We start from the raw sequence: 230,686 nt of genomic DNA on the forward strand, positions 1-230,686 counted from the left end.
GGGATCATCGCCATATAAGTAATAAATCCGCCACCGCCGCCGGTTTTTTGCATGATGCCCGGCAGGTCAGCATTGGGTGCCATATAGACCCAGCCTAGCCCCAGTGCATCGGCTTGGCCGGCAACATCCATACCTTTTAAGGACACTAGGTCACGTCGTTGGAAATACAGCGCCTGTTCGCGTTTAGCTGTGCTTTTACGTGCATTGCTATTCGAGGCTAAGAATTGCTGCATCCAACGTTGCATATCTTCCGGTGTTGAATAAACCCCGCCGCTGCCCGCCGCCGCTACCGTGTTTTCACAGCGGCTACTGCCAACGCCTATCATCAAACGGCTGCATTGTTCTGCCGTGGGGGTGAGGGTGGTGTTGCGCATCCCCAGTGGAGCGGTGATTTTATCACGCAACAAGTTGGAATAAGGTTTACCTGCGGCGCGTGACAGCGCGTCAGCCAGCAGATCGTAAGCTAAATTGGAATAAGCCGCCTTTACACCGGGTGGAACGGTCACTTTGGCCAGTTTAAGCCATTGCCAGCGGTTATCTTTGGTTGGCCAGGTAAAGACCGGCCTTTTCTGTGGGCCGCCAGGTTGTTCGCGGGGCAGGCCACTGGTGTGGCTGGCCAGATTCAGCAGAGTAATAGGCTGTTTTGCATTATAAGTTGGAACTTTGGCTCCTTTGGGGGCCCATTTTTGCAAGGGGTCAGTTAATTTTACCGTACCGTCCTCGGCCAGTTTCACCATCACTTCACTGGTCATAAGCTTGGTGATCGAGGCAATGCGGATCAATGAATCTGGTCGTGGGCGCAGATTATTACCGGGTTTGGTTTCCCCAAAACTGCGGTTGACCACTTGATTGTTATCAATAACTACCAGCGCCATCCCCATGGCACCACTGTTATAGAAGATATGTTCAGCATGTTGATCAACAACTTGCGATGTCAAAAGGGCGGTATTGGCATGGCTGTACAACGGAAGAGCGAACAGAGTTGCGGCCAGCAGCGGGGAGGAGAAATGTTTCAGCAATCTTTTGTCCATGTTCACAAAGCAAAATAGATGGTCGTGGAGTTATAGTAATCGGAAATTTGTATAAAACATGCTGAAATTTTCAGACTGACAAATAATTTACATATTGCGCGCTGAGCCATGTAACTCGCCCGTCATTGGGGGAGTGGCTCCGGTGGAGGGCGGATGAGTGCCATAACCTCAGTGAAAAGGGGGGAATAGCCGAATCATAATGGCATTCAGAGATAAAAAAACCGCAGCGGTTTTGGGTCGATGCGGTTTGGCTGAATGGTGGAGTCAATCAGCTTTCGGTGACTGGTTTAGCGGGCACACTGGGTGACACTTTCAGACCCAGTGGGTTATTGCCCCAGCACTGCTCATACTTCCAGCCAGTGAGTTCTTCTGCTACAGCCCTTGCATGGGCCGGGATATCTGCCATTGCCCCGCCATTTTTAATGCGCTCAATTTCTTCTAGCAGGATTTTGTGATTTTTGCGGTCGAGTTTCATCTGTGTCGTGTAATAAATCGCCACCAGCGCCAGTGAGATAACCCCAATAGCAAAGACGCCGACAATGGCTTGCACCGCGATTTCTGGCTGGCTGGATTGGCCGGAAACAAAACCGAAGCGGCTGAGTGTCCAGCCCATGGCGAAGACAATAATCGAGCGCACCATTTTGCCGGCAAACGTCATGGCACCCGCATAGATCCCCTCGCGACGGCGGCCGGTTAATACTTCGTCCACATCGGCCAGGAAGGTATAAACCGTCCATGGAATGTAGTAGATACCGCCGGTGCTTAAACCGAAAACGGCGGTGATGCAGAACAATACAATGACCGTCGTGGTTTGAGACCAGCCGGTGAAGTAGAGTGCGGCATAGGCAATCACACTCACAATCACCACTTGCAGGGCAATACGGAACGGGCGAGCAAAGCCCATTTTGACGCAAATACCGATAAAGATCGCCGTAGAAATCAGCTGCATGATTGAACTGAAACTATTGAGCTGAGAAACCAAAGCCGCATCTTGGCCCAGGCCAAAGATTATAAAATAGGTGAATGCGGATGCGAACAACCATTCAGCACCAAACCCGAACAGGTACATACCCAGATGTTTGCGGAAAATACGCAGATGGAAAGTGGAGGCCATATCCACACACAGTTTTTTCAAGGCTTGGCCTAAGCTGCTGGTGGTTTCCCTGACGACTTCGCTGGCAGGGCGCTCCCAGGAGGAGCTGTACAGCCAGATCATGGCGCAGCACATAATCAAACCGTAGGCGATACCGGTATAGAGGAAAGGGGTTGCCGAATCTTTACCATAAATAGCAATGAATTGGCCGGGAATAAAGGCGGCGAGGAAGTTAGCTACTTTGCCGAAAATAGCTTTAGAACCGGTCAATTTTGAGCGTTTGGCAAAATCCGTTGTCATCTCGGTCGCCAATGTTTCATACGGCACCATGATGGAGGTGTAAATCAATTCAAACAGCGCGTAGGTCAGCAAGTAGTACCAAAAACCAAACCCGCTCATCCACAGCATTGGATAGACCAATACCAGCGGAATACCCAGCAAGATAAAGAAGCGACGACGGCCGAAGATGCGACCAAGCCGAGTATTGTAAAAGTTATCAGTGATATAGCCCATTATTGGGTTACTGATAGCATCGAGAATACTGGCGATTGAAAAAATAGTGGCTGCTTCTACGACAGATAATCCGCAAAAGGTGGTGTAGAAATACATCAGCCAAGCACCGCTGATTGCCAGCGCTCCGCTCCCCAGTAAATTGGCACTCCCATACGCCAATGTATGCCGTGTTGTTATCGTTTTACTCATTTTTACCGCCACCTCAAATTAAAACAATGTTTCATTAATAATGGATAATCGTTTTCTTTATAAAGGGATGGCGTTCGTAAAAATGAGCGTTTGATCACGAAAAACGGTTTTGCGAGCGGAAAAGGCGCGTATTACAGTAAAAATTGATGTGAATCAAAATAGTGGTGGGTGGAAGTTGGGGATGAAAAACACAATATCCAGAATAATGTGAATGAATGATAATGCCTGTTTATGGTAATAATGACCGTGATAAGTGTGGCAATATTTTAAAAAGTTACCTGCAACTCATCACCAACATGCCGTCTGATGGTTCATGTGATCAAAGTATTCATATTAGGCAAGTGTGGACTGTTACGGGCATAGCCCATGAATGTATTCTGGCTACAAAAGTGGCTGGCTGTGAAGGATGTAAAATGGCGAAGAAAAACCCTTATTATGATGCCAGCAAACCACACCACACCGAGTTTGGATTCCAGAATCTGGAGCCTGTTGTTCACCATCCCCAAGATTTGAAACGCTGGCGTGAAGAGCGCAAGCGCCAGTCGCTACCCAAACCTCCGCAGCAAGGGTATGCGCAGTTTGTGACTGACTGGTGGCAAGCGGCTGATTTTAGTGGTCAGCAAGATGCATTGTGGTGGTTAGGCCATGCCACATTATTATTGCGCGTGAGTGGCAAAACGGTTTTGTTTGATCCGGTGTTGTCGAGCCGTGCTTCGCCCCTCAATTTTTACGGGCCCGCGCGCAGAACCCCAGTACCTGCCAAGGTAAATCAATTGCCGCATATTGATGTGGTGGTGATTTCTCATAATCATTATGACCATTTGGATGTCACGACAGTCACCCAATTATTGCGCCGTTTCCCCGATGTGATTTTTTTAGCCCCGCTGGGGCTGAAAAGTTGGTTCCTGCAACATGGTGCGCGCCATGTTCACGAATTAGATTGGTGGGATAAACATTTGGCTGCTGAATTTGAGTTTCATTGTGTGCCCGCACGTCATTGGAGCATGCGCACACCTTGGGATCGTAACCAAAGTTTGTGGTCAGGCTGGGTGGTTAGGCGCAATGCAATTAATTTCTACTTTACTGGTGACACGGGGTATTGCCCACAATTGCTCACCATTGGCGAAAGATTGGGGCCATTTAACTATGCGGCATTGCCGATCGGTGCTTACGCCCCGCGTTGGTTTATGAATGCGCAGCATATGGACCCGCAGCAATCGGTTCAGTTATTTGAGCAACTACAGCAACCGGTGACGGTGCCGATTCACTGGGGAGTGTTTGAATTGGCTGATGAATCACTGGATGAGCCGCCGCAACAACTGAAACTGGCGTTAACGGAAGCTGGGTTAGCACCGGACAATTTTGCCGCACTTAAGATTGGTGCCCGGATACTGCTTGAGTAGCGCGTTTCAGTGGGGTGAATATAACCCACTGAAACGAAAGGTATCCTTCGGCTTATCATCAAAGTTAATGGTTTATTTAAGCGGGGCCGCTTCCCGCCGCGTACATTATTGTGGCTAGATCCGGAACTGGTTCACGGCGCTGGTCAAATCAGCCGCCTGAGCTTGTAATGCTGCTGAGGCGGCTGTTGATTCCTGAACCAGCGCGGCATTTTGTTGCACCATGGTATCCAATTGCGCTACTGCACTATTGATCTCATGGATACCACGCATTTGTTCATCTGCGGCGTTAGTGATTTCAGACATAATTGTCGTGACATCAGATACGCTGCCCACAATCTCGGTCATGGTATTATTGGCTTGCCGCACTTGGCCGGAACCCGAGGCGACACTGCTGACGGTCGAGTCAATCAGGGTTTTAATCTCTTTTGCTGCTTGCGCGCTGCGCTGCGCCAATGTGCGAACTTCTCCCGCCACTACCGCAAAGCCCCGGCCTTGCTCGCCGGCACGCGCCGCTTCTACGGCGGCATTCAGTGCCAGAATATTGGTCTGAAAAGCAATGCCATCAATGACACTGGTAATATCGCCGATTTTACCCGAGGCAGCTTCAATGGATTCCATGGTAGTGATAACTTTGGCAATAACTTCCCCACCACGGGAAGCATCATTAGCTGCCGAGAGCACCGCAGTATTGGCTTGCCTTGCCGCACTGGCAGATTGCGCCACTGTTGCTGAGATTTGCTCTAATGCCGCCGAGGTTTGTTGCAAGCTGGCGGCGGCGGATTCTGTTCTGCCAGATAAATCCTGATTACCTGCCGCAATTTCATTAGCTGCAATGCTAACGGATTCACTGGTATTGCGGATTTGCGCCATCACGCCACTGAGTTTGTCGGCAAACTTATTGAATGACAGGGCTATTTTGGCGACTTCATCTCGCCCCTCGACCGGCAAGCGCTGGGTTAAATCTTCGGTGCCTGAACTGATAGCATCCATAGCTTTATGCACGTGGGTCAGCGGGGTCAGAGCACGTTGGGTAATCAAGCTAATTATCACAACTGCAATTAAAATAATGACAATCAGAGTGACCAAGGATGTGGTGAGCAATGAGCGCATCCCCGCAGTGGCATGGGCCTTATCAAGTGCCACCACAGTAAACCACTGAGTGCCGGGCACCGCTTGTGCGAGCAGCAATTTACTGCTGCCCCCTATCTCCGTTGTGATAGGGGAAGTCGCGGTCAATAGGGCTTTAAGATCTAAGGTCGGGGCAATCTCACTTAACGGTTTTAGGGCTAGCTGTGAATCGGGATGCGCGATAATTGTGCCATCAGCATCAATTAACATCCCGAAACTATCATCTGCAGGATGAATGGATTTCACGTTGGCAATCACACTATCCATGGTGACATCCGCTGCTAAGACCCCTTTAACATTACCATCCTGAATAATGGGCAATGCAAAGGTCACCACTAATTGATTAGTGCCAGCATCAATATAAGGGGGAGTCACGATAGGGCTGCCCGCTTTCACCGCTTGCAAATACCACGGGCGTCCTGTGGGGTCATAGTCGGCAGGAATACCCTCCGGATTAGAAAAAATGGCCGTCTTATTCGCGTAGCCTATATAAACGTTAATAAAGTTACCTGCAGCCGCCACTTGTTGTAAGGCGGCAATAGGGTTTGCAGTGAGTGCACTTTCTTTCAGCGACACGACCATGTGCGTTTTCATGGCCACCCAGTCTGCAATTCCCACCCCATGGCTGGCGGTGACGGCTTTCAAGGTGTTATCAATCGCACTGCTATTGTATTTGTTGGCAACCGAATAATTAAAGTAAGTATTAATGGCAAGTGAACCCGCTACGATGATGATACAGGCAGCCAAAATACGTGAACGAATAGAATCAAGCATAGAGCGTCCTAAATGGAAGGGGGGCATAATTCAAATAACGGCGCAGGATGGGAAAACTTGAGCTGAATCACAGTAACAAAGTGTAATTCATGCACCATTGTTAATTCTTTTTTATGTAATGGTGTTATAAAGAGAGGGGGTTGGAGGTGTTTATATTCAATAAAAACAGATGGTTGTTTATTTCAATATGACAACGTGTTGTGCCCGATATGAAACTAAAGTTGAAAAAAATAGTAATATTAAAAGTGTGAAATTCATCTTAAAAAAGATAAAAGGAACATTGAAGCTTTGATTTCTTATTATTGTGTCAGTGATATGAGAAATAATAAAACCCAGGCCAATGCCCCTCACATCCCCAGTTAAAACTCACTCACTAACCATTGATCGGCTTCATCAAACATCTCTTCCACCAAACGATTGAGCACGGATTTTTCTTGTTTACTTGCATCGGTATTAATGCCATTCGCTTGCATCGGTTTCACCTTAACTTCGGCATCTGGAAATACCTGATGTACACGTTTGGTCAATTCTGCTTTGATCATTTCATTGGCATTCGTCAAGCCGGCGACATTCCGTTTGTCATAAATTAATTCAACGCGCATAGTTTTTTCCTAAATAATAATCACTGTGTTAATATACAGTATTATTGGGTGTAAGGCAACCATTGCGGCCTCTAAATTAGTCTCTGGCGGTGTTTTTTTGGCAGCAGCCAATCATTTCTCTGCAATAAATCTGCTGGCTCGAGACTGTCTATCAGTCAAGCACTATATCAATTCCCAACCTCTCGTTAGTCTCCTCATTTCATGCTAAATTTACCTATCTCAAGCCAATGCATCGTTTCAGGTACCAGTATGTTTACATATCAAGAAATATCCTCACTGAACGAACTGGAATTGATAGTCTATAACTACATCATAAAAAATACGGACAAAGTGATGTACATGACCATCAGGGAACTGGCAGATGCCGCGGGCGTTTCTACCACCACGGTTTTGCGTTTTTGTAAGAAAATGAATTGTGATGGTTACTCTGAATTCCGTGTTCGTTTTAAACTCTATTTAGAACATGACGAAAAACCGCCGGTCAGTTTTGGCATTAGTGAAATAATTAACTATTTTAAAAGCATCAATAATAGTGAATTTGATGAGTTACTGGATAATGCAGCGGCGCAAATAGCTAATACGCGCAGAATTATTTTTGTTGGGATAGGTACCTCTGGTGCATTAGGGAAATACAGTGCGCGTTTCTTTTCTAATGTAGGGAAATACAGCACATATATTGATGATCCTTATTATCCTATCAACAGTGATATGTATCAGGATGCGATTGCAATTATCTTTTCTGTATCAGGTGAAACCGAAGAAATTATCCGTATTGCTAATCAGTTTAGCATACAAAACTGTAAAATAATTAGCATCACCAACAGTGATAATTCAACACTGGCCAAGATGGCTGACTTGAATATATCTTACCATATGCCGCCTATTGTATTGGAAGGGCAATATAATATTACCACTCAGATCCCAGTGTTATATATTATTGAAACCATTGGTAAGAAACTCCCTCGGTTAATTAATAAAAACATCAAATAAAACAGGGTGTTTTTTGCCTGTGACATATACCAAGTCACGACTTTTGTTATATCGTGACTTCATATTTCTTTTTGTTAAACTTCAGTCTCAATCGACCAAGAATATTAATAATAAGCCGATAACACTCTGTTTATCTTATACTCAGCGTTTGTGACAGGAGAATAATAATGGCAATTGATTACGCATTAACCGCCCAAGAAATTATCAAGTATATTGGCGGTGATAATAATGTGATTACAGTCACACATTGTGCGACGCGTTTACGTTTTATATTGAAAGATAATAAAATTGTCGACAAAGAAAAATTAAATCGTGTTAAAGGCGTTATTACCGTCATTGAAGCTGGTGGACAAATGCAAGTGGTTATCGGTAACCACGTCGGTGATGCCTATAAGCATGTTATCAGCTTGATTAATATCGATGAAAATACGCAGGTTGCAGCACCGAAAGTCGGCATTGTTAGCCGTTTGATGGATATTATCTCCAGTATTTTTGCCCCTTTTCTTTATCCACTGGCTGCATGCGGTATTTTACAGGGAATTATTTCTTTTCTCGCCGCAATAGGTTGGATGGATGCCGCTAGCGGCACTTATCGAATTCTAAATTTTGTCTCCTGGACCGGGTTTACTTTCCTGCCAGTGATGGTGGCCTTTACCGCCGCCAAGAAATTCAATGTTAATCCTTTCAGCGCCGTTATTACTGCCTGCGCACTAATCAGCCCTGATTATATGAATATGCTGACGGCCAACAAAATCGTCACGGTTAACTCCGCAGATCCTGCCGTGCAGCAATTGATGCGCGAAGCGCTGGATAATCCGCAAGTTGCCCATATTTTGAATACTATTGCCGGTATTCCTTTGTCGTCGCCGACCTTGGATTTCTTCGGTATTCCCGTGCAATATCTGAGCTATACCGCCTCGGTTATTCCGATCATTTTAATGGTTTGGGCCATGTCTTATGTGCAGCGTTTTTGTGAAAAAGTGTTGCCGATGGTGGTGCGTAATTTGTTTACCCCGATGTTTTGTATTGCCATTATGGTGCCATTAACTCTGCTGGTATTTGGCCCGGTGGGGAATTTAATTGGTGGGGCAATTGGGGGCGTTTACAACACACTTTATCATCTCAGCCCCGCGGTAGCAGGGTTTATGGTCGGCGCATTTTGGCAGCCATTGGTCACACTGGGTGTGCATTGGGGGATTACTCCGGTGACTGTTGGCAACTATGCCACACTGGGCTATGACACCTTTACTGGCTTGCAAGCTTCCGCCGTCTTTGCCATGGCCGGCACCATGTTTGGGGTGTATTTAAAAACACGCAATCGCGAAATGAAAGGAATTTCATTGTCAGCAGGTATTACGGCTTTATTCGGTATTACCGAACCGGCTATTTACGGGGTGGCGTTACGATTGAAGAAGCCTTTCTTATGCAGTTGTGCTGCCGGTGGGATAGGCGGGGCTATCGCCGGGACTTTTAATGCTGTGTCATGGAGTTATTGCTTACCCGGAATTGCAGTATTGCCGGTATTCTTTAAAGAGGGCCATATGGCACAGTTTCTGGGGTTCCTGCTGTCGATTAGCGTCGCTTTCGTCTTAGGGGCGGTTTTCACTTGGTTAGTTGGCTTCACTGATGAAGCCGAAAATGCAGACCAAATCAGCAGTGTGAAAGCCGCTGCAGCACCAATTGCTCAGGCGCAAATGAATCAAGGTTGAAATATTTAAGGTTCGGGCGAGCTAATCACTCGCTACTAATTGCTATTTACAGGGTGAACAATTGCCCGCAGTATTGAGGGAGATAATTATGAGTCATAAACAATTACCGAAAGATTTTTTATGGGGTGGTGCTGTTGCGGCACATCAGGTTGAAGGCGGCTGGGATAAAGGTGGCAAAGGTGTCAGTATTGCCGATGTTTTGTCCGGCGGCGCGCACGGTGTTGACCGTGTAATGACCGATGGGGTGCAAGACGGTTACCGCTATCCAAATCATGAAGCAGTTGATTTTTATGGGCATTATAAAGAAGACATTGCATTGTTTGCTGAGATGGGCTTCAAATGTTTCCGTACTTCCATTGCCTGGACGCGCATTTTCCCGAATGGTGATGAGCTGCAACCCAATGAAGCTGGCCTGCAATTCTACGATGACATGTTTGATGAGCTGCTGAAATACGGCATTGAGCCGGTTATCACGCTATCTCATTTCGAAATGCCATGGCATTTAGTTAAAGAATATGGTGGCTGGAAAAATCGCAAAGTGGTCGACTTCTTCGTGAGATTCAGTGAAGTGGTCATGGAGCGCTACAAAAGCAAAGTCAAATATTGGATGACATTCAACGAGATCAATAACCAGCGTAACTGGAAATATCCGTTATTTGGCTATTGCTGCTCTGGCGTTGTATTCACTGAGCAAGAAAATCCTGAAGAAACAATGTATCAGGTTCTGCATCACCAATTTGTGGCCAGCGCCAAAGTGGTTAAATTGGGCCATGCTATTAACCCAGAGTTCAAAATTGGCTGCATGGTCGCGATGGTGCCGCTGTACCCATTCTCTTGCCATCCTGATGACATGATGTATTCAGTGGAAGCTATGCGGGAGCGCTATCTATTCGGTGATGTCCATATGCGTGGTTATTATCCTTCGTATATTCTGAATGAATGGGCACGTCGGGGCTTCACTATCAATATGGAACAGGGTGATCTTGAGGTTTTACGTGAGGGTTGCGCGGATTACATGGGGCTGAGTTATTACATGAGTAATGCGGTTTCTGCGATTAATCCAGGGAGTGGTAATTCACTTTCCGGCTTTGAGGGCAGTGTCCCCAATCCACATGTTAAAGCATCTGATTGGGGGTGGCAGATTGACCCGGTCGGCTTGCGTTATTCACTGAGTGTATTATACGAACGCTATCAAAAACCGCTATTTATCGTTGAGAATGGTTTCGGTGCCATCGATAAAGTGGCTGATGACGGCATGGTTCATGATGACTACCGCATTGCATATCTCAGAGCCCACATTGAGCAGATGAAAAAAGCGGTGTTTGAAGATGGTGTAGACCTGATGGGTTATACCCCATGGGGTTGTATCGATTGTGTATCATTTACGACCGGCGAATACAGCAAACGTTATGGCTTTATTTATGTCGATAAAAACGATGACGGTAGCGGCACTATGGCGCGCTCACGTAAATTGAGTTTTGATTGGTATAAAAATGTTATCGCCAGCAATGGTGAACAGCTTTAATCCTTTGCTAACTCTGCTGTCTGAAATAAGCCGTTCAATTATATGAGCGGCTTATTTCATTTCTGAGCAACAGTTGCTCTTGTACAATCAGGAACAGCATTATTAACTCTAAATAATGAACATTTAATAATTCGGCTTCTGACAATTTATTGATATTTATTAAATTAAAAATTCTAAAATACGATATTGAAAATGCGCACTATGGTTTTTTAGAATGAATAAAATATAGTCATCACCAAGAAAGACAATGTTATACCGCAATATATTTCATAACATTGTCTAAATGGTTTTCACTCTTCAATAGCTAATACTAACCCGATTAAATATAATATTTAATCTTTCAGTTAAGCTGATTTTATTTTCAAACTGATGCCTATAATCAGCCAGGAATTGCCTCGATGATAGAGATATAGCTTCCAGTGTCGATGATACGATTAAGCTGCAAATCAGCACTGGCCAGGAGTGTTTTCAGCTCATTCTCTGTCCGTGCTTGCCCCCCGTCAAAACTGCCGAGCAAGATAATATCTAACTCCTTTCCTCCCTGCCAGGTATCTTCTTTGGATATCACTGGTTCTAAAATAAGCACTTTTGAGTTGGGCCGCATTGCATTACGGCAACTGCGCAGTATCTTACTTGCTTGTTCTTCCGGCCAATCCATAGTGATATATTTTAATAAATAAATATCCGCTGAGGGGCAGCTTTCAAAGAAATTACCTGTCTGAGTTTCCCAGCGAGAATCATCCCCTAGCTCACCAAGGCAATTTTTGGCTAAAACTGCGGGGCGGTCGAATAAAATGCCATGCAATGTAGGATTATGTTGTAAAACCTTCAGTAATAACCCACCGAATCCCCCTGCAATATCAACCACGGTGGCATGTTCAGGGAAGTCATAACTGCGCACTAAAAAGTTATTTTCCACCGAAGACATGGATGACATGCCAGTATGAAAATCACCTTCTGACTCGGGAAGGTTCTCTTGAGACCAGTACTCGTAAAAAGACATTCCGAATATTTGCTTAAAGGCTGATTCGCCGCGTAGATTTTCGACAAGATTTCCTAACGGGAGCCAAAATGTTTTATCGGTTAACATCAAGACGGCGGGGCGAAGTGAATGACGACTATCTGAGCGGAGGAATTGTGCTGCCGGGTTAAGGGAAAATCGGCCATCTTCTAATTCATCAAATATATTTCGCGATGCCAGCATGCGTAATACACGATTTAATTGACGCCAATCAGCCCCCACTGCCTTGCCAAGTTCCTCGGCTGTTTTCGCACCGGTTGTCAGATGATCCGCGACACCTAAAATAGCGGCAGCACGTAATGAGGCTTGAAAAGTAAAGCCCATAGCCTGCTCTAATAAATATAATGCTGCGGTATCATCTTTATGCTTAATTTGATTATTATTACTCATAATAATAACTCCATTTGATAATGATTGAAATTATATATTATTGTAATGAATTCAAATGCAACCATATTAATTATGGTTGAAAATGTATCCATAGGAAATGTAGTCTACAAAATTGAATTGTTGCAAATAGCATATGTCGCTAATTAAGCATGAAGACAAGGAATTAAGAGGCAATATAATGAAAACGCTAGGCTTTAATAATTAATAATATTTATGACTTTTCTGGCTATTTATAAACAATACTAATTATTATGCCCTTTTGGCTGAGTTGTGGCTTCTTGCCATTAAGGATTAAAGGCTGTGTCAGTTTATTGAAATGTGTTCTATGTGATGACAATCTGAGTAGGTAGCAAGGGGAAGATTGTTCATCACCAAATCCTACAAACAAAAAATAACCCTAACGGATTGGTTTTCTTTGAAATACTTGGTTGGTATGAAAGGATTTATTAGAAATGAATGAGTGAACACATAAATCTGAATTAGGAAAGATTGCATAAAAAACTATTCGTAATGAGTTTTACCTATTATTGTGTTCAGAATGGTTGTTTTGTCACGTAGCTTACACAATGAAAAAGACCTCACTTTGGCAGGATTTTTATTTTTCTGTCTGCAATATTATTCCAGTTTATAAGAAAATTCCCACACAAATCAGCCGTGACTCTCATATCTAATCATTGCCTAAAATTCAATAATGACTCATAGAAGCAAAATGAAATCTTTGATGCAAACAATGATTTTGATTTTTTGTAATAACCTGATAACTATTGAGTTTATGTGGTTGAAACCCACAGGAGCATGAAATGAGAAAGCAACTGACTGGTTTGACTGTACTGGTCTCTCTGATTTTTGGGGTAGCAACGGCGCATGCAGCACCCCCAACGGCTGAATTAAAAGTAAAAGGAAAGATAGGCGTTCCAACATGTAATATTAGTGCACCAGACAGTGGTGTTTATAATTTTGGTGATATAAGTTCAACTCAGATTAAATCAGGCACAACAACGACTGCATTACCCAAAATGAGCAAAAGTTGGACAATAAGTTGCGATGCTTCGACTTACCTGAACGTAACCCCGGTTGATAACCGAGCGGCTACAGCGAGTTCCACTGAGACTAAGGCGAGATTCGGCCTAGGTTCTATTAACGGTGACGGGAAAATTGGATTTTATTGGGTGGTGCTGTCGAATGCTAAGGTTGATAATCAGCCATCCAATCTGTTCTACACTAGTACCAATGCATTTACTTCTGTCGCCGCCACAGCAAATCTTTGGTCAGGTTCTGTTACAGGGTGGGCATCAGCTGCAAACACCCAAACCGCGGGTAAAGTATTCAGTGCTGATTTTGAGGTTGAGCCGGTATTGGCAGGTGTAACCGATATGAAAGGCACTATCACTGAAGATACTAAAATTGATGGCTCTCTGACGATGAACTTCGCTTTCGGTATTTAAGCTATAACAACTTTTAAGAGCCTCGCTTATCGCGGGGTTTTTTTATAGGTTTGATTATCCCGTATGCAGAATCAGCCGACAAATTGTGATGTCTACATCGCATGAGTACTGTATTGGTTAATCCAGTTGTTGTGAAATTGTATCCAGTCAAATGTGTATTCTTAGGCAAAAAAAACCCTTACCACCGTCTATTTGGTAAGGGATGCCAATTCGGCCAACACCAGGGAAATTATTAAGTCATATTTTACTCAAGGGAACGTTCCCGTCAATTTATATATAAATTCAAATAATTGAATTAATTGGAGTTAACGCGGTTTTGGTTAAGTTATATAATGAGCTTGGTATTAATACCAAGCTGGTAATATATATTCACACGAAGTATTGTTATGGGCTTAAGGTATATGTGTATGCTATAGGTGGGCCCAGCTTCAAAGTGACGAATCCAAGACTATTAACTTGGATTTAGTGTTTTCTAGAAAACTCGATATATGATCGAGTTGTATTATCCTAAATTTAAAAGTCTATCTATCGCACTTATTGATCTCTGCACCTAACAACGAATACCAGCTTTTTTGCATAATAATCTCAATTAATTCCATGCATACTAGATATGAAGTAAAGGCTGTTAATAATAATTATTCCTATGAAAAATAGAGATTTTTTAATTCATGGTTCACTTATTTTTTAATCAAAATATATACTTCTGTTGGTTGGTCAATAGCTACGTTTCTATTGCATTCACATGAGCGCCGGATCGGATTAACGGGTTGTTGCGAAATAGTACCCAGCCGAATATGGTGAATGCGCAGCGTATGCATCTAAGCCGGATATCTGCACCGGCCACCACAGATAAATTAAAACTCACACATCATTAGCCGCAGGTCATCGTTAATACTTACATGATGGTCATGTTTGGCAAATCTATTTTAATGCTCACTTCGGTGGGTTTTTTATTTCCACTAAGAACCCAACTCACTGACCGGCAGGGGGGAAATATGAAAATGAGCAATATCGCTTCTAATGCTTTTTAGCTAGAGCCAAGTTTTTAGGCTAAAAAGCGGATTGCTGGTTTCACCCCTGATAGTGAACGGCCGACACCCTGACGTGCGCCGTGATGCGCAACGACGCGGTACTGACATACTGCTGAAATAACCTTATACCGCAATGGTGGAAGTTCTCAGCTAATTCTTACCACTGTTTACCATCACCGAACCCCACAAACAAAAAAACCAACCCTAACAGGTTGGTTTTCTTTGAGATATTTGGTCGGCATGAAAGGATTTGAACCTTCGACCCCCGACACCCCATGACGGTGCGCTACCAAGCTGCGCTACATGCCGATACTGTGGCGCTTATACTACATTTTACAGTGACTAATGCAAGGCCATGTCAAAACGTTCGCTTGTTTTTTAACCGCACTCAGTTCAGTTTTTAGAGCTAGTTCGCAATAAAACGTTTTATATCGGTTAGCACTTGCAATAACAGTGGGAGCTGCGGCTTTTCATCTTTAATTTCATTGCCTTGCTCATCATAGGTTCGGTATCCACCATTATTATCTAACACAATCGTTTGGGTTGGTGTGGTGATAACCAGCACGCCATTATCGCCGGTTGCCACCCAGTTATTGTTACGCTGTGCTGCGAATAAATCTTCACCTTGCGAATAATCCTCTGATGCGGTTTTAACGTGTAATAACCGCTGCATCAGTGTTGTCATGATATCTTCGTGGTTAGTTAATTTATTCACTTTCTGCACTGGGGTGCCCGGCCAATGGACAATGAGTGGCACTTGGAGTTGTTGCCGATTAAAGTTGCTGCCCGCACCCCAGCTATCATTGCCGCTGTCATTAAATTCGACGCCATGGGCCGCAGTAATCACCACCACGGTCTTATCGAGTAGCCCACGCTGTTTCAGAGTATCCAGAATGGTGGCTATCTGTTGGTCCACATCTTTGGCACCCGCTTTATAGTGGCGGATAAAATCAGCTGGCGCTGCAATTTTATGACCAATAACAGGGTCTTGTGCCTCCACTGCACCATTGAGATTAACATAGGAGAACCATGGCGCATTATTATTCACAGTTGACAGCCATTGCTGCCATTGTGCCGTTGTTTCGCTATCTGTTTGTTCTGCCGGAGCCGGTAAGGTGAAATCAGCTAATAAAGCTTGCCGGTAGAGTGGCGAAGCAAAACCATCGGATGAGAACAACCCAAACTGATAACCTTGCGCACTCAATGAGGTGATGAAGGCCGAGGGTTTACGTGCAGAAAGAATGCCGTCCAAGTAGGTTGGCGAAATACCATAAAACAGGCCAAACAGCCCTGTATCCTGGCGATTTCCCGAGCTGTAATGCCGATCAAACTGAATGTTTGCATGGCCAAACTCACCCAAGGCGGGCATATCTTTTTGCAGGCTATTGACCCGGATACCATCAACCACAATTAATAACAGATTATAACCACTGCCTTTGTCACTAAAGGCAATTTGGCTGAGCGGATATTCAACTGTTAATGCATCCGGATTCCCTTGCTCTACCAAGCGGCGCTGATATTCCTCTTGGTCAAGTAGGCCGTGTTTTTCAAGGAATTTGCGCGCGGTCATCGGATATGAAAGGGGCAAATTAGCGCGCTGCATACTGATTGGGCGATAGAAATTTGCATCGGCCCAGATATACATCAGATGTGAGGCAAAGAAAGCGGAAATAAATACCGCCACTAATGGCTTAACAAAGCGCTGCCGGTTAAGGCTGCGCAGTTTCTGCCATGCCCAGGTGCCGAAAAGCATCTCGACGAGAAAAATGACAGGCACGGCAATAAACATCAATTGCCAATCGCGCGCCAGATCCGTTTGATCCGGGTTAACCACTAACTCCCACACCACGGGGTTAAGATGCAAGTGGAAGCGGGTGAAAACCTCGCTATCCACTAACAACAGGGTTAAACCCGCGGTGGCGAAAGCGGCAGAAAGGAAGCGCAGTAATCGTTGCGACATCACTACAAAGGTGAGTGGGAATATCACCAGCAAGTAGGCGGCAAAAACGATAAAACTAAAGTGCCCAAGCCAGCTGACAAGGGCATAGAGACGGCCAATCAGCGATGAAGGCCAATCGGAAACAAACAAATAGCGGCTACCCAGCACCAGGCTGAACAGGATATTAAACAAGGCGAACCAGTGCCCCCAGCTGATCATCTGGGAGACTTTTTCACGATAGCGCTGACGATTTGTCACCATATTGAGATTGCAGTCTTGGCCGATAAATTAATGAGCTTTATCTTCACGTACTGAGGCTTGAAGGGCTTCAGCGAAAGAGCGTGCCAATACTTTGCGTTGCGCAGGAGCAATGCTGGTATTGATCAGATTTGTTACCATATTTCCCAATACCATCAAAGAAAGATCGGTTGGGGTACGGTGTTTTTCCAGTACGCTGACCAATTCTGACAGCAATTGTTCAACGTGTTCGTCGCTATAACGGGATGATTGTGGCATAAAAATTGTGCTCAACACCTGACAAAGTCCCATATCTTACCGTATAGAGACGCGCTTTTCCGCTATTTTATAGCATTAAGAATCATTAGCCATTAATTGGGGGCCGAGATAGCTTTTGAGTTGCAGCTCTCTGGCATCAGTGATTGAATACGCCCCTAGCCAAAAGGAGTATTTATCATGAGTCTGGATATTGACCAGATAGCCTTACATCAGCTTATCAAACGTGATGAACAAACGCTTGATGTGGTGTTGCGCGATTCGTTATTACCTGCCAATGCTGTAGTTGAAGAAATGATGGCCGAGCTGCATCGGGTTTACAGTGCCAAAAATAAAGCTTACGGGTTGTTTAATGAGCAAAGCGAGCTGGCTGAAGCACTGAAACGAAGCCGTAAGGGTGATGAAGACTTCCTCAGCTTTAGCCGTGCGGCAACCGGGCGTTTACGTGATGAGTTAGCCAAGTACCCATTTGCTGAGGGTGGGGTGGTGCTGTTTTGCCAATACCGCTATCTGGCAGTGGAGTATTTGCTGATTTCGGTGCTGAGCAGCTGTAATAGTATGCGGGTGAATGAGCAGCTTGATCTCAGCACCACGCATTATCTTGATATCAATCGCGCTGATATTGTGGCCCGTATCGATTTAACCGAATGGGAAAACAACCCGGAATCAACCCGTTACCTGACCTTCCTAAAAGGGCGGGTAGGGCGTAAAGTATCTGATTTCTTTATGGATTTCTTGTCTGCCGCTGAAGGTTTGGATACCAAAGCGCAAAACCGCGGTTTATTACAGGCGGTTGATGATTATTGTGCTGATGCTGAGCTGGGTAAAAATGAGCGCCAAGCTTATCGCCAGCAGGTTTATAGCTATTGTAATGAGCAGTTGCAGGCCGGTGAAGAAATTGCATTGCAGGAACTCTCACAAGAGTTGCCGAAGTTGGGAGAAAAAGATTTTCAGCAATTCTCGGCTGAGCAGGGCTATGCATTGGAAGAGAGTTTCCCGGCAGACCGCGGCACATTGCGTCAATTGACCAAGTTTGCAGGCAGTGGCGGTGGGTTAAGTATCAATTTTGATGCATTGTTACTGGGGGAGCGTATTTTTTGGGATGCCGCGACAGACACCTTGACCATTAAAGGTACGCCACCGAATCTACGTGACCAGCTTCAGCGCAATTCAGGCAAGTAATTTCCGGCAAATAAACCGTGTTTGCATCGCCAATAAAAAACGCCGCATAAGCGGCGTTTTTTATTTCGGCGTCCCGAATATCTAAATCGACGCGATTAAACGCGAACGAAGTCGATATGAGTCAGTTTTGGCTTGAAAGCGTGACGCTGAACAGCCTGTACTTTAACTTTGGTTTCTTTACCGTCAACAACCAGAGTCAGTACTGAATCATAAAAGCCCGGTTTCAATTCAAGGTTCTTTGTGGTGTCATGGTCAAGAGCAATAGCGATTGCTGCTTCTGAACCACCGTAAATGATTGCCGGAAATTTATTTGCTGTACGCAGGCGGCGGCTCGCACCCTTACCCTGGTCGTTACGTACTTCTACATTGATAGTGGTCATTTTGTTTTCTCTTAAAGAAAATTTACCCTGCTACAGGCGACCCAGCAACAGGTTCGATACTCGGCTTTGATTGGGTAACCCCAGAGCAAAGCGGGCGATATTCTAGCTAAATATCAGCCAGACAGCAATCAATACCGCATATCCCCTGGGTATTTGACACTACAGCGGTACTGGCCGGCTGACCGGCAGTCGCCGTGGTATCCATTAAGCCAGTGAATCTGCTGTTCTAAAGCGCCCCTGATAATCGAAAACCTTTTCCCTGATTTGCCACCACTGCCCCCGGCGACGGGCGACAACAAAATCGGGATATCGCAATAATGCCTGTTGCGCGATGATATCTGCGGCGCTGTGCCATTTAAGGGGGATACCTGGCGCCCGTCGGTGGGGGCGCAGAAAAATTTGCTCAAATGCCATCCGCTGCGCGGGAGTGGTCAGGCGAAAGCGCTCGCTAGTATGGGTGCCATCTTCGTCGTAATAAGTAATTTTTAGCCATTCGCCTTTCGCATCATGGCCAGCTTCCAAACTCATTCCGCCGCAACGCAATACCAGTGCATCCTTCAATTTCAGGGCCGCTTTTAACATATCATCCGGGTCAACCAGCACTTCTTGGCACTGATGACAGCGGCGCGCGGCAATGTCATTTTCTGCTCCGCAGTGTGGGCAGGATTTAAAGCGAAAGCGGTAGTCACATTGTGCCCGAGCCCCTGCATCATCCTCAAACCAGCCCTGACAGCGGCGACCATAATGTTCGATAATGTCACCTGATTCGGTGCATTTTCCCCAGAAAATATTGGCAAAACCACAGTCTGGACAAAAGACCTGTACTGGCTGGCTATCGCCGTGGGGTTTGCTGGTGCCCACTTCTGGTGTGAATAAGTCATGGGGATTGCCAGCATAATCAAGAATCAGACAATCTTCTTTACCTGGAAAGAGCCGCAATCCGCGACCAACGATTTGTTGATATAAGCTGACCGACTCCGTCGGGCGCAGAATGGCAATCAGGTCGACATGTGGGGCATCAAAGCCGGTCGTCAGCACGGCGACATTGACCAAATAACGCAGTTGCTGCTGCTTAAAGGCGCTAATCAGTGCATCGCGCTCGGCAGGCGGCGTTCCTGCGCTGACCAGTGCGGCCTCACCTTTGGGCAGTAGCCCATAGACTTCCTTCGCATGTTCGACTGTGGCGGCGAATATCATCACCCCGCGCCGATGGGCGGCATATTCAATTATCTGACTCACGATATGCGGGGTAATTCTTTGCTGTTGCTTAAGCTCGCGGTCTAAATCCGCCTCACGGAACATGCCGTCGCTGTTGCTGGTCAATCGGCTAAAGTCGTAGTGCACGACCGGCATATCCAATCGCTCTGGCGGCACCAGAAAGCCGTGTTTAATCATATAACGCAGGGGTAACTCATAAATACAATCGCGGAACAGGGATTTCCCATCGCCACGGGTGATGCCATGATAGTGAAATTGGTAAATCCAGCCTTTGCCCAAGCGGTAAGGGGTGGCGGTCAATCCTAGCAAGCGCAAATGCGGGTTGTTGCTGCGTAAGTGCTGAATAATTTGCTGATATTGACTGTCATCCTCGTCACTGATTCGATGGCATTCATCGATAATCAGCAGCGAAAAGGCGCTATCAAACTGTGATAGATTCCGCGCCACGGATTGCACACTGCCAAACACCACTTTCCCGCTGCTTTGGCGCTGTTGCAGCCCGGCGGCGAAAATATCGGCCGCTAAGCCGTAGGCACAATATTTGGCGTGGTTCTGCGCCACCAGTTCTTTGACATGTGCCAGCACCAGCACGCGCCCGCGTGCCAGCTTGGCTAACTCAGCAATCACCAGACTTTTGCCCGCGCCGGTGGGTAAAACAATCAGCGCTGGCTCCACATGGCGACGAAAATGCGCAAGGGTCGCATCCACCGCTTCTTGCTGATAAGGGCGTAACGTAAAGGCCATTAATGTGCCTGCCCGGTGATTTTTATCATCATTTGCAAGTTGTTCAACTCATTCACCATTTGCAATACTTTCCTGCAACGTATAAATGCCATTTATCTTCAAGACTTTCTATTATTATGCCTGTGTGTCGCCGCCTGCGCGAGGGGCGGTGTTGTGCGGATAAGTTGTTTCTCAATAACGGCTTTTGGCGTAACTGTTCCTAGGATGATAGGACAACCGCCGCTATACTGTTTCATTAATTTCACACCGTATTATTAGCATACTGCCATCGTTGGCGGGTGGTGAGTGCGGGTATCGTGCCCCTCAGTGGTGCGACTCTATAACAGGCAAAGTAGATTCAATGCGATTGGACAAGTTTTTATCTCAGCAATTAGGGGTTAGCCGGGCGTTGGTTGCGCGCGAGCTGCGGGCAAAGCGCGTCACCATCGATGGTGAAGTGGTCAAAAACGGGGCTATCAAGCTGACCGCGGAACAAGACGTGAGATTTGACGGCAACCCATTACAACAAACGGTTGGCCCGCGTTACTTTATGCTGAACAAACCGCAGGGTTATGTGTGTTCAACAGAAGACCCAGACCATCCTACGGTGCTATATTTCCTCGACGAACCAGTAGCTTACAAACTTCATGCCGCCGGACGATTGGATATTGACACCACCGGGCTGGTGCTGATGACCGATGATGGCCAGTGGTCACACCGCATAACTTCTCCGCGTCACCATTGTGAAAAAACCTATTTGGTGACACTGGAACACCCTGTCGCGGATGACACGGCGCAGCAGTTTGCTGATGGCGTACAGTTGCATAATGAAAAATCGCTGACTAAACCTGCCCAGCTTGAGGTTATCGAGCCACAATTGGTGCGCTTGACCCTCAGTGAAGGTCGCTACCATCAGGTAAAACGCATGTTTGCGGCGGTGGGGAATCGTGTATTGGAACTGCATCGTGAGCGCATTGGCGACATCAAACTTGATGATGATTTAGCGCCTGGTGAGTATCGCCCCCTGACAATTGAAGAAATTGCGAGTGTTGGCGCTCCTCATCTGTAATTGATTTCTATAACAGCGTTGGCGCACTGCCGCCACGCTATTTTGCTATTGAGATAACCCGCTGTTGGTTATTGAAGGAGTTGTTGAACGTGCCTGCCAGTAATCCAAATGACACCAATAGCCGGACTTCCCACTTTGGCTTAATCTTTATCCTGGGTTTGCTATCCATGTTAATGCCCTTGGCGATTGATATGTATCTGCCCAGTATGCCCATCATTGCGCAGGAGTTTGGCGTAGAAAGTGGTGCGGTGCAGATGACGCTAAGTGCCTATGTGCTGGGGTTTGCCATCGGGCAAATGTTCTATGGGCCAATGGCTGATAGTCTCGGGCGCAAACCGGTCATCTTCTGGGGCACCCTTGTTTTTGCACTGGCGGGCATGGCCTGTGCGATGGCGCAATCTGTTGAGCAACTGATTAATTTGCGTTTCTTGCACGGTTTGTCAGCCGCGGCGGCCAGTGTGGTGATTAATGCATTGATGCGAGACATGTTCACCAAAGATGATTTCTCGCGCATGATGTCTTTTGTGGTGTTGGTGATGACTATCGCGCCATTGCTGGCCCCAATTATCGGCGGTGCTTTGCTGGTGTGGTTTAGCTGGCATGCAATTTTCTGGAGCATGGCGGGGGCTGCGTTAGTGGCGGCGATACTGGTTTCATTGTTTATCAAAGAAACCTTACCGCCAGAAAAGCGGCAACGATTCCATTTGCGCACCACTATAGGTAATTTTGCCACCTTATTTCGCCATAAGCGGGTGCTCAGCTATATGCTGGCCAGCGGCTTCTCTTTTGCCGGAATGTTCTCCTTTTTGAGCGCCGGGCCGTTTGTTTATATTGATTTAAATGGCGTTTCTCCGCAGAATTTTGGTTATTACTTTGCACTAAACATTGTCTTTTTGTTCTTGATGACATTGATTAATAGCCGCAATGTTCGCCGCTTTGGCGCGCTGAAAATGTTCCGCTTTGGCATGTTGGTGCAACTTATTATGGGGATCTGGCTGCTGATAGTTTGTGCGGCTGGATTGGGTTTCTGGGCTCTGGTGTTGGGCGTCGCGGCTTATGTCGGTTGTATCGCGATGATAACCTCGAATGCTATGGCGGTCATTTTGGATGATTTTCCGCACATGGCAGGCACGGCTTCTTCTCTGGCCGGGACGTTGCGCTTTGGTATCGGCGCGCTCGTCGGGACGCTGTTGTCGATGGCCCCATCACGCAGCGCTTGGCCAATGGTCAGTTCAATGGCGTTTTGTATTATTGTCGCCATGCTGTTGTATCTGTATGCCAGCCGTCCGCATAAGAAAACGGTGAAATAACCCCAATAACTCAAATGTGAAGGGCAAATGCTGGCGGAGGTTCCCTTCACATTTATGATTGGTAGCCAGTTTGCCAATGACAGTCTGCTGACTTCTTGCCTTTAATTTGCCCGCCACAACCCCCAATACCGCCATCGTTGCCGCTCAAAAGAGCACCATCCTTGCGCTTAATTAATATGGTAAGTATGCATATCATTATTTGTTGCATAGTTTTGTTCGACACCATATTGTTAACTTTTTGAGCGAAGATATAAAAAAGACAAAATTGTCATGGCGTTGTTTTTACCGGCCATCCTTGCGGGTAAGAGAACGCCGTGTATTGATTAATATATATATTTATCAATTAATTAAATCAGTTTTATTAGGCTTGGTTAGCATCAAAATGTTCCTTAAATGTAAAATATTGATCAGTATTAGGTAATGGGTTTGCAATAAAAATGGTTGAGCTGGCCGCCATAAAGGTATAAATATAACGAAAAATGGGATCTAAATCCCAAACCGGCAATCTCGGCCTTGGTGTTAGGGGCCGAATAATGGTTAGAACCGCATAAAAAATGACATTGTAGATTTTTAGTTTCTAAATTGTTATCAATGTTGTGTTTTGGTGAGGTTTGGATCAAGCACAATGCCAATTTAGCGGCTATAACTTTAGTCAGTGTGAGTCATTGTGGTGCTTTTGTGAGTTTCTGTATTTCTATTTTTACTAGGAAAAATACGTGAATAATATCCAACTTTCGGTAGTACATCGTCTGCCGCAAAGTTACCGCTGGTTATCTGGGTTTATCGGCGTCAAAGTTGAACCGACCCCACTAACGGCGATAGACGATAGCAATAATGACCTCATGGGGCTGAAATTATTAAGCCATGATGGTGCACATGCGCAGATTATCATGCAGCGGCTCCATCTCTCGCTGCAAGATATTCAAGTGGACTCCGCGATTGTGGAGTGCGAGGGCGAGCCTTGCCTGTTTGTTCACCGCCAGGATGAGAGTGCAACCATGTGCCGCCTGAAAGATGTTGGCGTGGCTATTGCTGAGACTATGACCGCCCTTTATCCTTTCTGATACGCGATTGCGCGTGCGTCAGTGGTTTATGCTGACGTTTTCGTATGCTCTGATTCCTGATGTGCGCCAAGCTAGTCGGCAAATTGCAATAATTGCTGGGTATATTGTTGTTTTGGCGCGGCAAAGATAGTCTGACAGTCACCTTGCTCCACCACTTCCCCCTGTTTTAATACAATCACTTGATGGCATAGTGACCGCACGACTTGTAAGTCATGGCTGATAAACAGGTAACTGAGTTGGTAGCGCTGCTGAAGGGATTTCAGCAACGCCAATATTTGTGCCTGCACCGATTTATCCAGTGATGAGGTGGGTTCATCAAGGATAAGTAGTTGTGGTTGCAGGATTAATGCGCGCGCAATAGCAATGCGTTGGCGCTGTCCGCCGGAGAATTCAGTCGGGTATCGATAGCGACTTACGGGGTCTAATCCAACCTCTTCCATGGCTTTAATGACGCGCTGCTCACGGTGTACTGCGCTGAGTTTCTGATGCACCTCTAGCCCTTCAGCAATAATCTGCTGAATATTCAATCGCGGGTTCAGCGCTGAATAAGGGTCTTGAAACACGACTTGTATGCGGCTGCGATAAGGCAACATTTGCTTGGGGGAGAAATTGTGCAGCGGTTGACCATTAAACCAAATCTCGCCCTTAGAGGGCAACAGCCGCAGTAGCGCCAGCCCGGTGGTGCTTTTCCCTGAGCCGGACTCCCCCACCAAACCCAGGCTTTCACCGGGCTTTAAGTCAAAACTGAGATCCCGCAGAGCATAGTGGTGCGCGACGGTTCGGCGCAACAGGCCCCGTTTAATTGGAAACGCCACTTGTAACCCTTTGACTTGGAGTAAGGGCTGCAAATCCATGGTGATGGGCAGCGGGCGGCCTTGCGGCTCAGCATCCAATAATTGGCGAGTATAGGCATGCTGTGGTGCGTTAAACAGTGCTTGACGGGTATTGTGCTCAACCACTCGACCTTCGCGCATCACCGCCACGTTATCGGCCAATCGGCGTACAATATTCAGATTATGGGTAATAAACAGTAAGCTCATGCCCATCTCTTGCTTTAACTCTTTCAGCAAACTTAAGATCTGGGCTTGCACTGACACATCCAGCGCGGTGGTGGGTTCATCCGCTATCAGTAATTTGGGCTTGGTCAGCACGGCCATGGCAATCATCACGCGTTGGCGTTCTCCGCCAGATAACTGGTGGGGGAAGTCGGCCAGACGCCCTTTAGCATTGCGAATGCCCACCCGGTCAAGGCATTGAATGATTTCAGTCCGCGCTGCTTCTCGGCGCATGCCGCGATGCAGTGACAGCACTTCCGCCAGTTGTTTTTCAATGGTGTGTAAGGGGTTTAATGACACCATGGGCTCTTGGAAAATCATGGAAATCTGATCACCGCGAATAGCGCGCAAAGTCGGCTCATCGGCATGCAGCAGTGATTGGCCCGCAAACAGAATCTCGCCGCTGGGGTAAATCACCGGCGGTGAGGGCAGCAGACGTAAAATTGACAACGCGGTCACACTCTTGCCAGAGCCCGACTCCCCAACTAATGCCAGGGTTTCACCGCGTTCTATTTGTAGCGAAAGCGAGCTCACCACCTGGCGGTCAACGCCCGCCTGACGAAATGCAATACTGAGGTTTTGAATGTCGAGAAGGGGGGAGGTCGCCATATCAGTACACCTTACTTGGGTCAAAGGCGTCACGCACCGCTTCGCCGATAAAGATCAACAGAGATAACAGCACGGCCAATACCAGGAATGCGGTTATGCCAAGCCAGGGAGCCTGCAGGTTATTTTTGCCCTCCAATAACAGCCCTCCCAGTGATGGCGACCCCATGGGTAAGCCAAAACCGAGGAAGTCCAGTGAGGTTAGAGTGGTGATAGAACCGCACAAAATAAAGGGTAAAAAGGTCAGAGTGGCAACCATGGCATTGGGCAGCATATGCCGTGACATAATTACGCGGTCACGCACCCCCATGGCCCGCGCCGCGCGGATATAATCATAATTTCGGGTGCGCAGAAACTCGGCCCGAACCACCCCCACTAACCCCATCCAGCCAAATATCACGGTGATAGCTAATAACCACCAGAAATTAGGTTGCACAATGCTAGACAGCAAAATGACTAAAAACAGTGTGGGCATACCGGACCAGACTTCAATAAATCGCTGGCCCCATAAGTCAACTCTGCCGCCGTAATAACCCTGAACTGCCCCGGCACAAATGCCAATGACACTCGAAAATAGTGTTAATGTCAGCCCAAATAACAGCGAGATACGGAAGCCATAAATAACTTTCGCTAATACATCACCGCCCGTGCTGTCAGTGCCCAATAAATTGGTGCGGCTGGGGGGCGAGGGGAAGGGCACATCCGTGGCAAAATTGATGGTGTTGTTGCTAAAGCGAATGGGGGCCCAGATTGCCCAGCCATTATCTTTAATCCGGCCAATCACGTAGGGGTCTTGGTAATCAGCCGCGGTGGTTAAAATGCCGCCAAAGGTTGATTCGGAGTAATTGGTCATAAAGGGCATATATATCTTGCCGTTATAGCTGACCAACAGGGGTTTGTCATTGGCTATTAGTTCGGCGAACAAGCTGATGATAAACAGGGTCAGAAAAATCCACAGTGACCAATAACCGCGACGGTTTTGGCGAAAGCGTGCCCAGCGGGCTTGATTAATAGCGCTTAGTCGCTTCATCATTGGCGGCCCTCAAAGTCGATGCGGGGGTCAACCAAGGTATAGGTGATATCGCTGAGGATATTTAGCAGTAAACCAATCAGAGTGAAAATATAAAGAGTGCCAAACATCACCGGATAATCGCGCTGCAAGGTGGCGTCATAGCCCAGTAGCCCTAAACCATTGAGTGAAAACATCACTTCAATCAACAATGAACCAGTGAAAAACATGCTGATAAAGGTGGCGGGGAAGCCCGCAATCACCAGCAACATGGCATTGCGGAACACATGGCGATAGAGGATTTTCTCTTCGGGTAGCCCTTTGGCGCGCGCGGTGACCACATATTGTTTGCGGATTTCGTCAAGAAATGAGTTCTTAGTCAGCATGGTCAGAGTGGCAAAACCGCCAATCACGGTCGCCAGCACCGGCAAGGTAATGTGCCACAAATAGTCTGTTATTTTGCCGTACCACGGCAGAGTATCCCAGTTGCTGGACACTAATCCGCGTAGCGGGAATAAATCAAAATAGCTGCCGCCGGAAAACAGCACGACCAGTAAAATGGCGAATAAAAACGAGGGGATAGCATAACCAATAATAATTAAGGTGCTGCTCCAAGTATCAAAAGCTGAGCCATTGCGCACTGCCTTTTTAATGCCCAAAGGAATGGAAACCAGATAAATAATCAGTGTGCTCCATAACCCCAATGAGATAGAAACCGGCAGGCTATGCTTAATCAATGACATGACGGATTCGCCACGAAACAGGCTGTCGCCAAAATCAAAGCGCACATAGCTCCACAGCATATCGAAATAGCGCTGATGCAGTGGTTTGTCAAAACCAAAGCGCTGCTTGATTTCAGCGATGACCTCCGGGTCTAATCCCCGTGACCCGCGATAGTTACTGTCCCCAACTTGCGCGGCATTGAGACCAACTTTGGCCCCCCCTAATGCCGCATCGCCAGCACCGGCGCTATATCCGCCGGAATGGCCCAGTTCAATATTGGCGATAGCTTGATCAACCGGGCCGCCGGGGGCTATTTGTACAATAAAAAAGTTTATAGTGATAATCGCCCACAACGTGGGAATGACCAATAACAGTCGCCGTAACAGATATGCGCCCACAACTGCCCCCTAATGACGTTCTGCTGGCAGGTGAGCTGCCTTGTTGACATCAAACCACCAGCTATCAAATCCGAGCGAGTAAGTGGGCCTGTCCGCCGGCATTGAGAATTTATCCCAATAAGCAAAGCGGGCATGGTTGGAATACCACATCGGGATCATCAAGTAGTTCCAAGTTAACACCCGGTCAAGCGCTCGCCCCAGGGAGCGCAGTGCATCGGGCTGTTCCTGATGTTTAATTATCTGTTCAATCAATTGATCGATGGCGGGATCTTTAATCCCCGACGTGTTATAGCTGGAATCAATATATGCAGAACTCCACAAGATCTGCAGATTCGGGCTAGGGTAGGGGAACGCGGTGTAAACCGTAGGAATCATATCGTAATCCCGGCTGCGCAGGCGGTTAACAAACTGAGAACTATCCACCTCGCGGATATTCATGGTAATTCCCAAACGCTGTAAATTATGTTTAAACGGCTGAACATATTGGAAATTACTGCCGCTAAGTAACAGTAATTCAAAGACAAAAGGTTGGCCGGTCTTGCGGTTGACCAATTGCTGATTTTTCACTTCCCAACCAGCTTCACTCAATAATTCACGCGCTTTTAATAGGTTATCACGTGCATTGCCACTGCCATCAGTGTGTGGCGGCTGATAAATTTGTGTAAATACTTCGGGCGGTATTTTACCTTTGAGCGGGGCGAGCCATGCCAGTTCAGCACTGTCCGGATAACCTTTAGCGGCATATTCGGTATTCTGAAAGAAGCTATTAGTGCGTTGGTAACTATTGAAATAAAACGCTTTATTCATCCAGTCAAAATCAAATGCCAATGTCAGTGCTTCACGAACTCGTCTGTCGCTAAAAATAGGACGCTGGACATTAAAGGCCAGCCAGCGAGTATTTTGGGCCGAGTTATCGACGATATCCTGTTTGACGATATAGTCTTTCGCAAAGTTACCCCCAACATATTGTGTCGCCCAACTTTTGGGTGAAGTCTCTTCGCGGAAATCAAAAGCGCCAGCTTTAAATGCTTCCAGTGCGACTTTATCATCTAAATAATAATCATAACGAATGGTGTCAAAATTATATTGCCCACGATTGATTGGCAAATTGGCTGCCCAATAATCTTTAACCCGCTCATAGGTAATAAACTGCCCCATCTTGTATTTACCAATCCGATAGGGGCCGCTGCTGACTGGCGGTTTACTCAGTGGATCACTGAGTTTATGATTTTTCCAGAAATGCTCTGGCATGACGGGTAAACCAAATAGACCCAACATTTTATCTTTATTGGGTTCTGGGAATTCAAAACGCACAGTGAGGCGAGAAATGGCTTTTACCTGCACCCCTTTATAAACAATGCGAAATTGTGGCACACCCTCAGTCATAAATTTATTGAAAGTGAATGCGACATCTTGTGCAGTAATAGGTTGGCCATCATGGAAACGGGCGCGGGGATTGATATCAACTTCAATCCAGTGAAAATCAGGAGCAAAACGAGCTGACTCGGCAATTAATGGATAATAGCTGCCAATCTCATCATCTGACGTGCCAAATAACGAGTCATACAACCTTTCCGTGCGTACCGCCGGGTTGCCACGTAATGCATAGCGGTTGAAGTTATCAAATGTACCAATCGCAGATAGCGTGATATCTCCGCCTTTAGGAGCCGCCGGATTAACATAATCAAAATGGCTAAAATCTGATGAGTACTTAGGTTCGCCCAGTATGGCAAAAGAGCTGCTTTCTTTAATGGTTTCAGCCTGCAAGAAAAAACTCAGAGCTGAAAGTGCACAGGCAGCAAGTAGGCGTAACAACATATTAGTGGTGATCTCCTGCTGTTATTTGAATAGACCCGTCATACATTCAAGCTGAATGCGTGTTAGCTGCTTTCACGACTCGACCCATCCATAAGCCTCGCCGGTGCGAGGCTGCTGCAAGCCGCGTTCAAATCTGCCGCCGCCTTCCTACAACTCGAATTATTTATTGTATAGTAATAATCTTAAGTGAAATTACCAGTTTGCAGGGGTAAAGCAAACATTAAGCCAATTAGTTTTTGTTACGAAGTTTTTTCATGACAAAACTTGACTAAACCTTCAACGGACAGCGGCTTACTGAGTAGATAGCCTTGCAAGAAGTTAACACCGTGCTGGGCCAAATATTGGAGTTGCTGCTCGGTTTCTACGCCTTCAGCGACGGTTTCAATATTGAGCTTGCTCGCCAACATTAATACTGCATCTAATACCGGAGCTGTAACAGTATTAATGCCGATGGTGCTGATAAAGGCGCGATCAATTTTAATATAATCTAATGTGAAACGTTCTAAATAAATCAGCGCGCTATGCCCGGTGCCAAAATCATCAACAGCGATTTGTACCCCTTGTGAACGTAGCCAAGCAAATTGCTTGATTGCCAATTCCTCTTCAACCATACCCCGCTCAGTAATCTCGAATACTGGGGAGAACACATCAGTATTTAATTTCTGCAACATCTGAGTGACATCTTTACGGAAGTTATCATCAATGAGATGAACAGGGGAAATATTAAAGGCCAATTTAATTCCTGGAGGAACATGGTCAGCCATTAATTCACTGTCCTTAATGATTAATTCAAATAAATGCCGGGTCAGCGGTTGGATCAGATGTTGAGCTTCCGCATAAGGAATAAAAATGTCTGGAGAAATACGCCCCTCAATTGGATGTTGCCAGCGGATAAGCGCTTCCAACCCCGATATTTTTCGGTCACCTGAAGTGAATGCTGGTTGGTATTCAACAAAGAACTCACCACGCCGGATACCGCGTAAAATTTCTGCTTCCGCACTTTGGCTGGCAATTAAAATATAATAAGCCAAAATACCAACTAAGCCCGCAAGTAACAATCCTCCTAATAAGGTCATGCGAATATCATCCGCAGTGAGGTTGGTATGATAAATCAATATCTTAATCGGATAACCGGGTAATTGGACCTCACGGGCATCACGTGTCGGTAATTGGCTGATTGGCATGACTTTAGAGTCAAAGGTGGTCACTGCCAACTGATCAATAATGATGGCTAAACCGTTAACTTGATTGCTCGAATAATTCAGTAATAAATAGGGCTGTAAGTTGAGTTCCAATGTTGCTAATACGCCAGTATTACCGCGACCGGCTTCGCGTAACCAGACACCAATTGCGGGTTTGTTTGGCATCATTGGTGTACCTTGCTGAATTTTAAAATCCAAAGGCTGGGATACATCAATTTTGGGATATAACGCACTGACAGGCGTAGCCATTTCACCCGTGGCTGAAGAGCAATAAGTCATATCATCCCGCACTAATAAGAAAGCCCGAACACCATTGGTAAATGCCGCCCGATAGTGCAGGGCAGGGCTGGCCTGTTCACAATTTTTTGCACTCAGCGGAATAAGCTGAGACATAGTTGTTGTTAGCTCACTAAGAAAGTGGGATGAATAGGAAATAATATGATCACTTTGCGCTGTTAATTTACGTTCACTGCTGCGATAAAGTAATGACAAAGTAATAACAACAAAACAAATAAAGAAACAGAGTGCGAGGATGACACTTTTTTTAACAAGATGGCGTCTGGATAAAGTATTGCGGGAGAACGCACTGTTTGAACCCATGTTACGCCGCTCCTCAGCATGATCGGTAAAGTGTTTATGAGTATAAGTAAGTTAGTAGCACAGCGCTACCGATTTGCTAGGGAGTATTATTGACATTAATAAGCTTATCGATTTGAATTTTCATCGAATATAGAGCAAAGATGCCATATAAATGCATCAAATATGTGGTGCCAGTGAATCTGCATTTGTAGTGATGTATTTTAGAAATACATATCCATAAAATAAATTTTCAGCTTAGTAACACAGTCTACTTAATTCTTGAAAGGATAATCGTTGGTTATTATACCTTAGTGCCAGAAAACTCTTGGTTTAGCGCAGCGCATTTTACACAGAAAATTCTTGATTTCTGCTATTTCCTGTAAAAAAGGACGTTTCCTACACAGTGAGCAGAAATGGATGACGGGGAGGGGATTCCAGCAATAAAAAACGCTGCCGTGGCAGCGTTTCATAGTTTCGTTTGGTATCTCGGACAACAGGAATAAAATCAGCTAGCTGCGCGAACCACTACTCAGGACTCGCCGCCCATCACGATAACGCTTATTCCAATAATCTTCATTTAGGCTCGATATTGTCACACCGACACTGGTCGACGCATGTACAAACTTATCGTTTCCTAAATAGATACCAACATGGCGGCCTGTCGAACCTGCTCGGAACAGCACTAAATCACCGGGGCGCAATTTAGTTCGCTGGATTTTCTTGCCAAGATCCTGCTGCTCAGAGGTTGAGCGTGGCAAATCCATACCAAATTGTTCACGGAAAGTCGTTTGTACGAACGCAGAGCAATCAATACCGCGTTTACTACTACCGCCTAGGCGATAACGAACCCCTTTCCACCCTGCATACTGTTCTAAAATTTTCGATTTGACGTCAACGTTGCGCACCATCGCTTCGAATTCATCCTGAGAGGCTTGCAGTAAAAGCCCATCTTTGTCATTAACTGCACGCATCTCAGTTTGCGAATTATGTAAGTTCGAAGTCTGTGGTGAACTACACGCTGATAACATTACCGCTGCTGCAACCGCAGGAATGACCCGCAGAATATATCTCATAATAGGTTGAGACTTGACCATTGTTGTTGTTTTCCCTTGCTGTCCTTACGACGGATGTCGCTACCAAAAATACCAAACGAATCGAGATTATTGATTGTGGTCTGATGAGACAATCACTTAACCAAATAAATGTGCAGGAACGCACAATATTCATTAGGACAGTAGTGAAATGCCGTTATCGGAACGCAAACGTTTTTGAGATTACCGCAATGATTAATAAAAGGCGAGAGCTTTTATACCCATAATTTTACAAAATGTTAATGTAACATAATGTAATGTTATATATTAAAAGCAGATAGCTGAATTTTTAGCCGTTTAGTGACAATAAATAAGTGAAAGCATAAATGGTGGCTGGAGCAAAAAAATCGCTCTTTTGAGCTCCAGCATAACGCCGTTGGCGGGTTAATGTTTTTTTGAACCTGGTAGGTTCCGATTAATGGCATCAATGATTTTATCACTGAGCGGTGTCAGCAATATCCAGCTTATCCCTACCAAAACGACTGACAGTGAGCCGACCACAATATCAGTAAACCAATGTGCACCAATCATTATTCGCGGCATTGAGAAGACGACGACGATCAGCAAGGCAATAGCAAAAGCGCCGCGAGAAAAATAGCGCAACATAAAGCAGGCGAAAATGATCAACACCATGCCATGGTCGCCGGGGAAACTGTCGCTGGAGGCATCTTTAGTCGGAATCCCGGTTAATTCACTGACGCGATTAATATTTTCAAAAACCAGTGTCGGACTGGGACGGGAAACCGGTATCAAATGGCCTAATTGATTGAGGATGACTGCGGTTAACAGCATGACAAAGCCCATGACAATTAGGCGGCGGCGACCTGCGGGGGTTTCTCTTATATAACAGGACAAATAAAGCAGCCCCATGCAAATCAGGGAAATAACATCGAAAGCCCGATTGTTAGTGATGGCCACTAAATGCAGGAATGACGGGCTGGACAGCAGGTGTTGGTTAAAATAGAAGAATATTGCTGAATCTATTTTAAACCAAAATCCGTGGTTTGCCGGGATATACCAAGAGAAGAACAGGGCGATTCCAAGCAAATTAAGCAGTAATACTGTTGGTAAATTACGGCGGGTCATGCGCTAGCCTATATTCTAAAAATTGTCAGTGTATTAATGGGTTACCAATAAATTGGAGCGCATTATACTCCATTATGCAGCCGAATCCTGAGTAATTCATGCTGGAGTGCATTCCAGTCAGGGGCCATTGTGCTAATAAGCTCAATGCGGCTATCCAGCGGGGGAATTTGGCGAGTTTCAATTTTTAAATCACTCCCTTGTCGGTTAATGACGAGGGTTCCTTCAGCAATACGCATTACCCCCTTTATTCGCTCTACTGGATTTAATCGTACCCATTCCAATAATGGCACGGTGTCAAATACAGTGTCGGCATTAAATACCCAACCACAACTCAGATAACCTTGACCTTGATTAACAGCGCGACGCCAAGGTTCTGCACCTTTGAGACTTAATGCCGCCAGCCCTTTTGGTCGTGTTGAGTGGTGATGGTGCTCACCATCGGGTAATTCATCATTATTACTGTGCGCCATATCCAGCAAAGTAATATCAATCTTCCCTTGCTCCGTATAATAGAGTGGGCGAGATACGGCTTGTTGTGTATGCCACTGTTTTAATACCGCGTAATCTGTTGTGCTATAGGTATCTTGTTTATTCGCGACCAGGATATCGGCTGCGGCTAATTGGTCGCGGAAGTTTTCATTTCCGGTATAACGGGGATCACTTAGTTGACGGGCATCTAGCAGGCTTAGAGTGGCATGCAGAGAGATCCAAGGTAGGTAACTATCTGACGTTAATAAGGAGAGAATCTGTTTGGGGTGGCCTAACCCGGTTGGCTCAATCAGTAATCTGTCCGGTTTTGCTTGTTGTAGCAGCATATTCAAGCCGACTTGCATGGGAAGCCCGTTAACACAACACATGCAGCCACCGGGTATTTCTTTTAATACTGCACCACTGTCTGCTAATAGTGCGCCATCAATACCTATCTCACCGAATTCATTGACCAGAACGGCCCATTTCTCATTTTCAGGTTTTTGTGACAGTAAATGACGAATTGTGGTGGTCTTGCCACACCCTAAAAAGCCGGTAATTAGGTTCGTTTTTGTCATCAGAGATCTCCAACCATAAATTTATTTTCAATAACCTCTCAAGAAAAGGCTCAGTCGTGCCGATATTATCAGGAGAGGATATAACACCAGCCAAGCTTATTATTAAACGAAAAAGGCTAAAAGGCAGACTATTTCCTAGGCGTATTAGGAACCTCGCCTAATTGCATTACAAAGCTAAGCAATATAATTCACTTCTACGAGGAATCTTAGTGAGTTATAGACCGAGCAAGCAATAAAAAATGCTCTGTCATTCCCATCGCTCTGGCTGGAATCCTCTATCATTTAAAATGACTGATATGAGAGTCGAGGTGATTATGAGCAACTATCGGGTACTAATTGTCTTAGCCATAATGTTTTCATGGACAATATCTTTTGCTGCAAGTAGTGCGCAATCTACCCTGTCTGTAACCGGAACAATTACATTTTCCGGAGCTATTGTAGACAGCCCATGTGATACCTCAATTGCGGACCAAACGATTACCACACGCTGTTACCGCAATGGTGAAACACTCACTCAACGACAAACCCTCTCACGTAATATGCCGCTGGCTTCTCGGTTACCCAGCAATTTAGCGTCTTCACGCCTGGAATGGCTGAATCCGCAGCGTAATTTAGGAATATTAACTGTCACTTACCTCTAATATTGCAAACTAAATTAATGATTCTTTATAAACACGGCTTATCACATTGATAAGCCGTGTTAGTTCGTCTGATGTTTTATGCTGCAATGAAATTGTTGGACTGCAATGAAATTGTTTGACCACATGATATACTGGCTGTTATTCAGACACCATTTGGTCAGGCCAATTTGGTATTTTCACTGCCAATACCTGATGCAGGAAATAAGGTTATGCGGTTATATCAGGAAGTCGGCAGTCAACTGCGCGAAGCCATTGTCAGTGGGCAATATAATTTGGGTGACCGTTTACCACCTGAACGTGATATTGCCGAAAATTTCAGCGTTAGCCGCAGTGTGGTACGTGAAGCACTGATCATGCTGGAGTTGGAAAAATTAGTGGAAGTGCGTAAAGGTTCTGGCGTCTATGTGGTTAATGTCCCCGATAGGCCAGAAAATGGGGAGTCCACTGTGGCGACTGACAGCGGCTATGGCCCATTTGAACTGCTGCAAGCCCGCCAATTATTGGAAAGCGAAGTTGCTGCTTTTGCTGCGATGCAAGCCACTAAGGCGGACATCATCAAAATGCGCCAGGCCATCGAGCAGGAAAAAACGGCATTAGATGCAGGTGCGGTGGATGAAAGTGCGGATGAACTATTTCACTGTTTATTGGCTCAATCGACACAAAACAGTGTACTGGCGAATATGGTGGCCGAGGCGTGGCAGGCCAGAAAAACTAGCGCTATGTGGCAAGGGGCACACAGCCATACCCTTGATTTTAGTTACCGTTGGCAATGGATGGAAGACCATCAAAAAATCCTGCAAGCGGTGTTGCGCCGAGATAGTAAGGCCGCCAAGCAAGCTATGTGGCAGCATCTAGAAAATGTAAAAATAAAATTGCTCGAGATTTCTGATGCAGACCATCCTGATTTTGATGGTTATTTGTTTGAGTCTGCGCCGTATCAACTCGAAGAGTAATTTACCCTTTGCCCTTGAAGCCGTAGAGGGCTGCGTTCACTGACCTAGTTGGAATTAATGAGCCTCATTATTGAGGCTCATCCGATAAGTTGGCTAAATTAATCTTGCTGTGCCAGGCGTTTCACACTTTCTTTCGCACCAAACTGTTGCAGGCTGAGGTAAGCTTCTGTCACCGCCTGAACAAATTCAGTGTGTTGCGGTAAGGATTCACCAAACAATGATTTCAGCGACAGCAGGCTCTGAACTCTGGCAGAGCCGTCCTCACTACTTTCGACACATTGTTTAAAGCTATCAACCATTGGATCACGGATATCAATGGGTTGCCCGTTGTCATCCACGCCACCGACATAACGCATCCAACCGGCGATACCCAGTGCCAGGCAGCGATATGGCCCACCGTTTTGTAAATGCCAACGCACTGAATCAAGCATCCGCTGTGGTAATTTTTGGCTGCCGTCCATCGCGATTTGCCAGGTGCGGTGTTTTAACGATGGATTGCTGTAACGCTCAATCAGCTGGTCAGCATAAGCATTCAGATCAATACCGGTAACACGCAGTGTTGGCGCTTGTTCATCCATCATTAGACGACGAGCCGACACTCGATAATTATTGTCGGCCATACAGTCATTAATATGCTGATAACCCGCCAGATAACCTAAGTAAGAGAGATAGGAATGGCTGCCATTTAACATGCGCAATTTCATCTCTTCAAATGGCAATACGTCATCGACTAACTGCACTCCAGCGACTTGCCAGTCAGGGCGGCCAGCTACAAACTTATCTTCGACAACCCATTGAATGAAAGGCTCACAGGCAATACCGCAAGGGTCGGCAACCCCCAGTGTATCGGTGATTTCCTGCAATGTTTCTGGTGTTGCCGCGGGCACGATGCGATCGACCATGGTATTAGGGAAAGTGACATTTTTTTCTATCCAGTTTGCCAACTCTGGGTCGCGAGCTGTTGCTAAGCCGAGTACGGCATTTTTTACTACATGGCCGTTTTCCGGAATGTTATCGCATGAAAGGACAGTAAAAGGTGGCAGCCCGCGCAGGCGGCGCAAGCGTAGGGCTTCGACCAGAACGCCGGGAGCAGAAGTTGGGGCCTCAGGGATAGCCAGATCGGCGAGTACAAACTCATTTTGCCGATCTAATTGCCCAGTGCCCGGTTCGATGCAGTAACCTTTCTCTGTAATGGTCAGCGACACGATTGCCACTTGCGGTTCGGCCAATTTCTCTAGCACTTGCATGATGCCATCTAAGCGGGCGTGAACAGACTCGTTGACCGACCCAACCACAATGGCTTGATTACTTTGCGCACCTTTTTCCAACACCGTGAAGAGATGGTCTTGCTGGCGTAAATTTTGGATCAAAACATCAGCACCAAACAAGCTGACTTCGCAAATACCCCAGTCTCCTCCTTGCTTATTTAACACCCGATCAGTGAGTAGAGCTTGGTGCGCGCGGTGAAATGCACCAAAACCGAGGTGAACAATGCGGCTTTTCAGTGCGGTTCTATCATAAGTCGGCTGCTGTACGGTGTCGGGAAGGCGGCTATTGGCAATAGTATTCATACGTAGCTCCAAGATCATTCATCCCATGGATGTGACAAAGGGGATGGCGGTAAAAGGTGGCAGAAAAAGTTGTTAGACCAGTTTCGTTTGGCTTCTGTAGGAAAAAAGCCACACCATACTGACCGTTTTCTTTTATCCGCTGCGATACAATATCGGCTTGCAGTGTAAAGCCATATGACAGAAAATAAAATTGGTAAGTCCAATATTGGTTATATTCGTGAAGTGGATCAACCAATGAGGTTTTGCTTTTTGACACGCAGCGCTTAAAGAGTAAGGATAAAGCTGAGTGATACCTCTTGGAAATCGGTATAACAACATTATTGGTATAAAAACATCAGATTGAATTATCTGCTTTAGTCGACATAGCAAAATTGTATGCATCTGAACTGTTTACGTAGAAGGTAAAAATAAATGGAACAAACATGGCGTTGGTATGGCCCAAATGATCCGGTGTCGCTAGATGATATCCGCCAAGCGGGTGCAACCGGAGTAGTGACTGCATTGCATCATATCCCAAATGGTCAAGTTTGGCCGGTGAGTGAAATCAAACAGCGCCAAGCTGAATTGGCAGCAAAAGGGTTGGTGTGGTCGGTGGTGGAAAGCGTACCGATTCATGAAGAAATCAAAACTCACAGTGGTAACTATCAGCAACATATTGAAAATTATCAGCAAACGCTGCGTAATATTGCCGAATGTGGCATTGATACCGTGTGTTATAACTTCATGCCGATATTGGACTGGACACGTACAGATCTGGAATATCAATTGCCAGATGGTTCCAAAGCACTGCGTTTTGACCAAATCGCTTTTGCCGCTTTTGAGTTGCATATCCTCAAACGCCCGGGGGCTGAGAAGGATTATACGACTGAAGAGTTGGCGCAGGCGGCGAACTATTTCGATGCAATGTCTGAGGCGGATATCGCCAAGCTGACGGGTAATATTATTGCCGGTTTGCCGGGGGCCGAAGAGGGCTATACACTGGATCAATTCCGCGCGCGTTTAGCTGAGTATGATGGTATCGATAAAGCGCAACTGCGTGAAAATATGGCATATTTTCTGCGCGCCATCATCCCAGTTGCAGAGCAGGTTGGCTTGCGAATGGCAGTGCATCCAGATGATCCACCGCGTCCAATTCTTGGCTTACCGCGTATTGTTTCCACGATTGAAGATATGCAGTGGCTGAAAGAGACTGTTGATAGCATTTATAACGGTTTTACTATGTGCACCGGCTCTTATGGCGTACGAGCGGATAATGACCTGGTGAAGATGATCGAAACCTTTGGTGATCGCATTCACTTTACACATTTACGGTCGACTTGCCGCGAAGGCAACCCAAAAACCTTCCATGAAGGCGGGCATTTGCAGGGTGATGTCGACATGTACTCGGTAGTTAAAGCCATTTTAACGGAAGAGCAGCGTCGTCAGGCGGCGGGTGATTTGCGTCCGATTCCGATGCGTCCTGATCATGGTCACCAAATGCTGGATGATTTGCATAAGAAAACCAATCCGGGCTATTCCGCTATTGGTCGCCTGAAAGGGTTGGCAGAAGTTCGTGGTGTTGAATTGGCGCTGAAGCGAGCATTCTTCCCAGAACTGAAGTAACCCGCTATCTGGCAAACCGCCGGTGTGTTTTCGGATGAAAAAGCAAAAGGGCCGAGAAATCGGCCCTTTGTGTCTGTATATCCAATAGATTTCATGATGCAGGAAGGCAGCAAGCCGAACTCACCCCAATGAGCTTACATCAGTAAGTGATTCGGGTGAGTCAGCGCAGCCAACAGCGCTGCAAGGCGAAAGATGGTGGGTCTTATTCAGCGCGGCCCATATAGCGGCGCTCTGCAATATGAATACGGATTTTCTCGCCCGGGCTGATATATTCAGGCACCTGAATTGATAAGCCGGTACTCATTACTGCCGGTTTGTTACGTGCGCTGGCCGATGCGCCTTTGATGCTTGGCGCAGTCTCAACAATTTCCATATCAACAGTTTGCGGCAATTCGAGAGCCAGCAATTGGCCGTCCATGGTGAGAACTTGCATCCCCGGCATGCCCCCTTCAGGAATAAACAGCAGCTCTTCTTCGATCTGCTCTTTCTTGAAGTTGTATGGGGTGAAATCTTCATCATCCATAAAGACGTATTCGTCACCGTCAATGTAAGAGAAATTCACACTACGGCGGGTTAGGGTGATGGTGTCGAGGATCTCATCGCCTTTAAAACGCTCTTCAACTTTTAACCCAGTACGCACATCAGAAAAACGCATTTTATACAGCGTGCTTGCGCCTCGAGCACTGGGACTTTGCACGTCAATATCTTTCACCAGCAGTAATTTGCCGTTGAGGTTGACCGCCATACCCCGTTTTATTTCGTTAGCTCTTGCCATTTATTAACCGCCAATCAGGATTGAAGATAAGTTGCGACAAGTTACTCGCGCCGCTAGTTTCGCGCAAGCCCAAAAGGAGTAAGATTTAGCGATAAAATCAGCCTTATGCATATACCGGTAACAGGCCAAATAGCGCCGCGATATGGGCCACTGCATTGATCAGGCCAAACAGGATAATAAAGCCAATCATAAACTGCCCACCGGGTGCCCGATAATTCGCTTGCGGGAAGCGTTTACGGCTCGCACGCGCCATCAATGCGGGGACAATTACCGCCCAAATTGTCGCAGCTAAACCAGCAAAACCAATGGCATAGATAAAACCATTCGGGAACAACAGCGCCCCGATTGTCGGCGGGACAAAGGTCACTAATGCTGATTTGGTGCGCCCGGCGCGGTCATCAGTGAATTTAAAGAAATCGGCAATGTAATCGAACAGCCCAAGGGACACGCCGAGAAATGAGCTGGCCAATGCCATATAAGAGAAGGCATTGAGTAGCTGGCTGGTGGCGTGGCTGGCAGAGACGGTATCCATCTGTTTCAGCAAACTACCAATATTGCCGCCATCAGCAATAACCTGTTTGAATGCATCCCGCGCAATATTGCCCTGAATGGCATACTGCCACAGGATATAAATGACCAAGGCTATCAGTGTGCCATACAGCAAGCTGCGCACCACCGCTTTGCCATCTTTATGATAATACTTCACCAGGCCCGGCACATTACCGTGGTAGCCAAAGGACGTGAGCAGGTAGGGCAACGCGGCTAATGCATAAGGTAAATAATGGGCATCGGTATCGGCCTGATTGAACAGCACCGCGCTGTCTACATGGCTAAACATATTGCCGACAGACATAACAAATGTGATAACCATACCGCCAATTAATATTGTACTTAAGCGGTCTACTGCGCGGGTGGATAACCACACAATGAATGCTACTAAGACGGCAAAGATGAAACCCGCCCCAGTTTGGCCAATTCCCACGGTATTTTGCAAAGTATGGGTAATGATTGAGCCGCCGGCGGAGATATAAGCATAGGTCAGAATATAGAGAACAAAAGTGATAGAGACCCCGTTAATTGAGCTCCATACCTTGCCCAGCAGATCTTGCACCATGGTGTGGAAACTGGCGCCGCTAGGGTAGTTCAGGTTGGCTTCCAGAATCATTAAGCCGGAAATCAGCATGCAAGCCCAGGTGTAGATAAGCAGTATGACTGAGCCCGTGAACCACACCCCCGCCGTCACGATTGGGATTGAGAACATCCCTGCACCCACTGCGGTGCCGGCGATAATCATGGCACCGCCGAGGACGGAAGGCCGTGATAAAGGTTGGGTTAAGCCCATTGACATTTGTTACTCCAAATATTCTGCGTCTTTCATGCTTTAGCACCCATGACGCTGGATATCAATTAGATGTTAATAATTCTTGTGTACTAGCCTAATGGTACATGTTGGTGATGAAGCTGTAAACAGATGAATATGCTTATACAGAAGATTTGGTCAGTGATTGGTCTGGTTATTGAGTGCGGTTATGATTGAATATCGCACTAAAAAGGATTTTGTAGGTTAAAAAATGCACTGAAAATAATAAGTCAAACCGCGCAAATTGTGTGCCGGGTCTGTTATTGGGCTGTGGAACAAGAATAGTGCTGGTAGTTAATAGGGGCGGTTGCTATTGTCCGCTGTTATGCCACCAGCCTACAGGAGCCTGCTGATGGACTGTCGCTCAGATTGCGGTGCCTGCTGTATTGCTCCCTCGATTTCCAGCCCGATCCCCGGAATGCCATTCGGTAAGCCCGCCAATACCCGCTGTTTGCATCTGGATAACAATATGCGCTGCGCTATTTTCCATTCCCCCTCTCGCCCGGCGGTCTGTGCCAAGCTGCAAGCATTGCCGGAGATGTGTCATCACACGCGCGAAGAAGCGCTGGTGTATTTGATTCAGTTGGAAGTGGATACTGCGCCTTAAAGGGTGAGAAAGGGCGGTAATTCACCGCCCCCAGCTATTTTCTTTCGTGCGCAACCGGCTTAATTTGCGGGTTATGTGAGGATTGGAATGGCGCTATTTTTAGTGGAAAGGCGAATAAAATTGCTGCGTCAGCCATAAATCGACCGCATGACGGCTGGCTTCAAAATGTGGCTCGGGCAATTCACGCGGGTGACACCACCGCCATTGCTGACATTTATCCGGCTCTTTCAGCTCAGGTTGCCCACCGGGATGTTGTGCTAGCAGACAAACTGAAACCGTGTGTTTGCCCTCATCTTGCCAAGTCGCTAGGTTGTTGCACAAGCCAATAACTTTCATCTCATTGATATTTAAACCCGTTTCTTCCCATATTTCTCGCTGTGCGGCATGTTCAAAAGACTCTCCGGCCTCCATGTGACCACCAGGAATCGACCAGTAAGGGGCATGCTGACCGCTACGTTTGCCCAACAGTATTTCACCTTGTTCATTGACGATAATGACGCCAACACCGACGACGACAGACATTGTTTCGGCTCCTTTAATATGAGTATCAGCAACTGTCAGCAAGTTGGACTATTTCACGGTTGACAGAAACCGGTTCAAGACAAAAATGTGCGGAGTGTCAAAGATCCATCAAGAATAAAAGCAGAAAACTTGCATATATTCTTAGTCGGAAACACACTCCTTGAAACGTTTCAGCGTTATCTCGTCACCAGATGATAAAGGGTAACGCTCCTTTTTCTCATTAAAGCTGAAACGATTCAATTTCAGCAAGAGAGGAGACATAATGTTCCAGTTATCGACGCAAGATATCCATCTGTCTGCACAGGCAGGCAGCAAAAACGAAGCTATTACTCAGGTGGCCGCCGCGTTGACCCAAGCGGGCAATGTAGCTGCCGGTTATGTCGATGGGATGTTAGCCCGCGAGCAGCAAACCTCGACCTATTTGGGTAATGGTATTGCCATTCCTCATGGTACCACTGATACCCGCGACTTGGTGCTGAACACGGGAGTTCAGGTTTTCCAATTTCCACAAGGTATTGCCTGGGGTGAGGATCAAACCGCCTATATTGTTATCGGCATCGCCGCCCGCTCTGATGAGCACCTGGCGTTGCTGCGCCAACTGACGCACGTGTTAAGTGATGATGCGGTTGCCGCCCAGCTGGCGAAAACCACGTCAGCTGAAGAATTACGCAGTTTGCTGATGGGCGAGAAAAAAGCCGCTGAATTCCATTTTGACACTTCACTTATTGCACTTGATGTTGCCGCCGACAACCTGATCACACTGCAAGCACTCAATGCTGGCCGCTTACAGCAAATCGGCGCTGTTGATGCCCGCTTTGTCAGTGATGTGATTACCCGTGAGCCACTGAATCTGGGGCAGGGTGTCTGGTTGAGTGACAGCACCGAAGGCAATTTGGTCAGTGCCGTTACTGTGAGCCGCCCGGCAACAGCCTTTGAACATCATGGGGAGAAAGTTGCCCTGTTGCTGACACTCGCGGTGGCGGATGAACAGCCGCTCAGTGTGCTGAACTACCTGAGTGACTTACTGCTCGCCAAAAAAGCTGACATGCTGCTGAACGCTGATGCCGCCGCCTTGTTGGCCTTGCTGACCAGTGAGTATAGTGAGCAAAACGAAGTATTAAGCGCTGAGTTTGTTATCCGTAACGAACATGGGTTACATGCGCGCCCAGGGACGATTTTAGTCAATACAATCAAACAGTTTACCAGTGAAATTACCGTAACCAATCTGGACGGCACCGGTAAACCCGCCAATGGACGTAGTCTGATGAAAGTTGTGGCTTTAGGGGTTAAAAAAGGCAATCGGCTGCGCTTTACCGCCAGCGGTGAAGATGCACAGGCCGCTCTGGATGCGATTGGTGAAGCTATCGCCGCCGGTTTGGGCGAGGGGGCAGCATGAGCAGAAGAGTAGCAACTATCACACTGAACCCGGCTTACGATCTGGTGGGCTTTTGCCCTGAGATTGAACGCGGTGAAGTTAACTTGGTAAAAACCGCCGGTCTGCATGCGGCAGGGAAAGGTATCAATGTTGCCAAGGTGCTGAAAGACCTAGGGATTGATGTCACGGTCGGGGGGTTCCTTGGCAAAGATAACCAAGATGGCTTCCAACTGTTATTCAGCGAACTGGGTATCGCCAACCGTTTTCAGGTGGTGCCGGGCCGTACGCGCATTAACGTCAAACTGACTGAAAAAGATGGCGAAGTCACTGACTTTAACTTCTCCGGTTTTGAAGTCACCAAACCGGATTGGGATCGTTTTGTAAATGATTCATTGAGCTGGTTGGGGCAGTTCGACATGGTGGCGGTCAGCGGTAGCTTGCCGGCGGGTGTCAATCCCGATGACTTCACTGACTGGATGAAGCGCCTGCGCAGCCAATGCCCATGCATTATTTTCGACAGCAGCCGTGAAGCTTTGGTGGCGGGTCTGAAAGCCTCGCCATGGTTAGTGAAACCCAATCGTCGTGAACTGGAAATCTGGGCTGGTCGCCCACTCCCTGAACTGGGGGATGTGGTGGAAGCCGCGCACGCCCTGCGTGACCAAGGGATTGCTCATGTGGTGATTTCGCTCGGCGCTGAGGGGGCACTGTGGGTGAATGCCTCTGGTGCTTGGTTGGCAAAACCGCCTGCTTGTGACGTGGTTAGCACCGTAGGTGCCGGTGACTCGATGGTCGGTGGCCTAATTTATGGATTGTTAATGCGCGAATCCAGTGAGCATACCCTGCGCCTGGCAACCGCAGTCGCTGCTTTGGCCGTCAGTCAGAGCAATGTGGGTATTACGGATCGCCCGCAGTTGGCAGCCATGATGGCGAAAGTTGACCTGAAACCCTTTAATTGATCTGTGGAGGCGAAATGAAAACGCTACTAATAATAGACAGTTCGCTCGGGCAGGCCAGAGGCCACCTTGCGTCACTGATGCTGGGCGCTGCGGCAGCAAAAGCTGGGCTGAGCTGGGTTGATAACGCGGCTGATGCAGAACTGGTGATTGTGGCCGGGCAATCAGCTCCAGCTGACAGTGCGCTGAACGGCAAAAAAGTCTATGTCGGTGAGGTGGAAAAAGCGGTGCGGGACCCTGAGGGCTTCTTAGCTCAGGCGATGGCTCAGGCAAAACCTTATCAAGTCGCAGTTACTGCTAGCCCAGCAACATCGTCAGCAACTGGCCCCAAACGCATTGTGGCAATCACGGCTTGCCCAACCGGTGTGGCTCACACCTTTATGGCGGCTGAAGCTATTGAAAGTGAAGCGAAAAAACGTGGCTGGTGGGTGAAAGTTGAAACCCGTGGCTCGGTGGGCGCTGGCAACGCGATTACCCCCGAAGAAGTGGCCGCGGCAGATTTAGTGATTGTGGCGGCTGACATCGAAGTGGACTTGGATAAGTTTGCTGGCAAACCAATGTATCGCACCACCACCGGTTTAGCCCTGAAGAAAACCATGCAGGAGCTGGACAAAGCGCTGGTGGAAGCTGAAGTTTATCAGCCGAAAACGGGCAGCAGCGCCGGCACGAAAAAAGCAGAAACCGGTGGTCCATATCGCCACCTGTTGACCGGTGTGTCTTACATGTTGCCCATGGTGGTTGCCGGCGGCTTGTGTATTGCGCTGTCATTCGTCTTCGGTATCAAAGCATTTGAAGTTAAAGGCACACTGGCTGCGGCCTTGATGCAAATTGGTGGCGGTTCGGCATTCGCCCTGATGGTGCCGGTGTTGGCCGGTTTTATCGCCTTCTCCATTGCTGACCGTCCGGGTCTGACACCGGGTTTGATTGGCGGTATGTTAGCGGTAAGTACCGGTGCGGGCTTCCTCGGCGGTATCATTGCCGGTTTCCTGGCCGGTTACGTCGCCAAAGCTATCAGCACTAAACTGCATTTGCCGCAAAGTATGGAAGCGCTGAAGCCGATATTGATTATTCCGCTGGTGGCGAGCTTGATTGTCGGCTTGGTGATGATTTATGTGGTCGGTACGCCGGTGGCTAAAATCATGACTGGCCTGACTAACTGGCTGCAATCCATGGGTACCGCCAATGCGGTGCTGTTGGGGGCTATCCTTGGTGCGATGATGTGTACCGATATGGGCGGGCCGGTGAACAAAGCGGCTTATGCCTTTGGTGTCGCGCTGCTGAGTTCGTCAGTTTATGCCCCGATGGCGGCCATTATGGCGGCGGGGATGGTGCCACCGCTGGCGATGGGGTTGGCAACACTGCTGGCGCGTCATAAGTTTGACAAAGGCGAGCAAGAGGGGGGCAAGGCCGCGCTGGTACTGGGCTTGTGCTTTATCTCCGAGGGGGCAATTCCCTTTGCGGCCCGTGACCCAATGCGCGTGTTACCTTGCTGTATTGCCGGTGGCGCATTGACTGGTGCCCTATCTATGGCCTTCGGCGCGCAATTGATGGCACCACACGGTGGCCTGTTTGTGCTGTTGATCCCTGGGGCGATTCACCCAGTGCTGTTGTACCTGGTGGCGATTATTGCCGGTACGGTGTTAGCCGGTGGCCTGTACGCGCTGCTCAAACGCCCGGATGCCGTGGTGGCGAAAGCCGCTTAACGCAGGGGGCAACTGCTTATTAGCCATAAAAAAACCGGCCTTAGTGCCGGTTTTTTATGGTTCTGACTATCACCCGGCTACACTTCAGCCTGCGATTTTAGCCAAGCGATTTCTTCGGCCCAGATATCCGGATTGACGGTTTCCAGAATGAGCGGAATATTATCAAAACGCGGGTCGCGCATAATATAGCTAAATACTGTGTTGCCGATATTCCCTTCACCCAGGCTGTGATGGCGGTCGACACGGCTGTTAAATTCGCTTTTGGCATCATTAAGATGCATGCCGCGCAAATACTGGAAGCCGACGATTTCACCCAGCTGACGGAAAGTATGGTCACAATCGCCTTCGGTGCGTAAATCATAGCCAGCGGCAAAAGCATGGCAGGTATCAATACAAACGCCTACGCGGCTTTTATCTTCTACCCCTGCAATAATGGCGGCCAGGTGTTCAAACCGAAAACCAAGATTGCTGCCCTGACCGGCGGTGTTTTCAATTACGGCGGTCACCCCTTCAGTGGCGTCCAGCGCGATATTGATGGATTCTGCAATGCGCGCCAGACACTTATCTTCATCAATTTGCAGTAAATGGCTGCCGGGATGGAAGTTCAGTAATGACAGCCCCAGTTGCTGGCAGCGCTGTAGCTCATCGATAAAGGCTTCACGGGATTTCTCCAGCGCCTCAGTAACCGGGTGACCAAGGTTAATCAGATAGCTGTCATGGGGCAGAATTTGGGCTGAGGTATAGCCGTATTGCTCACAGGCTTGCTTAAATTTTTCAATAACATCTTCCGCTAACGGCGCGGCGCGCCATTGCCGTTGATTCTTGGTAAACAGGGCAAAGGCGGTGGCCTCAAGTTCGTGCGCCCGAATCACAGCCTGGTCTACACCACCTGCTGCGCTGACATGTGCACCGACAAATTTCATTCCATTCTCCTTTGATAACCCGCTCATTATGGCATTGATGGCGGCATGATTGAATGGGATAAACTGTGAGCAAAAAAACAGGGCCGCAGTGGCGGCCCTTACTGACAGACAATGTGAAAGGAAGAGCGCGTGCCATCGGGGGTACCACACCGGTCGCCACCCGCCCTTAACCGGCAATATGCTGCACCAGTAAGTTGATACCGGTCCCGCCGACCAGCAACCAGACAAACAGCATCAACGCCAGCAGCAGAGGTTTGACACCCGCTTGGCGGATGGAGCCTACATGAGTCGTTAAGCCCAGTGCTGCCATCGCCATCGCCAGCAAGATGGTGTCCAATGTGATTAGTTGGCTAACCCAAGCTGCTGGCAGTAAATTCAATGAGTTAAAACCGGCCATCAAGATAAATATCACCGCGAACCATGGGATGGTGATGGCACTTTTTTCCTGTTTTTCGCCACTATTTTTTACACTGCTGCGGCCCAAATAAGCCGACAATAACAGTAAGAATGGGGCCAGCATCATGACGCGGATCATTTTGGTAATGACAGCCGCATTTTCAGCATCAGGGCCAATGGCATGTCCGGCTGCTACCACCTGTGCCACTTCATGAATAGTCGAGCCGGCAAAGATACCAAAGGTTTCCTGACTAAATGGTAGCCATTGATAATGTAGATTTAGCTGATATAACCAAGGGTAGACAAAAATCGCCAGTGTTCCGAAAATCACCACTGTCGCGACGGCTACCGCCACTTTGCTGGCATCGGCTTTCAACACCGGCTCGGTCGCCATAATGGCCGCCGCCCCACAAATGCTACTGCCGGCACCAATTAACATCACGGTTTGCTGGTCAAGACCAAACACGCGTTTCCCCAGCCAGCAGGCCAATATAAAGGTTGAGCTGAGGGTTAATAGGTCAATAATCATCCCGGTTGCGCCCACGTCGGCCACTTGCTGGAAGGTGAGCCGGAAGCCATACAAAATGATGCCCAAGCGCAGTAAATGTTGTTTGGCGAGCACCACCCCGTCAGCGCAAACCGGTTGTACCCAGGGGTACAAAGTGTTGCCCACCACAATGCCGAATAGAATTGCCAGGGTCAGCGCCCCGAGCCCCATGTCGATAAACCACGGCATGTCACCGACGGTGAGCGCTAACCCAGTTATCACACCAGTCAATACCAAACCCGGAATATAGCGGAACAGAGCCGGTAGTTGTGGTCGAGAGAGTGTTTTAATATGAGAAGTCGCCATGTTTATATCCTGTGTCCTGTAAAGATTGCGTACAGTTTACCCAGCTTAGCTATAATAGATAAATTCATTATATATTTATAATCAATCTATATAAGTGGTAAGTGGCAGCAAGAGGGGGCTGAAGCATCGGTGATGCTGATTGATCAGTGGTGTAGTGGTGGCGAAAGGGGGGGGACTGGCGGCTGGCAGCACCAGAAATTAATATATATTAAAATTTATTATTCATAATTGATGCATTAAGAATAAGTTAAATGCATCTTTATCTGTGTTCCAGTGGATGCTGTGAATATAATGTTCTTGAATACGCATTAAGGAGAGATAAATATGGCTAGCAGCAAGAGTACATTGTATATCATGGTTTTTTATCATAAAAAATCCTTTTAGGATGATTAAGGTAGAATATTTCTCATTGGTGTTTATATGAAATAAATCATAATATAGTTATCAATCATGATTGTAGCGTAGAATATTAATATGAAAAAAGTTAAAGTTGAAAAATCGCTATGGTTGATTTTGATAATAGCCACAATAATTTATTTGATTGTGCCACCTTATTTGCTGGGTTACTTTTTCAAGTTATATAACTTGAATCCTTTCCATATTGCTCCATTGCCACATTTTAACCCATTTAAGAGTGAGCGCGGAATTCCATTGCGCCAAACATTCAGTTACTTGCTGGCTATCTGGCTGATTCTTAACGTGGTTATTGGTGTTATTGCCGCCATTATTTACCGTCTGTGTCGGCGCAAAAATGCCAATGAATAGCATTCTGACGGCTTAAATTCATCCCTGATAGCCTCCAGATTTTACTCAAAGATGTTAATCTTATACGGTCATTGAGGCTATATAATCCTTTCGTCAGCAATTGCGTTAGCGACTAATATACCCTTCTTACTTGAAGTTGCAGCGCGGTTAACCGTGGTGGTTCATCTGGGGCTTTGGCCGGTGTTGATACGCCGGGCTTGCTAGCTGCAACTCCAATTACTTTGGGTAAACGTTTGCTCTTCTCAGCCAGCAACTGACGAGCGGAGTGATGGTAGCGTCCTCCATTTTTCACTACAGAGACCGTTATGCACATAACCTTACGTCAACTTGAAGTCTTTACTGAGGTGCTAAAAAGCGGTTCTACGACCCAGGCATCGGTTGTGCTCGCGCTTTCACAATCGGCAGTCAGCGCAGCGTTGGCGGATTTGGAAGGGCAATTAGGCGTACAACTTTTTGATAGGGTCGGTAAGCGTTTAGTTACCAATGAACATGGGCGATTGCTTTATCCCAAAGCACTCGCGCTGCTTGAACAGGCGATTGAAATTGAACAACTTTTCTTACAAGACTTAGGCGCATTGCGCATCGCCGCCAGCAGCACTATCGGCAACTATATGTTGCCGGGTATGATTGCCAAATACCGCCGTGACTTCCCCGGTACGCCATTGGAGCTGAATATTGGTAACACTCAGGATGTGATTGAAGCGGTGGCTGATTTTCGCGGCGACCTTGGGTTGATTGAAGGGCCATGCCATATGCCCGAGTTGATGACACAAGCCTGGCTGCACGATGAACTGGTGGTGTTTGCCGCCCCGGATAATCCATTGTGCCATAAAATGCTGACATTAGAGGAACTTGCCGAGGCCGAGTGGATTTTACGTGAGCGAGGTTCGGGTACTCGCGAGGTACTGGATCACTTATTGCTGGCAAAATTGCCGCATTTTAAATTGGTCATGGAACTGGGGAATTCTGAGGCCATCAAGCGGGCGGTGCGCTATGGTATGGGCATCAGTTGTTTGTCGCGCCGGGTGATTGCCGACCAACTGGCCAGCGGTGAATTGACTGAGCTTAATATTGCGTTGCCACCGCTTATCAGGACGTTGTATCTGATTCATCATCGGCAAAAACATATCTCCAATGCGTTGCAGCGCTTTCTCAGCTATTGTCAAGAAGAGTCCTAAATCGGCGGTTGTTATCAAAGTGTATTAGCGGTATGCGCCCGTGGGTTCTAAGTGTTTTCCACCACTGAAAAGGGCTATGACGGTCAAAATAGCCCGCGAGTGTCAGTTTTTTCTGACAATTGAGCTTTTGCTAATAATTGGGCCGTTATCATGAAGGTATCTTATATCAGCGCATTGTTACTATCCGAGACGGTGGGATTTGTTACAATCCCGCCTTATTTTTTAAGGGTGAATTAGGGTAATAATGACTCAGCAAAATACTAAAATCCCAGTGCAGCAGGGTGCGCAGCGCTTACGCCGAGAACTGAAATCACGGCATTTAGCCATGATTGCTATCGGTGGCTCTATTGGTACCGGTCTATTTGTGGCCTCAGGGGCGACGGTATCTCAGGCCGGCCCAGGGGGAGCATTGCTCTCCTATGCATTGATTGGCCTGATGGTTTATTTCTTGATGACCAGCTTGGGCGAATTAGCAGCCTTTATGCCGGTGTCCGGCTCATTTTCGACTTACGGCTCAAAATATGTGGAGGAGGGCTTCGGCTTTGCTCTGGGTTGGAACTACTGGTACAACTGGGCGGTAACTATCGCCGTTGACTTGGTGGCCGCGCAATTGGTCATGAATTACTGGTTCCCCGACACCCCAGGCTGGATCTGGAGTGCTTTGTTCCTCGCCCTGATGTTTTTACTAAATTGGATATCAGTAAAAGGCTTTGGTGAGGCGGAATATTGGTTCTCTCTGATTAAAGTCACCACTGTTGTTATCTTCATCATTGTTGGTGTGATGATGATTAGCGGCATCATGAAAGGCGGCGAGAGTGCCGGGTGGCACAACTGGACCATCGGCGATGCCCCATTTGCCGGTGGTTTCTCGGCGATGATTGGGGTGGCGATGATTGTGGGCTTCTCCTTCCAAGGGACTGAGCTGATTGGTATTGCTGCCGGCGAATCAAAAGATCCGGGCAAGAATATTCCGCGCGCAGTGCGCAAGGTGTTCTGGCGTATTCTGCTGTTCTATATCTTCGCGATTCTGATTATCAGCCTGATTATTCCGTATACTGACCCAAGTCTGTTACGTAATGATGTGAAAGATATCAGTGTTAGCCCATTCACCTTGGTGTTCCAGAATGCCGGTCTGTTGTCAGCTGCCGCGGTGATGAATGCGGTTATTCTGACGGCGGTATTGTCAGCCGGTAACTCAGGGATGTATGCCTCAACCCGCATGCTGTTTACTCTGGCATCAGAGGGCAAAGCACCGCGTATTTTTGCCAAACTTTCTCAGGGCGGTGTGCCGCGCAATGCGCTGTATGCCACCACCGTGGTCGCGGGTTTGTGCTTCTTAAGCTCTATGTTTGGTAACCAAACTGTCTACTTGTGGCTGCTCAATACCTCCGGTATGACTGGCTTTATTGCCTGGTTGGGGATTGCTATCAGTCACTACCGTTTCCGTCGGGGCTATATGATGCAAGGCCGCAATTTGAACGATTTACCCTATCAGTCCGGTTTCTTCCCGCTGGGGCCTATTTTTGCCTTTATTCTGTGCTTAATCATTACATTAGGCCAAAACTATCAGGCATTCCTGCAAGACCGTATTGATTGGTATGGTGTGACGGCGACTTATATCGGTATTCCATTGTTCTTGGTTATCTGGTTTGGCTATAAGCTGAGCCGTGGCACTAAGGTTATCAAGTATAAAGACATGGAATTCCCGAAATGGCGTGATGAGAGCCAAGAAGAGCAAACAGCGAAAAAAACGGTGCTAATTTCTGACTGACACTGTGCTGCAGTAATCAAAGGGCGATAATCATATCGCCCTTTTTTATGGTAATGATCTGGTGATTATTTGAACAATATTAAGCAAATAATTTCGCTGACTTCCCGCCATTTCCCTCCTAACATCATGGGTTCGATTGACCATACTGATTAAATAATATTATAAAATAAGCGGTTACAAAAATTGATATCAAATAACTTATAGCAATCTTATTGATAAGTATTATCGTTTGCTTTATTGTTAGCGTTATATCAATACTCAGCCGTAGAAATAAATGAGTGCATCCACTGAAGCCATGACAAAAACATCTTATCAAGCTGATGCGACTGTCATGAGGCGTTATAAGAATATCGTGCGCCACCGTTTGCTCATCATTGGGGGGTTGGTATTCGCCATTTTGGGGTGTTTGTTACTGGATTTCACCCTCGGGCCATCAGGTCTGACACTGCCAGCCTTGTGGCAGACATTACTTGACCCGGCCAGTGCCGCGGCCGGTACTCGGGTTATCGTCTGGGATATCCGCTTACCCTACGCCTTGATGGCGGTGGTGATTGGTTTATCACTCGGGCTTGCGGGGGCGGAGATGCAAACCATCCTGAATAACCCGCTGGCGAGTCCTTTTACCCTTGGTGTGTCTTCCGCTGCGGCATTCGGGGCGGCACTGGCGATTGTCTTAGGAATGGGCATTCCGGGCGTGCCAGATCAGTGGGTTATTTCAGTGAATGCCTTTATTTTTGCCCTATTTGCCGCGCTGATGCTTGATGGGATCACGCGTTGGACGCGGGTTGCCACCGCGGGTGTTGTGCTGTTTGGTATTGCGTTGGTCTTTACTTTCAATGCATTGGTCTCAATGATGCAGTTCATCGCCAGCGAAGATACGCTACAAGGTCTGGTGTTCTGGACCATGGGCAGTTTGGCCCGCGCTTCATGGGGCAAATTGGGCATCATGCTGGCGGTGTTTGCCCTGCTATTGCCTTGGTCGATGATGAGTGCGTGGAAACTCACGGCGCTGCGCTTAGGTGAAGACCGGGCGATAAGTTTTGGTATTGATGTGCGGCGCTTGCGCTTGGGAACATTGTTGCGCATCAGTATGTTATCAGCATTGGCGGTGGCTTTTGTCGGCCCCATTGGATTTATTGGCTTAGTGGCTCCCCATATTGCGCGCATGATTTTTGGTGAAGACCACCGTTTTTATCTGCCGGCCAGCGCCCTGATTGGTGCACTGGTGCTGTCGATGGCGTCGATTGCCTCGAAAAACCTGATTCCGGGCGTCATCATTCCGGTCGGGATTGTCACCTCGCTGGTGGGGGTGCCATTCTTCCTCAGTATCATTTTGCGTCATAGGGGGAATGTATGACTTCCGGCTTACGTATTGAAAATTTCAATGCGGGTTACCCGAAGCGCCCGGTGATCCACAACTTGGCCGTGCCATTGCTGCCACGCGGTAAAATCACCCTATTGCTGGGGCCCAATGGCAGCGGTAAATCGACGTTATTACGCGCCATAGCAGGTTTGAACCGTGCTCAAGGGCAGCTGTGGCTAGATGGCGATGATTTGATGCAGATGCCATTTAGCCAGCGAGCCGAAAAAGTGGTGTATTTGCCGCAATCACTACCCGCGGGGGTGCATCTGCATGTTTTGGAATCAATTATCGTGGCTCAGCGGGCTTGCGGTGGGCGCAGCAACGCCAGCAGTGAAGCTGAGGTGCTGGCGTTGCTGGAACAACTGGGCATTGCCCATTTGGCACTCAGTTATCTGGATCAACTCTCCGGCGGCCAGAAGCAATTAGTGGGCTTGGCGCAGTCCCTTATTCGCCAGCCATCTTTGCTATTACTGGATGAACCGCTGAGTGCGCTTGATCTTAATTATCAATTCCATGTGATGGATTTGGTACGCAGGCAAACTCGTCAGCGCAATATTATTACCGTGATGGTCGTGCATGACATCAATATTGCCTTGCGTCATGGTGACCATGTGCTGATGTTACAAAACGGCACGCTGATTGCTGATGGTTTACCGCACGAGGTCATCACGCCGCACAGTCTGGCCAAGGTCTATGGTGTGAAAGGGCGGATTGAGCACTGTTCTCAAGGCACTGCGCAGGTATTAATTGATGGGTTGGTGGCGCAACCGGCTATTTAGACAATATTTTGATGCCTTATTCTTATTATGGCTAATATCCAGCATTGGGTGTAAAGCATCTATATGAGAAGTCACAGTGATTTATAAAATAATAATTATGCATTAAGCAGGGATTGTCGGAAGCATAATTCCTGCTTTGGTGAGCGGCGGCCAATTTTTATAAAAATAATATTTATCACCTGCCCGTCAGGCGGCATCGCTATAGGCAAAAAGAACCTGATGGAAAAGGAACTGAATAAGTTTATACCTCATGGAGAAAGTGTAATGACTTTTAGGAAATCGAATTCTGCGCTGTTAATCATCGCGGCAATTATCTCATCTCAAACATCTGCTGCTGAAACCAATACCACCACGACAGAGACTATGGTGGTAACAGCATCAGGCTTCCAGCAACGTATTCAAGATTCTGCGGCATCTATTTCCGTTGTCACCCGCGAGCAAATTGAAAATAAAGCTTACCGCGATATTACTGATGCGCTGAAAGATGTGCCGGGAGTGGTTGTCACCGGTGGCGGGAGTCACAGTGATATTAGTATTCGTGGCATGTCGGCGAAATACACTTTAATTTTGGTTGATGGCAAGCGGGTTGATACCCGCGGTACGCGGCCAAATAGTGATGGTTCGGGCATTGAGCAGGGTTGGTTGCCACCGCTGGCGGCCATTGAGCGTATCGAAGTTGTACGCGGCCCAATGTCATCTTTATATGGCTCGGACGCTATGGGCGGGGTAATTAACGTTATTACTCGTAAAGTGGGTAAAGAGTGGCACGGCACCGTACGCGCTGATGCGACATTGCAGGAAGATTCCAAGTCCGGTGATATTTACCAAACTAACGCCTATGCCTCTGGCCCATTAATTGACGGTTTACTGGGATTAAAAGTCAGCGGCCTACTTTCTCATCGTAGCGAAGACAAAATTGTTGATGGCTATAATGAGCAACGCCTAAGAAATGGCGCTGCGACATTTACGCTCACCCCGGATGATAAAAACGAATTTGATTTTGATATTGGCCATTATGTGCAAGATAGAAATTCAACCGCTGGGCGTTCATTGCCATTAAACGGTAAAAGTAGTGACGTACAATATGACCGTAATAATTATGCGATTACTCACCACGGTTATTATGATTTTGGTAACTCGACCAGTTATGTTCAACGCGATGAAACCCGTAATCCATCGCGGGAAATGAAAAGCGTCGATAATATCTTTAATAGCCAAACTTCATTCTTATTCGACAGCCACACCTTAATTCTTGGCGGCCAATATCGCTATGAAGAATTATATGATGAGGGCAACCAGTTAGCCTCTGCCAGTGACTTGACGAAACTAACCCGCTGGAGTTGGGCGCTGTTTGCTGAAGACGAATGGCAGATGACCAATGATTTCGCGCTGACCGGCGGTATCCGTATGGATCAAGACGAAAACTATGGTACCCACTGGACGCCGCGTTTATACGGTGTTTGGCATCTGGCGGAGCAATGGACATTAAAAGGCGGGGTATCCGGCGGCTACCGCTCACCTGATTTGCGCCAAGCAACCGAAAATTGGGGGCAAATCACCGGTGGTCGTGGTGATCCGGCCATTATTATTGGTAATGCCAATCTGAAACCAGAAAGAAGTCTCAGCCAGGAAATTGGTATTCTCTGGGATTCCCAAGAGGGTATGAATGCCGGTGTGACGTTATTTAACACTGATTTTAAAGATAAAATTACCGAGGTACGCCGCTGTACGGATACCACGGGTAATGCCTCCGGCCAGTGCATGATTAATGGCACCAGCTATAAATTTATCAGTGACCGCACCAACGTCGATAAAGCCATGACGCGCGGTGTGGAAGCCACTTTTGGTTGGGATATCAACAAAGACTGGTCACTGACCTCTAACTATACTTTTACTCAATCTGAGCAAAAAAGCGGGCAGTTCTCTGGCCAACCATTGAACCAGATGCCAAAACACATGCTAAATGGCACCTTGAACTGGCAAACCAGTGAGGAACTGGCCACTTGGATTCGGGCTAACTATCGCGGTAAAACCTCGGAATATCTTAACCGCACCAGCATGGGGAAAACCACGCCGTCCTACACTTTCGTTGATTTAGGCGCTAACTATCAGCTAACGAAAGAATTCCGTCTAATGGGCGGAGTTTATAACGTACTGGATAAACGAGTGGATATCGAAGTGAATGACAAAGTTCTGGATGGTCGCCGTTATATGATTGGTGCCAGTTACGATTTCTAATCACTTTCGTCCTTGAAACCAAAGGGGGGGGCTGCTCACGTACCCGAATCACTGACTGGTGTCAGCTCATCGGGATAGGTTTGCTGGCCGCCTACCTGCGATTTCAATGACTTTGGGGATGAAGCCGCAGGGGGCACCATGACGGCGGCTTTATCAGCTCAGGCCAATATCTACCACTTTTTGGAATGCTGGTCTCTGGGTCAGATGTTGATACCAATGCTGTAAATGGGGTAATTGCGGGCGCTCAATAGGCAGATTAAACCAGGCGTAAGCCAGACAGCCTAATGGGATATCGCCGAGACCAAATTTATCGCCTGAAAGATAAGGTTGTTTACTCAGGGCTTCATTTGCAATCGCCATTAATGTATTCAATTGCTCAATACCGTGGGCAATTTTGGCTTTATCCTGTAATTCCGGTGCCGTGCGCACCAGCCCGATAAACACGGCTTTAAATGGCTCTACGACACTGGATGTCGCCCAATCCATCCATTTCTCAGCCGCCGCCCGCTGCTTTGCTTCGGGTAAATAAAGTGTATTTTCACCATATTGTGCGGCTAAATAACGCACAATAGTGTTGGACTCCCATAGAATAAAATCGTCATCTTGCAGGCAAGGCACCAGGCCGTTGGGATTCAATGCGCGGTACAGCGGGTCATTTAACTTGCCATACTGGCCTCCGGCATCTATTCGCTGATAGTCAATACCCAACTCTTCCAGACACCAAAGCACTTTTTTGACATTGGTCGAATTATTTCGCCCCCACACTGTCAGCATAGCCACCCCTCTATAATACTCGTTATACCCCAAACTGCCTGAATGGTGGCGGTTTCCTTCACTCGCAGCCCTGCTGCTGAGTTAACGCCGTTGCCAATGATGGATATCCCAATCATGTAAGATGGCCAAGTCCACCAATTCAGTGCCCGGATTGATCACTGCGGCGTGATCAACATATTCCAATAGCGGTTTATCATTGATTGAATCACTGTAACCATAGCTCCGCTGGAAGTCTAATTGGGGCGATGCCAGCAGCCACTGCTTAAGCCGTTCAACTTTACCCTCGCGATAAGTCAGGATACCGTAAGTCTTACCGGTATAGCGGCTATTCTCCACTGTTACGCCAATAGACAATGCTGCATTGGCGGAGAAATACCGCGCAATGGGAGTGACCAAATGCTCGCCAGTGGCTGAGATAATCACGATGTAATCACCACGATTACGGTGCCAGTTCAGGAGCTTTCTGGCTTGCGGATAGACGCGGGGCAAAATGTCGCGCTCAATAAAGCGCTCAACCCAGCCGGCCACTTCAGCAATATGTTTTCCAACCAACGGTGACAAGGTTGATTCCATATAACAGGACATAGACAGGCTTCCCTGATAGTACTGTTTCATTAAATACTGCTCTTGTTCTGCCAGTTCGGGAGCAGCAATCCCCTCATCCACTAACCAGCGCATCCATAGGCCAGAACTGTCATCGCTTATCAGCGTTTCATCAAGATCAAACAGGGCCAAATCCATTAAGCCACCTCCAGGTAGATAACGCGGGTGAAGTGAAACTTAACAGTGTGTGTGCTGGACATCGGTAATTCCCCACCAGAATAACGGGTATCAATAGCTAAGCTAATACTTTCTACCCAAACATGGAAGTGAATACCCTGCGGCCTCACTATGGCAGAGCTGGCATCCCGGCAATGTGAATGACGTTGGGTATCATCTTTAATACTGGCTATCAGATTATCTGGATATTAAGACAAAACAATGATCAGGATAGACGGGCCCGGGCGAACTGCAATGAAAGAAATAACATAGAACGGATTGATATTGGTGTGCCGCTGAGTTTCGGTGTTAATTATTTATATCGTTTAGATATAGATTGTTAAGTATCTAGTCGAGAACGCTCTTAAAACGCGCCTTAATGGCTAAAACGCTCTCAATAATTGGTGTTGCAGGAAAGCTGCCAGTAAATGAAAGCCGCTACCATTGCAGTATGACGGGAATTAAGGCCAAAGAGAGAGTGTTGTCGACTGCCTGCTTTCACCCCACAGCTCAGGAGCTAAATATGCTAATTATTCGTTTGTATGGTTGTCCAGTTTTCATTGGTTCTGAGCAAAAAAAGCCACCAACGGAATCTTCTGGAGTGAAACATGAGCCACCAAAACTTAAGCAATCAATCACCGGTTAATGCAGATACATTACCTTTATTGGACCTTTCATTGCTGAAAGGCACTGATGAGGAACGTCAGGAATTTCTCGTCGCCTTACGCCATGCTGCCAGAGATATTGGATTCTTTTATCTGACCGGACATGGTATTGACCCCGCGTTATTACAACAAATCCAAACCTTATCCCGTGAATTCTTTGCTCTGCCTGATGACGAGAAGCTGGCCGTTGCCATGGTGCGCTCCCCGCATTTTCGTGGTTACAACCACGCGGCTTCGGAACTCACACGCGGTCAACCCGATTGGCGTGAACAGTTTGATATCGGCGCTGAGCGCACGCCATTGCCACTGACCCCCGACACGCCAAGTTGGGCCAGACTGCAAGGCCCAAACCAGTGGCCAGCAGCGCTGCCTGAATTAAAACCGACATTATTGCAATGGCAGCGCGAGATGACCGGCATGGCACTGCGCTTACTGCGCGCCTTTGCGTTGGCATTAAATTTGGATGAAAACGCATTCGATGAGTTATATGGCGATAAGCCCAACGAACATATCAAATTGATTCGCTACCCGGGGCGCGAAACCACCCAAAGTGGGCAGGGGGTGGGGGCGCATAAAGACTCCGGTTTCCTCAGTTTCTTGCTGCAAGACCAGCAACGTGGTTTACAAGTTGAGGTGGAAGAGGGGCGCTGGATTGATGCGGTGCCCCGGCCAGACACTTTTGTGGTCAATATCGGTGAACTGCTGGAGCTGGCCAGCAATGGCTATTTGCGCGCCACGGTGCATCGGGTGGAAACCCCACCGGCGGGAACTGACCGTCTGTCTATCGCCTTTTTCCTCGGCGCGCGCCTCGATGCGGTGGTGCCCTTGTATCAACTGCCGGTTGCTCTGGCGGCAAAAGCGCGTGGGCCGGCCAGTGACCCGGACAATCCCTTGTTCCGCGATGTGGGGCTTAATTATCTCAAAGGGCGCTTGCGCTCTCACCCGGATGTTGCTGAGCGCTATTACCCCGAGCAAATTGCACCTTTGGCAGTCGCCGCTCCGGTCAGTTCAACTTATTGATATTAAATTATAAAAACTTATTTTTGGGATGATAATGATGAAAAATACCATGATGATTAAAACCGGTGTTTCTGGCTTGGTGCGTACCGCATTGCTGACCGCCTTGACAGCGACTTTTACCTTATCGGCGCAAGCCGCCGAGGCACTGCGAGTCGCCGCAGACCCGATTCCACATGCGGAAATTCTGCAATTTGTCCAAAAGTTGGACCCGTCATTGAATCTGCAAGTCATTGAAATCACTAATGGCGTCAACTCCAATGAGCTGTTAGCCCATGGTGATGTGGATGCCAATTACTTCCAGCATGTGCCTTATCTGCACTCTCAAGAACAAGCCTTGGGGCAGAAGTTTGCGGTTGCTGCCACGGTACATATTGAGCCTCTGGGGGTCTATTCCCATAAACATAAAACCTTTGCTGAAGTGCCGGACAAGGGCACTGTCGCGGTACCCAATAATGTCACTAACCTCAGCCGGGCGCTCTATTTATTGCAAGATCAAGGACTGATTACTTTGAAGCCGGGCTTTACTGATCCGGCGAAAAATCAAGCCACCCCCAAGGATATCGCCAGCAACCCCAAACACTTGAAAATATTGGAAATTGAATCACCGCAGATCCCACGTTCACTGGACGATGTGGATTTAGCCGTTATCAATGGTAACTATGCATTAGAAGCGGGCTTGAACCCGGCCAAAGATGCTTTAGGGCTGGAGAAAGCCGTGGGTAATCCATACGCCAATATTCTGGTGACCACCCCTGCACTGGAAAATGACCCGCGTATCAAACAGTTGGCGAAAGATTTGCAGTCACCAGAAGTGGCGAAATTTATCACTGAAAAATATGCCGGTTCGGTGATCCCAGTGGCAGGCATTAAATCATGATTAGCATCGAACGCCTGAGTAAAACCTATCCCCAGGGGGGGCTGCCGATGGTGGCCCTGGCGGAGGTTTCTCTGACGATTCCGACGGGCTCGGTGTTCGGTATCATTGGCCGCAGCGGGGCGGGGAAAAGCACCTTAATCCGCTGTCTGAATTTACTGGAACGGCCCACTTCGGGCCGTATTCAAGTCGATGGGCGCGAGTTAACCACACTTTCAGATAGTGAATTGCGCCTGCAACGGCAGAATATCGGTATGATTTTCCAGAATTTCCACTTACTTCATTCGCGTAATGTATGGGACAACATTGCTGTTGGGCTAGAAATTATTGGTATGCCGAAACCCCAACGGCAAAAGCGGGTTGCGGAGTTATTAGATTTAGTCGGGTTGAATGATAAAGCCTCTGCTTTCCCCTCGCAGTTATCGGGGGGGCAAAAACAGCGGGTCGGTATCGCCAGGGCGCTGGCAGCCAAACCCTCTTATTTGTTATCCGATGAAGCTACCAGTGCATTGGATCCGGAAACCACCGCCTCGATATTGGCGCTGCTCAGTGATATTAATCGCCAGCTGGGGTTAACTATCGTGTTGATTACCCATGAGTTAGATGTCGTGAAGTCCATCTGCGATACCGCCGCCTTACTTGAACATGGCCGGGTGGTCGAAACCGGTGCAATAGCCGATTTACTGTCTTCACCTCATTCCCGTCTGGGGCGCTCGTTGTTGCCCGCACGTGGCCCGGCATCATTGTCTGGCACGCCGGTGGCGGAATTGACTTTCTTTGATACGGTATCGGCCTCGCCGGTGCTGAGCGAATTAGCACAGCAGCACGCCGTCGGGGTCACCTTGCTGGGGGGCGGTGTTGAATCTATCGGCGGTCAACGTGTCGGGCGCTTGCAAGTTGATTTCAGCCACCCAGACGGCGGGTTGAATTTAGCCGAAGTTTTACAATTTTTGAATGAACGTGGGGTGAGGGCTGAACTGATATGAGCAGCGGGATGAGTTGGCAGGATCTGCTAGCGTTAGTGGTCAATGCGACCGGTGAAACTATCTATATGGTTGTTATAGCAACATTTTTCACTATATTAATTGGTCTGCCACTGGGGGTTTTATTATTTGTCTCACGCCCTACTGGGGTGCTACCGGCCCCTCGGGTGAATACATTGCTCGGCGCGATTGTGAATTTGGGGCGCTCGATGCCATTTGTCGTCTTGCTTATTGCACTGATCCCCATCACCCGCTGGATAATCGGCACCACACTGGGGAGCACGGCGGCCATCGTGCCCATCACCTTAGGTGCCATTCCATTTTTTGCCCGAGTGGTGGAAGCTGCGTTGGATGAAGTTGATAAAGGGCGGATTGAGGCCATTTTATCCATGGGCGGCTCGGCACGGCATGTGATTCAAAAAGTGTTACTGCCAGAAGCTTTACCGGCTTTATTAGCTGGAGTGACCTTGACTGTGGTGATGCTGGTGGGGTTCTCATCCATGGCCGGTGTGATTGGCGGTGGCGGTTTGGGAGACTTGGCTATTCGTTATGGTTATCAGCGATTTAATAATGAGGTTATGGTCGCAACCTTAGTTGTTTTGGTGATTCTAGTGCAGGGAGTACAAAGCCTGGGGGATAAGTGGGTCAGGTCGCTGGCACACCGGCGCTAAAATGTGTGGCGCGATAATGACCTGGTAGCATTGAAGCGACAGGCATGATATTCACTCCTGTCGCCTCAATTGGTAAAGAGGCCGCAATAAGATAATTAGCCGTTTAATGCTTGGGCCAAGTCCGCAATCAAATCTTCGGTATCCTCAATCCCGACGGATAAACGCAATAGCTGCGGGGTAATCCCGTGTTTTAGCCGGGTCTCCAATGGGATTGATGCATGGGTCATGCTGTAGGGTTGGCTAATTAAGCTTTCGACACCGCCGAGGCTTTCGGCCAGAGTAAATAAATGTGAGCGCTTAATGACGGCACGAGCGAACTCATCATCCCCTTTCAATCGCACTGAAATCATCCCGCCAAAACCGGCCATCTGCTTGGCGGCCAGCGCATGCTGTGGATGGCTTTTCAGCCCCGGATAATAGACATTTTCCACTTGCGGCTGTTGTTCAAGCCATGCGGCGATACGCTGCGCACTGTGATTATGCCGCGCCATACGCAGCGCCAAAGTGCGCAAACCGCGCAATGTCAAAAAGCTGCTGAAAGGGTCTAAAATCCCGCCGACAGCATTGTGTAAAAAGCCCAATTGTTCTGCCAGTTCAGGATTGTTCCCCACAGCGGCGACCCCGGCGACAACATCAGAGTGACCATTAAGGTATTTGGTGGCTGAATGCACCACAATATCAAACCCCAAGTCCAGCGGGCGCTGAATATAAGGTGAGGCAAAGGTATTGTCTGCCACCGAGATCAACTGATGTTGCTTGGCAATGGCAGCAATGGCGGCCAAATCAGCCAGTTTTAACAATGGGTTAGTTGGCGTTTCCACCCAAATCATTTTGGTCTCAGGTAGAATGGCTTGCTCCAGCGCGGCGCTATCTGCCGGAGAGACATAAGTGACGCGCAAGCCCGCAGTGCGGCTGCGCACTTTCTCCAGCAGACGATAGGTTCCGCCGTATAAATCATCCACGGCAATGATGTGGCTGCCTTGATCCAGCAGTTCCAGCACCGTTGAGCAAGCAGCCAGGCCGGAGGCAAAAGCATAACCCCGAATGCCGCCCTCTAATTCTGCAATCGCTTTTTCCAATGCGGCCCGTGTGGGGTTACCACTGCGGGAATACTCATAGCCGGTGTGCTCGCCAGGGGCGGGCTGGGCAAAGGTGGAGGTTGCATAAATGGCGGGCATCACTGCACCCGTGCTATCTGGGGTATAACCGGCATGGACGGTTAGGGTATCGAATTTTGCCATGATAAAAATCCTTAATAAGAGAAGATTAAGCCAGCTTTTGACGCCAGGTATTCAAAACATCAGTACGGGTTATTAGCCCGAGAAAACGCTCTCCATCCAATACCACCGCCACATGGCCATCATTAAAGGTTGCCAGCAGAGAGTGGTAATCGGCCTCTTTTTGTAACGTATTGACCTGACGTGTCATCGCGCCACTGACCGGGTGGTTGAAATGGGCCGCATCAGCTTGCACGGCATTGAGAAGATCCCATTCATCAATGAGCCCGACGACCTTTTCGCCTTCTAATACTGGCAATTGGGAGATGTCATACAGGCGCATCCGGGCATGAGCGACGGCCAAGGTATCTTGTGGGGAGACAGAAATAGTGGCACCGTCCTCGTGGCTATAAGTGATGTAATCACGCAAATCACCGCGCTGAGGTTTGCTCAGTAATCCCTGCTCCAGTAACCAGTAATCATTGAACATTTTGGACAGGTATTTATTGCCACTGTCACATACAAAGGTGACCACCCGTTTGGGCGTAGTTTGCTCGCGGCAATAGCGTAATGCCGCGGCTAATAAGGTTCCGGTAGAAGAACCGGCCAGCACCCCCTCTTGACGTAAAAGGGCGCGGGCGGTGCTGAAAGCTTCAGCATCATCAATGCGGTAGGATTTTGTGACCTGAGAAAAGTTACTCAGCGGCGGGATAAAGTCCTCGCCGATCCCCTCGACCAGCCAACTGCCGGCATCGCCAATGTGGTCGCTGTCGACAAAATCCGCCAAAATTGAACCGGCCGGGTCAGCCAGCACAAATGCTGTTGCGGGTGAAACCGCGGCGAAATATTGGCTCAAGCCACTGAGTGTGCCGCTGGAACCCACGCCCACCACGATGGCATCAATTTCTTCGCCCATCTGTTGCCATAGCTCTGGCCCAGTTGAGTTGCGGTGAGCTGCCGGGTTAGCTGGGTTATTGAACTGGTCAATATAAAAAGCCCCCGCTGTCTCCTGCGCCAGGCGCAGAGCATAATCCTGATAGTAGGCCGGATGGCCTTTACCGACATCTGAGCGGGTGAGAAGCACCTGTGCGCCCAATGCTCGCAGGTGGAAAATTTTCTCTTGGCTCATTTTATCCGGCACCACCAATATCAATTTATAACCTTTCAGTGCGGCGACCAGCGCCAGCCCAAGGCCGGTATTCCCTGCGGTGGCCTCAATAATGGTGCCGCCGGGTTGCAGTAATCCCGCTTTTTCCGCCTGCTCAATCATCGATAGTGCCACCCGGTCTTTAATTGAACCGCCGGGATTTTGGTTTTCCAACTTCACAAATAACTGGCATGGGCCGGTATCAAAGCGGGTCAGTTGCAGCAGGGGGGTATGGCCGATAAGATCAAGCACCGAGTGGGAGATAGCCATTATTGACTCCAATCAAGATAATGAGTTTGGTTAACAACCGATGGCTGGATAATAACGCTAGCGACTTAGGCACTAAAAAGAACAAATAACCCGCCCATATTCCTTTTGGGAATATAATTATGTTTTTTTAGACGTTTGGGTGCTTAGATGTAAAGGTGTTCAGACAGGAAGATGTTTAGCGGTATAGCCATCAATACTCTTTAAAAACAGCATCTTTACAAAACAAAATGTAAAACAATGCCCAATTGCGGCGGCAATGGGATAAATTTAGAAAAGCGACTGAAATATGACTAAGCTGATATTTCAGTCTCAGTGAAAAAACGTTACTTTTTCGCTAATTGGGCCGTGGCTTTTCTGGAAATACCACTTATTTCCGATTATTTGCAAGGATACTCTGGCGACCTCATGATGAAATTTATTCTTCCATTCCAGCTAAAAAAGCTGACTTTCAGTGCTGGTTTATTGCTGTTGGCACTGCCTCATGCCTATGCGGCTGACGCCCCGGTGCCTCCTGCGATAGACGCCAAAGCTTATGTATTGATGGATTACAACAGTGGGAAAGTGCTAGCTGAGGGCAACAGTGACCAGCGCCTTGACCCCGCCAGTTTGACAAAAATTATGTCCAGCTATGTGATTGGGCAAGCAATTAAAGCCGGTAAAGTGCATCCGGATGATTTAGTGACGGTCGGTAAAGATGCTTGGGCCACTGGGAACCCGGCATTACGCGGCTCTTCATTGATGTTTTTGAAACCGGGTGATCAAGTCAAGTTGTCCGATTTGAACAAAGGGATTGTTATCCAGTCCGGTAATGATGCCAGCATTGCATTAGCTGATTATATCGCCGGCAGTCAGGACAGTTTTGTTGGCTTGATGAATAATTACGCCAAAGCGCTCGGCCTCAATAACACCAATTTCATGACGGTGCATGGCCTTGATGCACCGGGCCAGTACAGCACCGCGCGTGATATGGCGGTTTTAGGCCAGGCGCTGATTCGTGATGTTCCTGATGAATATGCCCTGCACAAAGAGAAAGAATTTACCTTTAATAAAATTCGTCAGATTAACCGCAACCGGCTGTTATGGAACACTAATCTCAACGTCGATGGCATGAAAACCGGTTTTACCTCCGGCGCTGGGCATAATCTGGTGGCCTCCGCGACTGACGGGCCGATGCGCTTGATCTCTGTGGTGCTGGGTGCCCCCAGTGACAGAGTTCGTTTCAGCGAAAGTGAAAAACTGCTGACATGGGGCTTCCGCTTCTATGAGACCGTGGTGCCGATTAAGGCCACGAAACCTTTTGTGACGCAAAAAGTCTGGTTTGGTGATACCGGGCAGGCCGAACTTGGCGTAGCTGAGGATGCCGCTATTACTATCCCGAAAGGGCAGATGAAGAACTTGAAAGCCAGTTATAAGCTCAATGAGACTGAATTGCGCGCTCCGCTGGCGAAGCATCAAGTGGTCGGAACTATCGATTTTCAACTGAATGGCCAAACCATAGATCAGCGGCCACTGGTGGTATTAAACGAGGTGAAAGAGGGCGGGTTCTTCAGCCGCATCTGGGATTTCGTGATGATGAAAATCAGCCAGTTATTTAGCTAATCTTAAGCAAAAGGGCGACTATCAAGCCGCCCTTTTTAGACTTTCTTCAACGAAATCAGTTACACGCGACAATTTTGATGGCCAAGCCACCACGAGATGTTTCGCGGTATTTTGAGTTCATATCTTTGCCTGTTTCATACATTGTTTCGATGACTTTATCCAGACAAACACTGGGCTCGCTGGTGCGGCGTAATGCCATACGGGCCGAGTTGACCGCTTGCACCGCGGAAATTGCGTTGCGCTCGATACAGGGAACCTGAACTTGCCCGGCAACCGGGTCACAGGTTAGCCCCAGGTTATGCTCCATGGCGATTTCAGCCGCAATGCAGACCTGCGCTGGGCTTCCGCCCATCAATTCAGCCAAACCGGCGGCGGCCATTGAACAGGCAACCCCGACTTCCCCTTGGCAACCGACTTCAGCGCCAGAAATGGATGCGTTCATTTTATACAGCGCACCAATGACACCCGCAACCAGGAAATAGCGGCTATATGAGTTCTCATTCACAGGGCGAATGAATTTATCGTAGTAAGCCAAAACCGCAGGGATGATACCGCAAGCCCCATTGGTCGGCGCGGTGACCACTCGCCCGCCCGCTGCATTCTCTTCATTGACCGCTAAGGCATACATGTTGATCCAATCAACCACCGTCATGGGGTCAGCATTATGTTTATCTGTGGTGACCAACATGCGGCGCAGTGCGGCGGCGCGGCGCGGCACTTTCATGGGGCCAGGTAGCAGGCCCTCAGTATTAATACCGCGCTCAATACCTGCGCGCATGACATCCCAAATAGCGGCAAAGTGTGCGCTTATCTCAGCTTTACTGTGCAAAGCCAGCTCATTTTGCATCACGAGGCCAGATAAAGATAACCCGGTATCTTTACAGTGTTTTTGCAAGTCACGCGCAGAATTGAACGGGTAGGGCACCGAAGCTGCATTGTTGTCTTGCTGACCAAAGTGTGCTTCATCGACAATGAATCCGCCGCCGATGGAGTAATATGTTTTGTTGAAAATACATTCATCACCTGCATGTGCGCTGATGGTCATGCCATTCTCATGCAAAGGCAAATTGGTTTCATGGAAGTTCATCCCGCCATGTGCTGGGAAGTCAACTTCATGCGCACCATTGGCCAGTGGCAGGCGCTCGCGTAACTCGACATCACGGATAAAACCTGGGATGGCATCAATATCAACTGTATCTGGCATATTCCCTGCCAGACCCATAATGATGGCGATATCGGTATGGTGGCCTTTACCTGTCAGAGACAAAGAGCCGTAAACATCAACAGTGATGCGGGTGACGGCTGAAAGGTGCCCCAGTGCGATTAAGTCATCGGTAAACAGCTTGCCAGCTTTCATCGGGCCGACAGTGTGAGAGCTGGAAGGACCAATACCAATCTTGAAAATGTCAAAAACGCTGACCATATATTCGCCTCCTTCATGTTAAAGGCGTTATACCCATATTGGGTAATATTATTAAAATGCTTACATTGCCGTGGAAGAGAAAGCCGGCGCGGACGCACCGGCTTTTGAAACGAGTAACAACAACGGATGACGATAACAAGCTGGCCGTGGACATTGGCCAGCGTCACTATCATTAACCGAACAGGCTGTACAAGATGGCCGAGATGGCAATAAGACCCATAATGACCACGAACACGTTACTGATGTGGCCGCTGTATTTACGCATCGCAGGCACTTTATGGATGGCATACATTGGCATCAGGAATAACAGCATCGCGATGATTGGGCCACCCAAGGTTTCAATCATGCCCAAAATGCTTGGGTTCATGGTTGCGACAATCCAAGTGGTCACCAGCATGAATAGCGCAGTAATGCGGTTCAGTTTGTCATGATTGATCTCTTTGCCTTTGCTGCGCAAAGATTTGATCATCATGCCGTTAAAGCCTTCACGTGCGCCCAAGTAATGGCCGAGGAAAGATTTGGTGATGGCGATAAAGGCAATGATTGGCGCCATGTAGGCAATCATTGGGGTATTAAAGTGGTTAGCCAGGTAAGACAGAATAGAGATGTTCTGGCTCTTCGCTTCTGCCAAGTCGGCAGGTGACAAACTCAGCACACAGCTAAAGACGAAGAACATCACTGTAACAACCATCATGATGTGAGCAAAAGCTAAAATGCGGGAGCATTTCTTCTCAGCATCAACGCCATACTCTTCGCGTTTTGCTACTGCAAAAGCGGAGATAATCGGTGAGTGGTTGAACGAGAACACCATTACCGGAATAACCAGCCACAATGTCATCCACAAGCCGCTACCAGTGCCATTGCCGTCCATTGACACGTGCTCAAATATCGCACTTGACCAGTTAGGAATCAGATAAACCGCCAGCAGCATCAATACCGCAACAAACGGGAACACCAAGATACTCATTGCTTTCACAATGGCATGCTCACCAAAACGCACGATAGTCATCAGACCGATGATAAGAATCAGCGACAGAATGGCACGTGGCGGTGATGGCAGGTGCATCTGGTGAGTAATAAAGCTATCGACGGTGTTGGTAATCGCAACACTGTAGACCAACAAAATGGGGTAGATAGCGAAGAAGTAAAGCAGGGTAATCAGTTTACCGGCACCTTTACCGAAATGCTCTTCAACCACTTCAGTGATGTCTTCCCCAGGATTTTTACCTGACAGCACAAAACGGCACAGGCCGCGGTGTGCATAGAAAGTCATCGGGAAGGCAATAATTGCCATCACAATAAGCGGCAGCAGGCCGCCGATACCCGCATTGATTGGCAGGAATAAAACGCCTGCGCCGATTGCTGTGCCGTACAAACCCAACATCCACATGGTGTCACTTTTACGCCATGTACTTGATGAAGTTTTTCCCGTGGAGGCAATAGTGCCTGTTTGAGTTGTGTCCATGAAAAATCTCCATAGTAAACACGTTAATTTAAAATTAAGAGCCGAAAGTTAGTGACCTGTAACGCCTTATTTAGCGACGTTATCAGGTGAAAAATTCAGTCGAAACGATTTGTTTAAAATTGGTGCCCTGGTTATTAGTTTGGTGCCGTGGTTGTGATTTATACCTAAACGTTAAAGTGCAAAATTCAACCGATTTTACGCGGGTCAATTCGCGTTATCGGATATTTTTGTTGTTCTAAGAAGAACACTAGTTTTTGCTGGCGGCAAGATAGCGATTTGTAGTGAAAACTACCGTGATCATGCTCGCAAATGCTCAATAAACTCGGCCCCGATGATTTGTTGCGAATTTACAACTGATTGTTATGTGAATGTTTTAAATTAATTAATAAGAAAATAAAAAAACATATTTTTCTTGTTGACCAATAAATAAACAATTATTTTTTTCCTGCGCTTTCTTGCTGGGCAATATATTTTAACCACGCTTGTGAATCTAGCAAAAATCAAGTTTTTCACTGATTTATTGATGAAAATCATTAATGTAAAACAATGTGAATTTCTCAAGTTATTGATTTATAGTGAATTTAAACCTATCTAGGGATGGTTTTAGCGGAGGGTTCTGACAGTGATTATAAACCGTGAAATAAGGAAGAAACAATAACTCTGATTGTTTTACAGAATAAGTGAGGGAGTGACTATTAGTATTTTATAGTCCATTTGTCATATAAAAATATGCGACTGATAATTTGTCTGACAATAAACCAACGCTATTCTTTTACTTAAATGCATTAAAAGAAAATCAAATGTTAAATTAATTTACCTTAAACTAAAATGGCAGTGGATATTAATTAACCAATGGAATTGTGTTTTAAAAATCTTATAGGTAAAAACGCTATTTGGCCACAACTAGAATGTGGTTATTTGCTGTCGGATTATTTTGCCTAAATATAATCCATTTGTGATTGGTAATACGGAGTCGGTGTTATCTACACCGTATTTAGCAATTTAAGATTTTTGCTATGCAATCAAGCAGAAGACCGCCGCTCTAGACAGTATAAGTGGGTGCTTTCAGTAACAGGACGCGTTTACACGCATCCTGATAACTCTGGGTATAGGTGAAAGATTGCGGGGTCTAACAATAGGTTTTGATATTGTGCTGTAAAAAGAATTGACTGAATTCAATATCAGGTTGACGGTTGGTCACAACCGCATCAAAGAGTGTCAGCGCGCCGATACTGGCGGGCTTTATTTTGCCGAACTTACTGTGGTCGGCTACCAGGATTTTATGCTGGGATTTGGCCATGGCGCGGTGCTTCAAGAGGATCTCGTCGAAATTAAAACAGGTTGCGCCGTACTCAATAGAAACGCCTGCCGCCGAGATAAAAGCTTTGTTTGGACAAGCATTATCCAACTCATTATGTTGGCTTATGGGCGTGAAAATGTAGTTATTGGGCTTGAATTCCCCACCACACAAGACAACTTTGCAGTTGGGTTTATCTTGTAAAGACAGGAAGGTGTTGAGGGAGTAGCAAATCGCGGTAAAAGACAGTTCTTCATCAATTTCGTCAATTATTGACGGAATAGTGGTGCCGCAGTCAAAAAAAACAGTGTCATTTTCCACAATAAGACGCGCTGCCAACTGGCCGATTCGGCGTTTTTCTTCCACCTGTTTGGCTTGTTGGTCAGAAACAAAATAGTTATTGGCGCTGTTGCTTTTAGGGTCCATCACCACATAACCGCCGAGCAAAATAACGGATGTGGGCTCAGCACTGAGATCTCGGCGAATCGTCATTTCAGAGACCCGCAATAGATTAGCCGCGTCTTTTAAATGGATTTTGTCGGAACGCTTAAGGGCTTGAGTAAGTTTATTAATTCGTTCTGCACGGCGAGTTTCCATAAGCTATCCCTGACAAGTTGTTTTCAATACCATGCCATGCAAAACAAAGTGGGCAAAACAGCACATGGCAATCAGTAAGCCCGACCTTGGCCGGGCTTTATACCCATCAACTTTCAACGGTTGATGCGCGGGCTACTCGCATTTCAACATATTGAAATGTATTGGTATAGTTTAAGTTAGTAGCTTGCTGCGGATGCTTGCTGGCCTGAAACAATAGTCACCCCAGAGCTGGTGCCAATTCGTGTTGCTCCAGCCTTGATCATCGTTTCTGCCGTCGCTCGGTCACGAACCGCACCGGAGGCTTTGACGCCCATCTTCGGGCCTACTGTGGCGCGCATTAATTTGACATGTTCTTCTTTTGCACCGCCAGTACTAAAACCGGTGGAGGTTTTAACAAAAGCGACATCAAGTTCACGACACATTTCACAGACTTGTACGATTTGCGCGTCGCTGAGCAGGCAAGTTTCTAATATTACCTTCAACGGTGTGACGGCGCAATTATCACGCACGGCCTTGATATCAGCTTTAACTTCGGCGATTTTCCCACTTTTCAACCAGCCAACATTAATAACCATATCAATCTCTTGTGCACCCGCTTTGATAGCAGCTTGGGCTTCAAAAGCTTTTGCTGCAGTCAGGCCAGCACCTAGCGGAAAACCAATCACCGAGCATACTTTAACCGCTGTCCCTGCTAATTGTTGTGCTGCAACGGGCACATATCCAGAGTTAACACATACCGCATAAAAATGATGCTGCTTAGCTTCTGTACACAGCTGAATAATTTGTTCTTCAGTAGCATCCATTGCCAGGAGGGTATGGTCGATATAATTAGCGTAATTGATTGTCATGATTATTATCCTTTTGTTCATCTGTAAGTTGGGTCTGTTGTTATAATAATAACATTTAATGAAGAAAACAAAGCTAATTCTCACATAATTGTGCTGTTTTAGATTTTATTTTGTTATTTTAATTACATTTCAGGGTGCTAAATCGCCACTCAACACTTTGAGTATTTATGTAATTAGATGATTTATATGTATATTAAAAGGATTTTGTATCTTTAGGTGAGCATTGCCGGCAAATTCAGTTTGCCGACAATGTGAGATTAATAACTTGCAAGGATTAGCTTCTGACCCATCCTCGGCTGATAGGTAAGGCAAAAATTATGTGATAAAGGCGCTTCATGCTATGTGAAATAACATCGCCGAATAAATTCCACACCAGCTGAGCAAACAAGCAACCGACAATACCGAGCAAAAAGGCCCCGACCATATCTAATGGCCAGTGTACTCCCAGATAAATACGTGACCATGCAATCGCCACAGCCACGACCATCATGCTGATTGCTGACCACAATTTGTGCCAGAAAACAAAGGCGAGAGCAAAAGTGAAAATGGCGGTGCCATGGTCGCTTGGGAAAGAGCTGTCTGGTGCGTGATTCATAAAGTTATAGCCAAAACCGACGACAAAAGGCCGGTCATGAGGGATAAGCATTCCGATGCAAGAGGCTGAAAGCATTGAGAAAGCAAGAGCCATGGCAGCTTTGGTGACTAAGGCGCGCTGTGAATCCATGGTGTTTTCTGGCCCCCATAGCCACAACCCCACCAATAATACGGGGATAATCATAATCAAATCACGTGCGATAAAAGTCGCAAAATAAATCATCCATGGCTGTGATGCTGGAGTGGCATTTATCATGGAAAAGAAAAAGTAATTCATTTGTTCAATCATTCTGTACCCTTATCGCGGTGGTAATAACCGCTGATCATCCAATATGCCGCCAACTGGCTGAGCCATACCCACCAACCTGCCCACAGGTTGTGAGTGAGAAAATGTGCCCCACGCATGATTTGTCCAAAACCCATCAACATGCCAAGACTGGCACCGACGCACCAACACAGCAAAGCCCACCGTGGCCGCTCGGGGTAAAACAAAAAAAACAATGCCATTACTGCAAACCCACTGGATGCATGACCGCCTGGGAAGCAGTGGCCCGGCCCCGCGCCGACGGGGGCTGTCCCCATCAGTACATAGCTGATGGATGTGCCGCCATATTCCACTAAATCCCAAGGGCAGGAGTGCGCGCTGGTGGCTTTGAGAATGCCTATTACCAATGGGCCAATCCCCAGTAACAACATGGCGGTCACCAAGCGCTGGTTGCGGCGATAAATCCCCCACAACAACGTGATACTGGCAGCGCTAATAATGATGATTTTCAATAACCGATGATTAAGTAAATCCAGCCAAGCATTATTTTCCCAAGGAAAATGCTGTGTGAGCGGATCAAACCAATAATTACTGATAAGCCAATCCAACTGCTCGTCGCGTGATAACCAGAGAAACAGCAATCCACTGATCACCAATGCAAAAACCTGCCAAAAGTAAAAGGATAACGGCAGTGAGTAAAGGGAGTTTGTCCTAATTATTAATGCCGTTGAGGTATTATTTAATGTGGCCGTGGCGGGTTTATTGATCTTCACGCAATAACCTGGAGCAGAAGTTGTCATATGGATACTGTAATAATTCTGTCTTAAGAAAGCCTTAAGGGGATTTTTGCTATCTGAAGTGGCTAGGATTGGTTGCGTTTGGTTGGCGACACGCCAACAGCTTGGGCTAAATCGTGAGCAATGGGGGGAGAACTCAAATTTCAGACAAGAAAAAACCCGATTAGTCTTGAACCTAAGAAGGCGGGACTATCGGGCTCCTCAATATGGGGACATCAAAGAAAAGCAGTGGCATTAAATCAGACCCCAGTCCAGTGAGAAAGTTCTGGGGAAATGAAAAAAGTATAAAATAATGTTTAGCTTTGTCTTAAATGCCCCTTTTAGGGTACTAGCCTAATATTCCCGGCCAAACAATGACGATTAACGAGCCCGCCAATGTCAGTAACACGTTTGCAATGGCATAAGTTCCTGCATATCCAAGCGCTGGGATGTTACTGCGAGCTGTGTCGCTGATGATATCCATGGCCGGTGCGCAGGTGCGCGCCCCCATAATCGCGCCGAAAAGTAAGGCCCGATTCATGCGCAATACATAAGCGCCAAAGATAAAGCAGATAACGACCGGCACTAAACTGACGATTAAACCGGAAATCAGCATTTGCCCGCCAATAGCCCCCAAACTGCTGTTAATACCGCCACCGGCGCTCAGCCCGACCCCTGCCATAAAGACCATCAATCCGAACTCTTTCACCATATTGAGAGCCCCTTGCGGGATATAGCCGAAAGTCGGGTGGTTGGCCCGCAAAAAGCCCAGCATGATGCCGGCCATCAGTAAGCCGGCGGCATTACCAATACCAAAGCTGAAATTACTGAATTGGAAGGTAATCAGGCCAATCATCAACCCCAAAATAAAGAAGGCGCAGAAGGCCAGCAGGTCGGTCACTTGACTGTGAATGGAGATAAAGCCAATTTTCTCTGCCACACTTTTGACCCGGCGGGCATCCCCGCTGACTTGCAAGACATCGCCTTTATTTAGCACCACATTGTCATCAATTGGCATTTCTATCTGGCTGCGGATCACGCGGTTCAGAAAGCATCCGTGGTCGGTCAGTTTTAAATGACTGAGGCGCTTACCGACGGCATTGCTGTTTTTGACCACAATCTCTTCAGTCACAATGCGCATATCCAGCAAATCACGGTCAAACACTTCTTTACCGTTACGAAAGCTCGGGTCAAGGCGGGAATGAGCATCGGGATAGCCGACCAAGGAGATCTCGTCACCGACTTGCAGCACGGCATCACCATCCGGGTTTGCCAAGATACCATTGCGGCGAATGCGCTCAATGTAACAGCCAGTTTGGCGATAAATGCCTAATTCACGGAGGTTTTTACCATCGGCCCATGCCACTAACTCTGGGCCAACACGATAGGCACGGATAACCGGCAGGTAGACTTTTCGCTGACTATCAGTGTCGAGACCGCGCTCACGGGCTATTTGCTGAGCACTGGTGGGTAAGTCTTGATGTTGAAGTTTAGGTAAATATCGCGCACCTAAAATCAGGCTAACCAACCCAATAAGATAGGTCAGGGCGTAGCCCAGGCTGAGGTTATCCTGAGCATGTTGCAGGGCGGGGTTATTGGCGATGGTATGGCGCAGTGTATCGCCAGCACCGACTAAAACCGGTGTGGATGTCATCGAGCCGGCCAGCATCCCGGCTGTCAGGCCGATGTCCCAACCAAACAGTTTACCGAGCCCCAATGCCAGAATCATGGCGCTGCCCACCATAACCAAAGCCAGCATTAGGTAGTTTTTGCCATCGCGGAAGAAAATAGAGAAAAAGTTTGGGCCAGCTTCAACACCGACACAAAAAATAAAGAGCATAAAACCCAGATTCAGCGCTTCAGTATTGATGGTAAAGTGCTGTTGCCCAAGTAACAGTGATATCACCAACACACCAATAGCGTTACCTAATTGAATAGGCCCGAGTCGCAGTTTGCCCAGGCACAATCCCAGTGCTAAAACCACGAATAACAGCAAGATGTAGTTGCCGTTTAACAAATTTGCGACGTTTATATTCACCAGTATGACTTTCTAGTTAGCTCGGATGATCCACAATGCATACACCCTTAAGGTAAAATCAGAGCGACACATAACTTTAAATGCAAAAAAATAATCGCCAGACAGAATATAAATGTAGGCAATAGTGAGCTTTATTCTAATCGGTCTGTTGCGAGACAGCCAGTAGTAAGCAGGAAGTTTGGTGTGACTAGATGAATATACTGATGCGCTGATTTAAAGTGGGTTTATATGCTGGAATGGGTCGGGAAATGAGGTTTTGGGATAGAGGCTTTACTGGCATTATCGCCATCTGAAGTCAGAAAAAAAGGGTGCTAAGCACCCTTTTTGCACCATGTTAATCATGATTGGCCCAACTGTTGCTAGCTATTCACTTGCAGATTAGTTCACCAACAGATTACTGGAACAGACTCAGATTTTCTTTTGCATAAGCTTCGAAATCTGTACAACCGCCAATGTGTTTCTCGTCGATGAAGATTTGCGGCACAGTTTCGACCGGTTTGCCGACGGTTTTTTCCAGATCAGCTTTGGTTATCCCTTCCGCGTGAATATCAATGTAACGGAATTTAAAATCATCGCGTTCAGTTTCCAATTTTTCCGCCAGTTCTTTGGCACGAACACAGTATGGGCATCCAGGACGCCCGAAAATCACAGCAAACATGTAAAACTCCTTGATTAATTTGAGATAATCACTTCGCCAACAGTTACTGATATATTCAACTGTTAAATGACTTTCAGCGTATTACTCACTCTCACATGGGCTTACTATGCCCTGCGGCGCAGTGAAAAAAAAGCAGGATTTGCCTGTTAATCTGATTAATCTTACCTATTTGCATCTCGATACTGTTACAAATAGTATGGATTCAATACACTAAGTAAAAGTGAATATATTGCCGAACAACCTGGGGTGCAGAGGGGGGAGTGAACACTCTGTAACGTCAAGTTTGGAGCGGCAGAGCTTATCGGAGGTAAAGATGCGCTCGTTAGGAGATATGCCCCGCATTGTGATTATTCTGGAAGCATTGGGGATGATATTACTGGTTGTGGCCTATCTTAGTATTAATGACTATCTGTCATTACCGGGGTCAATGGGCACCGCGACGGTGGCGGTGATGATGATTTTTGTTGGGATTGGCCTGATGATCCCGGCGGCAGCTTGCATTGTTTGGCGCGTAGCCAGGGGATTTGGCCCACTATTGGGCAGTGCTGATAGAATATCCAAACCCCAATCTAAGCAAGAGCGCGCCAAAAAGGAGAATAAATCTGACTAAGGTCACTCCTGAGTGTTGCTGAGGGCATTAAATTAGTCGGGATTGAAGTGGCGCTGTCGGCCAATATTCCGTAAGCTATGCCACTTTTCGTATTATGAGAATCGTGAGGTAGGTCGCTATGGATTCACTCATCGTCCCGGATTTAACCCTATTACGGCGTTGGCTGGATCAACTTGGTATCTCATTTTTTGAATGTGACTCCTGCCAGGCGCTGCATTTGCCGCATATGCAAAATTTTGAGGGTGTATTTGATGCCAAAATTGATTTGGTCGATAATATCATCCTGTTCTCGGCCTTGGCCGAAGTGCGGCCGACCGCGTTGATCCCGCTGGTTGCTGATCTCAGCCAAATTAATGCCAGTTCACTGACAGTGAAAGCATTTATTGATATCCAGGATGACAATCTACCAAAACTGATTGTCTGTCAGTCTCTGACTGTTGAAGTTGGGGTGGCATTTGCCCAGTTTGGCTATTTTATGCAGCAATGCGAAGAGCAGATTTCAATGATTATTCTGGAAGCTCGAGCCAATGATTTATTGTTTATCGGCAACAGTGACGACGACGAATTGCCCCAAACCGCCACCGCTTATCCAGTCATCCATTAAAGACGCCCCCGCACATTGATTAATCTGAGTGCTGCTGATAACCAGTGGCACACGGTTATTCCCGCCCTAAACCATAATATATTCTGCTTTTTACCCTACTTTGCCAGATATTTGTCGCCGTTTATGCCATTAGTGACGTATTACATAGATAAAATGTGCATAAAAAATCGATAAAAGGCGTTTTTTACCCTAGAGTCTGGTGTGGATTGCCAACTGCGGTTATGCTGCTCTTTCTGCCAAGGGCATAATATTGTACCGCAAAATCTATGATGATTCTTGTTAGGTTAATAATCACTCACCGTGCATAGCCATGCATCTGGTGCTTGTGGTCATCGCGCTCGGCAGCACAAAGGTGTTGTATCCTACGGATGCAAATTTATCGCACGAATTTACCCCCTATTCTGGAGGAGTTAACGGATGTTCACCCAACGTAAAAAGTGGTTATCGGGTGTTGCTGCTGGCCTGTTAATGGCTGCGTCCGTCTCAGCATCTGCTGAGGAAAAAACACTGCATATTTACAACTGGTCTGATTATATCGCGCCAGATACGCTGGCTAATTTCCAAAAAGAAACCGGCATCAAAGTTGTCTATGATGTGTTTGACTCCAACGAGGTGTTGGAGGGTAAATTGATGGCGGGGAGCACCGGGTTTGACTTGGTCGTGCCGTCAGCCAGTTTCCTTGAACGCCAATTGTCAGCGGGAGTATTTAAACCGCTGGATAAGAGCAAATTACCGAATTACAAAAATCTTGATCCTGAATTGTTGGCGCTGGTCGGCAAGCACGATCCGGACAATAAATATGCGGTGCCATATCTGTGGGCCACCACGGGTATTGGCTATAACGTCGAGAAAGTTAAAGCCGCGTTGGGGCAAGATGCGCCGGTAGACAGTTGGGATCTGGTGCTGAAACCTGAAAATCTTGAGAAACTGAAAAGTTGTGGTGTTTCCTTCTTGGATGCGCCAAGTGAGATTTTTGCTACTGTGCTCAATTACTTGGGTAAAGACCCCAATAGCACTCAGGCCACGGATTACACCGGCCCTGCGACCGAGTTGTTATTGAAATTACGGCCTAATATCCGCTATTTCCACTCATCACAATATATCAATGACTTGGCAAATGGGGACATTTGTGTGGCTGTGGGTTGGGCTGGCGACATCATGCAGGCTTCTAACCGCGCCAAAGAAGCTAAAAATGGTGTGAATGTGGCCTACAGTATCCCGAAAGAGGGGGCATTAGCCTTCTTTGACGTGTTTGCGATGCCCGCTGATGCTAAAAGTCAGGATGAAGCCTATCAGTTCCTCAATTATTTGATGCGCCCAGATGTGATTGCCAATATCAGTAACCACGTGTTTTATGCCAATGCTAATAAAGCGGCCACTCCGCTGCTAAACGCAGAAGTACGTGATAATCCAGGCATTTATCCGCCGGCTGATGTGCGGGCTAAAATGTTCACACTGAAAGTACAAGACCCGAAAATTGATCGCGTGATAACCAAAGCTTGGACCAAAGCGAAAAGTGGTAAGTAAATCATCGGCAAATATCCGTCACGGCGGTTGAGTCGGTGACGGATAACACATTGATGAATAAGTAAAAAATCATGGTGGAACAGGGGGTATCTTCCTGTTCCTGTTTTTTATTGCGCCGCACCTTAAATGCGGCCTGTTCTGCTTTCACGGAGAGCACGCTGAGTGAATGATGTCATTCCCCGCCCACAGCCAAAATCCCAGAAGGTGTTTACGCCCTTGCTGGAGATCCGCAATTTAACCAAATCATTTGATGGTCAGGCCGCTGTAGATGATGTCAATTTGACCATCTATAAAGGTGAGATCTTTGCGCTGTTGGGCGCTTCAGGCTGTGGCAAATCCACCCTGTTGCGTATGCTGGCTGGCTTTGAACAGCCGACGCAGGGGCAGATTGTCCTTGATGGGCAAGATTTGTCGCATGTCCCGCCATATCAGCGCCCAATCAACATGATGTTCCAATCATATGCGCTATTCCCGCACATGACGGTGGAGCAAAATATTGCTTTTGGCTTGAAGCAAGACAAATTGCCCACTGATGAAATCAAAAGCCGGGTAGCAGAGATGCTGACATTGGTGCACATGCAAGAGTTTGCTAAGCGCAAACCACATCAGTTATCTGGCGGTCAGCGCCAGCGGGTAGCATTGGCGCGCAGCTTGGCCAAACGGCCAAAACTATTGCTGCTGGATGAGCCGATGGGGGCGTTGGATAAAAAACTGCGTGACCGCATGCAGCTCGAAGTGGTGGATATTCTGGAGCGGGTAGGGGCGACCTGTGTGATGGTGACTCATGACCAGGAAGAGGCTATGACCATGGCGGGGCGCATTGCCATTATGAATCGCGGCAAATTTGTGCAAATTGGTGAACCAGAAGAGATTTACGAGCACCCGAATAGCAGATTCAGCGCGGAGTTTATTGGCTCAGTGAATGTGTTTGAAGGGGTATTAACCGAACGTTTAGATGATGCACTCATCATCGATAGCCCCGGCCTGCGCCATCCACTGAAAGTGGATTCAGATGCTTCTGTGGTGGACGGCGTGCCAGTCTTTGTCGCCCTGCGGCCAGAAAAAGTGATGTTATGTGAACAAATTCCCGCAGATGGTTGCAACTTTGCGGTGGGTGAAGTGGTGCATATTGCTTATCTGGGGGATTTGTCCATTTATCACGTGAAACTGCACAGTGGGCAAGTGCTCAGCGCACAACTGCAAAATGGTCATCGCTACCGTAAAGGGATGCCAACCTGGGGTGATGAAGTACAACTTTGCTGGGATGCTGACAGCTGTGTGGTGTTAGGCAGCTGATAGTCAGGAAGCTGCTAGTTTAGCATGCTGATTTGTTAGGGGAACTCAATTGTGATACCAGAATCCACCCGTGGAGCCGCAGAGCCACCGACCCGAGCTATAGGGCCGCTTAAGGCACTGATGCAGCGCTTGCAAATGTTGCATGGCCGTAAGTTGGTCATCGGCATACCCTATTTATGGCTATTCCTGCTGTTTATGTTGCCCTTCCTGATTGTGTTCAAAATCAGTTTGGCAGAGATGGCGCGCGCCGTTCCTCCTTACACAGATTTGATGACCTGGCTGGACGGCAAGCTGGATATCTCGCTTAATCTGGGCAATTATCTGCAACTATTTGATGACCCACTGTATATCGATGCTTATCTGCAATCATTGCAAGTGGCGGGGGTCTCAACACTATGCTGTCTGATTATCGGCTATCCATTGGCCTGGGCTATTGCCCACAGTAAATCATCCACGCGAAATATCTTATTGCTGCTGGTGATCTTGCCGTCATGGACCTCATTTCTCATCCGAGTCTATGCCTGGATGGGGATTCTGAAGAACAACGGCATTCTGAATAACTTCCTGATATGGACCGGAATTATTGACCAACCGCTGATTATCTTGCACACCAACTTGGCGGTATATATTGGTGTGGTCTATTCCTATCTGCCTTTCATGGTGTTGCCTATCTATACCGCACTGACCCGGCTGGATTACTCATTGGTCGAAGCCGCATCAGATTTAGGCGCTAAACCCTTTAAAACCTTTGTCAGTGTGATTGTGCCATTGACCAAAGGGGGGATTGTGGCGGGCTCCATGTTGGTATTTATTCCGGCGGTCGGCGAGTTTGTCATCCCTGAGCTGCTCGGCGGGCCGGACAGCATCATGATTGGCCGCATTTTATGGCAGGAATTCTTCAATAATCGTGACTGGCCAGTGGCCTCGGCGGTGGCGACGGTAATGCTGCTGCTGCTGATTGCACCGATACTGTGGTTCCATAAACACCAGAATAAAGAGATTGGAGGCGCGGTATGAATAACCTACCGGAAGTGCGCTCGGTCTGGCGTCGGGTCATCTTAATTGTCGGTTATACCTTTTTGTATGCCCCAATGTTGATGCTGGTTATCTACTCATTTAACAGCTCAAAACTGGTCACCGTGTGGGCCGGGTGGTCAACTCGCTGGTATATTGAGCTTTTCAATGATTCGGCGATGATATCAGCGGTAGGATTGAGTCTCACCATCGCCGCCGCTTCTGCCACCATGGCGGTGGCGCTAGGGACGATAGCGGCTGTGGTTATGGTGCGTTTTGGCCGTTTTCGCGGCTCGACCGGTTTTGCTTTTATGCTGACCGCCCCGCTGGTGATGCCCGACGTCATTACCGGCTTATCATTGCTGTTGCTGTTTGTCGCCATGGGGCATGCTATTGGCTGGCCGGCGGAGCGCGGTATGTTCACCATTTGGCTGGCGCATGTGACTTTTTGTACCGCTTATGTGACGGTGGTTATCAGTTCCCGCTTGCGCGAATTGGACCGCTCAATTGAAGAGGCCGCCATGGATTTGGGCGCGACGCCATTGAAAGTCTTCTTTGTGATTACGGTACCGATGATAGCCCCGGCGTTAATCTCCGGCTGGTTACTGGCCTTCACCTTATCTCTGGACGACTTGGTTATCGCCAGCTTTGTTGCCGGGCCGGGGGCCACGACTTTACCGATGCTGGTTTTTTCCAGTGTACGCATGGGGGTGAACCCAGAGATAAACGCGCTGGCGACTCTTATTTTGCTGGTGGTCGGCATTATCGGCTTAATTGCATGGTGGTTTATGTCCCGTTCGGAAAAACAGCGATTGCGCGAATTACACAAAGCTGCCCGTAGCTGATTAGCCTGAAAACTGTTAGTCTTTCATCATCTTCTGACGCCGCTTTCCAGCGGCGTTATTGTCAGGGATAACATCAAGTTACAACATCCGCACCGGGGGGCGACTGGGCAATATGAGACTGTTATTTTCATCTACGGCATTTTCATCCGCCGCCAGCACCCCGGTGCCGGTGCTCATTGCCGGCACGGCCATTATTGCGACCCGCATCCTCGGTGTTATCTTGCTGGTGGCGACATTGGGTTGGGGTGGCACCGGCAGTTTTATCTCTGAAAGCCTGCAAAGTTGGGGTTCCGGCACTGTCTTTATCGCCAGCATTTTCATGCTGTTGCTAGAGCTCGTGTGTGGTGTGGCAGTATGCTTTCGCCATAACTGGGCGCGGTGGTGTTATCTGGCATGTCAATTATTGGCGATTGTTTATTTGCTGATGGCATCATTGGATTGGCTGGAGCTGGATGTCGATGTTTTCCGCATCGAGGGGGATAGCGGGGCCGAAATCCTGCACAGCTTGCTGCTACAAAAAATCCCCGATGTGGTTATTCTCGGTTTGTTGTTTTTCCCGTGGCACCGCCACTTGCGCGCGGCAAAATGAGTGTTTCGCGTGACACAATGCTACAATTCATCCCCATCAGCAGCCTCGGCTGTACATTACTGACTCTCTCAGATTATAACGGTTAATTATTAATGCATTGCGCACAATATGCGGCGGGTAGCTGCCGTTCCTGCCAGTGGCTGGATAAACCCTATCCCCAGCAATTGGCTGACAAACAACATCATTTGAAAACTCTGTTATCCGGACATCCCGTCACTCAGTGGCTTGAGCCGGTTTTCGGGCCGGAAAGTGCTTTTCGTAATAAAGCCAAAATGGTGGTCAGTGGCAGTGTGGAGCGCCCATTATTGGGGATGTTGCATCGTGATGGTACGGCGGTCGACTTGTGTGATTGCCCTCTGTATCCGGCCAGTTTTGCCCCGGTGTTTGCCGTGCTGAAAACCTTTATTGCGCGCGCGGGTTTGACACCTTATAACGTGGCGCGCAAACGCGGTGAGCTGAAATTCCTATTATTGACGCAAAGCACTTATAGCGGCGAGTTAATGCTGCGCTTTGTGCTGCGCTCACCCACCAAACTGGCACAGTTACGGGCAGCTTTGCCCTGGTTACAGCAACAATTACCTCAGCTGGCAGTTATCTCTGCAAATATTCAGCCAGTGCATATGGCAATTTTGGAAGGGGAGCAAGAGGTGGCATTGACTGAGCAGCAGGCCCTGCCCGAAATATTTAATCAGGTGCCTTTGTTTATTCGGCCACAAAGTTTTTTCCAGACTAATCCGCAAGTTGCAGCATCGCTGTATGCCACCGCGCGCCAATGGGTGCGGGAGCGGAAGATTAAAAGTATGTGGGATTTATTCTGTGGTGTGGGCGGCTTTGGTCTGCATTGCGCCGATGTGGACACTGAGCTTACTGGCATTGAAATCAGTGCCGAAGCCATTGCTTGTGCGCGCCAGTCAGCCGATCAGTTAGGGTTAAAAAAAGTCAATTTTGCCGCGTTGGACTCAACCCATTTCGCCACGGCAGAAACACAAGTGCCGCAACTGGTCTTGGTTAACCCGCCGCGCCGCGGGATGGGTACTGAACTGTGTGAATACCTCAGCCAGATGGCCCCGGAATTTATTCTCTATTCAAGTTGTCATGCCGAGACAATGGCGAAAGATATCAGCCAATTAGTGGGTTATCGCATTGAGCGGGTGCAGTTGTTTGATATGTTTGCGCATACTGCGCATTATGAAGTTCTGGCATTGCTGATTAAATGCCCCCTGCAACTTTGAAGCTATAGGGGGCAAAAGCACGATGATGATTATTGTGGGAACCACTTATCATTGATGGCTTGGTAGGTGCCATCAGCTTTAACCGCCGCAATAGCTTTATTCAATTTCTCCAGCAACGCGGTGTTATCTGGGCGTACAGCAATGCCCAGGCCAGTACCGAAGTATTGTGGGTCAGTCACATGCTCACCAACTGATGCCAGATTCGGATTGGTTTTCAGCCACTCATTCACTACCGCGGTGTCGCCAAACACACCATCAATGCGGCCATTTTTCAGGTCGATAATGGCATTCTGATAACTGTCATAAGCCACCGTTTGGATTTCAGGGTGTTTATCCTGCAAATATTTCTGGTGGGTGGTGCCATTTTCCATCCCGATTTTTTTGCCTTTCAGGTCAGCCAAAGAGCTGAATTTACCTTTCGGAGCAATAACAATGGCGGAGTTAGCATAGTAAGGCTGGGTAAATGCCACTTGCTTGCTACGTTCTGGCGTGATGTCCATACCGGAAATAACTGCATCGTAACGTTTGAATTTAAGCGCTGGGATCAAGCTATCAAAAGCCTGATTGGTGAAAGTACAGTTGGCTTCCATCTGCTTACATAATGCTTTTGCCAAATCCATATCAAAACCGACAATCTCATTATTGGCACCGATGGATTCGAAAGGCGGATAGGTTGCTGAAGCCGCAAAACGAATGGTTTCCGCGGCGGTAGCACTGAAAACCATACCGCTTAATATGGTGGCCAATAGTAACTTTTTCATGCTTAAACTCCTGTCAGAATCTTTTCAATAGAATAAATTCTTAATTGTTGATTTTATTATAACTAATGACTTTTCATCGCGATTAATTCGGATGAATGATGTTAGTTACATTGCCATCATATGAATTTATATGCAAGTAATGTGATTAAAAATTTAATTTTATTTTTTGGTCTATGTACCGAGGTCGAGCCACTCAACCACCCGCCCATCAAAATACAGCAAGTCAACTTCATGTGAGTAAATCTGTAAGTCAGTATCGTTTTATTAAAGAAAGGTGCGCCGGTTATGACTATTCTGCCGACAAAATTTCATTAAGAGGTCATCTCATGCGTTTGTTTTATATTTCTGCCTTAGCATTGGCAATGTCATCCTTTACACAGGCTCAAGCTGCAACTGCACAGGAGCAAGCTGCAACTCTTTGTAACGGCGAAATTATGCCCCAAGTAAATTTAATTTGTGCGCCTGATCATGGTATTGAACCCAATGATACCGAAGACAGCACCGCCAAGTTCGCTGCACTATTTACTGCTCATCAAGGGAAGGGGGTATTTCTACCAAGTGGTGTTTACATCATTAATAGTGATGTTCATGTCAAAAGCGGGAACAGTATTATTGGCTCAGCGGACGGGCACACTATTTTGCGCTCAACAGATACACAGAAGTCACCGATTGTGGGCGAGGTTGCATATGGTCTGGCAGTCAGTGATGTTTCAATGAAGCATTTAGTCTTAGATAATGTTGCGGTTAAATTTTATGGTAATAAAAAGAATATAAACGTATCAGAAAATATTTTTATTAATACCAAAGAGCAAGGTTACCAATTATCAGTAGCGCGCTTCCCCTCTACCGTTGAGAATAATATTTTCTTACGGGATGCAGAACACCCTGGTATTGGGCTACTCACTTTTGATGCAAATAAACCGCTGATTTCTCATAACTATTTCGGTGATATCTCACCAGAAAGTAGAAATAAAGTTGCTGTTTTGTTGAGTCAACCAGTCAATAACCTGTTGGAAAAAATTGATTATCTTGGCAGCACCGGCCAGTTGTCAGTCAGCGATGACCAAAGTTATTTTAAAACTGCCTGGGGCTCATCCAGTGGCATGACTGATGCTGTCTTCAAGAAAAATGTCATTATTGGGAATAAAAAATTATGCTTAAAATATAACGATAGCAAGTGTGAAATGGAACGAGACCACGGTCTTTATATACAACGTTATAAGAATGTAGAAGTGGTACAGAATTATTTTTCTGGTTGGCCAAATACCGCGGCAGGGCATTTAAAATTCAGAAATGCTAGCCAACTCTATTTCGTGGGTAATTATCTGGATGACACCGATTTTATGGCGCGACCTTATACTTATAGTGAAGTCAGAACAATGGATAACACCTTTATTTTTAACAATTACTTCCATAAAGGTTCCATGAGCTATTGGCAAGAGAAAGCAGACACTGATGAGGTTTTCATTGATGCTACTAATTATGCCGTATTTTCTAACTATTTCAGTACCGAGGAAAAACCTGAATCGCGCATTCATGCTGGCAAGGGCAGCACGCACAGCACTTTCATGATGGCGAATAATGTCGATCAGCAAGGTAATGAAGTTATGTCGGAGAACTTTACTCAAGTGGACGAACAAGACATCTTGTCACTGTTGCCTACAGATAAAAGCCATTTACTGGATATTGAACCTATTTTGCGCGACTAATTTAATCTATAGCGGTGGTGATATACAAAATACGCCGCTATAAAAGTCGCAAAAAAGCGAGCTGTGCGCAACATAAACAGCCAGCTCGCTTAATTGATAATACTAATCTTAATTGCGCCGCTCAAATGCCAGTGCTCGGCGCTCTACCAACCGCATCAACAGCGTCAGTAACCCATTCACACACAGGTAAACAATACCTGCTGCACCAAATACCATCACGTCATAGGTTCGGCCGTACATCAATTGGCTGTAACCCATTACCTCCATCAATGTAATGGTGTAAGCCAGTGAAGTACTTTTGAACACCAAAACCACTTCGTTGGAATAGGAAGAAAGCGCGCGTTTAAAGGCAAATGGCAACAAGATGCGCAGTGACTGGGCTTTAGACATCCCCAGTGCTTCACAAGATTGCCACTGACCAGCAGGAATGGCGCGGACTGCACCGTAAAACAGCTGCGTGGTATAGGCCGCACTGTTCAATGCCAGAGCAATCATTGCACACAGCCATGGTTGCGACAGCAGGTGCCATAACCACGGATATTCACGAATGGCTGGAAACTGTCCTGGGCCGTAGTAGATCAAAAAGATCTGCACCAACAGCGGGGTGCCGGTGAACAGCGTGATGTAAATTTTGACCAGTGGTGTGACGACGGGGGTTTTTAGCGTCAACACAATGGTAAATAGCAAAGACAGCACTAAAGCAACCAACAAAGACGCAATAGTTAATGTCAGGCTGGTGTGCAGCCCTTTTAAGATCTCGGGTAAGTATTCCAGCATCAGGATGGGCTCCGTTCAAAACGGGTGGTACGGAGTTCTATCCATTTGAGGACATACTGACTCAACAAGGTCACCACCAGATAAATGGCTGCAGCAATAACATACCAAGTGAAAGGTTCCTGAGTCCGGGTGGCAATGCTTTTGGTTTGCAACATCAAGTCATTGACACTAATGAGCGACACTAATGCGGTATCTTTTAGCAATACCAGCCATTGGTTGCCCAAGCCGGGTAAAGCATGACGCCACATTTGCGGCATAATCAAGCGGAAGAAAATCGCCGCCGGGCTCAAGCCCAATGCTTGGCCTGACTCCCACTGCCCGACCGGCACCGCTTTCAGTGCGCCGCGCAGAGTTTGCGATGCATAAGCGGAGTAGAGCAGGGCGAGGGCGATAACCCCACACAGGAATGGGCTGACCTCAAAATCATCAATATTGAGCTTAATCGGTAACTCAAATAGATAAAGATTTAAGGTAAAGCCGTCTGACAGCATCATCAACAGCTGAGAAGAGCCAAAATAGATAAACAGAACCACCAGAATCTCGGGTAGCCCGCGTAAAATGGTGACCCAGCCAGTAGTCAGATAACTGACCACTTTCCATCGCGACGATTCACAGACGGCAAACAGCATCGCCAGAACCAGGCCGAGGGCCAGTGCACAAACGGCAAGGCCGACGGTCATGCCGGCGGCGCTTGCTAAAGGTTGAAATTCATTCATGAGTGCTTAAATTACTGCTGGAACCATTTTTTATAAATTGTCTGATAGGTGCCATCTGCTTTAACTTTCGCCAGCGCAGCATCTAACTTACCCTGTAATTCAGTGTTGTTCTGACGAACGGCAATACCTAAACCGGTACCGAAATAGTCAGTGTCAGTCACTTTATCGCCCACTGGCGCCAGTTGGTTATTCTGCTTAAGCCATTCATTAACCACCGCAGTATCACCGAACACCGCATCCAGACGGCCATTTTTCAGATCAAGAATCGCATTCTGGTAGCTGTCGTAAGGCACGGCAGTAATTTCAGGGTGCTTGTCCATCAGATATTTTTGATGGGTAGAACCGTTTTGCATCCCCACGCGCTTGCCTTTCAGGGCCGCTAAATCGGCTACTTTGCCTTTTTCAGCAACAAACAGCGCCGAGTTTTCATAGTAAGGTTGGGTGAACGCCACTTGTTTTTGGCGCTCAGGGGTGATGTCCATCCCAGAGATAACCGCATCAAAACGCTTAAATTTTAAACTCGGGATCAAACTGTCAAAAGCCTGATTGGTAAAGGTACACTCAGCTTGCATCTCTTTACACAACGCATTGGCTAGGTCGATATCAAAGCCCTGCATCTTATTATTGGCATCAATAAATTCGAATGGTGGGTAAGTTGCTTCAGCGGCAAAACGGATAGTTTCAGCGGCAGAGGCAGACAAACTGATACTGGCGAGGACTGCAGCAATTATTAATTTTTTCATCGCAAATTCCCAAATAGATATCAATGTGACAGATAGCTGGCAAAAGCTTCGGTTGTTGGTTGTGTAAAGTGGCTGGCATCGCCTTGTTCCACTACGTGACCGTTTTCCATATAAACCACGCGGCTGGCCGTTTTACGGGCGACTTCAACCTCATGGGTGACAATCACCTGAGTGATGCCGGTTCCGGCCAATTCACGGATGATACTGACGATCTGCGCAGTAATTTCTGGGTCAAGTGCCGCGGTCGGTTCATCAAATAACAAAACCTGCGGTTCCATCATCAACGCGCGGGCAATGGCCACTCGCTGTTGCTGGCCACCGGAAAGGTGCAGCGGAAAGCGCTCGGCAAAATCGGTCAAACGCAAACGGGCGAGTAATTTTTGGGCGCGTGCCATGGCTTCATCTTTTGACAGACCCAGTACGCGGCAAGGGGCTTCAATCAGATTCTGTACCACCGTGAGGTGCGGCCATAGATTATATTGTTGGAAGACCATTCCCACATTCTGGCGTAATTCGCGAATCGCCTTCGCGCTCGGAGCCTGGGAGAAATCAAAGTGATTGCCGGCTATCTGCAAGGTTCCTGAACGCGGCATTTCCAGCAGGTTAAGCACGCGTAGCAATGAACTTTTACCGGCACCGCTTGGCCCCAATAGCACCAAGGTTTCGCCCGCAGGACAGTCTAATGTAATGTCGAACAGCGCCTGATGTACGCCGTAGTAGCAGTTAATTCCGTTAAGTTGAATACTCATGCGCCAAATCTGAATAGCCAATGATGCGGTGAATGGTAACTTCCACGGCATACTTATGCAATCTTTGTGCGTTAAAATTTATTAATAACCAGAGGGTGAGGTAAAAAACAGCATAACATTTTGATTTGAATGCTATCAGAGGGAATTTGTCACGCGATGAAGAAATCTGGCAGAGTAACCGCAGTGTGGATTAAAAAATAACCAAAAAAAGAATGTATCTGTAAATCAAACAGTACCGGCTTCACTGGAAGAAAACCGGTACAGTTATTGTGAAATTTATCGCGTAGCGTGGCGGTTATTTTGCACGTCGCAGTTAATGATCGCCCAGAAGCTGGCGTAGGCTGCTGGCTGGGGCCGAGACGCCCATAAAGCGGATATCATCAACCACCCAACAGGTGCCTTCGCGGATCATCAATACTTCGTCTTGCCACATCACTGATTGCCCAGCGGCTGATTGGTGGGTCAAATTGACACGCAATGGAATATTCCGGGCATCAGTATTGGGGATGGTTGAGGCACTGGCAACCTCAGCACTGGTGCTGCCCTCACGCAGGCTGGTGAAAATATCGCCATTGATGGTTGCTGAGGTATTCACCGCTGAAGGCGCACGGTTTCCCGCTTGCTTTCTGGCCGTTTGAATTTTTTCATACAGCGCCTGACTCAGATAAGGGCGAAATTGTGCCGATAAATTGTCATCGGGCAAGCCATTTTTATTGCCGATCTGCTGCACCCGCAGGTCATAGAATTTTTGCGCGACAGTATCCGGCCCGCCGTCAACACAAGGTGCAGTACGGCTGCTGATATCCTTAAATGCCGGGCTGACGTTGTTGGTACAGGCGCTAAGTAGCATGGCGAGAGGAAGGATCAGGGCAATATTTTTCTTTTTCATATGATGACCTTAAGTGAAAGAATCTGTTATGAAAGTGATGGCGGTTATTAACGTTATATTAGTATAAACCTATTTTCCCCACTGTTTTAAGCTGCTGTTAATAGGTAACCGGCTAGTTATTATTAATATTAATCTGAGATTTATATTTTTTGTTGGGCTTGCCTTGTAAACCGCCAATCCCGGCGGAGGGATCTTTTCCGGCATAGCTGACAATTTTAGCGGTTGAATTTAGCCGTGCACTACCGGCCATTATTGCCTGATCTTTCCCGCATGCATGGCAAATAGTGGTATTGGCTATATTCATGGCACCACAAAATGGGCATTTTATTTCAGGTAAATGCGGCTTAAGATCTTTTTTAGCTATCACGCCCAATGGCGCGACATTTGCTGACAGTGACCAAACTAAAGCCACAGCCCAGCCTATTAATGTCCATCCAAACAGTAAGTTAGCTAGAAAAATTGCACCTGATTTATTATGTTTACGATTTTTCGCAATAATAAAAGGGATAAAATAAAGAATAATAAGTATTAAGCTGTTGACGATAGAAGACATGGTTGGACGCCCAGAGTTTAATTATTTATTTAATTACTTACCCTAGCAAAGAAAAGCGCTGATGAATAAGTGTTGGCTCACTGATGGTAATCATGGTTGGCGCAAAGCTTAATCTTAATAAGGTCGGGTGAGCAAAGCACCCGACGGGTTAAATTTGACCCTCAGCCGCCCAATTTTCCGTGCTCTTTTAACCAACGGGCCGTGCGGATAATCCCCTCATCCAATGACACTGACGGGCGGTAGCCTAATTCTGATTCCGCCCGGTGCGTATCCAGTGTGAGGTCAAAATTAAGCTTGGCGACACCATAATGTGTCAGTATCGGCTCTTTTGCGGCTTTATTACTCAGTTTCTCCATGGCGCGGGCCATGATATCCATCATCGGGTAAGGCACCGAGCGGATACGGCATGTCATACCCAACTCTTCCAGTAGGTGCTGCACGATAGTGCGTAGTGGGCGGGGCTGTTGGTTGGTTATATTATACGCCCTGCCAGAGGGGGTATTTTGCTGATGAGTTGCCAGCCACATGGCATGTACCGCATTTTCCAGATAAGTCATGTCCACCAGAGCATTACCGCCACGCGGCAGTAGTAGGGTGCCATAATATTTTATCATTTGTAGCAGGCGCGGCAGCATCACGGTGTCATGAGGGCCAAACAGACCCTGAGGCCGCAAGATAGTAAAATGCGTTTGAGGGTTGGACAGCGCTAATTGCTGAATAATCTCTTCTCCAGCGGCTTTGCTGCGTGCGAACTCATTAGCAAACCGTGCCGGGCGGAACTCTTCTTGAATATTACGATGGTGGTGATAATCGAAATAAATGGCAGGCGAGGAGATATGAATGAAATTCTCCACACCATAAGCGGCGGCCCATTCCCCCAAGCGCCGTGTCGCTCGGACGTTTGCCAGCTCAAACGCCTGCTCGGTGCCCCATGGCGAGGTGAAATTGGAGCAATGCCACAAGGTATCGACATCGGCCAGCATGGCTTTAGCCTGCGAGGAAACCAAGTTCGTCAAGTCCGCATGAATAAATTCAGCGCCCATTTTTGTCAATAATGCACCCATCGCCGGATTATTGCCGGTGGCGATGACTTTGATGCCCTGACGACGGAGATATTCAACGGCATTTCGGCCTAACCCACAGGTTGCACCGGTGACCAATACCTTCATAACCAATTCGGTTCCCACCAAAAATCAGAATGCTAGAGCTGTAAATCAGTTGCTCAGCAAATAAGGTGCCATTCTTCCGTGAAATGATGCGCTATGCAATCAGAAACCACCGATTAAGATTCATGAACCTCATCCTTGAGGCTCACCCAGCCACCGGCAGTGGCGCGAAATCTATTGGGCCGGCGGCTCATCTTCCGAGCCGGGGAGGGTGCTGCTTGCAGGCTGGTTTTCGCGGTCATATTGCTCGGCTAAGGCGGCAATGCGCTTGGCCATTCCGCGGAAAATAAACAGGTGTGCCGGCATCATCACAAACCAATACAGTAATCCATTAAAGCCCGCCGGATGCCACCATGCGCGCACATCAAAGCTACGCCGACCGCCCAAGTCTCTGATAGTAAAGGTTAGCCGCCCTAAGCCTGGGGCTTTCATGCCAAACATCATAGCGAGTTGGCGTAGGGGTTTGAGAGTGATAACTTTCCAGCCATCAATCAGGTCACCCAACTCTAAAGTTTCCCGCGCGGGGCGGCCATAAACCACACCGCCACCGGCGATATCATCCATCCAGGCGCGGGTTTTCCATAACAAATTGCCATAGAAATATCCCTCTTTGCCGCCAATTTGCTGCACCACATGCCACAGTGCTTCGCGGGATGCGGAGGTATAAAGTTGGCAACCCGCCTGTTTGGGATAAAAACCGTAACCTGGCCGCCAACGGGCGCGCGCTTCGGGGTCATAACCCCAGTCGGGGGAATCCACCACTTCATCTTCGCGGCGCAATGTCTCTTTCACTGCTTCATCAAAACTGATCAATTGTTGAGGAATAAGTGCTTGTAAAGCTTGACCATCAGCGGGTAAATCGTGATTTAGCCCGGCAATCAAGGCGCTGGCTATTGGTGTGGGCACCGAGGTGACCATGTTGATAAAGTAAACCGAGATAAAACGGGTTGGGAGTGGAATGGGCAGCAGCCAGCGCCGTTTACCGCTGATAGCAATAAATCGCTCAAACATTGTTTGGTAGCTAATGTATTCAGGCCCGGCAACATCAAAAATACGGTTTTCTTGTGCGGGATGAGTGAGCAATTCTGTCAGGTAAACCAGCAGATTTTCCAGCGCCACCGGGGATGATTTAGAACGTACCCAGCGCGGCGGGGTCAAAATTGGCAAGTTATAAACCATGTCGCGCATCACTTCGAAAGCCGCAGAACCCGGGCCGACGATGATGCTGGCGCGCAGTTCCGTCACCGGAATGCCACTTTGGCGCAGCAGTTCGCCGGTCAATTGGCGGGCAATCAGATGGGGGGAGCTGTTGTCACTCGGCTGTAATGCACTCAGGTAAATTATCTGCTTTACCGCCGGGTTCAGTTGCAGTGCGGCTTTCATATTGGTGGCAGCCAGGCGCTCTTGCTCGATTAAATCCTGCCCGTCGCCCATGCCATGCACCAAATAATAGACAACATCAATATCCTGCAACGCGGTCATTAGGGTGGCGGGTTGGTAAAGATCGGCAAAACAGCAATTAACGCCCGGCCAAGGTTGCTCTTTTAGCCACTCGACACGGCGGGCCGCCGCGGTGACGGCATGCCCTTGCTGGCTGAGTCTTGGCACCAGATGCTGACCAATATAGCCACTGGCACCCAGCACTAATATCCGTTGCGGCGTCATGAGCGATGCTCGGTCAAAAACTCACGCCACAGCGCCACGACTTTTTCCAGATCAGTGCGGCTGATATTGATGTGAGTAATCATTCGGGTTATTGGGCCGGCGCTGATTAATACCCCGCGCTCGCGCATCCAAGGACCAAGTTGGGCGGCGGCTGCAGAAGATTGCTTAATATACAACACGTTAGTCTGGGCACCCGGAGCCACTATCTCCACATCCAGCGCGCGTAATTGTTGTTCTAACCAGCGGGCATTGTCATGGTCATCTTTCAATCGGGCAACATTATGCTCCAGGGCATACAACCCTGCCGCCGCCAGAATTCCCGCCTGACGCATGCCGCCACCGGTCATTTTGCGCCAACGGCGCGCGCGTTTAATGTATTCAGCACTGCCACATAACAAGGAGCCAACCGGCGCTCCCAGCCCTTTCGAGAGACAAATTGTCAAGCTATCGCAATACTGGCTGATGTCAGTCAGAGGGACATTAAGTGCCACCGCCGCATTAAAAATACGAGCGCCATCAATGTGTAGCGCCAGTTTTTTTTCACGGGTCAATGCCCAAGCCTGCTGTAAATAACGCAATGGCAACACTTTGCCGCTGTGGGTATTTTCCAAGCTCAGCAGCCGAGTTTGGGCAAAATGGATATCATCGGGCTTGATAGCGGCCAATACTTTATCCAGTGGCAAAGTGCCGTCATCATTTGCATCAATAGGTTGAGGCTGAATACTGCCAAGAACTGCGGCGCCACCGGCTTCATAGAGATAGTTATGGGCTTTTTGGCCGACGATATACTCTTCACCGCGCTGACAGTGTGTTAACAGTGCCACCAGATTTGCTTGAGTGCCGGTAGGCAGGAATAATGCGGCTTCTTTGCCTGATAACTGGGCGGCTTGGGCCTCTAAAGCATTCACCGTTGGGTCATCACCATACACATCATCACCGACTTCGGCATTGGCCATGGCACTGCGCATGGCGGCATCAGGTTGTGTCACTGTGTCACTGCGTAAATCGATCAGCATAATTTTCTCGCCGCTGGAAAAGAGTGACTTCATCATAGCGAGAATATTGAAACAAAAAAGCCTGATAAAAGATTATTTATTTTAAAGCGCGGATTAATCTCGCAATAAAGATTTATTGGCTGATTTTATTCTGATTTTTATTTAATTCCGTGTGCAATCGCCAGTGCTTTATTCACCTTGCCGAGTATTTTCCCATGGTTATTAGTAAAAAAACGCTGTTCCAGAATGTTGGCGTCCAATTCGGCTAGTAGGTTTATATGGTACTGATTGAGATATGTCTGTAACTGCGCTTTTTCAATACCAGACATCCAGTGTTCACCAATATTTTTTAATCCCTCTATAATTTCTACGGCACCATATAAGGTGTTCTTGCCGGCAAGGGCGTCGGAATAGGCGTAGTCAAAAATAATTTCACTGCCAGCGGGGGCGTAAATATCGATGGCAGAAAAAATATTGTCGACTGTGCTGGCAGGGAGATACATTGTCAGTCCCTCGAGGATAAACAGGCTTTTTTCACCTTGGGGGGTGGGGATTTCTTGCAACACACTGAACAAATTTTGTTGATTAAAATCAATGGGGACATAGCTTAAATTCGAGGGGCTTGGAATGCTAAGTTCCTGCAATTTTAATATTTTATCTTTCTGCGATATCGGGTGGTCGAGTTCATAAACCCGGCTTTGTGCTAGCTGATTTTGAAATCTAATGGCTCTGGAGTCAAAGCCCGCGCCAAGAATAAAAATGTGGGAGAATTCATGGGCTCGAGTCTGAAAGAATTCGTCAATATATTTTATCCGGCTAATTAAAAACTCATAGCTGCCCGCGGGGATCTGTGGCGAGAGAATATCGTCCGGCATCAAAAATGATTTTTGCGTCATGGAGAAAAAGGACGTCAAAGAGTGCGAAATTAACAGCGAGATATAATCATCCGTTTTGTAGCTTTCTCTTTTCTCACCGTAAGACTTTGCTCTGAGTATGCAGATTAACTCAGCGGAGGGTGAGAAATCTGACATAGTGCTTTTTGCCATTTTATTTGTCCCCAACACAGATTAGATTTTTCTTTAGTTTTACGGCAGACATTATGAATGAGGATTTAAATAAAACAGCCCCATGCGCCTGCTTAATTTTTATCTGTCTATGATGTAAAAACTGTTAACTGGATGGGGAAAAATAATAATTATCTGCCACAGAGGCCGATATAAAACCGGTCTCTGTGGCGCGAGGTTGCAGATGTTGTGTGTCGATTAAATCGTTTTTCTATCAACGCAGCCAGTTGGTTTTCGCCAGTTCGACGACTTCATCACCCCGGCCATTAATGATGGCCCTAAGCATGTACAGGCTGAATCCTTTAGCTTGCTCAAACTTTATTTGGGGTGGCATCGACAGCTCTTGCTTGGCGGTGACGACATCCACCAGCACCGGCCCAGGATGAGCAAAAGCACTTTCCAGCGCGGCATCCAATTCAGAGGCTTTTTCTACCCGAATGCCCTTGATGCCCGCGGCATTGGCAATTGCGGCAAAGTCCGGATTATGTAAGTCAGTGCCATCTGTCAAATAGCCACCTGCCTTCATTTCCATCGCCACAAAGCCCAGCACGCTGTTATTAAACACCACGATTTTCACTGGCAATTTTAGTTGTGCCAACGTGAGGAAATCGCCCATTAGCATGGTGAAGCCGCCATCACCACATAAGGCGACAACTTGTCTTTTCAGATCAGTCGCTTGCGCCCCGATAGCTTGTGGCATGGCATTGGCCATTGACCCATGATTAAATGAGCCGAGCAAACGCCGCTTGCCATTCATTGCCAGATAACGTGCCGCCCAGACGGTGGGGGTGCCGACATCACAGGTAAAAATAGCATCGTCGGTAGCATGACGACTGATTTGCTGTGCCAGATATTGCGGATGAATTGGCTGGCTATCATTGGCGGTGGCCAGCCCGTCGAGGTCTTGGCGCGTGGTGCGATAGTGCTCCAGCGCTTTGTTCAAGAAGGTATTGTCATTTTTGGCGGCTAACTGCGGCAGTAGTGCATTTAGTGTGGTTTTGATATCACCGACCAGTGCCATATTGACCGGGCAGTGTGCGCCAATGCTACCGGGGTTAATATCAATCTGGATGATATTGGCCTTGGTTGGATAAAATGCACGATAAGGAAATTGCGTTCCCAATAATACCAGGGTGTCGGCATTGATCATGGCATGATAGCCGGAGGCGAAACCAATCAGCCCGGTCATGCCGACACTGTAGGGATTGTCCCATTCAATATGTTCTTTACCTCGCAGGGCATGCACCACCGGGGCTTGCAGTATTTCAGCCAGTTTTACCACTTCATCGTGAGCATCTGCGCAGCCACTGCCACACATCAACGTGATATTTTTGGCGTTATTCAATGTCTCGGCCAATATATTCAGTTCACTCAGCGGGGGCTGAACCAGTGGCAATTTAGGGGTTTGCCACACTACAGCAGCCTCTTCGGGGGCGGGCTGTAACGCGACATCGCCCGGTAGCACAATAACTGAAACGCCACGATTAAGAATGGCTTTGCGCATAGCAATTTCTAACACGCGAGGTAATTGTTCAGGATTTGAAACCAACTCACAGTAGTGGCTGCATTCACGAAACAGTTCTTGCGGATGGGTCTCTTGAAAATAGCCGCTGCCAATCTCACTGGAGGGAATATGAGCGGCGATTGCCAGCACCGGCACGTGGTTGCGGTGGCAATCAAACAAACCATTAATCAGATGCAAGTTACCTGGCCCACATGACCCCGCACAGACGGCGAGTTGCCCGGTCAGTTGCGCCTCCGCGCCAGCAGCGAAAGCGGCGACCTCTTCATGGCGAGTTCCTAGCCACTCGATAGTGCCCATCCGGTGCAAGCTATCACTCAGGCCATTGAGTGAATCCCCGGTTACCCCCCAAATGCGCTTAACGCCAGCTTGTTCCAACGTTTTTGCGACCAGTGTTGCCACGGTTTGCTTCATAGTTGTTCCCTCAAGGATTAATGGCGAATCATTATTCTATGAGGTCAAAGTATGGCGTGTTTAACAATAATTGCCCCATTAATGCTGGCAATCTGCATTTATGGGGCGGGGGGAAGCCTTAGGCCAACTGGACATCACCTTGTAGCTGACAACTGCACGCCAGAACATAACCTTGGGCCAGCTCTTCGGGCGTCAGGGTCATGGTGCTGGTGGTGGTGTATTCGCCGTGCAGAATGCGAGTCTTACAAGAGCCACAAACACCGGCGCGGCAAGCGGCCATCACCGGCACTTTGTGCTGTTCCAGGGCAAACAGCAGTGAAGTGCCGACCGGAACTTTCACCTTTTGCAGCGGATGGCTGATAGTCATCGTCAGCTCATTGCTCGTATCAATAGTATCGGCCGAAGAGCGGAATTGCTCTTTCTGGAAATGGTCTGCCGCGACGCCATGTTGGCGACAATATTGCTCAGCCCAAGCCATATAAGGTGCCGGCCCGCAACTCATCACCCGGCGGTGCGCAATGTCCGGAGCCACCTGCTGCATTACCTGGTCATTAAGCCGCCCGGCAATAAATCCATCTGTCGCGCCGGACTCTGCCATCAAAGTCAGTTGCAATTGCTGTGGATAGCGCTGTAACAGCATGTGCCACTCATCGGCAAAAATGACATCGGCAGGTGAGCGGACATTATAAATAACGCGAATATCCGCGTGCGGACGTTGTGCCAGTAAATAGCGGCACATCGACATCACCGGCGTGACACCGCAGCCCGCTGCTAACATCAGGTAGTGATCATCATCAAAATGGCTGCAGGTAAACTCGCCCTGAGCCTCTGATAGCCATAGATAATCCCCCACGTTGACTTGTTGAGTCAGCCATGGTGACCCCTGGCCATCGGCTAAGCAGCGCACAGTAAGTTGAATAAAGGGGCTGAGGCCGGGGGTCGAGGAAAGTGTATAAGCGCGCAGGGTTTCATCACTGTTACGGATGCTTACCAATGCATATTGCCCTGGCAGATAAGGGTAAAAATCGTGATTAATTAAGCACAGGCTCCAGACATCCGGGGTTTCTTGCACCACGGCGTGGACTTGCATGCGGTTAGGGCAGAGGGAGGTTGGGCAATCAGTGGGAATAAAATCGGTCATCGGGGGCCTCACAACGAATCAGATAATGAGCAACAAAGCAGTCAAAAACCGTGAATAAAAGCCCGGTCAGAGGCGAAAATACCTTAACCGGGCTGGCTGTTATTGGCTTAGTGACCCAAAATCGCGTTCATATCTTGTTCTACGGTGGTAATTGGCTGCATACCAAATTTCTCATACAAAATGGCCATCAAATTATCGGTCAGGAACCCCGGTGCAGTTGGGCCGGTATAAATATTTTTCACCCCCAATGACAGCAGTGTCAGGAGAATAACAATGGCTTTTTGTTCAAACCACGACAGCACCAAGCTGAGTGGTAGGTCATTGACTGTGCAGCCTAATTTTTCAGATAACTTAACAGCCAGCATAATCGCGGAGTAAGCATCATTACATTGGCCGACATCCAGTAGGCGCGGTAGCCCCTCGAGAGTGCCGAAGTCCAGCTTATTGAAACGGTATTTACCACAAGCTAAGGTCATAATGATGCAATCTTGCGGCACACTGCGGGCAAAATCGGTGAAATAGCTGCGTTCTGTGCGGCTACCATCACAGCCCCCGACCAAAAATACATGGCGCAGTTTTTTCGTGGCGACCAAATCAATCACTGTATCGGCGGCATTCAGTAAGGTTTGGCGACCAAAACCGACGGTAATCAGGTGCTCCAACTCATTGTAGGGGAACCCCGCCATGCCAAGGGCCTGCTCAATAACTGATGAAAAATCATCACCTTCCAGATGATTGACTCCCGGCCAGCCAACAATGCTGCGAGTCCAAATGCGCTCACCGTAATTGCCCACATTCGGGTCAATAATACAGTTGGATGTCATCAAAATAGGGCCGGGGAACTTGGCAAATTCTGTCTGTTGATTCTGCCAACCACTGCCGTAGTTACCGACCAAATGTGGATAGCGTTTTAACTCTGGGTAGCCATGCGCGGGGAGCATTTCACCGTGGGTATAAATATTGACCCCGGTTCCCTGAGTTTGCTCCAGCAGCATTTGCAAGTCTTTGAGATCATGGCCCGAAATCAAAATAGCTTTACCGGCCACAGGGCGCACATTGACGGCGGTTGGCTGCGGATCGCCGTAGGCTTGAGTTTCGCCGCGGTCCAAAATCGCCATGACATTGAAGTTCATTTTGCCAATGCCCATGGCGTTATTCAGTAAGGTATCAACATCCCGGGGCTGAGTGCCCAACCACGCCATATAGGCATGATATTGCGCATAAATTTGCTCATCAAACTGGCCGAGGACATGGGCATGCTCCATATAAGCCGCCGCCCCCTTCAGGCCATATAGACACAACATCCGCAGGCCGTGAATATCATCACCGACCTCGGTTTTGTCGCGATTTAGTGCAAATTGCTGGGCTTGTTGTTGCAGGGCAGGGATGTCGTCAGCCAGTAGTTGTAACTCGGCCAGCGGGTGATCCACGGCAATGGTGCTGTCAATCAAACGGCAGCGAATAGCCAATGATTGGCGCAATGAAATGGCTTCTTTGGCATAACCGACGATGCGGTCTGAGTCAAAGTTCACATTGGTCAGAGTTGAGAAAAAGGCTCTGGGTGCAAAGCTGTCAATCTGATGGTCCACAATGCCCAACTCGCGAGCAGTTAATGCCCAAGCTGAAAGTCCCTGTAATACGGCTACTAATAAGTCTTGCAAATCAGATGTTTCAGCGGTTTTCCCGCACATCCCCTGGGCATAAGAACAGCCGTTGCCGACAGGTGTTCGGATGGTTTGTTCACATTGCACACAGAACATAATTATTTTCCTTTTAAAGTTGCATTTGTAATGCGTGTTTAAAAGCATAGAGGTGCGCAAGAGGTTTAAAAAGGCTTTTTTAATGCAACTTTAACTTGTCTTGATTTGGCGCAACTTTTGCTGCGAATGAGAATTTATTCACTATAGGGCTGGGGAGTGCGCAGTGAACGGAGCCGCTCACTGCGCGGGTAACAGATTATGAGGAAAAGAAAGCAATCAACACCGGGGCGAGCAAGCTGAGTACAAAGCCGTGCACAATAGCCGCTGGCACCATTTCCAACCCGCCACTGCGCTGCAATACCGGCAAAGTGAAATCCATGGAGGTCGCGCCGCACAACCCCAGTGCCGTGGAACGACTGCTGCGCACCAGAGTCGGAATCAGCATGATGGCCACTAATTCACGCGCCAAATCATTGAAGAATGCAGCACTCCCAATCACTGGGCCGAATGAATCAGTCAGTAAAATGCCTGATAATGAATACCAACCAAAACCAGAAGCCATTGCCAAGCCCGTTTTAATCGGTAACCCCATGAGTATCGCCGCGAGCATACCGCCCGCCAATGCACTTACTGCCACGACAAAAGCCACCATCGCGCCACGGCGGTTCAAGACAATCTGACGCAGTGTCATGCCACTGTTTCGCAGCTGAATCCCGACTAAAAATAGCAGGAAAATAAGCGCCAGTTCACTGCCTTTAGCCGCAAACTGCAACCATTCCCATTGGCTTAATCCCAGTAAGAAACCCACAATGACCACGCCGCATAATTTTAATGATTCCAATGCCATATGCAGTCGTGAGGGTAAAGTTTCTTGACGATGGGTATTCTTCCACGGGGTTTTACGTTCCAGCAAAAATAATGCCAGTAAGTTGGCGCAAAAAATACACAGGAAAAAGACCCCAGTATATTGGAAAATAAGCAGCAGGTTAGCGCTGAGGTTTTCCAGAAAGGCCAGGCTGATACCCATAAAGAATAAAATAACGTAGACCATCCAGCTTAATAAGCGGTTGACCGATTGAATTAATGTTTTGCGGCTAAGTGGGATCAGATAACCAATAATTAACGGCAAAAGAATGATCAGTAATCCTGAATACACGAGTTATACCGTCCTATCCCCTTTTTCATTGGCTTCACGGCGTTGCAAGCGGCATTCACTCACCCGAATCAAAGTTTATCGGGATAATAAGTCTCATTAGAGGCTTATCCTGCGGGCTTGCTGTCGTGCCAATGGTTCTGGGTATTATTAGCAGATGAATAATGGGTTGTGGCGCAATAAACTATCTAAAATCAGGGAAAGAGTAAAGCAGCACCGGTGAGCGTGGTACTTGACCTGTAAGGTTTTTTTACCTGAGTTAATCAGTTAACTTTGTAATCTGATAGTATCGGTATGAATCAATTCGCACCGGAGGCGTAGATGTATCTTGAACGTGTAGATATAGTCGGTTTTCGCGGTATTAACCGTATTTCATTGAACCTTGACGATAATACAGTGCTGATCGGTGAGAATGCTTGGGGTAAATCCAGTTTATTAGACGCCCTTACGCTACTTTTATCCCCCGAACCTCAACTTTATCATTTCACCTCGCAGGATTTTTATTATCCGGCTGGGGATGAGAACGCTAAAGAACGCCATTTACAAATCATATTCACATTTTGTGAGAAAGATGTTGGCCATTGGCGCGCACCGCGTTATCGCCAGTTAGCGCCACTATGGATAAAAAATGACGATGGTTTACATCGTATTTATTACCGAATTGAGGGGGAATTAGCTGACGACGGTACTGTTTGTACTTGGCGCACTTTCCTCGATTTGGAGGGTTGCCCGCTAGAATTGCACGATATTGAAAAGCTGGCGCGTGGAGTTATTCGAATTCATCCAGTATTACGCCTGCGAGATGCGCGTTTCATCCGCCGGCTGCGTAGCACTGCTGCTGAGGGCCGTAATCAACCGGATAAAGCGGCCTTGAATCAGCAATTAGATCAATTAAGCCGTGAGCTGGTCCGTAATCCACAGAAACTGACTAATTCCGAACTACGCCAGGGTTTGGAAGCTATGAGACAATTATTAGAACATTATTTTGCCGAGCAGGGTTCGCAGTCAGCAAATTTGCGTAGCCACCGCTATCGCCCACAACCGGAACGAGAAGCTTGGCTGGCCCTTGATAGCATCAACCGTATGGTGGCCGAACCAAACAGCCGCAGTATGAGATTGATTCTCCTAGGGATGTTTTCAACATTGCTGCAAGCAAAAGGGCCATTGAGTCTTGATCCCCATGCCCGCCCATTGCTGTTGGTGGAAGACCCAGAAACCCGTTTGCACCCGATTATGTTGTCCGTCGCTTGGGGGTTGCTCAGCCAACTGCCTCTGCAACGCATCACCACCACCAATTCCGGTGAATTGATTTCCTTAGTGCCGGTAGAGAGCATTTGCCGATTGGTGCGCGAATCGTCCAGGGTTGCCACCTACCGCATTGGCCCGCGTGGTATGAGCTCGGAAGATAGCCGCCGCATCGCTTTTCATATTCGTTTCAACCGGCCTTCGGCTTTGTTTGCCCGCTGTTGGCTGCTGGTTGAGGGGGAAACCGAAATTTGGTTGCTGAATGAGCTTGCTCGCCAGTGTGGCTATCACTTTGAAGCGGAAGGGGTAAAAGTGATTGAATTTGCCCAAAGCGGCCTGCGCCCGTTACTGAAATTTGCTAACAGGATGGGGATACAATGGCATGTTTTGACCGATGGTGATGATGCGGGCAAAAAGTATGCCGCGACAGTACGTAATATGGCGGATGATGGCGGCTCTCACGAGCGGGATCGATTGACCATTTTGCCCGCTCCTGATATGGAGCATTTCTTATATCGCTCAGGTTTTGATGAGGTATATCATCGGGTCTCTGGGATTCCAGCCAATGCCAAAATGCAGCCGCGCCGAGTTATTGAAAAAGCCATTCATCGTACCTCTAAACCAGACTTAGCTATTGAAGTGACTAACTATGCCAGGGAGCGGGGAGCTGAATTAGTCCCTTCTTTATTGAGAAAAATGTTTTCCCGCGTAGTCTGGTTGGCGCGAGGCCGCGCTGACTAGCGGGAGGAATATTCCGCGTGAATATGTTTAGTCGTGGATGAAATGCGCGGCTAAACCATTTTCAAGTTGCTCAAGTAATTGATAGCGGCGGCGGTATTCAGCGCGTTTTTTACTTGCAATATCTTCAATGGGCTTGCGCGCGATTTGAGCGGGCAAGTCAAAATAGCCTTCTGCGCATTGCTTCCCCCCCAGTGACTCCCAGAAAGAGTCATAATCGGCGTGTAATTTATCTTTCTTTTTCGCTCGATAACGCCAGTTCTGATAAATATGTGTGGAATTACCCACGGCAATAATACGTTCGATACCCATTAGCCCTGCCAGATAACAGCTAGCTTCCAGCACTAATCGTTTGGGGAATAACCCATGGCAAGCTTTAGTGCAGGCCTGAATTTCACCGTGTGGCGTGCCATTATCTGCCCCTTGCAAGCCGCCAATAAACCATGTCTTCTGTTTTTGATAATAAGTCAGGCTAAAGGTGAGCAATGCCAAGGTATGTTGTTGCTCATTGGCCAGCATCAGCGTAATTTCCCCCTCCTTATTGAGTTTTGGAATAACGCCCAAATAAAGAGAATACTTTTCCTCATTCTTGCCTGTTAATTCAGTGAGTTTATAAGGAGAATGATGTAAATAATTGCGGCGCAATGACTCTGGCATACACTGGTTTTCCAGCTGAAAATGGTCCTGTAGCACTGCCAGTTTTTGCCGATTATTTAGTGTGTTAGCCAAATAAGGCCGGTGTAGTTTACAGGGTAAATCCGGTTGTGCGCGCAGTATGCTATTGAGAAACGGTTGCTTCACCAATATACCCAGTAAGTTAAAGGTTAGTTTTGGGCTAATTAAAGCTCGGGCGAGAAATTTAAGCCGAAATTGGGATTCTTGCCATGAGCCGCCCAGCGCTTGATGACCTTTGAACAGCAATGCAATTAACCCCCAACGGTTAATATTATTAGGGATTAATACTGGGTTATTAATGTTATGCATGATTAAGTCCGTTATATTAATGTGTTTCCAGTGCCATTGAAACAAATGGGAACTAAACAGACTCTCAATGCATCTTAGATTTCGCCTGTGGTCTGGCCGGTGTTTATATGTTGTTTAGTTAAATACGTATGACCGGTGTTATTTTCAGCGGGTTGATAAATTTACAATTTAAGGAAGGTAATTGATTTGATGCAGTTCAGTAGAAGTCAGCGCCGGTGGCTTATCGCAATTGCCGTCTTGATTATCGGCGGTTTTTTCGTGATAAGGCACCTTATGACGCCAACACCGGTTCAATTTCAGACGGTAAAAGTTGCTCACCGTGATCTGCAACAGAACGTATTGGCAACCGGTAAACTCGATGCGGTACGCAAAGTTGATGTGGGCGCTCAGGTCAGCGGGCAGTTGAAGAAACTGTACGTGGAAATTGGTGATCAGGTTAAGCAAGGGCAATTGTTGGCCATGATCGACCCGCAACAGGCACAGAACCAAATTAAAGAAGTGGAAGCGACATTACAGGATTTAAATGCGCAGTTGGGGCAGGCGAAAGCTGAGCTGCAATTGGCGGCAGTCACTTTGCGCCGTCAGCAAGACTTGGCGAAATTACAAGCTGTATCGCGCCAAGACTTGGATCAGGCGAGCACGGCATTGGCGGTGAAAAAAGCGCAAGTTGAAACAATTAACGCGCAAATAAATAAAGCCAAAGCCAGTTTGGATACCGCTAACATTAATTTGGGTTACACCAAAATTTCCGCCCCGATGGCCGGAGATGTGGTGCAAATCACGACCTTACAAGGGCAAACCGTGATTGCTGCGCAGCAAGCGCCTAACATTTTGACACTGGCCGATATGAGCACCATGCTGGTGAATGCACAGGTTTCTGAAGCCGACGTGATTCACTTAAAGCCGGGCATGAAAGCCTCGTTTACTGTATTGGGAGACCCCGGAAAGCACTTTGATGGTGTATTAAAAGACATCCAGCCAACCCCGGAAAAAGTCAATGACGCGATTTTCTATTCTGCGCGTTTTGAAGTACCGAACCCTGACCGGCTATTGCGCCTGCAAATGACTGCGCAAGTGTCTATTCAGTTGGCTAATGTTCCTCAGGCGATGGTTATCCCATTATCGGCATTAGGCGAGGAGCTGGGAACTCACCGCTATCAAGTTGCGGTGCTGAAAAACGGCAAAGAAGAAAAACGCGAAGTGACGATTGGCATCCGTAATAATGTTGATGCGCAGATTGTTTCTGGCTTGAATGTTGGTGAGGAAGTCATCGTTAGTCGCGGTGGCGCGGAGGAAGCATAATGGCGGCATTGCTTGAATTAAAAGGCATCCGTCGTAGCTATCAGTCCGGCGAAGAAACGGTTGATGTCTTGCAGGATGTCTCACTCAGCATTAATGCTGGCGAGCTTGTGGCGATCATTGGTGCCTCGGGGTCGGGAAAATCAACACTGATGAACATCCTCGGTTGCTTGGATAAGCCGAGCGCGGGTGTTTATCGAGTCGCGGGCCAAGATGTCGCCGCGCTGGATAATGATGCACTGGCCGCATTGCGCCGAGAGCATTTTGGGTTTATTTTTCAGCGCTATCACCTGCTACCACACCTTAGTGCGGCTCATAATGTTGAGGTTCCGGCGGTGTATGCTGGTTTGGGTAAAAATGAGCGCCGTGAGCGCGCTAACATGCTGTTGACCCGACTGGGGTTGGGGGAGCGTGTTAGTTATCAGCCTAATCAGCTATCTGGCGGGCAACAACAGCGCGTCAGTATTGCCCGTGCATTGATGAATGGCGGGCAGGTCATTTTGGCTGACGAACCCACCGGCGCACTGGATAGCCATTCCAGCGTCGAGGTGATGGCCATCCTGAAACAGCTCCAGCAGCAGGGGCACACAGTCATTATTGTGACCCACGACCCCACTGTTGCCGCTCAAGCTGAGCGGATTATTGAAATCAAAGATGGCCGTATTATGGCCGACTCCGGTTCGAAAGCCGGGCCAAGCAGCGTGGACTCTGATGCGATTAGCCTGACACCGCCAGCCCCATCATGGCAGCAACTGGCAGGGCGTTTTCGGGAAGCTTTGTTGATGGCCTGGCGCGCAATGTCGGCCAATAAAATGCGCACCGCGCTCACGATGTTGGGTATCATTATTGGGATTGCCTCGGTGGTTTCCATTTTGGTGGTTGGGGACGCGGCTAAACAGTTGGTGTTGGCGGATATTCGGGCGATTGGCACTAACACCATTGATGTCTACCCGGGTAAAGATTTTGGTGATGATGACCCCAGTACCCGGCAGGCATTAGTGTATGACGATATGACTGCGCTGAAAGCACAGTCTTACGTGAGTGCGGTGTCTCCGACTATCGCCGGCAGTATGCGGTTGCGGTATGGCAATATTGATGTCGCGGCCAGTGTCTCCGGGGTGAGTGAGCAATATTTTCGGGTGTTTGGTATGAAACTTGAACAAGGAACGGCCATCACCAGTGAGCAGGTGGCGCGCCAATCCCAAGTGGTGGTTATCGACCGCAATACGCAGCGCCGCCTGTTTCCACACATCAAAGATGTCGTAGGGCAAGTGATGTTGATTGGCAATATGCCGGCGACAGTCGTGGGTGTGGTGGAAGAAAAGCAATCCATGTTTGGTAGCAGTAAAGCGCTACGGGTATGGGTGCCTTATAGCACCATGGCAAACCGCTTGATGGGGCGCTCTTACTTCGATTCGATCACCGTGCGAATCAAAGAGGGCTACAGCAGTAAAGAAGCGGAGCAACAGTTGGTCAGGTTGTTAACCATGCGCCATGGCAAGAAAGATATCTTCACCTATAACATGGACAGTTTGCTGCAAACTGCCGAGAAGACCACGCGTACAATGCAGTTGTTCCTCACTCTGGTGGCGGTTATTTCGCTGGTGGTCGGTGGTATTGGCGTGATGAATATCATGTTGGTATCGGTCACCGAACGTACCCGAGAGATAGGCATTCGCATGGCGGTAGGCGCGCGGTCGAGCGATGTTATGCAGCAATTTTTAATTGAAGCTATTCTGGTGTGTTTGGTTGGTGGCGCTCTTGGTATCACGCTATCTTTTGCTATTGGATTGATAGTCGAAATGTTTTTACCCAATTGGCAAATTGCGTTCCCGCCCATGGCATTGTTCAGTGCGTTTTTGTGTTCAACGGTAATCGGGGTGGTATTTGGCTATTTGCCCGCCCGCAGCGCGGCGCGGCTCAATCCTATTGATGCGTTAGCGCGTGAATAAGTCGCTAACAAATATTGGCGGTTGACCCTGGCGGCGCTAGCCGCATAATAGGTACTTGAGAAATAAAAATGCCAGTCATTATTGGTTGGCTGGCATTTTGAACAGATGTTTTGGATGGTCACCGATGTAGGCTGCCGCAATCCGCCGTGGAAATACCTTTGGCACCAGAGTGTTTAGGTGATGGTAAACCCGAGAAATCTCGGCAGATAAGGGCGTGGCGCTAGGCCAATGCAGCGAGTTCCTGAGGTACGGCGTCTTGCAGTACCCCATCTAATCCGAGTGGAACAATCAGGCTGGCATGGTTCCCTTTGGGGCCCTGATGGACATCAAAGTTAACCATTTGACCCGCTTTTAACGTTCGGTAGCCATCCATCTGGATAGTTGAATAGTGAGCGAATATATCTTCGCCGCCGCTCTCAGGGCAAATAAAGCCAAAACCTTTGGCATTGTTGAACCATTTAACAGTACCCGTCTCCATACTTCTACGTTCCTCGCAAGGCTATTTTAGTTCGAGATGAGGTAATCACTGGTTAAAGTGAGCGCGAATTGGTTAAAACTCCAACAGCTCACGAAAATACACTCTAGTGGAAATGGCCTTAACGTCAAGGGGACAGCTTTTGTCAGAGCGGGGCAGTTCTTCAAAGTTTGATGTAGCTAACGCTATTGTATTTATTTGGATACAATTTAACCGTTATTAAGCTAAATACAGCGGCTTTTTTCTCTGGCGGCGTTATGGCATAAGTGATGTTAAAATAATAATAGATATCTGAATGAAATGGTCTTATAACCGGAGTGAGGTATTGCTCCTGTGTGGTTCAGTGAAACGATGGGCGAGCAATGGGTAAGAACAACGACTGGCTGAATTTTGAACATTTAGTTAAAGATAAACAAATCGAGGCGCTTAAACCGCCGTCTATGTATAAAGTTATACTTAACAACGACGATTACACACCGATGGAATTTGTGATTGACGTTCTGCAAAAGTTCTTTTCTTATGATATTGAACGTGCAACACAACTGATGCTCAATGTGCATTACCAAGGAAAGGCGATTTGCGGTGTTTTTACTGCCGAAGTGGCAGAGACTAAAGTCGCACATGTAAATCAATACGCCAGGGAGAACGAGCATCCGTTGCTTTGTACGCTGGAAAAAACCTGATTAAGGCAATTATTGGGAGGTGCCTATGCTCAATCAAGAACTCGAACTCAGTCTCAATATGGCTTTCGCCAGAGCGCGTGAGCACAGACATGAGTTTATGACCGTGGAGCACCTGTTGCTGGCATTGCTGAGCAATCCAGCCGCGCGGGAAGCGCTGGAAGCGTGTACGGTTGATCTGGTGGCATTGCGCCAGGAGCTGGAAGCGTTTATCGAACAAACCACACCAACCTTACCTGCCAGTGAAGAAGAGCGCGACACACAGCCGACGCTCAGTTTCCAACGCGTGCTACAACGCGCGGTCTTCCATGTGCAATCATCAGGGCGTAATGAAGTTTCTGGGGCCAACGTGTTGGTCGCCATCTTCAGTGAACAAGAATCCCAGGCGGCCTATCTGCTGCGTAAGCATGATGTCAGCCGTCTGGATGTAGTGAACTTTATTTCCCACGGCGCCCGTAAGGACGAACCGGGTCAGGCACCGAATGCAGAAAATCCGGTGAATGAAGAACAGGCAGGAGGGGAAGACCGTATGGAAAACTTCACCACCAATCTGAATCAACTGGCCCGCGTTGGCGGCATTGACCCGCTTATTGGTCGCGACAAAGAGCTGGAGCGTACCATTCAAGTGTTGTGCCGTCGCCGTAAGAATAACCCGCTGCTGGTGGGGGAATCTGGCGTCGGTAAAACCGCTATTGCGGAAGGCCTGGCTTGGCGTATTGTGCAGGGCGACGTTCCTGAGGTGATGTCAGAATGCACCTTATATTCATTGGATATCGGGTCGCTGTTGGCCGGTACCAAATATCGTGGTGATTTTGAAAAACGCTTCAAAGCGCTGCTGAAACAGTTGGAAAATGACAAAGATAGCATCCTGTTTATCGATGAAATTCATACTATTATCGGTGCGGGCGCTGCCTCTGGTGGGCAAGTGGATGCGGCGAACCTGATTAAACCGCTGCTTTCCAGTGGCAAAATTCGGGTTATAGGCTCCACGACTTATCAGGAATTCAGCAATATCTTTGAAAAAGACCGCGCATTGGCCCGGCGCTTCCAGAAAATTGATATTACTGAGCCAACGCCGGAAGAAACTGTACAGATTATCAACGGCTTGAAACCGAAATATGAAGCGCACCATGATGTGCGTTATACCGCGAAAGCGATACGTGCGGCGGTGGAGTTGTCAGTTAAGTATATCAATGACCGCCATCTGCCAGATAAAGCCATTGATGTGATTGATGAAGCGGGTGCCCGTAGTCGTTTGATGCCAGTGAACAAACGTAAGAAAACGGTCAATGTCTCGGATATCGAATCCGTGGTCGCCCGTATCGCCCGCATTCCGGAGAAAACAGTATCGGCCAGTGACCGTGATGTGCTGAAAAACCTGAGCGACCGCCTGAATATGCTGGTGTTCGGCCAGGATAAGGCCATTGAGGCGCTGTCCGAGGCGATTAAAATGAGCCGTGCGGGCTTGGGTCATGAGCATAAACCGGTTGGATCTTTCCTGTTTGCTGGCCCTACCGGGGTGGGTAAGACAGAAGTGACCGTGCAATTGGCCAAAGCACTGGATATCGAACTGCTGCGCTTTGATATGTCGGAATATATGGAGCGCCACACGGTTAGCCGCCTGATTGGTGCGCCTCCGGGCTATGTTGGCTATGACCAAGGTGGTCTGTTGACTGATGCGGTTATCAAACATCCTCATGCCGTTTTGTTGCTGGATGAAATTGAGAAAGCGCACCCCGATGTGTTTAACCTATTATTGCAGGTGATGGATAATGGCACGCTGACAGATAACAATGGCCGTAAAGCCGATTTCCGTAACGTTATCTTGGTGATGACCACCAATGCTGGCGTTCGCGAAACACAGCGCACCTCCATTGGCTTTAAACAGCAAGATAACAGCACTGACGCGCTGGAAGAGATCAAAAAAGTGTTTACGCCGGAATTCCGTAACCGGTTAGATAACATCATTTGGTTCAACCACTTGTCACCGGCGGTTATCCAGCAAGTGGTTGATAAATTTATCGTTGAGTTGCAGGCACAATTAGATGCTAAAGGCGTGTCACTGGAAGTCAGTGAAGAAGCACGTGATTGGTTATCTGATAAAGGCTACGACAAGGCGATGGGTGCGCGGCCAATGGCGCGAGTGATTCAGGAAAACCTGAAGAAACCACTGGCAAACGAGTTGTTGTTTGGTTCTCTGGTTGATGGTGGCTCAGTCACTGTTGGGCTGGATAAAGAAAAACAACAGTTGGCGTATGAGTTTCAGAGCGCCCAAAAACGCAAAACGGAAGGTGCAGTTCACTAAGTCAACGGGCTGATATTAGTGGCGCAGCTTCATATTAAAAGCAAAATAAAGGGCGATAAGCTAATTTAGCTATCGCCCTTTTTATTTCTTTGCACATTTTACTTTTATTTGTGCGGTGCATAAATTGCACTAAATCGACAAATAAAAGAAAACGCAAAACGCCCTTGCCATAAACTAGGAAGGGCGCCGGAGGGGGACTACATCCTCAGAGCTCGCCAGTCATAAACCGGCGACAGATTAGCCGATTAACGGCTACGGAAGACAATGCGGCCTTTGCTCAGGTCGTACGGGGTCAGCTCTACAGTGACTTTGTCACCCGTCAGGATGCGGATATAGTTTTTACGCATTTTACCGGAGATATGAGCGGTTACCACGTGCCCGTTTTCCAATTCAACGCGGAACATGGTGTTCGGCAGCGTATCAAGAACGGTGCCCTGCATTTCAATATTGTCTTCTTTGGCCATCGAATCCTCTAGGTGTAACTACCTTAGTTTTTAACCGGCAAGATAATGCCGAAAAACCCACATTATGTAAAGAAGTGTTGGCGGTCATCGCACCATTTCAGCAAAATTAGTCTGCCGGTAAGAGGGGGATAAAGCCTAATGTGGGGTTCTTTTCAGTGGTTGAGCTTTACTGCATCGCGGATGAAAAATTCAACGATTGCGGTAACCAGCATTCAGCCGGTAGTGGACTAAACTGGAGTTGACTCAACTGCTGCAAAAAAAAGTTGCGTGAGATCTCAATCGCACCCAGCGACGCAGTGTGAGCGTTGAGGACCTGACAGTCAATCAGTTCTCCACCATGACGAGTAAAATGATGACAAAAAACCATTAAAGCGCTTTTTGAGGCATTATCCGCCCGGCTAAACATAGATTCACCACAAAAGAGTGAGCCTACTGAAATACCATACAAACCACCAACCAGTTCATTTTCCAACCAAACTTCTACGGAATGGGCATGGCCCAGGGTATGTAGCTGGTAATAAGCCTGTTGTACGTCATCGCCAATCCAGGTTCCCTCATCACGTTGAGAGGCACAGGCGCTGATGACATCTTCAAAAGCATGGTTGAGAGTAAATTGATAAGGGCAACGACGTAAAAAACGGCGCATGCTCCGGCTGATATGCAAATCTTCTGGATACAATACGGCTCTGGGATCTGGTGACCACCATAAAATCATCTCCCCGGGGCTAAACCAAGGGAAAATCCCTCGCTGATAAGCGGCCAGCAAACGAGGTGGGGATAAATCCCCACCTAGCGCCAGTAACCCGTTTGGTTCACGCAGAGCCAGCGTAGGCGAGGGGAACGCAAATGACTGAGATGATAACTGTGTAATGCGCATAAATCCTCTTGGTGGCACTGGCAGGCCCATCCGGGCATCCTCGCCGTAACGATATTCACTCGGATGAATATCTCAACAGAACTAAGTACATAAAGATTAACAGGCCGAACCCTTAAGCTCAGCTCTATGGGATAATGTAGCGATTGTTCAAGTCCCAGTCACTTGACTCACTCCCCATCTTTACATTAATGCCGTTGATGGAATTGGTAGTAGCGCCCCTTGTTTTGTAACAAGCTTTGGTGAGTGCCTTGCTCAACTATTTTCCCGCCATCCATTACGCAGATCCGATCCATATATTCCAGCCCATACAAGCGGTGCGTGACAACAATCAGGCTCTTATGCTGACAATGTTGACGCAATAACATCAGGATTTGCTGTTCGGTTTCTGCATCTAACCCTTCTGTCGGTTCATCTAGAAGGAGCAGTGGCGCTGGATGCAGTAACGCGCGAGCAATGCCTAAACGGCGTTGTTCACCGCCAGATAATGGACGGCCACCGTCCCCCATCCAGGCATTCAGCCCTTCGCTGTTATCCAGTAAATTGGCTAAACCGACTTGTTCCAAGACAGATTTTAGTTGTGTATCTGATGCTGTAGGGCAGGCGAGTAACAGGTTTTCTCGTAATGTACTGCTAAAAATGTGCACCCGTTGGCTGACCACGGTCATCATTTGGCGCAGAGTAGCTTCATCATAGCTAGCTAAATGTTTCCCATTCAGCGTGATTATGCCCTCATTGGCATCCCAAGCTCGGGTTAATAACTGCAATAATGTGGATTTTCCGCAACCGGTACGGCCTAATAGCGCGATATGCTCCCCTGCGGCCAGTGACAGCGATATATTCTGCAAAACAGGTAATGGCTGCTGCGGATAAGTAAAACTCAGCCCTGTCACTTCTAGCGCCACTGGTGAAGTTAATGCCGGACCGTTAACGGGGAATGTCACTTCGGGCTTTTGTTCCATCAATTGCCCAACTCGGGTTGCAGACGCAATAACCTGCCCTAAGTGCTGGAAAGCGCCCGCTACCGGTAATAGGGCTTCAAATGCCGCTAACGAGGTGAAAACAAATAGGGCCAGTAACGCGCCAGGCTGATTATCGCCACCAATCCCTGCGGCGGCTAGCCATAAAATCAATGTTACCGTCAGACCCGAAGCGAGAATCATTAGCGCTTGCGCCAAACCTGCCAGAGAAGCTTGCTGTTTTTGGCGAGCCATCCAGCGCAGTTCAATCTCTTCCAGTGAAGCTCGGAAACGTTGTAATGCACCAAATACCAGCAACTCGGCCTGGCCTTGTAACCATGAGGTCAACTGTGAACGGTACAGACCGCGTAAATCGGTCAAATCGCGGCCAATAGGCTGACCAGCACGGTAGAAAATCAGCGGTACGAGCAATAACAACCCGAGTAGGATGGCCCCCAACGTCAACGCTAAATTGACATCCAGATAGCTCAGGCCAAAAGTCACTGCCGCAATAATAACAATGGCAGCCACCAACGGTGATATTACCCGCAGATAGAGATGGTCGAGTGTGTCAACATCGGCAACTAGGCGGTTCAGCAACTCGCTTTGGCGAAAACGGGCAATACCCGCAGGGGAGAGTGGCAAGATTTTCTGGAACGCAAAAACGCGCAGATGCGCCAATACTCGAAATGTTGCGTCATGACTGACGACTCGCTCGGCGTAGCGGCCCGCGGTTCGGGTAATCGCCGCACCTCGGACACCTGCCGCAGGTAGCAGATAGTTAAAAGTATATAATCCTGCAGGCCCAGCAATGGCGGTGCCGGCCAAGAACCAGCCCGATAAAGTCAGTAGCCCGATACTGGCGAGTAGCGTGATAATTGCTAACACAATACCCAGACAAATCAAGAACCAATGACGGCGATACAACGCCAGAAAGGGGAGAAGTACGCGCATGATTAAAGCTCCTCACTGCGGTGAGACAGCAGATTGGCAAATGAACCCGCAGATTGACTTAAACTGGAGTAATCACCTTGCTGAATTAATAGGCCATTATCCATGACCCAGACTTGGTCATACCCCAGAGTATCTTCCAACTGATGAGTAACCAGTAATGTGGTCTGCTTACGGGAGGCTTCTTCTAGCGCTTTCATTACCAACTGTTCGCTATGGGCATCCAAACTGGCAGTGGGTTCGTCTAGCAGTAAGAGCCGACACGGATTCAGCAATGCTCTGGCAACCGCAATCCGCTGGGCTTGCCCAACAGAAAGGCGCGCCGAATGGTCACCGACTTCAGTATCCAGCCCTTGCGGCAAGTCAGTAAGGAATTCATCAATATAGGCGCGCTTAATCGCCAGTTGTAGCTGGCGGTTATCAGCATCGGGTTGGCTTAACACTATGTTGGCCCCCAGCGTTTGCTCTGGTAAGGTCGGATTTTGGCCAACCCAACTTAACTGTTTACGCCAAGTTTGCGGATCCAATTCCCGCAATTCCATGTTATTGACTTTTAATGAGCCACGGTAAGGTAAAAAACCGAGCAGCAAGTTAAGTAATGAGCTTTTGCCAGCACCACTTAGGCCGACGATGGCGACTCTTTTGCCTGCCGATAGGGAGAACGTCAGTGGCCCGGCTAAACGAATACCCGTAGGGGATAAAATTTCCAGCTCGTTGGCTTCTAGTTTGATAGCACCTGCGCCGTCCAGTATTTTATCGCCTTGGCCAATTGCTTCACTTTCACTGCTTAAAAATGTCACTAAGGACTCAGCGGCACCCACAGCTTGTGCTTTGGCATGGTAAAACGTTCCTAAATCTCGCAGTGGCTGGAAGAATTCTGGTGCCAGAATCAAAACCAGAAAACCAGCAAACAGTGTGACGCCAAGGCCATAACTGCCGAAATTCAACTCCCCTAAGTAGGAAAAACCAAAGTAGACGGCCACAACGGCAATGGATATAGCGGCGAAAAACTCCAATACCGCGGAGGAGAGGAAGGCCATTCGCAGCACCTCCATGGTACGCCGGCGGAAATCCTCTGAGGATTCGCGAATTTGATCCGTTTCTGCTTTGGCGCGGTTAAATAGCCGCAAAGTATCCAAACCACGCAGGCGGTCGAGGAAGTTACCACTTAAACGAGCCAGTGCCACAAAGTTGCGCCGGTTGGCATCAGCAGCACCCATCCCGACCAGCGCCATGAACAAGGGAATCAGTGGTGCGGTAACAAATAAGATTAAGCCTGCGGCCCAGTTGATAGGGAAGACCGCAATGAGGATCAGCACGGGAATAAAGACAGCTAAATACATCTGCGGCAGATAGCGAGAATAGTAATCCTGCATATCTTCAATTTGTTCCAGAATAATTGTCGCCCAACTTCCCGCAGGTTTGCCTTTTACCCAGGCAGGACCAAGTTGTTCTAGCCGGTCTAGCACCATTTTGCGAATCTGCTGGCGCACTTTCATACCACAGATGAAGCCCACCCGCTCACGTAACCAGCTGATCACCGCCCGGACGGCGAAAGTCCCCGCCAGTAATCCAAAATCAGTCATCAATGCCGCGCGGGGGATTTTGTCAATAATCAAAGATTGCAGCAAGGTCGCCAACAGCCAAGCTTGAGCGATAATCAATAACCCACTGAGGAGGCCAAGTAACATGGACAGGCGGAGCCAACGTTGCGCGGGGGCGCTTTGTTGTTTCAGCCAACGAATCAACTCATACTGTCTTGTTTTATTCATCAGGCAATTTGTCTGCGCAGAGTTCGGGGAAACTTCAAAAAATGTTTGTCATCCCTGAAGGTGACAAACTGGCGAGGGCCAATATTACCTCGTCATGCCATGAGGTGAAACCATAATGCTTGTGATAGTCGCCGCATTAGTCGATATCTATAATTTGCTGTTTTTCATTGATATGTAGATATACAAAAGCAAAGAACAGCAGAAATCAAAGACGGGCGGCTCACGTGTGTGTCAGCTGCCCGTCTATTATTCGTTGAAACTGTGATACCCGATACCAAGATTAATATGGATTATTTATCGTTAGCTAATCCATCCAGATAGCGTTCGGCATCCAGTGCGGCCATACAGCCTGTGCCGGCCGAGGTAATCGCCTGGCGGTAGATATGATCCATAACATCGCCTGCTGCGAATACACCCGGAATGGATGTTTGCGTCGCATTACCCTGAAGGCCCGATTGCACTTTGATATAGCCATTTTCCAACGCCAACTGGCCGCCAAAAATAGCAGTGTTGGGGCTATGACCAATCGCAATGAATACACCCGCGACGGCTAATTCTTCGGTTTCGTTGCTTTGGGTGGACTTCAGGCGCACCCCTGTTACCCCCATCTCGTCACCCAGCACTTCATCTAATGTGCGGTCAGTGTGCAGGACAATATTGCCGTTTTTCACTTTTTCCATCAGGCGGTCAATCAGGATTTTTTCTGAACGGAAGCTATCACGGCGGTGAATCAGATGAACTTCAGCGGCAATATTCGCCAAGTACAGCGCTTCTTCAACCGCAGTATTACCACCACCGACCACGGCAACTTTCTGGTTGCGATAGAAGAAACCATCGCAGGTAGCGCAGGCTGAAACCCCTTTACCCTTGAAGGCTTCCTCCGATTCCATGCCGAGATAGCGGGCAGATGCGCCAGTCGCAATAATCAATGCATCACAGGTGTATTCCGCGCCATCACCAAATAAGCGGAATGGGCGATTTTGTAAGTCAACTTTGTTGATGTGGTCGAACAGAATTTCGGTTTGGAATTTTTCTGCATGTGCCTGCATCCGTTCCATTAATGCCGGGCCGGTCAGACCTTCCGGGTCACCTGGCCAGTTTTCGACATCGGTGGTGGTGGTCAATTGACCGCCTTTTTCCATTCCGGTAATCAATACAGGGTTCAGGTTGGCGCGTGCCGCATAAACGGCTGCGGTGTAACCTGCAGGGCCAGACCCTAAAATAATCAATTTGCTATGTTTAGCCGTGCTCATGAATACCTCTTTCCCACAATGGCGGACAATGTTAGCGATTGTAGGGAAATTTGCGCATTAAAAAAAGCAGACAAAAATGTTGTTAGCGATTTGTTTGATAGGTCATGCCTATTTAATAAACTAAATGCACTAAGAATCGACAGTTAGCCAGTAAATAAAATTAAGCTGAGCGCAAATTAGACCAAAATTCATTTCTACGTTATGGACAAAATAGCCCTAAAAAGCTTTAACCCCATAAAGAATGTGGCTTGCAAGCCGATAGTGCCAAAAAACACCCATGATCTTGATAGGCGTATTTGCACCATTTTATCGCAAATAAACGGCGAAAAAATAGGTGGGGGGAGGCGATTGAGATTTTAATTCTGGCACGTTCTACTGATTTAACTTCTTTTACTTTGACAATCGGCTGTGCATTTGCGAAAACATCATAGGAAGAAGAAATTATCTGCGCGCCATAATTTCAGATTTGGTATCAGTGATACCAAGCGAAAACCCTGGAATGTTTTCGATTAATACTGGATGGCATGTGGAGTATGCTCTCGAACAACTGCAGGGGGGAATTTTTGCGGTTGTTTGTGATGCGCTATCTCTTCCTCAACGCTAATAATCATCGAGTACCTCGCATACAGTTGACAGACAGGGTGTGAGATAACAACGTATTGATATATTTGCATAAAACAGGCTGCGGGTCGTTGTTTGCAACAAGCTAAAATTTATTGCTAATTGAGGCATGTCGCAAACTCAAGGAAATTAAGAGAGACTATAAGATGATAGATAATAAAAAACGCCCGGGGAAAGAGCTTGATCGTATAGATCGTAACATCCTCAATGAATTGCAGAAGGATGGGCGCATCTCTAACGTTGAGCTTTCAAAACGAGTAGGGTTGTCACCAACACCATGTCTGGAACGGGTTCGCCGCTTAGAGCGTCAGGGCTTCATTCATGGTTATACCGCACTGCTTAATCCACAGTATTTGGATGCATCACTGCTGGTTATCGTTGAGATTACTCTGAATCGTGGCGCTCCGGATGTATTCGAGCAATTTAATGCCGCTGTAAAAAATCTTGAGGAAATTCAAGAGTGTCACTTGGTTTCTGGCGATTTCGACTATTTGTTGAAAACCCGTGTGCCTGACATGTCTGCTTATCGTACATTACTCGGTGAGACCTTGCTTCGCCTGCCGGGCGTTAACGACACCCGTACCTATGTGGTCATGGAAGAAGTGAAGCAGAGTAACCGCCTGGTGATTAAAACGCGGTAAATAGGCAGGTGCAAAACCTGAGTAATTTGGTTACACTCCTGTTTATTCATACAGTTTCAACGCCGGGGGGTTCTCGGCGTTGTGACTCATACCCGTTAACAGGAACCTGGAGAGCCTTTCTTGAGCCAGGAATATACAGAAGATAAAGAAGTTACTTTAAAAAAACTCAGCAGTGGGCGTCGCTTGCTTGAGGCTGTTTTGATTGTAGTAACGATTTTGGCAGCCTTCCTAATGGCCGCGCTGCTCAGTTTCAATCCTTCAGACCCGAGTTGGTCACAAACCTCATGGCACGAACCTATCCATAATCTTGGTGGCAGTGTGGGTGCCTGGATGGCCGATACGCTGTTCTTTACTTTCGGCGTCTTGGCTTATGCCATTCCCGCCATTATGGTTATGCTGTGCTGGGCGGCGTTCCGTCAGCGTGATACCAGTGAACATATCGATTACTTCGCACTCTCGCTGCGTTTGATTGGCACATTAGCGCTGATTTTAACGTCATGCGGGCTGGCAGCATTGAATATTGACGATCTTTACTACTTCGCCTCCGGTGGCGTAATTGGCAGTTTATTCAGTAATGCTATGTTGCCGTGGTTCAATGGTGTGGGTGCTACTTTGACATTGCTCTGTATTTGGGCTGTTGGCCTAACGCTGTTTACTGGCTGGTCATGGTTGGTCATTGCGGAAAAGATTGGTGGGGTCGTTTTAGGTTCATTGGCATTTATAACTAATCGCTCGCGTCGTGAAGAACGTTATGACGATGAAGATGATAGTTACCCGCTTGATGATGCAAATTCTGTTGAGCAAGATAAAGGTGTAGTAGTCAATAAGACTGCCGCTGCGGGTGCTGCACTGGTGGCTAACTCTGCCCATGCAGATGACGACGATGTTTTATTCTCGGCACCATCAGTAACAGATGCGCCTGTCAGTCCCCCATCAGATGCTGCGATGCTGGCCCCAATCAGTGAAAATGCGGCTGAAACCGAAGATAACTATGACCCACTATTGAGTACATTACGTGCGACAGATACCGATGATGGTGAGCAATCCTTATTATCTCAAATAGGCAGCCTGCCAGAAGTGGCTATTAGCCACAGTGCAGCACCCATAGTTGATGTGCCGCCGCTCTATTCATTTGAAATTCCACAAGAAGTGATGTCCCCAGCACCAACGCAGGTTACATCATCGGGTGAACGGCCTGAGCCACAAATGGGCTCATGGGATAAGCCAGCCATCCCTACCAGCCATTCTCCCTTTGATTTTTCAGCGGCACAAAGTCATAGCTTGCCAGTGGAAAACACGCCTTATGTGAGCCCAGGATTCGGCACAGATGCCGATATCGATAATCTGTCTGCTATGGGCTCAGTCAGTGGTCCTGCGTCTACTGCGGCAGGCATAGCAGCAAGCACCGCTACCTTTATGCCAGCATTTACTGCTACCAGTGATAGTAGTTCTCAGATTAAACAAGGTATCGGCCCAGAGTTACCGCGGCCAAACCCAGTGCGGATCCCTACCCGGCGTGAGCTGGCATCTTATGGTATTAAATTACCTTCACAGCGTATGGCGGAGCAGGAGCAACGTGAGCAAGAAGCACAAACGCCACAAGTTGCCGAAACGCCATTTGCTGCTGGTGCCACATCTGAGGATGAAGATGCTTTGCAACAAGCAATCTTGCGTAAGGCTTTTGCTGACCAGCAATCAGAGCGTTATGCAGCATCATCTGACACTGGAATTAGTGCCTTTTCAGTGGTCGAGCCCGAAGATGAGCAGGCGTTACAAGAGGCAGCATTGCGCCAAGCTTTTGCCGCACAGCAGCAACATCGCTATGGGGTAAATCATGGTGAAAATAGCGGGCATGAACCCGCTGCTGTTGAAGAGATGCAGCCGGTCGATACCCACAGTGCTTTTACATTCTCGCCTGTTGCTGATTTGGTGGATGATAGCCCTCGTGAGCCGGTGTTCACGCTTTCTCCTTATGTTGATGAAGCTGTGCCGTCAACAACCGCGCCAACGACTTCAATGCCTGAGCAACCAGCAGCCTATCAGTCAGCGGGAATGAGTCAATCTCAGCAAGGCTATTCAGGTCAATCAACACCAGTACAACCCGCTGCACCTGTGCAGCCAGCCCCGGCGATGGACAGTTTAATTCACCCATTCCTGATGCGGAATGACCAGCCGTTAATCAAACCGACAACACCATTACCTACGCTAGATTTACTTTCCTCTCCGCCAGCGGAAGAAGAACCTGTAGATATGTTTGCGTTGGAGCAAACCGCTCGCTTAGTTGAAGCGCGCTTAGGTGATTATCGGGTGAAAGCAGAGGTTGTCGGTATTTCGCCAGGGCCAGTGATTACCCGCTTTGAGCTAGATTTAGCTCCGGGTGTTAAAGCCTCACGTATCTCCAATCTTTCGCGCGATTTGGCACGTTCACTGTCTGCCATTGCCGTGCGTGTGGTTGAAGTGATTCCAGGCAAACCTTATGTCGGGCTTGAACTGCCCAACAAACATCGTCAAACCGTTTATTTACGTGAAGTGTTAGATTGTGCCAAATTCCGTGATAACCCATCTCCCTTAGCCATCGTACTGGGTAAAGACATTGCTGGGCAGCCAGTCGTCGCTGATTTAGCGAAAATGCCTCACTTGCTGGTGGCGGGTACGACCGGTTCGGGTAAGTCAGTTGGGGTTAACGCAATGATCCTCAGTATTTTGTATAAAGCTACCCCAGATGACGTGCGCTTTATCATGATTGACCCGAAAATGCTGGAGTTGTCGGTGTATGAGGGCATTCCTCATCTGCTAACCGAAGTGGTTACCGATATGAAGGATGCGGCGAATGCATTGCGTTGGTGTGTCGGTGAAATGGAGCGGCGCTATAAGTTAATGTCCGCATTAGGGGTACGTAATCTTGCCGGATACAACGAGCGAGTTGCCCAAGCTGAAGCTATGGGGCGGCCAATCCCAGACCCCTTCTGGAAACCCTCCGATAGTATGGATATCTCGCCACCTATGTTGGTGAAATTACCTTATATCGTCGTCATGGTAGATGAATTTGCTGACCTGATGATGACAGTAGGTAAAAAGGTGGAGGAACTGATTGCCCGTTTGGCACAGAAAGCGCGTGCTGCCGGTATTCATTTGGTTCTGGCGACTCAGCGCCCGTCAGTGGATGTCATTACTGGCTTGATTAAAGCTAATATTCCAACCCGTATTGCCTTTACGGTTTCCAGTAAAATTGACTCGCGGACTATCCTTGACCAAGGCGGGGCCGAGTCGTTACTGGGGATGGGGGATATGCTGTACATGGCACCTAACTCCTCAATTCCAGTACGTGTGCATGGTGCTTTTGTTCGTGATCAGGAAGTGCATGCTGTTGTTAATGATTGGAAAGCTCGTGGTCGTCCTCAATACATTGAGAGCATTCTTAGTGGGAGTGATGAAGGTGAGGGTGGCAGCCTTGGTTTGGATAGTGACGAGGAATTGGATCCATTGTTTGACCAAGCGGTAAGTTTTGTTCTGGAGAAACGCCGCGCGTCTATCTCCGGGGTGCAGCGCCAATTCCGTATTGGTTATAACCGAGCGGCACGCATCATTGAGCAAATGGAGGCCCAGCAGATTGTCAGTACCCCAGGTCATAATGGTAATCGTGAGGTTTTAGCACCGCCGCCGCATGAGTAATATCTTGTACTGAGGTTATTAACATTGATAGGGCCGCTTTGCGGCCCTTATGCAAAGAAGCGTAAACTCCGTATTTATCAGATTAATATACTAACGCTAGAGTAATGCTTCCGCTAAAGTGCATGGGTTTAGGGTATGCATTTAGCTTGCCGGTCATAGACTTAAACGGCGCATAGAGTGACAATATATTCGCTCACTGCATCCGCCTTTATAGCCGCCCGATGAGGGCGCAATGAATTTTATAAGGTATGTAGAATAATGAAAAAATTGCTTGTGGCTTGTTGTTTGTTATCGGGTTTAATTTCAGCTCACGCGCTGGCAGACGCCAGTGCCGACTTACAAAGCCGCCTGAGCAAAGTGAACAGTTTCCATGCTAACTTTTCGCAGAAAGTGACCAGTTCAGATGGCGCAGCGGTACAGGAGGGCGAGGGTGAGTTGTGGGTGAAACGGCCTAATCTTTTTAACTGGCATATGACTTCCCCCGATGAAAGTGTCCTGATTTCTGATGGTGAAACGCTGTGGTTCTATAACCCGTTTGTTGAGCAAGCCACCGCTACCTGGCTGAAAAATGCGACAGGGAATACGCCATTTATGCTTATCACCCGCAATAATCCCGATGATTGGAAGCAGTATAATGTGCAGCAGAAAGGTGATGATTTTGAGCTGACACCTAAAAGCGCAAGCGGCAATTTGAAACAGTTTGCTATTAGCGTGACGCCAACGGGCACAATCAAAAGCTTTACTGCGGTTGAGCAAGATGGGCAGCGCAGCGCTTATACCTTGAAAGGTCAGCAAAATAGCTCGGCGGATGCCAGTAAATTCAAGTTTACTCTACCAAAAGGTGTAACGCTGGACGACCAGCGGCAGTGAGGTCAGTGTGAGTAATATGTCCCTCGATTTTTCCCAGAATGAGTTTCAACCACTGGCCGCGCGTATGCGGCCTTTGACGTTGGAACAGTATATCGGCCAGCAGCATTTGTTGGCTCCGGGTAAACCGTTACCGCGGGCAATCGTTGCTGGGCAATTACACTCAATGATTCTTTGGGGGCCACCGGGAACCGGGAAAACTACCCTAGCCGAAATCATTGGTCGCTACGGTCAGGCGGATGTTGAGCGTATTTCAGCGGTAACCTCGGGCATTAAAGAAATTCGTGAAGCAATTGAGCGCGCACGGCAGAATCGTGATGCGGGGCGAAGGACAATTTTATTCGTCGATGAAGTTCATCGTTTTAATAAAAGTCAGCAAGATGCGTTTTTGCCACATATTGAAGACGGCACAATCACTTTTATTGGGGCCACGACGGAAAATCCCTCATTTGAACTAAATTCGGCATTGCTCTCCAGAGCGCGGGTCTATTTGCTGAAAGCTCTCAGCGCCACAGATATTGAAAAAGTTATTGATCAAGCGATGTCAGACAGCAGCCGAGGTTATGGTGGGCAGAATATAAAACTGCCGGATGAAACTCGCCGTATGATGTCCGAATTGGTGGCGGGAGATGCGCGTCGGGCTTTAAATAGCCTTGAAATGATGGCGGATATGGCAGAAATAGATGCCAATGGGGCTCGGGTATTGACCCCTGACTTGCTAAAAGAGGTGTCTGGCGAGCGTAGCGCGCGCTTTGATAACAAAGGCGATCGTTATTACGACCTCATTTCGGCAGTCCATAAATCGATTCGTGGCTCCGCACCTGATGCCGCTTTGTATTGGTATGCGCGCATTATTACGGCCGGTGGTGATCCGCTGTATGTCGCCCGGCGTTTATTAGCTATTGCCTCGGAAGACATCGGTAATGCGGATCCTCGCGCGATGCAAGTGGCGATATCTGCTTGGGACTGTTTTACTCGGGTTGGCCCAGCTGAAGGTGAGCGAGCGATTGCTCAAGCGATTGTTTATCTGGCCTGCGCGCCTAAAAGTAATGCTGTTTACACGGCGTTTAAAGCCGCAATGCAAGATGCGCGTGATAAGCCAGACTTTGATGTGCCGGAACATCTGCGTAACGCGCCGACCAAACTCATGAAAGAAATGGGGCTAGGGGCTGAATACCGTTATGCCCATGATGAACAACATGCTTATGCTGCTGGCGAAAACTATTTCCCTCCAGAAATGGCCGCTACCCGCTACTATTTACCGTCTTCCCGAGGTCTGGAGGGGAAAATTGGTGAAAAGCTGGCATGGCTGGCTGAGCGGGATCAAAATAGCCCGATAAAACGCTACCGCTAGCCTTGCTGTTGCGGTAAGGTTAGCGCTATAAAGACTTTGTAAGTGGCTGTTTACACCGCTTACGTCGTTAATTTCTCCTTTCACAACTATTTATCAATAACTACAAGCACAGGACTAGCATGCTCGATCCCAATATGCTGCGCAATGAGCTAGACGCAGTCGCCGAAAAACTGGCTCGCAGAGGTTTTAAACTTGATGTTGAAATGTTGCGCCAACAAGAAGAGCGCCGCAAAGTTTTACAGGTTGAAACAGAAAGTCTGCAAGCAGAACGTAACTCCCGATCGAAGTTGATTGGTGCGGCCAAAGCGCGTGGCGAAGATATCGAGCCATTACGTCTGGAAGTGAATGTGCTAGGTGAAAAGCTGGATGCCGCTAAAGCCGAACTGGACAAGTTGCAAAACGAAATCCGTGACCTGGCATTATCTATTCCTAACTTGCCTGATGATTCTGTTCCAGTGGGCAGAGATGAAAACGATAATCTTGAAGTCAGTCGTTGGGGTGAGCCTCGCAAGTATGACTTTGAAGTAAGAGACCACGTTTCCTTGGGCGAAATGGCCGGTGGCCTGGATTTCGCAGCCGCAGTGAAACTGACTGGTGCACGTTTTGTGGTGATGAAAGGGCAAATCGCCCGTATGCACCGCGCGTTAGCGCAGTTTATGTTGGATTTACACACTGAGAGACATGGCTATCTGGAAACTTACGTCCCTTATCTGGTAAACCATGCAACATTGTACGGAACCGGCCAATTGCCTAAGTTTGGTGGTGATTTGTTCCACACCAAGCCGCTAGAAGAAGAGTCGGATAGCAGCAATTATGCGTTGATCCCAACGGCAGAAGTACCGGTGACTAACCTGGTGCGTGACGAGATTCTGGAAGAAGAAGCCTTGCCATTGAAAATGACGGCCCACACCCCTTGCTTCCGTTCTGAAGCGGGTTCCTATGGTCGTGATACCCGTGGCTTGATTCGTATGCATCAGTTTGACAAAGTTGAGATGGTGCAGATAACTCGCCCAGAAGATTCAATGGCGGCGCTGGAAGAGCTCACCGGTCATGCAGAGAAAGTGCTGCAATTACTGGAGTTACCTTACCGCAAAGTGTTGTTGTGTACCGGTGATATGGGCTTTGGTTCCAGCAAAACTTACGATTTGGAAGTGTGGTTGCCGGCGCAGAATACTTACCGCGAAATATCTTCATGCTCTAACATGTGGGATTTCCAAGCGCGTCGTATGCAAGCGCGCTGCCGTAACAAAGTAGATCGAAAGACCCGTTTGGTTCATACCCTGAATGGTTCTGGTTTGGCGGTGGGGCGTACCTTAGTTGCCGTGCTGGAAAACTACCAGCAGGCTGATGGCCGTATTCAGGTGCCAGAAGTCTTACGCCCATATATGGGCGGCTTGGAATATATTGGCTGATGAAATCGATAGCCGAGCATCTATAACAAGAAAGCGCCCACGGGCGCTTTTTCTTTTTCAGAGTCAGCCCGTAGAGCAAAATATTTATCTAACAACATATCGTGCTATTGCTCTATACGCGGTAATTGACTTTTTTATCGCCAGTGGCATGATGCGCTCACTTTCCTCTTTGTCCCGACGGCTTCAGTCTTATTATGTCCGCATATTCTCGCCCGGTGCTGCTTTTGCTCTGTGGGCTTTTGTTGTTTACGATCTCTATCGCGGTTTTAAATACTTTGGTTCCCTTGTGGTTATCTCATCAACAATTGCCGACCTGGCAAGTGGGGATGGTTAGCTCATCATATTTTACCGGGAATCTAGTCGGGACGCTGATTGCTGGGCGGTTGATTCAACAACTTGGCTTTAATCGCAGCTACCACTCTGCCTGTATTTTATTCGCGCTGGCGACTTGCGGACTGATGCTGTCGATTGATTTTTGGAGTTGGCTGGGGTGGCGCTTTTTGGCCGGTGTCGCCTGCGCATTAATCTGGGTGATTGTCGAGAGCGCATTACTGCGCAGTGGCACACTCATCAACCGTGGCCAACTGCTGGCAGCTTATATGATGGTTTACTATCTCGGAACCGTCACCGGGCAATTACTCTTAGGGGTAGTTTCAACCCAACTGCTCAGTGTTATTCCGTGGGTCAGTGCGTTAGTCATTACGGCGATGTTGCCACTGCTATTTGCCTATTTCTCATCTCAAAGTGACAGTGAGTCACCACATATCGCGGTTTGGCCGATGCTAAAGCGCCGTAGCGCGCGTCTGGGGATTAATGGCTGCATTATCTCCGGGGTATTATTAGGTTCGCTCTATGGACTGCTGCCATTGTATTTAGCTCATCAAGGAATGAGTGATGCGAGTGTCGGATGGTGGATGGCATTGCTGGTCAGCTCTGGGATTATTGGGCAGTGGCCGATAGGCAAAATGGCGGACCGCTACGGCCGTTTACTGGTGCTGCGTATTCAGGTATTCGTCGTTATCCTTGGCAGTGTGGCTATTCTGGGCAATTATGCATTGGCTCCGGCACTGTTTATTCTGGGGTGTGCCGGTTTCACGCTTTATCCGGTCGCCATGGCATGGGCATGTGAAAAGGCCAGTGCGGATGAGTTGGTGGCGATGAATCAGGCTTTATTGCTGAGCTACACCATTGGCAGTTTGGCCGGGCCAACTATGACTTCACTGTTGATGCAGCGGTACTCAGATAATCTATTGTTCGTCATGATTGCTGGCGTGGCTTTAGTGTATTTAATGATGTTGTGGCGTAAACCTGACCAACAGCACACACCTTACGCCGCAGTATAGTGGGGACAAAAATGCCGCCAGCGGAATAATCCGGCACGGCGGCACAGTTTGCATATCAATGGGTCGCTATTAATGACTCGGTCACTGAATTATTAGTAAATAACTTTGTGGCCGTAGCTTTCCAGAATACCTTTTACACGATCCATAATTTCCTTGGAGGGCGGTTTGACGCCATCCAGTTTGTATTCTTCGCCCATCGCAATCCATTTGTGCTTACCCAACTCATGGTAAGGCAACAGTTCGATTTTCTCGATATTGGTCATGTTCTGGGTAAATTCACCCAGCATATGCGCTGATTTATCATCATCTGACCAGCCGGGCACAACCACATAGCGAACCCAGGTTTTTTGGTTACGCTGCGCCAAATAGCGGGCAAATTCCAGTGTGCGGTGATTAGATACGCCGACCAGATTCTGATGCACGCTGTCATCCATCTGTTTTAAATCCAGCATCACTAAATCTGTGGCATCCAGTAATTCATCAATGACGGGATCATAACGACGTACAAAGCCGTTAGTGTCCAAGCAGGTGTGGATACCCTCTTCATGGCAGGCGCGGAACCAATCGCGGACAAATTCTGCTTGCAAAATGGCTTCACCACCTGATGCAGTGACACCGCCGCCCGAGGCATTCATAAAGTGGCGATAGGTGATAGCTTCTTTGACTAACTCTTCCACGGTCACTTCTTTGCCGCCGTGGGTATCCCAAGTATCACGGTTATGGCAATACAGGCAGCGCATTAAGCAACCTTGAAAGAATACAATAAATCTGATCCCTGGGCCGTCAACGGTGCCACAGGATTCGAATGAGTGAATGCGGCCAAGTACGGACATTGCAGGTTACTCCAATACTAGATAAATAAAGGCCCCACTAAGGTGGAGCCTTTTAGTCTAATCTATTTTAATTATACCTGTAAGGTATTGAACTTATATTGACTGTGTAAATGTACGGGTAATGACATCCTGCTGCTGTTCTTTAGTCAGCGAGTTGAAACGAACCGCGTAGCCAGAGACACGGATAGTCAATTGCGGATATTTTTCCGGATTTTCCATCGCGTCTAACAACATTTCACGGTTCATTACGTTCACATTCAGGTGTTGACCACCTTCGATGGACGCCTCGTGATGGAAATAACCATCCATCAGACCTGCCAGGTTAGCTTTACGTACTTCGTCATCTTTACCCAGCGCGTTTGGCACGATAGAGAAAGTATAAGAAATACCATCTTTTGCGTAAGCAAACGGCAGTTTAGCAACCGAAGTCAGAGAGGCAACAGCGCCTTTCTGGTCGCGGCCGTGCATTGGGTTAGCACCTGGGCCGAATGGAGCACCAGCACGGCGACCATCTGGGGTGTTACCTGTTTTCTTACCATAAACCACGTTAGAAGTGATGGTCAGCACCGACTGAGTTGGTACCGCATTGCGGTAAGTACGCAGCTTCTGAATTTTCTTCATAAAGCGCTCAACCAAATCACATGCGATATCATCAACGCGTGAGTCATTGTTACCAAACTGTGGATATTCGCCTTCGATATTGAAGTCGATAGCCAAGCCATCAGCATCACGGATGGTGCTTACTTTGGCATATTTGATAGCAGACAGGGAGTCAGCAGCAACAGACAGACCTGCGATACCACACGCCATAGTACGATAAACATCACGGTCATGCAGTGCCATCAGCGCAGCTTCATAGCTGTACTTATCATGCATATAGTGAATGATGTTCAGTGCTGTAACGTATTGTTTAGCCAGCCAATCCATAAAGTGATCCATGCGTTCCATGACTTTGTCATAGTCCAGCACTTCATCCATCATTGGCGCTTCTTTCGGGCCAACCTGGATCTTCATTTTTTCGTCAACGCCACCATTGATTGCGTACAACATGGTTTTCGCCAAGTTGGCACGAGCGCCGAAGAACTGCATTTGTTTACCAACAACCATTGGGCTGACACAACATGCGATGGCATAGTCATCGTTGTTGAAGTCAGGGCGCATCAGGTCATCGTTTTCATACTGTACAGATGAAGTATCGATAGATACTTCAGCGGCATATTTTTTGAAATTCAGTGGCAGTTTTTCTGACCACAGAATAGTCATGTTCGGCTCTGGAGACGGCCCCATGGTATACAGGGTGTTCAAGAAGCGGAAGCTGGTTTTGGTCACCAGAGTACGGCCATCAACGCCCATACCTGCCAGTGATTCAGTTGCCCAGATTGGGTCGCCAGAGAACAGCTCATCATACTCAGGGGTACGCAGGAAGCGAACCATACGCAGTTTCATCACCAAATGGTCAATCAATTCCTGCGCTTCAATTTCGGTCAGTTTACCCTCTTTCATGTCACGTTCGATGTAAACGTCAAGGAAGGTAGAAACACGGCCGAAGGACATGGCAGCACCGTTCTGGGATTTAACCGCAGCCAGATAGCCGAAGTAAGTCCACTGTACCGCTTCACGGGCGTTAGTGGCTGGGCCTGAGATATCACAACCATATTTGGCTGCCATTTCTTTGATCTGAGCCAGAGCACGATGCTGTTCAGCAATTTCTTCGCGCAACTGGATAGTCATTTCCAGGTCTTTACCGTTTTCCAGGTCATCCTGCAAAGAGTTGAACTGAGCCAGTTTGTCTTTCATCAGGAAGTCGATACCGTAAACGGCTACACGACGATAGTCACCGATGATACGCCCACGGCCATACGCATCTGGCAAACCAGTCAGCACACCAGATTTACGGCAGTTCAGGATGTCTTTGGTATAAACGTCAAACACACCTTGGTTGTGAGTTTTGCGGTATTCGGTGAAGACTTTTTTCAGTTGTGGGTCAAGTTCACGACCATAAACTTTGCAAGAGCCTTCTACCATTTTGATGCCGCCGAATGGGATCAGGGCACGTTTCAATGGTTTTTCAGTCTGCAGACCAACAATGGTTTCCAGATCTTTATTAATGTAGCCAGCATCGTGTGAAATGATGGTCGCCGCTACGTCGGTATCGAAATCAACTGGCGCATGGGTGCGGTTTTCCAGTTTGATACCTTCCATAACTTGCGCCCACAACTTGTCGGTCGCTTCGGTAGAGCCGGCAAGAAAAGACTCATCGCCTTCATAAGGAGTGTAGTTTTTCTGGATGAAGTCACGGACGTTGACTTCGTTCTGCCAATCACCTTTGGTAAAACCTTGCCATGCTTTGGCCAATTTTTCATTAAGTTCGGTCATAATGCTTCTACCTTTTAATGTGAATTTCTTCGAAAACCGTGTGCGGCCACACTTAGTGTTGCTGGTCACCGCGCAGATAAATTACCCAGTAAGTCAAACCTACCAATAATCCGCCACCAATGATGTTGCCAATAGTGACCGGGATCAGGTTATTAATAATAAAGTGACTTACGGTTAAGTTAGCAAATTGCTCTGGTGCTGCACCTATGGATTGCCAAAACTCAGGCGACGCAAAGTTTTTAATCACAATAGCCATAGGAATCATAAACATATTGGCGATGCTATGCTCAAAACCGCTGGCAACAAACATTCCCACCGGTAAAATCATCGCAAACATTTTGTCCATTATGGTACGGCCGGAGTAACTCATCCAAACCGCCAGGCAAACCATTAAGTTAGCCAAAATCCCCAAACATACTGCTTCAATAAAAGTATGGTGCATTTTGTGGTCAGCGGTTTGTAAAACATTCAAACCCCATTGCCCATTTGCCACAGTATATTGGCCCGCGAACCAAATCAGGCACACGAAAAACAGCGCACCGAACAGATTCCCGATATAAACATTAACCCAGTTGCATCCCAGTTGACGCCAGGTAATTCGGCCACTGGCTTTGGCGACAGTTGTGAGCACGGTAGAAGTGAAAAGGTCACCACCACATACCACCACTAACATCAGCCCCAAGGAGAAACAAATCCCCCCCACCAACTTGGCGAAGCCGAAAGGTACGCCCGCGGTACCGGTGGTTGCTGTAATATAAAAAACAAACGCAATTGAAATAAACACACCAGCAGTAATCGCTAAATAAAAGGTTTTTAGCGGATGCTTGGTGGCTTTATAGACACCGGCATCTTCGGCCACTTTAGCCATTGCCGCAGGTAATAATGCATCGAAGGGGTTGTCAGCTTTCACACTAACTCTCTCTTAAGGGTTAATAAAGCACAACGAGATACTAGCAAAGCAGTATAGCGTGAAAATTGATATGGATCATATTGCGCGAGTTTAGTTCGCGATAAAACACTACAAAATGTGTGCTTAATGAGGTTAATTCATTGATTTTTAAAGTGAAAAAATATTTTAAGATTTACAAAAAATTTTGATTGGACTGTTTTAAAGCCGTTGAGAACGTTAACTAAAAGTGCTGTTTGTAGCTATTTTCATTATTCTCCGTCATTAAAAATTAACTATTTATTCACCTATTTTTTTGTTTTATCTGATTGGCAAATAATGCTTGTTTAAAGGTGCTGTATTTTGCCTTCAGCGGCGTCAGAAAATAACGTTTTTTTATGACAAAAACAATTGTTGGCTTGAGTCGTGGGTATTTATTTTAAGCCGGAGTAATGGCAGGAATTAAAAGCGGTGAGATAGTGAGAGATAACAAAGCGGCATTTGCCGCTTTTCTGATTTGATGACTGCCCGATAGACGCATCACTGAAATCTATCGGGCAAGTAATTACTCGCTTTTGGCCCAATAACGGCGCTTAGCCGCCTGCAATTTAGCATAAGCACCCAGCAATGCCTGATGTGCCGGCAGGGCTTTGAGATCGGCATCAACACTGAATAAGCCGTTAAAACGCTCTTCAGCGGCAATGGCGGCAGACGCGGCATCTACCGCTTCTTGGCCATACATTTTCACAAACGCGCCATAATACTGTGCGGCATCACGCTCTGGCTCCTGAGTCAGCAACAGCAGGGTTTGCAGGCAACGGTAATAGTTTGCTTGTTTCGCAGTGAAAACCGATGAGTTGAAATCTTGTGTCCACTCAACCCAAATCAGCGCCTGCTCCAAATCACCACCTGCCAATGCCAGCATGGATTTCAGCTCACCCACGCGCAAGGTATACCAGCCGTTATCCTTGCCCGAGGCGATCCCGAGCAGCTCGCGTACCCGGGCAAAATCGTCCAGCCCGTCGTCATCCAATTTCTGAATGAGTTCTAAATACTGTTCTGGTTGCCAATCACTGTCTGGCAGGGCCAGTAGGGTGTCACGCAGATGCACGCCCATGGTGTTATTGGCCATCAGCAAATCTTCTGCCGGGTAAATATCGGACATCCCTGGCACCAGAATGCGGCAAGCATACACGCCAAGATGTTCATAATCAGCGATATACACTTCGGCATCTTCCTGTTTGAAGATGGCCATCAAGGTGGCGAACTCTGCTTCAGTGGTGCCTTTAAAACTCCAATCTACAAATGGATAGTCGGCATCTTCTTTAAACATATCCCAGCTGATTAAGCCGCTTGAATCGATAAAGTGGGTTTCCAGATTGGTATGCTCAGCCACTTCTTCATCATCAAAGGTGGGCGCAGTAAACACATCTAAATCTTTGAGGCTACGGCCTTGCAATAACTCGGTCACGGTACGCTCAAGGGCGACACCAAAGTCTGGATGTGCACCAAACGAGGCAAAACAGGTGCCATTTGAGGGGTTAAACAGCACCACACAGATGACCGGATAAGCGCCACCCAAAGAAGCATCGTAAGAGAGAATTGGGAAACCTTCTTCCTCCAGTTTGGCGATAGCTTCCACCACCCCCGGATAGCGATTTAACACCTCCGCAGGGATTTCCGGCAAGCTGATGGACTCGGCAATAATGCGATTTTTCACCGAACGTTCAAACACTTCAGACAATGCTTGCACGCGGGCTTCGTTAGCGGTGTTCCCGGCAGACATGCCGTTTGAAACATACAGATTGCCGATAATATTCATTGGAATATAGACGGTTTCTAAATCTGACTGGCGGGTGAAAGGCAATGAGCAGATACCCCGCGTGGCATTACCTGACTGTAAATCCACCAGATCACTGGCCAGCAACTCTTGCTCTGGATCGTAAAACGCCAACAGACGCTGATCCAAAATCCCCTCTGGCAGTAAGTCATCTTCAGGGATAGGGAACCATTTTTCATTCGGATAATGAACGAAATCACCCTCCGCAATCGCTTTACCCAGATAAAAATCGGCGAAGAAATAGTTAGTGGACAAACGCTCGAAATATTCACCCAAGGCCGAGGCCAGTGCCGCTTTCTTGCTGGCACCTTTACCGTTGGTAAAGCACAGCGGGCAGTCACGGTCGCGGATATGTACCGACCAAACGTGAGGAACTGGGTTCAGCCAAGAGGCTTCTTCAATATTAAAACCGAGGTCGCTCAGTTTTTGCTGAAAACGGGAGATGGAGTCTTCCAGCGCGGCGTCTTTGCCGGGAATAAAGGTTTGGGTCATGGTCTTCACTTTTTGGCGGTACTAAAAACGCGCAATCATACGGGTTTTTAGTTAATAGCTCCATGTATTCCTAAAGCACAGTAAATGTCACAGTTTTGATGTGGATATTCCGGATAATTCACTAGCTTATAAATAATGGAGTCATAATATGAAATCTATAAAGCTAACTGTCTTAGCCGGAATCTTAGCAGGGATCAGCGGTTCGGCCTTTGCTCTGCCCAATATTACTTTATTGGCCACCGGGGGAACTATCGCCGGTGGCGGCGATTCAGCCACTAAATCTAACTATACTGCCGGTAAACTGGGGGTTGATACCCTGGTCAATGCGGTGCCGGAAATGAAAAAACTCGCGAATATCCAAGGTGAGCAAGTTGTGAACATTGGTTCTCAGGATATGAATGACGAAGTGTGGCTGAAGTTGGCCAAAAAAATTAATGCGGATTGTGGCAAAACCGACGGATTCGTCATTACCCATGGGACGGATACCTTGGAGGAAACCGCTTATTTTATCGACTTAACCGTCAATTGTGACAAACCCGTGGTGATGGTTGGGGCAATGCGCCCAGCCACGGCACTGGGTGCGGATGGCCCGCTGAATCTTTATAACGCCGTGGTGGTCGCCAGTGACGCCAACTCAGCTAAGCGCGGGGTGCTGGTCGCGATGAATGATCAGATACTGGCTGGCCGCGATGTGATGAAAACCAATACCACCTCGGTGCAAACTTTCCAGTCATCCAATACGGGCCCACTGGGTTATATCTATGATGGCAAAGTGAATTATCTGCACCAGCCTGCACCACAGCCGCCAGCATTTGATATCAGTAAACTGAATGAGTTACCGAAAGTTGGCATTATTTATAACTATGCTAATGCATCTGATCTACCCGCTAAGGCATTGATTGCGGATGGCTATAAAGGGATTGTCAGTGCCGGTGTTGGCAATGGTAATCTTTATCACTCAGTGTTCGATACGCTGGCTACAGCTGCTCATAATGGTGTCGCCGTGGTGCGCTCATCCCGTGTACCCACTGGCTCTACCACCGAAGATGCGGAAGTTGATGATAGCAAATATGGCTTTGTTGCTTCTGGCGCACTCAATCCACAAAAAGCACGGGTATTGCTGCAATTAGCATTAACCCAAACCCAGAAGCCACAAGAAATTCAAAAATTATTCCACACGTATTGATATAGCCAATCTATGACGGAGGTTTCGGCCTCCGTATCTCTAGTCTGATCCCTCATACCGATTGAAGAGTTTCTCTGTTGTTCGCGAATAACCGTTGCAGCAGGCGGACTCGAATGATAAAACCGAGTGATGGGTTATAACGATGGCAATCTCAGTAGAGTGTGGTGAGGGGAAATGACACAGGTTTATAATTTTAGTGCAGGGCCTGCAATGCTGCCGGTTGAAGTTTTACGTCGTGCAGAACAGGAATTACGTAACTGGCATGGTCTGGGTACGTCAGTCATGGAAATCAGTCACCGCAGCAAAGAATTTATGCAGGTGGCTGAAGAGGCAGAGAAAGATCTGCGTGATTTGATGCAGATACCCGCCAATTATAATGTGTTATTTTGCCATGGTGGTGCGCGCGCGCAGTTTGCGGCAGTTCCACTGAACTTGCTCGGCGACTGTAACAGTGCTGATTACATTGATGGTGGTTATTGGGCGCACAGTGCGGTCACCGAAGCCAAGAAGTATTGCACGCCGAATGTGATTGATGTGACGACTCACGATAACGGCGTGACAGGCATTCAACCGATGAAACAATGGAAGTTGAGTGATAATGCCGCCTATATCCATTATTGCCCGAATGAAACCATCGACGGGCTTGCTATCAATGAAGCACCTGATTTTGGTAACAAAGTGGTGGTTGCCGATTACTCCTCATCCATTCTTTCCCGCCCGATTGATGTTAGCCGCTACGGCGTTATTTATGCCGGAGCCCAGAAGAATATCGGCCCCGCCGGTCTGACCGTGGTCATCGTACGTGATGACTTACTCGGCAAGGCTCGCCCTGAACTGCCGTCAATTCTTGATTATAAGGTTCTGGCAGACAACGATTCTATGTTCAATACCCCACCCACTTTTGCTTGGTATCTGTCTGGCCTGGTATTTAAGTGGCTGAAAGAGCAGGGTGGTTTGGGCGAAATGGAAAAACGTAATCAGGCCAAAGCTGAATTACTGTATGGCGCAATTGACCGCACTGGCTTCTATCGCAATCAGATAGCAGCGGCCAATCGCTCTTGGATGAATGTGCCGTTCCAAATGTTAGACCCTGCGCTGGACAAGTTATTCTTAAGTGAAGCCGAAGCCCAAGGGTTGCAAGCTTTAAAAGGCCACCGAGTTGCCGGCGGGATGCGCGCTTCTATTTATAACGCCATGCCAATTGAAGGCGTTAAAGCATTAACCGATTTTATGGCTGACTTTGAACGTCGCCATGGTTGATCTGGTTGTGTGCCGATTCATCGTCATGATTTAAATCACTATTTATTTATAAGTGATAATAATTTATTAGTAACAACAGCCTCGCCCTGCGCGGGGCTGTTGCTCATAAAAGATTGGAGAGTGCTGTTCCCATGCTGGAATCCCTGACTTTACAACCCATTGCCCTGATTAATGGCACCGTTAACTTACCCGGCTCTAAAAGTGTTTCTAACCGGGCACTTCTTCTGGCAGCGCTGGCTGAGGGGACCACCCGGTTAGACAACTTATTAGACAGTGATGACATCCGTCATATGCTCAATGCCCTTGAGGCATTAGGGGTAAACATCCGTCTTTCTGCTGACAGTACCTGCTGTGAAGTTGATGGACTTGGCGGCCAACTGGTTGCCGGGCAGCCGCTGGAACTGTTCTTGGGTAATGCCGGCACCGCAATGCGCCCATTGGCGGCGGCACTGTGTTTGGGCAATAGTGATATTGTCTTGACGGGTGAACCGCGTATGAAAGAGCGGCCCATTGGTCACTTAGTGGATGCATTACGTCAGGGTGGCGCGCAGATTGATTATCTCGAGCAAGAAAACTACCCGCCATTGCGTCTGCGTGGTGGTTTCCGTGGTGGAAAACTGACCGTGGATGGCAGTGTTTCCAGCCAATTTCTGACGGCACTCTTGATGACTGCCCCGCTGGCTGAACAAGATACGGATATTCAGATTCAAGGGGAGTTGGTGTCCAAACCTTACATCGACATTACTCTGCATCTAATGAAAACTTTCGGTGTGGATGTTGAACATGAAAACTATCAGGTTTTCCACATTAAAGGCGGGCAGACCTATCACTCACCGGGGACATATCTGGTTGAGGGCGATGCATCATCAGCCTCTTATTTTCTCGCCGCCGCCGCTATTAAAGGCGGAACTGTGCGCGTGACCGGTATCGGCAAGAAAAGCGTGCAAGGTGATACCCAATTTGCTGATGTGCTGGAGAAAATGGGGGCTAAAGTGAGCTGGGGTGATGATTATATCGAGTGCAGCCGGGGGGAATTACACGGCATTGATATGGACATGAACCATATTCCAGATGCGGCGATGACCATTGCCACCACTGCATTATTTGCCGACGGCCCGACGGTTATACGTAATATCTATAATTGGCGAGTCAAAGAAACTGACCGGTTATCCGCGATGGCAACGGAATTGAGAAAAGTCGGTGCCGAAGTGGAAGAGGGGCAAGATTACATTCGCGTGGTACCTCCTGCACAGTTAATAGCTGCAGAAATAGGGACTTATAATGATCACCGCATGGCGATGTGTTTCTCTCTGGTGGCTTTATCTGATACGCCGGTGACTATCCTTGACCCTAAATGTACGGCTAAGACGTTCCCTGACTACTTCAAACAACTGGCTCGTTTGAGTCAAAGGGCTTAATCGTCAGCCAGGAATGGTGCCGCTTGGCACCCATAATTACGTTAGCAGGGGCGATGCTCCTGCTAACGTAAATTATTGGCGTCGATGACGATGCAAAAATAAATATTTTCCTTTCTATCTTTCCCATCTCTTCTACACTTCTGCTATCGCCTATGGTTTTATTTTCAGCAACTAAACCACCGCAGGGTAACAGTTCACCCCGATGCAGCGTATAATACTGCTCCTGTGTTTGCCCTGCCGGGTAGACAAGAGGTTTTGCCTACCGAAAGGAGAGATAAATGACGGCATCAGCCCCGGTGATAACCGTTGATGGACCAAGTGGTGCAGGTAAAGGGACGCTTTGCAAAGCATTGGCTGAATCGTTGGACTGGCGTTTGCTAGATTCCGGTGCGATATACCGTGTTTTAGCTTTGGCGGCGTTGCATCATCAGGTCGATATCAGCACCGAAGAGGCATTAGTTCCACTGGCTGCACATCTCGATGTTCGTTTTGTCTCACAAAATGGGCAGTTAAAAGTGATTTTAGAAGGTGAGGACGTCAGTAATGAGATCCGCACTGAAACTGTGGGGAACACGGCATCTCAAGCGGCGGCTTTTCCGCGTGTACGTGAAGCTTTACTGCGTCGTCAGCGAGCTTTCCGTGAACCTCCGGGCCTGATTGCTGATGGTCGCGACATGGGAACAGTGGTCTTTCCCGATGCACCGGTGAAAATATTTCTGGATGCAAGTTCGCAAGAACGCGCACACAGGCGCATGCTACAGTTGCAGGAAAAGGGGTTTAATGTTAACTTTGAACGTCTTTTGTCCGAGATACAGGAGCGAGATGATCGCGATCGTAATCGGGCTATTGCACCTTTAGTCCCCGCTGCAGATGCGTTGGTACTGGATTCAACCAGTATGTCCATCGAGCAGGTGATCGAACAGGCGCTGGCTTATGCCCAACGAATTCTTGCGTTGCCGTTAAAAAAATAACGACAATGCAGTCAGTTCTGAGCTCACAACGATTTATTTTTTAAATAAAATTATTGTTGATGAGCACTTTAACCTTGCTGCAAGGATGTGTGGCGAGGCATGTGAAACAACCCCATCCGGCGGGATGCTAGATGGACGTTAAACTTAAGAATCCTGAAGATTATTAACATGACAGAATCTTTTGCTCAACTCTTTGAAGAATCCCTGAAAACAATTGAAACACGTCCGGGCTCTATCGTCCGTGGTGTTGTTGTTTCTATCGATAAAGATATCGTACTGGTTGACGCCGGTCTGAAATCTGAGTCAGCAATTCCAGCAGAACAGTTCAAGAACGCGCAAGGCGAACTGGAAATTCAAGTTGGTGACGAAGTTGACGTTGCTCTGGACGCTGTTGAAGACGGCTTCGGTGAAACTCTGCTGTCCCGTGAGAAAGCTAAGCGTCACGAAGCATGGCTGATGCTGGAAAAAGCTTACGAAGAAGCTGCAACCGTTACTGGTGTGATCAACGGCAAAGTGAAGGGCGGCTTTACAGTCGAACTGAACGGCATCCGTGCGTTCTTGCCTGGTTCACTGGTTGATGTGCGTCCAGTTCGCGATACTCTGCATCTGGAAGGCAAAGAGCTTGAGTTCAAAGTCATCAAGCTGGATCAGAAACGCAATAACGTGGTTGTTTCTCGTCGTGCCGTTATCGAATCCGAGAACAGCGCTGAGCGTGATCAATTGCTGGAAAACCTGCAAGAAGGCATGGAAGTTAAGGGTATCGTTAAGAACCTGACTGACTACGGTGCATTCGTTGATCTGGGTGGCGTTGATGGCTTGCTGCACATTACTGACATGGCTTGGAAACGTGTTAAACACCCAAGCGAAATCGTCAATGTGGGCGACGAAATCACTGTTAAAGTTCTGAAATTCGACCGCGAACGTACTCGTGTATCCCTTGGCTTGAAACAGCTGGGCGAAGATCCATGGGTTGCTATCGCTAAACGTTACCCAGAAGGCACCAAGCTGACTGGCCGTGTAACTAACCTGACTGATTACGGCTGCTTCGTAGAAATCGAAGAAGGCGTTGAAGGTCTGGTACACGTTTCAGAAATGGATTGGACCAACAAAAACATTCACCCGTCTAAAGTTGTTAACGTTGGCGACGTAGTGGAAGTTATGGTTCTGGACATCGATGAAGAACGTCGTCGTATTTCTCTGGGCCTGAAACAGTGCAAATCTAACCCATGGCAGCTGTTTGCAGAAACCCACAACAAAAACGACCGCGTTGAAGGTAAAATCAAGTCTATCACTGACTTCGGTATCTTCATCGGCCTGGACGGCGGCATCGACGGCCTGGTTCACCTGTCTGACATCTCCTGGAACGTTGCAGGCGAAGAAGCAGTTCGTGAATACAAGAAAGGCGACGAAATCGCAGCTGTGGTTCTGCAAGTTGACGCAGAACGTGAGCGTATCTCCTTGGGCGTGAAACAACTGGCAGAAGATCCGTTCAATAACTACCTGTCTGTTAACAAGAAAGGTGCTATTGTTACTGGTAAAGTCACTGCAGTTGACGCTAAAGGTGCTACAGTTGAATTGGCAGGCGGCGTAGAAGGTTATCTGCGTGCTTCCGAAGCAACTCGCGACCGCGTTGAAGATGCAACGCTGGTTCTGAACGTGGGTGATGAAGTTGAAGCCAAATATACTGGCGTTGACCGCAAAAACCGCGTAATCAGCCTGTCTGTTCGTGCGAAAGACGAAGCTGATGAGAAAGACGCTATTGCTACAGTGAACAACAAGCCAGAAGAAGGCAACTTCTCTAGTGCAATGGCAGAAGCGTTCAAAGCTGCAAAAGGCGAGTAATAATAACGGGGGCGGTTTTCCCCGCCCCTATACGGTAGTTTAGCTGCAAAGCTTGGAGGTAATATGACCAAGTCTGAACTTATTGAAAGACTTGCTGGCCAGCAATCTCACGTACCGGCTAAGGTTGTTGAGGATGCAGTGAAAGAAATGCTTGAACATATGGCTGGAACACTGGCTGAAGGTGAGCGCATTGAGATCCGCGGATTTGGCAGTTTTTCTCTTCACTACCGTGCCCCGCGTGTTGGTCGTAATCCAAAAACTGGTGCTAAAGTTGAGTTGGAAGGTAAGTACGTTCCACACTTTAAGCCAGGTAAAGAATTGCGAGATCGCGCTAATATCTACGGTTAAGTTGTCTACAACTAATCGCGTTATTATGTAAAGCTGATACGAAACGGTGCCTTTAATGGCACCGTTTTTATTTATTTTATCTCTCTATGGCTTAACTACCTACTGGTAGAGAACACCTTCCTTATAATTTCCTGCTTATTTAAGATGCATCCCGCATTTCTTTTGCTGACGTTGCAACAAGATAAAACTGTTCGCGAGCCAACTCTGAACTCCTACTATTGATACTGGCTCTATAACTCATCTGCATAGAAAATCAGCTTATTACTATGAGATGAGCGGATGGCAATGAGGCTATCTGAGAGTCATAAAATGGACGGTTGTTTATCACTTTATCAATTGATCATGTTGCGCTTGCCATCATTGCTGGCCTTTTGCCCCTTATTTGGCTACCTCAACTGCCTGGTGTTGAGCTTATTGGTGCGCTACTGCTATTGGGAGGGTTGCTATGGACTAGCGGCAATACCTATTGCCAGTGCCTTACATTGGCTTTGATGAGTTTTGTGTGGGGCTGTTGGCACGGGGATAAGATATTAGCGCAGGTTGAGCAACTGACTCAGAGAGAGCAACAAGTTATCGCCACAATAAGTACCCCACATCTGGCATGGGTAGAGGGCAATAAAGTTCTATTGGAAATCCAACAGGTAAATGGGAAGAGGATATTTCCTGCGATTAAGGTCACTGTCAAGTGGCGTGAGGGGCTTGGCCACTGTTCCGGGCAGCAGTGGAAGCTTTGGCTACGCATGCGGGGCGTACATAGCTTGCTCAATGAAGGTGGTTTTGACAGCCAGCGTTGGGCGGTGGCCAATCGGCGTCCTCTGCAAGGGCGAGTTATTCAGGCTGAATTACTTGATGCACGCTGTAATGCTCGCCAGCAAATAATTCGTGTTATTGAGCAGCAACTCGAACCCTATAAACAGCGGCAGATATTGCTGGCACTGGCTTTTGGTGAAAGGAGTCAACTGAACCCCCAAGATTGGGCAGTGCTGCGCGATACTGCTACGGCTCACCTAATGGCAATTTCGGGCTTACATATTGCCATGGCGGCATTATTTGGTGGAGTACTGGCACGAGGGGCGCAACTGTTACTTCCAGTTAATAGAGTGGGGCCACTGTTTCCGCTATTAACCGGTTGGTGTGTGGCGGTGATTTATGTTTGGCTAGCAGGTGCGAACCCGCCGGCACTGAGAGCTGCTATTGCATTAACCTTGTGGTTATTACTTAGGATATTTAGTGTTTCGTGTAGTGCATGGCAAGTGTGGTTATGGGCACTCGCGCTAATATTACTGAGTGATCCCCTTGCGATACTTTCGGACAGTTTCTGGCTCTCTTGCCTGGCGATATTTAGCTTAATGTGCTGGTTTTATTGGGTTCCGCTTCCCTCGCGTTTTAAAACGGGCTGGCGCGGAGGCGCTATTCGGGGGCTTCATTTACAATTAGGCATGATGTTACTGTTAATGCCGCTGCAAATAGGTTTGTTTCATGGCATCAGTTTATTTTCAATACCTGCAAACCTATGGGCTGTACCTTTTGTTTCGCTGATAACTGTTCCTTGCGTATTGCTAGCGCTGGTTTTTGCTTTATTTCCAGCCATCTCCAGCCTGTTCTGGTCTTTCGCTGATATGTCGCTGGCAGCAGTACTTTTCCCCCTAAGGCTGATGAATATAGGGTGGTTTAATACTGGCACGGCATTCGTCGCTATAGGGTTCGCTGGTTGGCTGGCAATGCTTATCTGGCGTTTTGAGTGGTGGCGCAATTATTCTATCGGCGTCATAGTGCTTTGTGTGAATTTAGTATTATTGACTCAGCGTCGTGATGAGTATCAATGGCGTGTTGATATGTTGGATGTTGGCCATGGCTTGGCGGTGGTCATTGAACGAGAGGGGAAAGCCATTATCTTTGATACAGGTAACCGCTGGGAGAGGGGAAGCATGGCCTCGATAGCGATTCTGCCTTATTTGCGCTGGCGGGGTATCACTGTTGAACACATTATTCTCAGCCATGACCACCAGGACCATAGCGGCGGTTTATCTGAGATTAAGGCTGCATTTCCTATGGCAACGGTTCGCGCTCCCTTCCCCTTAAAAGATGGGGCTAATACTTTCCCTTGTAAACAAGGATTATCATGGCAGTGGCAAGGTTTAAATTTCAACGTGTTATGGCCACGCAAGCACATTGTGAATGCGCAGAATGATGATTCATGTGTTATTCGTGTTGATGATGGCAAATACAGCTTATTACTGACCGGTGACATCGAAATGCGAAGTGAAAGAGGGTTAATTAAAGATTATGGCGCTAAATTAGCCTCAACTGTATTGCAGGTGCCTCATCATGGGAGCAATACATCTTCAATCCCGCCGTTTCTACGTGCCGTAAAACCCGAGTTGGCTTTTGCTTCTGCTGCACGCTATAACCAATGGCATCATCCGGCGAAAAAAGTGACTCAACGCTACCAAAAAAATAACATTATCTGGCGTGATACTTCGGTGTCTGGGCAGTTAAGTGTTTATTTTTACAGCGATGATTGGCAAATTAAGGGTTATAGAGAACAATTAATGCCCCGTTGGTATCACCAGCAATTTGGCGTTGGAGGCCATAATGAGTAGAATGGGCCGCTATTTCTTCTGGTGCTGGTATTTGCATGATGAATGATAAAGATCTATCCACTTGGCAGACGTTCCGTCGCCTCTGGCCATTGATCTCTCCTTATAAGACCGGTCTTGTTGTTGCGGCGATAGCATTAATTCTTAATGCTGCCAGTGACACTTTTATGTTGTCGTTGCTCAAACCCTTGCTAGACGATGGTTTTGGTAAGGCTAACAGCTCAATTTTAAAATGGATGCCCCTGGCCGTTATTGGTCTAATGGTGGTTCGTGGCGTGACTGGCTTTATTTCTAGCTATTGCATCTCATGGGTCTCAGGCAAAGTGGTGATGCATATTCGCCGCCGCTTATTCAGCCATATGATGGGGATGCCGGTTTCATTTTTTGACCAGCAATCAACCGGTACTCTGTTGTCGCGCATCACTTATGATTCCGAGCAAGTCGCGGCTTCATCTTCTGGCGCATTGGTCACAGTCGTGCGGGAAGGGGCCTCTATTATCGGCCTATTTATCATGATGTTTTATTACAGTTGGCAACTGTCGCTGATTTTAATCGTCATCGCGCCGATTGTTTCCGTTTCTATCCGATTGGTATCTAAGCGTTTTCGTAATATCAGTAAAAACATGCAAAGCACCATGGGGGAAGTGACCACCAGTGCAGAGCAAATGCTGAAAGGGCATAAAGAAGTCTTGATTTTCGGTGGACAAAAAGTAGAAACCGAGCGCTTCGAGGCGGTCAGTAATCGCATGCGCCAGCAAGGGATGAAACTGGTTTCTGCATCTTCCATTTCAGACCCTATCATTCAGTTGATTGCCTCCTTTGCTTTGGCATTTGTACTGTATGCAGCCAGTTTTCCCAGTGTGATGGAAACCCTGACCGCCGGTACTATTACCGTGGTGTTCTCCGCCATGATTGCTCTGATGCGCCCGCTGAAATCATTGACCAATGTGAATGCCCAGTTCCAGCGCGGTATGGCAGCTTGCCAGACCTTGTTCACCATTCTGGATATGGAACAGGAAAAGGACGAGGGCAAACGGGAAGTTGAACGGGCTAAAGGTGAGATAGAATTTCGCCATGTGACATTCTATTATCCGGGCAAAGATATTCCGGCACTGAATGACATCAACATGCATATTGAAGCGGGTAAAACTGTCGCATTAGTCGGGCGTTCTGGCTCGGGTAAGTCGACAATCGCTAATTTATTGACTCGTTTTTATGATGTCAGTGAGGGCAGTATCCTGTTGGATGGCCATGACTTGCGTGAGTACCGATTGGGTGCATTACGCAATCAGGTGGCGTTGGTATCGCAAAATGTTCATTTATTCAATGATACGGTTGCGAATAACATTGCTTATGCCCGTGATGAGCACTATAGCCGCGCTGAAATTGAAGAGGCTGCCCGCATGGCCTATGCCATGGACTTTATCAATAAAATGGAAAATGGCCTCGATACGGTTATTGGTGAAAACGGCGTGATGCTCTCCGGCGGCCAGCGCCAGCGTATTGCCATCGCGCGTGCGCTCCTGCGAGATTGCCCAATATTGATTCTGGATGAAGCCACTTCTGCCTTGGATACTGAATCTGAGCGAGCCATCCAAGCCGCATTAGACGAATTACAGAAGAATCGGACTTCACTGGTCATTGCCCATCGGTTATCAACCATTGAAAAAGCAGATGAAATTCTGGTTATTGAAGATGGTCGTATTGTTGAACGTGGTATGCACGCCGAATTGTTGGCGAAAAAGGGGGCTTATGCCCAACTTAACCGCATGCAGTTTGGCCAATGATTGAGCGCATCTGGTCTGGGAAGTCTTGGCTGTATTTGCTGCTGCTGCCGTTATCTTGGCTGTATGGGGCGATGACTTGGCTTATCCGTATCAGTTACTCTCTGGGGCTGCGTCCGACATGGCGCTCCCCAGTGCCGGTTATTATCGTGGGCAACTTGACTGCGGGTGGTAATGGCAAAACGCCCGTTGTTATTTGGTTAGTGGAACAACTGAAACTACGCGGGCACCGTGTTGGGGTTGTGTCCCGTGGTTATGGTGGCAAGTCAGATGTGTATCCGCTATTGCTCTCGAGGGAGACCTCCACGGCCCAGGCTGGTGATGAGCCGGTTTTGATTTATCAACGGACTGGCGCTCCAGTTGCGGTTTCACCAAAACGTTCAGAGGCGGTCAAAGCATTACTGAAATCTAATGAACTGGATTTCATTATCACTGATGATGGCTTACAGCATTACGCACTGCAGCGAGATTTTGAGCTGGTTGTGATTGATGGTGTGCGCCGCTTCGGCAATGGCTGGTGGTTACCCGCAGGCCCGATGCGCGAACGGGCCGGGCGACTGCGCTCAGTCGATGCGGTGATAACTAATGGTGGTATCGCCGCCACTGGCGAGATACCGATGCAATTGGTGGCGCGTGATGCCATCAATTTGGTGACCGGTGCGCGTTGTCCAGCACAACAACTGCAACATGTGGTTGCCATGGCAGGTATCGGTCATCCCCCGCGTTTTTTTGCCACACTGAACCTCCTCGGCGTTGAACCCACAAAAGAATATGCTTTCGCAGACCATCAGGATTACTCATTGTCGCAACTTAGCCCACTGACTTGCGGGCCACAAATTTTGCTGATGACAGAAAAAGATGCTGTTAAGTGCCGGGGTTTTGCTCAGCCCAATTGGTGGTATCTGCCGGTAGATGCGCAGTTACCGCCTGATCAGGCTGAACAATTGCTGTTTAAAATTCAGGCATTAGCCCGCCGTTCTGCGTAATCTCCATTAGAGACTCAGGGGGGCCAGCTTCAGAGCCAGCGCGCACGCAGTGAGCGAGCGTTGCTGGGTGTCTTCGTACAGTTGCAGTTCATCAATAACATCTCTTCCCAAGTCTCGCTGAAAATCCTGTTTACTGGAGTGGCCGGCAAAGTGACTTTGCCCTTTATCACCTAAGTTTGACTGGAAAATACCGGCGGCGCTAACCGGTAGGAAGTCTTCATAAACCAAAGGTTCGAATTGGATGAGTCCGGCCTCAATGAGCTCATCTAACGTTAAATTTAGCCTTGATGCCGCAGGCTCCTTAAGACTCTTTTCCGTCGGGAAATAGCGAAAGTAGGCCAGTTTTTCTGTGCGCATTGTCGGATAGTCGTCGGGAAACTGGCGAAAGTGTTCGTGCAGCATCGCCATATATTGCGCTGCATTTTTCTCATTCGCAGGAACCTGTAATTGATCTTGAGCGGCTTGTAACAAGCGGTCATAAAGATTGCGACCTTTGGCCGTCAATGCTGCGCCGCGCTGTTCTATTTCGCCAAAACGGGCGGTGTGCTGGCCTGGCACAAAATGCCCATCAGAGGAGACAAAAGCAACTTTCTCTTCCAGTGCTTTGAAGCTGGTTTGGCGCAACAGTATTGGACAATGACGTGGTGGCGGCCCTTCGATAACGGCTTTGGGAGTGATATTGTGCTTTGGCATGGCAGCTTGTACCGCATCTATATTTAGTGTCCGTGGGGTTAAGTGGTTAATGTGCGGCCCCTTAAAAGCAACAACATCAGCAATTAATCGATGTTGATCATGCAGTTGTTGATAAACCTCAGCACTGACAGTCGCCTGGTTATGCCAGCGAAATATTTCTAGTGATTGAGTAATGAACTCATTAGTTTCATGGCCAGTCAGCCCCCCGGCTATTTCATGCTTAGCAATTAATTCGATAACGCGCGGAGTGAAAATGTTCCTTTTGGCAAGGATATCAGCCGCCTGTTGCCGAAGTTCTGGCTGTTCAATCAAATCCAAACGCAGTAAGGATGTAAAAATTCTAAATGGACAGGTTTGTAGTGAGGCTTCATGCACTGCGCGAAATGCAGTCGAATGAACCGGTACCCCTGCTGGGGCCAGGTCATAATACCCGACAGGAACCATGTCCATCACGGCAAACAAGCGGCATAAAGTGGCAAGTTCGGCGGCGGTTCCTACCCGGATGGCACCATGGCGCTCCATACTTAATCGTGTTATTTCCCCTGTTTGCTGCAAATGTTGGGTTAGTTCTGCGGATTGCTCTAGGGTTTGACAATTGGTTTCGGCAACCAATTGTAGTAAAGCACCATACAGTGGAACTTCGGCCTGATACATATCCGACATAGCACTGGAGAATCTGGCGCGAATCTCATCCGGATGAACAAAGGGCGGGTGGCTCATAATCAGGTTGCTCCGTTTGGCCTAGCAGGGCACAAAATTGCCGAATACTGGTGTACATGCTCAGTTTTTATTTTAGGTTGATATCGGTAAATTGCGGCGATCTCGCGGATAATATTGATTTTTTATGCGCGGCATCTCATTGATGCTGCTGTTTGTTGTCTATTCCCAGATAAAATAGTTGCATGGCGATATGTTTTATGAGTAAATAGCTGTCGGCCTGTATTACAGACCTATTTATGTGTAAGAGTGTGCGAGAGTAAAGCAAAGCAGTTCCTCCCAAGACGTTATCTTTAGATGCCGCTTCAAAGACGCACCTCCTAGTATCTCCGATGAGTAACTCCCATAAGTAATGTTGCTGTTGCAGACCCGCTATTCCGATAGTGTTGAGTGCCTTATGGCAGATTTATTTGTGTTTGTATTTGATAGTAAAGGTAAGAATTATGTCTAAGAAGACAGGTCAGGTTAAGTGGTTCAATGAAGCTAAAGGTTTTGGTTTTATTGAGCAACATGATGGCGGTAAAGATGTGTTTGTTCACTTCTCCGCAATCGCCACTGATGGCTTCAAAACTTTGGCTGAAGGCCAGCGTGTTGAGTACACCATCCAAGACAGCCCGCGCGGGCCGGCTGCTGCAAACGTTGTTGCTCTGTAATTTAGCAATATCATGTTTGAATTATCTTGGAAATTGATGATGCTGATGTGTTAATCATCTCTCCGGATAGCAAAATTCTAGAACCCGCACTTATGCGGGTTTTTTCATAAAATCAAGCTCATAGAGGTTTAATCAGAAAACTTTAGGATGGGCAACTGCATCTAAACAATAAATAAAAATGAGTTGTTAGGATGCCCAGTAAAAGGAAATTTATTATGACGTTAAAAATGGGTCGCGTGAAATGGTTCAATCAGTCTGAGGGCTACGGATTCATTTCACCACACGACGGTAGTTTGGATGTGTATGTCAGCAAGACAGCTATTGCCAACACCAAGAACAAATCACTGAGTGAAGGACAACACGTTGAATTCTCGACTTATCGTAGTATTCACGGGCCGTCAGCCGCTGATGTTATCGCTTTCTAAGCAAACGGCTACCCAAGGTAGCCGTTAGTTTTTTGCCTCTGTCCGACAGTTCTTCCTGTCGCCGGGCGATTTTGCAGGTGCTGCTATTTGTATTTTGCGGCTTAGTTGCTGAAGTTAGCAAACAGCGCAATAATTTTATGGAATACTTTCATTTCTTACTCGATAGTCATGATTGTGTGATGTAAGTCACAAATTCTACCCCTCACCATTCAACATTTCAATAACAAAACCAACATTTCCGCTTCTGGGTGTTGAGATTATTTACTTATATTGATGTTAGTTAACATAGCTGAGCGCTATTAATTGCTGATGCAGATGACGGCGTCGGCACAGTTAACCTGCATCGGCGGATATGCTATCCTCAACCACTTTCCTGCTGGCTAAACTCCATTCTGGAGGATGTATGGACCACCGTTTACTCGAAATTGTTGCTTGCCCGGTCTGCAACGGTAAGTTGTACTTCAATAAAGAAAATCTTGAATTGGTATGCAAAGCTGACAATCTGGCTTATCCAGTGCGCGATGGCATACCGGTATTGTTAGAAAATGAAGCCCGTCCACTGTCAATTGATGAGAAGCACGCATGAGTTTCATTGCTATAATTCCTGCCCGTTATGCTTCAACCCGCCTACCCGGTAAGCCACTGGCTGATATTGCGGGCAAACCTATGGTGGTGCATGTGATGGAGCGAGCGCTGGCGTCAGGTGCCTCTCGAGTGATTGTGGCAACAGACCATCCGCAAGTGGTGGAAGCGGTCGAAGCGGCGGGCGGTGAAGTGTGTTTAACCCGGGCAGATCATCAATCCGGCACCGAGAGATTAGCGGAAGTCATTGAGCGCTATGGTTTTGCTGATGATGATATCATCGTCAATGTGCAGGGTGATGAGCCACTGGTACCGCCGGTGATTATTCGTCAGGTAGCTGATAATCTGGCGGCATCCAGTGCAGGGATGGCAACATTAGCCGTACCGATTGAAAGCAGTGAAGAAGCTTTTAATCCGAATGCGGTAAAAGTGGTTATGGATGCACAAGGTTATGCATTGTATTTCTCGCGCGCAGCAATCCCGTGGGAGAGAGAACGTTTTGCACAGTCGAAAGAAACCATTGGTGACTGTTTCTTACGCCATATTGGTATTTATGCTTATCGCGCTGGGTTTGTGCGCCGCTATGTTAATTGGGCACCGAGTAAACTTGAGCAAATAGAGCTATTAGAGCAACTTCGCGTGCTGTGGTATGGCGAAAAAATCCACGTCGCAGTGGCAAAAGCTGTGCCGGCGGTTGGAGTGGATACTCAAGAAGATTTAGACCGCGTGCGGGCTATTATGCTAGGCCAGTAGCAAAATAGACAACTGAACTGCTGTTTACGCCAGGCTCCATTGGGTCTGGCGTTGCCATTTTTATGCTGCTGCCCTTGCGCTATTTTACTTTTATTGTGGCTGTTATTTGATCTGTATTCTGGAAATATCCAACCTGCCATTCCATTATGATGAATCAATTTCGTCAGATAACTGGACAGAGCCTTATGGAACAGCTGAAAGCTGAATTAAGTGTCGTGCTTGGGGAGTCTATTACCCGCCTTGAACGTATCAGCGAGCAGCCCTATGCCCACCTGTATGCCATGTATAACCAGCAGGGGCAGGCCATCCCATTGTTGGCAAAGAGTTATATCTGTCAGGGAATTGCACAGCAAGAGGCGTATAAACTGTCAATGTTGTCGCGTGAGGGCGATATCCGCTTGCCGACAGTGTACGGTTTAGTCATGACCCATCAGTCCCCTTATAAAGAAATTCTGCTGATGGAGCGCTTACGTGGCGTGTCGGTGGAAGCGCCGACCCGGACAGGTGACCGCTGGAATGCGCTGATGGATCAGATAGTTGAGGGCGTATTGGCTTGGCATCGAATTGATAGTCATGGTTGCGTCGGCAATGTTGACAGTACGCAGGAAAATGATTGGTTCAGTTGGTATCAACAGCGGGTTGAAGTGCTGTGGGCCACACTATCCAATATGAATTCACCCGCCATGACCTTGGCAGACCGCGCGGTACTTTATCGGGCTCGGGCATCCTTAAGTACACTTTTCGCCGGTTTTGACGACAGTTCGGTGCTGGTTCACGGTAATTTGACTTTGCGCAGTATGCTAAAAGATCCGCGCAGTGACCAGCTGCTGGCGATGCTCAACCCTGGCCCGATGTTATGGGCACCACGTGAGTATGATTTATTTCGCCTCAGTGAGGAGGGTATGCCGAGCCAGCTATTTTACCGCTATCTTAATAAAGCGCCGGTGTCGGAATCTTTTGTCGCCCGCCGCTGGCTCTATACTCTCTGGGAGTTGGTTGCCCGCTTTATTCACACCGGTAATTTAGACCGCGCATTATTTGATAGCGCGGCTCGGCAACTTCTCCCCTGGCTAAATTAATCTTCTTCGTTTTTTGGGCTGGTGAGTTTTTGCCACATCAAACCCAATGTTTCATACCAAGCTCGCTCAGAATGCCCTAAATAAGTTGCTGCTGGAATCGTGCGCTCCCAGCTGTGCAATGGGGTGGTAATAGCTAATTGATTGGCAGGGGCTGGAATAGGGTGTAACCCTTGAGCGGTAAAGAATTTTATTGCTCGCGGTAAATGGCTGGCTGAGGTCACCAATAAAAAAGGTTTATCACCCACTAAAGTCGCCACTGCGGCGGCTTCTTCCACGGTATCTTTCGGCTGCTCCAGCACAATAACATCTGCCGCCGGGACACCTAAACTTTCTGCTACTTGGGCTGCTGTCTTGGCACTGCTTTGGCTATTCGGGCCCGCGCCGCCAGTAAAGACCATTTTTGCATTAGGATGAATACGATACAGCCTGACGCCCTCGGTTACGCGTGGCAAACTATTTGCGAATAAATTCGCACTTGGCGCCCAATTCGGATTAAACGTGTAGCCGCCACCGAGCACAACAATGTAATCTACCGGGTCGTTTCCCTGATAAGTCGCATATTGTTTTTCCAACGGTAATAGCAGGCTGTCCGCGACAGGTTGCAAGCTAATAAGCAATAATACCAGCCAACTTACGGCAAAAAGTGTTTTGCCGCTTTTTTGCCAGCGGGTAAAGCATAATAAGATTAATGCCAGCCCCATTACGATAAGCAGCAAGGGCAGAGGCATTAATAAGCCGCCAACAAACTTTTTTAGGGTAAAAAGCATAAAAATAGGCACCTTTTGGCTGAAAAAACGGCATTTGGCGCTGATTACGGGCCAAGAGGATTTATTCTAAGTCAGGCTGTGCCAAAATAGCAGGTTGGGAGTCATTCTTTTTGCTGTAGCCATTGATTTGCGTGTCTCTATCAAGGCTGATAAGTCAATAGTTATAGCGGAGCAATTGTCCATGCAGGATCGCAATTTCGATGATATCGCCGAGAAATTCTCGCGTAATATCTACGGCACAACGAAGGGAATGATCCGCCAAGCAGTAGTGTGGCAAGATATCACTGGGCTATTAGCACAGTTACCGCAACGCCCGTTACGGATTTTAGATGCCGGTGGTGGTGAAGGGCACATGGCTTGCCAACTGGCGGCATTAGGTCATCAGGTTCTATTATGTGACCTGTCCGCTGAGATGATCCAGCGAGCAAAAGTGGCGGCGCAAGAAAAAGGTGTGAGCCACAACATGCAATTTGTACAAAGTGCGGCGCAGGACATCACCCAACATTTAGAACAGCCGGTTGATCTGATATTGTTCCATGCGGTTTTAGAATGGATTGCAGAGCCTCAACCTGTTCTGCAGGTCCTTTTTAATGCGCTAAAACCCGGTGGCGCACTGTCATTGATGTTTTTCAATGCCAATGGCTTGGTGATGCGTAATGCGGTATTAGGTAATTTTCAGTTAGCGATACCGGCGGTAAAAAGGCGTCGCCAGCGCTCATTATCACCGCAATATCCTTTAGACCCACCGACGGTATACGGTTGGCTTGAGCAAATGGGTTTATCCATTAGCGGTAAGACGGGAGTGCGGGTGTTTCACGATTACATGAAAAATAAACAGCAACAAGTCGATGAGTTTGCTGAATTATTGGCGTTGGAACAGCGCTATTGCCGGCAGGAGCCCTTTATCAGTTTGGGGCGCTACGTGCATGTCTCGGCGTTTAAGGCGAATCTGAAGGACCCATTATGAGTGAATTTTCCCAGACAATACCCGAACTGGTCGCCTGGGCGCGAAAAAATGATTTTTCGATTACTCTGCCAACCGAGCGCCTGGCCTTTCTTATGGCGATTGCCGCCTTAAACGGCGAGCGACTGGACGGCGAAATGAGCGAAGGCGAGTTGGTTGATGCATTTCGTCATGTCAGCAAAGGTTTTGAACAGACCACAGAAACCGTGGCAGTGCGCGCCAATAACGCCATCAATGATATGGTGCGCCAGCGTTTGCTCAACCGCTTTACCAGTGAAATGGCCGATGGCAATGCCATTTACCGCCTGACGCCATTGGGCATTGGTATCACTGATTATTATATTCGCCAGCGTGAGTTCTCCACTTTGCGGCTGTCGATGCAGTTGTCAATTGTGGCGCAAGAGCTGCAACGCGCAGCGGAGGCAGCAGAAGAGGGCGGCGATGAGTTTCACTGGCACCGCAATGTATTTGCCCCGCTGAAATATTCCGTCGCTGAAATCTTTGACAGTATTGATATGACGCAGCGCTTGATGGATGAACAGCAGCATAGTGTCAAAGAAGATATCGCCGCGCTATTGAATCAAGATTGGCGCGCCGCGATTGCCAGCTGCGAAATGTTGCTGTCAGAAACCTCCGGTACTCTGCGGGAGCTACAAGATACGCTGGAGGCGGCGGGTGATAAACTGCAAGCGAATTTATTGCGCATTCAGGAAGCCACTATCGGCAATGTCGGCCTAGATTTGGTTGACAAGCTGGTCTTTGACCTGCAAAGCAAACTTGACCGCATTATCAGTTGGGGCCAGCAAGCCATTGATCTTTGGATTGGTTATGACCGCCATGTCCACAAGTTCATTCGTACTGCGATTGATATGGATAAAAACCGGGTATTCGCCCAGCGCTTGCGCCAGTCAGTCCAGAATTACTTTGATAGCCCTTGGGCCCTGACCTACGCCAATGCAGATCGCTTGCTGGATATGCGCGATGAAGAACTGACGTTGCGCAGTGAAGAAGTTACCGGGGAGCTGCCGCCGGATCTGGAATTTGAAGAGTTCAATGAGATCCGCGAGCAGCTAGCCGCTATGATTGAGCAGGCGTTGCTGGTTTATCAGCAACAGAAGTTGCCACTTAATCTGGGGGAAGTGATGCGCGATTACCTCGTGCAATATCCGCGTGCTCGTCATTTTGACGTGGCTCGTATCCTGGTCGACCAGGCAGTTCGCCTTGGTGTGGCCGAAGCCGATTTCTCAGGGTTACCGGCCGAATGGCTGGCAATCAATGATTACGGAGCCAAGGTGCAGGCACATGTCATCAACAAATATTGAAGTAGTCATGCCAGTTAAACTGGCTCAGGCATTGGCCAATTCACTGTTTCCGGCGCTCGACAGTCAGCTGCGCGCTGGCCGCCATATTGGTATTGATGAGCTGGATAATCATGCTTTCCTGATGGATTTTCAGGAGCAATTGGAAGAATTTTATACTCGTTATAATGTGGAGTTAATTCGCGCCCCGGAAGGTTTCTTCTATCTGCGCCCACGTTCAACCACCCTTATCCCGCGCTCGGTGTTATCTGAGTTGGATATGATGGTGGGAAAAATTCTCTGTTATCTGTATCTCAGCCCGGAACGGTTAGCTCACGAGGGTATTTTTGCCCAGCATGAGCTGTATGAAGAGCTACTGAGCTTGGCCGATGAGAGCAAATTGCTGAAGTTCGTTAACCAGCGCTCAACCGGTTCCGATTTAGATAAGCAGAAGTTGCAGGAAAAAGTTCGCACGTCACTTAACCGGCTGCGCCGATTGGGCATGATTTACTTTATGGGCAATGACAGCAGTAAGTTTCGTATCACTGAAGCGGTGTTCCGTTTTGGTGCCGATGTACGCAGCGGCGATGATCCACGCGAAGCTCAGTTGCGTATGATCCGCGATGGCGAAGCCATGGCAGTCGAGAATAGTCTGTCACTCCATGATGAGAGCGATGAAAACGACATCACTATGGGCAATGCAACGGACAGTGTAGAGGATGAACAGGAATGATTGAACGCGGTAAATTTCGCTCACTGACCCTAGTTAACTGGAATGGTTTCTTTGCCCGCACATTCGATCTTGATGAGCTGGTGACGACCTTATCGGGGGGTAATGGTGCGGGTAAATCCACCACCATGGCCGCTTTCGTCACCGCATTGATTCCCGACCTGACGTTGCTGCATTTTCGTAACACGACTGAAGCCGGGGCCACCAGTGGCTCACGTGATAAAGGCTTGCACGGTAAATTGCGTGCCGGGGTATGTTACTCCACGTTAGATGTGGTTAATTCCCGCCATCAGCGCGTGGTGGTCGGGGTGCGCTTGCAACAAGTGGCTGGGCGTGACCGTAAAGTTGATATCAAGCCGTTCACCATTCAAGGATTGCCCACCGCGATTCAGCCGACCGAAATTCTCACGGAAGTGGTTGGTGAGCGTCAGGCCCGGGTGTTGTCGTTACAAGAATTGAAAGAGCGCGTTGAGGCGATGGAGGGCGTGCAGTTTAAGCAATTTAACTCCATCACCGATTATCACTCACTGATGTTCGATTTAGGTGTGATTCCAAAACGGCTGCGCTCGTCGGCTGATCGCAGCAAATTCTACCGTTTGATTGAAGCATCATTGTACGGCGGTATTTCCAGCGCCATCACCCGCTCTCTGCGCGATTATTTATTGCCAGAAAACAGTGGGGTACGGAAAGCCTTCCAGGACATGGAGGCGGCGTTGCGTGAAAACCGCATGACTCTTGAGGCTATCCGCGTTACCCAGTCCGACCGCGACCTATTCAAGCATCTGATTTCTGAGGCGACTTCCTACGTTGCGGCGGATTATATGCGCCATGCTAATGAACGGCGCATTCACCTTGATGGCGCTTTGGTTTTGCGCCGCGACTTACTGACTAGCCGCAAGCAACTGGTGACTGAGCAGTATCGCCATGTGGAAATGTCACGTGAATTGGCTGAGCAAAGTGGGGCTGAGTCTGATCTTGAGACTGATTATCAAGCAGCCAGTGACCACCTGAGTTTGGTACAAACCGCCATGCGTCAGCAGGAAAAAATCGAGCGTTATCAAAGCGATTTGGAAGAGTTGACCTATCGGCTGGAAGAGCAAAACGAGGTTGTTGCCGAGGCCTGCGAGCAGCAGGCTGGTAATGAAGCACGCGCCGAAGCCGCAGAGCTGGAAGTGGACGAACTGAAAAGTCAGTTGGCCGACTATCAGCAAGCGCTAGATGTGCAACAGACGCGCGCTATTCAATATCAGCAAGCTTTACAGGCTTTAGAACGTGCGCGCGCATTGTGCCAGTTGCCAGAATTAACGGCGGATAACGCCGAAGATTGGCTGGAAACATTCCAGGCCAAAGAGCAGGAAGCAACCGAGTCTTTATTGCAGCTCGAACAAAAACTGAGTGTTGCCGATGCCGCCCACAGCCAATTTGAGCAAGCTTATCAGTTGGTTGTCGCGATTGCCGGCCAGGTCAGCCGCAGCGAAGCTTGGCAGGCTGCGCGGGAATTATTACGCGATTGGCCATCCCAACAACATTTGGCTGAGCGGGTTCAACCCTTGCGCCTGCGCCTGTCTGAGCTGGAACAGCGCTTACGCGCCCAGCAAGATGCCGAGCGCTTATTGCAAGAATTCTGCAAACGTCAGGGGCAGGAATATCAGCCGGAAGAGCTTGAAGAGCTGCAGCGCGAGCTGGAATCACAAGTTGAAGAGCTTTCTCTCACTGTCAGTGATGCCGGTGAGCGGCGCATGGAAATGCGCCAGGAGCTGGAACAACTGAAGCTGAAAATTCAGGAACTGACGGCGCGCGCCCCCATTTGGCTGGCCGCACAGGATGCCTTGAGCCAACTGAGTGAGCAAAGCGGAGAAGCGCTGGAAGATAGCCGTCAAGTGACGGAGTACATGCAGCAGTTGCTGGAACGTGAGCGCGAAACCACGGTCGAGCGTGATGAAGTGGCGGCGAGCAAACGCGCTATTGACGCACAAATTGAGCGCTTGAGCCAACCGAGTGGGGCTGAAGACCCACGGATGATTGCACTGGCCGAGCGTTTTGGCGGTGTGCTGTTATCCGAGATTTATGACGATGTCACCATCGACGATGCGCCATATTTCTCGGCACTGTATGGCCCGTCGCGCCACGGTATTGTGGTGCCCGACTTATCATTGGTGCGTGACCAATTGTTGGGGCTGGAAGATTGCCCGGAAGATTTGTACCTCATTGAGGGGGATCCGCAGTCATTTGATGACAGTGTATTTGCCGTCGAAGAGCATGAAAAAGCGGTGGTGGTGAAAATTGCCGATCGCCAATGGCGTTATTCCCGCTACCCGCAAGTGCCACTGTTTGGCCGTGCCGCCCGTGAAAACCGGCTGGAATCACTGTATCAAGAGCGCGATAGCCTAGCGGAGCGCTATGCGACCCTGTCATTTGATGTACAAAAAACCCAGCGTTTGCATCAGGCATTCAGCCGGTTTATTGGTTCTCATCTGGCGGTGGCATTTGATTCGGATCCAGAAGCTGAAATTCGCTTGCTGAATACCCGCCGTGGTGAAATTGAGCGCGCTTTGACTGCGCACGAAGAAAATAATCAACAGCAACGTCAACAATTCGAACAGGCCAAAGAGGGTATCTCCGCTCTTAATCGGTTGATTCCATTGGTTTCATTGTTGCTTGATGATACGTTGACTGACCGCGTCGAAGACATCACTGAAGAGCTGGCCGAGGCACAAGAGGCGGCCCGTCATATTCAGAAGCACGGCGCTGCTCTGACCAAGCTTGAACCTCTGCTGGCGGTGCTGCAAAGTGACCCGCAACAACACGAACAGTTGCAGGAAAACTATGCGCAGGCGCAAAACAGCCAGCGCCAGGCGAAGCAGCAAGCTTTCGCTTTAACTGAAGTGGTTCAGCGCCGGGCGCACTTTAGCTATACCGACTCTGCGGGTATGCTGACTGAAAACTCGGACTTGAATGATAAACTGCGCCAGCGCTTAGATCAGGCTGAAGCAGAACGTACCCGTGCGCGCGAGCAATTGCGCCAGTATCAGGCCCAATTTACCCAATACAATCAAGTATTAGCGTCATTAAAAAGTTCCTATGACGCCAAGCGCGACATGCTCAAAGAGTTGAGTCAGGAGCTGGTGGATATTGGTGTTCAGGCAGACCCCGATGCTGAAGCCCGCGCCCGTACTCGCCGTGATGAACTGCATGCCGCATTGAGTGCCAACCGCTCACGTCGTAATCAGTTAGAAAAGCAACTGACTTTCTGCGAGGCCGAGATGGACAGTTTGCAGAAGAAACTGCGCAAGTTGGAGCGGGATTATCATCAAATTCGCGAGCAAGTGGTGCATGCTAAAGCGGGCTGGTGTGCGGTGATGCGCATGGTGAAAGATAATGGTGTTGAGCGCCGCTTGCATCGGCGCGAATTGGCTTATATGGATGGTGATGAACTGCGCTCAATGTCGGATAAGGCGCTGGGGGCCTTGCGTTTGGCGGTGGCTGATAATGAGCATCTGCGTGATGTGCTGCGATTGTCGGAAGACCCTAAACGACCTGAACGTAAAGTTCAGTTCTATATCGCGGTATACCAGCATCTGCGCGAGCGCATTCGCCAGGATATCATCCGCACTGACGACCCAGTTGAAGCCATTGAACAGATGGAAATTGAGCTGGGCCGCCTGACCGAGGAGTTGACCGCCCGTGAGCAGAAACTGGCGATCAGTTCAAAAAGTGTGTCGAATATCATCCGCAAAACTATTCAGCGCGAACAGAACCGTATTCGTATGCTCAATCAGGGCTTGCAAGCGGTGTCATTCGGTCAGGTGAAGAGTGTGCGGCTGAATGTGAATGTGCGCGAAGCCCATGCAACCTTGCTGGATGTGCTCTCTGAGCAGCAAGAACAACATCAGGATTTGTTCAACAGCAACCGCCTGACCTTCTCTGAAGCACTGGCAAAACTGTATCAGCGCCTGAACCCACAAATGGATATGGGGCAGCGGTTGCCGCAAACCATTGGTGAAGAGTTACTGGATTATCGTAACTATCTGGAGTTGGAAGTTGAGGTTTACCGTGGTGCTGATGGCTGGTTGCGGGCAGAGAGTGGTGCATTGTCTACCGGTGAGGCTATCGGTACCGGGATGTCTATTCTGGTGATGGTGGTACAGAGCTGGGAAGAAGAATCGCGCCGCTTACGCGGTAAAGATATTTCCCCTTGCCGTTTACTGTTCCTCGATGAAGCTGCGCGTTTGGATGCGAAGTCTATCGCAACACTATTTGAATTGTGCGAGCGGTTGGAAATGCAATTAATTATTGCGGCGCCGGAAAATATTAGTCCAGAAAAAGGGACAACCTATAAGCTGGTGCGAAAAGTCTTCCAAAATCATGAGCATGTACACGTGGTTGGTTTGCGCGGCTTTGCCAATGAAATACCAACATTGCCAGCGGTACCGCTTGAACAATGATATTCGCGGTTAATTATTGCGCAATAAAACCGCAATAATAATTAATCCTATTAAATGGTCGCTTAGCGGCCATTTTTATTTATGGTTACATCTGAGGGTTATATTTTATAACCAAGGAAAATCTGTTAGCGTAACGTAAATGGCTAAATTTGTAACATTGACCACTCGCTGGCATTTCTGTTTGTATAATAGGGTTAATACCTAAAAGTCGTGAATATTACCGTCGACGAATAAACTATGCTGAGCGAGTTCCCGTCAGTCATTCGGGTGAGAAAGCCGCTAGCATGCTGCCACTTCAGGGAAGAAAGGTAACGACAGACTATGACGTATTTAGACAAGCATACCGGGGGCATAGAATGTCGGTAGAGAAAAGAAATTCGCAACGCGCATTAGCGTTATATTGCGCTTTAATTTGTAGCGTGATGCCAATATTCACTGCATCGGCGACCGCGCCAGTGGTTCCTGTCGCTTCATCTTTAGCATCACCCAGTATCACGGTGGCGCAAAGTCGCGCTCAGTTATTGGCGACACTGCCAAAAAATGTGATTCCACACTATTTTTCTGAATTAGCGGTGTTGTATGCCGCGAATCAAATGCAGCCCATGTGGCAGGATAGAACGGCCGTTCAGCATTTTCAGCAGCAATTAGCAGAAGTGGCTCTTTCCGGCATTCAACCACAATTTATGCAGTGGGTGAAGTGGCTCAGTGATCCTGAAGTGACTGGCATGGCCCGTGATGTGATCCTCTCCGATGCTATGCTGGGTTATTTGCAGTTTATTTCCGGTGTTGATGCTAACGGCAGCGTCTGGTTATACAGCAATGTGCCATACAAGATGGCCATGCCACCGGCGGCGGCTTTAAATCGCTGGCAGCAAGCCGTGCATGAGGGGACGACAGCGCCTTATCTGGCATCCTTAGTACCTCAGCATCCGCAATATGAAAAAATGCATCAGGCGTTGAAACAGCTGCTGGCCGACCGGCGTCCATGGCCGCAAATGACCAATGGCCCGAGTTTACGCCCGGGTCAGCTCAGTGATGATATTCCGGCGTTGCGGGAAATTCTCGACAGAACCGGTATGTTGCACCCGGTGGTGGCAGCGGCTCCGGTGAAAACCCCGGAAGTCATTCCAGCCGATAATCCCGCGGTCGCGGCAGTCAATGACGACCTCTCAGTCGATGAAGAGAAAAACCGCGCTCAGGCACACAGCTTGGTGGTTAGCCCATCAGCCGCGCCAGTAGCAGATACTCCAGTGACCGGAGGCGCTGTTGCACCATCATCGACACTCCTGAACGCCACGGCCACTGACAATATTTACACGCCGGAACTCATGGAGGCTGTTAAACGTTTCCAACAGTGGCATGGTCTGAGTGATGACGGGGTCATTGGTGTCCGTACTCGCGAATGGTTGAACGTTTCGCCGCAAACACGAGCCACATTATTGGCGCTAAACATTCAGCGCTTACGTATTTTGCCGGGTCGGGTTGATAATGGCATTATGGTTAACATTCCAAACTATTCGCTGAATTATTATAAGAATGGCGCTGAAGTGCTTTCGTCGCGAGTGATTGTGGGCCGCCCAAGCCGCAAAACCCCATTGATGAGTAGTGCGCTGAATAATGTGGTGGTTAACCCGCCATGGAATGTGCCGACCTCGCTGGTACGCCAGGATATCGTGCCGAAAGCGCGTTATGATGCCAGTTATTTCCAGCGCCATGGCTATACCGTACTGTCAGGTTGGAGCAATGATGCTGAAGTTGTCGACCCATCAATGATCGACTGGAGCATGATTTCCCCGAATAATTTCCCGTATCGCCTACGCCAGGCACCTGGTGCCAGCAATTCATTGGGGCGGTTCAAGTTTAATATGCCAAGCTCTGATGCTATCTATTTGCATGACACACCGAATCACGGTTTGTTCCAGAAAGATATTCGCGCGTTGAGCTCGGGCTGTGTTCGCGTCAATAAAGCCTCTGACTTAGCCAATATGCTGCTACAGGATGCGGGTTGGAATGATGCTCGAGTTTCCTCGACCCTCAAACAGGGGGATACCACTTATGTCAACATTCGCCAGCGAATCCCAGTGCAGTTGTATTATTTGACGGCATGGGTGGCAGAAGACGGCAAAGCGCAGTTTAGAACAGATATTTACAATTATGATCTGACGGTGAGATCAGGTTCACAAATCTCCCATCAAGCCGAACTTTTACTGCAATAAATGCAGTAAAACTCAATAACTAACGGTCTCAATATCGGGTTGTCTTATGTGCGCTCCTGAGCGGGCGCACCTATAACCTGGACTAAACGCACAGTGAATGCGTGCCGAATGCGGGTTGACTGGTTTTCCGTAGGCGGTTATGGTTCGGGACGGCACATTATACAGTGCTTACTTTTGACATTCTTGCCGAGTATTAACAGAGACCATGGACAAAATTGATAATTATCGCCGTAAATGGCTAGCATTAGGCGGGGTAGCGCTAGGTATGTCGCTGCTCCCTGGACAAGCATTTGCTACTCTCTCTACACCTCGTCCACGCATTTTGACCCTGAATAACCTGAATACAGGTGAGTCTATAAAAGCTGAATTTTTTGACGGTAGAAACTATAACAAAGATGAACTTTCCCGTTTAAATCATTTATTACGCGACTATCGGGCTAATAAAGTCAAAACTATCGACCCTCGCTTATTTGATCAGCTATATCGCCTCCAAGGCCTCTTAGGTACGACTAAACCGGTGCAGCTAATTTCAGGTTACCGCTCATTAGATACGAATAATGAACTGCGCGAGCGGAGTCGCGGTGTGGCTAAGCACAGCTTCCATACCCAAGGGCGGGCGATGGATTTTCATATTGAAGGTATTCAATTGAGTAATGTCCGCAAAGCGGCATTAAAAATGCGCGCAGGTGGTGTAGGATATTATCCTCGCAGTAATTTTGTGCATATTGATACTGGGCCAACACGAGCTTGGTAATACATATTTTTATGCCAATGCTTTTTAGTTTGTAAGTTATCGCATTGGGGTTGGAGTTTTATGAAATATCAAATTATTCCGGTGACGGCTTTTAGCCAAAATTGCACACTTATCTGGTGCGAAGAGACAAGACAGGCTGCTGTTGTAGACCCCGGTGGTGAAGCTGCCAAGATCATTGCTGAAGTTGCTCGTCAGGATGTTAAGGTTAGTCAGATTTTACTGACACATGGTCATTTAGACCATGTGGGAGCTGCGGCTGAATTAGCCGCGCATTTTCAAGTGCCGATTTATGGCCCAGAAAAAGAAGATACGTTTTGGTTGGAGGGGCTACCCGCTCAAAGCCGAATGTTTGGGTTGAGTGAGTGTGAAGCTTTTACTCCGACTCGTTGGCTTGACGAGGGTGACAAAATCACTGTCGGTGCGATTGAATTATCAGTATTGCATTGCCCTGGGCATACACCCGGTCATATTGTCTTTATTGATAAAAAAGATCGGCTAGCGCTAGTCGGAGATGTCATTTTTAATGGTGGTGTTGGGCGCAGTGATTTCCCGCGCGGTGACCATCAGCAGTTGATTAATTCTATCCGAACCAAATTGTTACCTTTGGGTGACGATATGGCGTTTATTCCAGGCCATGGCCCAATGTCTACATTAGGGCACGAGCGGCAGACCAATCCGTTTATACGAGAAGAACCTGCAATTTGGTGATATTTTGAGTTTATTACCATAAATACTGAACTCAAATGATTGAATCGTAAAAAAGGCGCTGATTAGTGCCTTTTTTACGTTATATTGAATACGCATGGTTAAAGCTTTTTGTGAACTAATAATCAGTTATCTTTCGGTGTTACTAACATAATGATGATAGCTACCAAGTCCAGCATTCCCCAGCGGTATTGATAGTACATAGCATAATAAAAAGAGATAACGGATATTAGCCGGGCAAATTCTTTTGTTGCCGTTTTGAGTCCGTAGAATTGCGAGCGCTTTCAATGGAACCTACTATGCCATTTCGTCGTTTCAGACTTAATAATTTATTGTCGCGATTAGGCTTTTCTTGCATGATTTTATTACTGTTTCTGTTGTTAGGAGCCGTAATTATCTACATGCAAACAAAAGCCAATATGCACCAAACTGCTGAGATTAAACTGCAACAGGGCAAGGAGCGTTTTGAGCAGATATTTAATAACTTACAACATGCTGCTATTCAGGTAGAAACTGGGCTAGGAAAACCTTGCATGCAGGTCGTCCAGAATTTACGTGACCAAGTGGTATTGATTCCGGATGTTCGCTCTGTTTCTTTAGCTAAAGGCACCAGTATTTATTGCTCATCGATATATGGCCCCTTAGCTACCCCCTTCGATTTAGATGTATTTGTTAATGGGCAATTAGAATTAATGTCGGGCAATGATGTTACTCCTGATCGCGCTTTGATGGTTTACCGGCAAGAGCGCGGGGATTACAGCATTTTAGTTGCGGTTGATGGCTATTATTTGCGTAGTATTCTCAACCTGCTCAGCAATTCTATTGATGTGCGGCTGAGTGTCGGTGATAAGTGGCTAGATGCAGCGGGGGCAGTGCATTCTGGTCGGCCGCCTGATAGTGGAGATCTGCTGTCTCTGGCCTCAGACAAATATGCCTATTCATTAAGTACCACTCTATCTCATCAGCAATATTTAGATTATGTCCGTCAATATGCCCAAGGCAGCGTAATTTTCTTTATATTAATGAGTGTGGGGTCTGCTGCCCTTATTTTCTGGCTGACCGGTAGGGCGGCCTCACCCACATTGGTATTAAGACACGCACTAGAAAATAACGAATTCATTCCTTATCTACAGCCGATTGTATCTGGTAAAGACCAATGCTGGGTTGGGTGTGAAGTATTAATGCGTTGGCAGCATTTGGGGCAGGGGCTTATTCAGCCGAATAAATTTATCCCTATGGCGGAAGACAGTGAACTTATCGTGCCGATGACGCGGGCAATTATGCAACAAGTGAGCGCAAAGTTTGCCCCTTATGTGAATCAATTACCCGCAGGTTTTCACTTTGGCTTTAATATCAGTGCCAATCATTGCCGTGATTTGAGTTTGGTCGATGATTGCCGCAATTTTATTCAGGCTTTTGGCGGCAATAAGATTAACATCACGTTGGAGTTAACTGAGCGCAAATTGATTGTTGCAGATGAAACCACCGACAGATTATTTGCCGAGTTACATGCTTTAGGTGTCTTTATTGCCATTGATGATTTTGGTACCGGACATTCAAGTCTGACTTATTTGCAAAAATTTAAAGTCGACTTTATAAAAATTGACCAAAGCTTTGTTGGGATGATTGGCTCGGATGCATTGTCGAGTCACATTGTTGGGAATGTTATAGACCTGGCTACCCGGTTGGGATTAAAAACGATTGCCGAAGGGGTCGAGAACGATACTCAAATGCGCTATTTGCAAGCCCACAAAGTTGATTATCTGCAAGGTTATATGTATGGGCGACCAATGCCAATGGCGGAATTTGCCAAATATATGTTCCATTAGGATTTTCTTGTCTGCATATAAAAACAGAAGGGTGCCTAAGGCACCCTTTTTACATGCGGTTGAGTTGCTTAATTAGAGCACTGCAACAATAGCTTCACACAGTGGAGCCATATTGTCTGGTGTCATACCCGCAACGTTAACACGGCCAGAGTTAACCGCATAAACAGCAAACTCATTGCGCAAGCGCAGAACTTGTTCTTTCGTCAAGCCACTGAATGAGAACATACCATTCTGGTTAATGATAAAGCTGAAATCTTGCTGAGCGCCTTTCTCTTGCAATGTATTAACAAACAACTGGCGCATACGATGAATACGCTGGCGCATATCTGTCAGTTCTTGTTCCCAAATAGCACGCAGCGCAGGATTGCTGAGTATGGTCGCAACAACTGAAGCACCATGAGCTGGTGGGTTGGAATAGTTAGCCCGAATAACTGCTTTCACTTGGCTAAAAGCAATATCAGCCACTTCACTGCTTGCGGCAACCACTGTGCAAGCCCCAACACGCTCATTATATAAACCGAAGTTTTTGGAATAAGAACTGCAAACAATCAATTCTTGATGCTTAGCGGCAAAAATACGCAAGCCCTGAGCATCTTCTTCCAAGCCTTTAGCAAAGCCCTGATAAGCGAAGTCAAACAGCGGCAACCAACCTTTTGCGACCGACAGTTCAGCCAATTGGCTCCACTGCGCTTCTGTTGGGTCGATCCCGGTTGGGTTATGGCAACAGCCATGGAACAGCACGACATCGCCCGCTTGCGCTTCTGACAGGCTATTTAATAAGCCATCGAAGTCCAGCGCATGGTTTGCAGCGTCATAATAGGCATATTCAACAACTTCTAATCCAGCAGCAGCGAAGATGTTTTTATGGTTTGGCCAGCTTGGATTGCTGACCCAGACACGTTTGGCGCTGGTTTGGTGGGCAATAAAGTCAGCGGCGATACGTAATCCACCAGTACCCCCGGGGGTTTGTGCGGTGCGAGCACGTTTATCAGCAATAATCGCACTGCTAGCCCCGAACAGCAGTTCCTGAGTACAACTGGCGAAAACTGGCAGGCCATCAATACCTAAATAATTTTTGGTGACTTCATTTTCTAGCAAATACTGCTCAGCTTTCTTTACGCTGGTCAGCACCGGCGTCTTCCCGGTTTCGTCTTTGTAGACACCAATCCCCAGGTTAATTTTATTAGGGCGGTCATCCGCGCGGAAAATATCGGTCAGGCCCAGAATTGGGTCCGCTGGTGCAGCAGTGATTTTTTCAAACATGTCAGAGGCTTCCATGGCTTAGCGTTAAGCAAACAGAACCATCAGGGTAGCGCCAGTTGCAGACTTTGCCAACCGTTTGCGAGAAAAAGAAATGAATGTTGTGAGGCGAGGGGATTCAGGGTGAAAAATCGGCAGAATAGGCCAATCAGTAGCGTAATATCCCTAAATTGACTAAGGTGAAAACAAAAAGACAGAGCCGAGGCCCTGTCTTTTTTAACTTACATCAGCAGATGAACTGCGTGATTAAGTTTAACTTAGAACTGGTAAACCAAGCCAACACCAACAACGTTGTCTGTGTTCAGACCGTTTTTAACAGTGAAGGTGTCTTCGTCCAGCAAGTTGATTTTGTAATCAACATAGGTAGACATGTTTTTGTTGAAGTAGTAGTAAGAACCAACAGAAACATATTTCAACAGGTCATGGTTGTCGCCAGTTGCGTCATTCAGATCCTTGCCTTTAGACTGAACATAGCCTAAAGATGGACGCAGACCGAAGTCGAATTGGTACTGTGCAGTAATTTCCAGGTCACGAGTTTTGTTCGCGATAGTGTTAGTTGCAGTACCGTATGGAGTCATGTTCTGAGTTTCAGCATACATAACAGCCAAGTATACGTTGTTAGCGTCGTATTTAGCACCAACGTTCCATGCTTGCGCTTGGTTACCTGGAGCGGTAGAAGAATCTTTCTGCAGAGTCGTACGGTTTGCAGTAGAGTAACCAGCACCGAAGTTCACGCCGTAGCCGATGTCGTAAGTTGAAGACATGCCGAAGCCGTCGCCATTAGACTCTTTAACATTGCCATTACGTTCGTTTTTGCCTTGGTATTGCAGGGCAAAGTTCAGACCGTCAACCAGACCGAAGAAGTTGGTGTTACGGTAAGTTGCCAGGCCAGTAGAACGGCCAGTCATGTAGTTGTCAGAGTTGGAGATTGAATCACCACCGAACACTGGCAGCATGTCAGTCCATGCGTTGACGTCATAGATTACGCCGTAGTTACGGCCGTAGTCGAATGAACCGAATTCAGCAAATTTCAGACCAGCAAAGCCCAGGCGGGTTGCGTTGCCATCTTGAGCGTCACCGCCTTCGGTGTTGTTGGCTTGAACGTTGTATTCCCACTGGCCGTAACCGGTCAGTTGGTCAGTAATTTGGGTTTCGCCTTTGAAGCCAAAACGAACATAAGATTTGTCGCCGTCTTGTTTAGCGTTATCAGAGAACTGGTGACGCGCGTCAACTTTACCGTACAGGTCAAGTTTGTTGCCGTCTTTGTTGTAGATTTCTGCTGCATTAGCTGCGCCAGCTGCTAACAGTGCTGGGATTACTACTGCAAGAATATTGCGCTTCATCATTATTATTACCCTCATTGGTGTTATTCGGACACCTGCCACTGCCGCCAATAATTTTTTTGGAACTATTGTTGAGAGTTTGGTGTCGTCTGTGTCTGAACGCAGTGTTCCATTCACAGGCCCTATAATCCACACCGAAAATGCTACCAATTACCAGAATATGTTTCATTAGGGCACAATGTGTTACTAAATGTAAATATCAGGGAACTTTGTGATTCAGATCGAACTTTAAAAAATGACAAAAGCCAGCAGAGCTGGCTTTTATTTATACAAAAATACAAATTTTTTCTAAATGACGAACTTAGAAACTGGCATTTCTTGGTGTCCGAGGGAATGGAATTACGTCCCGTACGTTTTGAACCCCTGTTACATATGAGATCAAACGCTCAAATCCAAGGCCAAAACCTGAGTGTGGCACTGTGCCATAGCGACGCAGGTCACGATACCACCAATAATCTTCTTTATTGAGGCCCATTTCTGCCAGACGAGCATCCAGGACATCTAAACGCTCTTCACGTTGTGAACCACCGATAATCTCACCAATGCCAGGGGCGAGAACATCCATCGCCGCCACGGTTTTGCCATCTTCGTTCATCCGCATATAGAAAGCTTTGATATCTTTTGGATAGTTTTTAACCACAACCGGAGCTTTAAAGTGTTTCTCAGCTAAGTAACGTTCATGCTCAGAAGATAAATCAATGCCCCAAGAGACATCATTTTCAAATTTCTGTCCAGAAGCTACCAAAATGTCAATGGCGTCAGTGTAGTCAACCTGAGCAAAATCTGAAGTCACAAAGCGCTGCAAGCGATCAACGGCATCTTTATCTACGCGTTCGGCAAAGAACTTCATATCATCAGCACGTTCGTTCAATACTGCCTGGAAAACGTATTTCAACATGCTCTCAGCCAAACCAGCGACATCATCTAATGACGCAAAGGCTACTTCGGGCTCGACCATCCAGAACTCAGCCAAATGACGGCTGGTGTTGGAGTTTTCAGCTCGGAAAGTGGGGCCGAAAGTGTAAACTTTGGATAAGGCGCTGGCGTAGGTTTCACCATTAAGCTGACCGGACACTGTAAGGAAAGCTTCTTTACCGAAGAAATCTTCGCTGAAATCAATCGCACCGGTGTCAGTACGCGGTAAATTTTCCAGATCCAAGGTTGATACGCGGAACATTTCCCCCGCACCTTCAGTATCAGATGCGGTGATCAGTGGAGTAGAAACCCAGAAATAGCCATTTTCGTCGAAGAAACGGTGAATCGCCTGCGCCAAAGTATGACGCACGCGCGCGACGGCTCCGATCAGGTTGGTTCGTGGGCGTAAGTGAGCCACTTCGCGCAAGTATTCTATGCTGTGGCGTTTAGCTGCCATTGGGTAGGTATCAGGGTCATCAACCCAACCGACCACTTTGATAGTGGTTGCCTGAATTTCAAAACTCTGACCTTCGCCTGGAGACGCAACCACCGTGCCAGTCACTTCTACTGAACAGCCGGTAGTTAAATGCAGCACTTCATCCTGATAATTAGGCAAAGTATTATTCACGACGGCCTGTAACGGGTCAAAGCAGGAACCGTCATAAACGGCAACGAAGGAGATACCCGCTTTAGAATCTCTCCGGGTACGCACCCAACCGCGCACGGTGACTTCACTGTCAACCGCAGCACGGCCTTGCAGTACGTCGACTACAGGCACTACGCTCATAAATTTCTCTCTTTAATAGTTTTGATAAATAGTTAACAACCCAACAAAATGGGGATATTGCTATGTTACTTGCGGCGGTGCAGGACACAAGTAGAAATCACCAGTTCAGCGTAACATTTCTATAAATATACCCGCCATACTGGCCACATTCATTACTTGCTGGTTGCTTTCGTGTCATTCGAATTATTTGGGGTATCGATTCGATAGCGACAGAGAAATGATTGAATAGTGAAATGTGGCGGGGTAAAGCGGGTGGAAAAGCGCGAATATGAAAGGCACCGGGCAGCATCTGCCGCCCGGCAATTAAGTATTAGCTGGCTTTCTTGACCAGAGGCAGCGCAAATGCTTCGCGTAATTCATCAACAAAAGCAGGGTCATGACAAATGGTTTTACCTGGGCTGTCAGACAGTTTCGCGACTGGTTTATCGTTACATTCGACCAACTTAATAACGATATTCAGTGGGTTGATACCAGGAATATCACAGGTTAAGCGCGTGCCAATACCAAATACCAACTTGATCCTTTGGTAGAAATGGCGGTATAGCGACACTGCTTTTTCCAAATCTAAATTATCGGAGAACACCAATGTTTTAGTCATTGGGTCGATGCCCATTTTTTCATAATGGGCAATAGCTTTTTCACCCCATTCGATAGGGTCACCCGAGTCATGGCGTAATCCCTGATAGCGATGAGCGAATGTTTCATCAAAATCGCGCAGGAAAGCATCCATAGCTATACAGTCTGTTAATGCCACACCTAATTGGTTTGGATACTCGTCTAGCCAGACTTGTAACGCGACACGCTGGCTGTTGGCCAGCACTGGGCTAATCTGTTGGTGGGCCTGGAACCATTCATGCGCTTGTGTTCCGACCGGTGCCAAATACAAATTCCGGGCTAAATCATAATTACTGGTGCCAACAAGATAGGGGAACTCGTCTTTTAAGTGGCTAACAATGGCGTGCTGTATTTCACGGGAGAAGCGACGGCGTGTGCCAAAGTCCATCAACTGGAAGTGAGTGATGTCAATATCCGCACTGAGCGCTTTAAATTGCTGAAGTTTGCTGCGCAACTGTGCAAGGGCCTGATTTGTCGTGACATGCGCAGAGCGTCGACGATGGACGATTTCACTAATGACCGCCAATAACGGGACTTCCCACAGAATAGTTTCGCACCATAATCCGGTAATCCGAATCTCTAATTTGCCACCATTATCAGATACGCTGACTTGCTCGGGGTTAAAACGAAAAGCCCGCAACCAAGTTAAATAGTCATTTTTAAAGAAAGGCAAACCGGAGAGATAGTGATACTCATCATCAGTTAGTGCCAATTGGCTCATTAATGTTATCTGGTGGCGGATTTCATCGGCATATTCGCCCAGCAGCTCATCACCACGGCAGCGGAACTCCGCGGCCACGGTAATATGGCGATAACGATGGAACACTGCTTGTTGCATATGGAGCTTATAAGCATCCGTATCAAGCAATGAAGTCAAAATCGGTGAGGAGTCTTGGGTCATGGCGCTATATAGCATCCTCGTAGGAGCGTTTTCCACAGTCGGCATAATCTAAAAGTTGCAGAAGTATACCGGTATTATCCTGTTATTGAAGCCTCATCACACCATAAATGCTAATCAGAGGTCTAGGATTAAACGTGCCATTATCTGCTAAGTGGCTTTTTTCTTAAATGGGCGATGCTGTTAAGGCCAAAATTTGGGGGCATGAGAGAATATTAGATAAATATTGCCTTAAAAAATATAGGGTTGCTAAGCTGGGTATAATATCAACAAAGAGTAAGTTTCTATGTCCGTCTTAATCAGGAAATGGGGGAAATAGAAACTTTCATGCTAGCGACTAAAATATATTGTAAAGAATATCTGTAGTGTTATCACTCCGTCATGGTAACTGACTATATTGTATGCCGGAGCCGGCTTGATTGCGGATGTAATCTGCAAATGCTTCAGTCACATCCACTGCATCATAGATATAAGGAGGAACCCAACCTATATTCGCATCAAATCCACAACTATTCAGTTCAGCGGTGTTGTTATTGAAGGTCGAGCCACTGTCATCAATTTTATCGCCACCGAACGCTTTCATCACTTGGCATTGAGCGGCTAAGCCGCCAATCAAAAATATATTTTTTTCAGATAAAATACTGGACTGATAACCTAAGCCATAACTGTATTGATAAGGATATATTGGGTCTGATTTATCATTATCAAAGAAGTTATTATAGAGGTGTATGCTCCCGAACCGAACACGAGGAGTGCGTTGTATTATCCGCGTAAAGTAATTATTGAAGAATGTCACATGCATAGTGCCAGTATCTTGTTCAGCATTGCTATCGCTGTGGCCAATCAGGATGGTTTTATCATGTAATTCAAAGCGACACGATGAAACCGTAACATAATCAGAACCGCGCTTAATATCCAGCGCACCATCATGTTGAACATATTTCCAGCCATCTTTCTCAATATACTGGTCAATAGTAAAACGACCATCGCTGAATGTGACATGGTCAATCCAAACATGATGTGAAGTAATAATGTTGAGGCCATCCCATTCAGCATTCCAGCCATCACCCTCTTCAAACTGGGGATCAACATCTACTGGGTTTTCAATAAAAATATTATGAATAATAACATTATGAGTATTTTGGATAATTATTGAGCCCTCGATAAATTTCGCATTCTCAGTAACACCAATTAAGCTGGTATTCGCATTGAGATACACGATGCCACGTGCTTTTTGATCCTCCCGGTCTTGATACGCAATACCTTCACTGACATCAATAAGACCATATACCTGAATTATCTTAGGGCGCTCCCCTGACTCCTGCAGTGCTCGCCTGAGTTCCGACACCGTGAATACCAGATAGATATCATCGCTGGTTGCATCTGACCCTCCCGTTGTTCCCCCAGCTTCAGCCGCCCATCCCCCAAGAGGGGAAATATTTCTTGCTGATTGATGAACGATAGGTGCATTTATCCTGTTGGTCATAATAACTCCTGTTATATTCGCATTTCTTAATAGTGTAAGATTTTAAATAGAACATAATTTCACTTTAAATAAAATGATGTTTATATTAACTGGGTTAAATCAACAATAAATACTATTAAGTTATTTTTATATGGGCCTATTCACTATTTTCTGATTTTAAAATGGGATGTATTGCTATCAGTTAAACTTATTAAGAAGATAAAAGCGTTGTAATGATAGGGAAAAGCACTGTCAGTATCATAAATTTTATTAATATACTGCTAGAGGTGGCAGCAATGATAACGTAACTCACACACTTTGCTGGGTAATTCCGGTGGGTAATATTGTGAGAGTGAAGAGGTTGATTTAATCGGCAGAGTCGCCGCACATGACTTGCCGCCGTTACTGATAAATAACAACAGAGCAATAGGCTTGCGAACCGGCTCGAAAAACGTACATGTAACACTGCAATTGCCGTAATAGCACGGGTTCCCAACTGGGTTTTTTTCACAATTGTGATACATTGAAAAGACTATCTGAGTCTATGATGAAGTCGCTGACCAGACTTGCTTTGAACCCAAAATTTGGGGCAAAACGACCATAAATATAGACTTGATAATCATATTCACTGATGACGTCAAAAGGGTTTTTATGACACAACAGCCGCAAGCTAAATACCGCCACGATTATAAATCGCCGGATTACACTATCACCGATATCGATCTGGATTTTGCCCTTAATGCACAAAAAACGACGGTAACGGCGGTTAGTAAGGTAAAACGTCAAACAGCAGACGTGACACCGCTGGTTTTGGACGGTGAAGATTTAACGCTTATTAGTATCAGCGTTGATGGGCGAGCATGGCCACATTATCATTTACAAAGCAACTCACTGGTTATTGAGCAATTACCTGCGCATTTTACACTGACAATCGTCAATGAAATTCACCCTGCAACGAATAGTGCACTTGAGGGCTTATATCTTTCCGGTGATGCACTTTGTACACAATGTGAAGCCGAAGGTTTCCGTCATATTACTTATTATCTCGACCGCCCTGATGTATTGGCGCGTTTTACAACTCGCATTGTTGCCGATAAGTCACTTTACCCTTATTTACTTTCCAACGGGAACCGTGTGGATCAGGGGATTTTGGCTGATGGTCGCCATTGGGTTAAATGGGAAGACCCGTTCCCGAAACCTTGTTATCTATTTGCATTAGTTGCGGGTGATTTTGATGTCTTACGCGATAAGTTCATTACTCGCTCTGGCCGCGAAGTCGCGCTGGAGCTTTTTGTTGATCGCGGTAATCTGGATCGCGCCGATTGGGCAATGACCTCATTGAAGAACGCCATGAAATGGGATGAAACCCGTTTTGGCCTGGAATATGACCTCGACATTTATATGATTGTGGCGGTTGATTTCTTCAATATGGGGGCCATGGAAAATAAAGGGCTGAACGTATTCAACTCAAAATATGTTTTGGCAAAAGCAGAAACGGCGACAGATAAAGATTATCTAAATATTGAAGCTGTTATTGGCCATGAATATTTCCATAACTGGACAGGTAACCGCGTTACTTGCCGTGATTGGTTCCAATTAAGCCTGAAAGAAGGACTGACGGTATTCAGAGACCAAGAATTTAGCTCTGATTTAGGTTCGCGTGCGGTTAATCGCATAGAAAACGTCCGGGTGATGCGGGCGGCACAGTTTGCCGAAGATGCCAGCCCGATGGCTCACGCTATTCGTCCAGATAAAGTCATTGAGATGAATAACTTCTATACCTTGACCGTGTACGAAAAAGGGTCAGAGGTGATCAGGATGATGCATACTTTACTGGGGGAGCAGCAATTCCAGGCTGGCATGCAACTCTATTTTGAGCGCCATGATGGCAGTGCCGCGACCTGTGATGACTTTGTACAGGCAATGGAAGATGCCTCTAATGTCGATTTGTCTTTATTCCGCCGCTGGTATAGCCAATCTGGCACACCAATACTGACTGTCCGTGACGATTATGATGCTGAAAAGCAGCAATATCATCTACATGTTAGCCAAAAAACATTACCCACCGCTGACCAGCCGGAAAAACTGCCACTGCATATCCCATTGGATATTGAGCTGTATGACGGCAAAGGTAATGTAATTGCATTACAGAGAAACGGTTTACCGGTTCACCATGTTCTGAATGTGACAGAGCTTGAGCAGACTTTCACCTTTGATAATGTTGAGCACCCGCCTATCCCGTCTCTACTACGCGAATTCTCTGCGCCAGTTAAATTGGATTACACCTACAGTGACCAGCAGCTCACTTTCTTGATGCAGCATGCCCGCAATGAATTCTCGCGTTGGGATGCGGCACAAAGTCTGCTGGCAACATATATCAAACTCAATGTTGCTAAATATCAACAGAAACAGCCCCTGAGTTTACCTAGTCATGTGGCCGATGCTTTCCGTGCAATATTGCTTGATGAAAATCTTGATCCTGCCCTGGCAGCACAAATTCTGACATTGCCGTCGGAAAATGAAATTGCGGAGCTGTTTGCGACTATTGATCCGCTAGCAATCAGCGCAGTACATGAAGCCATTACCCGTTGTTTGGCAAATGAATTGGCTGATGAATTATTAGCCGTCTATGTAGCAAATATAACTCCAGAATATCGAATTGAGCACAGCGATATCGCTAAGCGAGCATTACGCAATACATGCCTGAGTTATTTGGCGTTTGGTGATGTGGAGTTTGCAAATAAGCTTGTCTCTTCCCAATATCACCAAGCTGATAATATGACGGACTCGTTGGCGGCATTGGCAGCCGCTGTTGCTGCACAACTCCCTTGCTGTGATGAATTGCTGGCAGCCTTTGATGTGCGCTGGAACCATGATGGTTTGGTGATGGATAAATGGTTTGCTCTGCAAGCAACCAGCCCGGCGGCAGATGTTTTGGCACAAGTGCGTGGATTGCTGAAACACTCGGCATTTAGCTTGAGTAACCCAAATCGTACCCGTTCGTTGATTGGTAGTTTTGCTTCCGGTAATCCGGCAGCATTCCATGCTGCGGACGGCAGCGGTTATCAATTCCTAGTAGAAATACTCAGTGATTTGAATACCCGTAACCCACAAGTTGCTGCTCGCTTGATTGAACCATTAATTCGTTTGAAGCGATATGATTCAGGGCGTCAGGCTTTGATGCGGCAGGCTCTGGAGCAATTGAAAACATTGGATAATTTATCTGGTGACTTGTACGAGAAGATAACCAAAGCATTAGCGGCCTAACTCGCCTGTCTGCAAAAATAAATAATTTGCAGACATTATTGTTTAAATAATAGGGGGCATAACGGCCCTCTATTTTTTTGTCATGATAATTATTAACACCGCGGTAACTTTAGAAAGTCGGGTCTTTGCATGGCTTTACTTCGCAAACGTTTACTTTCCTGAAAGATGAATTTACCATTCCCGCATCAACGGCTAGTCACCGCTCGCTCAGGAGATAACATGTATTACCCACTTGTCAAAAAAGCACTCTTTCAGCTTGATCCAGAACGTGCCCATGAATTCACTTTTCGTCAGCTAAAACGGGTTACCGGCACACCACTTCAATTTTTGGTTAGCCAATCAGTGCCGACCAAGCCGGTAAGTTGTATGGGCCTGTCATTTAAAAATCCATTAGGTTTGGCTGCTGGTTTGGATAAAGACGGTGAGTGTATTGATGCTCTTGGGGCCATGGGGTTTGGCTTTATTGAGGTCGGCACGGTAACGCCACGGCCACAGTCAGGGAATGATAAACCAAGATTGTTTCGGATCGTCGAGGCTGAAGGTTTGATCAATCGTATGGGATTTAATAATCATGGGGTTGATAACTTAATTGATAACGTCAAAAAATCACATTTTGGCGGTATTTTAGGCATTAATATTGGTAAGAATAAAGATACTCCGGTAGAACAAGGCAAAGAAGATTACTTGATTTGTATGGATAAAGTTTATCCATATGCTGGATATATCGCGATTAATATTTCATCGCCAAATACTCCTGGGTTAAGATCTCTTCAGTATGGTGAAGCACTGGATGATTTGTTAGCCGCAATTAAAAATAAGCAAACTGAATTACATCAGCGGCATCATAAGTATGTTCCGGTGGCGGTAAAGATCGCACCAGATCTTACAGAAGAAGAATTGATCCAAATAGCGGACAGTTTGGTTCGTCATAATATAGATGGTGTTATTGCCACTAATACAACTTTAGACCGTTCTCTTATTCAGGGATTAAATTATTGCGAGCAAGCCGGTGGATTAAGTGGCCGACCATTACAATTACGCAGCACTGAAGTGATTCGCCGCTTATCACAAGAACTGCAAGGCCGCTTACCTATTATCGGTGTAGGTGGAATTGACTCAGTTACTGCTGCTCGTGAAAAAATGGCCGCGGGTGCTTCATTGATTCAAATTTATTCTGGATTTATCTTCCACGGCCCACGTTTGATTAAGAATATCATTACTCATATCTAATTATTTATCTTCTTTACTTGCTTGGGGGTTTATTTATTCCCCCAGCTCGTCTATATTTTGTTCCTATAGATTAAATATACATCAAAAACCTTATATGAATTTAGTCTCATTTGGCGAGTGAAACTCTTGGTCATTGAGCCAATGATGTTGGCGGCAGAGTGGGAAGGATAAAATATGCGGATTAAACCGGATGACAAATGGCGTTGGTATTTTGATACCGAACATGACCGACTCATGTTGGATTTAGCTAATGGTATGATATTTCGCTCGCGTTTCCCGTCTAAAATGTTAACTCCTGATGCGTTTGATGAGAGTGCATTTTGTGTTGATGATGCTGCGCTTTATTTTGAATTTGAAGATCAATGCCGCCAAATTAAAATGGGCCATGAGCAACGTTCAGAATTGATATTAAATGCTTTGGTTGCATTTCGTTTTCTAAAACCATTAATGCCTAAAAGCTGGTATTTTGCACAACAGCCAAAAACTTGGTTGCCACAGAATGCTGAACTGGCGACAGTAACCGTATTAGATAGCGGTGAAGATATTAGTTTGTTGGTGGTTGAATCGGGTGAATCTGCAAGTTTGTGTTTATTGGCACAATCTCAGGTGATATTAGCCGGGCGTCAGTTAGTATTGGGTGACGCGATAAAGATAATGAATGACCGTTTGCTGCCGCTAGTCATTGAACAGACATACACCGCGCCAGCTTACGACCGGGCGATGTAATATCCATTATCTTTCAAGCAACAGCTGTATTAGCTGCCTAACTGATGTCAGTGAGCCGGGGCTCTCTTATTTGCCGCTGAGAGTAATATCCCCTTTAGGTATACAACTGCAACAAAGAATCGTCCCGTCATTACCTATAGCACTCTGTTTTAAAGGTGAGACATCACCATTGATTAAGGTAATTCTGCAACTGCCGCATATTCCTGCCCGACAGGAGTAAGGAATACGGATATTTTGTTGCTCCAGTTGTTCTAATAATACCTGCTGGTTATTACCATTAAAGCGGATGCCATTATATTCAATAGACAACGTTTTCGATTGGTCTTGTGGCGCGGCTAAGCTCTCAACCACGGCACCGGTACTATAGGGGCGTGGCGGTTTGGTTGACAAAATTTCCACTTCATCCCCAACCCGAATAATTCCACTGTTCCTGGCCACCATATTCTGGCCAAAATCGATATCACCATTCTCAGCAGTTCGGAATGTTTGCAGTGTTTGCAATGGTTCGCCAGTTGGATGCTTCCGCCCACGCTCAATGCTAACCGTGGTTAATACGCAGCGACTGCATGGTTTGACCAAATCAAAGGTAATATCGCCCACGCGGATAACCTGCCAACTGTCTTCTGCAAATGCACTGGCCCCTGTCACGACTAAATTAGGACGAAACTGTTCCAACTTAATACTGCCGGGGCAGCGTTGCTGCAATTCTTTAAATGAAGCTTCATTTATCAATAAATAAGGGAAGCCATCTGCAAATGACAGCGGAATTTCCGGCATGGGTTTTACCCGCCGGGTTAATTCTGTCCCGAGCCAGCGCAATTGTACTTCTCGCTGAAAATAGCCGCTTAGCCAGTTGTTGATAGCAGCAGGCGCAATTAGCGCGGTAAAATGATTTCCCCAAACTTCAGTTGGGGCAGCATTGGCTAAAAAATCATTAAAGCGGATATTGGCACTCTCGCCATCGGGGGCGGTGAGATATAAACCATCTGACATTAACGCGGGGGTAAACATCACCATCTTCGGATATTGGCGCGCGGTAATGAAAGTGCCATCTGGCTCAGTAATCATAAATACGCGGTCAAAGGCTAACCCGCTGCTGCTGACTTGGGCATGAGAAAGCTGCAAGCCACGCATAGATTTTACCGGATGAACATAGAGCCGGGAGAGGGTAATCACCATTACCTCCGTGCGAGTATTAAATTAGAGGGAGCAACTTTATGACAAGCTGCTGGGATTAGCTATAATGCGCAACAATTTTCTTTTTGGTGATAGTGCGATATGAACTCTCTGTTTGCCAGCACGGCGCGTGGACTGGAAGAACTGTTAAAAAGCGAACTCGAAGCGCTGGGCGCTCACGACTGTAAAATAGTGCAGGGTGGGGTACATTTTCAGGGCGACGATCGACTCATGTACCAAAGCCTGTTGTGGAGCCGATTGGCTTCACGCATTTTGTTACCGCTCAACGAATTCAAAGTTTACAGTGACTTAGACTTGTATCTTGGGGTGCAAGCCATTGATTGGCCGTCAATCTTTGGGGTAGATAAAACTTTCGCCGTACATTTTAGCGGTGTGAATGATGAAATCCGCAATAGCCAGTATGGGGCATTAAAAGTCAAAGATGCCATCGTGGATAGCTTTACCCGCAAACTGGATCAGCGCCCGACGGTAGCTAAACAGCAGCCAGATATCCGGGTGAATGTGTTCCTGCAACGGGATATGGCCAGTGTAGCACTTGACCTCAGTGGTGAGGGGCTACATCAGCGCGGTTATCGTGATCTGACGGGGCAAGCGCCACTAAAAGAAAATCTGGCGGCAGCGATTATCCAACGTTCGGGTTGGCAGCTGGGTACCCCGATGGTTGACCCGATGTGTGGTTCCGGTACGTTGCTGATTGAAGCTGCGATGATGGCCTCTGACCGGGCTCCGGGTCTGCATCGTGCGCATTGGGGCTTTACCGCCTGGAGTGCGTTTAACGAAGCGCTGTGGCGCGAATTGACGGCTGAAGCGCAAGTTCGTGCGCGTCGTGGTTTGCAAGAAACAGCGTCTCGCTTCTTTGGGGCAGATATTGATCGCCGGGTTATTGAGATGGCGCGGGCCAATGCGCGCCGTGCCGGGGTATCAGAACTGATTACCTTTAATGCTAATGACGTCAGTAAGCTGGTGAATCCATTACCCGAAGGGCCGGTGGGGACAGTTATCAGTAACCCGCCTTATGGTGAGCGGTTGGAAAGTGAACCTGCGCTGATTGCACTGCACAATATGCTTGGGCGCATCATGAAAACGGCATTCGGTGGCTGGCGTTTGTCACTGTTCAGCGCATCGCCTGAATTGCTCAGCTGCTTGCAGTTACGTGCTGAGCGCGAATTCAAAGCTAAAAATGGCCCATTGGATTGTGTGCAGAAAAACTACCAGTTAGCGGCTAATGCACAAGGTGCTGCGGGTGTTCAGGTGGCGGAAGATTATGCCAATCGCCTGCGTAAGAATGTGAAAAAGCTGGATAAGTGGGCTAAGCAGCAGGGCATTGAATGTTACCGTTTGTATGATGCCGATTTGCCGGATTACAACGTGGCAGTCGACCGTTATGGTAGCAAGGTTGTCGTGCAGGAATATGCGCCGCCGAAGACGATTGATGCCCAAAAAGCGCGTCAGCGCCTGTTTGATGTGATTAATGCCACTTTGGCTGTGCTGAATTTGCCATCCAATCAGTTGGTGTTGAAAACTCGCGAACGTCAGAAAGGGAAAAGCCAATACGAGAAATTAGCCCAGAAAGGCGAGTTCCTGCTGGTGAGTGAATATAATGCCAAGCTATGGGTTAACCTAACTGATTACCTTGATACCGGTTTGTTCCTTGACCACCGCATTGCTCGTCAAATGCTGGGCAAAATGAGTCAGGGTAAAGATTTTCTTAACTTGTTTGCTTATACCGGCACTGCCAGTGTCCATGCAGGTCTGGGCGGTGCGCGCAGCACGACCACAGTTGATATGTCGCGTACTTATCTGGAATGGGCTGAGAAAAACCTGCGCGCCAATGGCTTAACTGGCCAACAACATCGTCTGATTCAAGCTGATTGCCTCTCATGGCTGAGTAACACCGATGAGCAATTCGATGTGATTTTTATTGATCCGCCGACATTCTCTAACTCCAAACGAATGGAGACCACCTTTGATGTTCAGCGCGATCATTTAATCTTAATGAAAGAACTTAAACGGTTATTGCGCCGTCAGGGAACCATTATGTTCTCGAATAATAAGCGCGGTTTCCAGATGGATTTGGCCGGTATAGCTGCGTTAGGGCTGGAAGCGAAAGAAATCACAGCGCAAACGCAATCTGAAGACTTTGCCCGTAACCGTCAAATTCACAACTGCTGGCTGGTCACCCACAGCCGCGAGGAAAAGTAAAAACTATGTCGTTAATTAGCATGTCCGGTGCCTGGCTGTCGTTCAGCGATGCACCAATATTGGATAATACTGAATTGCATATTGAGGCAAACGAGCGCGTTTGTCTGGTGGGGCGCAATGGTGCGGGCAAATCCACCTTGCTGAAAATTCTGAGTAAAGAAGTTCCCTTGGATGATGGCCGCATTATCTATGAGCAAGATTTGATTGTTGCTCGCTTGCAGCAAGACCCCCCGCGCAATGTTGCCGGAACAGTGTTTGATTTTGTGGCTGAGGGCGTACAAGAGCAGGCTGAGCATCTGAAAGCCTACCATGCTACGTTGCACCAGGTGGAACTTGACCCGAGTGAAAAGAACCTTAATCGCCTGGCCGCATTACAGGAAATTCTGGACCATCAGGGCTTATGGCAATTAGACAGCCGGATTCAGGAAGTGCTGGTGCAACTGGGCTTATCGGCGGATGCTGAGCTTTCGTCACTGTCTGGTGGTTGGTTGCGTAAAGCGGCATTGGGCCGCGCGCTGGTGAGTTCACCAAAAGTGCTGCTGCTGGATGAGCCGACCAACCACTTGGATATCGAAACGATTAATTGGCTGGAAGGCTTTTTGAAAGAGTTCCAGGGCAGCATTGTCTTTATCTCCCATGACCGCTCCTTTATCCGTGCTATGGCCACGCGTATTGTCGACCTAGACCGCGGCAAATTGGTGTCATGGCCAGGTAATTACGAACTGTATCTTGCCAGCAAAGAAGAAGCCCTCCGGGTTGAAGAGCTGCAAAATGCCGAGTTTGACCGCAAATTGGCGCAAGAAGAAGTCTGGATTCGCCAGGGCATCAAAGCTCGGCGCACCCGTAATGAGGGGCGTGTTCGCGCGCTGAAAGCATTACGGATGGAGCGCTCACAGCGCCGTGAAGTGATGGGTACGGCCAAGATGCAAGTGGAAGAAACGGTGCGCTCGGGCAAAATTGTCTTTGATCTGGAAAATGTGAATTATCAGATTGATGGCAAAGTGCTGGTGAAAGATTTCACGGCCCAAGTACAGCGTGGCGATAAAATTGCGCTGGTGGGGCCGAATGGCTGTGGTAAAACCACCTTGCTGAAACTGATGCTCGGTCAGCTTAAAGCCGATAGCGGTAAAGTGCATTGTGGCACTAAACTGGAGGTGGCCTATTTTGATCAGCATCGTGCCGAGTTGGATCCAGAACGCACAGTGATGGATAACTTGGCTGAAGGTAAGCAGGAAGTGATGGTCAATGGCCGTTCCCGCCATGTTCTGGGCTATCTGCAAGACTTCCTATTCCACCCGAAACGCGCCATGACGCCAGTAAAAGCTTTGTCTGGTGGTGAACGTAACCGACTGTTATTGGCTAAGTTATTCCTTAAACCCAGCAACTTGTTGATTCTCGATGAACCGACCAATGACCTAGATGTGGAAACGCTAGAACTGTTGGAGGAGATGGTTGATAGCTATCAGGGCACTGTACTGTTGGTCAGCCATGATCGTCAATTCGTTGATAACTCGGTGACGGAGTGCTGGATTTTTGAGGGCAATGGCCAAATTAGCAGCTTCGTGGGCGGGTATTATGATGCTCACCAGCAGCGCGCCGAGGCGAAACCTATTCGTCAGGTAGCCGCTAAAGTGGAAGATACCAAAGCTGTTGCTCCCGCAAAAAGTCCGGCACCTGCGGCAAAGCGCCCCGGCAAACTGAGTTATAACTTGCAACGCGAGCTGGATCAGTTACCGCAGAAACTAGAAGAGTTGGAAAATGAAATCAGTGGGTTACAGGCAGAAGTCAGCCATGCAGACTTCTTCTCCCGCCCACATGAAGAGACACAGCAGGTTTTGAAAGCCTTAGCAGATGCCGAACAAGCTTTGGAAGTTGCATTTAGCCGCTGGGAAGAGCTGGAAGCTCAGAAAAATGGCTAAACATCTGTTTTCGCCGGGCTGTTAAATGATGTGCTATACGATAGTATGTTTATTGTTATATTAGCACCATAATAATAGACATTTAACTATACCCAATAGGCCTCAATGTGCAGGAAGATGGCTGACATAACTCACTGATTCTGGTGAGCTAAAACAGCTAACACTCCTGCACTTTGACGAGTTGAGGGGAAATACAGATAAGCCGTGAGGGATCCGATATTGTGTTCTGTAATTCAGCCTGAGCACGGCGACCACTCTGGCCAGTCAGGGAACATTATCCTGTGCCGGCAGTGTGACATGACAGTGGCCTTACCCTCCTTGCCTTATGGCACAAAAGCGGTATGTCCGCGTTGTAAAACGACATTGACTGCGCAGTGGGATGAACCGCGCAAGCGCCCAGTCGGTTATGCAATTAGCGCGCTGTTTATGCTATTGCTGGCTAATATGTTTCCTTTCGTCAATATGCGCGTGGCGGGGATCACCAGCGAAATAACCTTGATCCAAATACCCAAAGTGATGGTGGCCGATAACTATGCCAGCATGGCGACGTTGTTTATGGTTTTGGTTCAGTTGATACCGGCTTTCTGTATGGTGGCTATTATTCTGCTTTGCCTGCGGGTGCGCATGCCTCATCGCTGGAAGGCACTGATAGCAAAGGTATTATTCCAGTTTAAAACCTGGTGTATGGTTGAGATTTTCCTCGCCGGTGTGCTGGTTAGCTTTGTCAAACTGATGGCGTATGGCCAAATCGGCATCGGCAGCAGTTTTGTTCCTTATTGTTTATTCTGTTTGTTACAGGTGCGCGCTTTCCAATGTGTCGACCGCCATTGGATGTGGCAAGATATCGCCCCTGCACCGGCATTATCTCAACCCCTTATTGCCGGCCAAACTGGCCTACGCCAAGGCCTGCGCTCTTGTGCCTGCTGTACCGCCATTTTACCGCAAGCCCAGGTGGAGTGCCCGCGCTGCCATACCCATGGTTATATTCGTCGTCGCAATAGCTTACAGTGGACAATGGCATTATTAGTCACGTCAATCATGCTGTATATTCCTGCTAATCTGTTGCCAATTATGATCACCGAAAGTTTGGGGAACCAAATGAACTCCACCATTATGGCAGGGGTGATTTTCCTGTGGAGCGAAGGTTCTTATCCGGTGGCGATGGTGATTTTTATTGCCAGTATTATGGTGCCGTCATTAAAAATGTTGGCGATCGGCTGGTTGTGTTGGGATGCGAAAGGCAAAGGTAAGACTGATACTGAACGAATGCATTTTATTTATGAGATAGTCGAATTTGTTGGCCGCTGGTCAATGATTGATGTCTTTGTTATCGCGATATTGTCGTCATTAGTGCGTATCGGGCAACTGATGAGTATCTACCCGGCGATTGGTGCGCTGCTATTTGCCATGGTGGTTATCCTGACCATGTTTGCTGCATTAACCTTCGATCCTCGTTTAACTTGGGATCGGATAAATGAAACAACCCAAAAGGAGCCGCAAGGTGACGGAAAATAATCCCAGCCAGGGTGTGGCAGAAATTGAAAAAATCAAGCGATGGTCGCCAGTGTGGATCATCCCGATTGTCACGGCGTTGATTGGCGCATGGATACTGTTTTATCATTTTAGTCATCAGGGGCCGCAGGTGGTGATGACCACTTCGAATGCTGAGGGTATTGAAGCCGGTAAAACAAAAATAAAGAGCCGTAGCGTGGATGTTGGCATTGTTGAACAGGTTACCCTGAGTCAAGATCTCAACCATGTTATTGTGCAAGCGCGATTGAATTCCGGTATGAATACCCTGTTGCATAGCGATACGGTTTTCTGGGTAGTTAAACCGCAGATTGGCCGCGAGGGAGTCTCTGGGCTGGGAACTCTGCTGTCAGGTGCCTATATTGAACTGCAACCGGGCGGGAAAGGTAAGGCATTGGATGAGTTCACATTATTGGACTCTCCGCCTCTTGCATCGCCAGATGCGAAAGGCATCCGTATTACACTTGATAGCGAACAAGCCGGGCAGTTGAATGCCGGTGATCCGGTGTTGTTCCGTGGCTATCGTGTTGGCTCGGTGGAAACCAGCACCTTTGATGCTAAATCACGCCTGATGCGCTATCAGTTATTCATCAGCGCGCCTTATGACGGCTTGGTCACCACCAATGTGCGGTTCTGGAAAGACAGTGGCGTGGCGGTCGACCTCTCCGCACAGGGGATGCGTGTTGAGATGGCATCACTGGCGACCTTGTTCAGTGGCGGTGTGAGCTTCGATGTGCCGGATGGTCAGGATCTGGGTCAACCAATCACACAAAATAAAGCTGAATTCAAACTGTTTGATAACCGCAGTAGCATTCAAAACTCGCTGTACACCGAACATGAAGATTTCTTGCTGTTCTTCTCTGATTCCGTGCGCGGCTTGCAAACCGGGGCACCGGTTGAATTCCGGGGGATTCGTGTCGGCACCGTGGGAGATGTACCTTTCTTTACTGCGGGTATGAGACAGCGGGTGGACAATGACTTCCGCATTCCGGTACTCATTCGCATCGAACCCGGCCGTTTCCGCGATGATTTAGGCCCGGATGCTAATTTTGAACAAATATTGAAAACTGCCAAAGAACGTGGTCTGCGCGCCTCCTTGAAATCAGGCAACCTGTTGACCGGGGCATTGTTTATTGATCTGGACTTCTACCCGGATGCAAAACCATGGAAGGGGCCGCTGGAAGTGGCGGGTTATCCATTGCTGCCAACCGTCAGTGGTGGTTTGGCGCAAATTCAGCAAAAAGTGATGCAGACATTAGATAAAATTAATAGCCTGCCGCTGGACCCAATGGTGAATGAAGTCACTAAGGCATTGGTTGAAAGCCAGAAAACGATGCGCGAAACACAAAAAACCTTGGAAGCATTGACCGCGATCACCTCTAGTCCGGCGATGCAAGGGCTGCCAAAAGATCTGCAAAAGACGTTGAATGAGCTGAATCGCAGTATGAAAGGTTTCCAGCCAGGTTCACCGGCCTACAATAAAATGGTGGGTGATATGCAGCGGTTAGATCAAGTCTTGCGTGAATTACAACCGGTATTGCGCACGCTGAATGAAAAGAGCAATGCACTGGTATTTGAAGCGGCAGGAAGTCAGGATCCTCAGCCTAAGAAGGCCAAAAAATGATGAAATGGATGGCAGTTATTGCAGCGCTGTTACTGAGTGCATGCAGCAGTACACCCAGTAAAACATACTATCAGTTACCTGCACTCAGTGCGCCTGCTGGCGCGACCAGCAGTGTTGCATCACGGCAACTGTGGGTTGAACATGTTGGCGTGGCTGATTATCTGGCCGCTGCGGGCGTGGTATATCAAACCAATGATGTACAGTACGTGATTGCCAGCAACAATCTGTGGGCCAGCCCATTGGATCAGCAGTTGCAGCAAACCCTGGTGACTAATCTGAGCAATGCATTGCCGGGTTGGCTGGTGTCCTCACAGCCACTCGATAGTGATCAGGATGTCCTTAATGTCTCGGTCACCGGCTTCCACGGCCGCTATGATGGCAAAGCTATCATTCGTGGTGTTTGGATACTCAAACATCAAGGGCAGCTGATTAAGCAGCCATTTGATTTAGAACTTAAACAGAGCGAAGATGGCTATGATGCACTAATTCGCACCCTAGCCGAGGGCTGGCAGCAGGAAGCTAAGGTGATGGCAGCCCAACTGCGCTAACCGTTAGTCATATTTTGTTCCAAATGAGTCTAATCCTCTTTCATCGATGATAATAAACTTATCGTGAAAGAGGATTATCAATAAATATCAAATAGTTAATATCACCCACCCCAAATCAATCACTTAGCCAATTCAGCGTGCATAGCTCACAAATGTGACATTGGCGTGAATATTGCGCATTGCTTTTCTGTTTCCTAAGGTCTATCACTTAACTGTGACTGAGCATAAAGTAGTCACTGTTTTCTTTCCACCAGACAGAAAGATGAGGGAAACGAGGCATGAAGAGACAGAAAAGAGATCGCTTGGAAAGGGCGTTGTCACGTGGGTATCAAGCCGGTATTTCAGGGCGTTCAAGGGAAATTTGCCCCTATCAAGCTTTAGACGCCAGATCGCATTGGTTAGGAGGGTGGCGACAAGCCGTGGAGGATAGGGCTGTGACCGCTTAAGCGGCTCTCTGTCAGACTAAGGGATAACCTCCGCTTTATGCGCATATTGCGGAGGTTGTTGTTTTTACTCTTCGTTCTTGGTGCCGCAGTGTTGTTAGCTGCTCTCATGCACCCGAATCATTGACTGGCGTCAACTCATCGGGATTTATTCGTTTGCCGCCTAACTGCAACACCAATTACTTTGAGTAATACTCTTCATTGTTTGTCCCCGCAGTGTTGTTAGCTGCTCTCATGCACCCGAATCATTGACTGGCGTCAACTCATCGGGGTTTATTCGTTTGCCGCCTAACTGCATTTATACACTGGATTATTCAGCCCAGCGCTTGAGCAAGATACTTGCATTCACGCCACCAAATCCAAAACCATTTGAAAGGGCATACGTGATTTCATGGGGTTGCGCTTTACCGGCAATGACATTCAGCCCCTGGGCGGCGGGATCCAGATTTTCCAGGTTCAACGTTGCCGGTACGATTTGGTCGCGCAATGCCAGTGCGGTGAAGATAGTTTCTAACCCACCGGCGGCCCCCAGCAAGTGGCCGGTTGCTGACTTGGTTGATGTCACCGCTAAGTTGTCACCGGTGCCAAACAAATGCTTAATGGCATTGATTTCACCCAGATCACCCACTGGAGTTGAGGTCGCATGCGCATTTAAATGCTGAACCTGCGCCGGCGAGATCCCGGCCTGGCGCAGCGCAATTTTCATGGCACGATATGCGCCGTCACCATCTTCAGCGCCCGACGTCATATGGTAGGCATCGGCACTGGTGCCGTAGCCGACAATCTCGGCTAAAGGTTGTGCTCCGCGCGCCAAAGCATGCTCTAACTCTTCAATAACCAGTAAACCAGCACCTTCCCCCATGACAAAACCATCACGGGCACTGTCGAATGGGCGAGAGGCTTTTTCCGGGGCATCATTAGAACCGGTTGATAATGCGCGTGCAGCGGCAAAGCCCGCCAGGCTAACTTTATCTATTGCCGCTTCGGCACCACCACAAAGTGCAATATCTGCCTCATCATTGCGGATTAGGCGTACCGCATCGCCGATAGCTTGCACACCCGCGGCACAGGCGGTAACCGGCGCGCCAATTGGCCCTTTGAAATGATGTTTGATAGAAACATGGCCTGCGGCCAGATTTACCAAAAATGAAGGCACGGTGAAAGGTGAAAGGCGTTTTGGCCCGCGGCTATCGGTGGTGCGCACCGCATTTGCAATAGAGGGGAAGCCACCAATCCCTGAGCCAATGATGGTTGCTGTGCGCTCTTGTTTCTCACTATTATCGGCCTGCCAGGCCGCATGGGTAATGGCTTCATCTGCTGCGGCCATGGCAAATTCAATAAAACGATCCATTTTCTTTTGATCTTTCGGCGCAACCGCCTTATTGGGATCAAAGCCCCCGGCGGGGTCTGCTGAAATGGTTGGAACTTGTCCACCAATCTTTGCCGGTAAATCATCGACAATCTCATCGGGCAGCACACGGATACCTGATTGCCCAGCTAACAGGCGTTGCCATACCACCTCAATACCGCAGCCTAATGGGGAAACCACCCCCATTCCTGTAATCACTACACGGCGCTTGTTCATTATTTTTCCTTTAGAGACTGAATTGAATGGGGGGAATACTTGGCATTTGCTGAATCTTTCAGTTGCATCAGCGCCAATCGTTTATTAATTATATCGCTCCTGACTGAACCTGCCGCGAGGGTAACATCTTCTGCACGGATAGGTTGCTGAGTGGCATTGTTCAACAGGATTGGCTCGACAGGTGCGCCGGTGTGGCGATCTGCAAGTATCACTGCCGGTCCGTCGGGAGCAAAATGTTGATTACCCCAGTGAAACAAGGCGGCTATCACGGGGAAAAAGTCATTACCACGTTCCGTCAATAAATACTCATAGCGGGCAGGGCGAGAGTGATAAAGCCGTTTTTCCAAGATGCCGTTTTCCACCAAATACTTGAGACGGCGGGTGAGGATAGTGGGTGAAAGCTGCAAACTTTGCTGGAATTCATCAAATCGTGTTAACCCCTGAAAAGCATCACGGATGATGAGTATGCTCCACCATTCTCCAACCCGTTCAAGGGAGCGGGCCACCGGGCAGGGTAGGTCTTGAAAGCAAGTTCTTTGCATATCACCCTCAGAGCTGTATGGGCATAGCGGCTATGTCCCGCAGCAAGTTTATTAGTCACTACATTTATTGTAGTTACTGGTGATAAAAAAAATGCCATTGGCATCATTGATAATAGTACAGGGGAGTTAGCTGCCCCTGTACCGGCATTACGGGTCGAAATATTAGAAAGTGTTGGTGTCTTTAAACAGGCCGACTTTCAAGTCAGTGGCAGTATAAATAACTTTGCCATCCACTAATACTTCGCCATCAGCCACACCCATAATCAGTTTACGCATAATAATGCGTTTGAAATTAATACGGTATGTTACCTTCTTGGCATCTGGCAGCACTTGCCCGGTGAATTTCACTTCACCCACCCCGAGTGCGCGGCCTTTGCCCTCGCCACCCAACCAACCAAGATAGAAGCCAACCAATTGCCACATGGCATCAAGGCCCAGGCAACCAGGCATTACTGGGTCACCAATAAAGTGGCAACCGAAGAACCATAGGTCCGGATTGATATCCAGTTCCGCTTCCACATAACCTTTACCATAGGTACCGCCGTCTTCTGTCATTTTGACGACACGGTCCATCATTAACATGTTGCCTGCTGGCAATGGTGGCCCGCCTGCGCCAAACAGTTCGCCACGGCCTGATGCTTCAAGGTCTTCTTTTGTATAGGATTCGCGTTTATCTACCATGTTCTCAGTAAGCCTTATTGTAATGAAGTGCGCAGAATAGCGTACAGCTGTACGCTGAGCAAGTCCGATCAGCCCTGGTTAAACCAGTTCAGCCAACGTAACGGCCATGGCCAACGGCGTCTGTCCTGCGGATTTACTTGTGAGATTCGCTCTTGAATGATACCTAACAAGCTGGGTTGCTGCTCATCGGCATAAACTATGCCTGTTAACAATGGTAATGCTTCAGCGGCGGAATCGACAGCCCATAAATGGAACTGCTCTTTCTGTACGGCATCAATCACCGCTTGATTCAAGCATAAATGACGGATATTGGTCATGGGCAAAATAACCCCCTGACTGCCTGTTAGCCCGCGGCGTTGACAAGCCTCGAAGAAGCCTTCAATTTTTTCATTCACACCGCCAATAGGCTGCACATTACCAAATTGGTCAACAGAACCGGTCACGGCAATTTGCTGATTAATTGGCTGTTGCGATAGCGCACTGATCAGCGCACAAAGTTCTGCCAGCGATGCACTATCACCATCAACCTCACCATAAGATTGCTCAAAAACAATGGAGGCGGAGAAAGGCAACGGTTGATCAAGTTCTAGCTCTGAAATCAAGAAAGCCTGCATAATCATCATGCCTTTCGCATGAATATTACCGCCTAATTCGGCTTTACGTTCCACATCAACAAATTCACCATCGCCTAAATGGACAACACAACTGATACGTGCCGGCTCACCAAAGGCGTAAGGATGACCAGGATATTCTAATACTGACAAGCCATTAATCTGGCCGACGACTTGGCCTTCGGTTTCAACCAGAATCTGCCCGAGCTCAATTTCATCTTGCATCCGCTCGGCGAGGTAGCTATTGCGCCAATCACGGGCATTCAAAGCAACTTCCAATGCATTGGCGGTAATTGCGTCTTCTTCGGCATATAAAGCGGCTTCAGCCAACTGGTGGGTAAGCCATTGTGGGCATAATGGCAGGCTACCTTGGTCGCCACTGTGACGCACCGCCTGGCGGAACAGCACTGGCCAAGCATCCGCTGATAAGGAAGGCAACTGTTTCTGCTGCAAAAGCGTATTGATGTAGCCGCACCATAACGTCATACCGTCAATATCGACTAGCGGTAGTTCGGCTTCGAACTCACCGTAAATAGCCAATTCGCCCAATTCAGGTTCCATATCATGGAAATCACCCAGCCCTAGGCGATCTCCGACCAGAATCAAACGCAACTCAAGTGGCATTGAGGGGATATGCACCGGTAAAGGGCGGGTTTCATCCGGTGATAGCCAGTCAAAGCGCTGCTGAGCAATCATCTGTTTGAGACGCAGCCACATCAGTGGTTGAGCTTGTAATGCCCGTACCGATAAGATTAATACCCCACCATTCGCCTGGTGAACCAAGCCGGGTTGCAGGCTTATTTGATCTTTATGCCATCTGACACAACCAAATAACTGTTCTGGTTCAACCCATTCCTGATAAAGACAGCGCGAAATCGCCGCAAACGGCTCGTCACCGTGTTGCGCTGGCTGCCAGCTCACCTGATGCCCGTGCACGAGGTAGTCTCCACCAAACAAGGTAGAGGCCTCAGGTTGCAGCTCTTTAACAGCTTGAGCGATCAATGCTAGATACTCAGTACTTTCCTGTGCTTTGATCAACATAAAACGCGGATGTGATTGTGGATGACAAAATAATGTCATTCCATTTTCAAGCCGGGGTTGAATCGCCGCGAAAGGAACAGGCTCCAACTGGGAGGCAGTAGCAAATAACGCTTCATATGGCGTTGTGTTCGGCAGCAGTGACTGCCATTCAAGTCTGTTATTGGTCAAAGTGATAGATGCAATCGTCAAAAAGGGAAAGGGCGATTATACAAGAATAAAGCAGACTGCATATACGTAGAGTGGCAGTTGGTGATAAGGAGTAAGATATCAGCCATATTCCGTACAAAAAATACACTAATGATGCATTTTTAGTAGGGTGAAATTCTACGTAAAACTGTTATGCTTGAGTTAAGTTACACGGTCACTGAAGAGCTCACGATGAAATATCAGCAACTGGAAAATCTGGAAAGCGGTTGGAAATGGGCGTATTTGGTTAAAAAACACCGTGAAGGTGAAGCCATTACTCGCCATATAGAAAACAGTGCGGCTCAGGATGCTGTAGAGCAACTGATGAAGCTGGAAAGTGAGCCTGTGAAGGTGGCGGAATGGATTGATGTGCATATGAATGTGCAACTGGCTAATCGGATGAAGCAGACTATCCGCGCCAGACGTAAGCGGCATTTCAATGCGGAGCATCAGCATACTCGCAAGAAATCAATCGATCTGGAGTTTCTGGTGTGGCAACGTTTGGCGGCACTGGCAAGGCGTCGAGGCAATACGCTGTCAGAGACAGTTGTTCAGTTAATTGAAGATGCCGAACGTAAAGAGAAATATAGGAGCCAGATGTCGTCTTTGAAACAGGACTTGCAAGATATTCTTGGCAAAGAGATGTAACTCGAGTGGCTATGAACCAATATTGACGCTACTGAAGTATTGTTATTAAGAAAATATAAGATGACTCGGATTTTCTTAATGGTAGGATAAAAAAAACCCCGCAATGCGGGGTTTTTTACGAAAGTAGTAAACTTAAGCCTGTGGCTGAGTTACAACTTCTTTGTAGCCTTTAACTTCGATCTCTACGCGACGATCTGGTGCCAAGCACTCAATCAGCGCAGCACGTGGTTTCACGTTGTCACAGGTGTTGCCTGTAACTGGGTTTGCTTGGCCTTCACCGCGAGCGGTGATTTTGTCAGCAGGGATACCTTTAGAAACCAGGTAATCACGCACGCTGTCAGCACGACGCTGAGACAGAGCTAAGTTAGGAGCTGGTTGACCGATACGGTCAGCGAAGCCCAGAACAACTACAGAACCGTCTTTAGGATCGATAGAGCTCAGTTGTGCATACAGTTGGTCCAGAGCTTGCTGGCCTTCTGGTTTCAAAGTTGCTTTGTTGAAAGCAAACAGCACGTCAGATTTCAGAGTGAAACGCTTAGTGTCCACAACTGGAGCTGGAACTGGTGCTGGAGCAACTACTGGAGCAACTGCATCATCTTGACCGAAACGGTAAGAAACACCAACGCTCAGCATGCCGTTGTCTGGACGAGCACCAACGGTAGCTTTATCACCGATCTGGCTAACCCACTGGTATTCCATACGGGTTGCCCAGTTTTTAGTCCACGCGTACTCAGCACCCAGAGCTACTAATGGAGAAACACCGGTGTCATGGTTGTTCAGACGCTCGCCAGAAGCGGCGTTAAACGCGCTTGAGTCCGCACGCCAAACCAGACCACCCAGACGGGTGTACAGGTCTAAGTCCTGAGCAATTGGGTAGCTCAGTTTTGCAGCCAGCTGAACGCCTTGTGCTTTAAAGTCGCCGTTACGAACGTCGCCTTTATAAGGCATACGGCCAAGCCAGTCGTATCCCAATTCAAAGCCCAGGTATTGGTTTGCTTGGTAACCCAAGAACGCACCAGCACCTAATTGGTCTTTATGAGTTGGACCGTCATTGCCTTGGTCGCCATAGATACCGCCAGTACCAGTATTTTGATACTGAGACCAACCCAGTTTACCACCAGTGTACCAAGTGTTATCTTTCGGTGCGGCTTGCGCTACTGTAGCGAAACCAGCCAGTGCCACTGCTAATGCGATAGCTGTCTTTTTCATTTTACGCCTCGTTATCATCCAAATAGGCAATGAGCTTTAAAAGCTAAGCCCTTGGTTAAAATTCTTCGTCAAGGTTTTAACGCTCCCGTTAATCACGCTGCCAGTATAATTTGGCGTTTTAGAGCAACCTTGGCGATGTAAAGTCTACAACGTGGCGAGAAAGTTACAAGTGTGATGTGATAAACCGGCTGAAAAAAAAAGCAAAATTGTGCATAATCTTTAACGATTTAGCCATAAAATAGCACTTTTCCTAGACGTTATTTTTTGCCGCAAGCCGCATTCTGACTCGCTTTATGCCGACTTTACAGGAGTAAGTCCTAAACATTGTAATAATTCATGGGATAAATCCTAAATTTACTTAATGATACAAAGAAGAATGAATTTTTAACGTTGCGCACTGTCCTTGATCGGATTTTGTGTCATCCAAAGGACGCATAACAAACCCATAAGCATTTCCAAACTGTGCCGCCATACGCAATCTGATGCGGTCATTCTCCGATAATTCTGGTAACCAACCAAGAACAACACTGTAATTTCCCGTCAATAATGCCTTTTCCATTGCATCCACAGTTGATAATGGATTTATCTGCCTCGCCTGCACGACTTTTGTCATTGGTAAACCTGACTGCTGTAGCCATAAGCGACTTAATTTTTGTTCAGGGGTTAGCCACAGCAGCCATCGGGATTGTTTAGCAAGCTGTTGTAATAACGGAAGCAATAGCTGAGCAACCGCAGGTTGGTTTTCACTGTACACCAGTTCACTGATAAGGCCACTATCTGTAGGGGCATCAACTCTTGTCGGGGTATCCTGAGTAACAAGAGAATGATAATTAGCATTATAAGGTTTTAGTGATTGAGTGCGCATTATGAACCTCGCCTGTAGTGTGCTGTATGCATATACAGTAGTCACTGTTTATCTGAAGATCAACTAAATTTTTACAAGACGCTTCGCATTATTGTGATGTAAATACGTGAAAGCTGATTTTGTGTTTGGCTCAGTTATCTATATTGCGTATTTTCTAATTAGTTGTTCCTCTTACACTTATTGCAACTAAATAGGGACGTTGATTCGGATTTTTACTAAAGGAGTAGTGATGGAAAACGTATCTAAGAGCAAGATAATGCAAGCACAAAGCCGTTTTGATTTTTTAGGCCAAATCACGGTTCGCTCACAATTTGGTGGGTATGGCCTATTAGCCAATGGCATTATGTTTGCTGTGGTTTCGGAGGGGGAGTTGTATTTACGGGCCAATGACTTAATTGAGAATTTTTTTCGTAATCGAGGGATGGCTAATCTTATTTATGCCAAACGGGGGCTTCCGGTATTATTGCGATATTATCGGGTCGATGCGTTTTTATGGGATGATGACCTCGCATTACGTCACTTTGCAACACTGGCGTATCAAGGAGCTAAATCCGAGGTTTTAAGTAAAAAATGCCCTCCAGCGCGTTTGAAAGATTTACCTAACCTCAGTGCCAGCCTTGAGCGATTATTGTGGAAAGCCGGAATTACAAGTGTGGCAGCGTTGCGACTTGAGGGGGCTAAACGCTGTTATTTGAAGTTACGGACTTTAAGATGTTCGCTCGGCTTTAATGTACTGTTGGCTCTTGCCGGGGCTATCAGCGGTCACCATTATGCTGTGCTGCCTCTTGTCATGCGCAGTGAGCTTATGGAATGGTTCGAAATGCATATCCGCCCGGCTGATATCATCATTACACAATATGAAACAGCATAAAGAAGGGCCATTGAGCAATTGGCCCAGAGTGCCATTAACCCACCTGGCCAATGCGTTTATTCAGTTCACTGAGCTCAGGCAATAATTCAAGTAACAAGCCAATCTGTTGTAAAACCAACTGATCTTTGCTCTCCGGCTCAGGATTACAACTCTGTAGCCGGGTTGATAAACTCGCCAATACTTGCGCCATTTTTACATGGTCGGGTTGTTCTTGCTCAAGAGTCCCTTCCACATAGCAAATCGCATCGTTGAGTAAATTCAGTGTGGTGGTATTGGTCAGTTTTTCGCGATGAGCCCCTAGAGCGGAGATGTAACTCAGCATGGTGTGGTTTAGGCACAGTAAACGAAACGCAGCCTCCTGAGTTTCTTTATTATTTTTGGGCTCCGCGGACATATTAGAAATGACGGACGCTAATTCTGCATCACAATTATGAGCATCGCGGCGGGCGATACGGTAGGGCAGGCTATTATCTTTACCTTGATAATACTGCACTAAGATAGCATCGAGATAACGGCAGTTTGCATTAAGTGTTTTACGGACTACGGCCGGAAGTTGGCGGAACTTCCAGTCCGGCCAGATAAAACTGACCGCAACCCAAGCAATTGCACAGCCGAGCAATGTGTCAAATACGCGCGGTGCAGCAACCTCAAACCCTTCGCCAAGTAAGTTAAAACATAACAAAACCAGTAAGGTAATGAACATTGTTGCATGAGCATATTGAACATTGCGGAAAGCAAAAAAGAGTACGCCAGTAATGACTATCAGGATGAGTTGCCCCTCAATCGAGGGGACGAAATAAAGGATGGGCAACCCGATAAGTATGCCCGCCAAAGTGCCAATGATGCGCAGCGCCAGGCGGCGTCTTGTTGCATTATAGTTGGGTTGGCAAACAAAAAGGCTGGTCAGCAAAATCCAATAACCATGGCGCATGCCGGTGAATTGAATGAATGCATAACCCACACAAAGCACCACGGACATGCGAACAGCATGGCGCAAGAGTGCGGATTGCGGTGTCAGATGGCGGCTGATGCGTAACTTAATATCGCTCCATCCAGTGATGCGGTCATCAGATAAGCGGCTTTCAGGTTGCGGGTCTTGGGCTAAGACTTGCTCTGACTCAATCCCTGCCAATTGGGCATCAATAGCGCGTAAGTTTTTGAGTAAATGTGAAAGTGCTTTAACTTGTGGCACATTCTCATTTTGGGCCAATTCCCTAGCCAGTGCAGCATCTAAGAATGTAAATGCACGTTCAAAACGCGGGTCATGCTGGTATTTCTGCCTCATTAGAATAGATTGCGAAAGTTGCATGCAGGCTCTGGCTTGCATGCTTAATAAACGCTGAAAACGAAACAATACATCGCTGTAGCGGAATTTTTCTCGCAATACCTGATATTGGACATGTGATGAACTGGCACGTTCGTGAATATCTTGCGCGACAAAATAATAATGGAGAGTTCGTCTTGTTTCGCGTTGGCCGCGATCACCTTTCAGCCGTGTAACAAGTGAGGTTTTAGCTTGATTCAGTGTCGAGACTAATGTGCTATTGGCCATCGCGACATCAATAAGAGGTTGATTAACATCAGATTCAATATCTGGATCAAACAGATTGGCTTTGGCTTCCAAGTAGTGGGCTAAGTGTTGATAGCAGCGGGCCAGATTATCCTGTAAAGGACGAATAGGGAAAATAAGGTGGCCGCATAAAGTCAAAATGTTATACCAAACGGCACCGAGTATCAGTAACAGTGGTTGCTGATACCAAATATGGTACATCGAAGTGCCGAGCATGGTGTAGATGGCAATTAGCAATGCACCGAAGGCGATAGTGGCATAACGTTGGCCCAAGGCGCCCAGCAAAATAAAACCGCAGGTTGAAAAGGTCAGGCCAAGAGCAAATAGCCAAGGGTAAGGAAATAACAACTCAATAGAGGCTGATGCGATAAAAAAACAAATCAGCGTAATGAATAAGTTACGTAACCGCCCAGCGAGGCGGTCATCAAGGTCAGTTAATGCTGCTGCCACGACCCCCAGAGTTAAGGGGATTGTCAGTTTTGGTTGGTCAATCCACCATGGAACCGCCGTTACACCCACCAACGCGATAAATATACGAACATGATAAAGCAGGCTGCTATTGTAGATATAACGGCGTAAACCAGTGACGAAAGTGAGCACAAAAAACCTCTAAAAAACTGAAAATTCAGCGTTGCTGATATTGGCGTTGGGCATTAGCCATTCTTGCTTGTTGTGCCATTTCGACAGAAACAACACGGCGTCCCACTGGCCATAAAGCGATAGCAGCAATCTTAAAATTGGCGATCCCGACGGGAATCCCAATTATGGTGATACATTGCACAATGCCGGTGGCAATATGAGATAAACATAGCCACCAACCAAATAAAATAAACCAAACAATATTCAGTAAAGATCCACCGGCAGAGAGCAGAGGATTACTTTTTTCTGGGTATAATTCATTGACATGGATCGCCTCATTGCCATAAGGGAGAAATGATAACTTGGTAATCTCCCAGCAAGAGCGGGTTAATGGTAAGGTGAAAATGAGAATGACACTGACCACTGTTGCCAATAGCCAACCTAATGTGGTGAAAAAACCACCTAAAACAAAATTAAGAATGTTCAGTACAGTACGCATAGTGATTAATCTGCCTAGCTGAATAAAAAAACCGCAGTGCGGGTGAATGATAACCGCTGCAAGCTATTCTGTAGGGATAGCGCCGGTTAGTTTCCTCCATTAACTATCGGATACCTGTTGTTTAAACTCAATTATTTTATTTACACTCCATAGGTTATTTCAATTCACTTAATACGGGTTATGGCGCGCAGATATGGAACTTAAAGCGACATCTTTTGGCAAGCATTTGGCTCAACACCCTTACAATCGGGTTCGGTTGCTGAATGCGGGCATCGAAGTATGCGGTGATAAACATCAATACCTGATTCCTTTTAATCAGTTGGTTAACATTCAATGTAAGCGCGGTATTGTTTGGGGTGAGATGGAGTTTGAGCTGCCAAATCAACAAGTTGTGCGTTTACACGGCACCGAATGGCAGGAGACGCAACGTTTCTATCATCATTTACTGGGCATTTGGCAACAATGGAGTGAGGAGATGTGCTTGGTTTGTGCGGCAGTTTTGCATAAACAAGTTGAATTAATTAAGCGAATTGAGCAACAGGATAAATGGTTTAAACGCAGTGAGCTAAATCAGCTGCAAGCATCTATCCGTGAGGCTTTCACATCACTTCCGATGCCGGTTCAGCGCTTAACCGAATTTGAGTCTTGCCGCGCAGATTATGAGCTTTGTTTGCGCTGGTTACAGCAGGGCAATCGCAGTGTTGACCATCGCAATCAACAATGGACAAACCGCATGCTGGAGGAATATCAAGATTTCTTCCAGAGCGTAGAAACCTCACCGCTTAATGAATCGCAAAGTCGCGCAGTTATCAATGGCGAAGATTCGGTATTGGTGTTGGCCGGTGCGGGCAGTGGCAAAACCTCGGTACTGGTTGCCCGTGCGGGCTGGCTATTGCGTCGTAATGAAGCATTGGCAGAGCAAATTTTGCTGCTCGCCTTTGGCCGCCAGGCCGCTGATGAAATGAATAGCCGTATCCAGCAACGGCTCGGTGTCGAAGATATTCAAGCTAAAACTTTCCATGCGCTTGCTTTGCAGATAATCCAGCAAGGCAGCCGAAAAACGCCGGTGATAAGTCAGCTTGAATCAGACAGTCAGGCCAGGCGGTCACTGCTGATTAAGCATTGGCAACAGCAATGCAGCGAGAAAAAAGCCCAGGCTAAAGGGTGGCGAGAATGGTTAACTGACGAGCTAGAATGGGACGTTGAAGACGGTGATTTCTGGCAGGATAAGCGCCTTGCGGCCCGCCTTGCTGGGCGACTTGAGCGCTGGTTGGGGTTGATGCGCATGCACGGTGGCAGTCAGGCCGAAATGATTGAGCAGGCTGATGAAGAAGTGCGTGACCTGTTTCAAAAACGTATACGACTGATGGCCCCGTTACTGAAAGCATGGAAAACGGCGCTGAAAGAAGAGGGCGCCGTTGATTTCGCTGGGCTAATTCATCAGGCCGTCAACTTGCTGGAGAAAGGGCGATTTGTCAGTCCCTGGAAGCACATTCTTGTTGATGAGTTTCAGGATATCTCGCCGCAGCGGGCCATGTTGCTGACTGCCTTGCGTAAGCAAAATAAGCAAACCTGCCTGTTTGCGGTTGGTGACGATTGGCAGGCTATTTATCGTTTCAGTGGCGCTGAGCTTTCGCTGACAACTGCGTTTAACCAGAATTTTGGTGAGGGCGCTGAATGTGCATTGGATACCACTTATCGCTTTAATGACAGGATTGGTGAAATTGCAAACCGGTTTATCCAGCAGAACCCATACCAACTGAAAAAGCCCCTGAATAGCTTGAGTAAAGGAAATAAAAAGTCAGTCATTATTTTGCCAAGTGAACAATTGGAGTCACTGCTTGATAAGTTAAGTGGTTTTGTTAAGGCTGATGAACGCATTCTTATTTTGGCCCGTTATCACCATTTACGCCCCGACATTTTGCCAAAAGCAGCCACGCGCTGGCCAAAGTTAACCATTGATTTTATGACGATTCATGCCAGTAAAGGTCAACAGGCAGATTATGTGATTATCGCTGGTTTACATCAGGGGGGGGATGGTTTCCCGGCGGTGGCTCGGGAGTCAATTCTGGAAGATGTATTGCTACCCGCGCCTGAAGAGTTCCCTGATGCGGAAGAGCGGCGTTTGTTGTATGTGGCAATGACGCGAGCAAAACATCAGGTCTGGTTACTGCAAGACACGGCTAACCCGTCCATTTTTGTTAGTCAACTTAGCGAGTTGGGTGTGCCGACTCAGCGAAAACCCTAATTAAAACAACGCGTTTATTTCTCAAAAATGAAGCCCGGAGGTGTTATAGCCCCGGGCTTGATGATTATTTCAGACGTTGCTGCAAGTAACGATCATAATCGGGGATAGCAATGGTGACTTCATTGCTAAATAAGGCCGAATCAATCAAGAAGTCTGCGGTAGAGCGGTTGGTCGCGACGGGGATATTCCACACGGTTGCCAAACGTAGCAGCGCTTTTACATCTGGATCGTGTGGGACGGCATTGAGTGGGTCCCAGAAGAAAATCAAAATATCAATTTTCTTTTCGGATATCAGCGCACCCACTTCCTGATCACCCCCCATGGGGCCGCTGAGCAAACAGTGGACATCAATACCTGTTGCTTTCTGTACCAGATTCCCGGTGGTCCCGGTGGCATAAAGTTCGTGCTGTGACAAAAGACTGCTGTTATCCATGACCCATTCGAGCAGTGATTTTTTGCAATGGTCATGGGAAACCAGCGCAATATGCTTGCGAGCCGCGATAGTGCGGGTGGTGAATTCCATCAAGTTTTCCTTTAATGTGGCCGCCATATATCAAGCTGCATATATGTTGGCGGCGTTCAATCACCCAAATCACTCACTGATGTAAGCTCTACAGGGTTCTTTCGCCGCCGCTTGCTTGCTGCTCGACTTATTTAGGGTATGTATACCAGTGGTTTATAGACAGATTACTGAAATGGCGATTTTGTGCATAGTAGCAACGCAAAAAAATGCGAGGAAACAAGCATAACCTGATGTTTAAGAATGGCCTGAGCTACTGTTCGGGTTGTTTTTTAGCCCAAAGTAGAAAACGTTGTTGAGTCCCCGCATCGGCTTGCAGGAACCAATATTGCAGCATCTGCTCTGCCACATTCTCACCTTGTAAATTGGTCGTTTTCTGTGCGGAATTAGTGCCAGCAACCGCAATGGTCGTCCCAGGAACAGCACTTATCGGTGAGGGGGGGATGGTGGCAAAAGAGGGCACCGAAGCACTGAATTGCCCGACGTTATAGGTCGCCATTGCCGTCTCAAGTGTCGCTGCGGTATTCAGATTATCTTGATGCAGTACATCGTGCCGTATGGATAATGGCCGCCCATTATCCCCGATAAGTTGATAAACCGGGTTTTTAGAGAATTTGCTGCCATCTCGCTCGGTCTCGATAGCGGGTAATTTTATCGCCACTGAACGGATGTTGCGAGTGTTAAATACCACGACCAAGGGGGGGGAGGAATACAATACTTTGGGGTCCGCCAGGAGCGGTTTTGCAATTTTGAACAGAATCTGATGCTGGCCGCTATTTAACTCCAAGCTATCGGCCCCTTTGAGTAAAGAGCCTGACATATTTTTGCCATCGACCACCAACAGGTCGATTTCCGGTGCGAGTTTTAAGGTCGTGGCTATAGCTGGAGCACTACAGCAAACGGCCAGAATCCCTGCGACCACCAGACCAAATTTCATGTGCTACTCCTGAGCGTGATACTTACTTATATTGTCAGACAGGCTAGATTATGTGTCAAAGTCTTTCTAGTTGCCGCTATTTATTTACTTTTTGAAACATTCAGTATAAGTATGTAGCTATTATCTCGATGAATTCTAAAGAGAAAGACATCAATCTAACAGTTATTTCTGCCACAGCGATTAAACCAAATCAATTAGGCGGCGTTTATTATGATTTTTGCGCATGATATACACTTAGGTGCCGTCTGGTATTTGCAAAGTGATCCGCAAGCAAATGGATTGGAATATTCTTTTAGCGCATCAGAGGAACTGAAAAATGCACGATAAAGACATTGTCGACATTCTCCAGCAGGTAAAGACGATCGCCTTAGTGGGGGCCAGTGATAACCCCGCTCGGCCAAGTTATGGCGTGATGGCGTATTTATTACAGCAAGGGTATGAGGTGACTCCGGTCAGCCCGAAACTCGCCGGCAAGACCTTATTGGGTCAGCAGGTTTATGCTGAATTAGCTGATATTCCCTATCCAATTGATATGGTTGATGTATTCCGTAATGCTGAAGCAGCCTATGGTGTCGCACAGGATGCTATTGCGATTGGTGCCAAGGTACTCTGGCTGCAAATTGGTGTGATTAATGAATTAGCGGCAACTTTGGCGGCAGATGCTGGGCTAAAAGTTGTGATGGACCGCTGCCCTAAAATTGAAATCCCACGACTAGGATTAGAAAAAAAGTAATATTTACAGCGCGAATGAGCCTAAGTTTCACCCATAAAAAACCCGGCTATTAGTGCCGGGCTTTATTGGTGGCGCTCATCGTTTAGTTGCGCAGGCGCGGGGCCTGTAACTGATGGCGAATGGAAGCGGCCAATTCATCTAATGACGGTTGCTCCGGGTGAGCATCCAGATCTTCATACGTCAGCTGTGCTTCCGCCAGATAAGTATGTATAGGTTGCCCCTCATCATCCTCAATGACCACGTGATACCAAGGTGATGAGCGCAAAGTATCATTGTTTGCAACCTCATCAGGGGCAGGTGGCTCAAGAGAATATTCAGGATCGATATCAATCACTACACCCAAATAGCCGTGTAGGCTGTGGCGAACCTGCTGCCCAATACCGAATTTACTGGCGATCATGATAACCTCCTGAGAAACATTACGCTGCCTTCTATATGAGGGCAGCGCAGGGCATTTCAAGTCACATTATCCGGCATGCAAATCCTTTCAGGTACAAACCTTCAGGGTATGTCGCGATAACAGGGTGATCCGCTGCCTGACGGAACTGCTCTATAAATTGTATATCATGACCTGCATCTAACGCAGCATCTGCTAAAATTTTCTGGAATAAATCTGTCGGCATCAAGCCCGAGCAGGAGAAACTTAATAAAATACCGCCCGGCCGTAATAGCTGTATCGCTAACATATTGATATCTTTATAACCGCGACACGCACTGGCCAGTTGGCTTTTATTTTCTACAAATTTTGGTGGATCCATGATGATCATGTCAAATTTTTCCCCTTGCGCGCGGTAATGGCGCAGCAATTGGAATACATCATCACGAATAAACTCGGCTTTGCTCAAATCTAACTGATTTAGCTCAACATTTTGTTTGGCAACATCCAGAACGGATTGTGAAGTATCAACGCTGATTACTTGCTGGCAATTGCCCATCAATGCAGCGACAGCAAAAGCCCCGGTATAAGAAAAACAGTTCAGGACACGGCGGCCATCCGCATAATGGCGGGCCGCCAAGCGGCTATCACGCTGGTCTAAGTAAAAACCTGTCTTATGGCCCTGCTGAATATCTACCAGCAGTTGCATACCATGTTCAGTAATGGGGAGCAGTGCCGGGGGCATATCACCACAAACAGTGCCTTGGGTTAGCGGCAATCCCTCTTTTTTGCGCACAGAGACATCGGAGCGGTCGTAAATAGAGCATTGCGGATAGCACTGTTGTAATGCACTGACCAGCGCAGCACGCTGATATTCAGCCCCAGCTGACAGTAATTGTAATACTAGGAAATTTTGGAAGCGGTCGATGGTGATGCCCGGCAAACCGTCGGACTCACCTGCAATCAGGCGGTAGCCATTCAAACCATCGCGCTGTGCCAACCAATCCCGCCAGCTTTGCGCTTGTTGTAGACGGCGAACAAAGAATTCACGGTCGATAACTTCATCTTGTTGGAACGTCCAGACTCGCGCCACAATTTGTGATTCAGGCGAGTAGGCGGCGCGTGCCAGCCATTTTCCCTGACTATCAAGAATATCAATGGTTTCACCGGGAAGCGCATTACCCTCAAGGCGCTGAACGGCCCCAGAGAAAATCCATGGGTGGCGACGAAGTAAGGATTTTTCACGTCCTTTAGCAAGAAATAGGCGCATTTTAATATTCTTTTTAAATCAAATAGTTAAAATTGATAAGTTATTATCAATCAAAATAAGCTCATAATCATATAGCAATATCATCCCGCTCACTACCACGACTGTCTTGATACTGACGGGTGATTTAGGCGCTTCAGTATTTTATTGGCCGTCATCTCGCATTCAATAGAAAGATTAAAATTTTTTCACTAATATATTCATAGAGCTATAATGACTGTCATTCTACAATATAGGAATAGCATCATGACTAATAAGCCAGCTCACTCAGAACTCACAGAAAAACAAAAAGCAGAAATCGACTTAATCGCGCTACAACGGGTTGAGGCGATGAACAGTGATGAGTTTCTTTGTAATGATATTGACCAAAAGATCCACGCGATGGAAGAACAGGTTAAATCCTATTTTCAGTCGCGTTTTTCTTTCCACTTGAACCAAAAAAACGGCGGCAAATAAACACTCTTTCATCTCATAGCGCCAGTTCTGTTACCCCAATTCCTTGGATAATATAATTAAGGACTAGGAACGGCGCTGTAATGAGATGCTAACAACTAATTGATAAAAATGGACAATTCCCTTGGAAAGCATAAAAGAAATTCTCATTTACATTTCTCAATCATTGCAGCTTTTCTTAGAGTTCTTGTCCGTTATTTGTGTGTTTGTCGGATTGGTAAAGTCACTCCCTACCGCCATAACAAATGTTAAAAATCAGTCTATTCTCCATTTAATGAGAACACGTTTTGGTACCTGGCTTGCTTTGGCCCTGGAGTTTCAATTAGCTGCTGATATCTTGGCAACGACAATCAACCCTAGCATGGAAGAGTTGATTAAATTGGCTATTATTGCGGTGATACGGACATTCCTTAATTACTTCTTGTCTAAAGAATTAGACTCCGCAGAGAATAATTTCTCTGTCGCCAATGACACTCGCTCCGATACACAGCACGGGGAAAAGTAAAAATATCAAATGAGGGCCTTAGCCACCTGTTGAATGAGTGCAGATATTTATCGTCATGGCTCACAAGCAAGGGATATTTAATGATTACGTCAGTGAGGGGGATATGGCAAAAATATGTATTGCAGCTTATGTTTATGGCGTCGTTCAGGGCGTGGGGTTTCGCTATAATACGCAACGCCAGGCGCTGGCGCTAGGGGTGACGGGCTACGCCCGAAATTGTGATGACGGCAGTGTAGAAGTGGTGGCTTATGGCGAGCAACAAGCAGTCGAACAGTTGCTGGAGTGGATTAAGCAGGGCGGGCCACGCGGTGCGCGAGTCGACCGCCTGCTGACTGAGCCTTATCCGGCCAGGCCATTTGAGACATTTAAAATCCGCTATTAACCTATCAGTAAGGTGAATTATGAGCCATGGCTTGATTGGTTAAATACATTTCACCGGTTTTGGCAGCCCGGCAATTTTAGTGGCTTGTTTTGCCGGCCCTTTCGGGAATAGGCGATAGAGATATCGGCTGTTACCTTTTTCTTCGCCATATTTCTGCGCCATGGCTTTTACCAGCATGCGTATTGCTGGTGACGTATTGAATTCCTGATAAAACGCGCGTACAAACCGCACCACCTCCCAGTGAGGTTCGGTGAGTGTAATATTTTCTTGTTCCGCCAACACTGTTGCCAGGGCTTCACTCCAGTCCGCACTGTTTTTCAGGTAGCCCTGCGCATCGGTATCAATCATGCGCCCTTCAAATTCCAACATACAACCTCGGTTATCCCATCAATCAAGCGGCTGCTAATTTAACAAATATTTGGTCATATCCCAAAGAAGTCTGTGTTTTTGTTTGCTAAAGCTGCTGGGGAAGCTGGCATTGCAGCGCTTGTACAGCGAATCATCAGCATGACGATTAATTCATCATTCGATAATCAGATGGCGGCTTTTTGGGCGATTAAACACAAACAAGCTTTACAAGCGGCGGAGCTCTGTTTATAGTTCGGCTCGTTGCGGAGGGGTGGCCGAGTGGCTGAAGGCAACGGTCTTGAAAACCGTCGACGGGAAACCGTTCGAGAGTTCGAATCTCTCCTCCTCCGCCATCTTCTCTTAGTCAGTTCATGCAATCACTTGCCAAATAAATATCCCGCAAAATTCATTACCAATTCCGCTTTTCTCACTGTTGAACGATGACAAATCATAGCCCTAATTACACCGCGCTATGGGGATTTTGTGCTGTTACTTGAGAGTGCATCCCGACAGGGCCACACCGGGATTATCCGTGTCATTCCTTTACCCAAGTCGCGCAATAATCCCCTAGAAACAGTAGGGGGCCAAATGACGGGCAAAAAAAACCCTTACCAATCTCATTTGGTAAGGGATGCCAAATCGGCCAACACCAGGGAAACATTATAACCGTTTATTTATCATACGATTAATTTAGGTTACGGACATGACTTAAGTCAAGTTTATCAAAATTACATTAATATGTTTAATGTTTATATGTCCTGGAAGGATATTTTTTTTCACTTTTAGCACAATTAGTGCTCAAACAAGCCCTGCCATGGGATTATTGGCATTGAAGGTAACAACAAAGTAGTGGGATATGCTGATAAAATCGTCAGGGTTGGCGGGTGCAGCTTATTCAGTCAATAAGGACGAGCAGCAAAAGTATTCATTGGATGGGGTCTATAGGATCGGATTTTGTGGCCATCTGAATGTAAAGACATCCAGATGGCAGGGTAAAACGAGTTCGTGGTAAATGAAGAGAGCCCTGGTGTTGGCGGAAATATATTCTTTTCAGACTAACTTTCTTAACGGCAGTACGCTAAGATACTAGTTCTATTATATTTAAAGCTAATCCTGCGAAGCAAAAACAGTTTAATTAACATGGGGGTATAATAATAGCTAGCCTTAGGTACAGTTTTCAAAACTATACTTTAGTACAGGTTTGTTCTCATAAGGTCAGTGCATTCTATATTAGGAATATCTGCATGGGTGCTTTATACCGAATTTCTTATTGAAAACAATGTGATAAAATTGTATTGTTACATTATACATAGTGTGAAATTGGTTTATTATGATAATTGATTATTTTGATAATGAAAGTATTAATGAAGATATAAAGAATTATATTCAACGTAGAATAAAATCCTATGGTGACCTTCGTTATTCTTATTTAGTGATGAATAAGAAAACTCCATTGCATCCGACTATTATCTCTAACTATCCTCAGGGTTGGGTGAAAAAATATAAGAAGAACAGTTATCATCTTATTGATCCTGTCATTTTGACGGCAAAAGATAAAGTTGCGCCCTTTGCATGGGACGATAATTCTGTTATTAATAAGAAATCAACAGACTCCGCAGTATTTAAGTTGGCGCGAGAATATAACATTGTTAATGGCTACACTTTCGTGTTGCACGATAATAGCTATAATATGGCAACCCTAAACATTTCCAATGGAAGTGATGATAGTATCTCTTTTGATGAGAGCATTGAAATCAATAAAGAAAAAATTCAAATGCTACTTATCCTCACCCACGAGAAGATGTTAGGTCTTTACCAGCGTAATAGCGATAAAAATGAAAAGCGGAATCTGAAAATAGAGAGAGATATATTCTCCCCACGGGAAAACGAAATTTTATACTGGGCCAGTATGGGTAAAACGTATGCTGAAATTTCAATTATATTGGGGATAAAAAGAAGTACAGTTAAATTCCATATTGGCAATGTTGTGAGGAAGTTAGGTGTTTTAAATGCCAAGCACGCAATAAGGCTTGGCATTGAATTGAAGTTAATTAAGCCTATTTAATGATACCTGGCACAATCATTGGCCAAGTTTCGAGGGTGCCTAGCTCAATCTGATGTATTTTCATGATTTTATTTATAAGTTTTTTCTGGCTGTCTGTATCAACGCCCAAATGCAAAAGATAAATAACTTCATTTTTCTCTGATTCACCTTGGTTCAATACTGTAATACTCCATCCAGAACGTTTCAGTAGTGTAAACATCCCTCTGCTTACAACGGTCAGAATTCCTTTGTGCCCACGATATATGGCGTAATTTACCATTGCTAGAAATAGTATCGTACTCAGAGAACTATTATTACCTACCATATCTCTTGCTAATGTTTTCTCAACAAAAAATCGGCTGGACTCAATAAAACCGTCAATAGGCAAATCTACATCAGAGAAGTAAGGAGCAAATGGCCCAGTAATCATGGTTGGATATTTCATATCAATAAAGCGAACACTGCAAACAATTGTGTCGTCTATTGTTCCCAATATATAATTGGTATTTTCATCATCATATTGGTCACTTTCCTTGCCATCGATACAGGTCACTTTCCAATCTAAGCGATCTTTAAACGTTATTTTTCTAAGTGAGAAGATCTCGTCTAACTTCCTTTCAGGCATATTATTAAAATTTACGTTAAAGAGTTTTAACATAATAAAAACCAAAGTTATTTAATGAAAACAACATCGTACACGATCTCTAGCGGTTAGTGCAAACATTGAACGAAACTAAACACGGGCGTAAATAGCAAATAAAGAGTTTAGCCATTGTACGTTTATTACGCAGCCAGAAATGTGAGTCGCTGGTGATTTTGACTCAAAATGCGCTATAGGTCGAGAGAAATAGGGTTGTCTAAAACTTTTTAGGAGAAAAGTGACATTAGTCAGGATTTTTATACAATAAATGGTTATAACGAAACAATGTTTCATTTCATGACTGAATAGGATGTTGACGTGGACCGGAGTCCTCCGCTTTTTACAAATAAAAAATTTGTTTTCCTCGTGGCGACGTTTTGTTGCCTTCTATGGGGCAGTGCCTATCCCGCGATAAAAAATGGCTATGCGCTATTTCATATTGCCGCCGATGATATTCCGAGCAAAATGGTGTTTGCAGGTTATCGTTTTTTATTGGCAGGGGTGGTATTGCTGCTTTTTGCCGTAGCCAGTGGTAAGGCAATTGGCCGCCTGAAGAGAGGGCAGTATCAGCAGATTGCTATTTTAGGGTTAACACAGACCACCTTGCAGTACGTTTTTTTCTATATTGGTCTGGCGTATACCACCGGCGTTAAAGGTTCCATCATGAATGCCACCGGCACGTTTTTCAGTGTGCTGTTAGCACATTATATTTATAAAAACGACCGCCTGACATTTAATAAAATCATGGGGTGCATCCTGGGATTTGTCGGTGTGATGGTCGTGAATTTCGGCTCTGATTTGATGGACTTTAATTTCTCACTGATGGGTGAGGGCTGTGTTGTATTGGCGGCTTTTATTCTGTCTGCTGCCAGTATTTATGGTAAGCGTATTTCACAAACAATGGATACCACAGTGATGACTGGCTATCAGTTAGCCATCGGTGGTTTAGTTTTAACTGTGGGCGGTTATCTGTTTGGCGGCCATTTGAGTGATTTTGGCGGGCGAGCTTTATTGCTACTGGCCTATCTGGTGCTGTTGTCATCAGCGGCTTTTGCATTATGGAGTTTATTGCTCAAATATAATCGGGTTGGTATGGTGGCCCCATTCAATTTCCTTATTCCCGTCTCTGGTGCGGTTTTGTCCGCTATTTTCCTGAATGAAAGTATTTTGGAATGGAAGAATGCCTTGGCGTTAATGCTGGTCTGTGTAGGAATTATATTAGTTAATCGAATAAAACCGAGCAGTGCGTCTTAAGTAGAACGTTTGGCCTCGTGCCACCGATTATTTCAGCGCCACACTTTATTACTCAGATTACCTTGCCTACCAATCTCTCGGATTAACGGGACGTTAAGTCCCGTTGTTGTTCTCACGGTATTTAGGCTTTATCCGTCACTATTTTGACCCCGACCCGGCTCACACGGTCAGATTCCATTTCTGCAATTGTCCACGTCAGCCCATCCCACTCAATCTGGTCACCAATTACCGGCTCACCGCCAAACAGATAGAGCACGAATTGGCCCAATGTTTGTTGTTTATCAACCCCCGGTTCCAGATTGAGACCATAAATCTGCGAAATATCGTGAAGTTTTGCATCGGCATCAAGAATAAAGTCACCAAAGAAACGTTCATCCAGTTGAATGCTGGGTGACTGACTGAACAGTTTCCCGAGTGCGGGTAAGTCATGTTCTTGACCAATAACACACAAAATATCGCCTTCTTTCAGGCGCGTATTACCGCTGGGGTGTAGCAAGTCTTTGCCACGAAATAGGGCCGCGATACGGGTTTCCTTGGGCATTTCCAAATCACGTAATGCCGCGCCGATGCACCATTTATCGGAGCTGAGCTGGTAAATAAATTGCTCCCACTGGTTATTCTTATCAATATCTAAACCGATGCGGGCCACCGGTGCCAAGGCGGGTGGCACCACCAGTTTGGTTTTGCGCGCAGCAAATGACAAACTGGTGCCCTGTAGCAGCAGTGAAACCAACACGACAAAAAAGGCCACATTGAAGAACAAATTCGCGTTGGGTATACCCGCCATCATCGGGAATACCGCCAGAATAACCGGCACGGCGCCGCGCAAACCGACCCATGAAATAAAGATGCGCTCGCGCAAATTAAAACTTGGGAATGGCAGTAAACCGATGAATACCGACAGAGGGCGAGCGAACAAAATCATCCACAATGAGAGAATTAATGCTGGAATCGCAATGGGCAGCAGCTGACTTGGGTTAAGTAACAGCCCCAATACCAGGAACATCCCGATTTGACTCAGCCACGCCAACCCATCGAAAGTCTGCAAAATCCCCGAGCGGTTGCGAATAGGGCGGTTGCCCAGTAGCAAGCCGCAGAGATAGACCGCCAAAATCCCGCTACCGTTCATCGCGGTAGTGAGTGAAAACACTAAAATCCCACCGCTGACCGCCAATAATGGGTATAAGCCACTGGGTAACTCTATCCGGTTGATAAGCAACAATAATAACCCGCCACCGCCCAGCCCGATGAAAATACCCAAACCAAATTGTTGAATAAGATGGACTAAAAACATCCAGCTTAGGCTGGTTTCACCGGCTGAAATCATGGAAATTAAGGTAATGGTCAAGAATACGGCCATGGGATCATTACTGCCCGACTCTATCTCCAAAGTGGCGCTGACACGTTCGTTGAGGCCTTTCCCTCCTAATAGCGAGAAGACCGCCGCTGCATCGGTTGAGCCTATAATCGCGCCAATTAGTAAGCCTTGAATAATATCTAAATCAAATAGCCAGGCGGCAGCCATTCCTGTCAGGCCGGCAGTAATCAACACCCCGACGGTTGCCAATGACAGGGCTGGCCACAATGCCACGCGGAAAGAGGAGGCGCGGGTGCGCATACCGCCATCTAATAGAATAACGGCTAATGCCAAGTTACTGACCAGATACGCGACTGGATAATTATCGAAAGCAATCCCACCGATACCGTCGGTGCCTGCTAGCATCCCAATGGCCAAAAAGATAACCAAGATGGGGATGCCCAAGCGAGAAGAGAGTGAACTCAGTAAAATACTGGCTCCTACCAGCACTGCGCCAATTAAAAAAAGGCTGTTAATAGTGATGGCGTCCAATGTGGGAGGTCTCCTGCGATAAAACATAAATTAATGAGGGGTGAGGAGAATTATTATACACAGATTTTAAGGGGTTGATGGGAAGATATGACCCAATTCAATGTGTTAAATAAGAATATTTAGCGGCTATTTCTCATGCAAACGTTGTCGTGTTCAGCAAAGGTAGCAGCGGTGGGATATCAGGTCGCTCACCTTTAATCGCCCAGAGGGGAATCAAGGGTGAGCGTTGGATAATAAAACTAGTCGCGTTTTAGTGTCTCTAAAGCTCTTTTCAAGGCTTCAGACGTCACTGATTTTTCCTGCTCAGGAAGGTTTTCGACAGTAAGTTGTGAAAGTTCATTAACTAATACACTGCGGTCTTTGCCAGTTATCGCGCTATCCAGCGCACCGCTAAGGCGGCTTACCAAAGTAAGCAAGGTACAGAACTCAATAGTTGGCGCAGTATCAAATGTGGGATTTTTCTCAAAATTTTCTTGTTTACTCATCACAATTCCTCTTTTTGTTGTCACTGCAAGTGAAACAAATCCTGATAAGGAATCAACAGGATAATTGCTCTGAAAGCAGAGCGCACAGTGAGGCATTTGCCATCCCGCATCCACATGATGGCCTAACAGTGTAGCGGTTTTATGACCAAGGCGGTACGCGGATAAGTCGATCACTTAGCAATAACATTATTCCATTGAATAACACTTTGATTACGCCGTTTGCTGCTGCGTCTTGCCAGAAAATAAGAATTTCAGCAAAGGAATACGGCGGTGCACCTCATACAACAGAAATGAAGCCAAGCATACAAAGACCATTCCTAGTATGAAACCCAGGCCGTTGTTGTCAATTTTTGGCGTCACGAATGCACCATAAATCAAGGTTAATGGATGATGAACCAGATAGATGAAAAGAGAGGCATTCACCAAGTAATTGATGCGTGGGGAAGGGTAGTTCAGTAACCGGTGGCCAAGAGAATAGACCACATTGGTCATGGTCACGCCCATGACTGCCTTGATAATAAGGTCCAATTCAAAGGAAAAAAACTCAGCAGTATTAGTGTGTTGGTTTAAATAATAAACACCAAATAACAGGATTGAAGCGAGCAATGCACCGGGCGAAAAGGTGAGGAAAATCTGTTTGAGTGGGGGGGAGATAAAACTGTAAGCGCCTAAAAGAAAGAATGGCAGATAAAACACGGTTTCCATAACAAAGAAATTAAACACACTGTTAAAGAGTATTTCGGGGTTAAGAAGATATATTATGCGCCGTATTACTGAATAAATGAATACATATAGAAACAATGATAGTGAGACTTTTCCTATATTATTCATTCTCTTTATCAAGGCAGGAATTGCGTGCTGTTTATTCTTCATTGTCTGGAACAGATAAAAACAGATACCGGTCAGTAATGCGAGTGTTAACAAAAACCATAAGTGCGAAACAACTTCCCAAATAGCAATATTTATTTTTTGATAAATTGTAAATGAATTCCAATCTTGTAATTTGTTGGTGTAATACTTAAGTAAGAAAAACTGTGGCAATGTAATGAGGGGGATAGCGGTAATTAATGGGATAACCACCCGCTCCAGACGAACCTGCAGCCAGCGCTGGCGCTCATAACGCTGATATAACATGAACGAAAAATAACCGGAAATAACAAAGAATACTTGCATGCGAAAAGCATGAATAAAATCATTCAATACGGTAAACACCCATAAAGGATGGGCGCTATTCACCGCCCAATGATTGCTGGAGTATATAAGAGAAAGATGAAAAGGAATGCCGAGTAACATCAAATAGGCGCGGATGGCGTCTAAAAAGTACTCCCGCTGGTTAGTGTTTTTTTTCATACTTATTCGCTGTTTGTTATCGGAATTAGAATAACGAATCCGATTTGGGCCAGGATCTTTATTTATAGTAATTATTCATTGGTAACTATATACGTTATCAATGGATCAGCGCGACAAGAAACACTACTATAAGGGTTAATAATTTTCCATAGCGTGTTTTAGCTAGGTTTGTGGTTTAGCCATGGGTTTAAACAATGGCAGGCAGTGCCATTCCGGGCATAACAATAACCGGGATTTATCTGCTTGACCTGCTGGATAAACCGTCAATCATTTGGCCATTGTGATTTTGGGGGGAGATGTGGGAGTTAATATTTTGTCGAACGTCAATAGAATGTCAAAAGGGTTACGCGTCAATAGCGTTAGATGGCTGGGAGTCACTCTCTTGCTGTCATTATTTACTTCACCGGTCATGGCTTTCTCGCTAGATGATGTGGCTAAGCAGGCGCAGGCTCTGGCGGGAAAAAGTTTCGCAGCGCCGAAAAGTAATCTTCCATCGCAATTTCGTGAAATGAAATTTGCCGACTACCAGCAAATTCAGTTTAACCATGACAAATCTTATTGGAACAAACTGGATACACCATTTAAGTTAGAATTTTATCATCAAGGTATGTACTTCGACACACCGGTGCAAATTAATGAAGTGACTGCGACTAGTGTGAAACCTATTAATTATAGCCCGGATTATTTTAACTTCGGCTCGGTCAAGCATGACCCTGAATCAGTGAAGGACTTAGGTTTTGCCGGTTTCAAAGTGCTTTATCCAATTAACAAAGCAGATAAAAAAGATGAAATCGTCAGTATGCTGGGGGCCAGTTATTTCCGCGTGATTGGCAAAGGCCAGGTTTATGGCCTTTCTGCGCGCGGGTTGGCAATTGATACGGCATTGGCTTCAGGTGAAGAGTTCCCACGTTTTCGTGAATTCTGGATTGAACGACCAAAACCTAATGATAAACATTTAGTTATCTATGCATTGCTGGATTCTCCGCGAGCCACTGGCGCTTATAAATTTGTTATCTATCCAGGCCGCGACACCACAATTGATGTGCAAGCCAAAGTTTTCCTGCGCGATAAAGTCGAGAAACTGGGTATTGCGCCATTAACCAGTATGTTCTTGTTTGGCCCAAGTCAGCCGTCGGCGGTGTTGAACTATCGCCCGGCTCTGCATGATTCCAATGGCCTTTCTATTCATGCAGGCAATGATGAGTGGATTTGGCGGCCACTGAATAATCCAAAACACTTATCGGTCAGCACTTATACGGTTGAAAATCCGAAAGGATTCGGTTTGCTGCAACGTGGCCGTCAATTCTCGCAATATGAGGATTTAGATGACCGCTATGATTTGCGTCCGAGTGCTTGGGTTGAACCACGAGGCGATTGGGGCAAAGGTAAAGTGGAGTTGGTCGAAATTCCAACCGCAGATGAAACCAACGATAACATTGTGGCGTTCTGGACACCTGACGTGTTACCGGATGCGAAGCACTCCTTGGATCTCAATTACCGCCTGCATTTCACTCGTGATGAAGAGAAATTGCACTCATCTGATGTGGCCTATGTGAAACAAACTTTGCGCTCGACCGGTGATGTGAAACAGTCCAATCTGATTCGTGAACCAGACGGCAGTGTCGCCTTCCTGGTTGATTTTGTTGGCCCAGTGCTGAAATCACTGGATGAGAATGCGCCACTGGCCTCGCAGGTCAGTGTTGATGACAATGGCGAGTTGATTGAAAACAGTGTCCGTTATAACCCTGTGACTCAGGGATGGCGCTTAACACTGCGGCTGAAAGTTAAGGATGCGAAGAAACCGATAGAAATGCGCGCTGCGCTGGTTAATGGTGATAAAACCCTAACGGAAACATGGAGCTATCAGCTACCTGCCGATGAATAAGTCAAATCAATCTCCTGTACAGGATTATATTGCGGACTTGCCCCTGACTGCACAGCAGCAAGGGGCGTTACGTGATGCTTTACCTGAAGATGTGCTGTTGAGCAGCTCGTCTGATGCCATCCCGCGCCTGCACCAGCAGCTGGCCGCCAGCACTTCAGGGCATGGGGGAGTCAGCGAGCAAGACAGTGCCTTAGCTTCAGTCAATGCCCGCTTGCAAGCGGCATGGCCCGATGCATTGGATGATGGCAAACTGCTGGCGCAAGATGACGAGGGGCGCACGGTTATTCATGCTATGCCGCCCATCAAGCGCACCAGCATGGCACCGCAGGCCTGGCGTACTAACCCGGTGGGGCGTTTTTGGGATTCATTACTGGGCCGCAGCCCGGTTTCACGTGCGCAAACACATGAAGAGGCTGCCGCTGAGAAAAAATGGCGTCGCGTAGGTTCGCTACGCCGCTATATTTTGCTGATACTGATTGTGCTGCAAACCACTATCGCCACCAGCTATATGAAGACCATTCTGCCTTATCAGGGCTGGGCACTAATTGACCCGTTTGAAATCTGGCAGCAGAACTGGCAGGTTTCGCTGCTGCAACTGCTACCTTATTTACTGCAAACCGGCATTCTGATTCTGTTCGCTATTTTGTTCTGCTGGGTCTCCGCCGGTTTTTGGACGGCGCTGATGGGGTTCCTGCAATTACTGATAGGTAAGGATAAATACAGCATTTCCTCCACCATCAAAGGGGATGAGGCGTTAAATCCAGCCCACCGGACCGCGCTGATTATGCCGATTTGTAATGAGGACGTAGAGCGGGTATTTGCCGGCTTACGGGCAACTTACGAGTCAGTGGCGGCGACGGGGCAACTCGAGCACTTTGATATTTATGTGCTGAGCGACAGTTATGACCCCGATATCTGCGTGGCAGAGCAGAAAGCCTGGTTGGAATTGTGCCGTGATGTGGATGGTCATGGCCGCATTTTCTATCGCCGCCGCCGTCGGCGGGTGAAACGCAAAAGTGGTAATATCGATGACTTCTGCCGCCGTTGGGGCAGCCAGTACAGCTATATGGTCATTCTGGATGCCGACAGCGTGATGAGCGGTGGCTGCTTGACCGGGCTGGTGCGGCTAATGGAAGCTAATCCGAATGCCGGGATAATTCAGTCTGCGCCGAAAGCATCGGGGATGGATACGCTGTATGCCCGCATTCAGCAATTTGCGACCCGGGTTTATGGCCCATTGTTCACGGCCGGGTTGCATTACTGGCAACTGGGTGAATCCCATTATTGGGGCCATAACGCCATCATTCGGGTAAAACCCTTTATTGAGCATTGCGCTTTAGCACCATTACCGGGCGAGGGCTCATTCGCGGGCGCGATCCTCTCTCATGATTTTGTGGAAGCCGCATTAATGCGCCGTGCCGGCTGGGGGGTGTGGATTGCGTATGATTTGCCGGGCAGCTATGAAGAATTGCCCCCTAACTTACTCGATGAGTTAAAACGTGACCGCCGCTGGTGCCATGGTAACCTGATGAATTTTAGGTTGTTCTTGGTTAAGGGGATGCACCCGGTGCACCGAGCGGTGTTTCTTACCGGCGTGATGTCTTATTTGTCAGCACCGCTGTGGTTTATGTTCTTGGTGCTGTGCACCGCACTACAAGCCGTGCACACCTTGATAGAACCGCAGTACTTTTTACAACCGCGCCAGTTGTTCCCAGTATGGCCGCAATGGCGGCCGGAATTGGCGATTGGCTTGTTCTCCACCACCTTGGTATTGCTGTTCTTGCCTAAGTTACTCAGTATCATTTTGATCTGGGCCAAAGGGGCGAAAGAGTTCGGTGGGGCGGTGCGTTTGTTGCTGTCAATGCTGTCGGAAATGCTGTTTTCAGTGTTATTGGCTCCGGTGCGGATGCTATTTCACACCGTGTTCGTGGTCAGTGCTTTCCTCGGCTGGTCAGTGCAATGGAACTCCCCGCAGCGCGATGATGATGCCACGCCATGGAGTGAAGCTATGGTGCGCCACGGCCCGCAATTGCTGCTGGGGCTGGTCTGGGCCGGCGGGGTTGCATGGCTGGATCTGCGCTTTTTGTGGTGGTTATCGCCCATTGTCTTCTCGCTGATTCTTTCTCCGGTGGTCTCGGTGCTCTCTAGCCGTCGGACTCTGGGGCTGGCCAGTAAGCGCGCTAAGTTGTTCCTGATCCCGGAAGAGTATCATCCACCACGGGAATTGGTCGCGACACAAGAATATGTGCAGCTTAACCATCAGCGGGCGCTGAGTGATGGCTTCTTACATGCGGTGATGAACCCTGCCTATAACGCGCTTGCCAGTGCCATGGCAACCGCCCGTCATCATACTCGCGCCATTATTGATGAGTATCGTCACCAGCGGGTGCAAGATGCACTGCAAGCCGGGCCAGAGAAATTGGCTAAATTGCGGCGTTTGGAACTGCTCAGCGACCCTGTGTTGATCTCTCGTCTGCACCAGCAAGTGTGGCAGCAGCCGGAGCAGTATCGCGTCTGGAACAGCTATTATCGTCAACTGGCGCATAATCCGCAGGCGTTTCCCGCGGCGAAATAACGGCAATGGTCAAAAAACGGGTGCAGGAATGGCCCGTTTTTTTTCTGAAGACGAAGAGTCGATTGAAGCTCATGGTTAAACTGATAAGTTCCAGGAATATTCTGGCCCGTATTATTATGCTCGGGGCCGGTATTATGCTGCTATCCGGTTGTGGCAGCATTATCAGCCGAACTGTCGCGGGGCAGGGGCATGGACACCAATATTATCCCGGAGTGCAATGGGATATGCGCGCTGGGCCTTGGAAATATGTCACTGTGATTGATGTGCCGCTGTCAATGATTGTGGATACTTTTATGCTGCCCATTGATGCCCAACATGGGCCATATGAATAGAATAAGATGCTGGCTATAAGGTGGTAGAAAGACATAGATCAAAAAATAGCCTGCCAGCTTAGTATCGATTTATACAAGATTATTATGGGTCGCAGGCCTATTATCACGCCTAATAAAACCATTAATGATTAATATTATTAGGAGTCAATACGAGCTTTAACACCACAAGTATCAGAAATGCCATTGCTACTGCCGTCAAACATACCCAAGCTGACAATCGTTTTCATAAAGCAGATATGAAATCACTGGCCGGCCTGATGAAGGAAATTAAAAACAATCCCACACTGGGACCATTCAATCAAATCAATCACTCCGATGCAAATTATTGTAACCAAAAAATCGACACAATGATTAGTACTCTGGATAAACAGGGTTCAGCGATGAAAGGCGAAAAAATGGCTGCACTGATTGGTTTAAAAGAGCAATTAACAAAAATAACTGTAAAAAATCAGCCTAAGGAAGTGGTAGATACATCCCGCCGAAATAAGCTAGCGGCAGACCAAAAGAGCGAAAAAGAAAATGCTGCTATTAGCAATAGGCATAGTAACGTAAAGCTGCCTAAAGAAGCATCTCATCGACAGGACTCTATGTAATAACAACCAGTTCAATGAGTATATAAAACCCCGCTCACTCAAAACACCTTAAGTGAACGGGGGCTTATCAATACAGATAAACAGCCATAATCAGGCGGCTTGCTGCCCTTGGGTGTTATTCATCATCCGACGAATCGGCACGATAAGTAATATCAATACCGCCGCACAGATAACCAGCGCAATAGAGCAGCGCGCAAACAGGGTCGGCAGCATATCAAGCTGGTCAGCTTTAACATGCCCGCCAATCAGGCCCGCCGCCAGATTGCCCAATGAACTGGCACAGAACCACAGCCCCATGACCTGACCGCGCATGCGGTCTGGTGCCAGCAAGGTCATGGTCGCCAGCCCGATAGGGCTAAGGCACAGTTCACCTAATGTCAGCAGCAAAATACTCATCACCAACCACAGCGGTGAAACTCCGGCCCCCCCGCTGCTAAGCACATGCTGCGCGGCATACATCATCACGGCAAAACCTGCCGCAGCGCATAAAATACCAATAACAAATTTTGTAATACTGCTCGGCTGAATCTTTTTCTTGGCCAGTGCTGGCCACGCCCAGCTAAATACTGGCGCTAACAGGATGATAAACAATGCATTAATTGACTGGAACCAGACGGTCGGAATTTCAAAACCCAGCACCATGCGGTCGGTATAGTCATTGGCAAACAGGTTAAATGAGGTCGGTTTTTGTTCAAAGGCAGACCAGAAGAATGCCGCGGAGACCAACAGAATAAAGCACACCAACAACCGGGCGCGATCTTTACGGCTCATTTTGGCAAAAGCAAACAGATAAACGAAATAGAGTGTCACGGAGGCGGCAATGACATAGACCAGCAAACTGGCAATTAACACCGGATTAATCGGGATAATTCCCTGTGAAATCAGGGCAATGACCACCACTATTGCCAGCATAATCGCGGTTACCCATTTGCCGACGCCTTGGCGCTGGTTAGTGGGTTTATTCCAGCTGGAGTCCAGACCAACCTCCTCATCATAGCGCTTCATCGCCGGTATGGCGAAGCCACGGAAGATTACTAATGCCACCAGCATACCAATCCCGCCGATACCAAAACCCCAGTGCCAGCCATGGGTGCGCAGCAACCAGCCAGACAGCAGCGGTGCAATAAACGACCCCATATTAATCCCCATATAGAACAGTGAGAAACCACCGTCACGACGGGCATCACCTGGCTTGTAGAGGGTGCCGACCATGACCGAGATACAGGTTTTAAACAGGCCAGTCCCAAGCACAATAAAGACTAAACCGATAAAAAACAGGTCATTACCGAAAAAGGCCGAGAGGGCAATGGAAAGGTGGCCCAAGGCAATCAGAATCGAGCCATACCAGACGGCGCGTTGTTGGCCAAGCCAGTTATCCGCCAGCCAGCCGCCGGGCAAAGCGGCCAGATACATGCTGCCGGCGAAGATCCCGACGATAGCTGAAGCTTGTTCACGGGGCAGGCCCATACCGCCGTCAAAAACAGTGGCGGCCATAAACAGAATTAAGAGGGGGCGGATGCCGTAGAATGAAAATCGCTCCCACATTTCGGAAAGAAACAGCCCGCTGAGCGGGTAGGGATGCCCAAAGAATGTACGACCGCCAGGGGTGTTAACAGAGGTTTGCATAAAGTCTTCCCATAGAATCGCCTTAAAATGAGCGAATAAGCCATCGTCGAGTGTTAACTTTTTGGCACGGTGGCCAGTGGTCAGGTTTAACACCCGTTACAGTAGAATTTAACGCAATAATAACGTCATTTTTTAATTTCCACCGGGGGTTATATCGTATTTTTAGATGAAAAGTCGACATGATTGCATTTATCCATCGGTTAAAACTTAAATGGGGGATTTATTTGGCTCTTTATCACGCTATTTGCATGAAGAATTAGTCAGAAAAAATGCAGGACAATAGCTACTGCTATCAGCGCAATTGCATTTTGGTAGGCTGTACGGCGCTATTTTGACTCAGTTATCTTGCTGTTGAATGTCGCGGCGCTGTGCTTTTAACGGCTGGCGTTGCAAGCACCAGTAAGAATAAAGGGCGTTAAACACAACTACCGCCGCCGTTACGCAAAATACCGCCCGGAAGCCATAGCTGGCCGACACCGCCGCACCTAATAGCGGGCCAGTGACATTACCGACATCGCGGAATGATTGGTTATAACTGAAAATTCGACCTGCAACTTGATTGGTGCAGTTATAAATCAGCAAGGTCTGCACTGCAGGCAACAATGCGCCATCAGTGGCACCTAATAAAAAGCGCAGAATACCCAGTTGCAATGGGGTTTGAACAAAGGCCATCGGGATAAGAATCAGGACGGATAATGCCAACATGGCAATCAAAATGCGCTCTGGCCCAATTTTGTCCCCCAGCTTGCCCAAACGGGGCGCACTTATCAGCGCTGCAACCCCAGGGACTGAAGCAATCATGCCACTGACAAAGGCCAGATTATGAATATCACCCGCCAATTCGCGCACATAGAGTGTCAAGATTGGTGCAATTGAGCCAGTCGCAATCTGAATAATCATAGTGGTGACAAACAAACTAAGGATTAACTTAGGATTTTTCAGTGAGTTAAAAACCTGACGCCCATTGAGCATGTCTTTTTTCAGAACTGGGGCAAACTGTTCTCGGACATAGAGCCAGGTCATGGCAAAACAGGCGAATAAGACGGCGGCAGTGATAAAGAAAACCGGCCGCAAGCCATAGTTATCGGCTAACAGCCCACCAATCAATGGCCCAATTAATGCACCACTGACCCCACCGGTTGACAGTGTGCCTAATGCCCAGCCGCTTTTGTTACGCGGTACCTGTGTGGCAATCAGCGCGTTGGCATTGGGAATAAAGCCACCCAAAAGCCCCAACAGGGCGCGTAAGGCCAAAAATTGCCAAATATTTTGCGCCAGGCCCATCAGCACCATCACGATCCCCATACCCAGTGCGGAGCGCAACAGCATGATTTTTCTGCCTTTACGGTCGGCAAGGCTGCCCCAAAACGGCGCGGCAATCGCTGAAAACAGGAAAGTAATACTGAATACCAGGCCCGACCACATATTCAATGACTGGTGACCGCTTACCCCCAACTCTTCCACATACAGTGGTAGGAATGGCATGATCAAACTGAATGCTGCACCAGTGAGAAAGCAGCCTAACCAAGTGACAAATAAGTTTCTTTTCCAGTTAACAAGTTGGGGGGCCGAGGTCATAAATTACCGATTAAGCAAAAGATTGTGTTTAAACAAGCAGATTGCTTTGTGTCTCTCTATTCGTCGATGGGGGCGTTTGAAGGGGCAACAAAGCGCAACTATAAAATAGTTAGCTTGGTAAGTATGCGCCTATAATGCATTGAGCTCAATGAGATGAATGTTAGTTTTTATTAAAATGAAAAGAGGGTTTGAAATGCGCGGATATGCTTATTTCATTTGGTAATAAATTTAGGAGCGGGCTCCAAGGGCTGGTTATAACCGGTGCTAATAAAAAAGCCGCTACGTGATTAGCGCAGCAGCCCATTTATATTCGTCATTCTACCAGCCGCTTTTCTGCCACTCGAATTATTTAGTGTATATCAGCGGTAAGCTTCATTTTTAGTGACGGAATAACGACCACTCCCCAGCAGCATGATAGCCACGCCACCTAAGAAATACATTGCTTCGTTTTCCAAACCCCAAGCACCCACTTGGGTCAGAGTAAAGAATTTCCCCGTCCCGACCATCAAGACAGCAACTAACAGATTAACTGCATAAATAAATGCCGCTGGGCGGGTAAACAAACCCAGAATAATGAGAATAGGGGTAATAATCTCGCCAATGTAAACGCCATAGGCGACAAAACCGGGAATACCCTGCGCCTGTAAAGACTCAGCTATCCAACTGGTACCGTGCTGAATTTTTGCCACACCATGAAATAACATCAATATGCCGAACGTCAGGCGTAATAATAGTTTGCCACCGTTCGGATGATCTGTCAGTCGAGTGAACCAGAGATTAAGAGTTGCGAGCATATATATCCTTATCAAGAGAAAATACTCCCGCCATACTTCAAGTGCATGTGCGTTGACCGCCTTGCTGCCACTCGAATTATTTAGGGGTAACCAGAAAATAACTCAGAGAAATTAATTCAGTATCGTCATACCAGTACGATGTTTCTATTGGATAATACTGACTGATTGTATCAAAAAAATTGATGTAAACTAATTCTCATTATCATCTGTTATATTATTTTGCTCTAAGTTAATTCCGTTTAACTAAGTTACTCATACAGTGAAGGTGCGCCTTCTGGCCGCGTTTTAAAACGCCGGTGTAGCCACATATATTGGTCCATCGCGCGCACAATCTCTTTTTCGACCACTTTATTCATAAAGGCTGCCGCGTCAACTTCATTATCTAACGGGAAGTTATCCACTGCGGGTTGTAAAATCAGTTGATAGCCTTTGCCGTCGGGTAAACGACGCGGTGTAAAAGGAATGATTGCGGGTTTAGCCATTCGCACCAGTAGATAAGTCCCGGTGGTGGTGGCGGCCTGGTCTACGGCAAACAGCGGCACAAACACACTGCTCCGTGGGCCGTAATCATGGTCGGGTGCATACCAGATGATTTCACCTTGCTTGAGGCTGCGCACCATTCCCTTGAGGTCTTTGCGGTCAAGCATGGCTTTATTTGACCGCATCCGGCCCCAAGTTTGCATCCAATCCATGGCTTTATTGTCATGCGGGCGATAAACGCCAATCCCTGGGTTGTAGATACCAAAAATACGTGCGCCCAACTCCAGGGTTAGAAAATGCAAACCTATCAACAACACACCCTTGCCCTCATCTCGGGCTTTTTGGATATGCTCGAGTCCGCTCACATGGCACCAGCGCTCAATTCGCCAGTTTGGCCAAAACCACGCCATACCGGTTTCAAACAGCCCCATGCCAACGGATTCAAAGTTCTTAATTAGCAATTCATCCCGTTCACTTTGCGGCATATCGGGGAAACAGAGCTGTAGATTGCGCTGCGTTATTTGTTTGCGCCGTTTGAGAAAGCGCATGGAAAAACGGCCAAGCGAGGTTCCCATGCTGTAGATGACAGGGTAGGGAAGTAATACCAATAGATACAGAATGCCGAGGCCGAGCCAAGTCAGCCAATAACGTGGGTGCAGTAGTGAACGATTAAAAGAAGCAACTTGCATATCTATTCTCAGCGCCATTGTAATTCATTCGGACAGTTAACTATTCGCTATTGATGGTGCCCATCATGTTGATGAGAGAACCTCAATAGACTCTGTGCCAACCTGCTTATCTGTCGTTTTAAGGTAGACTATTGTGGCATTTTTAGTGGCTTACAGGAAAACAGACCGCACCAAAAAGCCATTTTTATGTTTTTTTGTCGACTATTCCACCAAGTAAATCATTTATTTGAGGGTTATATAAGCAATGTTGATGTGGTTATTTTATCGGATTTAACACACTGACTAACTCAGCCAAGCTACTGACGGCCATTTTTTCCATGACTTTAGCCCGATGCACTTCGACGGTTCGCACCGAAACACAAGCAATATCAGCAATATCACGATTAATCAAACCTGGCATAACCCACTGGGCAATCATCTGCTCCCGTGGGGTCAGTGAAGCATAGCGCAATTGTACCTAGCGGTGTGCAGTGAGAAATATTACCGCCAGAGTGCTATTTAACTGGCGCATCTGGGTGTAAACCTGAGTGCCATCAAGTAATGGCATACGAATATCGAGCAACAATACGCCGGGCTGATATAAATCAGCTTGTGCCAGAAAAGATTCATCGGCATGCCAGACTTTCACTTTGTAACCAAGACTTTCCAGCAAAAAATGGCAGGCATCGGTAACGGCAATATCGTCATCAAGTAGATGAATCAGTGACAAAACTAAGCTCCTTACTGGCGGACAGTGGTTGGTTCAATTCATGCGCAAATCCTGATGCCATTTCACCCAGCATACTCAAACGCTGAGCTTGGGTTTAGTGCCCCGTGGGCCGGGGTATTAGTTAAAGCTAGTACCGCCCGTTGGCCGATGGTGGAGTCGCGCACCGCTCGCTTTTATTTCGAGGTTGGGGCACTTTCAGTGTATAAATTATCACTATGAATTATGGTGGGGAGCAGACGATGTCAATGGCAAAACTCAGCGCGAGTCTACTGGCTGGTGGGGGGCTGTTGGGCTATTTCGGCGCTAATTGGCAGAGTAAACCATTACTGATTGCCGCTGGAATTGCTCTGTTAGCGGGTATTGTTGCCTCGGGTTTTACCGACCGCTGCCAATAGTTGCCATCATCGGGGAGCGCCAGTCATTGGCTGATAACCGCGGCGAAATTCTCCCCAATCTATTCTCAATCAAGATAATCCCATTAGCAGTGACACTTCACTGATTAGCGCTAAAGATGTGCCGTGGCGGTGTTTGGGGTATTATATGCGCCGCACCGGGTAACCGGTGCAAAATATCAGTTCTATTGCGCGATGATTTACTGCGGTTAGCTGTCTAATAACTTATGTAACCCATTGAGCAGTAATTAAATTATCATCAGTAACCTCTCTGAAAGACAGGAACGTACACCATGCCAGTGTTACATAACCGAATTTCTAATGAGGAACTTAAAGCGCGCATGTTGGCTGAAACCGAACCGCGCACCACAGTTTCTTTTTATAAATATTTTACGTTGGAAGATGCAAAATCTTTCCGCGATAACCTCTACAGCCAATTTGTTAAGCTCGGTGTTTTTGGCCGGGTATATATTGCCAAAGAGGGGATCAATGCTCAAATTAGCGTGCCGGCTAATCAATATAATGAATTTAAAGTCGCGCTGTTTGCGGCCCATCCTGCATTGAATCAAGTGCGGTTGAATGTTGCGCATGAAGATGATGGCAAGTCATTTTGGGTGCTGCGAATGAAAGTTCGTGAGCGCATTGTGGCTGACGGTATCGACGATGATAGTTTCGATCCCAGTAATGTCGGGCACTATTTGAAGGCTGACCAGGTCAACCAGATGATTGATGACCCCGATACTTTGTTTGTCGATATGCGTAATCATTATGAATACGAAGTGGGTCATTTCGAAAACGCAATAGAAGTTCCGTCAGATACTTTCCGTGAACAACTGCCGATGGCGGTTGATATGCTGCAACATAACAAAGATAAGAATATTGTTATGTATTGCACTGGTGGGATTCGCTGCGAGAAAGCCAGCGCTTATATGCTGCATAATGGCTTTAAAAATGTTTATCACGTAGAAGGTGGGATTATCGAATATGCCCGCAAAGCAAAAGAACAAGGTTTACCGCTTAAGTTTATTGGTAAAAACTTTGTTTTTGATGAGCGAATGGGTGAGCGGATCTCTGATGATGTTATTGCGCATTGCCATCAGTGCGGTACCGCAAGTGATACACACACTAATTGTAAGAATGATGGTTGCCACTTACTGTTTATTCAATGCCCAGCTTGCGCTACCAAATTTGAAGGTTGTTGCAGCCAGATCTGCCAAGAAGAACTGAAGTTGCCGCAAGAAGAACAACGCGCTCGCCGTGCAGGGCGTGAAAACGGCATTAAGATTTTTAATAAATCGAAGGGATTGCTACAAACGACTATGCATATTCCCATGCCTGAAAAGAGCGCTGATAAGTAATATTCTGTGCTATTAAAAAAAGACGTTGTCGGTTATTTTATCCGCTAACGTCTTTTTTTTGCCGTTTTGAGTCGTGGCAGTTCCAATACAAGGATTAATAATGACAAAACCTGTGGTAAGTGGCCAAGGGTTGCGGTTAATTGCGATGCTGGCAATGTTGGTCGTGATTATGGCCGGGATCAAGGCGGCATCGCCTATTGTGGTTCCCTTTTTACTGGCGATATTTCTCGCTATTGTTTTAAACCCGTTGGTGAAGTTGCTCGAGAAAGTAAAGATCCCACGGACATTGGCGATCGTTTTACTGGTGACCATCATTGTTTTATTGATGGCATTACTGTTTGGCCGCATAGGTTCTTCATTAAATGAATTTGCCCGCTCAATACCGCAATATCGCGGAATGATGTTGGAAAAAATTCGTGACCTGCAAGAGTTCGCCATGCGCTTTAATATTGAGTTCTCGGTGGATGACATCATGAAACATGTCGACCCCAGCATGGCCATGAACTTTGTTACTAGCATACTTAGCCACCTTTCCGGTGCGATGGCGAGCACATTCTTGCTGTTAATGACCGTCGTATTTATGCTGTTTGAAGTAGAGCGTCTCCCTTATAAAATGCAGTTGATGTTTGATAACCCAGAACAAGGGAATGCGATTCTCAGACGCGCATTGAATGGTGTTACGCATTATCTGGTGATTAAGACAATTATTAGTATCGCTACAGGGATTGTCATTTGGCTATTCTTGGCCGCAATGGGGGTTCGGTTTGCTTTCCTGTGGGGATTATTGGCATTTGTTCTAAATTATATTCCCAATATTGGGTCAGTATTGGCGGCTATTCCACCGATTATTCAGGCTTTGCTATTTAACGGTTTTGCCGATGCATTAGCTGTGACCGGCGGTTATATCCTCATCAACCTGATTGGTGGCAATATTATTGACCCACGCATGATGGGCCGCGGTTTGGGGCTATCAACTCTGGTGGTGTTCCTATCATTGATTTTCTGGGGGTGGCTATTGGGGCCTATCGGTATGTTGCTCTCTGTACCCCTAACCATTATTGCCAAGATTGCATTGGAGTTAACACCGGCCGGATATAAATTTGCGGTGTTACTGAGTGATGGAAAGCCCGCTAAAATTGAGCCCGACACGCCAGCATCGTGACATAAACATTGGAGGGCCGCAGGTGGCAGTGATGCCTGTTGGCCCAACTCAAAAGAAGAGAGTAATAAATTAATAGAAAAAGAAATAAATATCCAGAACTAACAATATTAACCATAAACAGATATAGAGCATCAGATGCTCCCGCACATTATTGATAACTATTGAAAGCAATTTATTTAACATGCTACCTGCCTGCGACTAAAACAATCCCCCATTATAGGTATTTTTAATTGTGTAAACAACAAGATAAAAGTTAAATACGTAGCTATTAATCAAATAAATAACTGAGTAACAGATGCGGGCGAAAGGGCCAAGATTGGGGTGAGCTATATAAAATAGTCAAAGTAAAATGTAACCGAAATTTTTTAAACGCAAATCTTTTGCGTTATATTATTCCGGCTACATTACTATAATTGATTTTTTGTATCTTTATTTACTTCACTAAACCTTGAATATTACTTAGAGTATCTTACGCACCATGGAGAGTAAGTTCTAGTATAAGTATTTAAATACGTTATAAATAAAACATAGCTCCAAGCGATTCCTTACTTTTATTTTCTCAGTAATATGGCGTTTATGTGAGTAAACAGTGCTATCACTGATATTCAATTTTCTGGCTATGCGATAGTTAGGCATTTCTGTCATCCAGTAGCACATGACTTTATGTTCTTGTGGGCTGAACAGTGATGACGAACAGGGTTGCGCTGATTGACTTGCCTCCTGTGGTACATTGGATAAGTTTTGAAGCAGTTCAGGCAAATGCTTTTTAGCCAGGATTGAAACAGAGTCGGTCAGAGGAATAGGGTTTTCACTAAATGGATATGATGCATCCAGATAAATATAAACTTTGGCCTGGCCGCAGCAACTTATAAATTGTGCTAATAACGGACAGTGTCCACCAAACCGACAATATTGTGTAAGATTAACAATTATTATCTCAGGATTAAAATCATGAATAGCTAATGTTGCCTGCTCAACTGTAGGAACATCCATTAAATTGAGTGATGCAGAGTTATTTAAATAAGTATTTACCCCTGAACGGGTATAAAAACATTCGTCAATAATTAATATTTTCATGTGACATACATCCTTGTCTAACAGCAACCATACCTGATTGCATACTAGGATAAGTTAATCCTCTGATGACTAAGGCGTCAATTCGGGATTAACGATGTATTTTGCTGGATTTGACGAATAAAGTTCCTGACTATAACTCAGCTAATAGTTTTTTATGCTAAAGATAAAACATAATCAACGCAAGTGAATTGCCAATGATTCATTTGAAATAAGAATGGTCATTGGCAAGAACTTGAGTGCGTAAACGGTCAGTTTTGGCGTTAGGAATGTGTAAATCGCGCCAAAGAAAATGCAGAAATATCAATGGGTGACGATTTATCTTGTGCAAAAAGGGCGGCTATTTCACCCAGAGCAGTAGCGAACTTAAAACCGTGGCCACTTAATCCGGTCACTACCATAATATTGGCGTTATCCGGCAAAGTATCAATGATGAAATCTTCATCTGGGCTCATATCATAGCTACAGGCGGCACCGTGTAGACAAACTCCTACACCGGGTAAAAAGTTACGCAAAAAACCAAATACCTCGGTGCCATCTTCGGCATAACTGCCAAATGGCTTGCGTTGTGCTGCCGACTCGATAGGTTGCCCGCCATTATGTTTACCGAGTTTTAATTCATCATTTTGCGAGGGGAAACCGTAGTAATGAATGTTATCCGCTGTTTCTACCGTGAATGCCGGGAAATGGTTCCCTTCACTGTAACGGCCATCGGCATGATGCCAGGAAAAGACTTTGCGTATTGCTGTCACTGGCAATTGCGGCAGTAACTCTTTTACCCAGGTTCCGGCAGTAACAACCACTTTTCTGCCACTGTAAGTGCCATCAATAGTCACGACATCGACACCGTCATCTAAGGGTTCGATAGCAGTGACTGGGCAGTTGAAGAGAATGCCGCAACCGGCGTCAGTGACAGCTTTGATCAGGGTTTTTATCGCTAATTCTGACCGCAGAAAACCTGACTGCGGTTCAAACACGCCAATATAATTTTCCGGCACGGTAAATACCGGCCATTTTTCACGAACCTGTGTTGCATTTAGCGTTTCGACCGGTAAATTAAACTGTTGAGCACTTTGTTGCGCATTTTTCAGGAAGATTGAGTCATTTGGCCCCAAATTAAGCACACCGCTGGCTTGGAACAATTTCTCACCCGTCAGAGTAGACAGTTGATCCCAAAGTGTTTGGGCGCGCAAGACTAATGGAACATATTTCTCGCCCTCACCATAGGCATGCCGAATGATTCTGGTATCACCGTGGTGACTTCCGGCTTGATGAGGGGGCATGGCGCTGTCTATCATCAGGACTTTTAAACCGGCCTGTGAGGCGTAGTAACCTGTTGCGG

At 47.4% G+C, this 230,686-nt stretch carries 191 protein-coding genes, 2 tRNA genes and 1 pseudogene (2 of these 194 running past the window's edge); 98 read left to right on the forward strand and 96 right to left on the reverse strand.

Annotated features, from left to right (window positions below; genetic code table 11):
- A protein-coding gene (gene ampH, locus D5F51_RS05435; protein WP_129195825.1) for a D-alanyl-D-alanine-carboxypeptidase/endopeptidase AmpH crosses the window boundary here: on the reverse strand, positions 1–1,031 show its 5' portion. The gene continues 112 nt to the left of window position 1, outside the view; only the first 1,031 of its 1,143 coding nucleotides appear in the window; it begins with the start codon at positions 1,029–1,031; its stop codon lies beyond the left edge, outside the window.
- A gap of 268 nt (positions 1,032–1,299) precedes the next feature.
- The gene (locus tag D5F51_RS05440) at positions 1,300–2,826 is read right to left on the reverse strand and encodes an MFS transporter (protein WP_025378881.1); all 1,527 of its coding nucleotides are present in this window, start codon (positions 2,824–2,826) and stop codon (positions 1,300–1,302) included.
- Between the two features lie 413 nt (positions 2,827–3,239).
- On the opposite strand from D5F51_RS05440, the gene D5F51_RS05445 reads away from it, so the two are divergent.
- Positions 3,240–4,229 (forward strand): MBL fold metallo-hydrolase, encoded by a 990-nt coding sequence (locus D5F51_RS05445; RefSeq protein ID WP_162301693.1) that lies wholly within the window; start codon positions 3,240–3,242, stop codon positions 4,227–4,229.
- A 114-nt stretch (positions 4,230–4,343) separates the two neighbouring features.
- Here D5F51_RS05445 and D5F51_RS05450 read toward each other — a convergent pair whose 3' ends face one another.
- Both D5F51_RS05450 and D5F51_RS05455 read right to left on the reverse strand, forming a co-directional pair.
- Entirely contained in the window at positions 4,344–6,131 is a 1,788-nt protein-coding gene (locus tag D5F51_RS05450) for a methyl-accepting chemotaxis protein (protein ID WP_129195826.1), read from the reverse strand.
- A gap of 359 nt (positions 6,132–6,490) precedes the next feature.
- Positions 6,491–6,733 (reverse strand): DinI family protein, encoded by a 243-nt coding sequence (locus D5F51_RS05455; protein WP_025378878.1) that lies wholly within the window; start codon positions 6,731–6,733, stop codon positions 6,491–6,493.
- A 249-nt stretch (positions 6,734–6,982) separates the two neighbouring features.
- On the opposite strand from D5F51_RS05455, the gene D5F51_RS05460 reads away from it, so the two are divergent.
- From D5F51_RS05460 to D5F51_RS05470, 3 genes are all read left to right on the forward strand, one after another.
- A complete protein-coding gene (locus D5F51_RS05460; RefSeq protein ID WP_025378877.1) occupies positions 6,983–7,723 on the forward strand; it encodes a MurR/RpiR family transcriptional regulator in 741 nt (246 codons plus the stop codon).
- A 167-nt stretch (positions 7,724–7,890) separates the two neighbouring features.
- Positions 7,891–9,432 (forward strand): PTS transporter subunit EIIC, encoded by a 1,542-nt coding sequence (locus D5F51_RS05465; RefSeq protein ID WP_129195827.1) that lies wholly within the window; start codon positions 7,891–7,893, stop codon positions 9,430–9,432.
- 88 nt (positions 9,433–9,520) lie between these two features.
- Complete coding sequence (locus D5F51_RS05470; RefSeq protein ID WP_025378875.1) at positions 9,521–10,957, forward strand: 6-phospho-beta-glucosidase; 1,437 nt, start codon at positions 9,521–9,523, stop codon at positions 10,955–10,957.
- Between the two features lie 379 nt (positions 10,958–11,336).
- Here the strand turns inward: D5F51_RS05470 and D5F51_RS05475 are convergent, their stop codons facing one another.
- Positions 11,337–12,368, reverse strand: a complete 1,032-nt coding sequence (locus D5F51_RS05475; protein ID WP_129195828.1) for a methyltransferase — start codon at positions 12,366–12,368, stop codon at positions 11,337–11,339.
- 800 nt (positions 12,369–13,168) lie between these two features.
- Here D5F51_RS05475 and D5F51_RS05480 point away from each other — a divergent pair.
- Positions 13,169–13,813, forward strand: coding sequence for a DUF1120 domain-containing protein (locus tag D5F51_RS05480; protein ID WP_025378873.1), 645 nt, complete (start codon positions 13,169–13,171; stop codon positions 13,811–13,813).
- A 1,263-nt stretch (positions 13,814–15,076) separates the two neighbouring features.
- Here the strand turns inward: D5F51_RS05480 and D5F51_RS05485 are convergent.
- The 3 genes from D5F51_RS05485 to D5F51_RS05495 form a co-directional block, all read right to left on the reverse strand.
- Positions 15,077–15,153 (reverse strand) — tRNA-Pro (locus tag D5F51_RS05485).
- Positions 15,154–15,250: 97 nt separating this feature from the next.
- Positions 15,251–17,044 carry an LPS biosynthesis-modulating metalloenzyme YejM gene (gene yejM / locus D5F51_RS05490; protein WP_129195829.1) on the reverse strand — a complete coding sequence of 598 codons (1,794 nt, stop codon included), beginning with the start codon at positions 17,042–17,044 and terminating at the stop codon, positions 15,251–15,253.
- A 27-nt stretch (positions 17,045–17,071) separates the two neighbouring features.
- Entirely contained in the window at positions 17,072–17,299 is a 228-nt protein-coding gene (locus D5F51_RS05495) for a YejL family protein (protein WP_002208836.1), read from the reverse strand.
- Positions 17,300–17,476: 177 nt separating this feature from the next.
- Between D5F51_RS05495 and yejK the strand changes: the two genes are divergently transcribed.
- The gene (gene yejK, locus D5F51_RS05500) at positions 17,477–18,478 is read left to right on the forward strand and encodes a nucleoid-associated protein YejK (protein ID WP_129195830.1); all 1,002 of its coding nucleotides are present in this window, start codon (positions 17,477–17,479) and stop codon (positions 18,476–18,478) included.
- A 95-nt stretch (positions 18,479–18,573) separates the two neighbouring features.
- Here the strand turns inward: yejK and rplY are convergent, their stop codons facing one another.
- Complete coding sequence (rplY, locus tag D5F51_RS05505; protein ID WP_129195831.1) at positions 18,574–18,858, reverse strand: 50S ribosomal protein L25; 285 nt, start codon at positions 18,856–18,858, stop codon at positions 18,574–18,576.
- 204 nt (positions 18,859–19,062) lie between these two features.
- Positions 19,063–20,820: a DNA repair helicase RadD gene (gene radD, locus D5F51_RS05510; RefSeq protein WP_129195832.1), complete on the reverse strand. Its 1,758-nt coding sequence runs from the start codon at positions 20,818–20,820 to the stop codon at positions 19,063–19,065.
- Positions 20,821–21,160: 340 nt separating this feature from the next.
- Between radD and rsuA the strand changes: the two genes are divergently transcribed.
- From rsuA to D5F51_RS05525, 3 genes are all read left to right on the forward strand, one after another.
- A complete protein-coding gene (gene rsuA / locus D5F51_RS05515) occupies positions 21,161–21,868 on the forward strand; it encodes a 16S rRNA pseudouridine(516) synthase RsuA (RefSeq protein ID WP_129195833.1) in 708 nt (235 codons plus the stop codon).
- Between the two features lie 89 nt (positions 21,869–21,957).
- Positions 21,958–23,178 carry a Bcr/CflA family multidrug efflux MFS transporter gene (locus D5F51_RS05520; protein ID WP_025378866.1) on the forward strand — a complete coding sequence of 407 codons (1,221 nt, stop codon included), beginning with the start codon at positions 21,958–21,960 and terminating at the stop codon, positions 23,176–23,178.
- A 716-nt stretch (positions 23,179–23,894) separates the two neighbouring features.
- Positions 23,895–24,242 (forward strand): YejG family protein, encoded by a 348-nt coding sequence (locus D5F51_RS05525; protein WP_025378865.1) that lies wholly within the window; start codon positions 23,895–23,897, stop codon positions 24,240–24,242.
- 71 nt (positions 24,243–24,313) lie between these two features.
- Here the strand turns inward: D5F51_RS05525 and yejF are convergent, their stop codons facing one another.
- The 8 genes from yejF to D5F51_RS05570 form a co-directional block, all read right to left on the reverse strand.
- Positions 24,314–25,906 carry a microcin C ABC transporter ATP-binding protein YejF gene (gene yejF, locus D5F51_RS05530; protein ID WP_129195834.1) on the reverse strand — a complete coding sequence of 531 codons (1,593 nt, stop codon included), beginning with the start codon at positions 25,904–25,906 and terminating at the stop codon, positions 24,314–24,316.
- Between the two features lies 1 nt (position 25,907).
- Positions 25,908–26,933 (reverse strand): ABC transporter permease, encoded by a 1,026-nt coding sequence (locus tag D5F51_RS05535; protein WP_167480534.1) that lies wholly within the window; start codon positions 26,931–26,933, stop codon positions 25,908–25,910.
- Positions 26,933–28,033, reverse strand: coding sequence for a microcin C ABC transporter permease YejB (locus D5F51_RS05540; protein WP_087768703.1), 1,101 nt, complete (start codon positions 28,031–28,033; stop codon positions 26,933–26,935). The genes D5F51_RS05535 and D5F51_RS05540 overlap by 1 nt, the downstream gene beginning before the upstream one ends.
- A gap of 9 nt (positions 28,034–28,042) precedes the next feature.
- A complete protein-coding gene (locus tag D5F51_RS05545) occupies positions 28,043–29,851 on the reverse strand; it encodes an extracellular solute-binding protein (RefSeq protein WP_025378863.1) in 1,809 nt (602 codons plus the stop codon).
- Positions 29,852–30,090: 239 nt separating this feature from the next.
- Positions 30,091–31,653, reverse strand: coding sequence for a cyclic di-GMP phosphodiesterase (locus D5F51_RS05550; RefSeq protein ID WP_129195836.1), 1,563 nt, complete (start codon positions 31,651–31,653; stop codon positions 30,091–30,093).
- A 488-nt stretch (positions 31,654–32,141) separates the two neighbouring features.
- Positions 32,142–32,726, reverse strand: coding sequence for a bifunctional murein DD-endopeptidase/murein LD-carboxypeptidase (mepS, locus tag D5F51_RS05560; protein WP_025378861.1), 585 nt, complete (start codon positions 32,724–32,726; stop codon positions 32,142–32,144).
- Between the two features lie 381 nt (positions 32,727–33,107).
- Complete coding sequence (locus tag D5F51_RS05565) at positions 33,108–33,809, reverse strand: phosphatase PAP2 family protein (protein ID WP_025378860.1); 702 nt, start codon at positions 33,807–33,809, stop codon at positions 33,108–33,110.
- A gap of 62 nt (positions 33,810–33,871) precedes the next feature.
- Complete coding sequence (locus D5F51_RS05570) at positions 33,872–34,855, reverse strand: CobW family GTP-binding protein (protein ID WP_129195837.1); 984 nt, start codon at positions 34,853–34,855, stop codon at positions 33,872–33,874.
- Between the two features lie 314 nt (positions 34,856–35,169).
- Here D5F51_RS05570 and D5F51_RS22910 point away from each other — a divergent pair, with 314 nt between their 5' ends.
- Together D5F51_RS22910 and D5F51_RS05580 are read left to right on the forward strand one after the other, a co-directional pair.
- Positions 35,170–35,496: a type 1 fimbrial protein gene (locus D5F51_RS22910; protein WP_087768716.1), complete on the forward strand. Its 327-nt coding sequence runs from the start codon at positions 35,170–35,172 to the stop codon at positions 35,494–35,496.
- A gap of 209 nt (positions 35,497–35,705) precedes the next feature.
- Positions 35,706–36,449, forward strand: coding sequence for a GntR family transcriptional regulator (locus tag D5F51_RS05580; protein ID WP_025378858.1), 744 nt, complete (start codon positions 35,706–35,708; stop codon positions 36,447–36,449).
- Between the two features lie 98 nt (positions 36,450–36,547).
- Here the strand turns inward: D5F51_RS05580 and D5F51_RS05585 are convergent, their stop codons facing one another.
- Positions 36,548–38,020, reverse strand: coding sequence for a mannitol dehydrogenase family protein (locus tag D5F51_RS05585; RefSeq protein WP_025378857.1), 1,473 nt, complete (start codon positions 38,018–38,020; stop codon positions 36,548–36,550).
- A 411-nt stretch (positions 38,021–38,431) separates the two neighbouring features.
- Between D5F51_RS05585 and uxuA the strand changes: the two genes are divergently transcribed.
- Positions 38,432–39,622 carry a mannonate dehydratase gene (gene uxuA, locus D5F51_RS05595; protein ID WP_129195838.1) on the forward strand — a complete coding sequence of 397 codons (1,191 nt, stop codon included), beginning with the start codon at positions 38,432–38,434 and terminating at the stop codon, positions 39,620–39,622.
- Between the two features lie 202 nt (positions 39,623–39,824).
- Here the strand turns inward: uxuA and yeiP are convergent, their stop codons facing one another.
- Together yeiP and mtr are read right to left on the reverse strand one after the other, a co-directional pair.
- Positions 39,825–40,397 (reverse strand): elongation factor P-like protein YeiP, encoded by a 573-nt coding sequence (gene yeiP, locus D5F51_RS05600; protein WP_025378855.1) that lies wholly within the window; start codon positions 40,395–40,397, stop codon positions 39,825–39,827.
- Positions 40,398–40,500: 103 nt separating this feature from the next.
- On the reverse strand, positions 40,501–41,745 hold the full coding sequence (mtr, locus tag D5F51_RS05605; RefSeq protein ID WP_025378854.1) for a tryptophan permease: 1,245 nt from the start codon (positions 41,743–41,745) through the stop codon (positions 40,501–40,503).
- A gap of 364 nt (positions 41,746–42,109) precedes the next feature.
- Between mtr and D5F51_RS05610 the strand changes: the two genes are divergently transcribed.
- The gene (locus D5F51_RS05610) at positions 42,110–42,364 is read left to right on the forward strand and encodes a YkgJ family cysteine cluster protein (protein ID WP_129195839.1); all 255 of its coding nucleotides are present in this window, start codon (positions 42,110–42,112) and stop codon (positions 42,362–42,364) included.
- A gap of 99 nt (positions 42,365–42,463) precedes the next feature.
- Here D5F51_RS05610 and D5F51_RS05615 read toward each other — a convergent pair whose 3' ends face one another.
- Entirely contained in the window at positions 42,464–42,886 is a 423-nt protein-coding gene (locus D5F51_RS05615; RefSeq protein ID WP_025378852.1) for a nucleotide triphosphate diphosphatase NUDT15, read from the reverse strand.
- A gap of 262 nt (positions 42,887–43,148) precedes the next feature.
- Between D5F51_RS05615 and fruB the strand changes: the two genes are divergently transcribed.
- The 3 genes from fruB to fruA are packed head-to-tail and all read left to right on the forward strand — an operon-like array spanning position 43,149 to position 46,917.
- A complete protein-coding gene (gene fruB / locus D5F51_RS05620; protein WP_129195840.1) occupies positions 43,149–44,282 on the forward strand; it encodes a fused PTS fructose transporter subunit IIA/HPr protein in 1,134 nt (377 codons plus the stop codon).
- A complete protein-coding gene (gene fruK, locus D5F51_RS05625; protein WP_013650126.1) occupies positions 44,279–45,217 on the forward strand; it encodes a 1-phosphofructokinase in 939 nt (312 codons plus the stop codon). The genes fruB and fruK overlap by 4 nt, the downstream gene beginning before the upstream one ends.
- Positions 45,218–45,231: 14 nt before the next feature.
- The gene (gene fruA / locus D5F51_RS05630) at positions 45,232–46,917 is read left to right on the forward strand and encodes a PTS fructose transporter subunit IIBC (protein WP_129195841.1); all 1,686 of its coding nucleotides are present in this window, start codon (positions 45,232–45,234) and stop codon (positions 46,915–46,917) included.
- 77 nt (positions 46,918–46,994) lie between these two features.
- On the opposite strand, the gene nfo is transcribed toward fruA, so the two are convergent.
- Both nfo and D5F51_RS05640 read right to left on the reverse strand, forming a co-directional pair.
- Positions 46,995–47,840, reverse strand: a complete 846-nt coding sequence (gene nfo / locus D5F51_RS05635; protein WP_129195842.1) for a deoxyribonuclease IV — start codon at positions 47,838–47,840, stop codon at positions 46,995–46,997.
- A gap of 166 nt (positions 47,841–48,006) precedes the next feature.
- A complete protein-coding gene (locus tag D5F51_RS05640) occupies positions 48,007–49,089 on the reverse strand; it encodes a YeiH family protein (RefSeq protein WP_087768498.1) in 1,083 nt (360 codons plus the stop codon).
- A gap of 474 nt (positions 49,090–49,563) precedes the next feature.
- On the opposite strand from D5F51_RS05640, the gene D5F51_RS05645 reads away from it, so the two are divergent.
- The 6 genes from D5F51_RS05645 (at position 49,564) to D5F51_RS05670 (ending at position 57,183) form a co-directional block, all read left to right on the forward strand.
- Positions 49,564–49,854: a hypothetical protein gene (locus D5F51_RS05645; RefSeq protein WP_025378847.1), complete on the forward strand. Its 291-nt coding sequence runs from the start codon at positions 49,564–49,566 to the stop codon at positions 49,852–49,854.
- A gap of 305 nt (positions 49,855–50,159) precedes the next feature.
- Entirely contained in the window at positions 50,160–51,032 is an 873-nt protein-coding gene (yieE, locus tag D5F51_RS05650) for a DNA-binding transcriptional regulator YeiE (protein WP_129195843.1), read from the forward strand.
- Between the two features lie 244 nt (positions 51,033–51,276).
- Positions 51,277–52,803 (forward strand): amino acid permease, encoded by a 1,527-nt coding sequence (locus tag D5F51_RS05655; RefSeq protein WP_129195844.1) that lies wholly within the window; start codon positions 51,277–51,279, stop codon positions 52,801–52,803.
- A gap of 274 nt (positions 52,804–53,077) precedes the next feature.
- On the forward strand, positions 53,078–54,160 hold the full coding sequence (locus D5F51_RS05660; protein ID WP_129195845.1) for a FecCD family ABC transporter permease: 1,083 nt from the start codon (positions 53,078–53,080) through the stop codon (positions 54,158–54,160).
- Positions 54,157–54,945: an ABC transporter ATP-binding protein gene (locus D5F51_RS05665; protein ID WP_025378843.1), complete on the forward strand. Its 789-nt coding sequence runs from the start codon at positions 54,157–54,159 to the stop codon at positions 54,943–54,945. Before D5F51_RS05660 ends, D5F51_RS05665 begins: the two co-directional genes overlap by 4 nt.
- 264 nt (positions 54,946–55,209) lie before the next feature.
- Positions 55,210–57,183, forward strand: coding sequence for a ligand-gated channel protein (locus D5F51_RS05670; RefSeq protein WP_129195846.1), 1,974 nt, complete (start codon positions 55,210–55,212; stop codon positions 57,181–57,183).
- A 153-nt stretch (positions 57,184–57,336) separates the two neighbouring features.
- Here D5F51_RS05670 and D5F51_RS05675 read toward each other — a convergent pair whose 3' ends face one another.
- Together D5F51_RS05675 and D5F51_RS05680 are read right to left on the reverse strand one after the other, a co-directional pair.
- Complete coding sequence (locus D5F51_RS05675; RefSeq protein ID WP_129195847.1) at positions 57,337–57,957, reverse strand: glutathione S-transferase family protein; 621 nt, start codon at positions 57,955–57,957, stop codon at positions 57,337–57,339.
- Between the two features lie 81 nt (positions 57,958–58,038).
- Entirely contained in the window at positions 58,039–58,698 is a 660-nt protein-coding gene (locus tag D5F51_RS05680; protein WP_025378841.1) for an HAD family hydrolase, read from the reverse strand.
- 397 nt (positions 58,699–59,095) lie between these two features.
- On the opposite strand from D5F51_RS05680, the gene D5F51_RS05690 reads away from it, so the two are divergent.
- The 5 genes from D5F51_RS05690 to D5F51_RS05710 are packed head-to-tail and all read left to right on the forward strand — an operon-like array spanning position 59,096 to position 62,929.
- Positions 59,096–59,362: a hypothetical protein gene (locus D5F51_RS05690; protein ID WP_129195848.1), complete on the forward strand. Its 267-nt coding sequence runs from the start codon at positions 59,096–59,098 to the stop codon at positions 59,360–59,362.
- Positions 59,325–60,401: an isopenicillin N synthase family dioxygenase gene (locus D5F51_RS05695; RefSeq protein WP_162301694.1), complete on the forward strand. Its 1,077-nt coding sequence runs from the start codon at positions 59,325–59,327 to the stop codon at positions 60,399–60,401. The genes D5F51_RS05690 and D5F51_RS05695 overlap by 38 nt, the downstream gene beginning before the upstream one ends.
- Before the next feature lie 52 nt (positions 60,402–60,453).
- The gene (locus tag D5F51_RS05700; protein ID WP_129199210.1) at positions 60,454–61,278 is read left to right on the forward strand and encodes a MetQ/NlpA family ABC transporter substrate-binding protein; all 825 of its coding nucleotides are present in this window, start codon (positions 60,454–60,456) and stop codon (positions 61,276–61,278) included.
- Positions 61,275–62,261, forward strand: a complete 987-nt coding sequence (locus tag D5F51_RS05705; protein ID WP_025378837.1) for a methionine ABC transporter ATP-binding protein — start codon at positions 61,275–61,277, stop codon at positions 62,259–62,261. The genes D5F51_RS05700 and D5F51_RS05705 overlap by 4 nt, the downstream gene beginning before the upstream one ends.
- Positions 62,258–62,929, forward strand: coding sequence for a methionine ABC transporter permease (locus D5F51_RS05710; protein ID WP_129195849.1), 672 nt, complete (start codon positions 62,258–62,260; stop codon positions 62,927–62,929). Before D5F51_RS05705 ends, D5F51_RS05710 begins: the two co-directional genes overlap by 4 nt.
- Positions 62,930–63,024: 95 nt before the next feature.
- On the opposite strand, the gene D5F51_RS05715 is transcribed toward D5F51_RS05710, so the two are convergent.
- Positions 63,025–64,170, reverse strand: coding sequence for a trans-sulfuration enzyme family protein (locus D5F51_RS05715; protein ID WP_025378835.1), 1,146 nt, complete (start codon positions 64,168–64,170; stop codon positions 63,025–63,027).
- Positions 64,171–64,195: 25 nt separating this feature from the next.
- Positions 64,196–65,563 carry a pyridoxal-phosphate dependent enzyme gene (locus tag D5F51_RS05720; RefSeq protein ID WP_129195850.1) on the reverse strand — a complete coding sequence of 456 codons (1,368 nt, stop codon included), beginning with the start codon at positions 65,561–65,563 and terminating at the stop codon, positions 64,196–64,198.
- Between the two features lie 405 nt (positions 65,564–65,968).
- Between D5F51_RS05720 and D5F51_RS05725 the strand changes: the two genes are divergently transcribed.
- On the forward strand, positions 65,969–67,162 hold the full coding sequence (locus tag D5F51_RS05725) for a serine hydrolase (protein WP_162301695.1): 1,194 nt from the start codon (positions 65,969–65,971) through the stop codon (positions 67,160–67,162).
- 55 nt (positions 67,163–67,217) lie between these two features.
- On the opposite strand, the gene D5F51_RS05730 is transcribed toward D5F51_RS05725, so the two are convergent.
- The 8 genes from D5F51_RS05730 to D5F51_RS05765 form a co-directional block, all read right to left on the reverse strand.
- The gene (locus D5F51_RS05730; protein WP_025378833.1) at positions 67,218–68,585 is read right to left on the reverse strand and encodes an L-serine ammonia-lyase; all 1,368 of its coding nucleotides are present in this window, start codon (positions 68,583–68,585) and stop codon (positions 67,218–67,220) included.
- A gap of 172 nt (positions 68,586–68,757) precedes the next feature.
- Complete coding sequence (locus D5F51_RS05735; protein ID WP_025378832.1) at positions 68,758–70,050, reverse strand: HAAAP family serine/threonine permease; 1,293 nt, start codon at positions 70,048–70,050, stop codon at positions 68,758–68,760.
- 1,129 nt (positions 70,051–71,179) lie between these two features.
- A complete protein-coding gene (deoR, locus tag D5F51_RS05740; protein ID WP_025378831.1) occupies positions 71,180–71,944 on the reverse strand; it encodes a DNA-binding transcriptional repressor DeoR in 765 nt (254 codons plus the stop codon).
- 176 nt (positions 71,945–72,120) lie between these two features.
- Entirely contained in the window at positions 72,121–72,792 is a 672-nt protein-coding gene (deoC, locus tag D5F51_RS05745; protein WP_129195851.1) for a deoxyribose-phosphate aldolase, read from the reverse strand.
- Positions 72,793–73,066: 274 nt separating this feature from the next.
- Positions 73,067–73,672, reverse strand: coding sequence for an undecaprenyl-diphosphate phosphatase (gene ybjG / locus D5F51_RS05750; protein WP_025378829.1), 606 nt, complete (start codon positions 73,670–73,672; stop codon positions 73,067–73,069).
- A complete protein-coding gene (locus tag D5F51_RS05755; protein ID WP_162301827.1) occupies positions 73,672–74,343 on the reverse strand; it encodes a phosphatase PAP2 family protein in 672 nt (223 codons plus the stop codon). Before D5F51_RS05755 ends, ybjG begins: the two co-directional genes overlap by 1 nt.
- Positions 74,344–74,776: 433 nt before the next feature.
- Positions 74,777–76,465: an aspartate:alanine antiporter gene (locus D5F51_RS05760; protein WP_129195853.1), complete on the reverse strand. Its 1,689-nt coding sequence runs from the start codon at positions 76,463–76,465 to the stop codon at positions 74,777–74,779.
- Between the two features lie 394 nt (positions 76,466–76,859).
- Positions 76,860–77,123 (reverse strand): GrxA family glutaredoxin, encoded by a 264-nt coding sequence (locus D5F51_RS05765; protein WP_004873700.1) that lies wholly within the window; start codon positions 77,121–77,123, stop codon positions 76,860–76,862.
- Positions 77,124–77,436: 313 nt separating this feature from the next.
- Here D5F51_RS05765 and D5F51_RS05770 point away from each other — a divergent pair, with 313 nt between their 5' ends.
- The 3 genes from D5F51_RS05770 to potF all read left to right on the forward strand — a co-directional run bounded on the left by D5F51_RS05770 (position 77,437) and on the right by potF (position 79,864).
- The gene (locus tag D5F51_RS05770; RefSeq protein WP_129195854.1) at positions 77,437–77,733 is read left to right on the forward strand and encodes a YbjC family protein; all 297 of its coding nucleotides are present in this window, start codon (positions 77,437–77,439) and stop codon (positions 77,731–77,733) included.
- Positions 77,734–77,851: 118 nt separating this feature from the next.
- A complete protein-coding gene (locus tag D5F51_RS05775) occupies positions 77,852–78,337 on the forward strand; it encodes a type III secretion system chaperone family protein (protein WP_025378824.1) in 486 nt (161 codons plus the stop codon).
- Positions 78,338–78,754: 417 nt separating this feature from the next.
- Positions 78,755–79,864 (forward strand): spermidine/putrescine ABC transporter substrate-binding protein PotF, encoded by a 1,110-nt coding sequence (gene potF / locus D5F51_RS05780; RefSeq protein ID WP_025378823.1) that lies wholly within the window; start codon positions 78,755–78,757, stop codon positions 79,862–79,864.
- 1 nt (position 79,865) lies between these two features.
- On the opposite strand, the gene D5F51_RS22475 is transcribed toward potF, so the two are convergent.
- Positions 79,866–80,012, reverse strand: coding sequence for a hypothetical protein (locus tag D5F51_RS22475; protein ID WP_162301697.1), 147 nt, complete (start codon positions 80,010–80,012; stop codon positions 79,866–79,868).
- A 14-nt stretch (positions 80,013–80,026) separates the two neighbouring features.
- Here D5F51_RS22475 and potG point away from each other — a divergent pair, with 14 nt between their 5' ends.
- The 5 genes from potG (at position 80,027) to rlmC (ending at position 84,840) form a co-directional block, all read left to right on the forward strand.
- Entirely contained in the window at positions 80,027–81,160 is a 1,134-nt protein-coding gene (potG, locus tag D5F51_RS05785) for a putrescine ABC transporter ATP-binding subunit PotG (RefSeq protein WP_025378822.1), read from the forward strand.
- Positions 81,161–81,211: 51 nt separating this feature from the next.
- On the forward strand, positions 81,212–82,177 hold the full coding sequence (potH, locus tag D5F51_RS05790) for a putrescine ABC transporter permease PotH (RefSeq protein ID WP_129195855.1): 966 nt from the start codon (positions 81,212–81,214) through the stop codon (positions 82,175–82,177).
- Entirely contained in the window at positions 82,174–83,019 is an 846-nt protein-coding gene (potI, locus tag D5F51_RS05795; protein WP_129195856.1) for a putrescine ABC transporter permease PotI, read from the forward strand. The genes potH and potI overlap by 4 nt, the downstream gene beginning before the upstream one ends.
- Positions 83,020–83,131: 112 nt before the next feature.
- Entirely contained in the window at positions 83,132–83,608 is a 477-nt protein-coding gene (locus D5F51_RS05800) for a YbjO family protein (protein ID WP_129195857.1), read from the forward strand.
- Positions 83,609–83,700: 92 nt separating this feature from the next.
- The gene (rlmC, locus tag D5F51_RS05805; protein ID WP_129195858.1) at positions 83,701–84,840 is read left to right on the forward strand and encodes a 23S rRNA (uracil(747)-C(5))-methyltransferase RlmC; all 1,140 of its coding nucleotides are present in this window, start codon (positions 83,701–83,703) and stop codon (positions 84,838–84,840) included.
- 29 nt (positions 84,841–84,869) lie between these two features.
- Here rlmC and D5F51_RS05810 read toward each other — a convergent pair whose 3' ends face one another.
- Positions 84,870–85,601, reverse strand: a complete 732-nt coding sequence (locus tag D5F51_RS05810) for an arginine ABC transporter substrate-binding protein (RefSeq protein WP_129195859.1) — start codon at positions 85,599–85,601, stop codon at positions 84,870–84,872.
- Between the two features lie 233 nt (positions 85,602–85,834).
- Here D5F51_RS05810 and D5F51_RS05815 point away from each other — a divergent pair, with 233 nt between their 5' ends.
- On the forward strand, positions 85,835–87,310 hold the full coding sequence (locus tag D5F51_RS05815; protein ID WP_129195860.1) for a hypothetical protein: 1,476 nt from the start codon (positions 85,835–85,837) through the stop codon (positions 87,308–87,310).
- A 108-nt stretch (positions 87,311–87,418) separates the two neighbouring features.
- On the opposite strand, the gene artM is transcribed toward D5F51_RS05815, so the two are convergent.
- The 14 genes from artM to D5F51_RS05885 form a co-directional block, all read right to left on the reverse strand.
- On the reverse strand, positions 87,419–88,087 hold the full coding sequence (gene artM / locus D5F51_RS05820; RefSeq protein WP_025378815.1) for an arginine ABC transporter permease ArtM: 669 nt from the start codon (positions 88,085–88,087) through the stop codon (positions 87,419–87,421).
- The gene (gene artQ, locus D5F51_RS05825) at positions 88,087–88,803 is read right to left on the reverse strand and encodes an arginine ABC transporter permease ArtQ (protein ID WP_025378814.1); all 717 of its coding nucleotides are present in this window, start codon (positions 88,801–88,803) and stop codon (positions 88,087–88,089) included. Before artQ ends, artM begins: the two co-directional genes overlap by 1 nt.
- An 11-nt stretch (positions 88,804–88,814) precedes the next feature.
- A complete protein-coding gene (gene artJ / locus D5F51_RS05830; RefSeq protein ID WP_025378813.1) occupies positions 88,815–89,546 on the reverse strand; it encodes an arginine ABC transporter substrate-binding protein in 732 nt (243 codons plus the stop codon).
- Positions 89,547–89,566: 20 nt separating this feature from the next.
- On the reverse strand, positions 89,567–90,295 hold the full coding sequence (gene artP, locus D5F51_RS05835; protein ID WP_129199215.1) for an arginine ABC transporter ATP-binding protein ArtP: 729 nt from the start codon (positions 90,293–90,295) through the stop codon (positions 89,567–89,569).
- 313 nt (positions 90,296–90,608) lie between these two features.
- The gene (locus tag D5F51_RS05840) at positions 90,609–91,184 is read right to left on the reverse strand and encodes a lipoprotein (RefSeq protein WP_087768506.1); all 576 of its coding nucleotides are present in this window, start codon (positions 91,182–91,184) and stop codon (positions 90,609–90,611) included.
- 112 nt (positions 91,185–91,296) lie between these two features.
- Positions 91,297–91,737, reverse strand: a complete 441-nt coding sequence (locus D5F51_RS05845) for a superinfection immunity protein (RefSeq protein ID WP_129195861.1) — start codon at positions 91,735–91,737, stop codon at positions 91,297–91,299.
- Positions 91,738–91,898: 161 nt separating this feature from the next.
- On the reverse strand, positions 91,899–92,906 hold the full coding sequence (locus tag D5F51_RS05850; RefSeq protein ID WP_025378810.1) for an NAD-dependent epimerase/dehydratase family protein: 1,008 nt from the start codon (positions 92,904–92,906) through the stop codon (positions 91,899–91,901).
- A gap of 171 nt (positions 92,907–93,077) precedes the next feature.
- Positions 93,078–94,568, reverse strand: coding sequence for a DUF2867 domain-containing protein (locus tag D5F51_RS05855; RefSeq protein WP_129195862.1), 1,491 nt, complete (start codon positions 94,566–94,568; stop codon positions 93,078–93,080).
- Positions 94,565–95,584, reverse strand: a complete 1,020-nt coding sequence (gene ltaE / locus D5F51_RS05860) for a low-specificity L-threonine aldolase (protein ID WP_129195863.1) — start codon at positions 95,582–95,584, stop codon at positions 94,565–94,567. The genes D5F51_RS05855 and ltaE overlap by 4 nt, the downstream gene beginning before the upstream one ends.
- A 137-nt stretch (positions 95,585–95,721) precedes the next feature.
- The gene (locus D5F51_RS05865; RefSeq protein ID WP_129195864.1) at positions 95,722–96,609 is read right to left on the reverse strand and encodes a class I SAM-dependent methyltransferase; all 888 of its coding nucleotides are present in this window, start codon (positions 96,607–96,609) and stop codon (positions 95,722–95,724) included.
- A 232-nt stretch (positions 96,610–96,841) separates the two neighbouring features.
- Positions 96,842–98,563 carry a ubiquinone-dependent pyruvate dehydrogenase gene (gene poxB, locus D5F51_RS05870; RefSeq protein ID WP_129195865.1) on the reverse strand — a complete coding sequence of 574 codons (1,722 nt, stop codon included), beginning with the start codon at positions 98,561–98,563 and terminating at the stop codon, positions 96,842–96,844.
- Positions 98,564–98,681: 118 nt separating this feature from the next.
- A complete protein-coding gene (gene hcr / locus D5F51_RS05875) occupies positions 98,682–99,704 on the reverse strand; it encodes an NADH oxidoreductase (RefSeq protein WP_129195866.1) in 1,023 nt (340 codons plus the stop codon).
- 107 nt (positions 99,705–99,811) lie between these two features.
- The gene (gene hcp / locus D5F51_RS05880; RefSeq protein ID WP_129195867.1) at positions 99,812–101,464 is read right to left on the reverse strand and encodes a hydroxylamine reductase; all 1,653 of its coding nucleotides are present in this window, start codon (positions 101,462–101,464) and stop codon (positions 99,812–99,814) included.
- 196 nt (positions 101,465–101,660) lie between these two features.
- A complete protein-coding gene (locus tag D5F51_RS05885; protein WP_129195868.1) occupies positions 101,661–102,560 on the reverse strand; it encodes a LysO family transporter in 900 nt (299 codons plus the stop codon).
- A 318-nt stretch (positions 102,561–102,878) separates the two neighbouring features.
- Here D5F51_RS05885 and D5F51_RS05890 point away from each other — a divergent pair, with 318 nt between their 5' ends.
- Entirely contained in the window at positions 102,879–104,543 is a 1,665-nt protein-coding gene (locus D5F51_RS05890) for an ATP-dependent endonuclease (RefSeq protein ID WP_129195869.1), read from the forward strand.
- Between the two features lie 27 nt (positions 104,544–104,570).
- Here D5F51_RS05890 and D5F51_RS05895 read toward each other — a convergent pair whose 3' ends face one another.
- Positions 104,571–105,524 (reverse strand): VirK/YbjX family protein, encoded by a 954-nt coding sequence (locus tag D5F51_RS05895; RefSeq protein ID WP_129195870.1) that lies wholly within the window; start codon positions 105,522–105,524, stop codon positions 104,571–104,573.
- A gap of 189 nt (positions 105,525–105,713) precedes the next feature.
- Between D5F51_RS05895 and macA the strand changes: the two genes are divergently transcribed.
- Together macA and macB are read left to right on the forward strand one after the other, a co-directional pair.
- On the forward strand, positions 105,714–106,826 hold the full coding sequence (gene macA, locus D5F51_RS05900; RefSeq protein ID WP_162301698.1) for a macrolide transporter subunit MacA: 1,113 nt from the start codon (positions 105,714–105,716) through the stop codon (positions 106,824–106,826).
- The gene (gene macB, locus D5F51_RS05905) at positions 106,826–108,775 is read left to right on the forward strand and encodes a macrolide ABC transporter ATP-binding protein/permease MacB (RefSeq protein ID WP_129195872.1); all 1,950 of its coding nucleotides are present in this window, start codon (positions 106,826–106,828) and stop codon (positions 108,773–108,775) included. Before macA ends, macB begins: the two co-directional genes overlap by 1 nt.
- A gap of 220 nt (positions 108,776–108,995) precedes the next feature.
- On the opposite strand, the gene cspD is transcribed toward macB, so the two are convergent.
- Positions 108,996–109,253 carry a cold shock-like protein CspD gene (gene cspD / locus D5F51_RS05910; RefSeq protein ID WP_025378802.1) on the reverse strand — a complete coding sequence of 86 codons (258 nt, stop codon included), beginning with the start codon at positions 109,251–109,253 and terminating at the stop codon, positions 108,996–108,998.
- A gap of 359 nt (positions 109,254–109,612) precedes the next feature.
- On the opposite strand from cspD, the gene clpS reads away from it, so the two are divergent.
- Complete coding sequence (gene clpS / locus D5F51_RS05915; RefSeq protein ID WP_129195873.1) at positions 109,613–109,933, forward strand: ATP-dependent Clp protease adapter ClpS; 321 nt, start codon at positions 109,613–109,615, stop codon at positions 109,931–109,933.
- 25 nt (positions 109,934–109,958) lie between these two features.
- Complete coding sequence (gene clpA, locus D5F51_RS05920; protein ID WP_087768511.1) at positions 109,959–112,235, forward strand: ATP-dependent Clp protease ATP-binding subunit ClpA; 2,277 nt, start codon at positions 109,959–109,961, stop codon at positions 112,233–112,235.
- Positions 112,236–112,480: 245 nt separating this feature from the next.
- On the opposite strand, the gene infA is transcribed toward clpA, so the two are convergent.
- The 5 genes from infA to trxB all read right to left on the reverse strand — a co-directional run bounded on the left by infA (position 112,481) and on the right by trxB (position 118,508).
- Positions 112,481–112,699: a translation initiation factor IF-1 gene (gene infA / locus D5F51_RS05925; RefSeq protein WP_002211347.1), complete on the reverse strand. Its 219-nt coding sequence runs from the start codon at positions 112,697–112,699 to the stop codon at positions 112,481–112,483.
- 166 nt (positions 112,700–112,865) lie between these two features.
- Complete coding sequence (aat, locus tag D5F51_RS05930) at positions 112,866–113,576, reverse strand: leucyl/phenylalanyl-tRNA--protein transferase (RefSeq protein ID WP_129195874.1); 711 nt, start codon at positions 113,574–113,576, stop codon at positions 112,866–112,868.
- 185 nt (positions 113,577–113,761) lie between these two features.
- A complete protein-coding gene (gene cydC / locus D5F51_RS05935; protein ID WP_129195875.1) occupies positions 113,762–115,486 on the reverse strand; it encodes a heme ABC transporter ATP-binding protein/permease CydC in 1,725 nt (574 codons plus the stop codon).
- A 2-nt stretch (positions 115,487–115,488) separates the two neighbouring features.
- Positions 115,489–117,255 carry a heme ABC transporter permease/ATP-binding protein CydD gene (cydD, locus tag D5F51_RS05940; RefSeq protein WP_129195876.1) on the reverse strand — a complete coding sequence of 589 codons (1,767 nt, stop codon included), beginning with the start codon at positions 117,253–117,255 and terminating at the stop codon, positions 115,489–115,491.
- Between the two features lie 290 nt (positions 117,256–117,545).
- Positions 117,546–118,508: a thioredoxin-disulfide reductase gene (trxB, locus tag D5F51_RS05945; protein WP_025378799.1), complete on the reverse strand. Its 963-nt coding sequence runs from the start codon at positions 118,506–118,508 to the stop codon at positions 117,546–117,548.
- A gap of 767 nt (positions 118,509–119,275) precedes the next feature.
- On the opposite strand from trxB, the gene lrp reads away from it, so the two are divergent.
- From lrp to D5F51_RS05980, 7 genes are all read left to right on the forward strand, one after another.
- On the forward strand, positions 119,276–119,770 hold the full coding sequence (gene lrp, locus D5F51_RS05950; RefSeq protein ID WP_002211340.1) for a leucine-responsive transcriptional regulator Lrp: 495 nt from the start codon (positions 119,276–119,278) through the stop codon (positions 119,768–119,770).
- A gap of 120 nt (positions 119,771–119,890) precedes the next feature.
- Positions 119,891–123,442, forward strand: a complete 3,552-nt coding sequence (locus tag D5F51_RS05955; protein WP_129195877.1) for a DNA translocase FtsK 4TM domain-containing protein — start codon at positions 119,891–119,893, stop codon at positions 123,440–123,442.
- A 258-nt stretch (positions 123,443–123,700) separates the two neighbouring features.
- The gene (lolA, locus tag D5F51_RS05960) at positions 123,701–124,312 is read left to right on the forward strand and encodes an outer membrane lipoprotein periplasmic chaperone LolA (RefSeq protein WP_025378797.1); all 612 of its coding nucleotides are present in this window, start codon (positions 123,701–123,703) and stop codon (positions 124,310–124,312) included.
- Between the two features lie 7 nt (positions 124,313–124,319).
- Positions 124,320–125,663, forward strand: a complete 1,344-nt coding sequence (locus tag D5F51_RS05965; protein ID WP_129195878.1) for a replication-associated recombination protein A — start codon at positions 124,320–124,322, stop codon at positions 125,661–125,663.
- A gap of 119 nt (positions 125,664–125,782) precedes the next feature.
- On the forward strand, positions 125,783–127,075 hold the full coding sequence (gene serS, locus D5F51_RS05975) for a serine--tRNA ligase (RefSeq protein WP_129195879.1): 1,293 nt from the start codon (positions 125,783–125,785) through the stop codon (positions 127,073–127,075).
- On the forward strand, positions 127,068–127,409 hold the full coding sequence (locus tag D5F51_RS22715) for a hypothetical protein (protein ID WP_245994982.1): 342 nt from the start codon (positions 127,068–127,070) through the stop codon (positions 127,407–127,409). Before serS ends, D5F51_RS22715 begins: the two co-directional genes overlap by 8 nt.
- Positions 127,315–128,418, forward strand: coding sequence for an MFS transporter (locus tag D5F51_RS05980; protein ID WP_245994932.1), 1,104 nt, complete (start codon positions 127,315–127,317; stop codon positions 128,416–128,418). The genes D5F51_RS22715 and D5F51_RS05980 overlap by 95 nt, the downstream gene beginning before the upstream one ends.
- 92 nt (positions 128,419–128,510) lie before the next feature.
- On the opposite strand, the gene pflA is transcribed toward D5F51_RS05980, so the two are convergent.
- From pflA to ycaO, 4 genes are all read right to left on the reverse strand, one after another.
- Positions 128,511–129,251, reverse strand: coding sequence for a pyruvate formate lyase 1-activating protein (gene pflA, locus D5F51_RS05985; RefSeq protein WP_129195881.1), 741 nt, complete (start codon positions 129,249–129,251; stop codon positions 128,511–128,513).
- 93 nt (positions 129,252–129,344) lie between these two features.
- Complete coding sequence (pflB, locus tag D5F51_RS05990; RefSeq protein WP_129195882.1) at positions 129,345–131,627, reverse strand: formate C-acetyltransferase; 2,283 nt, start codon at positions 131,625–131,627, stop codon at positions 129,345–129,347.
- A 52-nt stretch (positions 131,628–131,679) separates the two neighbouring features.
- Entirely contained in the window at positions 131,680–132,537 is an 858-nt protein-coding gene (focA, locus tag D5F51_RS05995) for a formate transporter FocA (RefSeq protein WP_087768517.1), read from the reverse strand.
- A gap of 541 nt (positions 132,538–133,078) precedes the next feature.
- Positions 133,079–134,845: a 30S ribosomal protein S12 methylthiotransferase accessory factor YcaO gene (gene ycaO, locus D5F51_RS06000; protein WP_025378791.1), complete on the reverse strand. Its 1,767-nt coding sequence runs from the start codon at positions 134,843–134,845 to the stop codon at positions 133,079–133,081.
- A 148-nt stretch (positions 134,846–134,993) separates the two neighbouring features.
- Here ycaO and ansB point away from each other — a divergent pair, with 148 nt between their 5' ends.
- The 9 genes from ansB (at position 134,994) to lpxK (ending at position 147,240) form a co-directional block, all read left to right on the forward strand.
- Positions 134,994–136,031, forward strand: coding sequence for an L-asparaginase 2 (ansB, locus tag D5F51_RS06005; RefSeq protein WP_129195883.1), 1,038 nt, complete (start codon positions 134,994–134,996; stop codon positions 136,029–136,031).
- Between the two features lie 174 nt (positions 136,032–136,205).
- On the forward strand, positions 136,206–137,291 hold the full coding sequence (gene serC, locus D5F51_RS06010; RefSeq protein ID WP_025378789.1) for a 3-phosphoserine/phosphohydroxythreonine transaminase: 1,086 nt from the start codon (positions 136,206–136,208) through the stop codon (positions 137,289–137,291).
- 131 nt (positions 137,292–137,422) lie between these two features.
- Positions 137,423–138,709, forward strand: coding sequence for a 3-phosphoshikimate 1-carboxyvinyltransferase (aroA, locus tag D5F51_RS06015; RefSeq protein ID WP_129195884.1), 1,287 nt, complete (start codon positions 137,423–137,425; stop codon positions 138,707–138,709).
- A gap of 278 nt (positions 138,710–138,987) precedes the next feature.
- Positions 138,988–139,680 (forward strand): (d)CMP kinase, encoded by a 693-nt coding sequence (cmk, locus tag D5F51_RS06020; protein WP_129195885.1) that lies wholly within the window; start codon positions 138,988–138,990, stop codon positions 139,678–139,680.
- A gap of 168 nt (positions 139,681–139,848) precedes the next feature.
- Positions 139,849–141,522, forward strand: a complete 1,674-nt coding sequence (gene rpsA / locus D5F51_RS06025; protein WP_025378786.1) for a 30S ribosomal protein S1 — start codon at positions 139,849–139,851, stop codon at positions 141,520–141,522.
- Between the two features lie 63 nt (positions 141,523–141,585).
- The gene (gene ihfB / locus D5F51_RS06030; RefSeq protein WP_025378785.1) at positions 141,586–141,870 is read left to right on the forward strand and encodes an integration host factor subunit beta; all 285 of its coding nucleotides are present in this window, start codon (positions 141,586–141,588) and stop codon (positions 141,868–141,870) included.
- Between the two features lie 317 nt (positions 141,871–142,187).
- A complete protein-coding gene (locus D5F51_RS06035) occupies positions 142,188–144,473 on the forward strand; it encodes a ComEC family protein (protein ID WP_129195886.1) in 2,286 nt (761 codons plus the stop codon).
- A 35-nt stretch (positions 144,474–144,508) separates the two neighbouring features.
- Positions 144,509–146,257 carry a lipid A ABC transporter ATP-binding protein/permease MsbA gene (gene msbA, locus D5F51_RS06040; protein ID WP_025378783.1) on the forward strand — a complete coding sequence of 583 codons (1,749 nt, stop codon included), beginning with the start codon at positions 144,509–144,511 and terminating at the stop codon, positions 146,255–146,257.
- Positions 146,254–147,240, forward strand: coding sequence for a tetraacyldisaccharide 4'-kinase (lpxK, locus tag D5F51_RS06045; RefSeq protein ID WP_129195887.1), 987 nt, complete (start codon positions 146,254–146,256; stop codon positions 147,238–147,240). The genes msbA and lpxK overlap by 4 nt, the downstream gene beginning before the upstream one ends.
- Positions 147,241–147,246: 6 nt before the next feature.
- Here lpxK and hglS read toward each other — a convergent pair whose 3' ends face one another.
- Positions 147,247–148,653: a 2-oxoadipate dioxygenase/decarboxylase HglS gene (hglS, locus tag D5F51_RS06050; protein ID WP_129195888.1), complete on the reverse strand. Its 1,407-nt coding sequence runs from the start codon at positions 148,651–148,653 to the stop codon at positions 147,247–147,249.
- Positions 148,654–149,093: 440 nt separating this feature from the next.
- Here hglS and cspE point away from each other — a divergent pair, with 440 nt between their 5' ends.
- From cspE to D5F51_RS06075, 5 genes are all read left to right on the forward strand, one after another.
- Positions 149,094–149,303, forward strand: a complete 210-nt coding sequence (cspE, locus tag D5F51_RS06055; RefSeq protein WP_005159934.1) for a transcription antiterminator/RNA stability regulator CspE — start codon at positions 149,094–149,096, stop codon at positions 149,301–149,303.
- A gap of 215 nt (positions 149,304–149,518) precedes the next feature.
- Positions 149,519–149,728, forward strand: a complete 210-nt coding sequence (locus D5F51_RS06060; RefSeq protein ID WP_025378781.1) for a cold-shock protein — start codon at positions 149,519–149,521, stop codon at positions 149,726–149,728.
- Between the two features lie 403 nt (positions 149,729–150,131).
- A complete protein-coding gene (locus D5F51_RS06065; RefSeq protein ID WP_004700032.1) occupies positions 150,132–150,314 on the forward strand; it encodes a Trm112 family protein in 183 nt (60 codons plus the stop codon).
- Complete coding sequence (gene kdsB / locus D5F51_RS06070) at positions 150,311–151,063, forward strand: 3-deoxy-manno-octulosonate cytidylyltransferase (protein WP_129195889.1); 753 nt, start codon at positions 150,311–150,313, stop codon at positions 151,061–151,063. Before D5F51_RS06065 ends, kdsB begins: the two co-directional genes overlap by 4 nt.
- 185 nt (positions 151,064–151,248) lie before the next feature.
- Entirely contained in the window at positions 151,249–152,142 is an 894-nt protein-coding gene (locus D5F51_RS06075) for a YcbJ family phosphotransferase (RefSeq protein WP_025378779.1), read from the forward strand.
- Here the strand turns inward: D5F51_RS06075 and elyC are convergent.
- Positions 152,139–152,909, reverse strand: a complete 771-nt coding sequence (elyC, locus tag D5F51_RS06080; protein ID WP_129195890.1) for an envelope biogenesis factor ElyC — start codon at positions 152,907–152,909, stop codon at positions 152,139–152,141. The genes D5F51_RS06075 and elyC overlap by 4 nt on opposite strands.
- A gap of 181 nt (positions 152,910–153,090) precedes the next feature.
- On the opposite strand from elyC, the gene cmoM reads away from it, so the two are divergent.
- From cmoM to D5F51_RS06120, 8 genes are all read left to right on the forward strand, one after another.
- Positions 153,091–153,876: a tRNA uridine 5-oxyacetic acid(34) methyltransferase CmoM gene (cmoM, locus tag D5F51_RS06085; protein ID WP_129195891.1), complete on the forward strand. Its 786-nt coding sequence runs from the start codon at positions 153,091–153,093 to the stop codon at positions 153,874–153,876.
- On the forward strand, positions 153,873–155,195 hold the full coding sequence (mukF, locus tag D5F51_RS06090; RefSeq protein ID WP_025378776.1) for a chromosome partition protein MukF: 1,323 nt from the start codon (positions 153,873–153,875) through the stop codon (positions 155,193–155,195). Before cmoM ends, mukF begins: the two co-directional genes overlap by 4 nt.
- Entirely contained in the window at positions 155,176–155,904 is a 729-nt protein-coding gene (mukE, locus tag D5F51_RS06095) for a chromosome partition protein MukE (protein ID WP_025378775.1), read from the forward strand. Before mukF ends, mukE begins: the two co-directional genes overlap by 20 nt.
- Positions 155,901–160,346 carry a chromosome partition protein MukB gene (gene mukB, locus D5F51_RS06100; protein WP_129195892.1) on the forward strand — a complete coding sequence of 1,482 codons (4,446 nt, stop codon included), beginning with the start codon at positions 155,901–155,903 and terminating at the stop codon, positions 160,344–160,346. Before mukE ends, mukB begins: the two co-directional genes overlap by 4 nt.
- A 356-nt stretch (positions 160,347–160,702) precedes the next feature.
- Complete coding sequence (gene ldtD, locus D5F51_RS06105; protein ID WP_025378773.1) at positions 160,703–162,562, forward strand: L,D-transpeptidase; 1,860 nt, start codon at positions 160,703–160,705, stop codon at positions 162,560–162,562.
- 205 nt (positions 162,563–162,767) lie between these two features.
- Positions 162,768–163,316, forward strand: coding sequence for a peptidoglycan L,D-endopeptidase MepK (gene mepK, locus D5F51_RS06110; RefSeq protein ID WP_025378772.1), 549 nt, complete (start codon positions 162,768–162,770; stop codon positions 163,314–163,316).
- A gap of 60 nt (positions 163,317–163,376) precedes the next feature.
- On the forward strand, positions 163,377–164,024 hold the full coding sequence (locus D5F51_RS06115) for an MBL fold metallo-hydrolase (protein WP_129195893.1): 648 nt from the start codon (positions 163,377–163,379) through the stop codon (positions 164,022–164,024).
- Between the two features lie 296 nt (positions 164,025–164,320).
- On the forward strand, positions 164,321–165,850 hold the full coding sequence (locus D5F51_RS06120; RefSeq protein WP_025378770.1) for an EAL domain-containing protein: 1,530 nt from the start codon (positions 164,321–164,323) through the stop codon (positions 165,848–165,850).
- Between the two features lie 72 nt (positions 165,851–165,922).
- Here the strand turns inward: D5F51_RS06120 and D5F51_RS06125 are convergent, their stop codons facing one another.
- The 5 genes from D5F51_RS06125 to D5F51_RS06145 form a co-directional block, all read right to left on the reverse strand.
- Positions 165,923–167,113, reverse strand: coding sequence for an amino acid aminotransferase (locus D5F51_RS06125; RefSeq protein WP_025378769.1), 1,191 nt, complete (start codon positions 167,111–167,113; stop codon positions 165,923–165,925).
- A 254-nt stretch (positions 167,114–167,367) separates the two neighbouring features.
- Positions 167,368–168,453: a porin OmpF gene (gene ompF, locus D5F51_RS06130; RefSeq protein ID WP_162301828.1), complete on the reverse strand. Its 1,086-nt coding sequence runs from the start codon at positions 168,451–168,453 to the stop codon at positions 167,368–167,370.
- Between the two features lie 301 nt (positions 168,454–168,754).
- Positions 168,755–170,155 carry an asparagine--tRNA ligase gene (gene asnS, locus D5F51_RS06135; protein WP_025378767.1) on the reverse strand — a complete coding sequence of 467 codons (1,401 nt, stop codon included), beginning with the start codon at positions 170,153–170,155 and terminating at the stop codon, positions 168,755–168,757.
- Positions 170,156–170,465: 310 nt separating this feature from the next.
- Positions 170,466–171,671 carry a nicotinate phosphoribosyltransferase gene (pncB, locus tag D5F51_RS06140; RefSeq protein ID WP_129195895.1) on the reverse strand — a complete coding sequence of 402 codons (1,206 nt, stop codon included), beginning with the start codon at positions 171,669–171,671 and terminating at the stop codon, positions 170,466–170,468.
- A gap of 376 nt (positions 171,672–172,047) precedes the next feature.
- Positions 172,048–173,154 carry a pectate lyase family protein gene (locus D5F51_RS06145; protein ID WP_129195896.1) on the reverse strand — a complete coding sequence of 369 codons (1,107 nt, stop codon included), beginning with the start codon at positions 173,152–173,154 and terminating at the stop codon, positions 172,048–172,050.
- A 630-nt stretch (positions 173,155–173,784) separates the two neighbouring features.
- On the opposite strand from D5F51_RS06145, the gene pepN reads away from it, so the two are divergent.
- From pepN to D5F51_RS06160, 3 genes are all read left to right on the forward strand, one after another.
- Positions 173,785–176,400, forward strand: coding sequence for an aminopeptidase N (pepN, locus tag D5F51_RS06150; protein ID WP_129195897.1), 2,616 nt, complete (start codon positions 173,785–173,787; stop codon positions 176,398–176,400).
- A 219-nt stretch (positions 176,401–176,619) separates the two neighbouring features.
- Positions 176,620–177,630: a quinone-dependent dihydroorotate dehydrogenase gene (pyrD, locus tag D5F51_RS06155; RefSeq protein WP_025378748.1), complete on the forward strand. Its 1,011-nt coding sequence runs from the start codon at positions 176,620–176,622 to the stop codon at positions 177,628–177,630.
- Positions 177,631–177,804: 174 nt separating this feature from the next.
- A complete protein-coding gene (locus tag D5F51_RS06160) occupies positions 177,805–178,356 on the forward strand; it encodes a cell division protein ZapC (protein WP_025378747.1) in 552 nt (183 codons plus the stop codon).
- A 66-nt stretch (positions 178,357–178,422) separates the two neighbouring features.
- On the opposite strand, the gene D5F51_RS06165 is transcribed toward D5F51_RS06160, so the two are convergent.
- The gene (locus tag D5F51_RS06165; RefSeq protein ID WP_129195898.1) at positions 178,423–179,535 is read right to left on the reverse strand and encodes a YcbX family protein; all 1,113 of its coding nucleotides are present in this window, start codon (positions 179,533–179,535) and stop codon (positions 178,423–178,425) included.
- 99 nt (positions 179,536–179,634) lie between these two features.
- On the opposite strand from D5F51_RS06165, the gene rlmKL reads away from it, so the two are divergent.
- From rlmKL to rmf, 6 genes are all read left to right on the forward strand, one after another.
- Positions 179,635–181,755 carry a bifunctional 23S rRNA (guanine(2069)-N(7))-methyltransferase RlmK/23S rRNA (guanine(2445)-N(2))-methyltransferase RlmL gene (gene rlmKL, locus D5F51_RS06170; protein ID WP_129195899.1) on the forward strand — a complete coding sequence of 707 codons (2,121 nt, stop codon included), beginning with the start codon at positions 179,635–179,637 and terminating at the stop codon, positions 181,753–181,755.
- Positions 181,756–181,760: 5 nt separating this feature from the next.
- Positions 181,761–183,674: an ABC transporter ATP-binding protein gene (locus D5F51_RS06175; RefSeq protein ID WP_025378744.1), complete on the forward strand. Its 1,914-nt coding sequence runs from the start codon at positions 181,761–181,763 to the stop codon at positions 183,672–183,674.
- A gap of 219 nt (positions 183,675–183,893) precedes the next feature.
- A complete protein-coding gene (pqiA, locus tag D5F51_RS06180) occupies positions 183,894–185,189 on the forward strand; it encodes a membrane integrity-associated transporter subunit PqiA (RefSeq protein WP_129195900.1) in 1,296 nt (431 codons plus the stop codon).
- The gene (gene pqiB / locus D5F51_RS06185) at positions 185,176–186,828 is read left to right on the forward strand and encodes an intermembrane transport protein PqiB (RefSeq protein WP_162301829.1); all 1,653 of its coding nucleotides are present in this window, start codon (positions 185,176–185,178) and stop codon (positions 186,826–186,828) included. Before pqiA ends, pqiB begins: the two co-directional genes overlap by 14 nt.
- Positions 186,825–187,376: a membrane integrity-associated transporter subunit PqiC gene (gene pqiC / locus D5F51_RS06190; protein WP_025378741.1), complete on the forward strand. Its 552-nt coding sequence runs from the start codon at positions 186,825–186,827 to the stop codon at positions 187,374–187,376. The genes pqiB and pqiC overlap by 4 nt, the downstream gene beginning before the upstream one ends.
- Before the next feature lie 278 nt (positions 187,377–187,654).
- Positions 187,655–187,822 carry a ribosome modulation factor gene (gene rmf, locus D5F51_RS06195; RefSeq protein WP_129195901.1) on the forward strand — a complete coding sequence of 56 codons (168 nt, stop codon included), beginning with the start codon at positions 187,655–187,657 and terminating at the stop codon, positions 187,820–187,822.
- Between the two features lie 307 nt (positions 187,823–188,129).
- On the opposite strand, the gene fabF is transcribed toward rmf, so the two are convergent.
- The 4 genes from fabF to D5F51_RS06215 all read right to left on the reverse strand — a co-directional run bounded on the left by fabF (position 188,130) and on the right by D5F51_RS06215 (position 192,447).
- Positions 188,130–189,404, reverse strand: coding sequence for a beta-ketoacyl-ACP synthase II (fabF, locus tag D5F51_RS06200; RefSeq protein WP_025378740.1), 1,275 nt, complete (start codon positions 189,402–189,404; stop codon positions 188,130–188,132).
- Positions 189,404–189,946 carry a winged helix-turn-helix transcriptional regulator gene (locus D5F51_RS06205; protein ID WP_025378739.1) on the reverse strand — a complete coding sequence of 181 codons (543 nt, stop codon included), beginning with the start codon at positions 189,944–189,946 and terminating at the stop codon, positions 189,404–189,406. Before D5F51_RS06205 ends, fabF begins: the two co-directional genes overlap by 1 nt.
- A 162-nt stretch (positions 189,947–190,108) precedes the next feature.
- Positions 190,109–190,627, reverse strand: a complete 519-nt coding sequence (fabA, locus tag D5F51_RS06210) for a bifunctional 3-hydroxydecanoyl-ACP dehydratase/trans-2-decenoyl-ACP isomerase (RefSeq protein ID WP_025378738.1) — start codon at positions 190,625–190,627, stop codon at positions 190,109–190,111.
- Between the two features lie 68 nt (positions 190,628–190,695).
- Positions 190,696–192,447 carry an AAA family ATPase gene (locus D5F51_RS06215; RefSeq protein WP_162301699.1) on the reverse strand — a complete coding sequence of 584 codons (1,752 nt, stop codon included), beginning with the start codon at positions 192,445–192,447 and terminating at the stop codon, positions 190,696–190,698.
- Positions 192,448–192,657: 210 nt separating this feature from the next.
- Here D5F51_RS06215 and matP point away from each other — a divergent pair, with 210 nt between their 5' ends.
- A complete protein-coding gene (matP, locus tag D5F51_RS06220; protein ID WP_129195902.1) occupies positions 192,658–193,113 on the forward strand; it encodes a macrodomain Ter protein MatP in 456 nt (151 codons plus the stop codon).
- Between the two features lie 132 nt (positions 193,114–193,245).
- Here matP and ompA read toward each other — a convergent pair whose 3' ends face one another.
- Together ompA and sulA are read right to left on the reverse strand one after the other, a co-directional pair.
- Positions 193,246–194,322 carry a porin OmpA gene (gene ompA, locus D5F51_RS06225; RefSeq protein ID WP_025378735.1) on the reverse strand — a complete coding sequence of 359 codons (1,077 nt, stop codon included), beginning with the start codon at positions 194,320–194,322 and terminating at the stop codon, positions 193,246–193,248.
- A 358-nt stretch (positions 194,323–194,680) separates the two neighbouring features.
- Positions 194,681–195,187: an SOS-induced cell division inhibitor SulA gene (sulA, locus tag D5F51_RS06230; protein WP_129195903.1), complete on the reverse strand. Its 507-nt coding sequence runs from the start codon at positions 195,185–195,187 to the stop codon at positions 194,681–194,683.
- A gap of 229 nt (positions 195,188–195,416) precedes the next feature.
- Between sulA and D5F51_RS06235 the strand changes: the two genes are divergently transcribed.
- Positions 195,417–196,058 (forward strand): TfoX/Sxy family DNA transformation protein, encoded by a 642-nt coding sequence (locus tag D5F51_RS06235; RefSeq protein ID WP_129195904.1) that lies wholly within the window; start codon positions 195,417–195,419, stop codon positions 196,056–196,058.
- A gap of 34 nt (positions 196,059–196,092) precedes the next feature.
- Here the strand turns inward: D5F51_RS06235 and yccS are convergent, their stop codons facing one another.
- Entirely contained in the window at positions 196,093–198,228 is a 2,136-nt protein-coding gene (yccS, locus tag D5F51_RS06240) for a YccS family putative transporter (RefSeq protein WP_129195905.1), read from the reverse strand.
- A gap of 25 nt (positions 198,229–198,253) precedes the next feature.
- A complete protein-coding gene (locus D5F51_RS06245; RefSeq protein WP_129195906.1) occupies positions 198,254–198,706 on the reverse strand; it encodes a YccF domain-containing protein in 453 nt (150 codons plus the stop codon).
- Between the two features lie 193 nt (positions 198,707–198,899).
- Between D5F51_RS06245 and helD the strand changes: the two genes are divergently transcribed.
- The gene (gene helD, locus D5F51_RS06250; RefSeq protein WP_129195907.1) at positions 198,900–200,954 is read left to right on the forward strand and encodes a DNA helicase IV; all 2,055 of its coding nucleotides are present in this window, start codon (positions 198,900–198,902) and stop codon (positions 200,952–200,954) included.
- Between the two features lie 64 nt (positions 200,955–201,018).
- Here helD and D5F51_RS06255 read toward each other — a convergent pair whose 3' ends face one another.
- Positions 201,019–201,477, reverse strand: a complete 459-nt coding sequence (locus tag D5F51_RS06255) for a methylglyoxal synthase (protein ID WP_129195908.1) — start codon at positions 201,475–201,477, stop codon at positions 201,019–201,021.
- Between the two features lie 250 nt (positions 201,478–201,727).
- The gene (locus D5F51_RS06260; protein WP_162301700.1) at positions 201,728–202,411 is read right to left on the reverse strand and encodes a DUF2057 family protein; all 684 of its coding nucleotides are present in this window, start codon (positions 202,409–202,411) and stop codon (positions 201,728–201,730) included.
- A gap of 316 nt (positions 202,412–202,727) precedes the next feature.
- Here D5F51_RS06260 and D5F51_RS06265 point away from each other — a divergent pair, with 316 nt between their 5' ends.
- Positions 202,728–203,144 (forward strand): CoA-binding protein, encoded by a 417-nt coding sequence (locus D5F51_RS06265; protein ID WP_025378731.1) that lies wholly within the window; start codon positions 202,728–202,730, stop codon positions 203,142–203,144.
- A gap of 82 nt (positions 203,145–203,226) precedes the next feature.
- Here the strand turns inward: D5F51_RS06265 and hspQ are convergent, their stop codons facing one another.
- Both hspQ and rlmI read right to left on the reverse strand, forming a co-directional pair.
- Complete coding sequence (gene hspQ / locus D5F51_RS06270; protein ID WP_025378730.1) at positions 203,227–203,544, reverse strand: heat shock protein HspQ; 318 nt, start codon at positions 203,542–203,544, stop codon at positions 203,227–203,229.
- 61 nt (positions 203,545–203,605) lie between these two features.
- Positions 203,606–204,796, reverse strand: a complete 1,191-nt coding sequence (gene rlmI, locus D5F51_RS06275; protein ID WP_025378729.1) for a 23S rRNA (cytosine(1962)-C(5))-methyltransferase RlmI — start codon at positions 204,794–204,796, stop codon at positions 203,606–203,608.
- A gap of 237 nt (positions 204,797–205,033) precedes the next feature.
- Between rlmI and D5F51_RS06280 the strand changes: the two genes are divergently transcribed.
- From D5F51_RS06280 to yccX, 3 genes are all read left to right on the forward strand, one after another.
- On the forward strand, positions 205,034–205,243 hold the full coding sequence (locus D5F51_RS06280) for a hypothetical protein (RefSeq protein ID WP_025378728.1): 210 nt from the start codon (positions 205,034–205,036) through the stop codon (positions 205,241–205,243).
- 121 nt (positions 205,244–205,364) lie between these two features.
- Entirely contained in the window at positions 205,365–205,745 is a 381-nt protein-coding gene (locus D5F51_RS06285; protein ID WP_129195909.1) for a DUF1622 domain-containing protein, read from the forward strand.
- Positions 205,746–205,848: 103 nt separating this feature from the next.
- Positions 205,849–206,127, forward strand: a complete 279-nt coding sequence (gene yccX, locus D5F51_RS06290; RefSeq protein WP_025378726.1) for an acylphosphatase — start codon at positions 205,849–205,851, stop codon at positions 206,125–206,127.
- Between the two features lie 39 nt (positions 206,128–206,166).
- Here the strand turns inward: yccX and tusE are convergent, their stop codons facing one another.
- Positions 206,167–206,496 (reverse strand): sulfurtransferase TusE, encoded by a 330-nt coding sequence (tusE, locus tag D5F51_RS06295; protein WP_025378725.1) that lies wholly within the window; start codon positions 206,494–206,496, stop codon positions 206,167–206,169.
- A gap of 72 nt (positions 206,497–206,568) precedes the next feature.
- Here tusE and D5F51_RS22480 point away from each other — a divergent pair, with 72 nt between their 5' ends.
- The 3 genes from D5F51_RS22480 (at position 206,569) to yenR (ending at position 208,540) form a co-directional block, all read left to right on the forward strand.
- Positions 206,569–206,727, forward strand: a complete 159-nt coding sequence (locus D5F51_RS22480) for a hypothetical protein (RefSeq protein ID WP_162301652.1) — start codon at positions 206,569–206,571, stop codon at positions 206,725–206,727.
- A 13-nt stretch (positions 206,728–206,740) separates the two neighbouring features.
- Positions 206,741–206,828, forward strand: a tRNA-Ser gene (locus D5F51_RS06300).
- Positions 206,829–207,805: 977 nt separating this feature from the next.
- Positions 207,806–208,540, forward strand: a complete 735-nt coding sequence (gene yenR / locus D5F51_RS06305; protein ID WP_129195910.1) for a LuxR family transcriptional regulator YenR — start codon at positions 207,806–207,808, stop codon at positions 208,538–208,540.
- Here the strand turns inward: yenR and D5F51_RS06310 are convergent.
- Entirely contained in the window at positions 208,533–209,177 is a 645-nt protein-coding gene (locus tag D5F51_RS06310; protein WP_162301701.1) for an acyl-homoserine-lactone synthase, read from the reverse strand. The genes yenR and D5F51_RS06310 overlap by 8 nt on opposite strands.
- A 300-nt stretch (positions 209,178–209,477) precedes the next feature.
- Here D5F51_RS06310 and D5F51_RS06315 point away from each other — a divergent pair, with 300 nt between their 5' ends.
- Entirely contained in the window at positions 209,478–210,413 is a 936-nt protein-coding gene (locus D5F51_RS06315; protein ID WP_129195912.1) for a DMT family transporter, read from the forward strand.
- Positions 210,414–210,534: 121 nt separating this feature from the next.
- Here D5F51_RS06315 and D5F51_RS06320 read toward each other — a convergent pair whose 3' ends face one another.
- The 3 genes from D5F51_RS06320 to mdoC all read right to left on the reverse strand — a co-directional run bounded on the left by D5F51_RS06320 (position 210,535) and on the right by mdoC (position 214,097).
- Positions 210,535–212,262, reverse strand: a complete 1,728-nt coding sequence (locus D5F51_RS06320) for a potassium/proton antiporter (protein WP_025378723.1) — start codon at positions 212,260–212,262, stop codon at positions 210,535–210,537.
- 239 nt (positions 212,263–212,501) lie between these two features.
- Complete coding sequence (locus D5F51_RS06325; protein WP_162301702.1) at positions 212,502–212,747, reverse strand: hypothetical protein; 246 nt, start codon at positions 212,745–212,747, stop codon at positions 212,502–212,504.
- 210 nt (positions 212,748–212,957) lie between these two features.
- Entirely contained in the window at positions 212,958–214,097 is a 1,140-nt protein-coding gene (gene mdoC, locus D5F51_RS06330) for a glucans biosynthesis protein MdoC (RefSeq protein WP_129195913.1), read from the reverse strand.
- A gap of 331 nt (positions 214,098–214,428) precedes the next feature.
- Between mdoC and D5F51_RS06335 the strand changes: the two genes are divergently transcribed.
- The 4 genes from D5F51_RS06335 (at position 214,429) to D5F51_RS06350 (ending at position 219,482) form a co-directional block, all read left to right on the forward strand.
- Complete coding sequence (locus D5F51_RS06335) at positions 214,429–215,982, forward strand: glucan biosynthesis protein G (protein ID WP_129199223.1); 1,554 nt, start codon at positions 214,429–214,431, stop codon at positions 215,980–215,982.
- Positions 215,975–218,557 (forward strand): glucans biosynthesis glucosyltransferase MdoH, encoded by a 2,583-nt coding sequence (gene mdoH, locus D5F51_RS06340; RefSeq protein ID WP_129195914.1) that lies wholly within the window; start codon positions 215,975–215,977, stop codon positions 218,555–218,557. The genes D5F51_RS06335 and mdoH overlap by 8 nt, the downstream gene beginning before the upstream one ends.
- A 71-nt stretch (positions 218,558–218,628) precedes the next feature.
- A complete protein-coding gene (locus tag D5F51_RS06345; protein WP_087769443.1) occupies positions 218,629–218,889 on the forward strand; it encodes a YceK/YidQ family lipoprotein in 261 nt (86 codons plus the stop codon).
- Between the two features lie 236 nt (positions 218,890–219,125).
- Entirely contained in the window at positions 219,126–219,482 is a 357-nt protein-coding gene (locus D5F51_RS06350; protein ID WP_129195915.1) for a hypothetical protein, read from the forward strand.
- A 90-nt stretch (positions 219,483–219,572) separates the two neighbouring features.
- On the opposite strand, the gene D5F51_RS06355 is transcribed toward D5F51_RS06350, so the two are convergent.
- The 5 genes and pseudogenes from D5F51_RS06355 to D5F51_RS06375 form a co-directional block, all read right to left on the reverse strand.
- A complete protein-coding gene (locus D5F51_RS06355; RefSeq protein WP_129195916.1) occupies positions 219,573–221,108 on the reverse strand; it encodes a peptide MFS transporter in 1,536 nt (511 codons plus the stop codon).
- A 336-nt stretch (positions 221,109–221,444) separates the two neighbouring features.
- Positions 221,445–222,686, reverse strand: a complete 1,242-nt coding sequence (gene mdtG, locus D5F51_RS06360) for a multidrug efflux MFS transporter MdtG (RefSeq protein WP_129195917.1) — start codon at positions 222,684–222,686, stop codon at positions 221,445–221,447.
- A 359-nt stretch (positions 222,687–223,045) separates the two neighbouring features.
- Entirely contained in the window at positions 223,046–223,480 is a 435-nt protein-coding gene (locus tag D5F51_RS06365) for a DoxX family protein (protein WP_025378714.1), read from the reverse strand.
- 248 nt (positions 223,481–223,728) lie between these two features.
- Positions 223,729–224,649 carry a Kdo(2)-lipid IV(A) acyltransferase gene (locus D5F51_RS06370; protein WP_162301703.1) on the reverse strand — a complete coding sequence of 307 codons (921 nt, stop codon included), beginning with the start codon at positions 224,647–224,649 and terminating at the stop codon, positions 223,729–223,731.
- A 256-nt stretch (positions 224,650–224,905) separates the two neighbouring features.
- Positions 224,906–225,358, reverse strand: a pseudogene (locus tag D5F51_RS06375) (response regulator).
- A 239-nt stretch (positions 225,359–225,597) separates the two neighbouring features.
- Between D5F51_RS06375 and D5F51_RS22580 the strand changes: the two are divergent.
- From D5F51_RS22580 to D5F51_RS06385, 3 genes are all read left to right on the forward strand, one after another.
- A complete protein-coding gene (locus D5F51_RS22580; RefSeq protein ID WP_167480522.1) occupies positions 225,598–225,753 on the forward strand; it encodes a hypothetical protein in 156 nt (51 codons plus the stop codon).
- Between the two features lie 290 nt (positions 225,754–226,043).
- Positions 226,044–227,108, forward strand: a complete 1,065-nt coding sequence (gene trhO / locus D5F51_RS06380) for an oxygen-dependent tRNA uridine(34) hydroxylase TrhO (RefSeq protein ID WP_129195918.1) — start codon at positions 226,044–226,046, stop codon at positions 227,106–227,108.
- A gap of 100 nt (positions 227,109–227,208) precedes the next feature.
- A complete protein-coding gene (locus tag D5F51_RS06385) occupies positions 227,209–228,270 on the forward strand; it encodes an AI-2E family transporter (RefSeq protein WP_129195919.1) in 1,062 nt (353 codons plus the stop codon).
- A 69-nt stretch (positions 228,271–228,339) separates the two neighbouring features.
- Here D5F51_RS06385 and D5F51_RS06390 read toward each other — a convergent pair whose 3' ends face one another.
- The 3 genes from D5F51_RS06390 to solA all read right to left on the reverse strand — a co-directional run.
- Positions 228,340–228,453: a DUF2770 family protein gene (locus D5F51_RS06390; RefSeq protein ID WP_025378708.1), complete on the reverse strand. Its 114-nt coding sequence runs from the start codon at positions 228,451–228,453 to the stop codon at positions 228,340–228,342.
- 309 nt (positions 228,454–228,762) lie between these two features.
- The gene (locus D5F51_RS06395; RefSeq protein WP_129195920.1) at positions 228,763–229,347 is read right to left on the reverse strand and encodes a LuxR C-terminal-related transcriptional regulator; all 585 of its coding nucleotides are present in this window, start codon (positions 229,345–229,347) and stop codon (positions 228,763–228,765) included.
- A 260-nt stretch (positions 229,348–229,607) separates the two neighbouring features.
- On the reverse strand, positions 229,608–230,686 hold the 3' portion of the coding sequence (gene solA / locus D5F51_RS06400) for an N-methyl-L-tryptophan oxidase (protein ID WP_129195921.1). The gene runs 43 nt beyond the window's last position; the window shows 1,079 of its 1,122 coding nt (coding positions 44–1,122); the start codon falls outside the window, past its right edge; its stop codon occupies positions 229,608–229,610.

The sequence above is a fragment of the Yersinia hibernica genome, assembly GCF_004124235.1.
In the GTDB taxonomy this organism is placed as follows: domain Bacteria; phylum Pseudomonadota; class Gammaproteobacteria; order Enterobacterales; family Enterobacteriaceae; genus Yersinia; species Yersinia hibernica.

What these genes read in the sequence shown, in the direction of transcription:
- D5F51_RS05660 (WP_129195845.1), top strand. Translation starts at nt 53,078, where the DNA reads ATGAGTGCATCCACTGAAGCCATGACAAAAACATCTTATCAAGCTGAT.
- D5F51_RS05845 (WP_129195861.1), bottom strand. Translation starts at nt 91,737, where the DNA reads ATGTCTTCTATCGTCAACAGCTTAATACTTATTATTCTTTATTTTATC.
- D5F51_RS06235 (WP_129195904.1), top strand. Translation starts at nt 195,417, where the DNA reads ATGGAAAACGTATCTAAGAGCAAGATAATGCAAGCACAAAGCCGTTTT.
- matP (WP_129195902.1), top strand. Translation starts at nt 192,658, where the DNA reads ATGAAATATCAGCAACTGGAAAATCTGGAAAGCGGTTGGAAATGGGCG.
- mukB (WP_129195892.1), top strand. Translation starts at nt 155,901, where the DNA reads ATGATTGAACGCGGTAAATTTCGCTCACTGACCCTAGTTAACTGGAAT.
- D5F51_RS05440 (WP_025378881.1), bottom strand. Translation starts at nt 2,826, where the DNA reads ATGAGTAAAACGATAACAACACGGCATACATTGGCGTATGGGAGTGCC.
- deoR (WP_025378831.1), bottom strand. Translation starts at nt 71,944, where the DNA reads ATGGAAACTCGCCGTGCAGAACGAATTAATAAACTTACTCAAGCCCTT.
- D5F51_RS05865 (WP_129195864.1), bottom strand. Translation starts at nt 96,609, where the DNA reads ATGGCAAAAAGCACTATGTCAGATTTCTCACCCTCCGCTGAGTTAATC.
- D5F51_RS06395 (WP_129195920.1), bottom strand. Translation starts at nt 229,347, where the DNA reads ATGAAAATATTAATTATTGACGAATGTTTTTATACCCGTTCAGGGGTA.
- rpsA (WP_025378786.1), top strand. Translation starts at nt 139,849, where the DNA reads ATGACAGAATCTTTTGCTCAACTCTTTGAAGAATCCCTGAAAACAATT.
- D5F51_RS05460 (WP_025378877.1), top strand. Translation starts at nt 6,983, where the DNA reads ATGTTTACATATCAAGAAATATCCTCACTGAACGAACTGGAATTGATA.
- msbA (WP_025378783.1), top strand. Translation starts at nt 144,509, where the DNA reads ATGATGAATGATAAAGATCTATCCACTTGGCAGACGTTCCGTCGCCTC.
- fruK (WP_013650126.1), top strand. Translation starts at nt 44,279, where the DNA reads ATGAGCAGAAGAGTAGCAACTATCACACTGAACCCGGCTTACGATCTG.
- ompA (WP_025378735.1), bottom strand. Translation starts at nt 194,322, where the DNA reads ATGAAAAAGACAGCTATCGCATTAGCAGTGGCACTGGCTGGTTTCGCT.
- trhO (WP_129195918.1), top strand. Translation starts at nt 226,044, where the DNA reads ATGCCAGTGTTACATAACCGAATTTCTAATGAGGAACTTAAAGCGCGC.
- ansB (WP_129195883.1), top strand. Translation starts at nt 134,994, where the DNA reads ATGAAATCTATAAAGCTAACTGTCTTAGCCGGAATCTTAGCAGGGATC.
- D5F51_RS05465 (WP_129195827.1), top strand. Translation starts at nt 7,891, where the DNA reads ATGGCAATTGATTACGCATTAACCGCCCAAGAAATTATCAAGTATATT.
- D5F51_RS06355 (WP_129195916.1), bottom strand. Translation starts at nt 221,108, where the DNA reads ATGCAAACCTCTGTTAACACCCCTGGCGGTCGTACATTCTTTGGGCAT.
- potF (WP_025378823.1), top strand. Translation starts at nt 78,755, where the DNA reads ATGTTCACCCAACGTAAAAAGTGGTTATCGGGTGTTGCTGCTGGCCTG.
- poxB (WP_129195865.1), bottom strand. Translation starts at nt 98,563, where the DNA reads ATGAAGCAAACCGTGGCAACACTGGTCGCAAAAACGTTGGAACAAGCT.
- D5F51_RS05810 (WP_129195859.1), bottom strand. Translation starts at nt 85,601, where the DNA reads ATGAAAAAGTTACTATTGGCCACCATATTAAGCGGTATGGTTTTCAGT.
- D5F51_RS05645 (WP_025378847.1), top strand. Translation starts at nt 49,564, where the DNA reads ATGAAAAAAGTTAAAGTTGAAAAATCGCTATGGTTGATTTTGATAATA.
- D5F51_RS05705 (WP_025378837.1), top strand. Translation starts at nt 61,275, where the DNA reads ATGATTAGCATCGAACGCCTGAGTAAAACCTATCCCCAGGGGGGGCTG.
- D5F51_RS05565 (WP_025378860.1), bottom strand. Translation starts at nt 33,809, where the DNA reads ATGACCCGCCGTAATTTACCAACAGTATTACTGCTTAATTTGCTTGGA.
- rmf (WP_129195901.1), top strand. Translation starts at nt 187,655, where the DNA reads ATGAAGAGACAGAAAAGAGATCGCTTGGAAAGGGCGTTGTCACGTGGG.
- D5F51_RS05455 (WP_025378878.1), bottom strand. Translation starts at nt 6,733, where the DNA reads ATGCGCGTTGAATTAATTTATGACAAACGGAATGTCGCCGGCTTGACG.
- D5F51_RS05495 (WP_002208836.1), bottom strand. Translation starts at nt 17,299, where the DNA reads ATGCCACAATCATCCCGTTATAGCGACGAACACGTTGAACAATTGCTG.
- D5F51_RS05665 (WP_025378843.1), top strand. Translation starts at nt 54,157, where the DNA reads ATGACTTCCGGCTTACGTATTGAAAATTTCAATGCGGGTTACCCGAAG.
- mepS (WP_025378861.1), bottom strand. Translation starts at nt 32,726, where the DNA reads ATGGTCAAGTCTCAACCTATTATGAGATATATTCTGCGGGTCATTCCT.
- artM (WP_025378815.1), bottom strand. Translation starts at nt 88,087, where the DNA reads ATGCTGGAATACTTACCCGAGATCTTAAAAGGGCTGCACACCAGCCTG.
- ihfB (WP_025378785.1), top strand. Translation starts at nt 141,586, where the DNA reads ATGACCAAGTCTGAACTTATTGAAAGACTTGCTGGCCAGCAATCTCAC.
- D5F51_RS06145 (WP_129195896.1), bottom strand. Translation starts at nt 173,154, where the DNA reads ATGACCAACAGGATAAATGCACCTATCGTTCATCAATCAGCAAGAAAT.
- ompF (WP_162301828.1), bottom strand. Translation starts at nt 168,453, where the DNA reads ATGAAGCGCAATATTCTTGCAGTAGTAATCCCAGCACTGTTAGCAGCT.
- D5F51_RS05580 (WP_025378858.1), top strand. Translation starts at nt 35,706, where the DNA reads ATGCGGTTATATCAGGAAGTCGGCAGTCAACTGCGCGAAGCCATTGTC.
- pqiC (WP_025378741.1), top strand. Translation starts at nt 186,825, where the DNA reads ATGATGAAATGGATGGCAGTTATTGCAGCGCTGTTACTGAGTGCATGC.
- yenR (WP_129195910.1), top strand. Translation starts at nt 207,806, where the DNA reads ATGATAATTGATTATTTTGATAATGAAAGTATTAATGAAGATATAAAG.
- artJ (WP_025378813.1), bottom strand. Translation starts at nt 89,546, where the DNA reads ATGAAAAAATTAATAATTGCTGCAGTCCTCGCCAGTATCAGTTTGTCT.
- D5F51_RS05720 (WP_129195850.1), bottom strand. Translation starts at nt 65,563, where the DNA reads ATGGCTATCTCCCACTCGGTGCTTGATCTTATCGGCCATACCCCCCTG.
- macB (WP_129195872.1), top strand. Translation starts at nt 106,826, where the DNA reads ATGGCGGCATTGCTTGAATTAAAAGGCATCCGTCGTAGCTATCAGTCC.
- clpS (WP_129195873.1), top strand. Translation starts at nt 109,613, where the DNA reads ATGGGTAAGAACAACGACTGGCTGAATTTTGAACATTTAGTTAAAGAT.
- D5F51_RS22580 (WP_167480522.1), top strand. Translation starts at nt 225,598, where the DNA reads ATGTCAATGGCAAAACTCAGCGCGAGTCTACTGGCTGGTGGGGGGCTG.
- D5F51_RS06245 (WP_129195906.1), bottom strand. Translation starts at nt 198,706, where the DNA reads ATGCGTACTGTACTGAACATTCTTAATTTTGTTTTAGGTGGTTTTTTC.
- D5F51_RS06280 (WP_025378728.1), top strand. Translation starts at nt 205,034, where the DNA reads ATGACTAATAAGCCAGCTCACTCAGAACTCACAGAAAAACAAAAAGCA.
- D5F51_RS06350 (WP_129195915.1), top strand. Translation starts at nt 219,126, where the DNA reads ATGAAATCACTGGCCGGCCTGATGAAGGAAATTAAAAACAATCCCACA.
- D5F51_RS05725 (WP_162301695.1), top strand. Translation starts at nt 65,969, where the DNA reads ATGATGAAATTTATTCTTCCATTCCAGCTAAAAAAGCTGACTTTCAGT.
- D5F51_RS05550 (WP_129195836.1), bottom strand. Translation starts at nt 31,653, where the DNA reads ATGGGTTCAAACAGTGCGTTCTCCCGCAATACTTTATCCAGACGCCAT.
- mukE (WP_025378775.1), top strand. Translation starts at nt 155,176, where the DNA reads ATGTCATCAACAAATATTGAAGTAGTCATGCCAGTTAAACTGGCTCAG.
- D5F51_RS05800 (WP_129195857.1), top strand. Translation starts at nt 83,132, where the DNA reads ATGAGACTGTTATTTTCATCTACGGCATTTTCATCCGCCGCCAGCACC.
- D5F51_RS05775 (WP_025378824.1), top strand. Translation starts at nt 77,852, where the DNA reads ATGGATTCACTCATCGTCCCGGATTTAACCCTATTACGGCGTTGGCTG.
- D5F51_RS05570 (WP_129195837.1), bottom strand. Translation starts at nt 34,855, where the DNA reads ATGACAAAAACGAACCTAATTACCGGCTTTTTAGGGTGTGGCAAGACC.
- D5F51_RS06335 (WP_129199223.1), top strand. Translation starts at nt 214,429, where the DNA reads ATGTCAAAAGGGTTACGCGTCAATAGCGTTAGATGGCTGGGAGTCACT.
- D5F51_RS06160 (WP_025378747.1), top strand. Translation starts at nt 177,805, where the DNA reads ATGCGGATTAAACCGGATGACAAATGGCGTTGGTATTTTGATACCGAA.
- sulA (WP_129195903.1), bottom strand. Translation starts at nt 195,187, where the DNA reads ATGCGCACTCAATCACTAAAACCTTATAATGCTAATTATCATTCTCTT.
- rplY (WP_129195831.1), bottom strand. Translation starts at nt 18,858, where the DNA reads ATGACCACTATCAATGTAGAAGTACGTAACGACCAGGGTAAGGGTGCG.
- pyrD (WP_025378748.1), top strand. Translation starts at nt 176,620, where the DNA reads ATGTATTACCCACTTGTCAAAAAAGCACTCTTTCAGCTTGATCCAGAA.
- infA (WP_002211347.1), bottom strand. Translation starts at nt 112,699, where the DNA reads ATGGCCAAAGAAGACAATATTGAAATGCAGGGCACCGTTCTTGATACG.
- kdsB (WP_129195889.1), top strand. Translation starts at nt 150,311, where the DNA reads ATGAGTTTCATTGCTATAATTCCTGCCCGTTATGCTTCAACCCGCCTA.
- macA (WP_162301698.1), top strand. Translation starts at nt 105,714, where the DNA reads ATGCAGTTCAGTAGAAGTCAGCGCCGGTGGCTTATCGCAATTGCCGTC.
- fabF (WP_025378740.1), bottom strand. Translation starts at nt 189,404, where the DNA reads ATGAACAAGCGCCGTGTAGTGATTACAGGAATGGGGGTGGTTTCCCCA.
- asnS (WP_025378767.1), bottom strand. Translation starts at nt 170,155, where the DNA reads ATGAGCGTAGTGCCTGTAGTCGACGTACTGCAAGGCCGTGCTGCGGTT.
- hcr (WP_129195866.1), bottom strand. Translation starts at nt 99,704, where the DNA reads ATGACCGATTTTATTCCCACTGATTGCCCAACCTCCCTCTGCCCTAAC.
- D5F51_RS05735 (WP_025378832.1), bottom strand. Translation starts at nt 70,050, where the DNA reads ATGGACACAACTCAAACAGGCACTATTGCCTCCACGGGAAAAACTTCA.
- yccX (WP_025378726.1), top strand. Translation starts at nt 205,849, where the DNA reads ATGGCAAAAATATGTATTGCAGCTTATGTTTATGGCGTCGTTCAGGGC.
- nfo (WP_129195842.1), bottom strand. Translation starts at nt 47,840, where the DNA reads ATGAAATTTGTCGGTGCACATGTCAGCGCAGCAGGTGGTGTAGACCAG.
- ldtD (WP_025378773.1), top strand. Translation starts at nt 160,703, where the DNA reads ATGTCGGTAGAGAAAAGAAATTCGCAACGCGCATTAGCGTTATATTGC.
- D5F51_RS06165 (WP_129195898.1), bottom strand. Translation starts at nt 179,535, where the DNA reads ATGGTGATTACCCTCTCCCGGCTCTATGTTCATCCGGTAAAATCTATG.
- lrp (WP_002211340.1), top strand. Translation starts at nt 119,276, where the DNA reads ATGATAGATAATAAAAAACGCCCGGGGAAAGAGCTTGATCGTATAGAT.
- deoC (WP_129195851.1), bottom strand. Translation starts at nt 72,792, where the DNA reads ATGACAATCAATTACGCTAATTATATCGACCATACCCTCCTGGCAATG.
- tusE (WP_025378725.1), bottom strand. Translation starts at nt 206,496, where the DNA reads ATGTTGGAATTTGAAGGGCGCATGATTGATACCGATGCGCAGGGCTAC.
- mepK (WP_025378772.1), top strand. Translation starts at nt 162,768, where the DNA reads ATGGACAAAATTGATAATTATCGCCGTAAATGGCTAGCATTAGGCGGG.
- D5F51_RS05690 (WP_129195848.1), top strand. Translation starts at nt 59,096, where the DNA reads ATGGCTAAAACGCTCTCAATAATTGGTGTTGCAGGAAAGCTGCCAGTA.
- fabA (WP_025378738.1), bottom strand. Translation starts at nt 190,627, where the DNA reads ATGGTAGATAAACGCGAATCCTATACAAAAGAAGACCTTGAAGCATCA.
- D5F51_RS06060 (WP_025378781.1), top strand. Translation starts at nt 149,519, where the DNA reads ATGACGTTAAAAATGGGTCGCGTGAAATGGTTCAATCAGTCTGAGGGC.
- D5F51_RS06065 (WP_004700032.1), top strand. Translation starts at nt 150,132, where the DNA reads ATGGACCACCGTTTACTCGAAATTGTTGCTTGCCCGGTCTGCAACGGT.
- D5F51_RS06205 (WP_025378739.1), bottom strand. Translation starts at nt 189,946, where the DNA reads ATGCAAAGAACTTGCTTTCAAGACCTACCCTGCCCGGTGGCCCGCTCC.
- D5F51_RS05615 (WP_025378852.1), bottom strand. Translation starts at nt 42,886, where the DNA reads ATGTCTGTCGTCGTCGGTGTTGGCGTCATTATCGTCAATGAACAAGGT.
- hglS (WP_129195888.1), bottom strand. Translation starts at nt 148,653, where the DNA reads ATGAGCCACCCGCCCTTTGTTCATCCGGATGAGATTCGCGCCAGATTC.
- D5F51_RS05450 (WP_129195826.1), bottom strand. Translation starts at nt 6,131, where the DNA reads ATGCTTGATTCTATTCGTTCACGTATTTTGGCTGCCTGTATCATCATC.
- cspD (WP_025378802.1), bottom strand. Translation starts at nt 109,253, where the DNA reads ATGGAGACGGGTACTGTTAAATGGTTCAACAATGCCAAAGGTTTTGGC.
- D5F51_RS05470 (WP_025378875.1), top strand. Translation starts at nt 9,521, where the DNA reads ATGAGTCATAAACAATTACCGAAAGATTTTTTATGGGGTGGTGCTGTT.
- hspQ (WP_025378730.1), bottom strand. Translation starts at nt 203,544, where the DNA reads ATGATCGCCAGTAAATTCGGTATTGGGCAGCAGGTTCGCCACAGCCTA.
- D5F51_RS05695 (WP_162301694.1), top strand. Translation starts at nt 59,325, where the DNA reads ATGAGCCACCAAAACTTAAGCAATCAATCACCGGTTAATGCAGATACA.
- rlmC (WP_129195858.1), top strand. Translation starts at nt 83,701, where the DNA reads ATGCATTGCGCACAATATGCGGCGGGTAGCTGCCGTTCCTGCCAGTGG.
- D5F51_RS05840 (WP_087768506.1), bottom strand. Translation starts at nt 91,184, where the DNA reads ATGAAAAAGAAAAATATTGCCCTGATCCTTCCTCTCGCCATGCTACTT.
- D5F51_RS05710 (WP_129195849.1), top strand. Translation starts at nt 62,258, where the DNA reads ATGAGCAGCGGGATGAGTTGGCAGGATCTGCTAGCGTTAGTGGTCAAT.
- serS (WP_129195879.1), top strand. Translation starts at nt 125,783, where the DNA reads ATGCTCGATCCCAATATGCTGCGCAATGAGCTAGACGCAGTCGCCGAA.
- fruB (WP_129195840.1), top strand. Translation starts at nt 43,149, where the DNA reads ATGTTCCAGTTATCGACGCAAGATATCCATCTGTCTGCACAGGCAGGC.
- D5F51_RS05850 (WP_025378810.1), bottom strand. Translation starts at nt 92,906, where the DNA reads ATGAAGGTATTGGTCACCGGTGCAACCTGTGGGTTAGGCCGAAATGCC.
- D5F51_RS05670 (WP_129195846.1), top strand. Translation starts at nt 55,210, where the DNA reads ATGACTTTTAGGAAATCGAATTCTGCGCTGTTAATCATCGCGGCAATT.
- mukF (WP_025378776.1), top strand. Translation starts at nt 153,873, where the DNA reads ATGAGTGAATTTTCCCAGACAATACCCGAACTGGTCGCCTGGGCGCGA.
- yejM (WP_129195829.1), bottom strand. Translation starts at nt 17,044, where the DNA reads ATGGTGACAAATCGTCAGCGCTATCGTGAAAAAGTCTCCCAGATGATC.
- yejK (WP_129195830.1), top strand. Translation starts at nt 17,477, where the DNA reads ATGAGTCTGGATATTGACCAGATAGCCTTACATCAGCTTATCAAACGT.
- trxB (WP_025378799.1), bottom strand. Translation starts at nt 118,508, where the DNA reads ATGAGCACGGCTAAACATAGCAAATTGATTATTTTAGGGTCTGGCCCT.
- D5F51_RS06325 (WP_162301702.1), bottom strand. Translation starts at nt 212,747, where the DNA reads ATGAGTAAACAAGAAAATTTTGAGAAAAATCCCACATTTGATACTGCG.
- D5F51_RS05475 (WP_129195828.1), bottom strand. Translation starts at nt 12,368, where the DNA reads ATGAGTAATAATAATCAAATTAAGCATAAAGATGATACCGCAGCATTA.
- pflA (WP_129195881.1), bottom strand. Translation starts at nt 129,251, where the DNA reads ATGTCCGTACTTGGCCGCATTCACTCATTCGAATCCTGTGGCACCGTT.
- mdoC (WP_129195913.1), bottom strand. Translation starts at nt 214,097, where the DNA reads ATGAAAAAAAACACTAACCAGCGGGAGTACTTTTTAGACGCCATCCGC.
- pepN (WP_129195897.1), top strand. Translation starts at nt 173,785, where the DNA reads ATGACACAACAGCCGCAAGCTAAATACCGCCACGATTATAAATCGCCG.
- D5F51_RS05585 (WP_025378857.1), bottom strand. Translation starts at nt 38,020, where the DNA reads ATGAATACTATTGCCAATAGCCGCCTTCCCGACACCGTACAGCAGCCG.
- serC (WP_025378789.1), top strand. Translation starts at nt 136,206, where the DNA reads ATGACACAGGTTTATAATTTTAGTGCAGGGCCTGCAATGCTGCCGGTT.
- D5F51_RS05655 (WP_129195844.1), top strand. Translation starts at nt 51,277, where the DNA reads ATGACTCAGCAAAATACTAAAATCCCAGTGCAGCAGGGTGCGCAGCGC.
- D5F51_RS05715 (WP_025378835.1), bottom strand. Translation starts at nt 64,170, where the DNA reads ATGGCAAAATTCGATACCCTAACCGTCCATGCCGGTTATACCCCAGAT.
- D5F51_RS06365 (WP_025378714.1), bottom strand. Translation starts at nt 223,480, where the DNA reads ATGCTCGCAACTCTTAATCTCTGGTTCACTCGACTGACAGATCATCCG.
- pncB (WP_129195895.1), bottom strand. Translation starts at nt 171,671, where the DNA reads ATGACCCAAGACTCCTCACCGATTTTGACTTCATTGCTTGATACGGAT.
- radD (WP_129195832.1), bottom strand. Translation starts at nt 20,820, where the DNA reads ATGGCCTTTACGTTACGCCCTTATCAGCAAGAAGCGGTGGATGCGACC.
- D5F51_RS06075 (WP_025378779.1), top strand. Translation starts at nt 151,249, where the DNA reads ATGGAACAGCTGAAAGCTGAATTAAGTGTCGTGCTTGGGGAGTCTATT.
- potI (WP_129195856.1), top strand. Translation starts at nt 82,174, where the DNA reads ATGAATAACCTACCGGAAGTGCGCTCGGTCTGGCGTCGGGTCATCTTA.
- mdoH (WP_129195914.1), top strand. Translation starts at nt 215,975, where the DNA reads ATGAATAAGTCAAATCAATCTCCTGTACAGGATTATATTGCGGACTTG.
- helD (WP_129195907.1), top strand. Translation starts at nt 198,900, where the DNA reads ATGGAACTTAAAGCGACATCTTTTGGCAAGCATTTGGCTCAACACCCT.
- hcp (WP_129195867.1), bottom strand. Translation starts at nt 101,464, where the DNA reads ATGTTCTGTGTGCAATGTGAACAAACCATCCGAACACCTGTCGGCAAC.
- D5F51_RS05640 (WP_087768498.1), bottom strand. Translation starts at nt 49,089, where the DNA reads ATGGCGACTTCTCATATTAAAACACTCTCTCGACCACAACTACCGGCT.
- lpxK (WP_129195887.1), top strand. Translation starts at nt 146,254, where the DNA reads ATGATTGAGCGCATCTGGTCTGGGAAGTCTTGGCTGTATTTGCTGCTG.
- yieE (WP_129195843.1), top strand. Translation starts at nt 50,160, where the DNA reads ATGCACATAACCTTACGTCAACTTGAAGTCTTTACTGAGGTGCTAAAA.
- D5F51_RS06385 (WP_129195919.1), top strand. Translation starts at nt 227,209, where the DNA reads ATGACAAAACCTGTGGTAAGTGGCCAAGGGTTGCGGTTAATTGCGATG.
- pflB (WP_129195882.1), bottom strand. Translation starts at nt 131,627, where the DNA reads ATGACCGAACTTAATGAAAAATTGGCCAAAGCATGGCAAGGTTTTACC.
- cspE (WP_005159934.1), top strand. Translation starts at nt 149,094, where the DNA reads ATGTCTAAGAAGACAGGTCAGGTTAAGTGGTTCAATGAAGCTAAAGGT.
- D5F51_RS06255 (WP_129195908.1), bottom strand. Translation starts at nt 201,477, where the DNA reads ATGGAATTCACCACCCGCACTATCGCGGCTCGCAAGCATATTGCGCTG.
- rlmKL (WP_129195899.1), top strand. Translation starts at nt 179,635, where the DNA reads ATGAACTCTCTGTTTGCCAGCACGGCGCGTGGACTGGAAGAACTGTTA.
- D5F51_RS06310 (WP_162301701.1), bottom strand. Translation starts at nt 209,177, where the DNA reads ATGTTAAAACTCTTTAACGTAAATTTTAATAATATGCCTGAAAGGAAG.
- D5F51_RS05890 (WP_129195869.1), top strand. Translation starts at nt 102,879, where the DNA reads ATGTATCTTGAACGTGTAGATATAGTCGGTTTTCGCGGTATTAACCGT.
- artP (WP_129199215.1), bottom strand. Translation starts at nt 90,295, where the DNA reads ATGAGTATTCAACTTAACGGAATTAACTGCTACTACGGCGTACATCAG.
- D5F51_RS05610 (WP_129195839.1), top strand. Translation starts at nt 42,110, where the DNA reads ATGGACTGTCGCTCAGATTGCGGTGCCTGCTGTATTGCTCCCTCGATT.
- D5F51_RS06120 (WP_025378770.1), top strand. Translation starts at nt 164,321, where the DNA reads ATGCCATTTCGTCGTTTCAGACTTAATAATTTATTGTCGCGATTAGGC.
- D5F51_RS06345 (WP_087769443.1), top strand. Translation starts at nt 218,629, where the DNA reads ATGGTTAAACTGATAAGTTCCAGGAATATTCTGGCCCGTATTATTATG.
- D5F51_RS05680 (WP_025378841.1), bottom strand. Translation starts at nt 58,698, where the DNA reads ATGGATTTGGCCCTGTTTGATCTTGATGAAACGCTGATAAGCGATGAC.
- yejF (WP_129195834.1), bottom strand. Translation starts at nt 25,906, where the DNA reads ATGGCGACCTCCCCCCTTCTCGACATTCAAAACCTCAGTATTGCATTT.
- mtr (WP_025378854.1), bottom strand. Translation starts at nt 41,745, where the DNA reads ATGTCAATGGGCTTAACCCAACCTTTATCACGGCCTTCCGTCCTCGGC.
- uxuA (WP_129195838.1), top strand. Translation starts at nt 38,432, where the DNA reads ATGGAACAAACATGGCGTTGGTATGGCCCAAATGATCCGGTGTCGCTA.
- ltaE (WP_129195863.1), bottom strand. Translation starts at nt 95,584, where the DNA reads ATGCTGATCGATTTACGCAGTGACACAGTGACACAACCTGATGCCGCC.
- mdtG (WP_129195917.1), bottom strand. Translation starts at nt 222,686, where the DNA reads ATGACCTCGGCCCCCCAACTTGTTAACTGGAAAAGAAACTTATTTGTC.
- cmk (WP_129195885.1), top strand. Translation starts at nt 138,988, where the DNA reads ATGACGGCATCAGCCCCGGTGATAACCGTTGATGGACCAAGTGGTGCA.
- D5F51_RS05480 (WP_025378873.1), top strand. Translation starts at nt 13,169, where the DNA reads ATGAGAAAGCAACTGACTGGTTTGACTGTACTGGTCTCTCTGATTTTT.
- rsuA (WP_129195833.1), top strand. Translation starts at nt 21,161, where the DNA reads ATGCGATTGGACAAGTTTTTATCTCAGCAATTAGGGGTTAGCCGGGCG.
- aroA (WP_129195884.1), top strand. Translation starts at nt 137,423, where the DNA reads ATGCTGGAATCCCTGACTTTACAACCCATTGCCCTGATTAATGGCACC.
- ycaO (WP_025378791.1), bottom strand. Translation starts at nt 134,845, where the DNA reads ATGACCCAAACCTTTATTCCCGGCAAAGACGCCGCGCTGGAAGACTCC.
- D5F51_RS06260 (WP_162301700.1), bottom strand. Translation starts at nt 202,411, where the DNA reads ATGAAATTTGGTCTGGTGGTCGCAGGGATTCTGGCCGTTTGCTGTAGT.
- D5F51_RS22910 (WP_087768716.1), top strand. Translation starts at nt 35,170, where the DNA reads ATGAGCAACTATCGGGTACTAATTGTCTTAGCCATAATGTTTTCATGG.
- D5F51_RS05445 (WP_162301693.1), top strand. Translation starts at nt 3,240, where the DNA reads ATGGCGAAGAAAAACCCTTATTATGATGCCAGCAAACCACACCACACC.
- D5F51_RS05675 (WP_129195847.1), bottom strand. Translation starts at nt 57,957, where the DNA reads ATGCTGACAGTGTGGGGGCGAAATAATTCGACCAATGTCAAAAAAGTG.
- cydD (WP_129195876.1), bottom strand. Translation starts at nt 117,255, where the DNA reads ATGAATAAAACAAGACAGTATGAGTTGATTCGTTGGCTGAAACAACAA.
- artQ (WP_025378814.1), bottom strand. Translation starts at nt 88,803, where the DNA reads ATGAATGAATTTCAACCTTTAGCAAGCGCCGCCGGCATGACCGTCGGC.
- D5F51_RS05765 (WP_004873700.1), bottom strand. Translation starts at nt 77,123, where the DNA reads ATGTTTGCTGTGATTTTCGGGCGTCCTGGATGCCCATACTGTGTTCGT.
- D5F51_RS06370 (WP_162301703.1), bottom strand. Translation starts at nt 224,649, where the DNA reads ATGCAAGTTGCTTCTTTTAATCGTTCACTACTGCACCCACGTTATTGG.
- aat (WP_129195874.1), bottom strand. Translation starts at nt 113,576, where the DNA reads ATGCGCATTACACAGTTATCATCTCAGTCATTTGCGTTCCCCTCGCCT.
- lolA (WP_025378797.1), top strand. Translation starts at nt 123,701, where the DNA reads ATGAAAAAATTGCTTGTGGCTTGTTGTTTGTTATCGGGTTTAATTTCA.
- D5F51_RS05545 (WP_025378863.1), bottom strand. Translation starts at nt 29,851, where the DNA reads ATGTTGTTACGCCTACTTGCTGCCTGTGCACTTTCAGCTCTGAGTTTT.
- D5F51_RS05535 (WP_167480534.1), bottom strand. Translation starts at nt 26,933, where the DNA reads ATGAAGCGACTAAGCGCTATTAATCAAGCCCGCTGGGCACGCTTTCGC.
- D5F51_RS05770 (WP_129195854.1), top strand. Translation starts at nt 77,437, where the DNA reads ATGCGCTCGTTAGGAGATATGCCCCGCATTGTGATTATTCTGGAAGCA.
- D5F51_RS06390 (WP_025378708.1), bottom strand. Translation starts at nt 228,453, where the DNA reads ATGTTAAATAAATTGCTTTCAATAGTTATCAATAATGTGCGGGAGCAT.
- D5F51_RS06265 (WP_025378731.1), top strand. Translation starts at nt 202,728, where the DNA reads ATGCACGATAAAGACATTGTCGACATTCTCCAGCAGGTAAAGACGATC.
- D5F51_RS05700 (WP_129199210.1), top strand. Translation starts at nt 60,454, where the DNA reads ATGATTAAAACCGGTGTTTCTGGCTTGGTGCGTACCGCATTGCTGACC.
- fruA (WP_129195841.1), top strand. Translation starts at nt 45,232, where the DNA reads ATGAAAACGCTACTAATAATAGACAGTTCGCTCGGGCAGGCCAGAGGC.
- elyC (WP_129195890.1), bottom strand. Translation starts at nt 152,909, where the DNA reads ATGCTTTTTACCCTAAAAAAGTTTGTTGGCGGCTTATTAATGCCTCTG.
- D5F51_RS05855 (WP_129195862.1), bottom strand. Translation starts at nt 94,568, where the DNA reads ATGACGCCGCAACGGATATTAGTGCTGGGTGCCAGTGGCTATATTGGT.
- cydC (WP_129195875.1), bottom strand. Translation starts at nt 115,486, where the DNA reads ATGCGCGTACTTCTCCCCTTTCTGGCGTTGTATCGCCGTCATTGGTTC.
- yeiP (WP_025378855.1), bottom strand. Translation starts at nt 40,397, where the DNA reads ATGGCAAGAGCTAACGAAATAAAACGGGGTATGGCGGTCAACCTCAAC.
- D5F51_RS06125 (WP_025378769.1), bottom strand. Translation starts at nt 167,113, where the DNA reads ATGTTTGAAAAAATCACTGCTGCACCAGCGGACCCAATTCTGGGCCTG.
- clpA (WP_087768511.1), top strand. Translation starts at nt 109,959, where the DNA reads ATGCTCAATCAAGAACTCGAACTCAGTCTCAATATGGCTTTCGCCAGA.
- D5F51_RS05895 (WP_129195870.1), bottom strand. Translation starts at nt 105,524, where the DNA reads ATGCATAACATTAATAACCCAGTATTAATCCCTAATAATATTAACCGT.
- D5F51_RS06115 (WP_129195893.1), top strand. Translation starts at nt 163,377, where the DNA reads ATGAAATATCAAATTATTCCGGTGACGGCTTTTAGCCAAAATTGCACA.
- cmoM (WP_129195891.1), top strand. Translation starts at nt 153,091, where the DNA reads ATGCAGGATCGCAATTTCGATGATATCGCCGAGAAATTCTCGCGTAAT.
- D5F51_RS05730 (WP_025378833.1), bottom strand. Translation starts at nt 68,585, where the DNA reads ATGGTCAGCGTTTTTGACATTTTCAAGATTGGTATTGGTCCTTCCAGC.
- D5F51_RS06175 (WP_025378744.1), top strand. Translation starts at nt 181,761, where the DNA reads ATGTCGTTAATTAGCATGTCCGGTGCCTGGCTGTCGTTCAGCGATGCA.